This is a genomic window from Pseudoflavonifractor intestinihominis, from assembly GCF_040096055.1.
Classification (GTDB): domain Bacteria; phylum Bacillota; class Clostridia; order Oscillospirales; family Oscillospiraceae; genus Pseudoflavonifractor; species Pseudoflavonifractor intestinihominis.
This window is the reverse complement of record NZ_JBBMFK010000003.1, coordinates 1-198,213: the sequence shown is the minus strand read 5'-3', so window position 1 is coordinate 198,213 and position 198,213 is coordinate 1. Positions and strand designations below refer to the sequence as shown.

The 198,213-nt window shown below is 62.3% G+C and carries 193 protein-coding genes, 3 tRNA genes, 1 pseudogene and 1 riboswitch; of the genes and pseudogenes, 145 read left to right on the top strand and 52 right to left on the bottom strand.

The window, feature by feature from the left end; all coding sequences use genetic code 11:
• From WMO64_RS03320 to WMO64_RS03285, 8 genes are all read left to right on the top strand, one after another.
• The coding region (locus WMO64_RS03320; protein WP_349231000.1) for a hypothetical protein at nt 1-185 on the top strand (185 nt) is incomplete at its 5' end.
• Nucleotides 186-323: 138 nt separating this feature from the next.
• Nucleotides 324-1,811 carry a TIGR02677 family protein gene (locus WMO64_RS03315; protein ID WP_349230999.1) on the top strand — a complete coding sequence of 496 codons (1,488 nt, stop codon included), beginning with the start codon at nt 324-326 and terminating at the stop codon, nt 1,809-1,811.
• The gene (locus tag WMO64_RS03310; protein ID WP_349230998.1) at nt 1,804-2,961 is read left to right on the top strand and encodes a TIGR02678 family protein; all 1,158 of its coding nucleotides are present in this window, start codon (nt 1,804-1,806) and stop codon (nt 2,959-2,961) included. Before WMO64_RS03315 ends, WMO64_RS03310 begins: the two co-directional genes overlap by 8 nt.
• Nucleotides 2,939-6,991 (top strand): TIGR02680 family protein, encoded by a 4,053-nt coding sequence (locus tag WMO64_RS03305; RefSeq protein ID WP_349230997.1) that lies wholly within the window; start codon nt 2,939-2,941, stop codon nt 6,989-6,991. Before WMO64_RS03310 ends, WMO64_RS03305 begins: the two co-directional genes overlap by 23 nt.
• Nucleotides 6,988-8,271, top strand: coding sequence for a TIGR02679 family protein (locus WMO64_RS03300; RefSeq protein WP_349230996.1), 1,284 nt, complete (start codon nt 6,988-6,990; stop codon nt 8,269-8,271). The genes WMO64_RS03305 and WMO64_RS03300 overlap by 4 nt, the downstream gene beginning before the upstream one ends.
• Before the next feature lie 161 nt (nt 8,272-8,432).
• The gene (locus WMO64_RS03295; protein WP_349230995.1) at nt 8,433-9,890 is read left to right on the top strand and encodes a DUF8451 domain-containing protein; all 1,458 of its coding nucleotides are present in this window, start codon (nt 8,433-8,435) and stop codon (nt 9,888-9,890) included.
• An 84-nt stretch (nt 9,891-9,974) separates the two neighbouring features.
• Entirely contained in the window at nt 9,975-10,304 is a 330-nt protein-coding gene (locus WMO64_RS03290) for a cupin domain-containing protein (RefSeq protein WP_294518619.1), read from the top strand.
• Nucleotides 10,305-10,324: 20 nt separating this feature from the next.
• Nucleotides 10,325-10,675, top strand: a complete 351-nt coding sequence (locus tag WMO64_RS03285) for a cupin domain-containing protein (RefSeq protein WP_294518622.1) — start codon at nt 10,325-10,327, stop codon at nt 10,673-10,675.
• 126 nt (nt 10,676-10,801) lie between these two features.
• Here the strand turns inward: WMO64_RS03285 and amrS are convergent, their stop codons facing one another.
• Nucleotides 10,802-11,626 carry an AmmeMemoRadiSam system radical SAM enzyme gene (gene amrS, locus WMO64_RS03280; protein ID WP_349230994.1) on the bottom strand — a complete coding sequence of 275 codons (825 nt, stop codon included), beginning with the start codon at nt 11,624-11,626 and terminating at the stop codon, nt 10,802-10,804.
• The gene (gene amrA / locus WMO64_RS03275; RefSeq protein ID WP_349230993.1) at nt 11,623-13,011 is read right to left on the bottom strand and encodes an AmmeMemoRadiSam system protein A; all 1,389 of its coding nucleotides are present in this window, start codon (nt 13,009-13,011) and stop codon (nt 11,623-11,625) included. The genes amrS and amrA overlap by 4 nt, the downstream gene beginning before the upstream one ends.
• Before the next feature lie 196 nt (nt 13,012-13,207).
• Here amrA and WMO64_RS03270 point away from each other — a divergent pair, with 196 nt between their 5' ends.
• From WMO64_RS03270 to WMO64_RS03260, 3 genes are all read left to right on the top strand, one after another.
• Nucleotides 13,208-14,218 (top strand): O-acetyl-ADP-ribose deacetylase, encoded by a 1,011-nt coding sequence (locus WMO64_RS03270; RefSeq protein WP_349230992.1) that lies wholly within the window; start codon nt 13,208-13,210, stop codon nt 14,216-14,218.
• A gap of 15 nt (nt 14,219-14,233) precedes the next feature.
• Nucleotides 14,234-14,590, top strand: coding sequence for a DUF2200 domain-containing protein (locus WMO64_RS03265; RefSeq protein ID WP_349230991.1), 357 nt, complete (start codon nt 14,234-14,236; stop codon nt 14,588-14,590).
• An 87-nt stretch (nt 14,591-14,677) separates the two neighbouring features.
• Nucleotides 14,678-15,328: a vWA domain-containing protein gene (locus WMO64_RS03260; RefSeq protein ID WP_349230990.1), complete on the top strand. Its 651-nt coding sequence runs from the start codon at nt 14,678-14,680 to the stop codon at nt 15,326-15,328.
• A gap of 64 nt (nt 15,329-15,392) precedes the next feature.
• Here WMO64_RS03260 and WMO64_RS03255 read toward each other — a convergent pair whose 3' ends face one another.
• From WMO64_RS03255 to WMO64_RS03210, 9 genes are all read right to left on the bottom strand, one after another.
• Nucleotides 15,393-15,896, bottom strand: a complete 504-nt coding sequence (locus WMO64_RS03255; RefSeq protein WP_349230989.1) for a DUF6933 domain-containing protein — start codon at nt 15,894-15,896, stop codon at nt 15,393-15,395.
• Nucleotides 15,896-16,354 carry a metallophosphoesterase family protein gene (locus WMO64_RS03250; RefSeq protein WP_294518641.1) on the bottom strand — a complete coding sequence of 153 codons (459 nt, stop codon included), beginning with the start codon at nt 16,352-16,354 and terminating at the stop codon, nt 15,896-15,898. The genes WMO64_RS03255 and WMO64_RS03250 overlap by 1 nt, the downstream gene beginning before the upstream one ends.
• A complete protein-coding gene (locus WMO64_RS03245) occupies nt 16,351-17,067 on the bottom strand; it encodes an SDR family oxidoreductase (RefSeq protein WP_349230988.1) in 717 nt (238 codons plus the stop codon). The genes WMO64_RS03250 and WMO64_RS03245 overlap by 4 nt, the downstream gene beginning before the upstream one ends.
• A gap of 12 nt (nt 17,068-17,079) precedes the next feature.
• On the bottom strand, nt 17,080-17,394 hold the full coding sequence (locus WMO64_RS03240; RefSeq protein ID WP_349230987.1) for a TIGR04076 family protein: 315 nt from the start codon (nt 17,392-17,394) through the stop codon (nt 17,080-17,082).
• The gene (locus WMO64_RS03235; RefSeq protein WP_294518650.1) at nt 17,391-17,801 is read right to left on the bottom strand and encodes a peptide deformylase; all 411 of its coding nucleotides are present in this window, start codon (nt 17,799-17,801) and stop codon (nt 17,391-17,393) included. Before WMO64_RS03235 ends, WMO64_RS03240 begins: the two co-directional genes overlap by 4 nt.
• Nucleotide 17,802: 1 nt before the next feature.
• Nucleotides 17,803-18,417 (bottom strand): DUF1349 domain-containing protein, encoded by a 615-nt coding sequence (locus WMO64_RS03230; protein ID WP_349231004.1) that lies wholly within the window; start codon nt 18,415-18,417, stop codon nt 17,803-17,805.
• A 67-nt stretch (nt 18,418-18,484) separates the two neighbouring features.
• Entirely contained in the window at nt 18,485-19,216 is a 732-nt protein-coding gene (locus WMO64_RS03225; RefSeq protein ID WP_349230986.1) for an AlkZ-related protein, read from the bottom strand.
• Between the two features lie 268 nt (nt 19,217-19,484).
• Nucleotides 19,485-19,997 carry an SF0329 family protein gene (locus WMO64_RS03220; RefSeq protein WP_349231003.1) on the bottom strand — a complete coding sequence of 171 codons (513 nt, stop codon included), beginning with the start codon at nt 19,995-19,997 and terminating at the stop codon, nt 19,485-19,487.
• Nucleotides 19,998-20,656: 659 nt separating this feature from the next.
• Nucleotides 20,657-21,331, bottom strand: coding sequence for an alpha/beta hydrolase (locus WMO64_RS03210; protein WP_294518656.1), 675 nt, complete (start codon nt 21,329-21,331; stop codon nt 20,657-20,659).
• A gap of 283 nt (nt 21,332-21,614) precedes the next feature.
• Between WMO64_RS03210 and WMO64_RS03205 the strand changes: the two genes are divergently transcribed.
• The 4 genes from WMO64_RS03205 (at nt 21,615) to WMO64_RS03190 (ending at nt 23,463) form a co-directional block, all read left to right on the top strand.
• On the top strand, nt 21,615-22,313 hold the full coding sequence (locus tag WMO64_RS03205) for a Type 1 glutamine amidotransferase-like domain-containing protein (protein WP_349230985.1): 699 nt from the start codon (nt 21,615-21,617) through the stop codon (nt 22,311-22,313).
• A gap of 285 nt (nt 22,314-22,598) precedes the next feature.
• Nucleotides 22,599-22,949, top strand: coding sequence for a hypothetical protein (locus tag WMO64_RS03200; RefSeq protein WP_294518663.1), 351 nt, complete (start codon nt 22,599-22,601; stop codon nt 22,947-22,949).
• A gap of 5 nt (nt 22,950-22,954) precedes the next feature.
• Nucleotides 22,955-23,089 (top strand): hypothetical protein, encoded by a 135-nt coding sequence (locus WMO64_RS03195; RefSeq protein ID WP_349230984.1) that lies wholly within the window; start codon nt 22,955-22,957, stop codon nt 23,087-23,089.
• 59 nt (nt 23,090-23,148) lie between these two features.
• Nucleotides 23,149-23,463 (top strand): hypothetical protein, encoded by a 315-nt coding sequence (locus tag WMO64_RS03190; protein ID WP_349230983.1) that lies wholly within the window; start codon nt 23,149-23,151, stop codon nt 23,461-23,463.
• Between the two features lie 134 nt (nt 23,464-23,597).
• Here WMO64_RS03190 and WMO64_RS03185 read toward each other — a convergent pair whose 3' ends face one another.
• Entirely contained in the window at nt 23,598-24,158 is a 561-nt protein-coding gene (locus tag WMO64_RS03185) for a flavin reductase family protein (protein WP_349230982.1), read from the bottom strand.
• A 149-nt stretch (nt 24,159-24,307) separates the two neighbouring features.
• Here WMO64_RS03185 and WMO64_RS03180 point away from each other — a divergent pair, with 149 nt between their 5' ends.
• Both WMO64_RS03180 and WMO64_RS03175 read left to right on the top strand, forming a co-directional pair.
• Nucleotides 24,308-24,925 carry a CatA-like O-acetyltransferase, family 2 gene (locus WMO64_RS03180; RefSeq protein WP_349230981.1) on the top strand — a complete coding sequence of 206 codons (618 nt, stop codon included), beginning with the start codon at nt 24,308-24,310 and terminating at the stop codon, nt 24,923-24,925.
• Between the two features lie 60 nt (nt 24,926-24,985).
• On the top strand, nt 24,986-25,744 hold the full coding sequence (locus tag WMO64_RS03175) for a MerR family transcriptional regulator (RefSeq protein ID WP_349230980.1): 759 nt from the start codon (nt 24,986-24,988) through the stop codon (nt 25,742-25,744).
• 97 nt (nt 25,745-25,841) lie between these two features.
• Here the strand turns inward: WMO64_RS03175 and WMO64_RS03170 are convergent, their stop codons facing one another.
• The 7 genes from WMO64_RS03170 to WMO64_RS03140 all read right to left on the bottom strand — a co-directional run bounded on the left by WMO64_RS03170 (nt 25,842) and on the right by WMO64_RS03140 (nt 30,094).
• On the bottom strand, nt 25,842-26,549 hold the full coding sequence (locus WMO64_RS03170) for a hypothetical protein (RefSeq protein ID WP_349230979.1): 708 nt from the start codon (nt 26,547-26,549) through the stop codon (nt 25,842-25,844).
• On the bottom strand, nt 26,530-27,129 hold the full coding sequence (locus tag WMO64_RS03165; protein ID WP_349230978.1) for a TetR/AcrR family transcriptional regulator: 600 nt from the start codon (nt 27,127-27,129) through the stop codon (nt 26,530-26,532). Before WMO64_RS03165 ends, WMO64_RS03170 begins: the two co-directional genes overlap by 20 nt.
• A 17-nt stretch (nt 27,130-27,146) precedes the next feature.
• Nucleotides 27,147-27,509: a dihydropteridine reductase gene (locus tag WMO64_RS03160; protein WP_349230977.1), complete on the bottom strand. Its 363-nt coding sequence runs from the start codon at nt 27,507-27,509 to the stop codon at nt 27,147-27,149.
• 156 nt (nt 27,510-27,665) lie between these two features.
• The gene (locus WMO64_RS03155) at nt 27,666-28,223 is read right to left on the bottom strand and encodes a DUF3795 domain-containing protein (RefSeq protein ID WP_349230976.1); all 558 of its coding nucleotides are present in this window, start codon (nt 28,221-28,223) and stop codon (nt 27,666-27,668) included.
• Nucleotides 28,220-28,855, bottom strand: a complete 636-nt coding sequence (locus WMO64_RS03150) for a GyrI-like domain-containing protein (RefSeq protein ID WP_349230975.1) — start codon at nt 28,853-28,855, stop codon at nt 28,220-28,222. Before WMO64_RS03150 ends, WMO64_RS03155 begins: the two co-directional genes overlap by 4 nt.
• A gap of 2 nt (nt 28,856-28,857) precedes the next feature.
• On the bottom strand, nt 28,858-29,181 hold the full coding sequence (locus WMO64_RS03145) for a TfoX/Sxy family protein (RefSeq protein ID WP_349230974.1): 324 nt from the start codon (nt 29,179-29,181) through the stop codon (nt 28,858-28,860).
• Nucleotides 29,168-30,094, bottom strand: a complete 927-nt coding sequence (locus WMO64_RS03140; RefSeq protein ID WP_349230973.1) for a helix-turn-helix transcriptional regulator — start codon at nt 30,092-30,094, stop codon at nt 29,168-29,170. The genes WMO64_RS03145 and WMO64_RS03140 overlap by 14 nt, the downstream gene beginning before the upstream one ends.
• Nucleotides 30,095-30,257: 163 nt before the next feature.
• Here WMO64_RS03140 and WMO64_RS03135 point away from each other — a divergent pair, with 163 nt between their 5' ends.
• Both WMO64_RS03135 and WMO64_RS03130 read left to right on the top strand, forming a co-directional pair.
• Nucleotides 30,258-31,007: a GNAT family N-acetyltransferase gene (locus WMO64_RS03135; RefSeq protein WP_349230972.1), complete on the top strand. Its 750-nt coding sequence runs from the start codon at nt 30,258-30,260 to the stop codon at nt 31,005-31,007.
• Between the two features lie 9 nt (nt 31,008-31,016).
• Complete coding sequence (locus WMO64_RS03130) at nt 31,017-31,466, top strand: GNAT family N-acetyltransferase (protein ID WP_349230971.1); 450 nt, start codon at nt 31,017-31,019, stop codon at nt 31,464-31,466.
• Nucleotides 31,467-31,557: 91 nt separating this feature from the next.
• On the opposite strand, the gene WMO64_RS03125 is transcribed toward WMO64_RS03130, so the two are convergent.
• The 3 genes from WMO64_RS03125 to WMO64_RS03115 all read right to left on the bottom strand — a co-directional run bounded on the left by WMO64_RS03125 (nt 31,558) and on the right by WMO64_RS03115 (nt 32,684).
• Complete coding sequence (locus tag WMO64_RS03125; RefSeq protein ID WP_349230970.1) at nt 31,558-31,902, bottom strand: DUF3795 domain-containing protein; 345 nt, start codon at nt 31,900-31,902, stop codon at nt 31,558-31,560.
• 15 nt (nt 31,903-31,917) lie between these two features.
• Nucleotides 31,918-32,502, bottom strand: a complete 585-nt coding sequence (locus WMO64_RS03120) for a GNAT family N-acetyltransferase (RefSeq protein ID WP_349230969.1) — start codon at nt 32,500-32,502, stop codon at nt 31,918-31,920.
• A 106-nt stretch (nt 32,503-32,608) separates the two neighbouring features.
• Nucleotides 32,609-32,684: transfer RNA gene (locus WMO64_RS03115), tRNA-Pro, on the bottom strand.
• 294 nt (nt 32,685-32,978) lie between these two features.
• Here WMO64_RS03115 and trmB point away from each other — a divergent pair.
• Nucleotides 32,979-33,674 (top strand): tRNA (guanosine(46)-N7)-methyltransferase TrmB, encoded by a 696-nt coding sequence (gene trmB / locus WMO64_RS03110; protein ID WP_294522293.1) that lies wholly within the window; start codon nt 32,979-32,981, stop codon nt 33,672-33,674.
• Nucleotides 33,675-33,743: 69 nt separating this feature from the next.
• On the opposite strand, the gene trhA is transcribed toward trmB, so the two are convergent.
• Nucleotides 33,744-34,490, bottom strand: coding sequence for a PAQR family membrane homeostasis protein TrhA (gene trhA / locus WMO64_RS03105; RefSeq protein WP_349230968.1), 747 nt, complete (start codon nt 34,488-34,490; stop codon nt 33,744-33,746).
• A 326-nt stretch (nt 34,491-34,816) separates the two neighbouring features.
• On the opposite strand from trhA, the gene WMO64_RS03100 reads away from it, so the two are divergent.
• Nucleotides 34,817-36,787, top strand: coding sequence for a bifunctional metallophosphatase/5'-nucleotidase (locus WMO64_RS03100; protein WP_294522287.1), 1,971 nt, complete (start codon nt 34,817-34,819; stop codon nt 36,785-36,787).
• Nucleotides 36,788-36,844: 57 nt separating this feature from the next.
• Here the strand turns inward: WMO64_RS03100 and spoVAE are convergent, their stop codons facing one another.
• Both spoVAE and spoVAD read right to left on the bottom strand, forming a co-directional pair.
• On the bottom strand, nt 36,845-37,222 hold the full coding sequence (gene spoVAE, locus WMO64_RS03095; RefSeq protein WP_349230967.1) for a stage V sporulation protein AE: 378 nt from the start codon (nt 37,220-37,222) through the stop codon (nt 36,845-36,847).
• A gap of 13 nt (nt 37,223-37,235) precedes the next feature.
• Nucleotides 37,236-38,261, bottom strand: a complete 1,026-nt coding sequence (spoVAD, locus tag WMO64_RS03090; protein WP_349230966.1) for a stage V sporulation protein AD — start codon at nt 38,259-38,261, stop codon at nt 37,236-37,238.
• Between the two features lie 177 nt (nt 38,262-38,438).
• Here spoVAD and WMO64_RS03085 point away from each other — a divergent pair, with 177 nt between their 5' ends.
• The 12 genes from WMO64_RS03085 (at nt 38,439) to WMO64_RS03030 (ending at nt 50,236) form a co-directional block, all read left to right on the top strand.
• On the top strand, nt 38,439-39,056 hold the full coding sequence (locus WMO64_RS03085) for a hypothetical protein (RefSeq protein WP_294522278.1): 618 nt from the start codon (nt 38,439-38,441) through the stop codon (nt 39,054-39,056).
• 84 nt (nt 39,057-39,140) lie between these two features.
• Nucleotides 39,141-39,884, top strand: coding sequence for an acyl-[acyl-carrier-protein] thioesterase (locus WMO64_RS03080; RefSeq protein WP_294522276.1), 744 nt, complete (start codon nt 39,141-39,143; stop codon nt 39,882-39,884).
• A gap of 158 nt (nt 39,885-40,042) precedes the next feature.
• The gene (gene guaB, locus WMO64_RS03075) at nt 40,043-41,521 is read left to right on the top strand and encodes an IMP dehydrogenase (protein ID WP_294522273.1); all 1,479 of its coding nucleotides are present in this window, start codon (nt 40,043-40,045) and stop codon (nt 41,519-41,521) included.
• 162 nt (nt 41,522-41,683) lie between these two features.
• A complete protein-coding gene (locus WMO64_RS03070) occupies nt 41,684-42,475 on the top strand; it encodes a cell wall hydrolase (protein WP_294522271.1) in 792 nt (263 codons plus the stop codon).
• A gap of 126 nt (nt 42,476-42,601) precedes the next feature.
• Nucleotides 42,602-43,144, top strand: coding sequence for a phosphodiesterase (gene yfcE, locus WMO64_RS03065; protein ID WP_349230965.1), 543 nt, complete (start codon nt 42,602-42,604; stop codon nt 43,142-43,144).
• 129 nt (nt 43,145-43,273) lie between these two features.
• Nucleotides 43,274-43,753 carry an RNA polymerase sigma factor gene (locus tag WMO64_RS03060; RefSeq protein ID WP_294522265.1) on the top strand — a complete coding sequence of 160 codons (480 nt, stop codon included), beginning with the start codon at nt 43,274-43,276 and terminating at the stop codon, nt 43,751-43,753.
• Nucleotides 43,746-45,125 (top strand): hypothetical protein, encoded by a 1,380-nt coding sequence (locus WMO64_RS03055; protein ID WP_349230964.1) that lies wholly within the window; start codon nt 43,746-43,748, stop codon nt 45,123-45,125. Before WMO64_RS03060 ends, WMO64_RS03055 begins: the two co-directional genes overlap by 8 nt.
• A gap of 154 nt (nt 45,126-45,279) precedes the next feature.
• Entirely contained in the window at nt 45,280-47,706 is a 2,427-nt protein-coding gene (gene leuS / locus WMO64_RS03050; RefSeq protein ID WP_349230963.1) for a leucine--tRNA ligase, read from the top strand.
• A gap of 11 nt (nt 47,707-47,717) precedes the next feature.
• Complete coding sequence (locus WMO64_RS03045) at nt 47,718-48,086, top strand: VOC family protein (RefSeq protein WP_349230962.1); 369 nt, start codon at nt 47,718-47,720, stop codon at nt 48,084-48,086.
• Between the two features lie 168 nt (nt 48,087-48,254).
• The gene (gene rpsU, locus WMO64_RS03040; RefSeq protein WP_294520882.1) at nt 48,255-48,437 is read left to right on the top strand and encodes a 30S ribosomal protein S21; all 183 of its coding nucleotides are present in this window, start codon (nt 48,255-48,257) and stop codon (nt 48,435-48,437) included.
• Between the two features lie 111 nt (nt 48,438-48,548).
• Nucleotides 48,549-48,722, top strand: coding sequence for a hypothetical protein (locus WMO64_RS03035; protein ID WP_294520879.1), 174 nt, complete (start codon nt 48,549-48,551; stop codon nt 48,720-48,722).
• A gap of 149 nt (nt 48,723-48,871) precedes the next feature.
• Nucleotides 48,872-50,236 (top strand): MATE family efflux transporter, encoded by a 1,365-nt coding sequence (locus WMO64_RS03030; RefSeq protein WP_349230961.1) that lies wholly within the window; start codon nt 48,872-48,874, stop codon nt 50,234-50,236.
• A gap of 42 nt (nt 50,237-50,278) precedes the next feature.
• On the opposite strand, the gene wsfD is transcribed toward WMO64_RS03030, so the two are convergent.
• From wsfD to WMO64_RS03000, 6 genes are all read right to left on the bottom strand, one after another.
• Nucleotides 50,279-52,513 carry a glycan biosynthesis hexose transferase WsfD gene (gene wsfD / locus WMO64_RS03025; RefSeq protein ID WP_349230960.1) on the bottom strand — a complete coding sequence of 745 codons (2,235 nt, stop codon included), beginning with the start codon at nt 52,511-52,513 and terminating at the stop codon, nt 50,279-50,281.
• Nucleotides 52,514-52,545: 32 nt separating this feature from the next.
• Nucleotides 52,546-53,574 carry a threonine aldolase family protein gene (locus WMO64_RS03020; RefSeq protein ID WP_349230959.1) on the bottom strand — a complete coding sequence of 343 codons (1,029 nt, stop codon included), beginning with the start codon at nt 53,572-53,574 and terminating at the stop codon, nt 52,546-52,548.
• A gap of 73 nt (nt 53,575-53,647) precedes the next feature.
• Nucleotides 53,648-55,330, bottom strand: a complete 1,683-nt coding sequence (locus WMO64_RS03015) for a glutamine--tRNA ligase/YqeY domain fusion protein (protein WP_349230958.1) — start codon at nt 55,328-55,330, stop codon at nt 53,648-53,650.
• 137 nt (nt 55,331-55,467) lie between these two features.
• Nucleotides 55,468-56,418, bottom strand: a complete 951-nt coding sequence (locus WMO64_RS03010) for a 2-hydroxyacid dehydrogenase (protein ID WP_294520862.1) — start codon at nt 56,416-56,418, stop codon at nt 55,468-55,470.
• A gap of 118 nt (nt 56,419-56,536) precedes the next feature.
• Complete coding sequence (locus WMO64_RS03005; protein WP_294520859.1) at nt 56,537-57,091, bottom strand: Fe-S-containing hydro-lyase; 555 nt, start codon at nt 57,089-57,091, stop codon at nt 56,537-56,539.
• Between the two features lie 3 nt (nt 57,092-57,094).
• Complete coding sequence (locus WMO64_RS03000) at nt 57,095-57,784, bottom strand: hypothetical protein (protein WP_294520856.1); 690 nt, start codon at nt 57,782-57,784, stop codon at nt 57,095-57,097.
• 213 nt (nt 57,785-57,997) lie between these two features.
• On the opposite strand from WMO64_RS03000, the gene WMO64_RS02995 reads away from it, so the two are divergent.
• The 12 genes from WMO64_RS02995 (at nt 57,998) to WMO64_RS02940 (ending at nt 69,496) form a co-directional block, all read left to right on the top strand.
• A complete protein-coding gene (locus tag WMO64_RS02995; protein WP_349230957.1) occupies nt 57,998-58,480 on the top strand; it encodes an RNA polymerase sigma factor in 483 nt (160 codons plus the stop codon).
• Nucleotides 58,481-58,544: 64 nt separating this feature from the next.
• The gene (locus tag WMO64_RS02990; protein WP_349230956.1) at nt 58,545-59,477 is read left to right on the top strand and encodes a hypothetical protein; all 933 of its coding nucleotides are present in this window, start codon (nt 58,545-58,547) and stop codon (nt 59,475-59,477) included.
• Nucleotides 59,478-59,660: 183 nt separating this feature from the next.
• The gene (locus tag WMO64_RS02985; RefSeq protein ID WP_294520853.1) at nt 59,661-60,527 is read left to right on the top strand and encodes a class I SAM-dependent methyltransferase; all 867 of its coding nucleotides are present in this window, start codon (nt 59,661-59,663) and stop codon (nt 60,525-60,527) included.
• A 31-nt stretch (nt 60,528-60,558) separates the two neighbouring features.
• On the top strand, nt 60,559-61,404 hold the full coding sequence (locus WMO64_RS02980) for an energy-coupling factor transporter ATPase (protein ID WP_349230955.1): 846 nt from the start codon (nt 60,559-60,561) through the stop codon (nt 61,402-61,404).
• A gap of 46 nt (nt 61,405-61,450) precedes the next feature.
• On the top strand, nt 61,451-61,732 hold the full coding sequence (locus WMO64_RS02975; protein WP_349230954.1) for a hypothetical protein: 282 nt from the start codon (nt 61,451-61,453) through the stop codon (nt 61,730-61,732).
• Between the two features lie 64 nt (nt 61,733-61,796).
• Nucleotides 61,797-62,666: an energy-coupling factor transporter ATPase gene (locus WMO64_RS02970; protein ID WP_349230953.1), complete on the top strand. Its 870-nt coding sequence runs from the start codon at nt 61,797-61,799 to the stop codon at nt 62,664-62,666.
• Nucleotides 62,667-63,473 carry an energy-coupling factor transporter transmembrane component T family protein gene (locus tag WMO64_RS02965; protein ID WP_349230952.1) on the top strand — a complete coding sequence of 269 codons (807 nt, stop codon included), beginning with the start codon at nt 62,667-62,669 and terminating at the stop codon, nt 63,471-63,473.
• A 37-nt stretch (nt 63,474-63,510) separates the two neighbouring features.
• Nucleotides 63,511-64,260 carry a tRNA pseudouridine(38-40) synthase TruA gene (gene truA / locus WMO64_RS02960; RefSeq protein ID WP_294520841.1) on the top strand — a complete coding sequence of 250 codons (750 nt, stop codon included), beginning with the start codon at nt 63,511-63,513 and terminating at the stop codon, nt 64,258-64,260.
• A gap of 34 nt (nt 64,261-64,294) precedes the next feature.
• Nucleotides 64,295-65,497 carry a DUF5711 family protein gene (locus WMO64_RS02955; protein ID WP_349230951.1) on the top strand — a complete coding sequence of 401 codons (1,203 nt, stop codon included), beginning with the start codon at nt 64,295-64,297 and terminating at the stop codon, nt 65,495-65,497.
• A 38-nt stretch (nt 65,498-65,535) separates the two neighbouring features.
• On the top strand, nt 65,536-66,243 hold the full coding sequence (locus tag WMO64_RS02950; protein ID WP_294520835.1) for a CvpA family protein: 708 nt from the start codon (nt 65,536-65,538) through the stop codon (nt 66,241-66,243).
• 41 nt (nt 66,244-66,284) lie between these two features.
• Complete coding sequence (locus tag WMO64_RS02945) at nt 66,285-66,818, top strand: CDP-alcohol phosphatidyltransferase family protein (RefSeq protein WP_294520832.1); 534 nt, start codon at nt 66,285-66,287, stop codon at nt 66,816-66,818.
• 149 nt (nt 66,819-66,967) lie between these two features.
• The gene (locus WMO64_RS02940) at nt 66,968-69,496 is read left to right on the top strand and encodes an ATP-dependent Clp protease ATP-binding subunit (RefSeq protein WP_435412044.1); all 2,529 of its coding nucleotides are present in this window, start codon (nt 66,968-66,970) and stop codon (nt 69,494-69,496) included.
• A gap of 96 nt (nt 69,497-69,592) precedes the next feature.
• On the opposite strand, the gene WMO64_RS02935 is transcribed toward WMO64_RS02940, so the two are convergent.
• On the bottom strand, nt 69,593-70,306 hold the full coding sequence (locus WMO64_RS02935; protein ID WP_294520826.1) for an ATP-binding protein: 714 nt from the start codon (nt 70,304-70,306) through the stop codon (nt 69,593-69,595).
• An 87-nt stretch (nt 70,307-70,393) separates the two neighbouring features.
• Here WMO64_RS02935 and WMO64_RS02930 point away from each other — a divergent pair, with 87 nt between their 5' ends.
• The 3 genes from WMO64_RS02930 (at nt 70,394) to WMO64_RS02920 (ending at nt 73,119) form a co-directional block, all read left to right on the top strand.
• Complete coding sequence (locus tag WMO64_RS02930) at nt 70,394-71,056, top strand: Crp/Fnr family transcriptional regulator (protein WP_349230949.1); 663 nt, start codon at nt 70,394-70,396, stop codon at nt 71,054-71,056.
• Between the two features lie 90 nt (nt 71,057-71,146).
• Nucleotides 71,147-71,692 (top strand): RNA polymerase sigma factor, encoded by a 546-nt coding sequence (locus WMO64_RS02925; RefSeq protein ID WP_294520819.1) that lies wholly within the window; start codon nt 71,147-71,149, stop codon nt 71,690-71,692.
• Nucleotides 71,689-73,119: a hypothetical protein gene (locus WMO64_RS02920; protein WP_349230948.1), complete on the top strand. Its 1,431-nt coding sequence runs from the start codon at nt 71,689-71,691 to the stop codon at nt 73,117-73,119. The genes WMO64_RS02925 and WMO64_RS02920 overlap by 4 nt, the downstream gene beginning before the upstream one ends.
• Nucleotides 73,120-73,194: 75 nt before the next feature.
• Here WMO64_RS02920 and murC read toward each other — a convergent pair whose 3' ends face one another.
• Complete coding sequence (gene murC, locus WMO64_RS02915) at nt 73,195-74,571, bottom strand: UDP-N-acetylmuramate--L-alanine ligase (RefSeq protein ID WP_349230947.1); 1,377 nt, start codon at nt 74,569-74,571, stop codon at nt 73,195-73,197.
• Nucleotides 74,572-74,732: 161 nt separating this feature from the next.
• Between murC and WMO64_RS02910 the strand changes: the two genes are divergently transcribed.
• The 11 genes from WMO64_RS02910 (at nt 74,733) to WMO64_RS02860 (ending at nt 83,272) form a co-directional block, all read left to right on the top strand.
• On the top strand, nt 74,733-75,902 hold the full coding sequence (locus WMO64_RS02910; RefSeq protein ID WP_349230946.1) for a CCA tRNA nucleotidyltransferase: 1,170 nt from the start codon (nt 74,733-74,735) through the stop codon (nt 75,900-75,902).
• Between the two features lie 105 nt (nt 75,903-76,007).
• The gene (locus WMO64_RS02905; protein WP_294520807.1) at nt 76,008-76,289 is read left to right on the top strand and encodes a YabP/YqfC family sporulation protein; all 282 of its coding nucleotides are present in this window, start codon (nt 76,008-76,010) and stop codon (nt 76,287-76,289) included.
• An 18-nt stretch (nt 76,290-76,307) separates the two neighbouring features.
• Complete coding sequence (locus WMO64_RS02900) at nt 76,308-77,558, top strand: sporulation protein YqfD (RefSeq protein WP_349230945.1); 1,251 nt, start codon at nt 76,308-76,310, stop codon at nt 77,556-77,558.
• 42 nt (nt 77,559-77,600) lie between these two features.
• Nucleotides 77,601-78,569 (top strand): PhoH family protein, encoded by a 969-nt coding sequence (locus WMO64_RS02895; RefSeq protein ID WP_294520800.1) that lies wholly within the window; start codon nt 77,601-77,603, stop codon nt 78,567-78,569.
• Between the two features lie 2 nt (nt 78,570-78,571).
• Nucleotides 78,572-79,093: a hypothetical protein gene (locus WMO64_RS02890; RefSeq protein ID WP_349230944.1), complete on the top strand. Its 522-nt coding sequence runs from the start codon at nt 78,572-78,574 to the stop codon at nt 79,091-79,093.
• A complete protein-coding gene (locus WMO64_RS02885; RefSeq protein ID WP_349230943.1) occupies nt 79,090-79,581 on the top strand; it encodes a hypothetical protein in 492 nt (163 codons plus the stop codon). Before WMO64_RS02890 ends, WMO64_RS02885 begins: the two co-directional genes overlap by 4 nt.
• Nucleotides 79,578-80,072, top strand: coding sequence for an rRNA maturation RNase YbeY (ybeY, locus tag WMO64_RS02880; RefSeq protein ID WP_294520793.1), 495 nt, complete (start codon nt 79,578-79,580; stop codon nt 80,070-80,072). The genes WMO64_RS02885 and ybeY overlap by 4 nt, the downstream gene beginning before the upstream one ends.
• A 2-nt stretch (nt 80,073-80,074) precedes the next feature.
• Entirely contained in the window at nt 80,075-80,329 is a 255-nt protein-coding gene (locus WMO64_RS02875) for a hypothetical protein (RefSeq protein ID WP_294520790.1), read from the top strand.
• A 67-nt stretch (nt 80,330-80,396) separates the two neighbouring features.
• Complete coding sequence (era, locus tag WMO64_RS02870; protein ID WP_349230942.1) at nt 80,397-81,290, top strand: GTPase Era; 894 nt, start codon at nt 80,397-80,399, stop codon at nt 81,288-81,290.
• Between the two features lie 304 nt (nt 81,291-81,594).
• A complete protein-coding gene (gene recO, locus WMO64_RS02865) occupies nt 81,595-82,353 on the top strand; it encodes a DNA repair protein RecO (RefSeq protein WP_294520784.1) in 759 nt (252 codons plus the stop codon).
• Between the two features lie 93 nt (nt 82,354-82,446).
• A riboswitch (THF riboswitch) is annotated at nt 82,447-82,563 on the top strand.
• A 91-nt stretch (nt 82,564-82,654) separates the two neighbouring features.
• Nucleotides 82,655-83,272, top strand: coding sequence for a folate family ECF transporter S component (locus WMO64_RS02860; RefSeq protein WP_294520781.1), 618 nt, complete (start codon nt 82,655-82,657; stop codon nt 83,270-83,272).
• A gap of 37 nt (nt 83,273-83,309) precedes the next feature.
• On the opposite strand, the gene WMO64_RS02855 is transcribed toward WMO64_RS02860, so the two are convergent.
• The gene (locus tag WMO64_RS02855) at nt 83,310-84,251 is read right to left on the bottom strand and encodes a S1 RNA-binding domain-containing protein (protein ID WP_349230941.1); all 942 of its coding nucleotides are present in this window, start codon (nt 84,249-84,251) and stop codon (nt 83,310-83,312) included.
• Between the two features lie 144 nt (nt 84,252-84,395).
• Here WMO64_RS02855 and WMO64_RS02850 point away from each other — a divergent pair, with 144 nt between their 5' ends.
• The 3 genes from WMO64_RS02850 (at nt 84,396) to WMO64_RS02840 (ending at nt 86,154) form a co-directional block, all read left to right on the top strand.
• The gene (locus WMO64_RS02850) at nt 84,396-84,590 is read left to right on the top strand and encodes a DUF951 domain-containing protein (protein ID WP_294520775.1); all 195 of its coding nucleotides are present in this window, start codon (nt 84,396-84,398) and stop codon (nt 84,588-84,590) included.
• Nucleotides 84,587-85,660 carry a histidinol-phosphate transaminase gene (hisC, locus tag WMO64_RS02845; RefSeq protein ID WP_349230940.1) on the top strand — a complete coding sequence of 358 codons (1,074 nt, stop codon included), beginning with the start codon at nt 84,587-84,589 and terminating at the stop codon, nt 85,658-85,660. Before WMO64_RS02850 ends, hisC begins: the two co-directional genes overlap by 4 nt.
• A 107-nt stretch (nt 85,661-85,767) precedes the next feature.
• On the top strand, nt 85,768-86,154 hold the full coding sequence (locus WMO64_RS02840) for a pyridoxamine 5'-phosphate oxidase family protein (protein WP_294520770.1): 387 nt from the start codon (nt 85,768-85,770) through the stop codon (nt 86,152-86,154).
• A 104-nt stretch (nt 86,155-86,258) separates the two neighbouring features.
• On the opposite strand, the gene WMO64_RS02835 is transcribed toward WMO64_RS02840, so the two are convergent.
• Entirely contained in the window at nt 86,259-86,834 is a 576-nt protein-coding gene (locus tag WMO64_RS02835) for a xanthine phosphoribosyltransferase (protein ID WP_294520767.1), read from the bottom strand.
• A gap of 540 nt (nt 86,835-87,374) precedes the next feature.
• Between WMO64_RS02835 and WMO64_RS02830 the strand changes: the two genes are divergently transcribed.
• Entirely contained in the window at nt 87,375-89,252 is a 1,878-nt protein-coding gene (locus WMO64_RS02830; RefSeq protein WP_349230939.1) for a DUF4914 family protein, read from the top strand.
• Between the two features lie 295 nt (nt 89,253-89,547).
• Entirely contained in the window at nt 89,548-90,105 is a 558-nt protein-coding gene (locus WMO64_RS02825) for a TetR/AcrR family transcriptional regulator C-terminal domain-containing protein (protein ID WP_349230938.1), read from the top strand.
• Between the two features lie 54 nt (nt 90,106-90,159).
• Here the strand turns inward: WMO64_RS02825 and WMO64_RS02820 are convergent, their stop codons facing one another.
• Nucleotides 90,160-91,188, bottom strand: coding sequence for a hypothetical protein (locus WMO64_RS02820; RefSeq protein WP_294522351.1), 1,029 nt, complete (start codon nt 91,186-91,188; stop codon nt 90,160-90,162).
• Between the two features lie 262 nt (nt 91,189-91,450).
• On the opposite strand from WMO64_RS02820, the gene WMO64_RS02815 reads away from it, so the two are divergent.
• The 12 genes from WMO64_RS02815 (at nt 91,451) to rpoD (ending at nt 107,741) form a co-directional block, all read left to right on the top strand.
• On the top strand, nt 91,451-94,807 hold the full coding sequence (locus tag WMO64_RS02815) for a PD-(D/E)XK nuclease family protein (RefSeq protein ID WP_349230937.1): 3,357 nt from the start codon (nt 91,451-91,453) through the stop codon (nt 94,805-94,807).
• A 14-nt stretch (nt 94,808-94,821) separates the two neighbouring features.
• Nucleotides 94,822-98,451 carry a helicase-exonuclease AddAB subunit AddA gene (gene addA / locus WMO64_RS02810; RefSeq protein WP_349230936.1) on the top strand — a complete coding sequence of 1,210 codons (3,630 nt, stop codon included), beginning with the start codon at nt 94,822-94,824 and terminating at the stop codon, nt 98,449-98,451.
• Nucleotides 98,452-98,596: 145 nt separating this feature from the next.
• On the top strand, nt 98,597-98,800 hold the full coding sequence (rpmE, locus tag WMO64_RS02805; RefSeq protein ID WP_006572889.1) for a 50S ribosomal protein L31: 204 nt from the start codon (nt 98,597-98,599) through the stop codon (nt 98,798-98,800).
• Nucleotides 98,801-98,929: 129 nt separating this feature from the next.
• The gene (locus tag WMO64_RS02800) at nt 98,930-99,436 is read left to right on the top strand and encodes a flavin reductase family protein (RefSeq protein WP_349230935.1); all 507 of its coding nucleotides are present in this window, start codon (nt 98,930-98,932) and stop codon (nt 99,434-99,436) included.
• A gap of 40 nt (nt 99,437-99,476) precedes the next feature.
• Nucleotides 99,477-100,769, top strand: a complete 1,293-nt coding sequence (hflX, locus tag WMO64_RS02795; protein ID WP_349230934.1) for a GTPase HflX — start codon at nt 99,477-99,479, stop codon at nt 100,767-100,769.
• Between the two features lie 2 nt (nt 100,770-100,771).
• Nucleotides 100,772-101,542 (top strand): AAA family ATPase, encoded by a 771-nt coding sequence (locus tag WMO64_RS02790; protein WP_349230933.1) that lies wholly within the window; start codon nt 100,772-100,774, stop codon nt 101,540-101,542.
• Entirely contained in the window at nt 101,539-102,111 is a 573-nt protein-coding gene (locus WMO64_RS02785) for a GNAT family N-acetyltransferase (RefSeq protein WP_294522325.1), read from the top strand. The genes WMO64_RS02790 and WMO64_RS02785 overlap by 4 nt, the downstream gene beginning before the upstream one ends.
• Nucleotides 102,112-102,163: 52 nt before the next feature.
• Complete coding sequence (locus WMO64_RS02780) at nt 102,164-102,718, top strand: GNAT family N-acetyltransferase (RefSeq protein WP_349230932.1); 555 nt, start codon at nt 102,164-102,166, stop codon at nt 102,716-102,718.
• Nucleotides 102,715-103,347, top strand: a complete 633-nt coding sequence (locus WMO64_RS02775) for a YigZ family protein (protein WP_349230931.1) — start codon at nt 102,715-102,717, stop codon at nt 103,345-103,347. Before WMO64_RS02780 ends, WMO64_RS02775 begins: the two co-directional genes overlap by 4 nt.
• Nucleotides 103,348-103,524: 177 nt before the next feature.
• The gene (locus WMO64_RS02770; RefSeq protein ID WP_349230930.1) at nt 103,525-104,529 is read left to right on the top strand and encodes a deoxyguanosinetriphosphate triphosphohydrolase; all 1,005 of its coding nucleotides are present in this window, start codon (nt 103,525-103,527) and stop codon (nt 104,527-104,529) included.
• A 58-nt stretch (nt 104,530-104,587) separates the two neighbouring features.
• On the top strand, nt 104,588-106,378 hold the full coding sequence (dnaG, locus tag WMO64_RS02765; protein ID WP_349230929.1) for a DNA primase: 1,791 nt from the start codon (nt 104,588-104,590) through the stop codon (nt 106,376-106,378).
• Nucleotides 106,379-106,415: 37 nt separating this feature from the next.
• Nucleotides 106,416-107,741, top strand: a complete 1,326-nt coding sequence (gene rpoD / locus WMO64_RS02760) for an RNA polymerase sigma factor RpoD (RefSeq protein WP_349230928.1) — start codon at nt 106,416-106,418, stop codon at nt 107,739-107,741.
• A gap of 230 nt (nt 107,742-107,971) precedes the next feature.
• Here the strand turns inward: rpoD and WMO64_RS02755 are convergent, their stop codons facing one another.
• Nucleotides 107,972-108,865 carry a DMT family transporter gene (locus tag WMO64_RS02755; protein WP_349230927.1) on the bottom strand — a complete coding sequence of 298 codons (894 nt, stop codon included), beginning with the start codon at nt 108,863-108,865 and terminating at the stop codon, nt 107,972-107,974.
• 46 nt (nt 108,866-108,911) lie between these two features.
• Nucleotides 108,912-109,796, bottom strand: coding sequence for a glycosyltransferase family 2 protein (locus WMO64_RS02750; RefSeq protein ID WP_349230926.1), 885 nt, complete (start codon nt 109,794-109,796; stop codon nt 108,912-108,914).
• 134 nt (nt 109,797-109,930) lie between these two features.
• Here WMO64_RS02750 and WMO64_RS02745 point away from each other — a divergent pair, with 134 nt between their 5' ends.
• From WMO64_RS02745 to WMO64_RS02725, 5 genes are all read left to right on the top strand, one after another.
• A complete protein-coding gene (locus tag WMO64_RS02745; RefSeq protein ID WP_349230925.1) occupies nt 109,931-110,512 on the top strand; it encodes a sugar O-acetyltransferase in 582 nt (193 codons plus the stop codon).
• Between the two features lie 144 nt (nt 110,513-110,656).
• On the top strand, nt 110,657-110,968 hold the full coding sequence (locus WMO64_RS02740) for an ArsR/SmtB family transcription factor (protein WP_294522570.1): 312 nt from the start codon (nt 110,657-110,659) through the stop codon (nt 110,966-110,968).
• Nucleotides 110,958-111,824 (top strand): NAD(P)/FAD-dependent oxidoreductase, encoded by an 867-nt coding sequence (locus tag WMO64_RS02735; RefSeq protein WP_294522567.1) that lies wholly within the window; start codon nt 110,958-110,960, stop codon nt 111,822-111,824. The genes WMO64_RS02740 and WMO64_RS02735 overlap by 11 nt, the downstream gene beginning before the upstream one ends.
• A 59-nt stretch (nt 111,825-111,883) precedes the next feature.
• The gene (trxA, locus tag WMO64_RS02730; protein ID WP_294522564.1) at nt 111,884-112,201 is read left to right on the top strand and encodes a thioredoxin; all 318 of its coding nucleotides are present in this window, start codon (nt 111,884-111,886) and stop codon (nt 112,199-112,201) included.
• Nucleotides 112,202-112,342: 141 nt separating this feature from the next.
• Nucleotides 112,343-112,428, top strand: a tRNA-Leu gene (locus WMO64_RS02725).
• A gap of 60 nt (nt 112,429-112,488) precedes the next feature.
• On the opposite strand, the gene WMO64_RS02720 is transcribed toward WMO64_RS02725, so the two are convergent.
• On the bottom strand, nt 112,489-114,072 hold the full coding sequence (locus WMO64_RS02720; protein WP_349230924.1) for a recombinase family protein: 1,584 nt from the start codon (nt 114,070-114,072) through the stop codon (nt 112,489-112,491).
• 378 nt (nt 114,073-114,450) lie between these two features.
• On the opposite strand from WMO64_RS02720, the gene WMO64_RS02715 reads away from it, so the two are divergent.
• From WMO64_RS02715 to WMO64_RS02680, 8 genes are all read left to right on the top strand, one after another.
• The gene (locus WMO64_RS02715; protein ID WP_349230923.1) at nt 114,451-115,308 is read left to right on the top strand and encodes an NAD(P)/FAD-dependent oxidoreductase; all 858 of its coding nucleotides are present in this window, start codon (nt 114,451-114,453) and stop codon (nt 115,306-115,308) included.
• Entirely contained in the window at nt 115,305-116,180 is an 876-nt protein-coding gene (locus WMO64_RS02710; protein ID WP_349230922.1) for a YitT family protein, read from the top strand. Before WMO64_RS02715 ends, WMO64_RS02710 begins: the two co-directional genes overlap by 4 nt.
• Nucleotides 116,181-116,189: 9 nt before the next feature.
• Nucleotides 116,190-117,134, top strand: a complete 945-nt coding sequence (locus WMO64_RS02705) for a trigger factor (RefSeq protein ID WP_349230921.1) — start codon at nt 116,190-116,192, stop codon at nt 117,132-117,134.
• Nucleotides 117,135-117,168: 34 nt separating this feature from the next.
• On the top strand, nt 117,169-117,483 hold the full coding sequence (locus WMO64_RS02700; protein ID WP_349230920.1) for a thioredoxin family protein: 315 nt from the start codon (nt 117,169-117,171) through the stop codon (nt 117,481-117,483).
• A 373-nt stretch (nt 117,484-117,856) separates the two neighbouring features.
• The gene (locus WMO64_RS02695) at nt 117,857-119,599 is read left to right on the top strand and encodes an ABC transporter ATP-binding protein (protein ID WP_349230919.1); all 1,743 of its coding nucleotides are present in this window, start codon (nt 117,857-117,859) and stop codon (nt 119,597-119,599) included.
• A complete protein-coding gene (locus tag WMO64_RS02690; protein ID WP_349230918.1) occupies nt 119,596-121,350 on the top strand; it encodes an ABC transporter ATP-binding protein in 1,755 nt (584 codons plus the stop codon). Before WMO64_RS02695 ends, WMO64_RS02690 begins: the two co-directional genes overlap by 4 nt.
• Nucleotides 121,347-121,838: a hypothetical protein gene (locus tag WMO64_RS02685; protein ID WP_349230917.1), complete on the top strand. Its 492-nt coding sequence runs from the start codon at nt 121,347-121,349 to the stop codon at nt 121,836-121,838. Before WMO64_RS02690 ends, WMO64_RS02685 begins: the two co-directional genes overlap by 4 nt.
• Before the next feature lie 73 nt (nt 121,839-121,911).
• Nucleotides 121,912-122,607 carry a LytR/AlgR family response regulator transcription factor gene (locus tag WMO64_RS02680; RefSeq protein ID WP_158098472.1) on the top strand — a complete coding sequence of 232 codons (696 nt, stop codon included), beginning with the start codon at nt 121,912-121,914 and terminating at the stop codon, nt 122,605-122,607.
• Between the two features lie 104 nt (nt 122,608-122,711).
• Here the strand turns inward: WMO64_RS02680 and WMO64_RS02675 are convergent, their stop codons facing one another.
• The 4 genes and pseudogenes from WMO64_RS02675 to WMO64_RS02660 all read right to left on the bottom strand — a co-directional run.
• Nucleotides 122,712-123,989: an L-cysteine desulfidase family protein gene (locus WMO64_RS02675; protein WP_087169832.1), complete on the bottom strand. Its 1,278-nt coding sequence runs from the start codon at nt 123,987-123,989 to the stop codon at nt 122,712-122,714.
• Between the two features lie 21 nt (nt 123,990-124,010).
• On the bottom strand, nt 124,011-126,893 hold the full coding sequence (locus WMO64_RS02670) for an insulinase family protein (RefSeq protein ID WP_349230916.1): 2,883 nt from the start codon (nt 126,891-126,893) through the stop codon (nt 124,011-124,013).
• Nucleotides 126,894-127,208: 315 nt separating this feature from the next.
• Nucleotides 127,209-128,180 carry a glycoside hydrolase family 3 protein gene (locus tag WMO64_RS02665; protein WP_349230915.1) on the bottom strand — a complete coding sequence of 324 codons (972 nt, stop codon included), beginning with the start codon at nt 128,178-128,180 and terminating at the stop codon, nt 127,209-127,211.
• 79 nt (nt 128,181-128,259) lie between these two features.
• Nucleotides 128,260-128,440, bottom strand: a pseudogene (locus WMO64_RS02660) (helix-turn-helix domain-containing protein); the annotation flags it as partial.
• A 660-nt stretch (nt 128,441-129,100) separates the two neighbouring features.
• Between WMO64_RS02660 and WMO64_RS02655 the strand changes: the two are divergent.
• The 7 genes from WMO64_RS02655 to WMO64_RS02625 all read left to right on the top strand — a co-directional run bounded on the left by WMO64_RS02655 (nt 129,101) and on the right by WMO64_RS02625 (nt 137,809).
• The gene (locus WMO64_RS02655; protein ID WP_294522561.1) at nt 129,101-130,738 is read left to right on the top strand and encodes a class I adenylate-forming enzyme family protein; all 1,638 of its coding nucleotides are present in this window, start codon (nt 129,101-129,103) and stop codon (nt 130,736-130,738) included.
• Between the two features lie 66 nt (nt 130,739-130,804).
• Complete coding sequence (locus tag WMO64_RS02650; protein ID WP_349231002.1) at nt 130,805-132,376, top strand: sodium:solute symporter family protein; 1,572 nt, start codon at nt 130,805-130,807, stop codon at nt 132,374-132,376.
• Nucleotides 132,377-132,527: 151 nt separating this feature from the next.
• The gene (iorA, locus tag WMO64_RS02645) at nt 132,528-134,270 is read left to right on the top strand and encodes an indolepyruvate ferredoxin oxidoreductase subunit alpha (protein WP_349230914.1); all 1,743 of its coding nucleotides are present in this window, start codon (nt 132,528-132,530) and stop codon (nt 134,268-134,270) included.
• 4 nt (nt 134,271-134,274) lie between these two features.
• Nucleotides 134,275-134,847: an indolepyruvate oxidoreductase subunit beta gene (locus WMO64_RS02640; protein ID WP_294522555.1), complete on the top strand. Its 573-nt coding sequence runs from the start codon at nt 134,275-134,277 to the stop codon at nt 134,845-134,847.
• A 21-nt stretch (nt 134,848-134,868) separates the two neighbouring features.
• Nucleotides 134,869-136,170: a phenylacetate--CoA ligase family protein gene (locus WMO64_RS02635; RefSeq protein WP_349230913.1), complete on the top strand. Its 1,302-nt coding sequence runs from the start codon at nt 134,869-134,871 to the stop codon at nt 136,168-136,170.
• 18 nt (nt 136,171-136,188) lie between these two features.
• Nucleotides 136,189-136,632 (top strand): ACT domain-containing protein, encoded by a 444-nt coding sequence (locus tag WMO64_RS02630; protein ID WP_294521752.1) that lies wholly within the window; start codon nt 136,189-136,191, stop codon nt 136,630-136,632.
• Between the two features lie 10 nt (nt 136,633-136,642).
• On the top strand, nt 136,643-137,809 hold the full coding sequence (locus WMO64_RS02625; protein WP_349230912.1) for a pyridoxal phosphate-dependent aminotransferase: 1,167 nt from the start codon (nt 136,643-136,645) through the stop codon (nt 137,807-137,809).
• Nucleotides 137,810-137,899: 90 nt separating this feature from the next.
• On the opposite strand, the gene WMO64_RS02620 is transcribed toward WMO64_RS02625, so the two are convergent.
• On the bottom strand, nt 137,900-138,805 hold the full coding sequence (locus tag WMO64_RS02620) for a selenium metabolism-associated LysR family transcriptional regulator (RefSeq protein ID WP_349230911.1): 906 nt from the start codon (nt 138,803-138,805) through the stop codon (nt 137,900-137,902).
• Entirely contained in the window at nt 138,805-139,977 is a 1,173-nt protein-coding gene (locus WMO64_RS02615; RefSeq protein ID WP_349230910.1) for an aminotransferase class V-fold PLP-dependent enzyme, read from the bottom strand. The genes WMO64_RS02620 and WMO64_RS02615 overlap by 1 nt, the downstream gene beginning before the upstream one ends.
• Nucleotides 139,978-140,199: 222 nt before the next feature.
• Between WMO64_RS02615 and yedE the strand changes: the two genes are divergently transcribed.
• From yedE to WMO64_RS02595, 4 genes are all read left to right on the top strand, one after another.
• The gene (gene yedE / locus WMO64_RS02610) at nt 140,200-141,294 is read left to right on the top strand and encodes a YedE family putative selenium transporter (protein ID WP_349230909.1); all 1,095 of its coding nucleotides are present in this window, start codon (nt 140,200-140,202) and stop codon (nt 141,292-141,294) included.
• A gap of 16 nt (nt 141,295-141,310) precedes the next feature.
• Nucleotides 141,311-141,517, top strand: a complete 207-nt coding sequence (locus WMO64_RS02605) for a sulfurtransferase TusA family protein (RefSeq protein ID WP_349230908.1) — start codon at nt 141,311-141,313, stop codon at nt 141,515-141,517.
• 1 nt (nt 141,518) lies between these two features.
• Nucleotides 141,519-141,764: a putative Se/S carrier protein gene (locus WMO64_RS02600; RefSeq protein ID WP_006575205.1), complete on the top strand. Its 246-nt coding sequence runs from the start codon at nt 141,519-141,521 to the stop codon at nt 141,762-141,764.
• Nucleotides 141,765-141,894: 130 nt separating this feature from the next.
• Entirely contained in the window at nt 141,895-142,851 is a 957-nt protein-coding gene (locus tag WMO64_RS02595; protein ID WP_349230907.1) for a tRNA dihydrouridine synthase, read from the top strand.
• Between the two features lie 54 nt (nt 142,852-142,905).
• Here the strand turns inward: WMO64_RS02595 and WMO64_RS02590 are convergent, their stop codons facing one another.
• Complete coding sequence (locus WMO64_RS02590; RefSeq protein ID WP_349230906.1) at nt 142,906-143,769, bottom strand: NAD(P)-dependent oxidoreductase; 864 nt, start codon at nt 143,767-143,769, stop codon at nt 142,906-142,908.
• Between the two features lie 245 nt (nt 143,770-144,014).
• Here WMO64_RS02590 and WMO64_RS02585 point away from each other — a divergent pair, with 245 nt between their 5' ends.
• The 12 genes from WMO64_RS02585 (at nt 144,015) to glmS (ending at nt 158,047) form a co-directional block, all read left to right on the top strand.
• Nucleotides 144,015-144,608 carry a cytidylate kinase-like family protein gene (locus WMO64_RS02585; protein WP_349230905.1) on the top strand — a complete coding sequence of 198 codons (594 nt, stop codon included), beginning with the start codon at nt 144,015-144,017 and terminating at the stop codon, nt 144,606-144,608.
• Entirely contained in the window at nt 144,608-145,975 is a 1,368-nt protein-coding gene (locus WMO64_RS02580) for an MATE family efflux transporter (protein ID WP_349230904.1), read from the top strand. Before WMO64_RS02585 ends, WMO64_RS02580 begins: the two co-directional genes overlap by 1 nt.
• A gap of 398 nt (nt 145,976-146,373) precedes the next feature.
• Nucleotides 146,374-147,327 carry an HPr(Ser) kinase/phosphatase gene (hprK, locus tag WMO64_RS02575; protein ID WP_294521711.1) on the top strand — a complete coding sequence of 318 codons (954 nt, stop codon included), beginning with the start codon at nt 146,374-146,376 and terminating at the stop codon, nt 147,325-147,327.
• Between the two features lie 289 nt (nt 147,328-147,616).
• Nucleotides 147,617-148,255 carry a TetR/AcrR family transcriptional regulator gene (locus WMO64_RS02570; RefSeq protein ID WP_294521709.1) on the top strand — a complete coding sequence of 213 codons (639 nt, stop codon included), beginning with the start codon at nt 147,617-147,619 and terminating at the stop codon, nt 148,253-148,255.
• A 119-nt stretch (nt 148,256-148,374) separates the two neighbouring features.
• Nucleotides 148,375-149,136: an ATP-binding protein gene (locus WMO64_RS02565; RefSeq protein WP_294521707.1), complete on the top strand. Its 762-nt coding sequence runs from the start codon at nt 148,375-148,377 to the stop codon at nt 149,134-149,136.
• 27 nt (nt 149,137-149,163) lie between these two features.
• Complete coding sequence (locus WMO64_RS02560; RefSeq protein ID WP_349230903.1) at nt 149,164-150,372, top strand: 2-hydroxyacyl-CoA dehydratase family protein; 1,209 nt, start codon at nt 149,164-149,166, stop codon at nt 150,370-150,372.
• A 1-nt stretch (nt 150,373) separates the two neighbouring features.
• On the top strand, nt 150,374-151,936 hold the full coding sequence (locus WMO64_RS02555; RefSeq protein WP_294521702.1) for a 2-hydroxyacyl-CoA dehydratase family protein: 1,563 nt from the start codon (nt 150,374-150,376) through the stop codon (nt 151,934-151,936).
• A 14-nt stretch (nt 151,937-151,950) separates the two neighbouring features.
• On the top strand, nt 151,951-152,742 hold the full coding sequence (locus WMO64_RS02550; protein ID WP_294521700.1) for an acyl-CoA dehydratase activase: 792 nt from the start codon (nt 151,951-151,953) through the stop codon (nt 152,740-152,742).
• Between the two features lie 13 nt (nt 152,743-152,755).
• Nucleotides 152,756-152,911 carry a hypothetical protein gene (locus WMO64_RS02545; RefSeq protein WP_294521698.1) on the top strand — a complete coding sequence of 52 codons (156 nt, stop codon included), beginning with the start codon at nt 152,756-152,758 and terminating at the stop codon, nt 152,909-152,911.
• Entirely contained in the window at nt 152,908-153,636 is a 729-nt protein-coding gene (locus tag WMO64_RS02540) for a hypothetical protein (protein ID WP_349230902.1), read from the top strand. The genes WMO64_RS02545 and WMO64_RS02540 overlap by 4 nt, the downstream gene beginning before the upstream one ends.
• A 33-nt stretch (nt 153,637-153,669) precedes the next feature.
• On the top strand, nt 153,670-155,952 hold the full coding sequence (locus WMO64_RS02535; RefSeq protein WP_349230901.1) for an oxidoreductase: 2,283 nt from the start codon (nt 153,670-153,672) through the stop codon (nt 155,950-155,952).
• Between the two features lie 259 nt (nt 155,953-156,211).
• A complete protein-coding gene (gene glmS / locus WMO64_RS02530; protein WP_349230900.1) occupies nt 156,212-158,047 on the top strand; it encodes a glutamine--fructose-6-phosphate transaminase (isomerizing) in 1,836 nt (611 codons plus the stop codon).
• A gap of 72 nt (nt 158,048-158,119) precedes the next feature.
• Here the strand turns inward: glmS and WMO64_RS02525 are convergent, their stop codons facing one another.
• The gene (locus tag WMO64_RS02525; protein ID WP_349230899.1) at nt 158,120-159,181 is read right to left on the bottom strand and encodes a molybdopterin-guanine dinucleotide biosynthesis protein MobB; all 1,062 of its coding nucleotides are present in this window, start codon (nt 159,179-159,181) and stop codon (nt 158,120-158,122) included.
• A gap of 195 nt (nt 159,182-159,376) precedes the next feature.
• Here WMO64_RS02525 and gluQRS point away from each other — a divergent pair, with 195 nt between their 5' ends.
• The 6 genes from gluQRS (at nt 159,377) to WMO64_RS02495 (ending at nt 167,420) form a co-directional block, all read left to right on the top strand.
• Nucleotides 159,377-160,330 carry a tRNA glutamyl-Q(34) synthetase GluQRS gene (gluQRS, locus tag WMO64_RS02520; protein ID WP_349230898.1) on the top strand — a complete coding sequence of 318 codons (954 nt, stop codon included), beginning with the start codon at nt 159,377-159,379 and terminating at the stop codon, nt 160,328-160,330.
• 117 nt (nt 160,331-160,447) lie between these two features.
• Nucleotides 160,448-161,254 carry a cell wall hydrolase gene (locus WMO64_RS02515; protein WP_435412043.1) on the top strand — a complete coding sequence of 269 codons (807 nt, stop codon included), beginning with the start codon at nt 160,448-160,450 and terminating at the stop codon, nt 161,252-161,254.
• A gap of 594 nt (nt 161,255-161,848) precedes the next feature.
• Nucleotides 161,849-162,661, top strand: a complete 813-nt coding sequence (locus WMO64_RS02510; RefSeq protein WP_349230896.1) for a cell wall hydrolase — start codon at nt 161,849-161,851, stop codon at nt 162,659-162,661.
• A gap of 416 nt (nt 162,662-163,077) precedes the next feature.
• Complete coding sequence (locus tag WMO64_RS02505) at nt 163,078-164,883, top strand: FtsW/RodA/SpoVE family cell cycle protein (RefSeq protein ID WP_349230895.1); 1,806 nt, start codon at nt 163,078-163,080, stop codon at nt 164,881-164,883.
• Nucleotides 164,880-166,250 (top strand): penicillin-binding transpeptidase domain-containing protein, encoded by a 1,371-nt coding sequence (locus tag WMO64_RS02500; protein ID WP_294522602.1) that lies wholly within the window; start codon nt 164,880-164,882, stop codon nt 166,248-166,250. Before WMO64_RS02505 ends, WMO64_RS02500 begins: the two co-directional genes overlap by 4 nt.
• A gap of 15 nt (nt 166,251-166,265) precedes the next feature.
• The gene (locus WMO64_RS02495; RefSeq protein ID WP_349230894.1) at nt 166,266-167,420 is read left to right on the top strand and encodes a DUF362 domain-containing protein; all 1,155 of its coding nucleotides are present in this window, start codon (nt 166,266-166,268) and stop codon (nt 167,418-167,420) included.
• Between the two features lie 56 nt (nt 167,421-167,476).
• Here WMO64_RS02495 and WMO64_RS02490 read toward each other — a convergent pair whose 3' ends face one another.
• On the bottom strand, nt 167,477-168,139 hold the full coding sequence (locus WMO64_RS02490) for an HAD family hydrolase (protein ID WP_294522595.1): 663 nt from the start codon (nt 168,137-168,139) through the stop codon (nt 167,477-167,479).
• Between the two features lie 421 nt (nt 168,140-168,560).
• Here WMO64_RS02490 and WMO64_RS02485 point away from each other — a divergent pair.
• Nucleotides 168,561-168,636 (top strand) — tRNA-Ala (locus tag WMO64_RS02485).
• A gap of 335 nt (nt 168,637-168,971) precedes the next feature.
• On the opposite strand, the gene WMO64_RS02480 is transcribed toward WMO64_RS02485, so the two are convergent.
• The 3 genes from WMO64_RS02480 to WMO64_RS02470 are packed head-to-tail and all read right to left on the bottom strand — an operon-like array spanning nt 168,972 to nt 171,054.
• Nucleotides 168,972-169,937, bottom strand: a complete 966-nt coding sequence (locus WMO64_RS02480; protein ID WP_349230893.1) for a hypothetical protein — start codon at nt 169,935-169,937, stop codon at nt 168,972-168,974.
• Nucleotides 169,937-170,581 carry a hypothetical protein gene (locus tag WMO64_RS02475; protein WP_349230892.1) on the bottom strand — a complete coding sequence of 215 codons (645 nt, stop codon included), beginning with the start codon at nt 170,579-170,581 and terminating at the stop codon, nt 169,937-169,939. The genes WMO64_RS02480 and WMO64_RS02475 overlap by 1 nt, the downstream gene beginning before the upstream one ends.
• A complete protein-coding gene (locus tag WMO64_RS02470; protein ID WP_349230891.1) occupies nt 170,578-171,054 on the bottom strand; it encodes a hypothetical protein in 477 nt (158 codons plus the stop codon). The genes WMO64_RS02475 and WMO64_RS02470 overlap by 4 nt, the downstream gene beginning before the upstream one ends.
• Nucleotides 171,055-171,196: 142 nt before the next feature.
• Between WMO64_RS02470 and WMO64_RS02465 the strand changes: the two genes are divergently transcribed.
• The 16 genes from WMO64_RS02465 (at nt 171,197) to WMO64_RS02390 (ending at nt 187,317) form a co-directional block, all read left to right on the top strand.
• Nucleotides 171,197-172,165, top strand: a complete 969-nt coding sequence (locus WMO64_RS02465) for a replication initiator protein A (protein ID WP_349230890.1) — start codon at nt 171,197-171,199, stop codon at nt 172,163-172,165.
• A gap of 108 nt (nt 172,166-172,273) precedes the next feature.
• Entirely contained in the window at nt 172,274-174,046 is a 1,773-nt protein-coding gene (locus tag WMO64_RS02460) for a ParB/RepB/Spo0J family partition protein (RefSeq protein WP_349230889.1), read from the top strand.
• An 81-nt stretch (nt 174,047-174,127) separates the two neighbouring features.
• Nucleotides 174,128-174,523: a DUF3846 domain-containing protein gene (locus WMO64_RS02455; protein WP_349230888.1), complete on the top strand. Its 396-nt coding sequence runs from the start codon at nt 174,128-174,130 to the stop codon at nt 174,521-174,523.
• A 12-nt stretch (nt 174,524-174,535) separates the two neighbouring features.
• Nucleotides 174,536-175,378 (top strand): DUF3560 domain-containing protein, encoded by an 843-nt coding sequence (locus WMO64_RS02450; RefSeq protein WP_349230887.1) that lies wholly within the window; start codon nt 174,536-174,538, stop codon nt 175,376-175,378.
• A gap of 12 nt (nt 175,379-175,390) precedes the next feature.
• The gene (locus WMO64_RS02445) at nt 175,391-175,765 is read left to right on the top strand and encodes an LPD28 domain-containing protein (protein ID WP_349230886.1); all 375 of its coding nucleotides are present in this window, start codon (nt 175,391-175,393) and stop codon (nt 175,763-175,765) included.
• A gap of 188 nt (nt 175,766-175,953) precedes the next feature.
• Nucleotides 175,954-176,262, top strand: coding sequence for a plasmid mobilization protein (locus tag WMO64_RS02440; RefSeq protein ID WP_349230885.1), 309 nt, complete (start codon nt 175,954-175,956; stop codon nt 176,260-176,262).
• Complete coding sequence (locus WMO64_RS02435) at nt 176,262-177,587, top strand: relaxase/mobilization nuclease domain-containing protein (protein ID WP_349230884.1); 1,326 nt, start codon at nt 176,262-176,264, stop codon at nt 177,585-177,587. The genes WMO64_RS02440 and WMO64_RS02435 overlap by 1 nt, the downstream gene beginning before the upstream one ends.
• A 130-nt stretch (nt 177,588-177,717) precedes the next feature.
• Complete coding sequence (locus WMO64_RS02430) at nt 177,718-178,008, top strand: hypothetical protein (RefSeq protein WP_349230883.1); 291 nt, start codon at nt 177,718-177,720, stop codon at nt 178,006-178,008.
• The gene (locus WMO64_RS02425) at nt 177,999-178,634 is read left to right on the top strand and encodes a PcfB family protein (protein WP_349230882.1); all 636 of its coding nucleotides are present in this window, start codon (nt 177,999-178,001) and stop codon (nt 178,632-178,634) included. Before WMO64_RS02430 ends, WMO64_RS02425 begins: the two co-directional genes overlap by 10 nt.
• A gap of 145 nt (nt 178,635-178,779) precedes the next feature.
• Nucleotides 178,780-179,274 (top strand): hypothetical protein, encoded by a 495-nt coding sequence (locus WMO64_RS02420; RefSeq protein ID WP_349230881.1) that lies wholly within the window; start codon nt 178,780-178,782, stop codon nt 179,272-179,274.
• A 90-nt stretch (nt 179,275-179,364) separates the two neighbouring features.
• Nucleotides 179,365-179,538 (top strand): hypothetical protein, encoded by a 174-nt coding sequence (locus tag WMO64_RS02415; RefSeq protein ID WP_349230880.1) that lies wholly within the window; start codon nt 179,365-179,367, stop codon nt 179,536-179,538.
• A gap of 354 nt (nt 179,539-179,892) precedes the next feature.
• Complete coding sequence (locus WMO64_RS02410) at nt 179,893-183,153, top strand: S-layer homology domain-containing protein (RefSeq protein WP_349230879.1); 3,261 nt, start codon at nt 179,893-179,895, stop codon at nt 183,151-183,153.
• Nucleotides 183,154-183,299: 146 nt separating this feature from the next.
• The gene (locus tag WMO64_RS02405; protein ID WP_349231001.1) at nt 183,300-184,133 is read left to right on the top strand and encodes a pentapeptide repeat-containing protein; all 834 of its coding nucleotides are present in this window, start codon (nt 183,300-183,302) and stop codon (nt 184,131-184,133) included.
• Between the two features lie 12 nt (nt 184,134-184,145).
• Nucleotides 184,146-185,939 (top strand): VirD4-like conjugal transfer protein, CD1115 family, encoded by a 1,794-nt coding sequence (locus WMO64_RS02400; RefSeq protein ID WP_349230878.1) that lies wholly within the window; start codon nt 184,146-184,148, stop codon nt 185,937-185,939.
• Nucleotides 185,940-185,973: 34 nt separating this feature from the next.
• Entirely contained in the window at nt 185,974-186,252 is a 279-nt protein-coding gene (locus WMO64_RS02395) for a glutamyl-tRNA amidotransferase (RefSeq protein WP_420874290.1), read from the top strand.
• 225 nt (nt 186,253-186,477) lie between these two features.
• Nucleotides 186,478-187,317, top strand: a complete 840-nt coding sequence (locus WMO64_RS02390; protein WP_349230876.1) for a VirB6/TrbL-like conjugal transfer protein, CD1112 family — start codon at nt 186,478-186,480, stop codon at nt 187,315-187,317.
• 58 nt (nt 187,318-187,375) lie between these two features.
• Here the strand turns inward: WMO64_RS02390 and WMO64_RS02385 are convergent, their stop codons facing one another.
• Nucleotides 187,376-187,759 (bottom strand): hypothetical protein, encoded by a 384-nt coding sequence (locus tag WMO64_RS02385; protein WP_349230875.1) that lies wholly within the window; start codon nt 187,757-187,759, stop codon nt 187,376-187,378.
• A 126-nt stretch (nt 187,760-187,885) separates the two neighbouring features.
• On the opposite strand from WMO64_RS02385, the gene WMO64_RS02380 reads away from it, so the two are divergent.
• The 10 genes from WMO64_RS02380 to WMO64_RS02335 all read left to right on the top strand — a co-directional run bounded on the left by WMO64_RS02380 (nt 187,886) and on the right by WMO64_RS02335 (nt 198,098).
• Entirely contained in the window at nt 187,886-188,230 is a 345-nt protein-coding gene (locus tag WMO64_RS02380; RefSeq protein WP_204832619.1) for a PrgI family mobile element protein, read from the top strand.
• Nucleotides 188,223-190,559 (top strand): VirB4-like conjugal transfer ATPase, CD1110 family, encoded by a 2,337-nt coding sequence (locus tag WMO64_RS02375; RefSeq protein WP_349230874.1) that lies wholly within the window; start codon nt 188,223-188,225, stop codon nt 190,557-190,559. Before WMO64_RS02380 ends, WMO64_RS02375 begins: the two co-directional genes overlap by 8 nt.
• A 39-nt stretch (nt 190,560-190,598) precedes the next feature.
• Nucleotides 190,599-192,551 carry a C40 family peptidase gene (locus WMO64_RS02370; protein WP_349230873.1) on the top strand — a complete coding sequence of 651 codons (1,953 nt, stop codon included), beginning with the start codon at nt 190,599-190,601 and terminating at the stop codon, nt 192,549-192,551.
• A 121-nt stretch (nt 192,552-192,672) separates the two neighbouring features.
• The gene (locus WMO64_RS02365; RefSeq protein ID WP_349230872.1) at nt 192,673-193,530 is read left to right on the top strand and encodes a hypothetical protein; all 858 of its coding nucleotides are present in this window, start codon (nt 192,673-192,675) and stop codon (nt 193,528-193,530) included.
• Nucleotides 193,531-193,605: 75 nt separating this feature from the next.
• Entirely contained in the window at nt 193,606-194,457 is an 852-nt protein-coding gene (locus WMO64_RS02360; protein WP_204832623.1) for a tyrosine-type recombinase/integrase, read from the top strand.
• Between the two features lie 245 nt (nt 194,458-194,702).
• Entirely contained in the window at nt 194,703-194,921 is a 219-nt protein-coding gene (locus tag WMO64_RS02355; protein WP_204832625.1) for a hypothetical protein, read from the top strand.
• Between the two features lie 391 nt (nt 194,922-195,312).
• Nucleotides 195,313-196,512 (top strand): hypothetical protein, encoded by a 1,200-nt coding sequence (locus WMO64_RS02350; protein WP_349230871.1) that lies wholly within the window; start codon nt 195,313-195,315, stop codon nt 196,510-196,512.
• A gap of 252 nt (nt 196,513-196,764) precedes the next feature.
• Nucleotides 196,765-197,199: a sigma factor-like helix-turn-helix DNA-binding protein gene (locus tag WMO64_RS02345; RefSeq protein ID WP_349230870.1), complete on the top strand. Its 435-nt coding sequence runs from the start codon at nt 196,765-196,767 to the stop codon at nt 197,197-197,199.
• Nucleotides 197,189-197,449, top strand: coding sequence for a helix-turn-helix domain-containing protein (locus tag WMO64_RS02340; RefSeq protein WP_204832631.1), 261 nt, complete (start codon nt 197,189-197,191; stop codon nt 197,447-197,449). Before WMO64_RS02345 ends, WMO64_RS02340 begins: the two co-directional genes overlap by 11 nt.
• A 442-nt stretch (nt 197,450-197,891) precedes the next feature.
• Nucleotides 197,892-198,098, top strand: a complete 207-nt coding sequence (locus WMO64_RS02335) for a hypothetical protein (protein WP_349230869.1) — start codon at nt 197,892-197,894, stop codon at nt 198,096-198,098.
• The last annotated feature ends 115 nt before the right edge of the window (nt 198,099-198,213 follow it).

The following is a 198,213-nucleotide window of genomic DNA, read 5'->3' as shown; positions in this document are numbered from 1 at the left end:
CAATGGCTCTTTTTATTTGCCATTGGGGTGCTCACTTTTTGAGTACCATTTGCTACATTTTCATTTTACCGAAAACACACGGATCCTTAAATAAAACAGCAGCAGCCCGGAGAAAAGTGAAAAATGAAAGCGCGCAAGAGTATGCCGGTTGTAATGTCCTGGCTGATTTGATAAAATTAAAATAGTTTGGTTTTATCTACACCAAATACAATAAAAGTCCAGAAAACGGGGCGATTTATGGCGTAAAATGACAGCGGAGAAGAGAATGTGGCGGTTGTAACACAGCGCTGTAGACGTGATTCTGAGAATAAAGGATGATCGCTATGATGCAGGCTGATCTTTTGGAAAATATCTCGGAGACCAAATACCTTTCAGCGGACAACTACACGGTCTATCGTACTGTTATGCGGATCTTCTACCTGGAGCACCAGAAGATGCACTACCAGATGGACCGGAACGCTGTCCTGGGGCTGCTGCGGCAGCAGTCCCTTTTTGCGCAGTATTCCCCGGAACAGCTGGCAATTGACCTGCAGCAGCTGGTGAAGTGGAAAAACCTCATACCGATCCAGGATCCGCGCAAGCCCCGGACCATCGCCGAGTTCAAAAACCGGCAGTTTCAGTACATGATGTCTCAGCCGGCCATTGAGATCGAGCGGATGACCATTACGCTGGAGAACCTGTCCAGCCGGACCGCCGCCCTCTCCGCCAGCCCGTTCCGGCGCATCCGGGAGGACCTGTACCGGGCGGAGCAGCTGGACGGACTCTCCCTCCGGGAGGTGCAGGACTGGTGGGAGGATCTGCAGGAGGACTTCCAGCGTCTCAGCCAGAGCCACCAGGACTACCTCCGGGAGTTCTACGGCCCCGGTATGGAGATGCAGATGAAAGCGGTGGAGTTCATCACCTACAAGCAGAATCTGGTCCGATATCTGGAGGAGTTCATACAGGACCTGCAGCACAGTGTGGCGCAGATCGGCGCCCAGCTGGAGCGCTTTTCCCCGGAAGAGACGGCCCACATCCTGGAGCTGGTCAGGCGCAGCGCGCTGGAGATCCCGCGGCCCCAGTCGGAGCAGACGCCCGGATGGGAGGAGGAGCTGCTCACCCGCTGCGAGGGGGTCTGGCGCTCCCTGTTGGACTGGTTCACCGGGAGCAATTCCACGGCCCGCCAGGTGCTCAACGTCACAAACGAGGTCATCCGACGGACAGTGCAGAACGCCGCATTGCTGGTACAGATGGAAAACATGGGCGTGAGCAATAAGGCGGAACTGCGCCATTTGCTCACGCTGTTCGCCGGGTTCCAGTCTGTGGACGAGGCGCACAGGCTCTCCGCTCTGGTGTTTGGCGTGCAGCAGGTGCGGCATTTTGCCTTTACCGCCGTCCGGGAGACGGAACGGGTGGACCTGAGCACCTATGACGAAGCGCCCGTTTCCCATCTCCTTCAGCCCAGGACGCGCTCCTACAGGCCGCGGATGGACCGGTCCGGATTTGCGGACAAGAGTCATGAAAAGGCGGCCCAGCGGCAGAAGATACTGGAGGAGGAGCGGGCCCTCCGTCAGAAGGTCATGGGATATATCCACGGCGGAAAGCTGGACCTAGCCGCCCTGGATTCCCCGTTGTCCCCAGACGTCCGGGCGGTGTTTCTCTCCTGGGTGGCCGCCGCCAACCTGAGCCCGGATCACAGGGGCAGGACCCAGTATGGACAGGCCTATACGCTGGAGAGACGGGGGGACCGGACCTGCCGCCTGGTCTGCACAGATGGGACGCTGACCATGCCGGACTGCGTATTGATCTTTGAGGAGGCTGGCCATGAATGAATTCCGCACGCTGCTGGACCGGTTTTGGGTCACACGCCGGGAAGACCGGGAGCTCTATTTTGCGCTCAAGCGGGCCCAGCCTGACTACCGCAGATTGGTCAATGAGGCTCTGGGCTGGAATCTGATTGTCAACGAATCGGTGGTCAAGCTGGAAAAGGTGCCGCCCAGAGCCATGCCCTGGATGGGCATCCAGTCCTTCCAGGAGCCCATGGACTACTGCCTGCTGTGCGCGCTTCTGCTGTTTCTGGCGGACCTGGACGACGGCGCGCCGTTTTTGCTCTCCTCTCTGACAAAGGCCCTCGGGACGTTCCTGGCGGAGATCAAGCCGGTGGACTGGACCCAGTTTCTCCACCGGAAGGCCCTGGTGCGGGTCCTGCAATGTGCCCAGGAGACGGGGCTGGTGGTGGCATATGACGGAAACAGCGCTGGCTTTAGCGGCGATCAGAACCAGGAGGTCCTCTACGAGAACACGGGCCTGTCCCGGCACTTTCCAGTCCACTTCGGCCGGGATACTCTGCAATGCCGCTCCATCGAGGACTTTGAGGCCCTTTCCGGGGAGGGGGACAACACCGAGCGCAGGCGGCACCGGGTCTATCAGCAGCTGGCGCTGTCCCCCGGCGTTTACTGCTCCCCGGAGAACCAGAGCGACTATGAATATGTCAAGAACCAGCGCCGGGCCATCGGCGCCAGCCTGGACGAGGCCCTGGACGGGGAACTGCAGATCCACAGAAACGGCGCCTTTTTCCTGCTGTCCGAGGGCGAGCGGTGCGGAATGGTCTACCCGGGCACCCGGGCGCTGTCTGACGCGGCGCTGCTGCTGTGCGCCCAGCTCCGGGACCAGATTCTCAGCGGCGTCTACCGCCGCCGGGAGGACGACACCGTGGTGCTGAGCCGGCGGGAGTTCCGCTACGAGATCGAGGGGTGCCGGGCAAAGTGGGGAAACGGCTGGGGACCCCAGATCCGCGCCATGTCGCTGGATCGGCTGGTGCAGGAGCTGACGGCCTATATGGCCGGATGGATGCTGCTGGAGGAGCTGGAGGAGGATATCGTGCTCTGCCCGGCGGTGGGCAAGCTGGTGGGGCATTATCCGCCGTCCTATCACAACGAACTGCATGGGGAGGATGAAGATGGTCCGCTGGAAGATGAATAAACTGGGCTTCCTCAATTTCTGGCTGTACGACCAGGAGGAGTTCCCGCTGCATGACGGCCACATTTTGCTGCGAGGAAACAACGCCGCCGGAAAATCCATTACCACCCAGAGCTTTATTCCCTTTATCCTGGATGGGGACCGGCGTCCGGAGCGGCTGGACCCCTTTGGGTCCCGGGACCGCAAGATGGAGTTCTATCTCCTGGGGGACAACGAGCGGGACGAGTCCACCGGATATCTGTACCTGGAGTTCCGGAAGCCGGGGGTGGAGGAGTACCGCACCATCGGCGTAGGGATGCGGGCCCAGAAGGGGAAAGGGATCGATTTCTGGGGCTTCTGCCTGCGGGATGGGCGTCGGATCGGCCCAGACGGGGTCCAGCTGTATGAGAGCGCAGGCCAGCAGAAGATGCCCCTCACCAAAAAGAAGCTGCGCGGCCTGATCAGCGACCCCGACTGCTGGGCGGAGAGCCAGACGAAATACAAGGAGATGGTCAATAACCAGATTTTCGGCTTCCGGGATATCCGGCAGTACGATCAGCTGGTACAGCTGCTGATCCTGGTGCGGGCGCCCAAGCTCTCCAAGGATTTCCGGCCCTCTGAGGTGAAAAAGATCCTGAATGAGTCCCTCCAGGTGCTGACGGACGAGGACCTCTCCGCCATGGTCAACACCATGGAACAGATGGACAATCTGGAGAGCACCATGCAGGGCTACAGCACTGCCATTAAGGACGCCAGAATCATTCAAAAAGAGTACACCCGCTATAATCAATACATATTGGGCGGCAAGGCACAGGCCTATCTGGACGCACGGAACAGGACCCGGAGCCTGAGCAGCCAGCTCCAGGAGGCAGAGAACAAGAAGAAGGATGCGGAACGGCAGCTGGAAGAACAGGGGGAGCGGAAGCGGCAGTCGGCCCTGCTGCTGGAGCGGGCCAGAGCCCAGCGGCTGTCCATGGGGGAAGATGACCTGTCGGCCAAGCAGGACCGGCTCAGCCAGATGGAGAAAGAGTGCGGCCGCCTGGAGAAGCGGCTGGCCCAGGGCCAGGGGCAGCTGGAGAAGATAGAGGACAACATTCAGAAGAAGGAGGTCCAGCTGCGGCAGATCGACCGGGACGAGGCGGACGCCCGGGCTGCGCTGCGCCTGAGTTTGCGGGACCTGAACGACCAGAATGAGCTGCTGTTGCTGGGGCAGGAGCACGCGCAATATGTCCACAGCCTCCAGGCGGAGCGTCTGAAGGAGAAGGACGCCCCGACGCTGCTGGAGGAGGCCCTCCAGCAGCGGGGCCGGCAGATCGAAGCGGTTCTGGACTGCCTGCGGCAGACAGAGGCGGCCAGAGGGCGCTATGACGCCGCCTGTCAGGCGCTGGATCAGGCGGAGACAGCCGCGCAGGAGGCGGAGCGTCAGGTCCGGGATGCCCAGGCCCGGGAGCGGGAGGAGCGGGACGAGCTGATAGAGGCGTTTGCGAGGCGCCGGGAACAGAACACACAGCTGGATATCCCCCAGGAAATCTGGCTGGAGATCCGCCAAAGCCTAAACACCTACAGCACACCGGCGGACTGGACCCCGATCCGCAACCAGCTGGACGACTGTGAGCGAAAGACAGCGTCTGCGCTCCAGGGGGAACAGCTCCAGGCGGAGCGCGGCCTGTCCGAACTGGAGAAGGAGCACCGTGAACTGGAGTACCGCCGCAGGCAGATCGAGAGCCAGCCGGAGCCCATCCCGCCCCGCCGGGCGCAGACCGAGGCCGCCCGTATCCAGCTGATGATGCGGGGGGTGCCCTGCGCGCCTGTGTATGAGCTGTTGGACTTTGCCCCCGGTCTGTCCCGGGAGCGCCAGGCTCTTCTGGAGGCCCAGCTGCTGGACGCCGGACTGTTGGACGCTCTGGTGGTGCCCGACGGCCGCCTGTCGGAGATACAGGAGCTGCTGGCGGAGTATCCGGATCGCTTCCTGGTACCCGGTCCCGCCGTTGCCGATCCCATTGACAGCCTGATCCCGGACAAGGCGGGCCGTTTCCCTCAGGAGGCCGCCGCCTGCCTGCGGAGCATCTCCCGCTCTGACCTGAACGCGGAGACCGCCCTGCTGGAGGACGGGCGGTTCCGCTGCGGCATGATCCGGGGCTATAGCCGGGCGGAGGGCCCGGCCGGCTTTGTGGGGGCGGCCGCCCGGGCGGAGAACCGCAGGCGCCAGCTCCAGGCGCTGGAGGAGGAACTGACGCGCTTGGCGGCCGATATACAGGAGGCCCGGCGCAAGGTAGACGATTGTAAGGTCCGGCTGGAGCAGCTGCGGCAGGAGCGGTCCCAGATGCCAACCGCAGAGGAATTGGACCAGGCCCTGATGCGGCTGGGGAGGGCCCGAAACGCATTTCAACAGGCGGAAGGGGAAAAGAAACGGTGCCTGGACCAGGAGCAAAAGACAAAGCAGGCCTGGGCCGCGCTGGAGCAGGAGAGCCGAAGCCGCAGTGCGGGGCTGCCCTACGAGAAAACGGTGGAGGCATATCAGGAGGCGCGGGAGGCAGCCAACGGCTACCGGGATATACTGGCAAAAGTGAACCGAAAAAGAGGAGATTTGATAAGTGCGATCAGTTCCGGTCAAGCTACGCGGGACATCATTGACAACCTGAGGGATCAGGCGGACGATAAAAAGAAGGACAATGACGACACCCAGGAGTCCATCTTCACGCAGCAGGCCGGCATACAGGAGCTGCGGGACTTTTTGAGCCGCCCTGAAAATCAGGCGCGGGCCCGTCGCCTGGCAGAGCTGGACCGGGAGATCCAGGTTCAGGACCAGGAGAACCGGGATGCGGAAAAACAGTGCATCCGTTTGGAAGGAGAGCGGAACAGCGCGGACGAGATCATACGGCAGAGAAAGCAGCGCCTGACCGAAGCGGAGATGGACGAGCAGGACCTGGAGCGCTATTTTGCGGAAGATCTGGATCTGGGTTTTGTCACTCTGGACCGGGAGCGGGGGCTTGAAGAGTGCGCCCGGCAGGCGGCCAGCAGGGTGCAGGCCTCTGACCGGGGGCGCACCGTCGCGGAGATGGGGGAGGCCATATCCAGCAATTTTCAGCGGTACAGAGGCAGTCTCTCCAACTATCATCCCGAGATCAAAATGTGGTTCGGCGCGCCCGGCAAGCCCGCCCAGCTCCGGCAGCGCTATGTGATCGTGCTGAAGAAGAACGGCAAGGAGCTGTCGCTCTACGGATTCATCCAGTCCCTGCAGAGCGACATCGACACCACGGGGAACCTGCTGGAGGACAAGGACCGGGATCTGTTTGAGGACATTCTCACCGACACCGTCAGCCATACGCTGCGGGCCCGTATTGAGGAGAGCGCCCAGTGGACCCGGAATATGACCGGACTGATGGCCAAGCTGACCACCTCCATGGGTCTGAACTTCAGCCTGGACTGGAAGGAGAAGAAATCGGAGGGCACAGGCGAGCTGGATACCGCCCAGCTGGTCACCTTCCTGAATAAAGACCGGGCGCTGCTCACCCCGGAGGACAGCCAGCGGGTGTCCGGCCATTTCCGCAGCAAGATGAAGCGGGCCAGGGAGGAGGCGCATATCCAGGGGATAGCGGTCAATTACGCCGATCTGATCCGCTCGGTGCTGGACTACCGCAGCTGGTATGAATTCCATCTCTTCTATCAGCGGGGAGACAGCGGCAAGAAGGAGCTGACGGACCGGGTCTTCAACCGGTTCAGCGGCGGCGAGAAGGCCATGTCCATGTATGTGCCGCTGTTTGCCGCGGTCTCCGCCCAGTATCTGAAGGGTGGGGACGCCTGCCCTCGGCTGATGGCGCTGGACGAGGCCTTTGCCGGCGTGGATGACCAGAATATCAGCGCCATGTTTGAGCTGATGGAAATCCTGGAGTTTGATTACATCATCAACTCCCAGGTCCTGTGGGGATGCTATGCCTGCGTGACCGATCTGGATATTGCGGAGATGTACCATCCGGCCAACGCCCCGGTAGTCACCATCCTCCACTACCACTGGAACGGCGCGCAGAGGACGTTGGAGGACGGCGAGGGATGAGAGAGCAGGTTGAAGCGTGTGTGGCATACTTCCGCGCCTGTCCCGCGTACCATCGCATCCTCGTGGAGCTGAGGAAGAAATACCGGCGCTACGGCCGTCCGGCGGGGAACGTATGCCTGCCGGACGCCACGGAGGAGGAACGGGAAGCGGCCAGGCGCTTCTTCGGGCGCTCCTTTTCCGAGTCCCTTCGCTTTTCGACGGAGCAGTTTGAGGCCGCGCTCCAGCAGACCAAGTTTCGGGGCGTCTGTCTGCGGGAGTTGCTGGAGGCGTATTTCGGCGAGGAGATCAGGACCAACCGGGAGGCCAGAGAGGCGCAGGAGCAGCGCCTCTCCGCCGTCTTGGACCGGGCCGCGGCGGAAGTCCGGGGAGAGAACAGCATTCGCTGGATCCGGTCGCTGAAGGAGGGGCAGGGCGGCGGATACGGGCTGCTCCGCCGGGAGGCGGCCAAGGCTCCAGAGGCGGCGGGCACGAGTTTGATACGGGCCTGCCGGAGCATGGACTGCCTGGAAAGCAGAACGGTAAGGCCGGTCCGGCTGGCCGTGCTCAGCGCAGAGGCCACCTCCGATCCCCACGCTCTGGACAGCAGCACCCTGAGCGGGAAGCTGTTCCTGCACCTGCTGTCCTTCTGCTCCGGGCTGGAACTGCCCGACCGGGCGGAACAGAGGGACGCCCTGTATTATGGACACGGCATCCTGTGCGACAGCATCTCCAGCCTGGTCACTCAGGTGGGACTTGTCCTGGACGCGGAGGGCGGGGAGCATCCCGCCTACCGCCTGCTCCGGCAGCGGCATGAGGTATGTACCCTGTCGCTGGCCAGCCTGTCCGGGCTCAGGGGCGCCCGCAGCCCCACAAAACGGGCGTACCTTGTGGAGAACGAGATGGTCTTTTCCCAGCTCTGCGACCGGGCCGCTCAGTTCCACTCTCCACTGCTGTGCACCTCGGGCCAGCCCTCCGTGGCGGCGCTGCGGCTGCTGGATCTGCTGGCAGACAGCGGGACAGAGCTGTTTTACTCCGGCGACTTTGATGGAAAAGGGCTGTCCATCACCGCCCAGCTGTGGGCCCGCTATCCGCGCCTTTTTCACCCCTGGCACATGATGCCCGAGGACTACGCCCGGTGTCGCTCCGACGTCAGGCTGAGCGACAGCAGCCTGTCACTGCTCTCATGCTGCAAGGGAACGGGACTGGAGGCCACCGCCGACGCGGTGGCGCAGCAGGGCTGCGACGGCTATCAGGAGCTGCTGCTTCCCCAGCTGGAGCGGGAACTGACCGAAATACCGTGACCGGAAAGCGAAAAAGCAGGTCTCGCGCTCTAATACCGCCGGGGCCCTGATGGATAAACGGGGTTTTTTATGGTATGCTTATGGTGTGTTCCCCAGAGAGAGCCGGGAAAGCATGGAATGATGATCGCAGCTTGGCGCTGAGCCGCCGGAGGAGGAGGGCCATGATTGATTTTTCTCAGATCGAGCAGTACCGCGAGAACAACCGGATCGAAGCCAAGAAAGCGCTTGGCGGCCTTCCTCAGAGCATTTGGGAGACCTATTCCGCCTTTGCCAATACCCTCGGCGGGATGCTCCTCCTGGGCGTGGAGGAGCATCCGGACCACTCCCTGCACACGGTCGATCTCCCCGACCCGGAGCGGCTGATCCGGGCGTTCTGGAGCATCATCAACAACCCCAAGCGGGTCAGCGTCAATATCCTCACCAACCGGGACGTACAGGTGGTGGATGTGGATGGGGACAGCATCATCGCCATCACAGTGCCCCGCGCCCAGCGGTATGACCGGCCGGTCTACATCGACGGGGACCCCAGGCGCGGCACATACCGCCGCAGCGGCGAGGGCGACTACCGGTGTACATATGAGGAAGTGCAGAGCATGCTCCGGGACGCGGCCATACAGACCCAGGATATGAACGTGCTGGAGCGGGTGTCGCCGGACGCGCTGGACGGGGAGAGCATCCGCCGCTACCGGGCCCGGATGCGCAGTTACCGCCCCGGCCATGTGTGGGAAAAGCTGGAGGACGGCGAATTTCTCTCAAAACTGGGCGCGGTGGGCGTGGGCGCCGACGGCGGGACCCATCCCACCGCCGCCGGACTCCTGATGTTCGGCCTGGAGGGCGAGATCGTCAGGGAATTTCCCAACTACCGCCTTGACTATCAGGAGCAGATGGGATCTGACGGCAGATGCACGGACCGGATCACGTCCTTCTCTGGGGGCTGGAGCGGCAACCTCTACGAGTTTTACTTCCGCGTCCATGAAAAGATCGTCCGGGATATCAGGCTTCCCGCTGTGTGGGAGGACGGCGACCCCATGGAGGCCGCCCCTGTCTACAGCGCCCTGCGGGAGGCGCTGGCCAACTGCATCATAAACGCCGACTATTACGGCGCACAGGGGCTGTCCATCGTCAAGGGCCGGGACCGGATCACCTTCTCCAATCCCGGCGGATTCCGCATCGAGGTGGAGGCCGCCAAAAGCGGGGGCGTGTCGGACCCCCGCAACGCGGCGCTGATCAAGATGTTCAATCTGGTCAACATCGGCGCAGGGGCGGGCAGCGGTATCCCCAATATCTACTCCGTCTGGAGGAGGCTGGGCTGGCCCCAGCCGGCGATCGAGGAACGGTTTGCGCCGGAACGGACCATATTGGTGCTGCCGCTCCGGAAAAACAGCGGAGAAAAAACGGATGCCAGAGGCGCGGCGCCCAGGTCGGCCCTTGTGCAGATCAAGAAAGGGCTGATCATCGAATACCTGACCGAGCATGTCAGCGCAAAGACGTCCGAGATCGCGGAGTATCTGGAGCTGAAGCCGTCGCGTACCCGGGGCTATTTGAACAGATTGATTGCAGAGGACATTGTGATGGCGGAGGGCAGCGGGAAAGGACGTGTCTACAAGCTGAAGGCGTGAGGGGCAGCCTCCGGATTTTGTTGCAGATGCAACGGAATTTCCCTTGAAAATCGGGTATACTGGGTACATAAGGAGGTGAGGCCTGTGGACGCCTTGCGCAATCTGCCCACGCAGCAGCCGGAGCAGCTGGCCCAGCTGATCCAGATCCAGCCCGGCCGGGTGGTCAGCATGTCCATGAGCCGGCAGGAGAACTGCCAGATGACCCTGCTGGCCTTTGGCGACGGGGAGAGCGTCAGCGAGGAGCGCTACTTCGGCGACACCCTCTACTATGTGCTGGAGGGCGAGCTGCATCTCGTGCTGGAGGGCGTCAGCCGCCGGCTGTGTGCGGGCGACTGCCTGGCGGTCCCCGCCGGGGAGCCCCACGAGGTGGCCGCGCCCGGCGGCTGCAAGCTGCTGCAGATCACCCTCTCGTAACCCACAAGGAGGAGTTTATCATGGAAGCACTGATCAAAAATGTCCCTCACGCCCAGCCCTTTGACCTGGCGGGACAGGTGAACTATGAGGCGGGCAAGGTGGTCAGCCTGACCCTGGCCCAGCAGCCCGGCGTGGGGGCCACGCTGTTTGCCTTTGACGCGGGGGAGGCCATCAGCACCCACGCCGCCCCTGGCGACGCCATGGCCACCATTCTGGAGGGCACCGCCCAGATCACCATTGACGGCGTTCCCCACACGCTGAGCGGGGGAGAGGCCATCGTGATGCCTGCCGGCATCCCCCATGCGGTCAAGGCGGTCACTGCCTTCAAGATGTATCTTGTGGTGGTCAAGGCCCCGGCTGCTGACCGGTAAGAGGCCGGCCGATTTCGGCATGAAAACAAGAGGGACCCCAGACATAGCCTGGGGTCCCTCTTGTCCTGTCTGAGATCGTTGGCCGTGTTGCCGCCGGTCCCATACCGAAATATGGCCGGAGTGTTTTCAGCAGTTGCCTGTGTAGACATAGCGGAGATGTTTCCGCGCCGCCTGGGCCAGACGGTAGACCGTCTCCACCGGTGTGGGCCCGCGGTCGGTCATACGGTGGCGGGGGAAAAAGCGGGAGACGTGGAGGGGAATGTCCGGGCCGACGGACGCAAGCCAGCCGGACAGGGCCTCCATCTCCTCCACGCTGTCGTTTTCACCCGGTACGATCAGGGTGGTGACCTCCACATGGCAGCGGCCGGCGGCCAGGGCGATGGAGCCCTTGACCGTCTCCAAATCGCCGCCCAGAGTGCGGTACCAGCTCTCGGTGAAGCCCTTCAGGTCGATATTGACCGCGTCGATGAGGGGCAGCAGGGCCCGCCAGGGATCCGCCGCAATGGTGCCGTTGGTCACCAGTATGTTGTACAGCCCGGCCTCATGCACCAGCGCGGCGCAGTCCCGCACATACTCATACCCCACCAGCGGCTCGTTGTAGGTGTAAGCCACGCCGATGCTGCCGCAGTCCCGCAGGCGGACGGCCTCCTGCGCCAGGACCTCCGGGGGACAATCCCGGGCGGGAAACTCCGCCCCTGCGGCGGCGATCTCCGCGTTCTGGCAGAACGGGCAGCGCAGATTGCAGCCGAAGCTGCCCACCGACAGCACCAGGCTGCCGGGATGGAACCGGCGCAGCGGCTTTTTCTCGATGGGGTCCAGGGCCACGGATGTGAGCCGTCCATAGTTCAGCGGGACGATCCGGCCGCCCCGGTTGGCCCGGGCGCGGCAGGCCCCGGTTTGCCCCTCGTCCAATATGCAGCGGTGAAAGCAGAGCTGACACTGTGCGCTCATAAGTGCCTCACCACCTTGAACCGCTGGATCTGATAGGGCTCTCCGGCGTGGATGCCGCCCTTTTGGCGGGCGATGTCCAGCTGCTCCTCCACGGTGTCCACGCCGTCCAGGTCGGGCAGCAGCAGCCCCCGCCGCTGTCCGCAGCTGACGATGACGCCGTACTGCCTGGGGTCCAGCTGGTCGGGGGAGTCCACCGCCTCGGGCCGGCCCAGCACGTCCACGCTGTACTCCAGCGCGTCCAGCTCGTCGGCCCCCACAGGGGGGAAGCGGGGGTCCCGAGAGCAAGCGGACACGGCGTTGCAGACGATCTCCCAGGCCACATTCTCCTGGGTGGGGGCGATGGTGCCGATGCAGCCCCGCAGCCGTCCGTTGATGTGCAGGGACACGAAAGCCCCTGCCGCCTGTCCGGTCAGCGCCTGGGGCAGGCCGTCGGGCAGACGGTCCAGACGCTTCCCGGTGCGCACATAGGTCTCCAGGGACAGCCGCGCCAGCTGCACCCAGGGGTCCTCGTTTGCCCGGCGCTGGTGGAGACGGTCCCGCTGGGCCTGTTCACAGGCTGCGGCGAACCGGCGGCTCTCGTCCCGGTCCGTGACCGGGAACAGGGCCACCGCGTAGCCCACGCCGAAGGTGCCCTCGTGGCTCAGAAGCCGGGGGGCCACGGCCAGGCCGTCCAGAGCGCCCGCCATCATCTGGAAGGACCGCAGGCCGCACTCGCCGGCCCGCTCACAGAGGGACGGGTCCATGGTGAGAAACCGCAGGAAATCTCCGGACGCCATGGCCTGGGTGACCGCGTCGTCGAAGACCGGTCCCTCCGGCGCAAAGCCATAGGGGCCGTCGGACTTCAGCTTGTGGGACAGGTCGCCGCTGGCCACAAACACGGCCCGGCGGCCCACCGACTCCACCGCCCCCGCCACGCACTGGCCCAGCCGGTAGTGGGCCAGGGGGGAGAAGCCCGACAGGCCCAGGCGCACGATGGGGCAGCTGACGCCGGCCTTGCGCAGAAAATAGAGAGGGATCAGGACGCCGTGGTCCAGGGACGGGTCCCGCTGCCCCAGGGTACCGGCCTCCAGCCCTGCGGCCTGGGCCCGGCTCACGATCTCGTTCCGCAGCGGGATGTCGTACCGTACTTCCACGCGCACCTGGGGTGCGCCGAAGGCGGACATATCCCCCGCCGCGCCGCTGCCGGGGGATATGTGAAAATAGTCCCCGTACAAAATGGTGTGGGGTGAAGCGACGATGAGAACGTCCGGTTTCCACCGGGCCACCTCCTCCGCTGCGGCGGCCATGGCCCGGCCGGTGGCGCCGATCTCCTGCTCCCGGCCTCTGCCCACTTCGGGCAGCAGCACAGGCGGGTGAGGGGTCAGAATTGCACCAAGCATCGGCATATCAGAGCGCTCCTTTCTGATTTGCGCAGGGGGATAGCGGCCTGCTGTATTTATTGTAGCGCATCCGCCGGATTCTTACAAGCGTCCGCACGCCCGGGGAGGCGGATGCTGTAGATGTGTATCTCTATGGGGCCCTCTGGTTGCCAGACAGGGCGGTTCATGGTATGATGAGGCTATCAAGCGAGGAGGTGTCTCCATGCCCCTTCACATTGTGAGAAACGATATCACCACCATGAAGGTGGACGCCATCGTCAACGCCGCCAAGGAGAGCCTGCTGGGCGGCGGCGGTGTGGACGGCGCCATCCACCGGGCCGCCGGGCCGGATTTGCTCAAGGAGTGCCGTACCCTGGGCGGCTGCAAGACAGGACAGGCAAAGATCACGAAAGGCTACCGCCTGCCTGCGAAATATGTGATCCACACCGTGGGCCCCGTCTGGCGGGGTGGGGGCCATGGCGAGCGGGAGCTGCTTATCTCCGCCTACCGCTCCTCGCTGGAGCTGGGGCTGGCCCATGACTGTCAGACTGTGGCTTTTCCCCTTATCTCCTCCGGGGTGTATGGCTATCCCAAGGACCAGGCCCTGAAGGTGGCGGTGGACACCATCGGGGACTTCCTGCTCGCCCACGACATGACAGTCTACCTGGTGATCTTCGACCGGGACGCCTATACCATCGGCGGGAAGCTCTATTCCGATATTGAGGCCTATATTGACGACCGATATGTGGATGCGCACACAGACGACCGGGCGGAGCAGCGCCGCCGGGCCGTGACGTTCCAGACCGCGGCATCGGCGCCCGAGGAGGAGGCGCTGTGGGAGCCCGCCGCTCGGGGCGCGGAGCCCGCAAGTCTGGACGAGGCCCTGAGCCGGCTGGACGAGAGCTTTTCCCAGATGCTGCTGCGGAAGATCAGCGAGCGGGGCATCACCGACGCCCAGTGCTATAAGAAGGCCAACATCGACCGCAAGCTCTTCTCCAAGATCCGCTCCGACATCCACTACAAGCCCTCCAAGCCCACCGCCATGGCCTTCGCCGTGGCGCTGGAGCTGCCGCTGGAGGAGGCCCGGGAGATGCTCCAAAAGGCGGGCTTCGCCTTCTCCCACGCCAGCAAGTTCGACATCATCGTGGAGTATTTTATTGCCCATCACAACTACAATATCTTTGAGATCAACGAGGCGCTGTTTGCCTTTGACCAGAGCCTGCTGGGCGGCTGAGCCAGGGAGAGGAGGATGCCCATACCGCGCACCGATGTGACGCAGATGCCCTTTGCCAAGATCTATCCGCTGCTGGTGAAGAAGGCGGAGAAAAAGGGACGTACCAGGGAAGAGGTGGACCGGGTGGCAACCTGGCTCACCGGATACACGCCCCAGGACATCGCCCGGCTGGAGCAGTCCGATGTCAGCTACGGCGGCTTCTTCCGGGATGCCCCCGCCATGAATCCCTGCCGCACCCTGATTACCGGCAAGATCTGCGGCGTGCGGGTGGAAGCGATTGAGGACCCGCTGATGCGGGATATCCGGTATCTGGACAAGTTGGTGGACGAGCTGGCCAAGGGAAAGACCATGGAACAGATCCTGAGAAGATAATTGTCGCCTGCCGGGCGACCAAACCGAAACGAAATCCCCCTATACTGTGCTTGTAGACCGGACAACACAGAATAGGGGGATCTATTTATGAAAAAGAATCTGACTGAACTGGTATTCATCCTGGACCGCAGCGGCTCCATGCAGGGGCTGGAGGGCGACACCATCGGCGGCTTCAACTCCATGCTGGACAGGCAGAAGCGGGAGTCCGGCGAGGCGTATGTCTCCACCGTCCTTTTCGACGACCGGGCCGAGGTGCTCCATGACCGGGTGAAGGTGGGCCAGGTCAGGCCCATGACCGAAAAGGAGTATTATGTCCGGGGCTGTACCGCACTGCTGGACGCCGTGGGCGGGGCCATCCACCACATCGGAAACATCCACAAGTACGCCCGGAGCGAGGACGTGCCGGAGCACACCCTCTTCGTCATCACCACCGACGGCATGGAGAACGCCAGCCGCCGTTATTCGGCCCAGCAGGTCAGGGAGATGATCCGGCGGCAGAGGGAGAAGTACGGCTGGGAGTTCCTCTTTCTGGGGGCCAATATCGACGCGGTGGAGACGGCGGGCCGTATGGGCATCGCCCCCGACCGGGCGGTGAATTATCACTGCGACAGCGCGGGCACCCGCCTCAACTACGAGGTGGTGGGGGAGGCCGTGGCCGCCGTCCGGTGCAGCGCGCCCCTGGACGAGCACTGGAAGGACGCTATCGAGGAGGACTTCCGGAACCGGAAAAAGCAATGACATAGGGCCCGCCCGGAGCATCTGAGGATAGGGCGGCTCCGGGCGGTTTTCACATCCATATTTCTTACCCATCCAGCACCGCAGCTATCCGCGCCAACCCCGTCCCCAGGCCTTCAGAGCCCACGCACCGGCTGGGGCGGGTGTTGACCGCGTGGTCCAGCAGGGGCTGGGCCTGGCTGGCGGCGTCCAGGCACAGGTCCAGGGCCAGCACATCATCCCAGGCCCGGTTGAGGAAGGCGACCTCCCGGCGGCCGTGGGTGCGGGTGACGGCAGCGGAGCCCGCCTGCTGCAGGTATTGCTCTGCCTGCTCCTGCGCGAATCCGGCGGCGGCGAGGCTATCGGCCAGACCTGTCCGGAACAGACCGGGAATGTCCGCCCACAGGAGGGGCGGTACATCATAGCGCACAAAGGCGTACCGGCTGTGGCAGTGGACGGCCAGCAGACACTTGCGGCCCCGCAGGTCGATCACATGGAGATCCCAGCAAAAACGCCGGTCTGGCTCTGAGCCCCAGGCCGGCGTTTTCATGCGTAGAAAGCGCTGGAGAGGGAAGGTCAGGCCCAGCTCCATCACGTCACCTCGTGGGGGATGGTGATCTTCTCCACCTGAATGTTCCCGTTCTCCGCCTCGGCCATCATCATGGTGATCTCCTGATGGAACCGGCGGGGGCCGCAGGAGCCGGGATTGAGCCAGAGAAGGCCGTCTTTCTCCTCCTGCACATATTTGTGGGAGTGGCCGAACACCACTGCATCCACCCCGGAGAGGTCCGGCGGGACCTCTTTTTTGTTGTGGACCATGTAAAAGGTCACGCCGCCCAGGGTGACGGTGAGGTGGTGGGGGATGGCCTCCGCCCACTCCTTGTCGTTGTTGCCCCGGACGATGTAGAGCGGGGCAAACTGCCCTAGCATATCCACGATGCTCTGCCTGTTGATGTCGCCGCCGTGCAGGATGGCGTCGGCGGTTTTCAGAAGCTCCGCCACCTCCGGCCGCAGCAGGCCGTGGGTGTCGGAGAGAATGGCGATCTTCATCCGTCTCCACCCTCCCCCAGGGTCCAGCTGAAGTCGTTGTGGTAGATCATCAGGCGGGTCATGCCGCCGTCGATACAGATATTCTCCCCGGTAATAAAGCCCGCCTTGTCCGAGCAGAGGTAGAGGGCCATATTGGCGATGTCCAGGGGGTTGCCCACCCGTCCGGCGGGCTGCTGGACCGCGTCCGGGCCCTTGTAGACGGTGTAGTTGGTGTCGATCCAGCCGGGGGAGATGGAGTTCACCCGCACCTTGTCCGCCAGGCTCACCGCCAGGGCGTGGGTCAGGGCGGAGATGCCCCCTTTGGCCGCTGTGTAGCTCTCAGTCTGGGGCTGGCTCATCCGGTCCCGGGAGGAGGAGATGTTCACGATGGCCGCCCCGGGGGCAAAGTGGGGCGCAAACAGCTTGGTGAGGTAAAAAGGCGCGGTGACGCCCACCCGCAGGGCGTAGTTGAACTCCTCATAGGTACATTCGCTGATGCCCTTCATGAGCGGCAGGGCGTTGTTGACCAGATAGTCCACATGGCCGTAGTCGGCGATGACCTTGCGCGCGAAATCCTCCAGCACTGCCTGGTCGGCCAGATCGCCCACGTAGTAATCGTTGGGCAGCAGGTCGATGACGCACACCGCGGCCCCCGCCTTGCGGAATTCGTCGGCGATGGCCTTGCCGATGCCCTTGGCACCGCCGGTGACCACGGCGATTTTGTTTTCAAACACGGTCCTTCCTCCTCAGTCTGCATCCTCATCCAGCGCCTCCACCAGAAAGCTCACCGGACGGAAGCCGTCGTTGCAGGAGAGCATGGCGGATTTGGGATTCTTCATCCACCCGTCGTAGAAGTTTTCTCCCCCGTGGCTCAGGGCCAGCACAAAGGGGGAGAGGGTGTCCCAGGCGCTCTGGCAGAAGCCCTCCGGCCTCTCCCAGCCGTTGGCGATGAACACCTGTCCCAGCTCCATGTCGCAGGCATGGGAGATGGGGTTCTCATACCGGGCCATCAGGTCCTCGTACCGGGTGATGCGCATGACGGTGATCCTGCATTTTTTCATATGATGATGCCCTCGCAGTGGTCGATCTCGTGCTGGATGATCTGGGCGGTCCAGCCGGTAAAGGTCTTCGTCCGCTCCTGAAACTTCTCGTTCTGCCAGCGCACCTTGATGGACTTCCACCGCCTGGCCGGGCGGAGGCCGGTGAGGGAGAGGCAGCCCTCTTCCGCGTCATAGGGTTCGGACCTTTTGATGATCTCCGGGTTGAACATGACCATGTAGGAGCCCTCGTTGTCAAAGGCGATGATGCGCTTGTTGACGCCGATCATGTTGGCGGCCATGCCCACGCAGCCGTCCTTGTGGTGCTCCAGGGTCTCCAGCAGGTCGGCGGCAGTCTGAATATCGTCCAGTGTGGCCGGCTCCGCCTTTTGAGCCAGAAAGGTCTCGTCTTTGCAGATGTCCCGAATCATATCAGGCCTCCTGATCCGGCTGCTGCCCGTCGTGGGCCTGCCACTGGCATTCCATCAGGCGCATCTGGGAGAACACCGCCGTAAAGGAGGAGTCCTCAGGAGAGCAGGCGTAGAGGCCGAAACGGATGATGCCGCCGCCCTTGTGCATGTGGCAGATGCGCATCTGGCTGAAGTTGACCCCGTCCCGGGAACATTCGATCCGGTAGTCGTCCTCCCGCCGGCTGAGGCGGTACCACATGGTGCGGATGCTGCCGTCAATGGCGGTGGTGGCCCAGTCGGAATACCCCCCGTTGGTGACCACGCTGCCGAGATGCTGGAACGCGCCGTTTTCATATTCCACCGAGGCCTTGAGCCAGTTTTCGCTGTCCAGGTAGAGGACGATCCCGCACTGGTCAAAGCGGTGCTTGCTGTCGGTGAAGTCGGTCTTGACCACAAAGCTGAAGTATGGCTCCGCGGTCTCCATCTGCAGGACCGGGGCATTGTCGTTGCGGAAGTGATAATAGGTGCGCTGCCACAGATCGGTGTGGGGCAGCGTGGTGATCTCGATCCGGTCCGGAGAGATGCGGCAGTGCTCCGGCGCTCTGGTCCAGGCCAGCTTGTTCACGTCAAAATTCATCATTCCAATTCCTCCATGGTTCATAATTCCGCTGCGGGCGCTTTACCGGGAAAACAGGGCGCCGCAGTCATCCGCCCCACCCCAGCACGACCTGAAGCGTGGCCTCCGTGGCCGAGGGGAAGTTCTTTTGCACCTGCCGATAGATCAGCTCTTTGGACTGGGCGGGGTCCAGCCTGTAGGCGGAGGAGATGTGCTCACAGCCCCAAAGCGCCTCCGGGGTGCTGTAGACCGAGATGGGCCATCCGTAGGGCTGGCCCTTTTTGTTGAGGCGCTGTCGGAAGTCCCGGATCAGCAGATAGCCGCCCATCTGGAGGTCGGTCACCGTGCCTTCAAAGTTCTTCTCGCCCTCTTTTCCAAACCCGGCCAGGCGCTTGAGATCGAAGGAGTACAGCTCACCCTTGGCGGTGAACTGGTCCATGATCCGCTTCTGGCGCAAGCTGGCCAGTTCCTCGTCCCAGCGGCTGTCGAAGTCGTAGCCGTCCCTCCGCCAGTTGGCGAAGTGGGGGAACCAGGCCCTGGAGATGAACCCGGCCTTTTTGCCGAAGAACTTGCCGTAGGCCACCTGGCCGCTGTGGGCGATGAGCTGCCGCCACTCCCAGGGGTCCTGTTCCGGGTCGCTGGTCCACCAGGAGCGGGCGGAGGTGTGCTCCTCGGCAGAGAAACCGTCGATCTCGTTCTTGAAGAGAGGCAGAAATCCGATTTCATCGATCCAGCGGATCAGTTCCTGCCAGCTGCGGATGCGGCAGGGGTCGTCCCAGTCCAGCCCCCGCATGATCCATGCTCCGTTCTCAATGGCCACGGCAGACATCTCCTCTTCCAGCTTGTTACAGGCATTATAACACAGCGGTGGAGGAAATGCCACGCCGGCCTGTGGGCATGGACCCAGTGGAGCCGGGAACATAGTTGTTCCCGGCTCCACTGCCGATCTGATATCATTGATATGGGGAGCCGGCGGGGCCGATGTTTTCCAGAATATCTTCCATCCCCTTGTAGACCATGGGGCACTCGTCCAGGGTGGCCTTGCTCACCGAGGATGCGATCTGTGATATGGCAGTTTCTCCTGAATGTTATTCTTTTTCCATCAGCCCTTCGGCCTGCATCCGGATCACATAGAAGGCCCGCACCCAGTCCAGTTCCCGCTCCATGGATTCCTCCAAAGCCAGCAGACGGCGCTTTCCCAGCCTGCGGTCTAGGAGAGCGAAGATACGCACAAGGGGATTTTCACTGACAAGGCTTTTCTCAAGGCTCTGGTTGTCAAATATCCCAAACGCCTCATAGAAAAAAACGTTGTCAAAACAGCCGTCGTTCAGTGTCCCCTCATGAGCCAGGCGGAAGGGTGTCTTTGAGTCATTTTCTCCAGCGCCCTCTCGCTGCAGGGCCTGATATCTGTTCCAGTAATTTTGCTCATAGGCATAGTAGTTGCTCCGCAGAACTTCCACACCGTCCAGTCGGATAGCCGCTCGACCGATTTGGTCATGACTTTCCCGATAGCTGGCGGCAAAGTATTGGATATGTCCCCGGAGTGCGGGGCACAGGTAATCCTGCTCCAGTTTGTTCCTGATTCCGCTCCAAGTCGACACGCTTGCCATATCACCACTCCCTTTGATGCCATGATATCTCAGTCCGCAACCGCTCCACCGATACTCGAACTTCTTTCCGCTGGCCATCCTCTACATCGCAGCCCCATAGGATCAGACCGCCACTTGTCCAGCGTTTCCTGCACCACTTCGGTGTCGGTTTTGCCTTCCGGCAGGGCAGTGATCAGTGCGTCCCGAACATCATCCGGTGCACGTTAGTAGAGCTCACACGGGTAGAATACCCCTGCGGCCAGCGCTGCCCGCTGGATCTCCGGGGTGATGGCGGCCCGGTAGCCCAGCAGCTGCCAGAAGTCGGTGAGCTCCGGGTCCTCCATATTACCCAGCCGCTGAATATTCTGAATCAGGCTTCTCTGTTTTTCAGCAATTTGTTCCGGCGTCCAGGCTTATGCGGCCTTTCAATCCTGCTCAGATTTGCATTTCCAGCATAAACCATCATAGCACAAGGGTGTCCCCCAGCCGGGGCAGGTGTATTTCAGACGCATACGCTTTGACTCCTTTCGCAAGATAGGAAAAACGCCCTTAGAACTTACATCAATGAAATCCCAGAAACCGTTCTCCGCAAGGTATTTTTTCAAGTCAGGCATATCAATTTTTAACACGTCTAAACAAAAATTACCGGCCCGGCGACAGGAGAACTTACCTCACTTGCTCAGGAGCCAACAAAGGCCTGCGGCGGTGCGCGCTACAGCATGGTTGTAGTGATTGCCTGGATTCAGCTGGAACACTGTATCAATACCCTTACCTTGATAGAAAGCATGAATCTCCTCTGTGTTCTGTCGGACACTTTTCAGAACAGGATTGCGGGTTTTGCTCTCCTTGTCTCCAAGGGAGAAGTACATGTGCTCCGGTCGACTCTTCGGCTCATGGGAGAAGATGTACTCCTTCATTCCGGGGAACCAGAGAGAGCCGGACATGCTGCCCACACGGGAAAACAGGTCCGTCTGGTAGATGGAATACAGCGCAAACAGCCCTGCCAGAGAGTACCCGGCGATCCCTCGCCAACGAGGGACTCCGGTAATCTCTTTCTCTGCTGCTGGAATAATCTCTTCGGCCAGAAGCCACAGATAGTCGTCCGCGCCGCCGGTGCAGGGCTGGGCATTTTTGAAGGCAGGCGGACTGTCCCAGGGCACCATGTCGTGGTTCCAGTCCAGATCACTGATCGCCACCAATGTGAACGGTGGGCAGCCGGCAGCCTGTGCGGACTCATATACCTTCTGGCCCTCGTCAGAGAAGGTGTTGAGATAGATAATAGGCACAGTTGCTTCAAGACTTGGAAAAATGGATATCGTTTTGCCCTTAGTTGAGAAGGTATACATAGCTTGAATCATCCGCTTTCTATTTTGACAGGGGGCTACACAGAGAGTCATCATCAGAGCTGGACAGCTTTGTTGATATTTTCCAACAAGTCCTTGTTGGATCTTGGAATTCCAGTTATACTAATTACATTACAATATACATCCGCAAAAAGAATATAGGAAGAGTGAAATACATAATGCCTGTTTCACGGACGAGAACGGGGATTATATTGAAAATACGGAATTTGCACATATAGAGGATAAGCGAGTTCAAATATCAAGACAATAGGGAGAAAAACGGAAAATGGGAAGAATTGTTGCAATATCGGGCGGTGATTTGAGTTCAACAAGACCGCTGAATCTTCATGCAATCAAATTATCGGGTAAAACCAATCCGAATGTTTTGTTTGTAGGAACTGCAAGCAGAGATGCCGATGGATATATCGCTTCAATCGAAAAGGAATATAAAAATCTCGGTTGTCAAGTAAAAAGCCTTTGTTTGGTAACGAAATCGTATAGAAATGAGGATATTGATATTCTATTGTCGTGGGCTGATATTGTTTATGTTGGCGGCGGCGATGCCGTTTCTATGATGCTTGTTTGGAAACAGCATGGATTAGATGAAAAACTGAAAGAAATATATAGAAAAGATGCCGCTGTGCTGACTGGTCTAAGTGCCGGTGCGATTTGTTGGTTTAATTGCGGTCATAGCGATAGCGATTCTTTCCACGGCAATGAGGATTGTCATTATTCTTGGGCAGATGGAATGTTAAACTTTTTTGATTACGCTTTTTGTCCTCATTACAACGAGGCTGGGCGTGAGTCATTCGATAGTATGCTGAAAGAAAAGAAGCTGACCGGTTTGGCTATGGAGAACGATACTGCATTTGTTGAAAACAATGGTAATCAGTATTTTATAAAAAGTAATTCTTCCGCAAAGGCATTTGAAATTCGATATAAAAATGGATTGATGGAGAAGAAACCAATCGAGTTTTTGGTATGATAAGGGCTAAATAATTATGATAATGAACGCTTGGATCACGGTGAACGAAATTGATCAGTATGCGTTTTGTCCGGCAGATGTGGAGATCTTGAGGAGGATAAAAGAGGCCTACTAAAGCCTGTCACAAGGTGGTGCGTGACCGCATTCCGGAGATCATGCAAGCTGTCGTGAAAGCCTGCGGCTGGATGCTGGAAGAACTGGAGCAGCTGCGGGCGGACAAGGACGCCAAACGGGGATGGATTTGAGAAAAAGGCCCTTTTGAGAGAAGTAAAGGAGGATTGCTGAATGGATATTGCAAGAGCAAAAGAACTATTATCTGCTTTGGCTGACGGCATCGACCCCTTCACTGGAGAACTTTTACCGCGAAATCATGTATGCAATCAGCCTGAAATGATACGGGCTTTTCATGAAATTTTGAATGTGATCCCTTCAGCATCCCGAAAGAAAAGCCTGCCTCGCAACGCAGGAAAACCTTGGACAGATATTGAGGAAGAAAAATTACTGGACGAATTTGATTCGGGAATGACGACTTCTGCGATTGCCAAGGAACACGGCAGAAGCAGAGGAGCCATTGAGTCCAGATTAGCGGATCTCGGGAAAATCACAGATACATACTTTAACAGAAAACAGAGGTGACCTCCATGCCCACCTGCCGCTCCGCCTCCGGCAGCAGTGCCGAAGATCTGTTCATCGAACTGTTTTCCGGCACCTTCGGCGGTGAGAAAGCCGGCTATCTCTACTCCCAGTCCCCCTTCACGCCACCGGCAAGACGGTGACCGCTGCTATGGATGCCAAGTGATTTGGCAAACGGACGCTGTTCCTGGCCCGGCCCACCATGTCCAAGGTGCGCTATACCCAGCAGCTGGACTGTGGCGTGCGGCTGTTCCCCGGCAAGGAGAGCCTGATGGTGTTTGAATTCGTAGACAACACCGGCCATCGCTATTCAGCCCGAAAGGTAAAGGAGATGATCCGGCGCCAGAAGGACAAGTACGGCTGGGAGTTTCTCTTTCTGGGACCAACATTGACGCGGTGGAGACGGCGGGCCACCTGGGGGTCGTGCCCTGCCGGGCGGCGAACTACCTGTGACAGCCAGGGCACCCGCTTCAACTACGAGGTGGTGGGCCGTCCGGTGCAGCGCGCCCCTGGATGAGCACTGGAAGGACGCCATCGAGGAGAACTTCCGCAAGCGGCAGAAGAAGGACCGGCAATAATCTGCTGTCAAAACAAATGAGGGGCGGAGGTTACACCTCCGTCCCTCATTCACGTCTGGAATAAATCAGGCAATTATTTCAGCTTGGCGCCGTCGTGGAAGGCGTTGCCTACCTTCTCGCCCAGAACCCGGTATGCGTTGTGGATGGGGTCAAAGGTGATGGGGCGCAGCTTGTCCGGGTCGATCTTTCCGGCTTCATCCAGAACGGACTCGTCGGCGCTCACATTGACAATCTCGCCCACCAGACGGCAGCTCTCCGGGTCATAGCTCACCAGACGGCACTCCACCGCCATGGGAAGCTCATCAATGAGGGGGGCGTCCACAAATTCCGACTTGGTGGTGTGCCAGCCGGCCTTTGCCACCTTGTCCGCCACTTGGTTGCCGGACTCGATGCCCACATAGTCGCAGGCCACCGCCTGCTCTGCCGTGGCCATGCTCACGGTAAATGCCTTGCGGACCAGGATGTTGGCGGTGGTTTTATGGCCTTCGCTGATGCACATGCTCAGCTCCTTGTCCTCGCTGATGCCGCCCCAGGCAGCGTTCATGGCGTCGGGGGTGCCGTCTTCATTGTAGGTAGCCAGGATAAAAACTGGCTGGGGATAGGTCCAGGGCTTGGCTCCAAAATTCTTGCGCATAGCAATCCCTCCTTGTTTTGTCCCATTATACCATAAGTTCTGGCTTTGGAACATGGGGATCGGTTGCCCACAATGAGGAGCTATGCTATGATAAGGGATACTTACTGCGGCCAATCGAACCGGATTTGACAAACAGAATGGAGAACCATATGAAAGAAGTAGATCCCCAAAGCACCTCCCGGGCCCTGGCCTTCCAGCTCTGGATGAAGGCTCCCATGCCCATGGTGACCCTGATAAAGACCTTGGATGTGACGGCCCTGGTGCGCCTGAGCCGGAAGCGGGGTTACAAATTCAATATGCTCCTGTGCTGGTGCATCGGAAAGGCGGCGGCGGAGATGGAGGACTTCTACCTGCTGCCGGTGGGAGACAAACTGATGCAGTATGACCGTCTGGCCGTCAATACGGTGATAGCCACCCGAGACGGCGGCATCGCCACCTGCGACATCCCCGTCTCCTCCGATCTGGAGCAGTTCAACCGGGACTATCTGGACCTCACTGGGCAGGTCCGGGAGAGCGGGGAGAGCTATGAGCTGGGCGAGGACTATATGGTGATCGGCACTTCCGCTCTGGCAGGGTATGAGATCGACGGCGCGGTGAACATCTACGCCGGATGCTACAATAATCCCTTCCTCATTTGGGGCAAGTACCGGAAAAAGTGGCTGCGGGCTACCCTGCCTGTGTCCTTCCAATTTCACCACACCCAGATGGACGGCATCCCGGCAGCGGAATTTTTGGAGCGGCTCCAGCGGGAAATTCGAAAAATTTGAAATTTCCCCTTGACTTTGACGCTCCGTCAACTGGTACCCTATCCTCAGGGAGGGATGTCCATGGAGTATTCCATTCAGCAGCTGTCGCGCCTGTCCGGGGTGACCACCCGCACCCTGCGCTGGTACGACCAGATCGGCCTGCTGAAACCCAGCCGGGTGGCGGAGAGCGGCTACCGCTACTACGGCGGGGCGGAGGTGGACCGGCTGCAGGACATACTCTATTACCGGGCCCTCGGGGTGGAGCTGGCCCGCATCAAGGAATGTCTGGACGATCCCTCCTTTGACCGTCTGGCCGCTCTGAAACGCCACCTGGCCGCTTTGGAGGCGGAGCGGGAGCGGCTGGAACAGCTCATCCGGTCGGTGAAAGACACCATCGGAGCGGAAGAAAGGAACGAGATCATGAGCGACGAGCAGAAATTTGAGGCGTTCAAGCAGCGCACGGTGGCCCATAACGAGGAAGTTTACGGAGCGGAGATCCGCTCCAAGTACGGCGACCAAGAGGTGGACGAGGCCAACGCCGCGGTGATGAACCTGACCCAGGCGCAGTACCGGGAGTGGACGGATCTGGGTCGGGAGATCCAGGAGCGGCTGGAGGCTGCCGTCCGGGCCGGGCTGTCCCCGGAGAGCGAGGAGGGCAAGGAAATCACCGCCCTCCACCGCCGGTGGCTCACCATCACCGGGAACCAATACGATCCGGCCAAACACCGGGGGATCGCAGAGCTCTATGTGATGGACCAGCGGTTCACCGCCTACTACGACAAACAGGTGCCCGGCTGCGCCCGCTTCCTGCGGGACGCTGTCATCCACTGGGTGAAGTAAACATGGATGCAGACCCTGGCCCACACCTAGTGAGCGGCCCATAGAAACAAATCTCCCATGCTGTGTTATTCTCTGGATAAACACAGCATGGGAGATTTTATGTTTGCTTCCGACAAGCGAGGATGCCTGTCTGTCTCAGACCCTTTCGCAGCATCTGCACAGTGATGGACACGATCGCCACATAGATTATGGCACTGGAAGCAGCGGACATCGGGAGCATGGCGTTTTCGTCCGCCGTTGTCCGGTTCACCATGATCAGCGTATTTTGCAGCGTCAGGATCGCAACCAGCGCGTCAATGAAATTGACCGTTCGCAGCTCCGCCACCAGAATATTCCCACTGGCCCTGTGCCGCTGCCGTCCCATGTGAATGGAGGCCATGGTGATCTTCCAGGTGGTATAGGCCGCCATGGCGATGGCCGGGATCAGTCCCATGGATACGGGCTTGTCCAGCACGACCATCATGGAAATGGGCCAAATCAGTGCCAGATCCATCACCAGAAGCAGCGCGGAACTGATGAGGAATGTCCAACGGCGGCAGCGGTTTTGCTCGGCCTCAGGCCGGGCCCGATTTCGCTTTTCCGTGAGAAGGACCGTGCCCCGAATCACCATGAGCAGGAGGTAAAAGACGCCGATGCTCCCATGCCATACCGAGCCATAGCAAAGGCCCAGATACCCATGGCACAGGGTAAAGAGCACTGTGATGCTGAAGGAAACAGCGGCGCTCATGAGGGTCTGACCGATGTAATCCTCCCGCCACATCCGGAGAAAGTGCGCGGCCCTGCCGTTATTTCTCATCGCTTCCATCCCTGGGCCGCACACAGGACTCAATGATGCCGGCGATCACCTCCACCTCATCCTTGCAGTCCTGACGCAGCCACTCTTTGACAATGGCGGCGATGCCCTCAATATAGTAAGCCATGTAGTAGGGGCGGTGGGCAGCCGGAATCTCAAACCGCTCCAGAATGGGACCCAGGATGTGACGCTTCAGCTCCCCGTACCGGGTATAGGCCTGCATACTGGCAGGATTGCGAAAAGCTGCCCGGTAGACCTTTTTATTCTCCTGGATGAAGCGGAGATAGGGGAGAAGATACTCCCGGGTGACCAGGATCAGTTCTTCCCGCCCCCGGCTTCCCAGATTGCCGAGGATCTCCTCTTCCTGCTGAGGGAAGTAAGAGAGAAAACGCCGCATGACCATCTCCAGGGTCTCGTTTACCAGGTCAGTGATCGTCTCATAGTGCAGGTAGAAGGTAGATCGGTTCACACCGGCCCGGTGACAGAGCTCCTTCACGGTGATATACTCCAGATCTTTCTCCTCCAACAGAGCAAGGAGGGTCTCATCCATTCGCAGGGCGGTATTAAAGTATTTGCTCTCGGACTTGTTCATCTGCCGCCCTCCTCACGTTACTCCGCCGATTCGCTGATCTCCCGGGCAAGCTGCATGATCTCAAAGGCATACTTTTCCTTGCCGGTTCGCAAGAGCTTCTTGTAGATGGGGTAGTTCAGGCCCACGCCCACGATGCCCAGAATCCCCAGGATGATCCCGGCCCCGGTCATCAGGATGCCGCCCTTGCCGACCACCTGCATGGAGAGGCACATCCCCAGGCCGAGAACCAGGGCTGCTCCGATGCCGAAACTATAGGCGAAGATGGTGGCCGGGCGCTTTGCGTTCCAGTCCAGCTTTCGCAGGGCGACGACCTTGGAGGTGTCCTTGGGGGCGTATTCGTTGGCAATGGCTTCCGCAAAAATTTTATCCGTGTTCATCATGATAGTCTCCTCTTATGATCGATTGGTTGATTCTCTGCAGCTGCTGATATGATCATAGAGGATGAAAGACCAAAAGAGAACGACACGGTTGAGGATTCGTGCCGATTTCAAGAACTGGGCTGCTAATGGGCTGTCACCTTGGAGAAGACCATGGGATTACCCCGTCTTTGGCTTTTTGTTCAGTTTCAAGCTGATACCCTGACGGTCTGCCGCTTCCTGGAGGAGTCCCACGGCGGCAAGGGCCCGCTCCTTGATGGGCTGTGCGGCCAGCTCCAGCCGGCTGTTCAGAGCAGCCATCACAGTGCGCAGATCCTCCAGAGGTAGGAGGTAGACCGCCATGTTGAAGATAGTTTTACGTCGGCCATCGTTGTAATGGGCCAGAAGCTCCTCCAGAATTGCCTTCTTTTCCTCCAACTGGGCCAGATAGGCATCCATCCCCATCCCCCGGGCCTGGGCGATGTCCTGCCGCCGGTTCCGGTGGGGCACAAAGGAGTCCCCGTCGTCGAAACCGTCATAGCGGGAACAGGGATACTCCGGGCACTCCCAGCAAAACGGGACCCCGCCGTGCTCCAGAGAGCACTTGGCGATTGTGCAGCTCTGATTGCCGGCCCCGCCGCCGCAGCCGGGACAGTAGCCGCCTAGATGCATGGGGCACAGACCGCAGTTCAGTCCGCAGAGGGAAAAGCGGGTTTGCTCTCTGGTAAAACCTTTCATGGCATCCTCCTTACCGGCTGCCGGATGACGGTTTTCAGACGCTCCGGCTTGCACCGCCGCACATCGCTCAGATAGATCTCGTGGTGAAACCGGCCCTGGCTGAAATCCAGCCCATAGCCCTGTCTCTTGGCGAACTCCTCCATGGCCGCCACAGTGGCGGGCTCGTCGTCGTAGGGGCCCAGGTGCATGCACTGGACGCACAGGCCCTCCTGCCAGGGGAAGAACTCCACCTTGGAGAAGTCCCGCTGCTTTTTCTCCGTGGCCTCCCGGGCGGCCCAGCGGAAGACCTCTTCCGTCACAAACTCCGGCAGGCGGATGAGGGAGATCCACCGGAAATCCGCCTTGCGGGAATAGTCCACGCCCTGGGTGTCCTCCTGCCACCAAAGGCCCTCCAAGGGCGGGACTACATAATCAAAATAGCCCTCCAGCTTGTGCTTGCCCAGTTTGCTCATTTTGATGGTGTAGGCCATAGCGTAAAGCAGTTCCAGAGCTTGCTTGTAAGCGCCGCCTTCTTCATTGGGGTCGCCCTGGCCCCGCACCGCCAGGAAGTTCATGGCCGGCACCGTGACGATACCCGGCGTCCTGGGGGGCAGATAGAATTCCTTGTACGCTTTCTTATAGTCAAAGGCCATGGTCATTTCCTCCGTGCCTTTTTTGGCTGGGCCTGAAGGGCCAGACAGGTGAGGCGGGTGAGGGCGGTCATGGTGTCCCGGTCGTCCACATCCTCCACCCAGATGTAGTCCCTGGCCCCCTCATAGGGGGGAGCCTTGGGCAGGTTGGGAAACGCCGCTTCGCCCGCCGGGGTGACCTTCACAAAAAGCTGGTCGTCACAGATGACAGCAAAGAATACATCGTCGCAGTAGAGGCCGTACTCGCCGAACATCTTCCGGCTGCGGATGGCGCCCGCCTCCCGCAGCTGTTCGGCCACATAGTCCACAAAGTCCTTATGAGAGGCCATGCTGATCCCCCTTTCGGTAGCGGTCGGCCAATGTTTGGGTCAATGTCCCCAGCTGCTCCCGCAGCTCCTCTGGCTCCAGCAGTTCCGCCTTGTCCCCGAAGGTGAGCACCCAGCTGAGGACGCTGTCGGCGTCGGGAAAGCCGCCGGTGAAGCGCAGCCTGCCGTCCGGCTCCACAGTAAAGCGGTCCGCCCCGTACTCCTCCACCAGCCGCCAGCGGCAAGACGGGTCAAAAAGGACGGTGACCTGATACTTGGCCGGAAAAATGCGCTCCGGCTCCAGGTCGGGTAGGGGCGCGGACCGGGGCTCAAAAGGTTCTCCGGAGGTGAGTTCCGTCATGCGGTTCAATTTGAACAGGCGGAAATCCTCACGCATTTGGCACCACCCCCACACATACCAGGTGGACCAGTGGAACACCAAGTAGTAGGGCTCCACGGTGCGCACCGACTCCCCCCTGGGGGAGAAGTAGGTAAAGCGGATGGTGCTGTGCTGCTCGATGGCCCCATGGATGAGCTCGATTTTGGGCGGCAGGCTGGTCTTGTACCAGGAGGAGAGGTCGATGAGCATGTGGGCGTCGCCGGGCACCAGGCCGCCTGTCCCGGCGGACAGCTTCTCCATCAGCTGGGCGTAGCGCCGGGTGCCGCTGACGCTGTCCAGGCTCCTCAGCCCCGCCAGGATGGCCTGCATCTCCGGGGCGGTGAGCACCGTCCGGTCCACCCGGTAGCCCTCCATGATGGAGATGCCGCCGCCTGCCCCTTGGGTGGTGGCGATGGGGATGCCCGCCCGGCACAGGGACTCAATGTCCCGCTGAATCGTCCGGCGGGACACCTCGAACTGCTCCGCCAGCTCCGGAGCGGTGATCTTCTCCCGCTGGAGCAGAATGGACAGGATGCCGATAAGCCGCTCCATCCTCATGGGACACACCGCCTTTCGCATTTCTGTCTGCATTATAGCATAGGAACGCGACAGCTGTCTGTCATATTCCCCTTGCGAGAAAAACTTTTGCTGGGAACTCCAGGATTGCCTTGCCGTGGAGGGCATGGTATCATGGAGACGGATTTTCCGGGAGGTAGCGGACATGGAGGATCAGTTTCTCAATCTGACAGAAGAAAATCTGGATCGGGAGCATTTGTGCTGCATCATACGCAGCAAGAAGCCCCACCCTGGCGTGGAGGCCAAGCGGGCCTGGCTTCGAGAGCGGCTCCATGAGGGCCATGTGTTCCGCAAACTGGACGCCAAGGGTGTGGTGTTCATCGAGTACGCTCCGCTGGAGACTGCCTGGGTACCGGTGGAAGGGGATAACTACCTCTATATCTACTGCCTGTGGGTCAGCGGGGAGTTCAAGGGCAAGGGCTACGGCAGGCAGATGATGGAGTACTGTCTGGCCGACGCCAGGGCCAATGGAAAGTCCGGCGTGTGTATGCTGGGGGCGGAAAAGCAAAAGGCCTGGCTCTCAGACCAGGCCTTCGCAGAGAAGTATGGATTTGAAACGGTGGATACCACCCCGGACGGCTACCGGCTGCTGGCTCTCTCCTTTGACGGGACGAAGCCCCGCTTCGGGGAGAACGCCAAACGGCAGGCGATTGAACCTCAGGAACTGACCGTCTATTACAGTTCCCAGTGTCCCTACATCCATCAGAGTGTGGAGTTGGTGCGCAAGACCTGCCAAGAGTTGGAGGTGCCCTATGCCCTCATTCCGGTGGATACCCTGGCAAAAGCCAAGGCGTTGCCCTGCGTGTTCAACAACTGGGCGGTCTTCTATCGGGGAAAGTTCGTGACGGTAAATCTGCTGGACGCCGCTGCGCTGAAGCGGCTTCTGAAAAAATAAGGTGTGCCTATGGAAATCAGAAAAGTGGAGACCGATAAAAAGAGATACCTGGATTTGCTGTTGCTGGCCGACGAGCAAGAGGACATGGTGGACCGCTATCTGGAGCGTGGGACCATGTATGTGCTGAAGGACGATGGGGTCAAGGCGGAATGCGTGGTAACCGACGAAGGAAATGGCATCCTGGAGTTGAAAAACCTCGCTGTGGAGCCTGCATTTCAGGGCAAGGGCTATGGAAAGGCCATGGTGGACTTCCTCGTCCGAGCCTATACAGGACAGTATGTGGTGCTGCAGGTGGGCACCGGAGACAGCCTGTCCACCATCCCGTTTTATGAAGCCTGCGGCTTTTGCAGGCACCACGTGGTCAAGAACTTTTTCCCTGACCACTACGACCACCCCATCTACGAGTGCGGGGTGCAGCTGGTGGACATGGTGTATCTGCAAATGGAACTGAACCCGTAGGCATATCATTTTTTCACAAGCAATAATCAAAGATTACCGCCCGCTGGCATCCATAGATGTTCAGCGGGCGGTATCGTTTCGTTCAGAAATCTTATTTCGGGTACTTGCCATAGGCGCCTGTCCAGTGCTCCGCCGTATTCAGGAAGGCGGTGTGGCCGTTGGCACGGATGTACTCCAGCGCCTGCTTGTACTTGCCGTATTTGTAGCCGGGGTGGTTGAGGAAGGACTGGATGGTCTCGCAGGACTCGTACTCCCCGCAGTCCCCACAGGTGATATGGCCTCTGGTCAGGCAGCATTTCTTCATCTTGCACTTTGCCCGGCTCAGATCCCGGGAGGCGTCCAGGTATCCCGGCTTGCAGCCCTTGCAAGTTTTCAGGTACTCCCGGCAGGTCCCGCAGTAGGCACCGCAGCAGCCAATCTCCTCTGTGCCGTTCATGGTGATGCACCTCTTTCAAACCTGCGCCTGACCAAGCTGTTTTTGTTCCCACTCTTTTTTCAGGATGGCATACTGCACGGTGTTTTCATACCGGGGCGTACCGTCGGGATTGTTCACGAAGGAGATGAATTCCAGGAACATGCCCTCCCGACGCATACCCAGCTTTTCGCACAGGTGCTGGCTGGAGAGGTTGTAGTCCTCGGTATAGGCGTAAATGCGCCTTGCGCCCTTTTGGGAGAAGAGATAGTCAAAGAAAGCGTGCGCCGCCTCGAAGGCGTACCCCTTGCCCTGATAGTTCTCGTTCAGCATCCAGCAGGGGCTGAAGGTGTCCCGTACGGCGTTCTCATCCCCGTGGGGCTCGCCCGTCTCCGGGTAGGCGTCGATCTCCCCGATCACCTTGCCGCCGTCTTTCAGGGTGATAGCGAAATAGTACTCGGTCTCACCAAGGCGCTTTTTCATCTCTTCCCTGGCCTCATCTAGGGAGTTCAGCTTCATGCTGGCAAAGCAGTTGACCGCAGGTTCTTTCAGATATTCATAGACATCCGCCGCATCGCGCTCCAAAAAGGGGCGCAGAATCAGTCTTTCCGTTTCGAGAATCATACTCCAGTCCTCCATGGAATTGAAGCAAAAGGCAACAAATTTATATCGGGCATTTTCACGCAAAATAAAGAAAAATCCCGCAAAATCAAATAATTTTGCGGGATTCTGGTCCGAGTGGGGCGATTCGAACGCCCGGCCCCGTGAACCCAAATCACGTGCGCTACCAACTGCGCTACACCCGGATATTCAATTTCCTGTCTGGTAGGACAATAAAAGCGTATAAAACCCTGCCGTCGCCGGTCAATATCTTGCTCTCTGCATCATAACACGGCAGGGGGCGAGAAATCAAGCATTTCATGGATAAACATGTATGGCCCTGCTTCAGGTCCACAATCAGGCGGCGGTGTCAAAAGGCAAAGAGGAGCAACCGAACTTTGTCAGTATACGATAAAGCGGAGGAGATTGCAAGAGCGCCTTTACAGAAAAGCACGTGATATGGTATGATACTAACGATTTTTAAGCGAGGTGCAGACAATATGAGAATGCGGAAAAAGCCAAATCTGATTCCGAGAATGGAGCGGTGCGCGGCGTGCCAGATCCGTGATCCCGAGGCCAGACGGGGGCACTGGCGGGACCTGATGCCGGAGGCCAGGGAACTGCGGCTGGAGCTGGGCTGCGGCAAGGGGCGTTTCACCGCGGAGACGGCGGCGCAGAACCCGGACATTCTTTTCATCGCGGTGGAGCGTGTGCCGGACGCCATGGTGATTGCCATGGAGCGGGTGACGGCCATGGAGCTCCACAACGTATTCTTTGTAGACGGAGACGCGGCCAAGCTGCCGGAGTATTTTGCCCCCGGCGAGGTGGATCTGATCTACATCAACTTCTGTGATCCCTGGCCCACCAAGCGGCACGCCAAGCGGCGGCTGACCTTTGTGGCCTTCCTGAAGAAGTACCGGGAGGTGCTGAAGGAGGGGGGACAGATCCACTTCAAGACGGACAACCGGGATCTGTTCGAGTGGTCGCTGACCCAGTTCCCCCAGGCGGGCTTTGAACTCTCCGAGGTGACCCGGGACCTGCACGCCAACGGCATCTGTGGCGTAATGACCGACTACGAGGAGAAGTTCCACAACCTGGGCACCCCCATCAACCGCTGTGTGGGCACCATGGGTGAGCTGCCGCCGGAGCCGCCCCGGGAGGAGCCCAAGCCGGAAGAAGAGACCGGAGCGGAATAAACTGCATTGAGCAGGGAAAACGCCTGTGTGGCTCGGCCACACAGGCGTTTTTTGATGCGGATTCAGGGCTCAGAGGAAGCAGACCACCCGGTACATCAGCAGGAAGTGGCAGATGCTGCCCAGAACGATAAAGACGTGGAAGATTTCGTGGCAGCCGAAGCGGGGATTGTCCCGACCGGGCCACTTCAGGGCGTAGGACACGCCGCCGATGGTGTAGAGCACGCCGCCGGCCAGCAGCCAGGACAGGCCGGCCCAGCCCACGGTCAGGTAGAGGGGATAGACAGCCACCACGGCCATCCAGCCCATGGAGATATAGATGGCGGCAGTGAGCTGGCGGGGCATGTTGATCCAGCCCATGGTGAGGACCACGCCGGCCAGAGCCAGGACCCAGATAATGGAGAACAGGGCCCAGCCCCAGGCGCCCACGGTGCGGAGCACGGTCAGGCAGATGGGGGTATAGCTGCCGGCGATGAGCAGGTAGATGGAGGCGTGGTCGAACTTGCGCAGGGCGATGCGGCCGCGCACGCCGGTGTGCAGGCAGTGGTACAGGGTGCTGGCGGTGTAAAGTCCGATCATGGAGGCACCGTAGATGGCAAAGGAGACGATGTGCCAGCCGTCCAGGCCCATCAGGGCGGAGCGGACCAGCAGCAGCACGGTTCCCAGCACAGCCAGCACGGCGCCCACGCCGTGGGTGATGGCGGACCAGGGACGCAGGCCGTCATAGGGGTTGCGGCCCTTCTCCTGGGGACGGCGGCTGACCCGGACGGGAGCCACCCGGGGAGCGGAAAATTCGGGATACATCATAAGTTCGTCCATAAGAAACCTCCATGCGCTGTTGCGCGATTGAAAAAGTGAGGTGTTCTCCGCCGCGCACTGCGGGCGGGGGAAGGTATACACAAATCGGAGAGAAGCGGAGGTCCCGCTTTTCTTTGGTATAGTATAACACGGTTACTCTGTGATATCAATAGAAAAATCACGTAATCTAATATTTAAAATTATATTAAAAAATATGGGTAAAAAAGGAAGAATAATTGGAAAGAACGCCGGAGGCGGCCGGGGGGTTTGTACAATTCGCGCAAATACAACTTCCAATTTCAACGGAATTATGGCATAATGAGAGCATAACACTGGGAGGGAAGACCATGAAAAAGCGTGCAAGACAAATTTTTGTGCTGTTGGTCACATTGGTATTGTCTGTGGGGTGCCTGATAACGCCTGCGTGGGCCCAGGAGGACGAGGGCAAGACCGCCACCATCCTGTTCACCCACGATATGCACTCCCATCTGCTTCCGGCGGAAAAGGAGGGCGGCGGGGAGTACGGCGGCTTTGCCCGGCTGATGACCGCCCTGGAGGACGAGCGGGCCCAGGCGGAGGCGTCGGGGTACGCCTGCATCACGGTGGACGGGGGCGACTTCTCCATGGGCACCCTGTTCCAGACCATCTATACCACCCAGGCAAGCGAACTGCGCAGTCTGGGGGCCCTGGGGTACGACGCGGCCACCTTCGGAAACCATGAGTACGAGTACCGGGCGGACGGTCTGGCCAAGATGCTGGAGGCGGCTGTCCGGAGCGGCGACCCGCTGCCCGCCCTGGTCCAGGCCAACTACGTCACCCCCAAGGACCCGGAGGGGGACAAGGCAGTGGTGGAGGCCATGGCGGACTATGGCGTCACCGACTATGTGATGATCGAGCGGGACGGGGTGCGCTTCGCGGTGTTCGGCGTCCTGGGCGAGGACGCGGACGCCTGCGCGCCCATGTCGGGCATGGAGTTTGAGCCCATTGTCCAGGCGGCCCAGCGGGTGGTGGACGAGATCAAGGCCAACGAGGAGTACGATTTTCTCATCTGCCTGTCCCACAGCGGCACCAACCCGGACCCCAAGAAGTCGGAGGACGAGCTGCTGGCCAAGAACGTGGACGGCATCGACTTCATCGTCTCCGGCCACACCCACTCCACCATGGTGGAGCCCACGATTGTGAACAACACCGTCATCGGCTGCACGGGGGAGTACTGCACCAACCTGGGCAAGGTGACCATCAAAAAGGACGCGGAGGGCAACAACGCGGTCCTGGACTACGAGCTGATCCCCATCGACGAGAACGTGCCGGAGAATGCCCAGATCGCCGCCCAGGTGTCCGGGTACAAGGACCTGGTGGAGACGGAGTATCTGTCCCAGTTCGGCATGACCTTTGACCAGGTGCTGGCCTACAGCCCCTTCGACTTCACCCCTGTCTCCCAGTTCGCCCGGGAGCAGGAGGAGGACAGCCTGGGCAACCTGATCACCGACGCCTATATCTACGCCGTGCGCCAGACCGAGGCGGGCACCAACGCGGCGCCCATCACGGCGGCCTTTGTCAACTCGGGAGTCATCCGGGCTAGCTTCTCCCAGGGGGACATCACGGTCTCCGACGCCTTCAACGTCAGCTCCATCGGCTCGGGCGCGGACGGCTCGCCGGGCTATCCGCTGATCGACGTGTGGCTTACCGGCAAGGAGCTGAAGACCGTGCTGGAGCTGGACCCGTCGGTGGGACCCATCTTCTCGGGCGCCCAGCTGTACAGCTCCGGTGTGCGCTACACCTTTAATATGCACCGGATGCTCTTCAACCGGGTGACTGACCCGGCCCTCCTCCACTCTGACGGCACCACCGAGGCCATTGACGACAACAAGCTCTACCGGGTGGTGACCAACCTCTACTCCAGCCAGATGCTGGGCACCGTGACCGACATGTCCTACGGCATCCTGAAGATCACACCCAAGGACGAGTGGGGCAACCCCATCACCGACTATGAGGCCCACATCATCCACCTGGAGGACGGCTCCGAGCTAAAGGAGTGGTACGCGGTGGCCACCTACCTGGCCTCCTTCACCCCCACGGACGGCGTGCCCCAGGTGCCCCAGCGGTACGCGGGGCCTGAGGGCCGCAAGGTGCGGGATGAGAGCGTCAACCCCGTCGCCCTGCTCCGCCAGCCCAACTGGATCACCCTGGTGGTGCTGGGCGTGGCGCTGGTGCTGGTGGCCCTGGTGGTGTTCATCATCTGCCGGGTGGCCACCCGGAAGCGCCGCCGCTCCCGCCGCTCCGGCGTCCGGAGAGGCTACCGGGGTTACAGGGGATAACAGAGCCCATCCGCAAAAGGGAACCGGAACGGTTCCCTTTTGTGCTGTCTGGGCGGTTCAGTCCTTGGGCTTGGGGCGGAAGATGAGGGCGGAGAGCCAGCTGAAGAAGATGGCGGCGGTGATGCCGCCCGCTGCGGCGGTGACGCCGCCTGTGAGCACCCCCAGCACCCCCAGCACCCCCTGTTCCTCCACCGCCTTGGCCACGCCTTTGGCCAGCAGATAGCCGAAGCCGGTGAGGGGGACGGTGGCCCCCGCGCCGCCGAACTCCACCACGTATTTGTACAGCCCCAGGCCGCCCAGCACCACGCCGGAGACCACATAGGCCACCAGGATGCGGGCGGGGGTCAGCTTGGTCTTGTCGATGAGCAGCTGGCCGATGAGGCAGAGCAGGCCGCCGCACAGAAAGGCCCGGCCATATTCCCACAGCATTTCCATTGTGATTCCTCCTTTATACAGTCTCGCAGCCCGGGGCCGCCAGCGCCACCGCGTGGCAGATGGCGGGGATGGACTCCCCCTGCTGGGTGGAGGTGGGGGAGAGGAGGGCCCCGGTGCCGCAGAAGAGGAGCCGCTTCCACCGGCCCCGCTTCAGGCCGTCCATCAGATACCCGTTGAGCACCACGGCGGAGCAGCCGCACCCGGAGCCGCCGCAGTGGACATCCTGACCCTCCAGGTCGTAGATCATGGTGCCGCAGTCGGCCAGGTTGGACAGCTCCACCCCGTCCCGGCGGAACAGGTCCTTCACGATGTCCCGGCCCAGCTTGCCCAGGTCGCCGGTGAGGATCAGGTCGTAGCAGGAGGGTTTACGCCCGGTGTCCTGAAGGTGGGCCTTGATGGTCTCGTAGGCGGCGGGGGCCATAGCCGCGCCCATATTGTTGGCGTCCTTGATGCCCTTGTCCGCGATCTTGCCCGTGGTCACGTGGGTCACCCTGGGCCCGTTCCCCTGGGCGGCCAGAATGGTGCAGCCCGAGCCGGTCACCGTCCACTGGGCGGTGGGGGTGCGCTGGCCGCCGTACTCCAGAGGCGTGCGGTACTGCCGCTCCGCCGAGCAGAAGTGGGAGGAGGTCAGGGCCGCCGCATGGCGGGCAAACCCGCCGTCGATCATCAGCGCCGCCAGGGACAGGCTCTCCGCCATGGTGGAACAGGCGCCGTACAGCCCGTAGAAGGGGATGTCCTGTCCACGCAGGGCAAATCCGGTGCCGATGCACTGGTTCAGCAGGTCCCCGGCGAAGATATAGTCCAGGGCCGGGGCGGCCAGCTCCGCCTTGTTCAGCGCCATGGACAGAGCCAGCCGCTGCATGGCGCTCTCCGCCTTCTCCCAGCTCTTCTCGCCAAAACTGTCGTCCTGCTCGATGTGGTCGAAGAAGGACGAGAGCGGGCCGTCGCCCTCTTTTTTGCCCACCACGCTGGCATAGCCCGCCACAGCGGGCGGGCAGGCCAGCGCCACCGTCTGGGAACCCAGACGCTTTGTCTCCATACGCGCCACCTCACATGTTCGGATATGGGCCTAGTTTGAACAAAAAGAGAAGAAAATATAAGGGTACATTTTGTCGGCGGATGTGCTGGTCAAACGGCGGTATTTGCGGTATAATGCTATTATCTGTTCGCAGAGACGGCATTGCTGTCTCCGGCGGCGAAATGAGGGATTTTTTTCATGGAACAAGAGAGCAAACGGACGCTGGCCTACATCTGCCCCTCCTGCCGGCAGAGCGTGATCGTGGAGCGCAGCGTCTTTCAGCTGGCCGCCTCGGCCAATGAGCTGCCCTGTCCCTGCGGCAAGTCCGCCCTCCGGGTGGAGATGATGGGGGACCGGGTGAAGCTGACCGTGCCCTGCCTGTTCTGTCAGACCGAGCACACCGTCACCTGTTCCGCCAGGGCCTTTCTCCACGAGAAGGCGCTGGCCTTCTCCTGCGCTGCGTCCGGCCTGGACTGCTGCTACGTGGGAGAGGAGGGGCCGGTGTTTGCCGCCGTGCGCCGCCTGGAGGAGGCGGTGGACAAGGTGGAGCGCGACGCGGGGGAGAAGGGGACCTTCCTGGACGAGCTGGTGATGCACGAGGTGCTCTCCGAGCTCAAGGACATCGCCGCCCGGGGCGGCATCTCCTGCGCCTGCGGCTCCAAGCGGTGGAAGATGCAGGTGAACTACAGCTCCATCGACCTGTTCTGCGCCGACTGCGGCGCGGCCATGCGCATCCCCGCCGCCACCGCCTCGGACATCGACGACATCTGCTGCAAGAACACCATTGTGATCCACGGCGCCCACAGCGGGCGCTGAGGACGGGCCCTGTCCCCCCAGGACAGGGCGGACTGCCGGAGAGGACTCCGGCAGCCTGGGCATACCGGGAAAGGAAGAACGATCTTGAGCGTTTACTATGAAAATACCTACCCTGTGGACTCCCGGGACGTAGACCCCTTTGACCAGTGCCGGCCTTCGGCCCTGCTGGGCATCCTCCAGGAGGCGGCCACCTCGGCGGCGGTGGAGCTCCACGTGTCCCGGGACGAGATGATCGACCGGTACAACGTGTTCTGGATGCTCTCCCGCATCTGGTACCGGCTCTCCCGGCCCCTCCACTGGAGCGAGCCGGTGACGGTGCGCACCTGGCACCGGGGCGCCCACGGCGCCGCCATGTACCGGGACTTTGACCTCTTTGTGAAGGGGGAGCCGGTGGGGGAGGCGGTGTCCTCCTGGGTGCTGGCCGACCTGGACACCCACAAGCTGTTCCGGCTGAGCAACGTGGAGGAGTTCGCGGGCACCGACGGCGGCGCGCTGTGCAAGGACAGGCGGCTGACCAGCCTGCGGATGCCCGGGGACCTGACCCTGGCCGAGCACCGCACACTCCACTACAGCGACGCCGACATCAACGGCCATGTCAACAACGTGCGCTACGCCGACTTCGCCTGCGACGCCCTCCATCTGGAGCGGATGGCCAGCGGGCAGTATGTGTCTGAGCTCCAGCTGTGCTACCTGGCCGAGTGCCGCCCCGGCGAGGCCATCGACCTGTTCACCGGCCAGGCGGAAGAGAGAAAGTTGGTCCAGGGTATGGGCGAAGAGGGCAAAATCCGCTTCGATGCAGCCCTCACTTTGGCCAACCTGCAAGAATGAACGGACCGCCTCTTGACAAGACGGTTCGTACGCCGTAAAATAGGAAAAATTTATTCGGATGGGACAAGTGTCCATTTGCAGTTCCAGACTTCATGCGCATGGAGTTTTATCCCGTATACCGAGTGAAAATTCACTGGAAAAGATAAAGGAGATGCGATATGGTCAATACCGATGAGCGACAGAAGTTTACCAAGCAGGGCCTGACCTTCGACGACGTGCTGCTGGTCCCCGCGGCCAGCGACGTGCTCCCCGCCGACATCGACCTGCACACCCAGCTTACCAAGAAGATTCAGCTGAATATCCCTCTCATGAGCGCCGCCATGGATACCGTCACCGAGTACCGCATGGCCATCGCCATTGCCCGTGAGGGCGGCATCGGCATTATCCACAAGAATATGTCCATCGGCGCTCAGGCCGAGCAGGTGGACATGGTCAAGCGCAGCGAGAACGGCGTTATCACCAACCCCTTCTGGCTGGCTCCCGGCCACACCCTGGCCGAGGCGGATGAGCTGATGGCCAAGTACCGCATCTCCGGCGTGCCCATCTGCGACAACGGAAAGCTCATCGGCATCATCACCAACCGGGACATGAAGTTCGAGGTGGACATGTCCCAGCTCATCGACAACGTGATGACCAAGGAAAACCTGGTCACCGCCAAGGAGGGCATCACCCTGGAGGAGGCCAAGGAGATCCTCCGCAAGCACAAGATCGAGAAGCTCCCCCTGGTGGACGACGAGTTCCGCCTCAAGGGCCTCATCACCATCAAGGACATCGAGAAGGCCACGGTGTACCCCAACTCCGCCCGTGACGCCAAGGGCCGCCTGCTGGTGGGCGCCGCCATCGGCGTGACCAACGACGTGCTGGACCGTGTGGCCGCCCTGGTGGAGGCCGGCGCCGACGTGCTGTGCCTGGACTCCGCCCACGGCCACAGCCACAATATCCTGGAGTGCGTCAAGCGCATCAAGGCCCTGTACCCCGACGTGCAGCTCATCGCCGGCAACGTGGCCACCGCCGAGGGCACCAAGGCCCTCATCGAGGCCGGCGCCGACTGCGTGAAGGTGGGCATCGGCCCCGGCTCCATCTGCACCACCCGCGTGGTGGCCGGTATCGGCGTGCCCCAGATCACCGCCGTGTACGACGCCGCCTGCGTGGCTGACAAGTACGGCATTCCCATCATCGCCGACGGCGGCGTGAAGTACTCCGGCGACATCGCCAAGGCCATTGCCGCCGGCGCCAACGTGGTCATGCTGGGCTCCCTGCTGGCCGGCTGCGAGGAGTCCCCCGGGGACACCGAGGTCTACCAGGGCCGCCAGTTCAAGGTCTACCGCGGCATGGGCTCCCTGGGCGCCATGGCCAAGGGCTCCAGAGACCGTTACTTCCAGCAGAACAACAAGAAGCTGGTCCCCGAAGGCGTGGAAGGCCGCGTGCCCTACAAGGGATCTACCTCCGACACCATCTATCAGATGATGGGCGGCCTGCGGGCCGGTATGGGCTACTGCGGCTGCGGCACCGTGTCTGAGCTGCAGAAGAAGGCCCAGTTCATCCAGATCACCGCCGCCGGTCTCCGCGAGAGCCACCCCCACGACGTGTATATCACCAAAGAGGCTCCCAACTACACCATCAACGCCCAGCACTAAGCTGTTTAAAAGTGCCCGTACCGGACAGGTACGGGCACTTTTGCGCACTTTTTGAGGAAGCGACAGGAGACGCCAAAGAAAACTCTTGCAATTTGGAAACAGATAGGTTACAATATGGTAACAAAAAGTTTCCGAACGGAAACGGGTTTGAGGAGTGGACACATGAAGAAGCGTTTTTCCTGCGCCTTACTCGGACTTGCACTGACGATCAGCCTCAGCGGTCATGCGCTGGCGGCAGAGAATACCACCGCCCCCGTGGTGGTGAACGGCGTGGAGCAGACCAATTTCCACGCCACCCTGTACGGTGATACCACCTACACCTCCTTCTACGGCGTCACCCTGGCCCTCCGGCCCGACGCGGTCATTACCTGGGAGAACAACCAGCTGGTGGCCCGGGCGGACGACTTCACCATGTATGCCCGCATCGGCACCAACTTCCTGGTCATCAACGACCGGTACCTGTACATCCCCGACGGCGTGAAGGTGGACGACACCGGCGATACCCTGGTGCCCACCCGGGTGCTGGCCACCGCCCTGGGCGCGGCCATCGGCTGGGACGGCTCCGTGACCTACACCTCCGCCGGTACCCCTCTGGCCTCGGGCAGCACCTACTACGACGCCGAGACCGTGGACCTGCTGGCCCGGGTCATCACCCACGAGAGCGGCAACCAGCCCCTGGAGGGCAAGATCGCCGTGGGCAACGTGATCCTCAACCGGGTGGCCAGCCCCTCCTTCCCCAACACGGTGAAGGAAGTGCTCAGCCAGCCCAACCAGTTCCCCGGCGCCACCAACTGCGAGCCCAACAGCGAGTCCATCCTGGCCGCCAAGCTCTGCCTGGAGGGCGCCATGGAGGCTCCCGGCGCCTACTGGTTCAACGGCGCGGGCATCTCCTGCTGGGCCTCTCTCAACAAGAGCCACATCGTCACCATCGGCGGACATTCCTTCTACGGTTGATATCACAGCGGCCTCCCACAGGAGGCCGCTGTTTTTTCGTCCTTGACTTTCAGGCGGGAACATGGTACTTCTTTGACTGAACGATGAAACTGTGCCCGGCGGACGCGCCGGAGAAGGAGAACAGACATGAACCTGATGATCGCCTCGGATATCCACGGCTCCGCCCGGTACTGCCGGGACCTGCTGGCCGCCTTTGACCGGGAGGGCGCGGACCGCCTGCTGCTGCTGGGGGATTTGCTCTACCACGGCCCCCGGAACGACCTGCCCGACCAGTACGCCCCCAAGGAGGTCATCGCCCTGCTGAACGAGCGTAAGAGCCGTCTGCTGTGCGTCCGGGGCAACTGTGAGGCAGAGGTGGACCAGATGGTGCTGGAATTCCCCGTCCTGGCCGACTACGCCATATTGTGGGCGGGTGAGCGGATGATTTTCGCCACCCACGGACACCACCACAACAAAAGCGCCATGCCGCCCCTTCAGCCCGGGGATATCCTGCTCCACGGCCACACCCACATCCCCGCCTGGGAGAGGGTGGGGGAGAACCTGTACCTCAACCCCGGCTCGGTGTCCATCCCCAAGGAGGGGAGCGAGAGAGGGTACATGACCTTCGACGGGACCACCTTCCAGTGGAAGAACCTGTCCGGCCAGGTCTACCACACCCTCAGCCTGTAAACTCCACAGCGGGCATATGTTCCCGGCAGAGCGTTGAAAAAACACTCTGCCGGGAATTTTTGTGCTGTCTGTAACAATCCGTGGAGATGCCGCGTGTAATAGGCAGAACGGAAGAAGGAGGCGATGAGCATGGAGCGGGAAGAGGCGGCGCGGCTGGTGGAGGCCCACAGCCAGGCGGTGTACCGGCTGGCCTACGCCCGCACCGGCAGCCGGGAGGACGCCGAGGACATCACCCAGGAGACCTTTCTCCGGCTGGTGCGGGCGGCGCCTGTGTTCCGGGACGAGGCCCACTGCCGGGCCTGGCTGCTCCACGTGGCTATGAACTGCACCCGGAGCCTGTTCCGCAGGCCGTGGCGCAGGCGGGACCTGCCCCTGGAGGAGGCGGCCAACGCCGCCGCGCCGGATGGGGAGCGGGGGGACGTGCTGGAGGCGGTGCTGGCCCTGCCGGAGCAGTACCGGGCGCCGGTGCATCTCTTCTACTACGAGGACCTGCCGGTGGAGGAGATCGCAAAAATTCTGGGGCTGCGGGAAGGCGCGGTCCGCACCCGGCTGAGCCGGGCAAGAGGGATGCTGCGGGACATGCTGAAGGAGGATGAGGAGCATGCTTGAACGGGAATACCACAGGGAAATGGACGCCGTGGCCCTGACGGAGGAGCAGAAGGAGAAGCTGGTGGACATGATGACCGGAACGGCCAGAGCGCCCCGAGCAGGCCGGGCGGGACGGACCGCTCTGGCAGCTGCGGCGGTGTGCGCCGTGCTGGCCGTGTCCGCCCTGGCCTATGTCACCGGCGCATTGGACTTCCTGAAGGGCAGGGAGGAGTACCAGTTCCTGGGCCAGGCGGCCTTCTATGAGGAATACGCTCAGCGGGTGGACCTGCCCGACACAGCGGACAGCGAGGACACCCTGACCATCGAGTACACGGCCATGGACGAGAATTTCTGCACCGTGTTCTACACCCTCCGGACGGCGGAGCCTATGGAGGCCTGGTCCCAGCGGGAGCATCTGCCCATCTCGTCGGACGCGCCCGACCTCTGGCAGGCCATGGGCCTGGAGCCCGGCTTTACCCTGGAGGCGGACGGGGAGACGCTGACCGGCGGGCAGGACGGCCAGCAGTATCTGCTGGACGCCAACACCCTGGTGGGCATGGCCCGGCTGCCCCTGAACCGGGCCGGGGCCCTGGCGGACGGGGAGACCGTCACCCTGAAGGCGGAGGCCCCCCTGGGGGACTGGGACGGCGTATCCGACCGGGGGGAGGCCGGGCAGTGGAGCTTTACCCTGACGGCTGAGCCTATGGAGGGGCATACTGACATGCTCGCCGCCCCGGCGGCGCTGGGGGAGCGGCAGGTGGAGGCCCTGAGCGTCACCGTCTCCCCCCTGGGCACGGTGCTGCGGGCCCGGGTGACGGTGCCCGAGGAATACCGGGCGGAGCCGGACCTGTGGGGCGGCCTGGGCTGGTTTGTGGTCCGGGATGAGGACGGCAGGTACTACCCCTACGACGTGCTGACCTCGGAGGCAACGGAGGACGGCGCCGCCTGGGAGGAGTCCTATATCCTCTACGGCCTGGAGGACCCGAAGACCCTGGAGCTGCTGCCGGCGGAGCTGGAAGGCGGATTTGTCACCGTGGGCCTGGAGGACCTGCCCTGGCAGGGGGAGGGCGGTTACACCTTCGCGTCCTTCACGGTGGAGGAGGGACAGATGGCCCTCCGGCTGGAGCCGGACGGCGCAGTGGGCAACACCGGTTACTGCGGCAGTATCGCCTACTTCCTGGACGGTGCGGGGGAGAAGCTGTTTTACGGCGACGGGGCCCCCGACGTCTACCAGAACAGCTACACCGACTGGCGGGACGGCAGCGTCACCATCACCTGGTCCCTGGACGAGGCCGCACAGGCCCAGACGGAGGGGCTGGCCGGGTTGGAGCTGTACGAGGAACACTATGTGCCGCAAGAGGGGACAGGCGTCCTGCTCCCACTGACAAAGTGAAGAAAAAACAGCGAGGGGCGCCCGCCGGATCTCCGGCGGGCGCCCCTCTTTCCTGCGGAACCCCTTGAAATCCGGTCACTTTTCCAGTATAATATGACAGATTGAACCAAGACCGCTGCGGTCTGCTATGATATCACAGGAAAGCGTGAGAGATTTGAAGTACGATTTTGCCAGCATCGAGCCCAAGTGGCAGAAGAAATGGGCGGAGGAGAAGACCTTCCACTGTGAGAACCACAGCGACAAGCCCAAGTTCTATGCCCTGGTCGAGTTCCCCTATCCCTCCGGTCAGGGCCTCCACGTGGGCCACACCCGGCCCTACACCGCCATGGACGTGGTGGCCCGCAAGCGCCGCATGGACGGGTACAACGTGCTCTTCCCCATGGGCTACGACGCCTTCGGCCTGCCCACCGAGAACTACGCCATCAAGAACCACATCCACCCGGCCAAGGTGACCCACGACAACATTGCCAACTTCACCAAGCAGCTGCACATGCTGGGCTACTCCTTTGACTGGGACCGGGTCATCAACACCACCGACCCCAGCTACTACAAGTGGACCCAGTGGATCTTCCTCCAGCTGTACAAGCACGGCCTGGCCTACAAGACCACCATGCCCGTCAACTGGTGCACCTCCTGCAAGTGCGTGCTGGCCAACGAGGAGGTTGTGGAGGGCGTGTGTGAGCGCTGCGGCTCCCCCGTCATCCGCAAGGAGAAGAGCCAGTGGATGCTCAAGATCACCGAGTACGCCCAGCGCCTCATCGACGACCTGGACGACCTGGACTTCATTGAGCGGGTGAAGATCCAGCAGAAGAACTGGATCGGCCGCTCCACCGGCGCCGAGGTCACCTTCAAGGCCACCACCGGCGCCGACATCGTGGTGTACACCACCCGGCCCGACACCCTCTTCGGCGCCACCTATATGGTCCTCTCTCCCGAGCACGAGCTGGTGAAGAACTGGCTGGAGAAGGGCATCCTGAAGAACGCCGACGAGGTGAAGGCCTATCAGCGTGCCGCCGCCTCCAAGTCCGACCTGGAGCGCACCGAGCTGAACAAGGAGAAGACCGGCGTGTGCCTGGACGGCGTGAAGGGCGTCAACCCGGTCAACGGCAAGGAGATCCCCATCTTCATCTCCGACTACGTGCTCTCCACCTACGGCACCGGCGCCATCATGGCCGTGCCTGCCCACGACGACCGCGACTGGGAGTTTGCCAAGAAGTTCGGCTGTGAGATCATCGAGGTGGTCTCCGGCGGCGAGGACGTGCAGAAGGCCGCCTTCACCGCCAAGGACGAGACCGGCATCCTGGTCAACTCCGACTTCCTCAACGGCCTGACCGTCAAGGACGCCATCCCCGTCATCACCAAGTGGCTGGAGGAGAAGGGCATCGGCCACGCCAAGGTCAACTTCAAGCTCCGGGACTGGGTGTTCTCCCGCCAGCGGTACTGGGGCGAGCCCATCCCCATGGTGTACTGCGAGAAGTGCGGCTGGCAGCCCCTGCCCGAGGACCAGCTGCCCCTGCTCCTGCCCGACGTGGACTCCTACGAGCCCACCGACGACGGCGAGTCCCCCCTGAGCAAGATGACCGACTGGGTCAACACCACCTGCCCCCACTGCGGCGGCCCCGCCAAGCGTGAGACCGACACCATGCCCCAGTGGGCCGGCTCCAGCTGGTACTTCCTGCGGTATATGGACCCCCACAACGACAAGGCCCTGGCCTCCAAGGAGGCCCTGGCGTACTGGAGCCCCGTGGACTGGTACAACGGCGGCATGGAGCACACCACCCTCCACCTGCTGTACAGCCGGTTCTGGCACAAGTTCCTCTATGACATCGGCGTGGTGCCCACCAAGGAGCCCTACCAGAAGCGCACCTCCCACGGCATGATCCTGGGTGAGGGCGGCGAGAAGATGTCCAAGAGCCGGGGCAACGTGGTCAACCCCAACGACGTGGTGGCCCAGTACGGCGCGGACACCATGCGCACCTATATCATGTTCATCGGCGACTTTGAGAAGGCCGCCTCCTGGAGCGACAACGCAGTCAAGGGCTGCAAGCGCTTCCTGGACCGCGTCTGGAACCTGTCCGAGCAGCTCACCGACGGGGAGGGCTACTCCGCCGCCAATGAGAGCGCCATCCACAAGACCATCAAGAAGGTGTCCGACGACATCGAGGCCATGAAGTTCAACACCGCCATCGCTGCCCTCATGGCCCTGGTCAACGACTTCTACGCCAACGGCTGCTCCAAGGGCGACTACGCCGCCCTGCTGCTCATGCTGTCCCCCTTCGCGCCCCACATGGTGGAGGAGCTGTGGGAGACCCTGGGCTACGCCGCCCAGCGGGGCGGCATGGCCTGCCAGCAGTCCTGGCCCGCCTACGACGAGAGCAAGACCATCGACGCCCAGGTGCAGATGGCCGTCCAGGTGTGCGGCAAGCTCCGCGCCACCATCACCGTGCCCATGGACAGCGACGAGGCCACTGTGGTGGCCGAGGCCATGAAGGACCCCAAGGTCCAGAAGTTCACCGAGGGCAAGAACCTGGTCAAGACCATCCTGGTGCCCAACAAGCTGGTCAACCTGATTGCCAAGTGATGATGAGAGGCGTGCATCACATCTCCCTCAGGGCCCCGGGGGCCGGGGCCTTTGAGCAGGTGCTGGACTTCTATCAGAACGTGCTCTCCTGCCCGCTGGTCCGCCGGTGGGGCCAGGGGGACGGCCAGGGCGCCATGCTGGACCTGGGCAACACCCTGCTGGAGGTGACGGCCAACGGCGGGGAGGAGCAGCGGGGCTTGTTCGCCCACATCGCCTTTGCCACCGATGACGTGGACGGGATGATCGTCCGGGTGCGGGCCGCAGGCTGCCCGGTGCTGGTGGAGCCCGGGGACCGGAACCTGGGCGGGGACTATCCCATCCGCATCGCCTTCTGTGCCGGACCGGTAGGGGAGGAGCTGGAGTTCTTCCAGGAGCGGTAAGCGTCCAGGGCCACATCAAGGAAATTTTTTCCCTTTAAAAGATTCCCTTGACAAGACGCTGAATTTTTCATATAATACTACTGTTAAAGCCATATCTAGGCGAAACCGCCTATGCCTGTGGCCCTTTCACGGCAGACAGGTCTGCCGCGTCGGAGGGAGGGGAAATCAATGTCGGAAGTCCGTGTGAAAGAGGGCGAGTCCCTGGAGAACGCCCTGAAGCGTTTTAAGCGCAGCTGCGCCAAGTCGGGCGTCCTGGCCGAGGTGCGTAAGCGCGAGTGCTATGAGAGTCCGAGCGTCAAGCGCCGCAAGAAGTCTGAGGCCGCGCGCAAGAACCGCAAGAAGTTCTACTAAGAATATAAAACCCCGCAGCCGGAAGGCTGCGGGGTTTTTGCTGCCCCGGGCCGGAAACGCGGCGTATCAATCCTCCCTCATCTGCGCACACTGTGGGGGAGGTGATGCAGTATGCGGCGGGAATACAACGACATGTACGCCCTCTTCCGCCACGAACCCGGGGCGGAGGAGTACTTCGAGCGGCTGCCCAGCTATCTTCAGGACCGCATCCGCCCCCGCTACCAGATGGTGAACTCCTTTGCAACGCTGGAGGCATGCGCGGAACGGTTCTGTGGGCCGGAATGAATAGAAAGGACGGGCCAGGACTTCCCCAAATGCGTAGGAATTGACAATTGAAAATTTTTGCCTGTGCTCTATAATGGGGAAAGTTCCTTTTGGGACTTTCCCCATAGTCTATGTGTGTATTCAGAATTCAGCAGAGAGCCAGGTGTGTGATGGAAAAGACGATAGTAAAGAAGAGAGAATCTGCCGGACGGGAGAACAACATCCTCCTGCTGACCGGCCCGATTTTTGTGGAGCTGCTGCTCCAGATGCTGGTGGGCAACGCGGACCAGATCATGGTGGGCTGGGTGGACCCCAACGGCGTGGGCGCCATCGGCAACGCCAACCAGGTGACCAACCTGCTGCTGCTGGTGTTCTCCGTGGTGTGTACCGCCTCCATGATCCTGATCTCCCAGTATATCGGCGCCCGGGACACCAGGAGCGTCAACGAGACCTATACGGTCTCCCTGTTCACCAATATCGTCTTCGGCGTGGCGGTGAGCCTGATCCTGGTGCTGGGCTGCGGACCCATCTTCCGGCTCATGGGCGTCCATGAGGAGATTTTTGAGAAGACCTGCCTCTATATGCGCATCATCGGCGCGGGCATGGTGTTCCAGTCGGTATACCTGACCTTCACCGCCTTCTTTCGCTCCAGCCAGATGATGAAGGAGACCATGGTCATCTCCGTGTTCATGAACTGCCTGAACATCGTGGGCAACTACATCCTCATCAACGGCGTGGGTCCCCTGCCCGCACTGGGCATCGCCGGCGCGGCCATCTCCAGCGGCCTGAGCCGCCTGGTGGGCGTCATCATCATCGCCCTGCTCTTCTGGAAGAAGTTCGGCCCGGTGATCCGGTTCTCCCAGCTGCGGCCCTTCCCCAAGGACCAGCTGCGGCGGCTGCTCCGCATCGGCGTGCCCGCCGGCGGCGAGTCGGTGAGCTACAATATGTCCCAGATCTGCATTCAGACCGTGTGCAACCGCTTTGCCACCTACGTGGTGAACACCCGTGTGTACGCCAACATCTTCGCCAACGTCACCTACATGTTCGGCTCGGCCATGAGCCAGGCCTGCCAGGTGGTGGCCGCCCGGCTCATGGGCGCGGAGCAGGTGGAGGAGACCAACCGCCAGGTGCACCGCACCGTACTCTTCTCCCTGGTGATCTCAGGGGCGGTGTCGGTGCTGCTGTTCCTGGTCTGCGAGCCGGTCTACAGCCTCTTCACCACCGACCCCCAGGTGCTGACCCTGGCCAAGACCATCATGCTCATCGAGATCCCCCTGGAGCTGGGCCGGGCGGTGAACATGACCATGTGCCGGGCCCTCCAGGCCTGCGGGGATATCCGGTTCCCCATCAGCATCTGCGTCATCGACGCCTGGATCGTGGGCGTGGGCGGCAGCTGGCTGCTGGGCGTGGTGTTCGACATGGGTCTGGCGGGCCTGTGGATCGCCATGGCGGCGGACGAGTGTATCCGGGCCGGGCTTTTCCTCTGGCGCTGGCACAGCCGCGCCTGGGTGAACAAGCGCCTGCTGGCAAACTAAAAGATAAAAGGACTGCCTGTCGCAAAAGACAGGCAGTCCTTTTTACGTGGTGGGCACAAAGGGGTCTCCCACGCTGCCGGAGCCGGCGAATCCCGCGGCATCCAGGGCGATCACCGGACGGACGCCCCAGGTGTCGGCGGCGTCCCGCATGTAGAAGTACCCGTCGGTCCCCAGGATGCGCACCATGGAGCCGTTGTTGAAATAGGGGGTGTCCATCCAGCAGGGGGCGCCGGAGAGCAGCCCCTGCCGGGACAGGGAGGCCATCAGGCCGATGTCGGGCAGGCGGACGGTGTCGGTGCAGTCCATGGCCACCGCCTCCTCCATGCCCCGGTCGCTGTAGGCCGGCACGTGGAAGGCGAAGAAGTCGTTGAAGCCGGAGTCGGCCAGGTCCCGATCCGTGATGGACAGCAGCACCCGATGGCTGCCCGTCGCCAGCATCTCCCGCTCCGACTGGTCAAAGGCTGCGGTGAGGAAGTCCCCGTTGAGCCACGCCCGCAGGTCGGAGTCGCTCCAACGGCTGCTGCCGAAGTCCCCGTCCTGGTCAAAGGCCCGTTGGTCCACCGGCTCCGCCGCCAGGAGCAGCCAGGTGCCGTCCTCCTGCTGTTCCGCGGCCTGCCACAGAAGGGGCTTTCCCTCCCAGGCGCCCAGCTGGACGTAGGCGCCGGTCTCCAGGGTGTTGTGGGGCAGCTGTGCCCGTATCAGGGAGATGCCGGCGGGCACGGCCAGCAGCAGGAGGAGCACACCGGCGGTGCTCCCCGCCAGCACGGCGGCGGGGCGGAGCACCCGCTCTGCCGTGGAAAGCCGGTACCCCAGCCAGGCCAGCACCAAGAGGAGCAGCAGGTCGATGAACTGGGCGAAGGCGAACATGTGCTTGGCCAGGTCCCCCTCGCCGTTGGTGACCGTGGGCATCAGGAACTGGTAGGCCATGGAGCCCAGCACGGTGAGCGCCAGGAGGGCGGCGGAGAGCTTGTCCTTGCCCGCACTCTTTCGGCCCGCCACGGCCCGCCACAGGGCCCAGCAGCCCGCCGCCGTGATGAGCCCAGCGGCCAGCCAGGTGTTGACGGGCAGCTGGCCCCGCAGCCAGCTCCAGCCGCCGAAGCGGCCGGCAAAGGTGAGCCTGGGGTGGGTGGCGTCCAGGTTGGAGAGGTAGTAGGGCCGGATAAAGCCGGTGTGGGCCATGGCCACGTCCAGCTTCTCCAGGTAGTAGCCCGGGTGGGAGAGGTAGAAGAACAGCAGGTCGAACTTGGACACCTGGGAGAAGTCCGCCTTGAACTGCTCGCTCTCCCGGGCGGGGGCCACCCGGTCCATGTAGTAGTTGGAGTTGGCGTATTCCGCCATGTAATCCGGAAGCCCCAGGTCGGAGAGGTACTGATCGGTCTGCTCCGGGGTGGTGTCCTTGAGGACACCGTAGAACACAGCGTTGTAGTTGGTCTCATAGTCCATCCAGCCGGGAAGGGAGAGGTACACCGTCCCCAGCACCGCCACGCAGGCCACAGCGCCGCCGCACAGCCACTTCCGGTGCTTCTTCTCCGAGCGGAGGAAGAGGACCGCGCCCATGCCCAGGGCGCACAGAGCGGCCACCGGCAGGTTGATGAACTTGCTCCAGCCGTACACCACGCAGGCGAGGAAGTACCACCCGGCATTCCAGCCTAGGCTGCCCCGGCGGGTCAGCAGCCGCAGGCCGAACACCGCCATGGCCAGCAGGCCCAGCATCTGCACCGGCTCGCTGTACAGGGAGTTGAAGTAGGTGATATACCCCTCGTCGCACAGGACGAAGAGGACGGCCAGCTTCACCAGCAGGTCGCACCACAGGGAGGGCAGCCGGAAGGAGCGGAACAGCAGGAGCAGCAGCCCGGCGTAGCACAGCAGGTAGATGAGGCCCAGCACCTGGATGTGGTAGGTGTCCAGGCTCTGGCCGGTGAGGGCGTTGAGGGCCAGGTTGCCCGCCAGGGAGGCCCGGACGAACACCAGATGGATGGAGGGGTAGGCGGCGGTGTTGTCCAGATTGAAGAGCAGGTTCCACAGCTTTGCCCCGGCGGAATCCCCCTGAAAGACCATGCGGAAGGTGTCCTCGTACACAAAGGAGCCGGTGCTCTCCGCGTAGTCCAGGGAATTGGTGCTCATCACCCGGCCGAAGTCCCCGTTGTTGGACAATCCCGCCCCGCCGCCGGCGAAGAGCACCAGGGCCATAATGACGGCGGCCAGGGCGGCCAGCAGGAGGGGGCCGAACCGGTCGTAGAATTGGGCCGCCCGGAGGGCGGAAGGCTGTCTGTTCATAGGTCACCTCACGGAAAATGGGGATGGTGGGGTCACAGGGCCGCCTTCAGGTCGGAGAGGAAGCCCTCCACGTCGGCGGCCTGGGTGGCGAAGGAGGTGACCAGCCGGATGACCGTGTGGCGCTCATCCTGGCGGGTCCACACCTCATAGGCGCACAGAGCGTCCAGCACGGGGAGCAGGCTGTCGGGCACCACGGGGAACACCATGTTGGAGGCCGAGCGGGGGGCCATGGGAATGCCCATGGCCTCCAGGCCGGACTGGAGGGCCTGGGCCATGTCCACCGCGTGGCGGGCGATGGTCCAGTAGAGCCCGTCCTCCAGCAGGGTCTGGAACTGGAGGCCCAGCAGCCAGCCCTTGGCCAGCACCGCGCCCCGCTGCTTCTTGATGCGGAAGAAGCCCTCCTGAAGGGCCGGGTTGACGATGACCAGGGCCTCGCCCATGAGGGCGCCGTTCTTGGTGCCACCGATGTAGAACGCGTCGGTGAGGCGGGCCAGGTCGGGGAGGGTCACGTCGTTCTCCGCCGCGCCGAAGGCGGCCCCCAGCCGGGCACCGTCCAGGAACAGGAGAAGGTTGTTGGCCCTGCAGCAGGCGGAGAGGGCCTCCAGCTCGGCCAGGGTGTACACCACGCCGTTCTCGGTGGCGTCCGAGATGTAGACCAGCCTGGGCAGCACCACGTGCTCGTTGCGGCCCTCCTCCACCAGCGGGAGGATGAGCTCCGGGGTCAGCTTGCCGTCGGGGGCGGCGTGGGCCTGGAGCAGCTTGTGGCCGGTGGCCTCCACCGCGCCGCCCTCGTGGCCGTTGACGTGGCCGGTGTGGGCGCAGATGACCCCCTCCCAGGGGCGGAGGAAGGCGGCGATGGCGGTGAAATTGGTCTGTGTGCCGCCGATGAGGAACTGGACGTCCGCCTCAGGGCAGCGGCACAGGTTTTTGATGAGCTGGGCGGCGCTGGCACAGTAGTCGTCGGCGCCGTAGCCGATGACGTGTTCGCCGTTGTGGGCGGCGATGGCGGAGAGGACGGCGGGGTGGGCGGCCTCGGAGTAGTCGTTGCGGAAATTGTACATATGCGTCACCTCATAGACGAAAAGGGGCCGCAGGCCGCCCCGGGAGCTGGGGCAGGCCTGCGGCCGCCGGGAATCAGAATTTGAAGCTGTCCTTCAGGCTGACGGACCGGTTGAACACCAGGTGGTCAGGGGAGGAGTCCTTGCTGTCCACACAGAAGTAGCCCTGGCGCAGGAACTGGAAGGAGGCGGGGGCGGCGGCGTGGGCCAGGCTGGCCTCTACCTTGGCGCCGGAGAGCACCTCCAGGGAGTTGGGGTTCAGGCAGTCCAGGAAGTTCTTGTCGCCGGCGTCGGGGTCGGCGTCGGAGAACAGGTTGTCGTACAGCCGGATCTCCGCGTCCACGGCGGTGGCGGCGTCCACCCAGTGGATGGTGGCGCCCTTCACCTTGCGGCCGTCGGCGGGATCGCCGCCCCGGGAGTTGGGGTCGTACTCACAGAGGACCTCCACCACGTTGCCGTTCTCGTCCTTCACGCAGCCGGTGCACTTGATGAGGTAGGCGCCCTTCAGGCGGCACTCGGGTCCCTCGGGGTAGAGGCGCTTGTACTTGGGCACCGGGGTCTCCAGAAAGTCCTCGGCCTCGATATACAGGTGGCGGGAGAAGGACACCTCGCGGGTGCCGTCCTCGGGACGGCTGGGGTTGTTCTCCACGGCGAAGGTCTCGCTCTGGCCCTCGGGGTAGTTGGTGACGGTGAGCTTGATGGGGCGCAGCACCGCCATGCGGCGCAGGGCCACCTCGTTCAGGTCCTCCCGCAGGCAGTGCTCCAGGAAGGCGAACTCCACGGTGGAGGCCGCCTTGCTCACGCCGTTGCGCTCGGAGAAGTTGCGGATGGACCGGGGGGTGTAGCCACGGCGGCGCAGGCCGCACAGGGTGGGCATACGGGGGTCGTCCCAGCCGGAGACCCGGCCCTCCTCCACCAGCTGGCGCAGCTTCCGCTTGCTCATGACGGTGTAGTTGATGCCCAGCCGGGCGAACTCGATCTGCCGGGGCTTGGCGGGCAGGTCGCAGTGCTCGATGACCCAGTCGTACAGAGGCCGGTGGTCCTCAAACTCCAGGGAGCACAGGGAGTGGGTGATGCCCTCCAGGGCGTCCTCGATGGGGTGGGCGAAGTCGTACATGGGGTAGATGCACCACTTGTCGCCCTGGCGGTGGTGGCGCATGTGGTTGATGCGGTAGATGACGGGGTCGCGCATGTTGAAGTTGCCGCTGGCCAGGTCGATCTTGGCCCGCAGGGTCATGCGGCCGTTCTCAAACTCGCCGGCGCGCATCCGGGCGAACAGGTCCAGGGACTCCTCCACGGGGCGGTCTCGCCAGGGGGAGCGGGCGGGGGTGTTCACATCGCCCCGGTACTCCTTGAACTGCTCGGGGGTCAGCTCGCAGACGTAGGCCAGGCCCTTCTTGATGAGCTCCACGGCGCAGTCGTACATCTTCTCAAAGTAGTCGGAGGCGTAGTAGAACCGGTCGCCCCAGTCGTAGCCCAGCCAGTGGATGTCCTCCTGGATGGCCTCCACGTACTCCACGTCCTCCTTGGTGGGGTTGGTGTCGTCCATGCGGAGGTTGCACAGGCCGCCGTACTTCTCAGCGGTGCCGAAGTCGATGAAGATGGCCTTGGCGTGGCCGATGTGGAGGTAGCCGTTGGGCTCGGGGGGAAAGCGGGTATGGACGGTCATGCCCTGGAACTGACCACCCTGGGCGATGTCCTCGTCAATGAAATCATGGATGAAGTTTTGGGTCATGGTGGTGTTCAGTTCTTCGGTCATGTTGTTTCACTCCTTAAATGTTCCATTTCTGCCGTGCCGCCGGAAGGCAGCCAGCTAAATCCTTATTTTACCCGCTGCATACAGAAATTGCAATGGATTTCTCACAACAGGGCGGAAAAATCTGTCTCCCTCCGCCCTCAGCCCACCACGTTGATGGGGTTGCCCTCCAGATAGGCGGTGATGTTCCCCGCCAGCAGGGAGATGAGCCGCTGTCGGGTCTCCAGGCCCTTCCAGCCCATGTGGGGGGTGAGGATGACATTTTCCATGTTGTAGAGGGGGTTGTCCTCGGCCGGGGGCTCGGTCTCCTGCACGTCCAGGCCCGCGCCCGCGATGGTCCCGGATCTCAGGGCGTCGATGAGAGCGGCTTCATCCACCAGGGCGCCCCGGGCGGTGTTGATGAGGAAGGCGGTGGGCTTCATGAGGGCCAGGGTGTCCTTGTTGATGAGGTGGCGGGTGGAATCGGTGAGGGGGCAATGGAGGGAGACATAGTCGCTCCGACGGAGCAGCTCCTCCAGGCTGACGCAGGTCACGCCGGGGCCGTAGTCCCGGGGGGTGCGGCTGTAGACCAGCACCTCCATGTCCAGGGCCAGGGCCACCTTTATCACCGCCCGGCCGATGTTGCCCGCGCCGATGAGGCCCAGAGTCTTGCCATTGACCTCCACGTGGTCCAGGCCCAGGCAGCGGGTGAAGTTGCTCCGGTCGCCCCGCTCCAGCATCCGGATCTGGGCCCCCATGGAGGAGCTGAGGCAGAGCAGGAGCATAATGGCCGTGTGGGCCACCCGCTGGGAGCTGTAGGCCGGGATGTTGCACACGGTGATGCCTCTGGCCTTGGCGGCGGCCAGGTCGATGTTGTTGTAGCCGGTGCCCGCCTCGCAGATGAGCTTCACCGAGTCGGGGAACCGGGCGATCAGCTCTGCGGGCACGGGCAGCTCCTTGGTCACGGCGATCTCGCAGCCCTGGAGCCGCTGGATCATCTGCTCCGGCGTGCTGTCGTCATAGATGGTGACGTGGGGGGCCAGGGAAGTCAGGTCCAGCTTCCCGTCGTAGTTCATTTTCGCGGCGTTGAGCACCACGGTGGTTCCGTTCATGGATATCCTTCCTCTCGAGACTGATTGAGCTTACTATATCAGCCCCGGGCGGCGTTGACAAGGGGACAGAAAAGAGCGGCGCGGGAATTTTCCGCGCCGCTGACAGATATTCAGAGCATTACCGGGCGTAGGCGGCCCGGCCGGTCTCGTAGAGGTTGCCGCCCTGGGCGTCGATGGCCACGGTGAGGGGCAGGTCCTGGACGGTCATCCGCTTGACCGACTCACAGCCCAGGTCCTCAAAGGCGATGACCTCCACCGTCTTGATGCACTTGGCGATCAGGGCTCCGGCGCCGCCCACGGCGGCGAAGTACACCCCGCCGTTGCGGACCATGGCGTCCACCACGGCCTGGGACCGCTGGCCCTTGCCGATCATGGCCCGCAGGCCCAGGTCCAGCAGCCGGGGGGCGTAGGGGTCCATACGGCTGGAGGTGGTGGGGCCGCAGGCCCCCACCGCCATGCCCTGCTGGCCGGGAGTGGGACCGGCGTAGTAGATGACCGCGTCCTTCAGGGGAAAGGGCGGCTCCTTGCCCTGGTCCAGCAGGGCGAAGATGCGCTTGTGGGCCGCGTCACGGGCGGTGTAGATGGTGCCCGACAGGAGCACCCGGTCCCCGGCCCGGAGGGAGGAGGCGGCAGCGGGCAGCTGCTCGGTTGTAAGAGAGAGCGTCTGTGCCATGGCTTATTCCTCCGTCAGGGGCGTGGGGGCCTTGGGGGGCTCCCCTTCGCGGCAGATCTGGAGCAGCTTCTCCAGGGCGGTGTCGTGCTCGGCGAACTCGGCGGTGATGTGCTCCAGGCTGCGGGCCACCCGGTCCAGCTCGCCGGAGGCGTGGGAGATGGTGGCGTCCACATCGGTGCGCAGACGGTCATACCCCGCCTCCACCCGGGTCAGCCACTGATTGACCTGCTCCCGGGTCTCCTTGGCCTTTTTCTCAGCCTCGGCCTGGACGGCCTGGGCCCGGTAGTGGGCGTCCAGCTCGATGCCGCCCACCCGGTCCTTGACGCCGGCGTAGGCTTCGGCGTCCGCCTCCGAGCGGGACAGGCGGGACCGGGCGGCGGAGAGCTCCTCCTCGGCCCGGGTCAGCCGGGCGGTCTTCTCCTCCAGCTCCGCCCGGACGGCGTCCAGCGCGTCGCTCTTCTCCTTCAGCTCGGCGGCCAGAGCCTCGGCCCGGGCGGACAGCTCCTCCTCCCGGACGGCGGCGTCCGAGAGCTTCTTCTCCGCCTCGGAAGCCGCCTTACGGGCCTCTTCCAGGTCCCTGGTCAGGGCGGCTACCTTCTCCCGGTGCTGCCGGGAGGAGGTCTCCACATAGTTCAGCACATCCTGCTTATGAAATCCGCCGAAGGCCACGCTGCGGAACTGCTGCTCACTCATATGAGACACCTCGTCTTTTCCTCAGGAGTGTGGGATGCTGCCCACGGATAACCCCTGGATTGATTCGTGATTATCATTGTAGCATAGATCCAAAGACGATACAATCATTTATACCGCAGGGACGGGGAGAGAAAAAATTTCTCCCCCCGCTGAGATATTCCGCCTTCCCACAGGGTATTATGGGTGAAAAGCTTTTCAGAGAGGAGCCCGGGCATGGAGCAGCAGGCCTTCAACGCACTGGCACAACAGTATATGGACATGGTGTACCGCCTGGCGTTTCACTATCTCCGCTCTCCCCAGGACGCGGACGACGTCACCCAGGAGACCTTTCTCCGCCTGTTCCGCCGCAAGGAGGGATTCGACAGCGGAGAGCACGCCAAACACTGGCTGGTCCGGGTGGCGCTCAACGAGTGCAAGCGGCTGGCCATGTCCTCCTGGCGGCGGCACACCGAGCCGCTGGAGGAGTACGCGGACACCCTGACCTGGGAGACGCCGGAGCAGAGCGCCCTGTTCCAGGCGGTGATGGACCTGCCGCGGAAATACCGCGTGCCGCTGTACCTCTATTATTATGAGGGGTATGCCGTCAGCGAAATTTCCGCCATGCTGAGGCGCAATGTATCCACCGTTCAGACCCATCTGGCCAGAGGGCGAGAACAGCTGAAACATCTTTTCAAGGAGGAATGGAGCGATGTATGACAGAGACCTGTACCGTGAGACCTTTTCCCACCTCCACGCCTCCCCGGAGACCAGGAGGAAAGTTATGAATCTGAGTGAGAAGCGTTCCCGCCGCTTTCGGCCCGCACGGGTGGCGGCGGTGGTAGCAGTGGCTGCCGTCCTGAGCATTACCGCCATGGCCGCGGCCTTCGGAGGCGGCATGCTGGACTGGTTTGGCAGGGAGTGGGACAGCTGGACAGGCCAGTCCCTGGGCGAGAGCCAGGTGGAGACCATCCAGCGGCTGACCCAGCCCGTGGGGGAGAGCACCACGGACGGTGATATCACCGTGACCGTGGACAGCATCACCATGGGCACGGACAACCTGTGGGCCCTGCTGAAGGTGAGCGGTATGGAGTTTTCCAACCGGGAGGAGTACGGCTTTGCAGACGTCTCCGTGGAGATCACGCCCGACCCCGCCGATTTGTCCGCCGACGCGGGCGTGGTGTCCTACGGCACCCAGCTGATGGGCGTGGATGAAAACGGGAACCTCAATCTGGTTCTGGAGTACTTCGCCACCCTGCCCACTGACGCCCAGCTCAGCGCAGGCGGTTGCACGCTGGAGCTCACCTTGACCGGCCTGACGGAAGGGGAGTACGGCAGCGCGGAGCCTGAGACGGCGGCGGAGGGGACATGGCGCTTCTCCATCCCCCTGACCGTGGAGAGCCGCTCCCCGGTGGTGGCCATTGAGAAGGCGGAGGTGCCCTCCTGGAGCCCGGCCACCGATGAATATTCCAGCGAGCCGGTGACCCTGACGGATATCCAGATCTCCGACACCGGCATCCGCTTCCGGGCGGCGGGGGAGTTCATCTCCGATGTGTCCGCCGTGCTGAAGGACGGCACAGAGGTGCGCAACTCCGGCGGTGGCGGCGGCGTGGAGGAGGACGGCACATACACCTTCTCCTACACCTGGGTGGTCCCGGTGAATGTGGAGGATATTGCCGCGCTCCGCTTTGGGGAGACCGAGATCCCAGTTGAATAAGAGATAGCTGCAAATGCGCTCCGTGCATCGCACGGAGCGCATTTTTACATCCGGACTGGCAGAGCTGACGAAGGCGGGGGCGCAAAAAGCCGTTTTCCGGGCGGTTTTCGAATTGACGTTCCAGCGGAAGGGGTGATATAATATACTGATTTTGTATGCACATATGTTTTGAGGGATATGCTTATGTGGATTTCTGACAAGTGGAACGACTACGAGCTGATCGACTGCGGCGGCGGGGAGAAGCTGGAGCGCTGGGGCAAGTACACCCTGGTGCGGCCCGACCCCCAGGCCATCTGGAACACCCCCCGGGAAAACCGGCTGTGGCGGCATCCTGACGCCCGGTATGCCCGCTCCTCCACCGGCGGCGGCCAGTGGGAGAAGAAGGACGTGCCCGAGCGCTGGCAGGTGAAGTACGGGGACCTGACCTTCAACATCAAGCCCATGAACTTCAAGCACACCGGCCTCTTCCCCGAGCAGGCCGCCAACTGGGACTTTGCCCGGGAGCAGATCAGGAAGGCGGGGCGGCCCATCAATGTGCTCAACCTGTTCGCCTACACCGGCGGGGCCACCGTGGCCTGCGCCGCCGCCGGGGCCAGCGTGTGCCACGTGGACGCGGCCAAGGGCATGGTGGCCTGGGCCAGGGAGAACGCCAAGTCCTCCGGCGTGGAGGACAGGCCCATCCGCTGGATCATCGACGACTGCGGCAAGTTTGTGGAGCGGGAGATCCGCCGGGGCCGGAAGTACGACGCGGTGATCATGGACCCGCCGTCTTACGGCCGGGGCCCCTCCGGCGAGATCTGGAAGCTGGAGGAGAATCTCTACCCCTTTGTGGAGCTGGTGGCCCAGGTGCTCTCCGACGAGCCCCTGTTCTTCCTCATCAACTCCTACACCACCGGTCTGGCCCCCTCGGTGCTGACCTACATTCTGGAGACGGTGGTGTCCAAGCAGCACGGCGGTCACACCGAGAGCGCCGAGCTGGGGCTGCGGGTCACCGAGACCGGGCTGGCGCTGCCCTGCGGCGCCACTGGCCGCTGGATGGCCGACCGGTAAAGAACCAACGACAGGGAACGGGAGACAAGAAATGGCCAATTCCATTGTAAAAACCGAAAACCTCCGCTTCTCCTACGAGGCCGAGGGGGGACTCTCCCCGGTGGTGCTGGACGGAGTGGACCTGGAGATCGAAGAGGGCAGCTTTGTGGCGGTGCTGGGCCACAACGGGTCGGGCAAATCCACCCTGGCCAAGCACATGAACGCCATCCTGCTGCCTACCGGCGGCAAGGTGTACGTGGACGGCATGGACACCTGCGACGACGACAAGCTGCTGGACATCCGCCGCACCGTGGGCATGGTGTTCCAGAACCCGGACAACCAGATCGTGGCCAACGTGGTGGAGGAGGATGTGGCCTTCGCCCCCGAGAACCTGGGCGTGCCTCCGGAGGAGATCCGCCGCCGGGTGGACGAGGCACTCAAGCTGGTGGACATGTACGAGTACCGGGAGCACGCGCCCCATCTGCTCTCCGGCGGCCAGAAGCAGCGGGTAGCCATTGCGGGCGTCATCGCCATGCGGCCCCGGTGCATCGTGCTGGACGAGCCCACCGCCATGCTGGACCCCATCGGTCGCAAGGAGGTGCTGAGCACCATCCGCCAGCTCAACCGGAGCGCGGGCATCACCGTGGTGCTCATCACCCACCACATGGACGAGGCCGCCCAGGCCGACCGGCTGGTGGTCATGAGCAAGGGCAAGGTCATCGCCGACGGAGCGCCCAGGCAGGTGTTCCAGCGGGTGGAGGAGCTGAAGGCCGTGGGCTTGACGGTGCCCGAGACGGTGGAGCTGTGCTGGGAGCTGCGCAAGGAGGGGCTGGACGCCCCCCTGGACGCCCTCAGCGACGAGGAGTGCGCCCAAGCGCTGTATGAGCTGCTGAAATAACGGAAGGAGACACCGGCGAAGGACAACTGAACAGGGAGGAATGTTCATGGAAAAGGTACGAAAAGAAGCGTCCCGCAACTTTGCCACCGGGTTTTTCGTGACAGTTTTTCTGCTGAGCCTGGTCCGTATCATTGCGTCGTATCTGTTTATGGGAAATGGCATGGATTTGGAAGCTATCGCGGGCTGGCTTGTCTACCTCCTGTTTGGGGCCCTTGTGGGCGCTCTCACCTATATTTACACCCTGTTGAGCGGGCGCATCCGCCTGCTGGAGGAGCGGCTGGCCGCGGCGGAAGCCGGGGCGCAGCCCGGAGAAAAGTGCGGAGACTGACGGCCTCTGCGGGCGCGATCCTGAGACGGGACGTGCACCGACTTCAGATAAGGAAATGTGATGTATGGAACCGATTATCCAGACGGAAAAACTCAGCCACATCTATTCCGCCGGTACGCCCTTTGAGCACGGCGCGCTGATCGATGTGGATTTCACGGCCTACCGGGGGGAGTACCTGGGCATCATCGGCCACACCGGCTCGGGCAAGTCCACCCTGATCCAGCACCTCAACGGACTGCTCAAGCCCACCTCCGGCCGGGTGCTCTTTGAGGGCAAGGACATCTGGGAGACCAAGGAGCGCACCCACCAGACCCGCTTCCACGTGGGCCTGGTGTTCCAGTACCCGGAGTATCAGCTCTTTGAGGAGACGGTGTACAAGGACATCGCCTTCGGCCCCCGGAACATGAAGCTCTCCGAAGAGGAGATCGACCGCCGGGTCCGGGAGGCGGCGGCCTTTGTGGGTCTGCCCGACGCCATGCTGGAGCAGTCCCCCTTTGAGCTGTCCGGCGGCCAGAAGCGCCGGGTGGCCATTGCGGGCGTCATCGCCATGGAGCCCTCCGTCCTCATTCTTGACGAGCCCACCGCCGGGCTGGACCCGGTGGGCGTGGAGAGCATCCTGTCCAACATCCACGACTACCACGTGGCCAAGAACGCCACCATCATCATCGTCTCCCACTCCATGGAGGAGGTGGCCCGGACGGTGGACCGGCTGGTGGTGGTCAACGACGGGCGCATCCCCTTCGCGGGCACGCCCCGGGAGGTCTTTGCCCACGAGGAGGAGCTGACCGCCATGGGTCTGGGCGTGCCCCAGGTGACCCGGGTGCTCCACCAGCTGAAAAAGCTGGGCGTGGACGTGGACGACACGGTGTACACCATGGAGCAGGCCAAGGCGGCCGTCATGGCGGCCTACAGAGCGCGGAAGGGGGCGGTGTAAGTGGCGCTGAAGGACATTACCCTGGGGCAGTATTTCCCCGGAAATTCCATTCTCCACCGCCTGGACCCCCGGACCAAGATCCTCCTCACCGCCATGTATATCGTGGCCCTCTTCCTGGCCAAGCAGCTGGTGGGGTACGGCATCATGATGGTGGTGCTGGCCTCGGCCATCGCCGTATCCAAGGTGAAACTGAAGACCATCTTCCGGGGCCTCAAGCCCATTCTCATTATTATCATCATCACCGCTTTCCTCAACCTGTTCTGGACTCCGGGACAGATCATCTGGAAGTGGGGCTTCCTCAACCTGACGGTGGAGGGCATCTGGTCGGCTGTCTTTATGGTGCTGCGCATCTCCATGCTCATCCTGTGCACCTTCCTGCTGACCTACACCACCTCGCCCATCCTCCTGACCGACGGACTTGAGAATCTGATGGGCCCCCTGAAGAAGATCCATGTGCCTGTCCATGAGCTGTCCATGATGATGTCCATCGCCCTGCGGTTCATCCCCACCCTGATCGAGGAGACGGACAAGATCATGTCCGCCCAGAAGGCCAGAGGCGCCGACTTCGACACCGGCGGCCTGATGGACAAGGCCAAGGCCCTCATCCCGCTGCTGGTGCCCCTGTTCATCTCCGCCTTCCGCCGTGCGGACGAGCTGGCCATCGCCATGGAGTGCCGCTGCTACCACGGCGGCGAGGGCCGCACCCGCCTGCGCCAGCTGAAGTACCGGCGGGCCGACGTGATTTTCCTGGTGTGCGGACTGGCGGTCTGCGTGGCCGTGGGCGTGCTGGCCCGCTTCGGCCTGTGAAAAATTAAGAAATTTCTAATGAAAGCTCTATGACTTTATGAGAAATATAGCGTTAAAATTGATGTACGTGGGCACCGCTTATCACGGGTGGCAGATCCAGAAGAACGCCGTCACCATTGAGGACACGCTGGAGAAGGCGCTGGCCACAGTGGTGGGCCACCCGGTGAAGTGCACCGGCGCGGGCCGCACCGACGCGGGCGTCCATGCGGAGACCTATATCGCCAACTTCCGTACCACCTCCACCATCCCCTGCGACCGGCTCCCCCTGGCGGTGAACACCCGCCTGCCGGAGGACATCGTGGTGGTCAAGGCCACGGAGGTCCACGACGGCTTCAACGCCATCGGCTCCTGTATCAAAAAGGAGTACACCTACCGCATCTACAACTCCCGCATCCGCAACGCCTTTTTTGTCAACCGGGTCTGGTTCTACCCCAAGCACCTGGACGAGACTGTGATGCAGGCGGCGGCCGACCGGTTCGTGGGCACCCACGACTTTGCCGCCGTCCAGTCGGTGGGCACAGAGGTACAGTCCACGGTGCGCACCGTACACTATTTCAATATGTCCCGCTCGGGGGACATGATCGAGTGCCGGGTGTGCGCCAACGGCTTTCTCTACAACATGGTGCGGGCCATGGTGGGCACCTGCGTGTACGCCGCGGAGGGCAAGTTCCCGCCGGAGGCGGTGAGCGACATCCTGGAGGGCCGCTGCCGCACGGCGGCAGGTCCAACCGCGCCTCCGGGCGGCCTGTACATGACCAAACTGTGGTACGAAGAGGACGTGCTCTGAGGGGCAGAATTTTTAAGGAATTTGGTGCATACACATGAACGACAGACAGGCGGAGCCCGGCGGCGGGCAGAAGAAAAAAGCGAATATTCTGGTCCGTCTGCTGGCCTTTCTGGTGACGCTGGCCCTGATCTTCGGCGCGGTGACCCTGGTGGTTTACCGGGACCGGCTGAACTTTGACGTGATCCGGCGTTACTTCACCTACCGCAGCCTGGAGCGCAACGACAGCGGCCAGGCCGAGTCCTTTGTCCACGAGGGCAGCACCCGGGACATCTTCGTCTCGGCGGGGGAGAACCTGCTGGTGAGCTCCACCACCGGCGTGCGGCTCTTTTCCGGCAGCGGCACCCAGTATGTGGACGAGCAGATCGTGATGGAGCAGCCGGTGGCCATGGCGGCGGGGGAGTGGTCCCTGGCCTATGACGCCGGCGGCAGCACCCTCTACCTGTTCCGGGACAAGGAGAAGGTGTTCTCCCTGGGCGCGGAGGATGACAAGACCATCCTGTCCGCCCGGATCAACGCTGCCGGCTGGCTGGCCGTGGTCACCCAGGCCGCCAGCTACAAGGGCTCCATCATGGTGTACAATCCCCAGCAGCAGCCGGTGCTCCAGCTGAACCGGTCCAGCGGCTTTGTGATGGACGCGGTGGTGACGGAGGACGGGAAGTACCTGGCGGCGGTGACGGTCAGCCAGAGCGGCGCGTCCTTTGTCAGCAGCCTGGACTTCTACCGACTGGACCGGACCGAGGAGGAGACCGAGCCGGACGTGTCCAGCACGCTGGACGGCAGCGTGGTCCTGGACCTGCGGCAGCAGGGCGACGCCCTGTGGGCCCTGGGGGACACGGGGGTGTTTGACTTCTCCCTGGCGGAGAAGAGCCTGGGGCAGCGGCAGGGCGCCTACAGCTACCCCGACCAGTACCTGAAGGAGTTCTCCCTGGACGGGGACGGGTACGCGGCGCTGCTGCTGGGCAAGTACCGGGCCGGCACCCAGGCCCAGCTGCTGGTGACCGACCAGTCGGGAGCCGTGACGGGCACCCTGGACATCGGGGAGCAGGTGCTCTCTCTGTCCGCGTCGGGGCGGTATATCGCCGTGCTCACCGCCGACCGGCTGGACATCTACACCTCGGATCTCCGCCTCTATGACAGCCTGTCCGGCACCCAGAACGCCCAGAAGGTGCTCATGCGGTCGGACGGCACAGCCATGCTCATCGGCGCGAAGACCGCCCGGCTCTACATCCCGGGCTGAATCAGAAACCCTTTTTGAGATTCCATATGGAGGTTCCCATGGCTTATCTGGTATTTGACATCGCAATTCTGGCCATTCTGGCCGTCTTCGCCTGGCGGGGCGCGTCCAGGGGCTTTGTGCTCTCCCTGTGCGGCCTGCTGGCCGTGATCGTGGCCTTTGTGGGGGCCAGCTTCCTGGCCGGGCTGCTGGCGCCCAAGGTGGGCGCCGCCCTGGAGCCCCGATTCGCCCAGGCCATTGAGGAGAAGCTGGAGGAGCAGTTCCAGCAGTCCGACCCGGTGGGGGACGCCGCCGCCGGCCTGACGGAAGGGGAGGACTATCCCCTTCAGGACGTGCTGTCCGTGCTCAAGGATATGGGACTCTATGAGGACCTGGTGAACACCATCGACCAGGCGGTGCAGGACGGCATGACCGCCGTGGCCGCCAACGCGGCAGCGGCCGTGGCCGCCGCCATCGCCCAGTCGGTGGCCTATACGGTGATCTTCACCGTCGCGTTCGCGGCCATCCTGATCGCGTGGAAGGTGTTCTCCCATGCGGTGGACCTGGTGGCAAAGCTGCCCGGCCTGAACTTCCTCAACAAGACCGGGGGCGCGGCCATGGGCCTGATCAAGGGCGTGATCATCCTCTTTCTGGCGGCCTGGATCATCCAGTACTCCGGCAAGCTCATCCCGGAGGAGGCAGTCCAGCAGACCCACCTGCTGAAGTTCTTCATGACCACCAACCCCCTGGCTCTGCTCCAGGGCCTGTAACGGAGCATCTCCGCCATTCCACACAAATGAAGGTGTTAACGATGAACGTGCCCAATTTCCTCTCCCTGCTCCGGCTGGCCATGGTGCCGGTCTTCGCGGTGGTGTTCTTCCAGCCCTTTCCCACGGCCCGGTACTGGGCGGCCGGGGTGTACGCCCTGGCCTTTGTCACCGACGTGGCCGACGGCTACATCGCCCGCCACTTCAACCAGATCACCCGCCTGGGGCGGATTCTGGACCCGCTGGCCGACAAGCTGATGACCTTTACGGTCATCGTCTGCATCACGGCGGCGGGCATCATCCCCATCTGGGCGGTGATCATCTTCTTCTGCAAGGAGGCCGCCATGGGCCTGGGCGCCCTGTCCATGCTCCACAAGATCGACGACGTGATCCCCTCCAACTGGCTGGGCAAGATCTCCACCTTTGTGTTCTTTGTGGTGTGCGCCGCCCTGGTGCTCTTTCCCCAGATCCCCCGGGGCTGGGCCACCGGCATGATCTCCTTCGCCCTGGCCCTGACCATCCTGGCCTTCCTCTACTACCTGTGGCTGTACGTGAGCGTACTGGGCAAGAAGAAGTGAGTCCGCCGGCCCGGAGGGCTGGAAAATAAAAAACCAAGTAAATTACCAGAAATTCATACCCAGTTCACAATTTCGCTCTAGAATTTTTTCTCCGGGGCACAGTAGGGCCCCAAGGGGAGAAAATATCCCCCTTAAAGGAGCTGAACGATATGCAACCTACACTCTGTTCCAGATGTCATAAGAATGTGGCTGTTATTTTTATCCAGAAAATCGAGGGCGGCGAGACCAAGAGCGAGGGCCTGTGCCTGAAGTGCGCCAGAGAGCTGGGCATCAAGCCCGTTGAGGATATGATGCAGAAGATGGGCATCACCGACGAGGACCTGGACGGCCTGACCAACGAGATGCTCTCCGCCTTTGGCGGCGCCGAGGGCATGGAGGGCCTGGTGCCGCAGGGGGAGGACCCCGGCAGCGACGAGGACGACGAGGGCCGCACGGCCACGTTCCCCTTCCTCAACAAGCTCTTCGGCGGCGCCCAGGGCGGCGACAGCCAGCCCAAGGAGGAGTCCCGTCCCCGGGAGGACAAGCCCGGCAAGGAGCGGGCCCCCAAGCGGAAGTTTTTGGAGAATTACTGTATCTCCCTGACCCAGAAGGCCGCCGAAGGCAAGCTGGACAACATCGTGGGCCGGGATGAGGAGATCGAGCGCACCATCCAGATCCTCAACCGCCGCCAGAAGAACAACCCCTGTCTCATCGGCGAGCCCGGCGTGGGCAAGACCGCCATCGCCGAGGGCCTGGCCCAGCGGATCTACGCGGGCAAGGTCCCCTACAAGCTCCAGGACAAGGAGGTCTACCTGCTGGATCTGACCGCCCTGGTGGCGGGCACCCAGTTCCGCGGCCAGTTCGAGAGCCGGATGAAGGGCCTGATCGACGAGGTCAAGAAGCTGGGCAACATCATCCTGGTCATCGACGAGGTCCACAACATCGTGGGCGCCGGCGACGCCGAGGGCAGCATGAACGCCGCCAACATCCTCAAGCCCGCCCTGTCCCGGGGCGAGATCCAGGTCATCGGCGCCACCACCCTCACCGAGTACCGCAAGTACATCGAGAAGGACTCCGCCCTGGAGCGCCGGTTCCAGCCTGTCATCGTGGAGGAGCCCTCCATTGAGGACGCGGTGAAGATCATCATGGGCATCAAGTCCTACTATGAGAAGTACCACTTCGTGTCCATCTCCCCCGAGATGGCCCGTATGGCCGTGACCATGAGCGAGCGGTACATCACCGACCGCTACCTGCCCGACAAGGCCATCGATCTGATCGACGAGGCCTGCTCCGACGTGAACCTCCACAACGCCAATCTGGCCCGGGAGGCCCAGCTGAAAAAGGAGCTGGAGCAGATCTCCAAGGAGCGGGAGGCCCTGGTGGCCGAGGCCAACAGCCGGGACTTCAAGCGCCAGAGCGACCTGAAGGCCAACGAGAGCCGGCAGTCTGAGATCCGCCGGGAGCTGAGCAAGCTCACCGAGCAGTACAACGCCCTGGCTGCCGCCGGCGGCCAGGAGGCCGGCATGAAGGACAACGAGCGGGAGCAGGGCCGTCTCCAGCGGGAGCTGCAGAAGCTGGTCCAGGACCGGAGCGCCCTCAACGCCTCCACCGGCGACGAGGACTACCAGCGCCTGGCCGTCATCAAGAGCCGGGAGCTCCAGCTCCAGCAGGAGCTGGACAAGCTGGAGGCCCAGTGCGCCCCGCCCCTGACCGTGGGCCATCTGGCCCGGGTCATCGAGCTGTGGACCAAGATCCCCGCCAGCCAGATCCAGGAGGCCGAGTACGAGCGCCTGGCCCAGCTGGAGAACCGGCTCAAGGAGCACATCATCGGCCAGGACGACGCGGTGAAGGCCGTGGCCGCCGCTGTCCGCCGCGGCCGCGTGGGCATCGCCTCCAAGCGCAAGCCCGTGTCCTTCATCTTCGTGGGCTCCACCGGCGTGGGCAAGACCGAGCTGGTCAAGCGGCTGGCCATGGACATGTTCCACTCCCCCGAGTCCCTCATCCGGCTGGATATGTCCGAGTTCATGGAGAAGTTCGCGGTGAGCCGCATCATCGGCTCGCCCCCGGGCTACGTGGGCTACGACGAGGCCGGCCAGCTCACCGAGAAGGTCCGGCGCAAGCCTTACTGCGTCATCCTCTTCGATGAGATCGAAAAGGCCCACCCCGACGTACTCAACATCCTGCTCCAGATTCTGGACGACGGCCACATCACCGACGCCCAGGGCCGGAACGTGAACTTTGAGAACACGGTCATCGTCATGACCTCCAACGCGGGCAGCGAGGCCAAGGGCTCGGGCAGCGTGGGCTTCGGCCGCACCGCCGCCGAGCAGGGCCGCGAGCGGGCCATGAAGGCCCTGGAGAGCTTCCTGCGGCCCGAGTTCATCAACCGGGTGGACGAGATCGTCTACTTCAACCGGCTCAGCGAGGACAACTTCAAGGCCATCGCCGGCATCATGCTGGGCGAGCTGAAGGGCACCCTGGGCGAGAAGGGCATCACCTTCACCTACGACGACAGTCTGCTGGACTACCTGGTGAAGAAGTCCTACTCCCTGACCTACGGCGCCCGCAACCTGCGCCGCCAGATCCAGAAGGACCTGGAGGACCCCATCGCCACCCGCATCATCGAGAGCTATCTCAACCCCATCCGCACCCTCCACGCATTTTCCGACGGGGAGAGCGTGCAGATCACCGGAGAATAAGCAGGACGGAGCAAGCGGCTGCCGCTTGCCCCGTCTCTTTGTCCCAAAAACGCGCCCCGCCTCAGACACTCTGAGGCGGGGCGCGTTTTGTCGTTCTTACTGTCTGATGGTGCGGAGGATCTCACCCTCGGCGGAGATGACCGAGATGGTGAGGGGGATGGCCTTGCCGGAGTTGGCCACAGCCTGCTCCGCGGCCCGCTGGATGCCGCCGCAGCAGGGCACCTCCATGCGCGCCACGGTGACGCTGCGCACGTCGTTGCGGCGGAAGATCTCGGTGAGCTTGTCGGTGTAGTCTCCCTCGTCCAGCTTGGGGCAGCCCACCAGCACCACCCGGCCCCGGATGAAGTCCCGGTGGAAGGCGCCGTAGGCATAGGCGGTGCAGTCGGCGGCGATGAGCACGTCGGCGCCGCTCAGCCAGGGGGACATGGGGTTGACCAGCTTGATCTGGACCGGCCACTGCCGCAGCTCGCTGGGGATCTCACCGGCGGCGGCGGGGCGGGCCTCACGGCGGATGGCGCGGCTCATGCTGCCCGGGCAGCCGCAGGGGCTGGGCGCGGCAGCGGCCTTCTCCTTGGCCGCCTTGGAGGCCATGACGGCGGCGTGGTCGTAGGCGGGCGCCTCCCGCTCCTCAAAGGTGATGGCCCCGGTGGGGCAGGCGGGGAGGCAGTCCCCCAGGCCGTCGCAGTAGTCCTCGCGGAGCAGATGGGCCTTGCCGTCCACCATGCCGATGGCTCCCTCATGGCAGGCCGCCGCGCAGGCGCCGCAGCCGTTGCACTTGTCCGCGTCAATCTTGATAATCTTCCGAATCATAGGGAAAACCCTCCTTGTGTTTGTAAGGAAATCATACTATACTGGTATCACATTTTCTGTTGCAATTGCAACGCAGGAGGAAAAAACATGGGGAAATTTCTGCCGGTGCTCCGAAAGACGCCTCTTTTCGCCGGAATTGCAGAGCAGGATATGGAGGCCATGCTGGACTGCCTGGGGGCGGTGGAGCGGAAATTCAGCAGGGGAGAGGCGGTGTTCCGGGCCGGGGAGCCCGCCCGCTGGCTGGGCGTGGTGCTGTCCGGGCGGCTCCAGGTGTGCCGGGAGGACCGGGAGGGCCGCAGAACCGTGCTCTCCTCGGTGCCTCCGGCGGGCATCTTCGGCGAGGCTCACGCCTGTGCCGGAACCGAGGCCCTGCCGGTGTCGGTGTGGGCGGTGGAGGACAGCGGCGTGCTGCTGCTGGACATCGCCCGGGTGGTGGGGGTCTGCCCCTCCTCCTGCACCTTCCACAGCCGTCTGGTCACCAACCTGCTGTCCGTGCTGGCGGGGAAGAACATCCTCCTGTCCGCCAAGCTGGAGCATGTGTCCCAGCGGACCATCCGGGAGAAACTGCTCTCCTATCTCTCCGCCCAGGCGGCCAGGGCCGGGAGCGATTCCTTTGCCATCCCCTTTGACCGGCAGGCCCTGGCGGACTATCTCTGTGTGGACCGGAGCGCCCTGTCCCGGGAGCTGTCCGCCCTGCGGCGGGAGGGGATTCTGGAGGCAGAGAAGAACCGCTTCCGGCTGCTGCGGTAGAGAAAAAATTTCTCGTCCCATGTGAAACCTTTTTCTCCGTCCGTCCGTATATCAGAGCGAAACCGGTTTTAGGAAGAGAGGAGTGGCGGCATGGAGGATGAAAAGCTGGTACGCCGCCTGCAGAAGGGCAGCCGCACGGCGCTGGAGCAGGCCATCAACCGATATACCGCCTATGTCGGTACCATTGTCTGGCGCACCCTGGGGGCCTCCGCCACCCGGGAGGACATGGAGGAGGTGGTCTCTGATGTGTTCCTCAGCCTGTGGTCCCATGTGGGCGAGCTGGACCCGAAACAGGGCCTGCGGCCCTGGCTGGGGGCAGTGGCCCGCAACCGGGCCACGGACTGCCTCCGCAGGTCAAAGCCCACCGTGCCCCTGCCGGAGGACGACGGGCCGTCCCCGGCGGAGGGACCGGAGGAGACCGCCGCCGCCAGAGACCAGGCGGAGCGGCTCTGGCAGGCGGTGGACGGTCTGGGAGAGCCGGACCGGACTCTCTTCCTCCGCCACTACTACTACGGCGAGAAACTCAGCGAGGCGGTACGGGGCCTGGGCCTGAGCCCGGGCGCAGCCCGCATCCGTCTGTCCCGGGGCAGGAAAAAGCTCCGGGAGATTCTGACGAAAGGAGGGGAAGGACTGTGAGCAGCATGGAACGGCTCTGGAAGGACATGGAGCTGAACGGCCCATGCCCGGAAATCAACCCCGCTGACATTCGGCGCAGGGTGAACACCGCCCTCAATGCCGACCCCTCGGAGAGGAGCATCTATATGAGACAGAAAATCCGCATTGCCGCCGTGATGGCCGCCGCGATGATCGCCCTCACCGGCACCGCCCTGGCAGTGGGCACCAACTGGGACGCCCTGATGGAGCACCTGGGCATCTTCGCCCCCTATGTCCAGGACGTGGACGGCGTGTCCGTCACCGACCAGGGGCTGAAGGTCAGCGTGGTGGCCGCCCTCAGCGACGAGAGCGGCACCAAGACCTACGTGTCGGTCACCGACCTGACCGGCGACCGCCTGAGCGAGAACCTGACCTACAATGGCAGGCTGGGCACCAGCTGCATCAGCTACGACCCTGAGACCCGCACCGCCCTGCTGGAGATGCCCATGATGACCAGCCGGTATTTCAATGAGGACGGCAGCCTGACCCTGACCTTTGCCAGCTTCCAGCCCGGACTCCGGGAGCTGACGGGCATCCCCTTCCCGGAGGAGGTCCTGAGCACCGCCGCCCGCAGCAGCCGCCTGTTCACCGACGAGGAGCTGACCGAGAAGTCGGTGAACTCGGGCGCCGAGGCCAGGGGACTGCTGCCCGGCCAGAACCCGGTGAAGCTGGAGGGCACCGACCTTATCTGGATTTCCTCCTCCGGCTTTGATGAAAACGGCGTGTTCCATATCCTGTATGAGATGGCGGAAGACGTAACGTGTGCCGCAGACCCCACCCCCTTCATGAAGCTGGATAACCGGGAAATACTCAGTTACAGAATCAACCAGCTTGTCTGGGGGGACGGGCGCTATCTGGACGTCAGCTTCCCCGACAGCGATGTGTTTACCAGGGAGAGCCTGTCCCATCTGGAGCTGGAGGACATGGACATCAGGCTCTATACCGAGGAGAGCATTGAGGGAAACTGGGAGCTGACCTTCTTCCCCAAAAATTTGTCCCAGCGGTCAGCCACCATGTCCGAGACCCTCAGCGGCATGTCCATGACGAGTGTGGACCTGACCGCCATCAGCCTCCGTCTGGAGCTGACCAGCAAGGGCGGCACTCCCGCCGCCTATCCGGTCAGCGTCTACCTGGCCGACGGCACCCGGATTGACATCGAGGGCTGGGGCCAGATCTCCGACCTGGATGAGCGGATGACTCGGGTTGTTGAGGATGGGAAGGTGTACTACGGGATTGATGTGACAGAGCCGGGGAAGGAGCGGCACTTTGCCGTCACCTGGTATTTCCCCGCGCCCATTGACCCGGCGCAGGTCACCGGCTTCTCCCTGGGCTACCGGATGTACGCCATCCAGGACGGCGCCGCCGTGCCCACCGGCTGGCTCACCGAGCTGCCCGGCCAGGAAAAGTGACCCATAACAATAAGGCCCTCTGCCCGGAACACAACTGTTCCGGGCAGAGGGCCATTTTCTGCGTTTCAGGCGTGCTCAGTCCTGGCGCTGGACCAGGGCCTCGCCGGCGGTGTAGATGTCGCCGGCGCCCACGGTGAGGATCAGGTCGCCGGGGCGGGCAAGCTGGGCCAGGGCGTCGGTCACCTCGGGGAGGGTGGCGAAGTACCGGGAGCCGGGGATGCGCTCGGCCAGGTCCCGGGAGGAGATGCCGATGGTGTTGTCCTCACGGGCGGCGAAGATCTCGGCCAGCAGGGTCACGTCCGGCTCCTGGAGGACCTGGACGAAGTCGTCGAACAGGGCCTTGGTGCGGGAGTAGGTGTGGGGCTGGAAGGCGCAGATGATCCGATCATAGCCCAGGCTTCTGGCGGCGGCGAAGAGGGCCTTCAGCTCGCCGGGATGGTGGGCGTAGTCGTCGTAGACCTCGGCGCCGTGGTAGCTGCCCTTGTGCTCAAAGCGGCGGGCGGCGCCCCGGAAGGCGGACAGGCCGTCCTCCACCGCCTTGGCGGGCATGCCCAGCACAATGGCGGACGCGGCGGCGGCCAGGGCGTTCTTCACGTTGTGCACCCCGGGCACCCGGAGGGACACATGGGCAAAGGGCTGGCCCTTCCAGATGATATCAAAGGTGGGCAGGCCCCGGTTCCAGGTCAGGTTGGCGGCGTGGACGTCGCCCTCCTCCAGACCGAAGGTGACCATGGGCCGGGTCTCGCCCTCCAGGGTGTGCATGGTGTTCTCGTCGTCCCGGTTGGCCACGATGACGCCGTCCTCGGGCACCAGGTCGGCAAAGGTGCGGAAGGAGTGCTCCACGTCCGCCAGGTCCTTGAAGAAGTCCAGATGGTCGGCCTCGATGTCCAGGATCACCGCCACGGTGGGGAAGAAGGAGAGAAAGGAGTTGCAGTATTCGCAGCTCTCCAGGATGATGGTGTCGCCCCGGCCCACCCGGTGGCCAGCCCCCAGCAGGGGCAGGGTGCCGCCGATCATCACCGTGGGGTCGGCCTGGGCGGCCATGGCGATGTGGGTGCACATGGAGGTGGTGGTGGTCTTGCCGTGGGTGCCGGAGATGCACAGGGCGTTCTTGTACCCCCGCATGATGGCGCCCCAGGCCTGGGCCCGCTCGAAGACGGGGATGCCCCGGGCGTGAGCGCCGGAGATCTCAGGGTTGTCGTTGTGGGCGGCGGCGGTGCGGATGACCAGCTTGGCGCCGTTCAGGTTCTCGGCCCGGTGGCCGATGGCCACCTGGATGCCCAGGGAGCGCAGATGCTCCACCGTGGCGCTCTCGTGCATGTCGGAGCCGGTGATGACCATGCCCATGCCGTGGAGCACCTCGGCCAGGGGGGCCATGGATACGCCGCCGATGCCCACCAGATGGGCGTGGCAGCCGGGGACGAAATAATCGTGAATATTCAAATCAGACACAGGGAGCACTCCCTTTTCTTGAAAATATAATATGAAATGATACTTGGTCTTGCCCAGGAAAAATATTATAATATGAACCAAGGAAAATGGCAAGGCCAATTCCATATGTCTCCATTATAGACGCGGACGGCGGAAAACATACCGGAGAGAAGGTGAGGCGCATGGATACGAGTGTGATTCCCGGCGGCGTGGCGGCGCTGTGCGCCCGTCTGCGGGCGGCGGGACGGGAGGCCTACCCGGTGGGGGGCTGCGTCCGGGACCTGCTGCTGGGGCGCGCTCCAGGGGACTGGGACGTGACCACCTCCGCCCGGCCGGAGGAGGTCATGGCACTCTTTGACCGCACCGTGCCCACCGGCATCAAGCACGGCACCGTGACCGTGCTGACAGAGGACGGCGGGGTGGAGGTCACCACCTTCCGCGCCGAGAGCGGCTATGCCGACGGACGGCACCCGGACGCGGTGACCTTTGGCGGCGATCTGGCGGGGGACCTGTCCCGCCGGGATTTCACCATCAACGCCATGGCCCTGGGGCCGGACGGGGCGGTCATCGACCCCTTCGGCGGCCGGAGGGATCTGGCGGACCGGGTGATCCGCTGCGTGGGGGAGCCGGAGCGCCGCTTCCGGGAGGACGCCCTGCGGATGCTGCGGGCGGTGCGGTTCTCCGCCCAGCTGGGCTTTGCCATTGAGAGCGCCACGGCGGAGGCCCTGCGCAAGAGCGCCGGACTGACTGCCCGCCTGTCCGCCGAGCGGGTGCGCACCGAGCTGGAGAAGACCCTGCTCTCGCCCTGGCCGGAGCGGGGAGAGGGGCTGTTCGCCTGGGGGCTGCTGTCCCCCTTCGTGGGGGCGGAGGCCCAGCCCGACCTGACCACCCTCCACCGGGTGGCCGCCAGTCCGCTGGAGCGGTGGGCCGCCCTGTGCGCCCTGCTGTTGGACGAGGGGGATATCACCGACGCGGGGGACTTTCTCAGGGCCCTGCGTCTGGACGGCCGCACCGTCCACGCCTGCGCCGCCGGGGCGGAGCTGGGGAAGCATATGCCCCGGGACAGGGCGGCGTGGCGCCGGGCCCTGGCGGAGCAGGGGGAGGACGCCTGTACGGCCGCCGCTGCCATGGAGGACGCCCGCACCGGCGGCACATACCGGGAGGCGCTCCGGGAGACCCTGGCGGAGGGGAACTGCGTGACGGTGCGGGACCTGGCGCTGTCCGGGGCGGAGCTGCTGGCCATGGGCTACCGCGGCGCGGACATCGGCGCGGCCCAGCGCCGGCTGCTGGACCACGTGCTGGACCACCCGGAGGACAACCGCCCGGAGCGGCTGAGGGAACTGCTGAAGTGAAGACGGGAGACTGAGGGACGGCCCATGGCCGTCCCTTTTTTGTATGGGACAGGCAAATGGGGCGAGGTTCTGTCATATGGATAACAGGACGAGGAGGTGGGCGCGGTGGAGAAGCGGCAGAAGCGGGAAGGGCTGCTGGAAAAGACGGCTCAGGTCCTGGACCTGCCCGGGGACGTGGTGGCCGGGCTGCCCCGGGTGGAGATCACCGGCAGCCGGGAGCTGCGGATGGAGAACCACAAGGGGATTCTCGCCTACGGCACCGAGGAGATCCACGTCTCGGGCGGCAAGCTGATCCTGAAGATCCGGGGCAAGGGCCTGGAGCTGAAGGCCATGAACGCCAGCGAGCTGCTGATCACAGGGGAGATCGAAGGGGTGGACCTGACATAGGGCCGCTGGAGGTGGAGCATGCAGAAGGTGATCAATTTTCTCCGGGGAAGCGTGCGCCTGGAGGCGGAGGGGGCTTTTCCCGAGCGGTTTCTGAACCTGTGCGCCCAGAACGGCGTGGCCTTCTGGGCCGTGGAGTGGCTGGAGACAGGCCGGGTGGCCATCACCGTCCCCCGGCGTGACGCTAAACGGGCCCAGGCCCTGGGGGAGCGGGCCTCCTGCCAGGTGAAGCGGCAGAAGAGCGGCGGCGTGCCCTTTTTCCTGGCCCGGTTCCGCAGGCGGTACGCCCTGCTCACCGGGCTGGTGCTCTCCCTGGCGGCTGTGTGCGTGCTGTCCCAGTTCGTGCTCACCGTGGAGGTGTCGGGCAATGAGACCGTCACCACGGCGGAGATCCTCACCGAGCTGCGCCGTCTGGGGGTGCGCCCGGGGGTGTACGGCCCTGGCATTGACCCGGCGGCCACGGCCCAGAAGCTGCTGCTGCAGCTGGATGATCTGTCCTGGTGCGCCATCAACCTGAAGGGCACCGTGGCCGAGGTGCTGGTGCGGGAGCGTATCGAGCCGCCGGAGGTGGTGGACGAGACGGAGCTGGGGGACGTGGTGGCCGCAGTGCCCGGCATTGTGACCCAGGTGGAGGTGCTGGGAGGCGAGCCCGCCGTAGAGGAGGGGAACACGGTGGTGGAGGGGCAGGTGCTCATCACCGGCAACATCCACATGGAGGGGGCGCAGTATAGCGGCATCGACCTGGGCTGGCGGCAGGTGCGGGCCCAGGGCCGGGTGTACGCCCGCACCTGGCGCACCCTGGAGGCGGAGATCCCCCTGACGGCCCAGGTCAAGGCCTACACCGGAGAGAAGCAGTCCTTCTGGTCCCTGAGCCTGTTGGGCTGGCGGGTCAATTTTTATGGAAACAGTAGCATTTCCTATGAGAGGTATGATAAAATAAGCGACGTATGGACCGCCCGTCTGCCCGGCGGACAGGAGATGCCCCTGTCCCTGACCAGGGAGACGGTCCGGGCCTACCAGACCGTCTCCGCCCAGGTGGACCCGGCCGCGGCGGAGGCGCTGCTCCGGGGGCAGCTGGAGGAAGACCTGCTGGACGCCCTGGGGGAGAAGGGAGAGGTGGTCTCCATGGACTTTACCACCCGGGAACAGAGCGGCATGCTCCTGGTCCGGCTCCAGGCCGAGTGCAGGGAGGAGATCGGGCGGTTTGTGCCCTATGAGGGACAACAGAAAAATGAAACCCAGCCGGAGGAGGGCCAAGACCTTTCCGGCTGAAGCAGCGAGGAGCGTAGAAGTTTGATTGAACAGACGATAAGCATGGAACGAATGGAGGAGGCCGTCAATATCTTCGGCTCCTTTGACGAAAATATCCGCATCATCGAGCGGGAGCTGGGCGTCACGGTGGTGAGCCGGGACGGGGAGCTGAAGGTGTCCGGCGAGGCGGAGAACGTGATGTACGGCGTGAAAGCCATCCAGGGGCTCATCTCCCTTTCCGCCCGGGGCGAGACCATCAACGAGCAGAACGTGCGGTATATCATCTCCCTGGTCCGGTCGGGCAACGAGGACCGGATCGGGGACCTGGCCCGGGACGTGCTGTGCGTCACCGCCAAGGGAAAGCCCATCAAGGCCAAGACCATCGGGCAGAAGAAGTACGTGGAGGCCATCAAGAAGAACCTGGTCACCCTGGGCATCGGTCCGGCGGGTACCGGCAAGACCTACCTGGCGGTGGCCGCGGCGGTGGCTGCCTTCCGGGACAAGCAGGTCAACCGCATCATCCTCACCCGCCCGGCGGTGGAGGCCGGCGAGCGGCTGGGCTTCCTGCCCGGCGACCTGCAGAGCAAGGTGGACCCCTACCTGCGGCCCCTGTATGACGCCCTCTTTGAGATGCTGGGGCCGGAGACCTATCAGAAGTACCTGGAGCGGGGCAACATCGAGGTGGCCCCCCTGGCCTACATGCGGGGCCGCACCCTGGACGACAGCTTTATCATCCTGGACGAGGCCCAGAACACCTCCCGGGAGCAGATGAAGATGTTCCTGACCCGCATGGGCTTTGGCTCCAAGATCGTCATCACCGGCGACGTGACCCAGATCGACCTGCCCAGCGACAAGGTCTCAGGCCTGAAGGAGGCCATGCGGGTGCTGAGTGGCGTGGAGGACATCGCCATCTGCAAGCTGGGCCAGGCCGACGTGGTGCGCCACGTCATTGTCCAGCGGATCATCAAGGCATACGAAGAGGACGAGAACCGCCGCAACGCCAAGCGTGCCAGAGAGAAGGAGGGGCGCTGACCATGAAGAAGATGTTCTGGGGGCTGCTGTTTCTGTTCATTGATATCAACCTGGGGCGGCTGTGTGTCACCCCGGCCTGGGTGGGCTATCTGCTGATCTGGTCCGGCCTGGGCGAGGTGCCTGAGAGCGGGACCTTCCAGAACATCAGGAGCCTGACCGTGGGCGCGGCCGTCTTTACCGGTCTGATGTGGCTGAAGCAGCTCTTGAATGTGACAATCGCCATGGCGGTTATTGAAGTGGCGCTGACTATCGCGGGGGTCTGCCTTCAGCTGCTGGTCACCTACCGCATTGTGGAGGGCGTCCGGGAGCTGGAGGCGGTCTACAACCGGGACATGAGGAGCGCCGGACTTCTGGCGGGCTGGAAGGTCATGCTGGGCGGCATCATTGTGGCCTACGCGCTGATCTTCTTCGTCCCCGGACTGGCTCTGGCCGGCCTGGTGCTCACCTTTGCGGCGGCCATCTATTACGCGGTAGCGTTCTGGGAGGCCGCCCAGGCCTATAGGGAGGCGGCGATGGGGCAGTGACACGTTTTGAATGGTTCGGCTATACGGTGGAGGTGGATGAGTCCGCCACACGGGATTATTACGCCCAGGCGGAGCCCTGGGACTGTGAATGCGGCCACTGCCGCAATTTCGTGGCTTTGGCCCGGGCGCGGAAGCTGCCGGAGGAGTTGCTGGCCATTCTGGACAGCCTGTCCATCCCGCCGGAGAAGGCCACCTATGTGTGCGAGCTCTACCACGAGGAGAACTGGCGGGAGAAGGGGCTGCTCTATGAGCTCTCCTGGCGTGTGGCGGGAACCATTCTGGACAGACCCGCCGGGAAGGACAACGGCCCCGATTGGGGGCCGCTGGTGAATCTGCCCTGGGGTAGTATGATACTGGGCCACGAGACCTTCCCGGTGGAGCCGGAATTTCCGCTGCCCCACTTTGACCTGGACTGTACCCTGTACCTGCCCTGGGTGCTGGACGAACATGTGGACAGCCCAAAGAAAAAGAAGGAGGATGCTCCGTGAACCATGAACTGATTATTGAGACTGAGGTGGAGGGCGCTGAGCCCTACGCCGACCTGCTGCGGCAGGTCATTCCCGCCGCCCTGGAGGCGGAGGGGGTGGCGGTGCCCTGGGAGGTGGACGTGCTCTTCACCGACGACGAGGGCATCCACCAGATCAACCTGGAGCAGCGGGACGTGGACCGTCCCACCGACGTGCTCTCCTTCCCCATGTTCGACCTCCGGCCCGGGGAGCATCCCACCGAGGAGGACGCCGACCCGGGCACCGGACTGGTGCCTCTGGGGGACATGGTCATCTCTCTGGAGCGTGCCAAAGCCCAGGGGGAGGAGTACGGCCACGGCACCCGCCGGGAGGTGGCCTATCTGGCCGTCCATTCGGTGCTCCACCTGCTGGGGTACGACCACATGGACGAGGGCCCCATGAAGGCCCAGATGCGGGCGCGTGAGGAGGCCATCCTGGAGCAGCTGGGAATCACCAGAGGACAGGAGGGGTAATCATGCGGTACGGATACATCATCGGCGGAGGATTGCTCTCCGTCGCCCTCTGTTATCTCATCCTCATGGTGCTGAGCGGCCTGGGCGGGGGAAACGGCCTGCTCCAGATGGTGATGCTGCTTCTCCTCATGGCCCTGCCGGGCATCGTGGTGGGTGCGGCTGCGGCCGAGCGGGAAAAGCGGGAGAAGGAGCACTCCGAGCTGAAGGAGGAGCTCTCCGCCATTCGCGCCCTGCTGGAGAAGCAGGACAAACAGTAAAATATGCGGCCTGTAAAAAAACAAGCCGCATAGGAATAAAATTGCTCAAGAAAGTTGAGGATAACCTATGGAAATCAAAAAATCCGGCATGATCGCCATTGTGGGGCGGCCCAATGTGGGCAAGTCCACCCTGACCAACGCCCTGGTGGGCGAGAAGATCGCCATCGTCACCAACAAGCCCCAGACCACCCGCAACCGCATCTGCGCCGTGCTCAACCGGGGGGAGTGCCAGTTCGTGTTTATGGACACGCCGGGCCTCCACCGGGCCCGGACCCGTCTGGGCGACTACATGGTGAAGGTGGTGCGGGACAGCGTGGCCGACGTGGACGCGGTCATGCTGCTGGTGGAGCCCATCCCCCATGTGGGCGGGCCGGAGGAGGAACTCATCCAGCGCATCAAAGGCCTGGGCGTGCCCTCCGTGCTGGTCATTAACAAGATCGACACCGTGAAGAAGGACGAGCTGCTGGCGGTCATGCAGGCCTACGGCGAGAAGCACAGCTTCAACGCCATCCTGCCCATCTCCGCCAAGAACGGCGAGGGCCTGGAGGACCTGCTCCAGGTGCTGGGCGAGTTCCTGCCCGAGGGTCCCCAGCTCTTCCCCGAGGACATGGTCACCGACCAGCCCGAGCGGCAGGTGTGCGCCGAGATCGTCCGGGAGAAGCTGCTCCTGTGCCTGGACAAGGAGATCCCCCACGGCACCGCCGTGGAGGTCACCCGGTTTGTGGAGCGGGACGATGAGGTCATCGAGATGGACGCCACCATCTACTGCGAGAAGGACTCCCACAAGGGCATCATCATCGGCAAGGGCGGCGCCATGCTCAAGAAGATCTCCACCCTGGCCCGGCAGGACATCGAGCGCTTCATGGGCACCAAGGTGTTCCTCCAGACCTGGGTAAAAGTGAAGGAGAACTGGAGAGACAATCTGAATCTCATCCAGAACTTCGGCTACCGGGACGAGTAAGAGAGCCTTGAAATTTGCCTTTTCGACGCTCTGCCGCAAAATTTACCGTTCATAAACCGGGCGCTCCGGGCCAAGCTATGGACGAGGGGGCTTGGATTATGGACTGGGAGACCATGTGGCGGCTGTTTCTTGCCACCGGACTGCCTGAGGCGTACAGCCTGTACGCCCTCCTGCGGGAAGAGGCGGAGCGGGCGGAGGAGAGCAAAACCGCATAGCGCGCTGCTTCGGTCCGGCCCGGCGAACCCGCGGTTCGCCGGGCCGGTTCGGCTGGAGCGGGAAATATACATACTGCGTGGTGAAGCATATGCACCTGACGACCCAGGGGATCGTCCTGCGGGAGGTCAATTACAAGGAATCGGATAAAATCCTCACCGTCCTCACCCGGGACCTGGGGAAGCTGACGGTCAAGGCCAGGGGCTGCCGGCGGAAGAACAGCCCGCTGGCCGCCGCGGCCCAGCTGCTGGTGTACTCGGAGCTGACGTTGTTCGAGTACCGGGACTACTGGTCCATGGACCAGGGGGACTCTCTGGAGCAGTTCTGGGGGGTGCGGCAGGACGTGGACAAGCTGGCCCTGGGCTCCTACTTCGCCGAGGTGATGGAGACGGTGGCCGAGGAGGGCAGGGCGGACCCGGATCTCCTGTCCCTGATCCTCAACTCCCTCTACGCCCTGGACAAGCTCAATAAGCCCCTGCCCCTGGTGAAGGCGGCCTACGAGCTCAAGCTGCTGTCACTGGCGGGGTACGAGCCCCTGCTGGACGCCTGCGCGGTGTGCGGCGTACCCGAGCCGGAGGAGCCCCGGCTCCACCTGCGGGAGGGGGTGCTCCACTGCGCCCGCTGCCGGGGCGGCGTGGGGGACGGGGTGTCCATGCCCCTGGACGGCCCGTCCCTGGCCGCCATGCGGCACGTGGTGATGGGCGACCCCAAGCGCCTGTTCTCCTTCAAGCTGGATACGCCGTCCCAGAAGAAGATGAGCGACGTGTGCGAGGCCTTTCTTCTCACCCAGCTGGAACGGGGCTTCGGCACCCTGGACTTCTACAAGCAGCTCTCCGCCCTCCGGCCGTGAGGGCGCGGTCCGCCGGGCCTGGGATGGTATTTCCGGGTCCGGCGGATTTCTGCTTGCATTTTTTCCGGCTCGGGGCTATAATGGCCTCTATCAGGCAGAGTAGGAGCGCGTGTGCAGTACCTCGCAAGAGGTCCAGTGCCGGCGGGACGGGGAGTTGTCCGCCGGACGAAAAGCCGCAGGCTTGCAGTACGCCCTCCGCATCCCGCTGCCGCATATCAGGCGCGCTGTGGGAGACTACGGCCCTCCTCTGTGCGGCGTTCCCGCTTTCCGCGGGCTGCCGAATACAGAAGGAGGCTTTTTTATGCCCATTTTTCAGCAAAACCGCACCATGTTCAAGACGCCCTTCTCCGCCGCCTACTGGCGCTGCGCCATGAAGGAATTCCGCAGCCTGCGCAGTCTGGTCTTCGCCGCGCTGATGATCGCCGCCTGCATCATCCTCTCCAAGTTCTCCATCCCCATCTACGCGGGGCTGAAGATCAGCTTCGGCTTTCTGGCCCGGGCCCTGTGCGCCCTGGTGTGCGGCCCGGTGACCGCCCTGGTGTTCGGCGCGGCGGAGGACACCCTGTCCTTCTTCCTGGCCTCCAGCGGCGAGCCCTATTTCCCGGGCTATATGCTCACCACCATGCTGGGCACCCTGATCTACGCCCTGTTCTTCTACCGGGCCCGGGTGACGGTGCTGCGCATCTTCCTGGCCAAGCTGTGCACCAACGTGATGAACGTGTTCCTGGGCAGCCTGTGGAGCGCGATCCTGTACAGCAAGGGCTACCTCTACTACATGACCAACAGCATGGTCAAGAACACCCTGATGCTCCCCGTGCAGACCCTCATGCTGGTGGTGCTCTTCGGGGCGCTGGTGCCGGTGCTCTACCGGATGGGCGCCCTGCCCAACCAGGCCGAGCGGCGTCTGGCATTTATTTAAAAGGAAAGGGAGGATGCCCCGGCATCCTCCCTTTTTTCTATCGGAACATGGTCTCGGCCCCCGCCTTGCGGCAGCCCTCGGGGGCGTAGTGCCAGCAGTCCAGGCGTCCGCTGGGGGGCAGGAAGTAGGCCAGCGGCTGTGGTCCCTCCGGCGGCAGCTTCTCGATGACCAGCAGCTTGATCTTCATCCGCTCGGGGAAGATGGCCTTGATGTACACGGAGACCCGGTCCCCCTCGTGGAGGTCCCCTCTGGGCTCGGCCAGGCCGGACAGGTTAGGGGCCAGCTCCACAAAGATGCCGTACTCCTTGACGCCCCGCACCCAGCCGGGCACGGTCATGCCGGCGGAGAACCGGGCGGCGTTCTCCTGCCAGGTGCCCAGCAGCTCCCGGTGGGAGAGGACCACCCGGCCCAGGTCGGGACAGGTCTCCAGCACCACGGCGAAGATCTCCTGCCCCACGGTGAAGCGCCGGTCCGGGTGGGGGATGCGGGAGACCGAGATGCGCTCGATGCTGATCATGGACGGCACGCCGCAGCCGATGTCCACAAAGGCCCCGAAGGGCTCCAGGTGGGACACTGTGGCGGGGAGGACCATGCCGGGCTCCAGGGTGTCCATCAGCCGCTCCAGGGCCATGGCCTGGGCGGCCCGGCGGGAGAGCCGCGGCCGGAGCAAGCCCGCTTCCTGCTCCACCGCCTCAACTGTAAAGGAGACAGGCTTCCCAACCCGGGAGAGAATGGCGATGTCCCGGGTGGTTCCCTCTGCGATGCCCAGGGCCGCCTCCTCCCGTGGGATATAGCCTGTAAAGGGACCTAACGTTACAGACAGATTGTGGCCGGCGTCGCAGAGGACGGCCTTTCCCTCCAGTACCCGCCGCCCCTCCATGGCCCGGATGAGCCCCGCCTTTGTGGCGCAGAGGGCCTGATTCTCCTCGGTGTGCAGCAGCCGCCCTTCAGGCGGAAACAGAGTCGTCAATTTCACCAAATCCTTTCGGCCGCAGCGGAGATTTTTCCCGACAGGCCACTATATGCGGTTTGGCTCTGCGAATTGACAGGGAAAGGGAGAGAAACTTATAATATAGGTAATTCTATTTTTTGGACGGCCCGGGGCCGGACAGGAGGAATTTCTATGGATGTGCGCGTGGGCGATGTGCTGGAGCTGAAAAAAGAGCACCCCTGCGGCAGCAAGCGCTGGCAGGTGCTGCGGGTGGGCATGGACTTCAAACTGCGCTGTGAGGGCTGCGGCCATGAGCTGATGCTGCCCCGCAGCAAGGCGGAGAAAAATATCAAAAAAATTCTGCGTACCGGGGAGGAAAACACATGAAGGAACTCTGGAGCGAACGGATTCGGGAGCTGGTGCCCTATACGCCGGGGGAGCAGCCCAGAGACCGGAAGTTTATCAAGCTGAACACCAATGAAAACCCCTATCCCCCCTCCGCGCTGGTGACGGAGGCCATCCGGCAGGAGGCGGGCAGCGCCCTGCGGCTCTATCCCGACCCGGAGTGCACCGAGCTGCGGGAGGCCATCGCCTCCTACCACGGCATGAGCCCGGACCGGATCTTTGTGGGCAACGGCTCCGACGAGGTGCTGGCCATGTGCTTTTACGCCTTCTTCACCCCGGGGAAGGCCGTGGTGTTCCCCGACATTACATACAGCTTTTATCCCGTCTACGCCCAGCTCTTCGGCCTGGACTACCGGGAGATCCCGCTGGACGAGAACTTCGGTGTGCCGGTGGAGCAGTTCCTGGGTGGCAACGGCGGCGTGGTCATCGCCAACCCCAACGCCCCCACGGGCCGTGAGCTGCCCCTCCACGCCATCCGGGAGATCGCCAACGCCAACCCGGAGGCGGTGGTGATGGTGGACGAGGCCTATGTGGACTTCGGCGCCCACTCCTCGGTGGCCCTGCTGGACAGCTGCCCCAACCTGGTGGTGGTGCGCACCCTGTCCAAGTCCCGCTCCCTGGCCGGCCTGCGGGTGGGCTACGCCATGGGCAGCGCCGACCTGATCGCCGCCCTCAACTGCGTGAAGAACTCCTTCAACTCCTATACCGTGGACCGGCTGGCCCAGGCGGGGGCGGTGGCCGCCATCCGGGACGACCCCTACTTCCGCTGTGTGGTGGCCAAGGTGAGCAACACCCGGGAGGTCACCGCCTGCCGCCTAAAGCAGATGGGCTTCCGGGTCTACGACTCGTCCACCAACTTCCTCTTCATCTCCCACGAGCACGCCCCCGCCAAGGCCCTGCTGGACGGCCTGCGGGAGCGGGGCATCCTGGTGCGCTGGTGGGACAAGCCCCGCATCTCCAACTGCCTGCGGGTGTCCATCGGCACCGACGAGGACATGGACACCTTCTGTCGGGTCATGGAGGAGCTGCTCCGGCAGTTCCCCGGGGACTGAGAAGCAGGAAAAATTTTCCCCCTCCGCTTTTCAAAGGCGAAAAAAGGCGATATAATGGGAAAAGAACCCCTGATTGCCAATGCTTTAGAGAAACGGAGGGACCCCTTGTGACGGAAAATGTTGTGAAGGTACTGAAAGCGAATGTGTGGAGCGTGGCCACCTGCTCCGACGTGCCCAATGTGGTTCCGGTGGGCTTCAAGGATGTCACCGAGGACGGGCTGCTGGTGGTGGGCGACGTGATGATGGATACCACGGTGAAAAACGTGCAGGCCAACGGGAAGATTGCCGTCTCCGCCTTTGACCCCAAGACCTCTGAGGGCTACCAGGTCAAGGGGACCGCCGTGTACCAGACCGAGGGCCCTGTGGTGGACGCCTTCCGGGAGAAGGCCATGGCGGTGTTCCACGGCGCCATGACCGTCAAGGGCGCGCTGGTCATCACTCCGGACAAGGTCATCGTCACCTCTCCCGGACCGGACAACAAGAAGGTGCTGTAAGCGGTCCGGCGGGAGGCACAGAGAAAGACAGAAAACGGGAGGCCCGGGCAATTGCCCGGGCCTCCCGTTTTCTCTGTCCTGACGCCGGCCGCGGCAGAGGGCGGTCAGTCGTCGGCCAGGATGATGGTTCCGTTTTCCACACGATCCACGCAGGCCAGGGCCTCCACCCGGAAGCCCATGCGGCGCAGGACCCTGCCGCCGTCCTGCATGGCTTTTTCGATGGCCACCGCCACGCCGGCCACCTCGGCCCGGGCCTTGGAGACGATCTCCGCCAGGCCCAGGATGGACTGGCCGTTGGCCAGGATGTCGTCCACCAGCAGTACCCGGTCGTCCTCCTCCAGATACCGCTTGGAGACCCGCAGGGTGTAGGACTTCTCCAGGGAGAAGGAGTGGGTCTCGGCGGAGTAGACCTCCGGGTCGATGTACCCGGTCTGAAACTTCTTGGCGTAGATGACCGGCACATCCAGCGCCCGGCCCACAAAGCAGGCCACCGCAATGCCGGAGCTCTCGGCCGTGAGCACTTTGGTTACCTTGTCGCCCCGGAAGCGCTTGGCCAGGGCGTTGCCCACGTGCTCGATCAGGTCCATGTCCAGGCAGTGGTTGAGGAACATATCCACCCGGATGATGTTGCCCTCCCCGACCTCGGCGTCGTTGAGGAGCCGGCGTTTCAGATCGTCCATTTTCTTTCCTTTCTGTGCTGCGCGGCCCGGGCCGGCAGGAGATCTGGCAAACAGATCTTTTCAACATAGAATAGTGGAGACGCCCCTTGGCGGGCACGGAGCACAGCTTCCGCAGGGGTCCGGTCTGTTTCAGCCGGAGCGGGGCCCCGGGGCCGCGGAGCGATTTCTTCAACAGAGTTTATTATAGACGAAAGCGGAGAAAACTGCAAGAGCGGGGCGGGGGAGGGGGAGCGGGATACCCTCCGAAATGCGAAGTTTTTGAAATATCGGCTTCCCAGCCCTGCAAGAACAGGGCGCTTTTTTCCCCCGCGCCGGCGGAGGCGGACAGCGGCCCCACTCCCTGCCCGCCGGTTGAATGCGGGGAAAAGCCGGGGAAACCGGGACGAAAGGTTAAGGCTGAGGTTATTGCCGGGAAAATGCAAGTTGATTTCCGGCTTATCGCAATTTTGCATATTGACAAAGCACTTGTTTCACGGTAAAGTAATTCATATACGCGTCGCGTGGCCGGTGGGCCGGGCGGGAGAAAGTGAGGAACCCTTAATGAACGTTTTGTTTGAGAAATTCACACTTCCGCAGGAGCTGCAGAACATTATTTACAACAGCCCCAGCGTTATCATTCCGGAGAGCAAGGAAGTGCTGTTCGAGCTGATTTTCGGCAATGAGTACACCGACAAGATCGAGGTGCTCTACGATGTCAACGGCAAGAATGTGAAGGAAGCGGAGGTCGTGCGCTGCAAAAACGGCGCCTCTGTCAACTTCACCGAGGACTATATGCGCCGCCGTGACCCGGACTGCATGCGCATCGCGGATGACGGCCCCACCGACAAGCCCCGTTTTGCCGACGTCTACGGCTACGATTTCTCCGAGCTGCGGGAGGAGACCTTCCGGTGGCTCACCCGGCAGGAGCTGATCCTGGTGCCCTTCAAGGCGGGCGGCTATCAGTACGGGTACGACTCCGTGCTGGTCTGCCCCCGGAACGCGGCCTTCTTCGCCTTTACCCTGGCCCAGCTCCAGGCCTTTGTGGAGATGAAGAACGTGGAGCACTTCAAGCCCCGCTCCGTGGTGTACGTGGCGCCGCCCTTCCGGCACACCCACTTCAAGGGCAAGCAGGTGGTGGTCCACTGCCGCCACGAGGACCTGCACGAGATCTTCTCCTACAATCTGTATCCCGGCCCCTCCGCCAAGAAGGGCATTTACAGCGTCCTGCTGGACATCGGCGAGCGGGAGGGCTGGGTCACCGCCCACGCCAGCACCGCCCGCATCATCACCCCCTATGAGAACGAGATGGTCATGATGCACGAGGGCGCCTCGGGCGGCGGCAAGAGCGAGCTGCTCCAGGACGTGCAGCGTGGCTCCGACGGCCGGGTGCTGCTGGGCGTGAGCACCATCACCGGCGACGAGCGGTACATCAGCATGAGCGACACCTGTACCATTGAGCCCGTCACCGACGACATGGCCATCTGCCACCCCTCTTTCCAGAAGAACAACGGCAAGCTGGCCGTGGCCGACGGCGAGGACGGCTGGTTCGTCCGGGTGGACGGCATCACCAAGTACGGCAGCGACCCCCTCTATGAGGGGATCTCCATCCACAGCAAGGAGCCGCTGGTGTTCTTCAACATCGACGGCGTGCCCCGGGCCACCTGCCTGCTGTGGGAGCACACCCTGGACTCCGATGGCAAGCCCTGCCCCAATCCCCGGGTCATCATTCCCCGCCGCATGATCCCCAACATCGTCTGGTCCCCTGTGGAGGTGGACGTGCGCTCCTTCGGCGTGCGCATGCCCCCCTGCACCGCCAAGAAGCCCACCTACGGCATCATGGGCCTGATGCACATCATCCCGCCCGCTCTGGCCTGGCTGTGGCGTCTGGTGGCGCCCCGGGGCTTCAACAACCCCAGCATCGCCTCCAGCGGCTCCGGTCTGGCCAGCGAGGGTGTGGGCTCCTACTGGCCCTTTGCCACCGGCCTGCGGGTGAGACAGGCCAACCTGCTGCTGGAGCAGATCCTGGCCTGCAGCGCCACCCGCTACGTCCTCATCCCCAACCAGCACATCGGTATCTATAAGGTGGGCTTTGCCGCCGAGTGGATCGCCCGCGAGTACCTGGCCCGCCGCGGCGGCGTGAACATGAAGATGGACCGCCTGCTGCCCGCCCGCTGCGCCCTCCTGGGTTACGACCTGAAGGAGATGAAGGTGGACGGCCAGCGCATCTCCAGCAAGTTCCTCCGCCCCGAGACCCAGGAGCTGCTGGGCGAGGAGGCCTACGACAAGGGCGCCGAGATCCTCTACAAGTTCTTCGAGAAGGAACTGGCCGTGTACGACGTGGAGGAGCTGCACCCGGTGGGCAAGCAGATTCTGGAGTGCTTCAAGAAGCGCGGCACCATCCAGGACTACTGCAAGATCATCCCCCTGGGCCTGGAATAAGGCGGACAGCACAAAAAATCCGGCGGAACAGCCGGCAATTTCTCCCCCTGCGTCCGGCGGGAGGGCAGATGGAAAAAGGGAGCCGTTTCGGCTCCCTTTTTTCCGTAATTGACCCAATATGCGGAGGTTTTTTACAATTTGTTGGAGCTTTGGTTTCTTTTAGACTTGATCCGCGTCGACAGCGCGGCGGGGCCGGATACCGGCCCCGCCTCTTGCTTTTTGCCAAGTGAAGTGATATAGTTTCTCTAAAATGCTTTGTCGGGGAACGTTGGAGCTCCATAGGGAGGGAGTACACATGCCGGATTCCAGCCTTACCAAGCGGGCCCTGGCCCAGACCATGAAGGACCTGATGGCCAGAGAGCCCTTTGCCAAAATCAGCGTGGGAGAGATCTGCGAGGCCTGCGGGATGAGCCGCAAGAGCTTTTACTACCACTTCCGCGACAAATACGACCTGGTCAACTGGATCTTTGACACGGAGTTCATCGAGGTCATCCAGAAGTGCGGCTTTGCCAGCGGCGCGGACATCCTGAACGGCATGTGCCGGTACTTCTACGAGGAGCAGGGCTTTTACCGCTCCGCGCTGGAGATCGAGGGACAGAATTCCTTCCGCGACCACTTTACCGAGGTCATCACCCCCCTGATGCACTCCATTGCCGGGGAACTGTTCTCCAACCGGGAGGACGCGGAGTTCTTCACCGTCTTTTTCAGCGACGCGGTCCTGGCCTCCATTGTCCGCTGGCTCACCAAGGGTACGCCCATGCCGGCGGAGGAGTATGTGGCCCGTCTGCGGAACCTGGTGCAGGGGCTCAGCCGGCTGGACCTGCGCCACGGCGGAACGCCGGAGGACAACTGAACACAAGATGAAAAACGCGGCCTGCGCCTCATGGGCGCAGGCCGCGCTGTTGTATCAGGGCCGCGGGAAATGGGTGCGGAGCAGGCTGTCCAGCGACAGGTCGGGAAGGGCGGCGGGCAGCAGCTGCTTTTTGCCGTCCGCGTATGTGGCCGCCTGCCCGTCGGGCAGCAGCTCCAGATAACGGGGGCTGTCGGAGATGACTCCGTCCACCATCAGCACATCCCGGTAGTAGTCCATCAGCAGCAGGGGATACCGCTGGGTGTTTCTGGCCTGCTCCACGTAGCCGTAGAACTGGGAGGACAGACGGGTGGGACAGGACTTCTCCGGCAGGAGAAAGGCCATGGAGCCGCCGTGGCCCAGCAGGGACTGGACCCACGCGCCGGAGAGCACCTCGGCGGCGCACGCCTCGCTGTTGCACCGGACGAAGTAGCCGAAAAAGCGGCGGGCGTCCCGGAGCAGGGCGGCGGCGGTCTGCCAGTCGGGGACACCGGCGTCCAGCAGGATCAGCAGGTTGGGGCAGGCGGAGAGCTCGTCCACCCAGGGCTCCACCAGCGCGGGGGAGAGAAAGACGAGAAAGGCGCACTCCGGCGCCCTGCGGGCCATCTCCAGCGCCAGGCTGATGGCTCCGTCAGAGCCGCCGCAGTGGAGAAAGTAGGCGTAGATGCCCAGGCTCCGCCCCTCGTCCAGCAGGCGGAGATAATCCCCCGGGGCGTCGGGGGCGTCCCCCTCCAGCCGAAGGGTAATGGACCAGGGGATGTCGAATCCCTCCCTGGCCTCTGCGGCACGGATCTGCTGGGCGCCGATGGTCCAGCTCTGCCACCCCATATTGATGCCAAAGGTCCGCAGAGAGGCGCGGTCGGTGTTCCGCACCGTGTCTTGCACCAGGTCGTAATAGGGGCTGCCGCCGTTCTCCAGCATCTGCTGGATCATGCCGATATAGCGTTTCTGAAAGGGACCCTTGGCGAACGTCTGGCCCATGTCCACCAGCTTGCGCAGGCTGCGCTGTGAGTCCTCCGCGATGTCCCGAATCGCGCGGTCCACAACAGTATCCAGAATGGTTCTGGTAATGGCTTCGCGCTTCAAATAGAGTGCCTCCCTTCGGGTGCGGCCTGAGCGGGGTCCACACGTCTGTATGTTGTTTCTATCATAATGCCCCGCACTCTGAGAGAGAAGTAACAAAAGCGGATGAGTGTCCAAATCCGATACAATCCGCGCCAGATGGGGGGCAGCGGCCGGAGACACAGGCGGGGCGGAAGGGGACAAGGTCTCTGTCTGCCACTGGCGGGCGGCGGCGGACGATGGTATAATCATTTCTGCAAGCGGATACGAGAGGAGAGAGGGACACATGCTGAATTTGCTGCTGGGCCGCTCGGGGAGCGGAAAGACCACGGCCGTGCTCCGGCGCATCGGGGAGAGCGGCGGCGCACGGCCCCAGGTGCTGGTGGTGCCGGAGCAGCACTCCCACGACATGGAGCGCCGCCTGTGCGCCATTGGAGGGAACCAGGTGTCCCGGTACGCCGAGGTGCTCTCCTTCACCCGCATGGCGGGCCGGGTCTTTGCGGCCACCGGCGGGCTGGCCGCCCCCACCCTGGACGCGGGGGGACGGCTGCTGCTGATGTACGCCGCCCTCCAGGCGGTGGCGGGGGAGCTGAAGGTGTACGGCCGCCCCTCCCGGAAGCCGGAGTTTCTCTCCGGCCTCATCGCCACGGTGGACGAGCTGAAGAGCTGCTGCGTCACGCCCAAACACCTGTGGACGGCGGGGGAGGAGGCCGACGGCCCCGAAGGGGACAAGCTGCTGGACCTGTCCCTCATCTACGGCGCCTACGAGGCCCTCACCGCCCGCCGGGCCGCCGACCCCCGGGACCGGGTGACCCGCCTGGCGGAGGCGCTGGAGCAGAGCGGCTGGGCCAGGGGGATGGACGTGTATCTGGACGCCTTCACCGATTTCACGCCCCAGGAAAATCTGGTCATCAAGGCCCTGCTGAAGCAGGCCAATTCGGTGACCGTGGCCCTGACCTGCGACGGGCTGGACGACGAGGGGGACAGCGCGGGCATCTTCGCGCCTGCCCGCCATACGGCCCGCAGCCTGCTGCGGCTGGCCCGGGAGAACGGCGTCCCCGCCCGGACGGAGGTGCAGGCGGGCCGGGCCAAGGAGGGCGCGGAGGAGCTGGCCTTTCTGGAGGCCCATCTCTTCAACCCGCCGGAGGCCCCCTGGGCCGACAGACCGGCCCATCTCTCCCTCTTCAAGGCAAACAGTCCCTATGCCGAGGTGGAGTACACCGCCGGGGAGATCCTCCGGCTGGTGCGGGAGGAGGGCTACCGCTTCCGGGATATCGCCGTCACCGCCCGCAGCATGGAGGGGTACGGCGAGCTCATCGAGACTATCTTTGCCCGGTACGGCGTGCCTGTGTTCCTGGCCAAAATGAGCGACATCCTCCAGAAGCCCATTCTGGCCCTTATCACCTCCGCTCTGGCCGCCGCCGCGGGGGATTACCAGTACGACGACCTGTTCCGCTACCTCAAGACCGGCCTCACCGGCCTGGCCGAGGAGGACCGGGACCTGCTGGAGAACTACGCCCTCAAGTGGGACCTGCGGGGGAGCCGCTGGACCCAGAAGGGGGACTGGACCATGCACCCCAAGGGGTACGGCCTGCCTCTCAGGCCGGAGGACGAGGCCCTGCTGGCGCGGCTCAACGCCGTCCGGCGGCAGGTCATCGCCCCCCTGGAGGAGCTGCGGAAGAACCCGGACCACACCGGCCTGGGCCACACCAAGGCCCTGTACGCCTTCCTGGAGCGCATCGGCCTGCCGGAGCGGCTGGAGGAGCGGACCGCCGCCCTCCAGGAGCGGGGGGAGCCCGCCCTGGCCCAGGAGTACAGCCAGCTGTGGGACATCCTGTGCAGCGCCCTGGAGCAGTGCGCCCAGATCGTGGGGGACACCCCCATGGAGGCCGACGAGTTCGCCCGGCTCTTCTCCCTGGTGCTCTCCCAGTACGACGTGGGCGCCATCCCCGTGTCCCTGGACAGGGTCACCGCCGGAGAGATGCCCCGCCTGGCCCACAAGCACTGCAAAGCGGTGTTTCTCCTGGGCGCGGACGACGGGGCCATCCCCCAGGCCGCTCCGTCCCCCGGCCTGCTCAACGACGACGACCGCTCCCTCCTGGTCTCCTACGGTCTGGAGCTGGCCCCCACCCTCGCCGAGAAGCTGAATCGTGAGCTGACCATCGTCTACGAGACCTGCGCCCTGGCGGGGGAGCGGCTGTCTGTGAGCTGGGCGGCCATGGGGGGCGGCGGGGAGGAGCAGCGGCCCGCCTTCCTGATCCCCCGGCTGCGGGGGCTGTTCCCGGCCCTGCGCCCGGTCACCGAGGCGGAGCTGGAGGGGGCCTTCCGGCTGTCCGCCCCGCGGCCCGCCCTGGAGCTGGCGGGGCGGTACCCCGAGGCGGCACAGGCCCTGCGGGCCATGCCGGAGTACGAGCCGCTGGTGGAGCGGATGGAGCAGGCTGCCGGACGCACCCGGGGCAGCTTGTCCCGGGCCGCCGTGGACGCCCTCTACGGCAGCCGGGTGCCCATGTCCGCCTCCCGGATGGACAAATTCAAGTCCTGCCACTTCTCCTACTTCATGCAGTACGGCCTGAAGGCGGAGCCCCGGAAGAAGGCGGGGTTCCAGGCCCCGGAGTACGGCACCTTTGTCCACTACGTGCTGGAGCATGTGTTCCAGAGCGAGACGTGGCGGGACGAGGAGGGGGGCGTGGACGGCGACAAGCTGGACGCCCTCACCGACGAGATCGTGGAGCGCTATATCAGGGAGGAGCTGGGCGGCCTGGCCGAGGAGACGCCTCGGTTCCGCTACTTGTTCCAGCGGCTGCTCAAGCCGGTGCGGGCGGTGGTGCGCAACGTGGCCGAGGAGCTGTCCGCCTCCGACTTCAAGCCCATCGCCTTTGAGCTGGGCTTCGGCTCTGGGAAGAACCTGCCCCCGGTGGAGCTGGAGGTGGACGGCGTGACCATCAGCATCTCCGGCTTTGTGGACCGGGTGGACGGCTGGGTGAAGGACGGCCGCCTGAACCTGCGGGTGGTGGACTACAAGACCGGCCGCAAGTCCTTTGACCTGACCGACGTGTGGAACGGCATGGGCCTTCAGATGCTGCTCTACCTCTTCACCCTCCAGAAGGAGGGCAAGGACCTGTTCGGCGGACATGAGATAGACCCGGCGGGAGTGCTCTACCTGCCCGCCCGGGACGCGGTCATCGCCGGCAGCCGCACCATGACCGAGACGGCCCGCCGCCAGGCGGTGGACAAGGAGCTGCGCCGCCGGGGCCTGGTGCTGGACGACCCGGAGGTGCTGGAGGCCATGGAGCACCCCGGCCCGGAGGGCATCCGCTTCCTGCCGGTGAAGGTGTCCGCCCGCACGGGGGCCATCACCGGGGACGCCCTGGTGTCCGCCGAGCGGCTGGGCCGGCTGGAGCGGCACATCCAGCGGGTGCTCCGGGACATCGGCGGGGAGATTGCCGCCGGAAACATCGCCGCCGACCCCTTCTGGAAGGGGCCGGAGAAAAACGCCTGCCAATACTGCGACTACGCCGTGGCCTGCCACTTTGAGGAGGGCAGGGGCTCCGACCGCCGCCGCTGGCTGCCCACGGTGAGCGCCGGGGCGTTCTGGGCCCGGGTGGAGGAGCAGGAGGGCGGCGGACAGACGGACAACACGTAAGAGGGGGAATTGTTATGGCCTTTCAGCTGACAGAGCAGCAGGCCGCCGTGGTGAACAACCGGGGCGGGGCCCTGCTGGTGTCCGCCGCCGCCGGCTCGGGCAAGACAAGAGTGCTGGTGGAGCGGCTGCTGGGCCGGGTGGAGGACGAGGGGCTGGACATCGACCGCTTCCTGGTCATCACCTACACCAAGGCCGCCGCCGCCGAGCTGCGCTCCCGCATTGTGGAGGAGCTGTCCCAGCGGCTCTCCCGCAATCCCACCGACCGCCACCTCCGCCGCCAGCAGGCCCTGGTCTACAAGACTCAAATCTCCACAGTCCACGCCTTCTGCGCCCAGCTCCTCCGGGAGTGCGGCCACATGCTGGACGTGAACCCGGATTTCCGCCTGTGCGACGAGGGGGAGGCGGGGGTGCTCATGCTGCGGGCCCTGGACGAGGTGATGGACCGGCGGTATGAGGACATCACCCCGGACAGCGACTTCGCCAGACTGGTGGACACCATGTCCGCCGGGCGGGACGACAGCCGCCTGATGCAGATTGTGCTGGACATCCGAGGGCGGGTCCAGAGCCACCCGGACCCGGCGGCCTGGCTGGACCAGCAGGGGGCGGCCTTCTCTCTGGAGGGCGTGACCGACGCGGGGGAGACCCCCTGGGGCAAACTGCTGCTGGAGGACGCCGCCGCTCAGGCCAGGTACTGGCTGAGCCGCATGGCCGCCGCCCTGGAGGACTGCACCTGCGACCCCAACCTGGACGCCAACTACGCCCCCACCATCTCGGCCACCATGGCCGGGCTCCAGGCCTTCCTGGACGGGGCGGCCCAGGGCTGGGACGCCGCTGCCGCCGCCCTGCCCATACCCTTTCCCCCGGCGGGGCGGAAGAAGATGACCGAGTGCCCTGAGGCGGCGGAGCGGGTCAAGTCGGTGCGCAGCCGGTGCAAGAAGCGGCTGGAAAAGCTGGCCGAGGGCTTCTCCGACGACAGCGCCGGGCTGCTCTCCGACATGGCGGCGGTGTACCCCGCCGTCCGGGGGCTGTTTGCCCTGGTGAAGGACTTCGAGGCGGCCTATGCCGCCGAGAAGGAGCGCCGGGGCGTGCTGGACTTCTCCGACCTGGAGCACATGGCGGTGCGCCTGCTGGTGGGGGAGGACGGCGGCCCCACGCCCCTGGCAAAGCAGTGGTCGGCCCGGTACGACGAGATCATGGTGGACGAGTATCAGGACACCAACGCCGTCCAGAATGCCATCTTCTCCGCCATCTCCCAGGACGGGAAAAATCTGTTCATGGTGGGGGACGTGAAGCAGTCCATCTACCGCTTCCGCCTGGCCGACCCCACCATTTTCCTGGAGAAGTACCGCACCTTCACGCCCTATGAGACAGCGGAAGAGGGAGAGCCGAGACGGATCATCCTGTCCAAGAACTTCCGCTCCCGGACCCAGGTGCTGGAGGGGGCCAACTTCATCTTCCGGGGCATCATGTCCCGCGCCTTCGGCGAGATGGACTACACCGCCGACGAGGCGCTCTACCCCGGCGCATCCTACCCAGATGGTGCGGACTACGCCGTGGAGCTGGACGCCCTGGACCTGGCCTCCGGCGGTGGGGATGACGAGGATGAGAGCGGCGAGAAGACCCCCCGTGACCTGCTGGAGGCCCGGTTCCTGGCCAAGCGCATCAAGGAGCTGAAGGACGGCGGCTTCCCCGTGTCCGACGGCGAGGGGGGCACCCGTCCCGCCGGATACGGCGACATGGTCATCCTGGTCCGCTCTCCCAACTCGGTGCTCCACCACTACGCCCGCGCCCTGGGGGAGCGGGACATCCCCTGGGAAGCCGACGCGGGGGGCGACTACTTTGAGACCACCGAGGTGTCGGTGGCCCTGTCCCTGCTCCAGATCGTGGACAACCCCCGGCAGGACGTGCCCCTGATCTCGGTGCTCCGGTCCCCGGTGTACGGCTTCACGGCGGACCGGCTGGCGGTGCTGCGCTCCGCCTCGCCGGACACGGACTTCTACGCCGCCCTGGTGAAGGGGGCGGAGGAGGGCGGGGCGGACTGCGCCGCCTTCCTGGCCGAGCTGGAGGACCTGCGCTTCCGCTCCGGGGACCGGAACAGCCACCAGCTGCTGTGGCAGATCTACGACCGCACCAACCTGCTGGGCATCTTCGGCGCCATGGACGAGGGGGAGAAGCGGCAGGGGAACCTGCTGGCCCTGTGCGAGCTGGCCCGGCAGTTCGAGGCCGCCGGGCACAAGGGCCTGTTCGGCTTTCTCACCTACCTGACCCGCCTGCGGGACAACGGCAACAAGCTGGCCGCGCCCCAGGCGGCTCGGGAGGGGGGCGGCGTGCGCATCCTGTCCATCCACAAGTCCAAGGGCCTGGAGTTCCCCATCGTGCTGCTGGCCGGACTCACCCGGCGGCTCAACCGGGACGACATGCAGCGGCCCATCCTGTTCCACCCCCAGCTGGGCGTGGGCCCCAAGCGGCTGGACACGGAGCGGATGATCGAGTACCCCACCCTGGCCCGGCGTGCGGTGGCCCGCCAGCTGGAGTATGAGATGATGGCCGAGGAGCTGCGGCTGCTCTACGTGGCCATGACCCGGGCAAAGGAGAAGCTGATCCTCTCCTGCGCCCTCACCCGGGGTGCGGCCGACCTGAGAAAGCTGGCCGAGGACGCCGAGTACCCCGTTGACCCCCAGGTGCTCTCCGGCTGCCAGTCGGTGGGCCAGTGGGTGCTGCTGCCGGTGCTCACCCGGCCGGACGCGGTGGCCATCCGGCGGGCGGCGGACTACCCGCTGCCCATTGCGGCGGCGGACCTGGGGCCGGACTGGGATATCCGCTGGGTGGACGGCAGCGATCTGCTCCAGCCCCCCGAGCGGAAGGCAGCCGTTTTGCCCGGGAGGGGGGAGGAGAAGCCCGGGCGGGATTTGACCGGCGTGCTCACCTGGCAGTACCCCCACGCCGGGGACGTGGAGATCCCCTCCAAGCTGACCGCCACCCAGCTCAAGGGCCGGGAGCTGGACCGGGAGGCCGCCCAGGAGGCGGGGCAGGGGATTGCGCTGCCTCAGGGTGAGCCGGAGGAGTCCGCCGCCCCCGCGGGCAAGCGGGCCGCCCTGCGCCGCCCCCGGTTTGCCGAGGAGGAGTTCGGCCTCACCCCGGCTCAGAAGGGCACCGCCCTCCACCTGGTCATGCAGTACATCGACTTCGAGCGGGCGGGCACGCAGGCGCAGGTGAAGGAGGAGATCGCCCGCCTGGTGGCGGGGGCCTACATCACCCCCGAGCAGGGGGAGGCGGTGGACCCGGCCAAAATCGCGGCCTTCTTCCAGTCCCCGCTGGGCCGGGAGCTGATGGAGTCGGTGTCCCTGCGGCGGGAGTTCAAGTTCTCCATCCTGGTGCCCGCCGCCGACTACTGCCCCGGCGCCGGGGAGGGGGAGCAGGTGCTGCTCCAGGGCGTGGTGGACTGCTGCTTTGAGACCCTGGAGGGCATCACGGTGGTGGACTTCAAGACCGACCGGGTGACCCGCCGCACTGTCCGGGCGCGGGCGGAGGAGTACCGCCCTCAGCTGGCGGCGTACAGCCGCGCCCTGGAGGAGATGACCGGCAGGCCGGTGGTCCGCCGGGCTCTGTGGTTCTTCGCCCTGGACCAGGCGGTGGAGGTCTGACCGGGCGGCTCCGCCCCGCGAAAAAAGAAATGATAAATTTGAAAAAAATAGTTGCATTTTCTGAAGAAGAGTGCTATGATATCAAATGCGTTGTGAGGACGTGTGTCCTTGCGCCTATCCTCCGAAGAGAAAGAGGTGAACCAGCATGAAGGAAGGCATCCATCCCAACTATCAGCAGACTACCATTAAGTGCGCCTGCGGCAACGTGATTGAGACCGGCTCCACGAAGCAGGACATCCGCGTCGAAGTCTGCTCCAAGTGCCACCCCTTTTTCACCGGCAAGCAGAAGATGGTGGATACTGGCGGACGTGTCAGCCGCTTCAACAAGAAGTTCGGCCTGGACAAGTAAGCTGGATTTGGTCAAAGAGCCCGTACCGGTACCGGTACGGGCTTTTTTGTATTCCGGGCCGGGAGCGGCAGAGAGCGGGACAGTCCCGCATAGAATAGAGAGAGTACCATGATAACAGGAGGGAACCACATGTTTAAGAAGATCGATCCCAAGACTCTGGACAAGAACGTGTTCTCCATGGTGAACGACCAGTGGATGCTCATCACCGCCGGTACGCCGGAGCACTGCAACACCATGACCGCCAGCTGGGGCGACCTGGGGGTTCTCTGGAACAAGTGCGTGGCCACCTGCTATATCCGGCCCCAGCGGTACACCAAGGAGTTTGTGGACCGGGAGGAGTACTTCACCCTGGCCTTCTTCGGGGAGGAGTACCGCAAGGCCCTGTCCCTGTGCGGCAGCAAGAGCGGCCGGGAGGTGGACAAGGTGGCCGAGTGCGGCTTCACCGTGGCCGCCGGCGCGGGCAACGCCCCCTACTTTGAGCAGGCGGAGCTGGTGCTGGTGTGCCGGAAGGTGTTCCGCCAGGCCATGGACGAGAGCTGCTTCCTGGACAAGAGCCTGATCGGGAAGAACTACCCCAACGGCGATTTCCACGTCACCTATGTGGGCGAGATCGTGGAGTGCCTGGTGCGGGAATAACAAGAAAACGCCGGAGTGATATTCCGGCGGCGGAGGTTCTATGACGGAACATACCACAGAGGAAAAGCGGAACCGGGCGGTGCTGGTGGGCCTCAACGCCTCCTGCCTGAGCCGGACGGAGAATGCCGACGAGAAGTCCATGGAGGAGCTTGCCGCCCTGCTGGAGACGGCGGGGGGCGAGTGCGTGGGCGAGGTGCTCCAGAACAAGGACGCCCCCGACCCCCGCACCTTCATCGGCGAGGGCAAGGTCCGTGAGGTCAAGGAGCTGGTGGAGTGCATGGGGGCGGACATGGTGGTCTTTGACAACGCCCTGTCCCCCTCCCAGCAGCGGGCCCTGTCCGACGACCTGGGCGTGTCGGTGCTGGACCGGTCGGCCCTGATCCTGGACATCTTCGCCCAGCGGGCCCGGACCAAGGAGGGCCGCCTCCAGGTGGAGCTGGCCCAGTACAAGTATCTGCTGCCCCGGCTGCTGGGCATGTGGACCCATCTGGAGCGGCAGGAGGGCGCCATCGGCACCCGCGGCCCCGGCGAGACCCAGCTGGAGACCGACCGGCGGCACATCCGCAAGAAGATCGCCAAGCTGGAGGAGGACCTGGAGCAGGTGCGCCGGGTGCGGGCCACCCAGCGGGAGCGGCGGATCAAGAACGAGGTGCCGGTGGTGGCCATCGTGGGCTACACCAACGCGGGCAAGTCCACCCTGCTCAACAAGCTGACCGGGGCGGATATCCCGGCCAACAACCGCCTGTTCGACACCCTGGACACCACCACCCGCACCCTGGAGATTTCCGACACCTGCACCGTCCTCATCTCGGACACGGTGGGCTTTATCTCCAAGCTGCCCCACCATCTGGTGGAGGCCTTCAAGGCCACCCTGGAGGAGCTGAGTTACGCCGACCTGCTGCTCCACGTCATCGACGCGTCCAACCCGGAGTGGCGGGAGCAGGCGGCGGTGGTGGAGAAGCTGATCGTGGAGCTGGGCGCCGCCCAGACGCCCCGCATTGACGTGTTCAACAAGTCCGACCTGTACGTGGGGGACATCGTGCCCCACGGGGAGGACATCGTGTCCATCTCCGCCAAGACCGGCGCGGGGCTGGATGAGCTGCTCAAGAAGATCGGCGACCGGCTGGACGCCGGGGCCCACCGGGTGGTGCTGCGCATCCCCTACGACCAGGGGGGCGTGGTGGACATGCTCCACCGGGAGGCAAAGGTGGAGCGGGTGGACTACGGCGAGGCCATCGAGGTGGAGGCGGTGTGCACCCCCATCCAGCTGGGCCGGCTGAAGGACTTCATCGCCTCCGGATGGACGCCGCCCAAGGAGTTCTGGGAGGACTGAATATGGAAGGGGGAAAGGGCGCGCTGTACCTGCGGGGCGTGGAGAAGCGGCCTGTGGAGCGGGAAGCGGAGGACTACGCCTTCCGCATCCCGGCCATCGCCCGGCTGAAGCGGCTGGAGTTCCGCAGCAGCGTCACCTTCTTCGTGGGGGAGAACGGCAGCGGCAAGTCCACCCTGCTGGAGGCCATCGCCGTGGCCTGGGGCTTCAACCCGGAGGGGGGCTCCCGCAATTTCCGCTTTGCCAGCCGGGACACCCACTCCGGCCTGTATAAGGCCCTTCGGCTGGTCCGCAGCCCGGAGATCCCTGAGGACGGGTACTTTCTCCGGGCGGAGAGCCTGTACAACATGGCCAGCTACGTGGACGAGATGGAGGACGACCCCCTGACGCCGGGCTATCTCCAGTACGTGGGCGGGCGCTCCCTCCACGGCCAGTCCCACGGGGAGAGCCTGCTGGCTCTGGCCAAAAACCGCTTCTGGGGCAGGGGGCTCTACCTGCTGGACGAGCCGGAATCCGCTCTGTCCCCCATGCGCCAGCTCTCCTTTCTGGCGCTGATGCACGACCTGGTGTCCCGGGGCGGGCAGCTGCTCATCGCCACCCATTCCCCCATCCTGATGGCCTATCCCGGGGCGGACATCCTGCGGTTTGACGGCCCGGACGGGGTGGAGCGGGTGGACTACCGGGACACCGAGCACTACCGGATCACCAGAGAATTTCTCAGCGCGCCGGAGCGGATGCTCTCCGTCCTCCTGGCGCCGGAAGAGGAGGAGCCATGAGCCAGATCGAGACTGAACGGCTGATCCTGCGGCCCTGGGAGGACGGCGACGCGCCGGTGCTCTACCGGTGGGCGTCCGACCCGGAGCTGGGGCCCCGGGCGGGGTGGCCGCCCCACACCAGCCAGGCCAACAGCCTGGAGATTATCCACGGCGCCCTGGGCCTGCCCGAGACCTACGCCATGGTCCTGAAGGAGACGGGGGAGCCGGTGGGCAGCATCGGGCTCTACCCCCAGGACGTGCCCTGTCCGGACCTGCCGGTGCCCGAGGGCATGGCCCAGATGGAGCTGGGGTACTGGGTGGCCCGGCCTTACTGGGGCCGGGGGCTGGCCCCCGAGGCGGCCGCCGCCCTGCTGGACCGGGGGTTTAGAGCGCTGAACTGCGCCGTGATCCAGTGCTGTCATTTTGACTTCAACCGGCAGTCCAGGCGGGTCATCGAAAAGCTGGGCTTCACCTACTTCGCCACCGAGGACGCCGCCGACGGGGCGGGGAACCCCTGCACCACCCTCCGCTACGCCCTGGGCAGGGAGCGCTGGGAGCAGAGACGGCTGGGGCAGGGGGAACAGCCGTGACGGAGCGCCGCCGGACCACCGGAGAATTTTTACGCGCGCCGGAGGAGGAGCCATGAGACAGCTTGAGACAGAGCGGCTGATCCTGCGGCCCTTTGAAGAGCGGGACGCAGAACAGCTTTTTTCCTACGCCCGGGACCCCAGGGTAGGCCCCGCCGCAGGCTGGAAGCCCCATAGGGATGTGGAGGAGAGCCGGGAGACCATCCGCACCGTGCTTTCGGAGCCGGGGACCTTTGCCGTGGTGCACCGGCAGGACGGCCGGGTCATCGGCTCGGCCGGGTTCACTGGAAGGCACCGGAAGGAGGCCGGGGGACCGGACGACGAGATCGGCTACTCCCTGGACCCGGCCTACTGGGGGCGCGGCCTCATCCCCGAGGCGGTGGAGGAGCTGCTGCGCTATGGGTTTGAGGACCTGGGGCTCCACACCATCTGGTGCGACCACTATGACGGGAATCAGAAGTCCAAACGGGTGATCCGGAAGTGCGGCTTTTCCTTCCGCTTTCTCCGGATGCAGCAGCTGGAGGCCTTTGATTATGAGTCCCGCCTGGTGCTGTGCTACGCCATGACCCGCAGGGACTGGGAGAAGCGAAAAAGTGAGGGACGGCCATGACGGAATACTATATCCCGACTGCCTCCGCTGAGGCGGAGCTGGTGGAGAAGCGGTCCCGGTTTATCGGCCAGATCAGGCCGGTGGAGACCGAGGAAGAGGCCCGGGCCTTTGTGGAGCAGGTGAAGAAGAAGCACTACGACGCCCGGCACAACTGCTGGTGCTACCGTCTGTGGGACGGGGGCGTGGAGCGGTACTCCGACGACGGGGAGCCCCAGGGCACGGCGGGGCAGCCCATGCTCAACGTGTTCCAGCGGGAGGAGGTCACCAACGTGGTGTGCGTGGTGACCCGGTACTTCGGCGGCGTGCTGCTGGGGGCCGGGGGCCTGGTGCGGGCCTACACCCAGAGCGCCAAGGACGCCCTGGACGCGGCTGGCATCTCCGTGGTGCGCCGCTGGGTGGAGGCGGCGGTGCCCTGCCCCTACTCCTTCTTCGACCGGGTGAAGCTGGAGGTGGAGGCCCACGGGGGCGTGCTGGGGGAGACCGAGTACGCCGCCGACGTGACCGTCCACGCCCTGCTCCCCGAGGGACAGGTGGAGGCCTTCTCCGCCCGGATGACCGAGCTCACCGCCGGCGGCACGGCGGTGCAGATCCTGGGCGAGGCCTTCAAGGCGGTGCCCATGGCCCGGTAACAGGACATAACGGGGGCTTGCTCCGCCGGATTCCGGCAGGACAGGCCCCAATTTCTGCCCGGCAAAAAGAGCCTGGGCGGAAGAAAAATTTTTTTGTTTTTTTGAAGGGTTTTTGAAAGGAACGGCGTATACAGTATACAGGCAGATTTTCCGGACGGGATCAAGGGGGCGGCGGCTATGACGGTAAGAGAGCAGACCGAGGCCATGGAGCGGCAGATCCTCTCACCCCGCGCCTGTCTGGCGGCGGAGTCCAGGGGGCGTGCCCGGCCCATTGCGGAGTGCCCGGTGCGCACCTGCTTCCAGCGGGACATGGACCGGATCGTCCACTCCAAGGCATTCCGGCGGCTGATGCACAAGACCCAGGTGTTTCTCCAGCCCGAGGGGGACCACTACCGCACCCGCATGACCCACACCATCGAGGTCTCCCGCATCGCCCGGACCATCGCCCGGGGCCTGCGGCTCAACGAGGACCTGACCGAGGCGGCCGCCTTCGGCCACGACCTGGGCCACACCCCCTTCGGCCACGCCGGGGAGCGGGCCCTGGACGAGCTGATGCCCGGCGGCTTCCGGCACAACGTCCAGTCCCTCCGGGTGGTGGACGTGCTGGAGAAGGACGGCGAGGGGCTCAACCTGACCTGGGAGGTGCGGCGGGCCATCCTGTGCCACACCGGCCCCGACCGGGCCGAGACCCTGGAGGGCCGGATCATCCGCCTGGCCGACAAGATCGCCTACATCAACCACGACATTGACGACGCCATGCGGGGACAGATCATCTTTCCCACGGACATCCCCATTGCCATCTCCCAGGTGCTGGGCTTCACCCACTCCGAACGCATCAACACCCTGACCACCGACGTGATCGCCCAGAGCGCGGGAAAGGACGACATCGTCCAGTCCCCCGCCTGCCGGGAGGCCATGGCGGAGCTGCGGGCCTTCATGTTCGACTCGGTGTACACCAACCCCCGGGCCAAGGGGGAGGAGACCAAGGCCCAGGACATGCTCCGGCGACTGTTTGAGCACTACGTCCGGGAGCCGGACGAGCTGCCGGCGGAGTACCAGGACATCCGGGTGAAGGAGGGCGTGGAGCGGGCTGCCTGCGATTATATTTCGGGCATGACCGACAAGTACGCGGTGGAGAAGTTCGGAGAGCTGTTCATCCCGGCGGCCTGGAGCGTGAAATAGGGCAGATTCCGTATGGCCGCGTAAAACTCTGGCAATCATAGGGGAAAGGAGGGCTACCGTGCCGATTCCGGAACAATTTATTGACGAGTTGGTGGCCCGGAGCGAGATCTCCGACGTGGTGTCCTCCTATGTGACGCTGAACAAAAAGGGGAGCAATCTGTGGGGGCTGTGCCCCTTCCACAACGAGAAGACCCCCTCCTTTTCCGTCAATCAGGACAAGCAGATCTACCACTGCTTCGGCTGCGGCAAGGGGGGCGGGGTCATCTCCTTTATCATGGAGATCGAGAACCTGTCCTTTCCCGACGCGGTGCGGTTCCTGGCCAAGCGGGCGGGGATGGAGGTGCCCGAGACGGGCAGCGACGACGCCGGGCGGAAAAAGCGGGCCCGGGTCCTGGCGGCCAACAAGGACGCCGCCCGGTTCTACCACGACTATCTGAAGGGCCCCGGCGGCCAGCGGGTGCGGGAGTACATCGCCCAGCGGCAGATCTCCCCCCGGACCGCCACCCGCTTTGGTCTGGGCGCCGCCCCCGACCAGTGGGACGCCCTCACCAAGGCCCTCACCGCCAAGGGGTACAGCAAGATGGAGCTCATCGACGCGGGCCTGGCGGTGGCGGGCAAGAACGGCGGCATTTACGACAAGTTCCGCGCCCGGCTCATGCTCCCCGTCATCGACGTGCGGGGGGACGTGGCCGGGTTTACCAGCCGCATTTTGCCGGGGGAGGAGGGGGCCAAGTACCTCAACACCCCGGAGACCGTGGCGTTCAAGAAGGGGCGGCTCATCTACGCCCTCAACTTTGCCAAGAACACCAAGCGGCCCAATCTGATCCTGGTGGAGGGCAACATCGACGTCATCACCCTCCATCAGGCCGGGTTCGACAACGTGGTGGCCACCATGGGCACCGCCCTCACCGAGGAGCACGCCCGCATCCTGGCCCGGTACACCAAGGAGCTGGTGCTCTGCTACGACAACGACCCGGCGGGCAAAAAATCCACCGACCGGGTGCTGGGCATCCTGAAGAACGCGGATCTGAACGTGCGGGTGCTCCAGCTGCCCAACGCCTACGACAGCGAGGGCAAACCCCTCAAGCAGGACCCGGACGACTTTGTCAAGCGCTTCGGCCCGGCGGCCTTTGAGAAGTGCCTAAACGGCAGCGCCGGACAGAACGACTACCGGCTGGAGTCCCTGCTCCAGAAGCACAGCCTGGCCGACGAGGAGGGGCGCATGGCCTTTCTCCGGGAGGCGGTGGAGACGGTGGCCTCCCTGCAGAGCCCCATCGAGCGGGAGATCTATGGCAACAAGGCCGCCGCCGCCGGGGGCATCTCAGCCGCCGCCTTCGCCCAGGAGGTGGAGCGGTACCGGAAGAACCGGGCCTGGCAGGCCAAAAAGAAGCAGGCCCGGAAGGACCTGACCCCCGCGGCCCAGCTCCAGCCCAAAGAGCGGGAGCTGCGGTATGACAACATTCGCTCCGCCCGTGCGGAGGAGGGCGTACTCCGGCTGATGCTGCTGGAGCCCGGACTGTTCCAGAGCGCGGGAACTCTGGAGCCGGAGCAGTTCTCCTCGCCGCTGCTGGGCCGGGTGTACGGCATGCTGCGCAAGCGCTGGCAGGAGGGGAGGAGCACCCAGCTGCCCGCCCTGACCGGGGAATTGACCGCCGATGAGATGAGCCATCTGGTACACGTACTGGACCAGCCCGAATCCCTGGCCCACAGTCAGAAGGCCCTGGCGGATTACATAGAGATCATCGCCACCGAGTACGCCAAGCGGGCAGGCGGGGGCCAGGAAGACCCCCTCATGGCCGCCCGGGAAAAATTCCGGGAGAAAAAGGCGTACAACGGACAGAATACCTGAGACACAGAAAGAAAAAGCATATGGAGGATGACCGCACATGAGCGAGAAAAAGAAGACCGACGCCAAGGGCGCTGCGGCGGAAGCCAAGTCCACTATCACCGGCGTGGAGAAGATAGAGCAGGTCAAGAACGAGATCATGAAGATCGTGGAGGGCGTCCAGGGTTCGGAGAAGCTGACCGAGCTTGTGGAGCGGGCCAAGAAAAAGGGCAGCCTCACCGCCGGCGAGCTGATGGACGTGCTGGAGAACATGGATCTGGAGTCCGAGCAGATGGACAAGATCTATGACGTGCTGGAGAACCAGGGCATTGAGACCGTCAGCGAGGACTATCTCCCCGAGCTGGACGCCGACATCGTGCCCCCCATGGAGGAGCTGGAGGAGATCCCGGAAGAGGAGATCGTGGACCCCAACACCCTGGTGGACTCCTTCGGCATCGACGACCCGGTGCGCATGTACCTGAAGGAGATCGGCAAGGTCAACCTGCTCAGCCCCGACGAGGAGGTCCAGCTGGCCCAGGATATGGGCGCCGGAGACGCGGCCAAGGCCCGTCTGGCCGAGATCGAGGCCGCGGAGAAGAAGGGCGAGCCCATCGTCCTCACCCCCGAGGAGGAGAAGGCCCTGAAGAAGGACGTGAAGCGGGGCGAGGCGGCCAAGCAGCGTCTGGCTGAGGCCAACCTCCGTCTGGTGGTGTCCATCGCCAAGCGGTACGTGGGCCGGGGCATGCTGTTCCTGGACCTGATCCAGGAGGGCAACCTGGGCCTGATCAAGGCCGTGGAGAAGTTCGACTACACCAAGGGCTACAAGTTCTCCACCTATGCCACCTGGTGGATCCGCCAGGCCATCACCCGGGCCATCGCCGACCAGGCCCGCACAATCCGTATTCCCGTCCACATGGTGGAGACCATCAACAAGGTCATCCGGGTCTCCCGCCAGCTGCTCCAGGAGCTGGGCCACGACCCCAGCCCCGAGGAGATCGCCGAGGAGATGAATATGCCCGTGGACAAGGTGCGGGAGATCCTGAAGATCGCCCAGGAGCCCGTCAGCCTGGAGACCCCCATCGGCGAGGAGGAGGACTCTCACCTGGGGGACTTCATTCCCGACGAGGACGCCTCCGAGCCCTCCGAGGCCGCCAGCTTCACCCTGCTCAAGGAGCAGCTGGTGGACGTGCTGGGCACCCTGACCCCCAGGGAGGAGAAGGTGCTCAAGCTGCGCTTCGGCATTGAGGACGGCCGTACCCGCACCCTGGAAGAGGTGGGCAAGGAGTTCAACGTGACCCGTGAGCGTATCCGCCAGATCGAGGCCAAGGCCCTCAGAAAGCTGCGTCACCCCAGCCGCAGCAAAAAGCTGAAGGACTTTCTGAACTAAACAGGAACTGGAGCCTTCCCGGCTGCTGGACGCAGCTTTCCGGGGCCCCCGCGGGAGCCCAGCGGAGCGGGTCCCGTGGGGAGAGCCGGAGCGACGGAGCGAGAGAGCTTTCGGCTTTAGACGGAAGCGAGGGATGCGCAGTCCGCGACAGCGACGCTGAAGGACTTCCTGAACTGAACATGAAAAGCCCCGGCGCACGCAGTGCGCCGGGGCTTTTTTATGCGGGGGCATCAGGCGCCCGCCTGTCTGAGCTTGGTGAGGAACAGTCCGCCGATGATGAGCACCGCGCCCAGCAGTGCGATCCAGGTGATGGGGTCCCCCAGCAGGGCGGCGGCCACGGCCATGGTGACCAGAGGCTCCAGGTAGATGTAGGTGGTGGCCCGCACCGAGCCCAGCTGCTGGATGGCGTAGTTCCACAGCAGGTAGGACACTGTGGAGCCCAGAAGGCCCAGGTAGGCGATGGACCCCAGCACGTCCCACCGGACCAGCACATCCTGCTGGACCTGTACGCCCTGGAACAGCAGAATGATGACGGAGAAGAGCAGGGCGTATACGAACATCTTCCGCACCGAGGGGATGAGGGGGTGGCCGAAGGAGCCGATCTTCTTGCTGACAATGGCGTAGAGGCCCCACACCACCGCGTTAAGGAGGGCCAGCACATCTCCCCGGGGGTTGAGCTGGAGCACGGCGCTGCCGTTGTAGACCGTGAGGGCGGAGCCGATGGCGGCCAGCACGCAGCCGAAGTAGAACAGGCCGTGGGGCCGGGGCGTGCGGAGGAGCAGGGGGGCGGCCAGGGCGGTGACGATGGGGGCCAGGGCGCACAGCACCGACACATTGGAGGCGCTGGTGTAGGTCAGGGCCGCGTTCTGTAGGTAGTAGTAGAAGAAGATGCCCAGCAGTCCACCCAGGACGTAATACCCCTCTGTTTTCCAGCCCAGCCAGCCCAGGGGCCGGGGGTGGATGATGGTGGTGGCGATGACGGCGATGGTGATGCGCAGGAACATGAGCACCGTGGGGCTCACCGCCTCCAGGGCCACCTGGGCCGCCACAAAGGCGCCGCCCCAGATGGTGATGGCGCACAGGGCCGCCAGGTGTCCGGAGCCGTTCTGCCTGGTCAGGGACATAGGGCAATACCTCCTGTCAGATGCCGTCCTTCCGGCGGGTGGGGGATCAGTCCTGCTTTTTCTCTCTGTGGTGGGCGGGGGCCTTCTCCTTGGGCGCCAGGGCCAGGGGGCGGCCCAGAGGGCCCACCGAACCGTCGCTGGCGGAGGAGAAGAGATAGCGGTAGACCTGGGCCTTTTTGTCCTCGTACAGGTCCAGCTGCCGGTAGAACTCCTTGTACTCGCTGAAGGTGAGCCGTTTGGTCTGGATGGTCTTGCGCAGGGTGGTCTGGGTGCTCACCAGACTGCCCTCCCGCTTGCGGTAGTAGTACACCGGCCTGGGCACCGCCGCGATCAGGCGGCAGCAGGCGATGTAGTCCAGGTTGAAGAGAAAGTCCTCGCACCAGGCCACGTCGATGGGGCACCGGAGATGGTGGGCCTCCACAATGGCCCGGCGGTAGAGCTTGTTCCACATGACGCCATAGTAGAAGTTGGCGGGGGCCTTGACCATGTGCTCAGCGTACTCGGTCCGGGTCATGACGCACGCCTCCCGGATGTGCCCACGGACGGCGCACCGCTCCCCGGCCACCCGGTAGAAGTGGGCCACCGTCAGGTCGGCGCCGGTGGACTCAGCGGTGTGGAGGAGGATCTCCACCGCGTCGGTGGGCAGCCAGTCGTCCCCGTCCACGAACTGGAGATACCGCCCGGCGGCCTGGGTCATACCCAGGTTCCGGGCCGCCGACGCGCCGGCGTTGGCCTGTTCCAGCAGGCGGAACCGGCTGTCCAGGGCCACATAGGACCGGCAGATGTCCGCGCTGCCGTCGGTGCTGCCGTCGTCCACCAGCAGGACCTCAAAGTCCCGGCAGGTCTGGAACCGGATGCTGGACAGGCACTTCTCCAGGTAGGGCTTTACGTTGTAGACCGGAATGATGATGCTGACTGCGGGACCTTCCATGGGCGCACCTCTCTGAGCTGTTGTTATCGCTACTATTATAGCAGGCCGCCGCTGTTTCGCCAAGAGCGGGGCTTGACAAATACCGGGAAAACGGATATGTTGGACCGGAAAAGACCGGAACGGAGGAGTGGACCATGACAGAGAAGGAGAAGATGCAGAGCGGACAGCTCTACGCGGCGGACAGCGACCCGGAGCTGCTGGCCGACCGCGCCGCCTGCAAGGACAAGTGCTGGGCCTACAACCAGCTGCGGTACACCGACTGGGACAGCCGGAACGCCCTGCTGCGGGAGCTGCTGGGCAGCACGGGGGAGAAGTTCTGCATTGAGCAGCCCTTCTGGTGCGACTACGGCTACGGCATCTCCGTCGGGGAGAACTTCTATATGAACCACGGCTGCGTGATCCTGGACGGCGGCGGGGTGACCTTTGGGGACAACGTGTTCATCGCGCCCCAGTGCGGGTTCCACACCGCCGGGCACCCCATCGACGCGGACGCCCGCAACAGCGGCCTGGAGTACGCCAAGCCCATCGAGGTGGGAAACAATGTGTGGATCGGCGCCGGGGTGACGGTGGTGCCCGGGGTGACCATCGGGGACAATGTGGTCATCGGCGCGGGCAGCCTGGTCAACCGGGACATTCCCTCCGGCGTGGTGGCCGCGGGCAATCCCTGCCGGGTGCTCCGCCCCATCACCGAGGAAGACAAGAAAAAGCCTGTCTGACAGGAAAAAGCAGAGCCGCCGCGCATGATGCGAGGCGGCTCTGCTTATCCTATGGGGCGGGAAAAATTTTTTTCAAAAGCCTATTGACAAACTAGAATATTTGAATATACTAATATTAGAAATAACGAATATGAGGTGAACGACATGACGGACGCAACCGGGCTCTATGAGGAGAAGGCGGCGCTGCTCAAGGCCCTTTCCCATCCGGTACGGCTGCAGATCGTCCGGGGGCTGCTGCGATGCGGCTGCCGCAACGTGGGCTGTATGGAGGCCAATGTGGGCCAATCCCAGTCCTGCATCTCTCAGCATCTTATGCGCCTGAAGGCGGCGGGGATCGTCAAGGCGTCCCGCTCCGGCAACGAGGTCTACTATGAGATCGACGACCGGGCGGGGGTCACGGCCATTATCGCGGCGCTCTTCGGCGACAGGGAGGAGGATTACCGGCATGATGTATGATATCGCGGTCATCGGCGGCGGCCCTGCGGGGCTGTCGGCGGCGGTGCAGGCCAGACAGCGGAACCGGACGGCGGTGGTGGTCAGCGGCGACGACCGGGACGGACCCCTCAGCAAGACCGAGCGGGTGGACAATTACCTGGGCATCCACGGCGTCACCGGCCCGGAGCTGCTGGAGCGGTTCAAGGCCCACGCCGAGGCCATGGGTGTGGCCCGGGTCACCGGCCGGGCGCTGAATATCATGTCTCTCAACGGCACATTCTACATCGGTGTGGGCAGCGAGCTGGTCCAGGCCCGGGCGGTGGTGCTGGCTCCCGGGGTGGTCCGCCGGGCCAAGTTCCCCGGCGAGGCGGAGCACATGGGCGCGGGCGTCAGCTACTGCGCCACCTGCGACGGCATGCTGTACCGGGGCCGGGACGTGGTGGTGGCGGGCCGGTCCGCCGAGGCCCCCGAGGAGGCCGATTATCTCCACGGCCTGGGGTGCCGGGTGACCTATACCGCCCCCGTCAGGCCGGAGGACCTGAACCCTGAGATCCCCTTTGTTAAGGCGGCCAAAATTGAGGTCTGCGGTGAGGGAAAGGTGACGTCGGTGAAGGCGGACGGCCGGGAGATCCCCTGTGAAGGGGTCTTTATCCTCCGGGCCACCGTGGCGCCCACCGACCTGCTCCCCGGCCTGGAGCTGAAGGACGGCTATATCGCCGTGGACCGGGATATGGCCACCAGCGTGCCCGGCGTGTTTGCCGCCGGCGACTGCACCGGGCAGCCGCTTCAGATCGCCAAGGCGGTGGGGGAGGGCCAGGTGGCCGGACACCGGGCGGCCGAGTACCTGGACCGGCTGGACCGGGAGAACAACAAGTAAACAACCAATTCAAATTCAAATAGAGAAAACATGGAGACGAAAGAAAGGAAGTATTGATTATGGCTACCATTCACTTCAACAAGGAAGGCTTCAACAAGGCGATCACCTCCGGCGGCATTACTATGGTGGACTTCTGGGCGTCCTGGTGCGGCCCCTGCCGCATGCTGGCCCCTGTGATCGACGACTTGGCCAACAAGTACGAGGGCAAGGCTGTCATCGGCAAGGTTAACGTGGACGACGAGCAGGCCCTGGCCATGCAGTACGGCGTGATGAGCATCCCCACCGTCATCTTCTTCAAGGACGGCAAGGAGCTGGACCGGAAGGTGGGCGTCATGCCCGCCGAGGCCTACACCGCCATTCTGGACGCCAACATCTGATAACAGCGCCCAACAGGGTGCGGAGAATACCGCTCCGCACCCTGTTTTTATAAAATGAAAAAGATAAAAAATTTGGTTGACAAATCAGGGGACAGCCGCTATAATAAGCAAGTGGCTTCTGATGAATGCCAAACAGAATATGCGGATGTGCTGGAATTGGTAGACTGGCTAGCTTGAGGTGCTAGTGGCCCACGGCCGTACGGGTTCGAGTCCCGTCATCCGCACCATGGCGAGTGTTCTTATAGCATTTGAAACGCTGTAAGAACACTCGTCTTTTTTTGTTGTTTTCATCCGGCGATGGTGGATGGGGCGTAGTTGACGACTACGCCCTTTCTTGTGTTTACGGACACCTCCGGGGCGGGCAGCGGGATGAGGTCGGGGATCTCGATGGCACCCACGCAGTTGTAGTGGATACGGAGCCGCTGCTCCCACACTCCGTCTACCTTCTCGGCGTTGAACACTTCGATTTTCTCGATAAGTTCGTTCAGCATCCGGGGCGTTAGCTTGCGGGCGCGAGTGTACTTGCGGACCAGGGAGATGAACATATCCGTGGTCATGGACTGGCTGTTCTGCTTGTCAATCTCGGCGCGGAGCGCCTTGATCTTCTCCGCTAATTCCTTCTGCTCCTCCTCGTACCGCCTCGACATTCTGGCGAAGCGGTCATCAGAGAGTTTGCCGGAAACATTGTCCTCATAGATCCTCTCGAACAGGCCATCCAGTTCCTCATCGCGGGCTTGCAGGGCTTTCAGCTCCTTCTCCTTCAGCTTTCGGTCGGTGGCCTCCGCCTGCTGGGAATGGCCGATCACAGCCTTCACAAACTCATCCTCAAACTGGCTGGCAAACTTAGTCAGCCGCCGGATCTCGCCTAACACCACCTGCTCCAGGAAGTCCACACGGACATAATGGGTGGAAGTACAGGTCCCACGGTTGCCCTTGTAGTTGGAGCAGTTAAAATACTTGATGTCGGGGTTGCCCTGATTGAAATGGAAGTGCAGGTTGTGTCCGCAATCAGCGCAGACCAGAAGGCCGGAGAACATATTGCGCTCCCCTTCGTGGGTGCGGCGCTTGCGGATCTTGCCCCGCTTCTGCTGGACCTGTTCAAAGACCGCCCGCTCAATGATGGGTTCGTGGACATCCTGGAAGATGACCCAGTTTTCCCGATCGTTGGCAAGCCGCTTTTTGTTCTTGTATGACTTGGAGTAGGTCTTGAAGTTAAGAATATCACCGCAATACTCCTGTAAAGAGAGAATATGAGTGATAGTGGAGCTGTTCCACATATACGGCCCGCGGAGTTTGCTTTTCCCAGGACGATTGACGCCCTTTTCACGCCAATAGGCGATGGGGGTAAGGATTTTCTCCTCGGAGAATATAGTGGCGATCTGCTCCGTTCCATAGCCATCCAAAGTCATTCGGAATACGCGGCGTACTACCTGGGCGGCCTCCTCATCCACGATCCACCGTTTGGGATCGTCGGGGTCTTTCTTGTAGCCATAGGGCGGCGGCCCCATCGGTTCGCCGGCGTTGCCCTTGATCTTGTTGCTGATCCGGCGCTTCTTGCTGATGTCGCGGGCGTACCACTCATTGAACAGGTTGCGGATGGGCGCCAGTTCGTTCTCGCCCTCGGCGGTGTCGATGTTGTCCGAGACCGCCACCAGGCGGATGTCGTGCTCCGGGAAAAACTCCTCGGTCAGCCGCCCCACCTCAATGTAGTTGCGGCCCAGCCGGGACAGATCCTTCACAAACACGGCGGCGGCCTTGCCGGCGGCAAGCTGTTCCATCATGTCATTGAAACCGGGGCGGTCCATCGTGACGCCGGAGATGCCGTCGTCCAGGAAGTGGACCAGATTGGTGTATCCTTTTTCCTTCGCCACCTTGGTCAGCAATTTCTTTTGGAAACCGATTTGTCAAGGGAGCTTTTTCTTTCCGTGACAAAATATGCCCGCCCCATTGGATAACCATAGCAATCCGGCAGCTTTTCCAAATCGGCCCGCATGTCCAAAATGTCGGCCGATGCCTGGTGGGCAGGGCGCTTGTGAGGAAAGGTGGGAGACTTGACAAAATATGCGCCATACAGATCCGGCGCCGAAGGGCAAATCGAAGGGCCAAATGAAAAAGTTCAAACGCCGGCGGCCCCTGAGCCTCGCCCCGGCAAAATAGGCCGGATTTCGGACGAGATAGACAATCCCCCTTGAGCTGCGGCAGCGGGCCCTGTATACTGCATAATAAAAGATGGACAGGAGGCGCCGTTCATGTGGGATTTGCTGATCGTGGGCACCGGCCCGGCCGGGGTATCTGCCGCGTTGACCGCCAGGGCCAGGGGGCTTTCGTTCCTCTGGTTTGGCAGCCGGCGGCTCAGTGACAAGGTCGAAAAGGCAGAGCGTATCCTGAATTACCCCGGCCTGCCCCGGGTGACCGGCCGGGAGCTGCGGGACGCTTTTCTGCGGCAGGTGGATGATCTTGGCATCCCAATCCAGCAAGCACGGGTGGCGGCGGTCTACGAGATGGGCGGGCACTATGCTGTCTGCGCCGGGCCGGATTTCTATGAAGGGCGCTGCCTGATCCTGGCCACTGGCGTGGCGGCACGCGGGCAGATCCCCGGCGAAAACCGGCTGCTGGGCAAGGGGGTCAGCTGCTGCGCCACCTGCGACGGCGAGCTGTACCGCGGGCGGAACATCGCGGTGGTGTGCGAAAGCCAGAGCCTGGAGGAGGACGTCCGCTTTTTGCAAAGCGTGGCGGGCCATGTGGAACTGTTCTGCACCTACGCGGGCGGCCTGGCCGATACGCCGGGCTGCCACAAAGGCCAGCCCCAGGCCATCGAGGGGGACGACCGGGTGACCGGGGTGCGCTGGGCGGATGCGACCCTCCCGGTGGAGGGCGTGTTCTGCCTGCGGGAAACGGTGGCCCCGCAGGCGCTCCTATCCGGCCTTGCCATGGAAAACGGCCATATCCAGGTGGACCGCGCCCAGCGCACCAACCTGCCCGGCTGCTTTGCCGCCGGGGACTGCACCGGCCGCCCCTACCAGTACGCCAAGGCGGTGGGCGAGGGCAATGTGGCGGTGCACAGCGCGCTGGCTTTCCTGGCACAGCCGCAGGGGGAACCGCGATGAAACCCGGCTGGCTGGGCTACCTGGGGCGGCTGGCGGGCGTGCTGGCCGGCAATGCGCTGCTGGCCTACGGGGTGGCGGCGGTCTACCTGCCTGCCGGGCTGGCAGTGGGCGGCGCCACTGGCGTAGGGCTGATCCTCCACACGTTGTTTGGGCTGGACACTGCTGTGTCCGTCTTTGTGCTGAACCTGGGCCTGCTGGTGGCCGGATGGGCCTGCATCGGGCGGGAGTTTGCCATCAACACAGCGGCCGGGTCGCTGGCCTATCCAGTGTTTCTGGGGCTGTGCCAGCGTTTGCCCGCCTTTTCACTGCTCGAAACCGACCGCTTCGCGGCCCTTGTGTGCGGGGCCTGCTTTGTGGGGGCCGGCGTGGGGGTTACACTTCGGGCCGGCGCTTCCACCGGCGGCAGCGACTCACTGGCCATGATCCTGCACCGGACAATCCGGCTGCCGGTAGCGGGGGTCAAAATGGCCGCCGACTACGGCGTGATGGCCATGGCGTTCTGGATGGCTGGCGGGCGCAACCTCTGGTTCAGCGTGATGGCCCTGGCCATCGAAACTTTTGTGATGAACCGGACCATGGTGGCAGGCGCCGCCCAGCTTCAGCTGCTGGTGATCTCCGACCACTACGAGGAGATCCGGCAAGCCCTGCTTTGCGAGGCACAGGCCGGCGTGACAATGCTCCACGCAGACACCGGCCTGCGGCGGACGGCGGGCAGTGTGGTGTTCTGCGTCATCCCTAACAAGAAACTTTACGGCGTTAAAGCAGCTATCCACCGCATCGACCCCGGCGCATTTTTGACCATCGCCACCGTCCGGGAAGTGGAGGGTCAGGGGTTCACCGCCGCGCGCATCCCATTGCCGGTGGGAAAATAGGAGGAACATATGCAATCCAAACTTGTTGCCGCCAAGGACTACCATGAAGTGGCTCTGGACATCCCGGCGTTTGTGCCCGACCAGGCCGCTCTGCAAAAAGAGCTGGACCGGCTCCGCAACCCGTATGTGACCTGGGAGCCGGGCGGCACGGCGGCTGCCGGCGATATGGTCCGCTGTTCGCTGCACTCTGCGCTGCCGCGCTTTCAAAAAGACAGCATCCGCTTTGTGGCGGGCAGCGGGATGTACAATCCAACGCTGGAAGCCCTGGCCATCGGCATGCAGGCCGGCGAGACCCGCACGGCGACCTTGCCGGAGGGCGAGGTCGCCCTGACCGTGCAGGCCGTGCAAAAGCGGGTTGTGCCCGCGCTGACCGACGAGATGGCCGCCGCGTGCAAGCTGCCGGGGGTGCGCACGGTGGCCGGGTACCGGCGCTATCTGCTGGCGCAGCAGCGGGACAAAGCCGCCGCGCAGGCAGCCTGGACGCTGGCCGCCCGGATCAAGCGGGCGGTGCTGGACGGGTCCGCGTTTGTGCTCTGCAAGGCGGACTGGAAGCAGGCGGTGGAGCAAGAACTGGACCGCTGCCGGGCCATCGCCCGGCAAGGCGGCATGGTGCTGGAACAGATGACCCCCGAGCAGTTTGCCGGGAACATCCCGGTCAAGAGCTACGCTGAGCTGGTGGCCATGACCCAGGACACCTGCTTTGACAGCCTGCGCTGCTGCCTGCTGGGGCGGCATTACGCCCAAAACGACGGCTTTGCCGTGACCGAGGCGGGCTACGCCGCGTTCCTGCAGGATTACGCCGCCACATGGCATACCACCGCGGGGGAGGCCCGGGCCGCCATGCCAAAAGAAACCTATACGTTCAACCAGTACGCCGCCCATGCCGAGGAAGTCTGGCGCGCCCACGCGGACCGGCTGTACCGGGACAAAAACCCGCTGCCCGGCACGGAATGACCCATCCCCATGAAACACAACAGGAGGCAACCCCATGATCCAACAGGCCAACAGCGAAAATTTTGAAAGCCTTGTCCAAGACGGTTTTGTGATCGTCGATTTTTACGGCACCACCTGCGTGCCCTGCAAGCTCTTTGCCCGCATTCTCGAGGATCTGGACGCCGAGATCCCCTTTTTGAACATCGTCAAGCTCAACACCACCGAGAACCCCGACCTGGCCGAACAGTACGGCATCCGGGCCGTGCCCACCGTTCAGTTTTACAAGGACGGCAAGCTGGTTCACAGCCATGTGGGCGTGATGCAGCCGCAGCAGGTCAAGGACGTGATGGCCCGGTACATGTATGACTGAGCCCTGGAGGGTGTTTGGAACCCCTCTGCGGTCGAAAGCGGCAGAATAGACCCGCAATCGGACAGAATCGACACCGCTGCTGTTTTCCCGTGTAAAAATGTGGTAAAATACAGCCAATAAACAAGCCGGTCGTCTGGGAAAGGATGTGTGCAGGATGAAAGCGGCAGCCTTCACACAGCCAAGCCCGGTGCTGCCGGCCCCTGCCGCCCGAACGCTTGACCGGGCGCAGGCAGGACAGTAAAGTCAATGGAGACCCAGCCAGTTTTGTGCGCGGCTGCGGCACCCCCGGCCACCGGGCGCGCCGCGCTCCCCGCAAAACCGGCGGGTCTCTCTTGCTTTCCGGGGTATGGCCGGAAAGGGAAGGGAGGAGCAAATGGAACAGAATGCATTGTTCCGCAAGCGGTACGGCAGTTTCCGGCGCTTTTTTGCCATGCTGGGCAAGGCGCGGCTGCCTTATCTCTGGATCGTGGGGTATCTGGCGGTATCGGCCCTCATTGCCAATGTGAGCGTCAGCACGACCGAATACAGCGCCGCGCTGTTCGCCGGCCAGGTGGGCCTTTTCGCCGTCGTGCTGCCCTACCTGTTTTTTACGCTGCTGTCGCTGGTGATTGGCTCCATTTCCAGCCTGACAAGCAACCTGTGCCTGGCGCGGATCGACCGGAACCTGCGGCGGATGGTGTGGAAAAAGGTCGTGCATCTGCCGCTGCAATTCTATGAGGCCAACAACCCCAAGGAGCTGCTCAGCCGCATCACCACCGATGTGACCAGCATCAGCACCCTGATCATGCAGGTGCTTTTGCCGGTGTTTACCACGGCGTACTCCAGCCTGCTGATGCTGGGGCGCGTTTCCAGCTATGACCAGCGGCTGATGTGGGCGCTGGTGATCGTGCTGCCCGTCAACATCCTGATCTCCTTTGTTTTGGGGCGGATGCGCTTCGGCGTGGCGGACCTGATCAACCGGCGCAACGCACAGCTGACCGCAGCTATTGCGGAGCGGGCCAACAATATGCTGCTGATCAAGTCGATGGGCACCGAGGAAAAAGAAGCGGTCGCCGGCGAAGCGCGGATGAGGGCTTCCTACCAGGCCGAGGTGACCGACCTGTGGGTGCGCGGACTGGCGCTGCCGGTCAACGCCATCGCCGGCGCGCTGCAAAGTGTGGCGATCATCCTGGCGGGCCGTGCCTTCTACAGCGCCGGCGCCCTGGACCTGACCCAATGGATCGCCTACTACGGGTTTGCGATCCAGCTCACAAACATCCTCAGCAACTACTGCAATTCCTGGTCCAATTTCAAGGGCGCGCAGGGGTCTGTGGACCGCGTGTCCCAAATCATGGACGAGCAGGAAGAACCGCTGGACAAGGGCCGGGATGCGGGGGCGCTCGCGGGGAATATTTCGCTGCGGGACGTGTGCTTTTCCTACGGGGACAAACCACTGTTTACCGGCCTCGACGCCGAGATCCCGGCCGGACAGATCACCGCCATCGTGGGCCCCTCCGGCAGCGGCAAGACGACGCTGCTGAACCTGATCGACCGGCTGTACCCGCTGGCAAAGGGGACCATCGCTGTGGATGGGCAGGACATCGCCGGTATTTCCCTGCACAGTTTCCGCCAGGCCGTTGGGTATGTGACGCAGGAGAGTGTGATGTATTCCGGCACCATCCGGCAAAACCTGCTGTATGGTTTGGACCGCACGCCGGACGACCGGGAACTGGACCGGGTCTGTGAGGCCGTGGGCATTCTGGATTTTGTGCGGGAGCAGCCGGAAGGCTACGACACGCCGGTCGGGGAAGCCGGGGCCAGCCTGTCCGGCGGGCAGCGGCAGCGCTTCTCGGTAGCGCGGGCACTTTTGCAGAAGTCGGACATCCTGCTGCTGGACGAGGCGACCGCCGCCATGGATATATCCGGCAAGGACTGTGTCTGGAAGAGCATCCGCACCCTGATGGCCGGCAAGACGGTGGTGTATGTGGCCCACGACGCCCAGACGCTGCAAAACGCCGACTGGATCCTGGTGCTGGAACACGGGACGGTCACCGCGGCGGGCGATCGCCAGACGGTTTTGCAGCAAAGCGCGTTCTGCCGTGAAATGATGGACCTGAAAGGAGGGGCCTCCGCATGAAAAACAAGCAGAAAGCCAAGTTCTCCTTTGGGGCGTACTTGTCCTTTTTTACCCGCTTCCCGATCCCGTGGTGGCTGTTTTTGCTCTCGCTGCTTCTGGGCTTTGCCAACACCGAGGTCGTGCTGGCCGTCTCCAACTATCTGATCCGCATCAACAAGGGTGAGCTGTACAACGGGGTCATCATCGGCTATGCGCTGATGAACGTTTTCAACGCCCTGCTCAGCATGCTCATCAACCTGACCGGCGGGTACGGCAGCGCCCTGGTCACACTGCGGGCGCGCAAACTGCTCTGGCGCAAGATCCTCCACCTGCCCATGCGGGAGGTGGAGCGCCGCCAGCCCTCCGCCCTGATCTCCGGCCTGGTCAACGACATCACCCAGGCCAGCCTGGTGGTCCAGATGGCATTTAACACCATCGTGTCCCTGTACAGCTTTTTCCGCTGCTGCTGGGAGATGTACCGCTTTGACGGCACGCTCTCGCTGTATATGCTGCTGTTGCTACCCATCGCGGTGCTGGTGTTCGCGCTGGTGGGCCATCTGCAATACCAGATGATGCTCCGACGGTACGACAGCCTGAACGTGATGACCACCTTTTTCTCCGAGCATATCTCGGCGGCCAAACACGTCAAGGCCCAGGCGATGGAGGACCTGGAAGTGACGGAGGGACTGAAAGCCATTGATTCGCGGTACAAGGCCGACCTCTACTACGCCTTCATGGTGGCGGTTCAGACGCTGTCCAACTCCCTCTACAACACCATCGGCACCATCGTCATCGCGTTGTGCGGGTCGGATTTGATCCGGCAGGGCAAAATGCCCGAGACCGGCATCAACGATTTTTCCACCTACAAGGGCCGGGTGGACCAGTATACGGCGGAGGTGCTGACCCACTACCAGACTCTCAAGGGCACCCAGGGCGCTTTGCAGTATGTGGGCGTGCTGCTGGACGGCCCGGAGGAGGACCCCCAGGCAGGCAATCCGCTGCCGGACAAACAAACAGCGCAGGATATCCGGCTGGAGCGCGTCTCGTTCGGCTACATTCCCCAGCAGCCGGTGCTGCACGATTTGTCCTTCACGATCCCCCATGGCAAGGTGACGGCCATCATCGGCAACAACGGCTCGGGCAAATCCACCCTGCTCAAACTCCTCCAGGGCATCTATGCGCCGGACAGCGGCCGTATCTGGCTGGGCAGCACGCCGGTGGACGAGTCGAAGCCCTGCGAACTGCGGCGGCAGTTCGGGTATATCCTGCAAAATAACCCGCTCTTCTCCGGGTCGGTCCGCGACAACATCGCCTACGGCGAAACCGGCCCGGCCGACCAGCGCCGGGTCGAGCAGGCGGCCCGCCTGGCCGATGCCGACAGCTTTATCCGCCAGTTGCCAAACGGCTATGACACCGACGTGGGCGCGGCGGGGGCGCTGCTGTCCGGCGGCCAGCGGCAGCGCATCGCCATTGCGCGGGCCCTGTACATCCGCCCCACCTACCTGCTGATGGACGAAGCCGGGGCCAGCCTTGACCACCGCAGCGACGCGGCGATCTTCCGCACAGTGCGCGAGGAACTCAAGGGCCATACCATCATTGTGGTGGCGCACGATATGCGCACGGTGATGGAGGCCGACTGTATTGTTGTGCTGAACCGCGGCGAGCTGGAAGCCACCGGCACCCACGATGAACTGCTGGCGGCCAGCCCGACCTATCGGGACTATCTGAAAAAGCAGGGCTTTGCCCTGCCCGGGGAGGAGGCGGCGAAATGAAACGCTTTACGGTGATCTTCTCGATCCTGCTGGTGCTGTGTTTTGGCGGCACCCTCGCGTATGTGGCCGCCACGCCGGATTTCGTGCCGCCGGCCGCCGCCGTGCCTGCCGGGCAAAATGAGGACCCGGACGCCCCGGTCTGGGACGAAACGATGGACGACCTTCTTGCCTGCTTGGAAGAGAAAGGGCTGATCAGCGGGGAGCGCCTCACGCTGGCCAGCGACGGGCTGTGTTCGCTGGCCGTCTCGGAGAGCGGGGCCGAGTTCTACTGGTGGGACCTGGATGCGTTGGACAAGGACAGCGCCGAGTACGCCGCCTATGAAAGCCTGAAAACTGAGGGCAGCATTGACCTGTTCAACAGCGGCAGCCTGATCTCCCCGGCCAGCAACGGCCCGTTCGCGCTGCTGACAACGGGCTACACCGGCGACGTGGACGCGCTGACCGATGCGTTTATGGCCTTTGGGCAAAGTGAAACAAAAGCGGGGTGAAGAGATGAAAATGCGGGCTCTTCTCGTCGAAAGCGATCAAAAACGCAGGGCGCAACTGTGGAACCTGCTGCGCATGTATCAAGTGTTTACACTGGCAGGCGAGGCGGACACTTCGGAGGAGGCTGTGACCCTGCTCCAGAAGCAGAAGGTGGATGTTGTATTTTGCAACCACCAGCCGGCCCCGCCCAACCGCACCAGCACGGGGGATTGGTTGGCCACGGTTCTCGCCCAAAACCAGCCGGACATACAGGTCGTGATGTACGCCGACACCACAGAGTGGGCGTTTGAAGCCTACCGCAGCCAGTGCGCCGGCTACCTGCTGCTGCCCTTCGACCCGCTGGCGCTGCAGGCGCTGGTCAACCGCCTGCGCTATGTGTTCGATTTGCAGCAGACCAAGCGGGAAGCCGCCAACCGCAGCCTGCTCATCAAAACGCGCAGCGGCTACCAGCTCACGCCGGTCATCGACATTTTGTTTGTCGAGCGCAGCAACCGCAAAAACCGCATCGTCACCCAGTCCGGCACCGAGATCCACCCGCTGGGCTACACGATGAACCAGTTGGAACAGATGCTGGAGGGGTGCGGCTTTTACCGGTGTTACCAGTCCTTTATCGTCAACCTGTCCAAGGTTTCCTTCATCCGGGCGGATGGCAACAGCAAAACCTATGCCATCCAGTTTGACGGCTATGACGGCGAAATCCTGCTCAGCCGCGACAAATACCCCGAACTGCTCACCCTGCTGAAAGAAAAATACGCCAACATTGACTTTTGAACAACCGGCCTGCCGGGGACATCTCTCGATCTCCCGGCAGGCCGGTTGTTATTGCTATTCGTTTGGGTTTGGCGCCGGCGGCGAGGCTTTGGCTGGCTTGCCTCTCAGCACATCCCGCTGGTCATCAGCCGGATGATCGTGCGGTCGGTCTCCCGCATTCCCTCGCTGGCCAGGGTGCCCACATTGCGGATGGTGTTCTCAACGCCCTTGACCACAATGCCGTCGCCGCCGTAGAACTGACTGTGGTGCTGCTGCATCTTCCAGCCAAGCAACCCCGCCTCCACCGCCGAGGCGATCTTGGCCGCGCAGCTGGCCTTGGCGCCGTCGCAGATCATGCCCGAGTCGATGGCCACCGCGTTGACGATGGTGTGGGCGATCTCCTTGTACCGGCCGCCGTGCAGGTAGCACACCCCGGCCCCGGCACCGCACCCGGCGGCGGTGGCCCCGCAGTAGGCGGACAGGCTGCCGATGCCGGTTTTCAGGTGAATGGTCACCAGGTTTGAAACCACCAGCGCCCGGTAAAGTTCCTCCTGCGCCGAGCCCAGCGCCCGGGCGTAAATGATGACCGGCAGCGAGGCGGTCAGCCCCTGGTTGCCGCTGCCCGAGTTGATGACCACCGGCAGCTCGCAGCCGTTCATCCGGGCATCCGACCCGGCGGCGGCCCAGGCCTTGGCCCGATTGTGGGTGGAGTCGCCGTAGGATTCCAGCAAGATCCGCCCGATGTTTGCGCCCCACTGCCCCTGCAGGCCCTCCCGGGCAATGGCGGTGTTACAATCGATCTGCCGCTGCAACACTGGCTGCACGTCGGCGATCTTAACGGCGTCCGCAAACTCGACGATGCGCTCCACCGTCAAAAGGCTGCGGTCGGTGGCGTGCTTGGGGCCTTCCTCGGTGTAGGGGCGGTCGAGCAGCACGGCGCCGTCCTGTTCCAGCCGGATGACGTTGGTGTGGAAGCCGGCGATCTCGGCAAAGGCGGTGTGCCCGGCGGCGTTCACCCGCACCTGAATGTCAAAGATGTAGTCTTTCTCCGAGGGGTGGACGTGGACGATGCCCCGCTTTTCATAACCGGCGATCTGTTCCACCTGTTCCGGCGTGATGCCGGCCAGCACCTGCAATTTGGCATCGGCGTCACCCGCCACAATGCCCGCGGCGGCTGCGACGGTCAGCCCCCGCTGGCCGCCGGTGTTGGGCACGACCACGCTCTTGACGTTCTTGATGATGTTGGCGCTGGCGTACACCTGCACATCCTCCGGCAGGCAGCCCAATGTCTTGCGGGCCAGCGCGGCACAGTAGGCCACGGCGATGGGCTCGGTGCAGCCCATCGCGGGCTGCAGCTCCTCGGCCAGAATGGCACAGTATTCGCTGTAAATTTTGTCCTCCATGGTATCCTCCTCGGTGGCCTTTCAAACGCTCTCGATGTGGTCCAGGCCGCAGGCTTCCAACTGGGGCTGGCCGCCGACCACACAGACGCCGCCCTGCAATGCCGTTTCGAGCGCGTCGGCCAGGGCGAGCAGTGTGTCCGGCGTGGCGGAAAGCAGCGCTTTGCGGCGGCGGCAGCGCTCGGTGTAGTCCACGCCCTGCCAGTACCAGGTGTCGGCGGTGGTGCCCTGGGCCTGGGGCGAGAGCAGCGGCTCGCTGTCCGACACTGCGCCGATGATGAGGCCCGTCAAATCGCGGCCCTCCCGGCAGAACTGGCGCAGAAATTCCGCGCAGCGGGTATAGGCCTGCAAGCTCTGCACGCCCCGCGGGTCGCGGTAGGACCAGCAGGCCGCCAGGCCGGTGTCCCGCACCGCCAGCCCGGTGCCGTAAGCGCCGCCCTGTACCCGCACGGCGTTCCACAGGTATTCAAGCCCCAGCAGCTTGGATGCCAGCTGCCAGGCGCCGGTGTAGGGCTGCCCGCCTGCCAGAACGTTGCCGCCGCAGCAGGCAAAAGCGATGTCGGCCGGGATGGCGATGCCCTCCCGCCGCGCGCCCCAGGGGGCCAGCGCGGTGGCTTCGGGGGCGGCGGCGCCTGCGGGCAGGGCCGCGGCCAGCCGGGCGGCGGCCTGCCCGGCCAGGTCATGGTCGGTGGTCACGGCCAGCGTCAGCCGGGCCTGGCAGGCGATGGCGTCCAGCAGGCTTTGCAAGGCCGGGCGCAGGGCGGCCCAGTCCCAATGATCCTCCTGGGCTTTGACCCACTGGTAGCCCGCAAACCCGGTCAGATATTCCTGCGCCGCGCCGGCAGCCGAGAACTGCGCCGCCAGCCGGCCAATGCCCACATTGTGCCCGGCCATGATGCAGTTCTGCATCCGCTGCGTCCGCAGCTGGCGCAGGATGTCCCGGGCGGCGGGCTCGGCGCTCAGGTCGGTGGTGGTCAGCACCTCGGCGGCCAGGTCCAGCGCCGCGGCCAGCTTGGGTTCCAGCGCGCTCAGGTTCAGGCAGAGTTTGACATGGCAGCGGCCGGTCTCGCCGGGGATCGCATAGGCAGTGGCGTAGAACCGCAGTTCGCCGCAGGTCAGCCGGATGCGGTCGTTGAGCTGTTCCGCCGTGTAGTGCCGGGTGGGCAGGTGGCCCAGCAACTGGCACAGATACCCGAGCTCGCTCATCTGCTCGGGGCGCAGGCCGTCGGCGTCAAAATAGAAGGTCAGGTAGACGATGCCCCGCGTCTTGACCCGGTGCCGCAGTACCGGAACCCCCGCCAGGGTGACGGTTTCCAGCGGCAGGTCGGTGGGGGCGGCGGGCAGGTCGGCCAAGGTCAGGCTGGGCAGCGTGGCCAGCGCCTCGGGGCTGTCCGGCGTCTGCTGCCAGGCGTCCAGTTCCCGCTGCTCTTGCTGCAACGCGGCGCGGTCGGCTTGGGTCCAGGCCGCGGCCTCCCGAGTGAGGCGCTCGGCCTCGGCCTGGCGGCGGGCCTCGCCGGCGGTGTGGCTCGGGGTCAGCACCGCCTTGGCCTTGTGCGGGTTTTGGAGGAAGATGCGCCGCAGCAGGTCCTCAAAGTAGCCCTCGCGCATCTTGGCGCGCAGGCTGTCGAACAGGTCACCCACCTGCAGGTTCGCTTCCGGCTGGCCGCCGTACAGCCAGCTTTCCAGCGTCTGCATACACAGGCCCACGCCCGGCGTGTAGGGGCCGAAATCCCGCACCCGCATCTCGAACTCCCGCCGGGCCAGGGCGGCTTCCAGCTTGGTGCGGTCGATGCCCTGCCCGGCCAGGCGGCGCAGTTCGTCAAAAACCGCCTGCTCGGCAGCGGCCGCGTTTTCGGCGTTGAGGTCGGTGAGCTCCATCTGCAGCCAGGGCTGGGCCACGCTGTCGTACACCCGCAGCATCAGGTCCCGGGCCAACTGGCGGGACAAAACCGCCCGGCACAGCGGGGATTCGTTGTCCCCGGCCAGCACCTGGGCCAGCACCCCGGCGGCCACCAGCGTCTCGCGGTCGGCGTAGCTGCCCAGCACAAAGCCGTAGCCCAGGCGGGTGCGGCCGGGCTCCTCGGCCTCGCTGGCCACCTCGTACTCGATGCGCTGCACGCCGCCGTCCACCGGGGCTTGTAGCGGCGGGAACACCGTGCGCTCGCTGCGGGCAAAACTGCTCAGATATTCCTCGTCCAGTACCCGCAGCACGGTGTCCAGGTCCACGGCGCCGTCCAGAAAGATCAGCGCGTTGGAGGGCGCGTAGAACTTGCGGTGGGCGGCCAGGAACTGTTCGTAAGTCAGGTCTGGAATGCAGGCCGGGTCGCCGCCCGACACAAACCGGTAGGGCGTGTTGGGGAAAAGCGCACGGTTGAGGGAGTTTGTTTCCAGTTCGTCAGTGTCGGCAAAAGCGCCCTTCATCTCGTTGAATACGACGCCCTTGTAGTGGGGGTTGCCCTCGGCGTCAAACTCATACCGCCAGCCCTCCTGCCGGAAGATGGCGGGGTTATGGTGGATGGCCGGGTGGAACACCGCGTCAAGATACACCCGCATCAGGGTCAGAAAGTCCTTGGGGTTGCGGCTGGAAATGGGGTAGAGCGTCTTGTCCGGGAAGGTCAGCGCATTCAAAAAGGTGTTCATCGAGTGTTTGAGCAGTTCAACAAACGGCTCCTTGACCGGGTAGCGGTCCGACCCGCAGAGCACCGAGTGCTCGAGGATATGAAAGACGCCGGTATCGTCGCCCGGCAGGGTGGGGAAGGCGATGCCGAAGGTTTTATTCTCCTCATCCCGCTCCAGCCAGACCAGCCGCGCGCCAGTCTGCGCGTGTTCCATCTCGTGCAGGGTGGCGTCGAGTTCCGGCAGCGGGGCCTGCCGGATTTCGGTAAAACCGTGAAGAGACTTGCTCATAATATCAATCCCTCTCTTTCCGGTGCGTAAACAACTGTCACATGGGCGCCGCTTTGTCCTGTAAATACTTTAAATTCCCTTGCTGAAAATGTCAATTTGGTTTGTCGATTCTGTCCGGTTTGCGTTCTATTTGGTATGGATTTACAGCGCCAACGCTGCAAGCAACACAGAAAAGCGCGCATCCGCCGATGGGGCTGAAACCGAAACGGCGCGGGGATTTGTGTGGCGTGCACAAATCCCCGCGCCGCGTACTATACAAGACAGAAGAATGTCAGCGTGTGAAAGAAATCTCCCAAAGTCACGGCCGTCCGGTGCTCACCCCCCGCGCAGGGCGCTGGCCAGGGCGATCAGGCGGGCGGCGGACTGGCGGGCAGCGGTTTCGGGCAGGCGGCCGTCCGCGAGGGCGGCCCGGATGTCGGCATCATCGTGGGGGTTGCCCGGCATGATGACGTCGTTGCCGGCCCAGGCGCACCGCCAGGGGGTGGAGCCGTCCTGCGGCACGGTGGTATTCCAGTCCGACATGACCAGGCCGGCAAAGCCCCATTCCTGCCGCAGCACGACGGTGCACAGGTCTCGGCTGTTGGCGGCGTGCACCCCGTTGATGCAATTGTAGGCCGACATGACGGCGGCCGGGGCGGCGGCTTTGACCGCGATCTCAAACCCGCGCAGGTAAATTTCCCGCAGGGCGCGCTCCGACACCCGCGCGTCCACCGCCATACGGTTGTCCTCCTGGTTGTTGCAGGCAAAATGCTTGAGGGGCACCCCGTGCCGCCCGGATTCCTGCACGCCGGCCGTGATGGCCGCCGCCAGCGTGCCGGTGAGCAGCGGATCCTCGGAATAATACTCGAAGTTGCGCCCGCACAGTGGGTTGCGCTGGATGTTCATGCCGGGGGCCAGCCACAAATCCACATGGAACTCGTCCATTTCGCGGCTGACGGCGCGACCCACCTGCGCCAGCAGGTCGGGATCCCAACTCTGGGCCAGGGCGGTGCCCACCGGGAACGCCGTGCAGAACTGGTAGTAGGTGTCGGCGCTCTCGTGGCGGGGCGGCGCTTCCAGAAAGCCGTTTTCGAGCGAGCCCAGCACCCCGGCACCGTAGACCTCACCGGTGGCGCGGTCCGCCTGGTAGCACTGGCGCAGCCGCAGCCCGGCGGGGCCGTCCGCCATAATCAGGCTGGGGATCTGGCGGCTGGCCTCCAGCGCTTCGGAGGTCTCGCCGGCGGAACCGGGCACTCGGATCCCCGCCGAGCCCAGCGTGCTGGCCCCCGCCGTGATGTTGCCGTACAAAAGCCCAGCACATCGGCCAGCTCCACAACCTCCTTATAGCGGATAGATTCCCGCTGGAGTTTGGCCGACAGGTTGGAATTGCTGTCCACTCCATCCCGGCATATCCGGGCAAGGCCTTTGGTGGTGTAGTCCCAATCCTCCGGCAAAGACAGCATGAGGGACAGCAGCCCCTTCGCTTTCAGCGACAGCGCCGTGTTCCGCAGATGATGGTTTGCCATCACCGTGTAGTCGCGGGTTTTCTCAATGCGAAATACCGCCATAATCTCACCTCCCTCCGGCGGCCTGGAAAAGTGTTCGTTTTCGGGGAAAAGATGACCTCTGTATCCAACGGATACCCGAAGGACAAATCACCTGCGCCTGCTTTCCAACCGGCAGCACAGGGAGAAAATAGAGGGATTTTCGCCCCTAATTGGCACACTAAATTTTAGGCGTAAAAAAGGGCGGCTGCCTCAAAACAGTCGCCCTAATGTGGGGGGATATACAAGATATTTTCTGTTCGGAGGCCCGAAAACCATTGATATTACTGGGTTTTTCAAAAAGTTCTGTATCGCCACTCGTACCACGTCGGAGCAAGCGTTGATCGCTTGCTCCGACGTTTTTTGTCGAGAAGCCCTCAGACCCGGTCTCTGGGCTGAAGGGAAGAGAACAATCGCGGCTTTGACGTTATGCTCAAACGCTTCAGAGAGATGGCGTGTATTCCGTCCGATTCCGGCGGAATACACGCCGTTTTTGCTGTTTTATTAAAAAATGACATATCAGGAAGCGGCCAATTTGGGAGAGGGAACAGGAGGAAAGACAGAAAAAGAGTTTAAAACACCCCTCTTGACTTTGCCTCTTTAAAGCGGTAAAATAGCCAAAATGGAAAAAAATCCATGATTCTCCCGCGGCATACAGCCGGGGAGAGAGGGGGCTTCCTGATTATGACAATCACCGATTTTCTGGAACGCAATGCCCGGCTGTACCGGGATGAGACGGCTCTGGTGGAGATCAACCCGTCGGAGGAGCGGGACCGGGCCACCACATGGCGTGAGTACAGCCTGATCGAGCGCAACCGGCCCGATGAGCCCTACCGCCGGGAGATGACCTGGGGCCAGTTTGACAAGAAGGCCAACCGGTTTGCCAACCTGCTGCTGAGCCGGGGGCTGAAGCGGGGGACCAAGGTGGGCATCCTGCTGCTGAACTGCCTGGAGTGGCTGCCCATCTACTTCGGCATCCTGAAGGCGGGGTGTCTGGCGGTGCCGCTGAACTTCCGCTACTCCTCCGACGAGATCCAGTACTGCCTGGACCTGGCGGACGTGGAGGCCCTGGTGTTCGGCCCTGAGTTCATCGGCCGGCTGGAGCCCATTCTCCCCGCCCTGAAGCGGGTGAAGCAGTGGTTCTACGTGGGCAACCATACCCCGGACTTTGCCGAGAGCTACCGGGAGCTGGTGATGTACTGCACCTTTGAGAACCCTCCGGTCCACCTGGAGCTGAGCGACCAGGCGGCCATCTACTTCTCCTCGGGCACCACCGGCTTCCCCAAGGCCATCCTGCACAACCACAAGGCCCTGCTGTCGGCCGCCCTCACCGAGCAGCACCACCACGGGCAGACTCATGAGGATGTGTTCCTGTGCATCCCGCCCCTGTACCACACCGGCGCCAAGATGCACTGGCTGGGCTCCCTGGCCACCGGCGGCAAGGCGGTGCTGCTGCGGGGCGTGTCCCCCCAGTGGATCCTCCGGACGGTGACGGAAGAGAAGTGCACCATCGTCTGGCTGCTGGTGCCCTGGGCCCAGGACATTCTGGACGCCATCGACCGGGGCCAGGTGAACCTGGACGACTATCTGCTGGACCAGTGGCGGCTGATGCACATCGGCGCCCAGCCGGTGCCCCCCAGCCTGATCCACCGGTGGAAGAAGGTCTTCCCCCACCACCTGTACGACACCAATTACGGCCTCTCCGAGTCCATCGGTCCGGGCTGCGTCCACCTGGGGGTGGAGAACATCGACAAGGTGGGCGCCATCGGCAAGCCGGGCTATCTCTGGCAGGCCAAGGTGGTGGACGAGCAGGGCAACGAGGTGCCCCAGGGCCAGGTGGGCGAGCTGATCGTCTGCGGCCCCGGCGTGATGCAGTGCTACTACAAGAACCCGGAGGCCACCGCCGAGGTGCTCAAGGGGGACTGGCTGTATACCGGCGACATGGCCGAGGTGGACCAGGACGGCTTCATCTATCTGGTGGACCGGAAGAAGGACGTGGTCATCTCCGGCGGCGAGAACCTGTACCCGGTGCAGATCGAGGCCTTCCTCCGCCGCTTTGACAAGATCAAGGACGTGGCTGTCATCGGCATGCCGGACGCCCGTCTGGGCGAGATCGCCGCCGCCATCGTGGAGGTAAAGGACGGCATGACCTGCACGGAGGAGGAGATCAACGCCTTCTGCCAGGAGCTGCCCCGGTACAAGCGGCCCCGCAAGATCATCTTTGACAAGATCCCCCGCAACCCCACCGGCAAGATCGAGAAGCCGGTGCTGCGGGAGAAGTACTGCCACGGCCGTCTGGTGGAGGCCCAGATCACCCACTGACCGGCGTCAAAAAGAGAGACTCTGCCCGGCAGTCCGGGCAGCGAGGAGTGTTCCGCCGTGACCGATATGCTGATCAAACTGTCCCTTCTGGTGGTGTTCTTCGCCGTGATGGTGTTCATCGGCCTGTACTGCCGCCGCCACACCACCGACGTCAGCGGCTTTGTGCTGGGGGGCCGGTCGGTGGGCCCATGGCTCACCGCCTTTGCCTACGGCACCAGCTATTTCTCCGCCGTGGTCTTTGTGGGCTACGCCGGCCAGTTCGGCTGGCGCTTCGGCATCGCCGCCACCTGGGCAGGCCTGGGCAACGCCTTTCTGGGGTCCCTGCTGGCCTGGGTGGTGCTGGGCCGCCGCACCCGCATCATGACCCAGCACCTGGACAGCGCCACCATGCCGGAGTTCTTTGGCCGCCGGTTCGACAGCAGGCGCCTGAAGCTGACCGCGTCGGTGATCATCTTTATCTTCCTCATCCCCTACACCGCCAGCCTGTATAACGGCCTCTCCCGGCTGTTCGCCATGGCCTTCCACATCGACTACGCCGTGTGCGTGGTGGTGATGGCGGTGCTCACCGGGGTGTACGTCATCGCCGGGGGGTACATGGCCACTGCCATCAACGACTTCATCCAGGGCATCATCATGATTTTCGGCATTATCGCGGTGATCGCGGCGGTGCTCAACACCCAGGGGGGCTTTGCCGCCGCCATGGACGGCCTGGCCCGGGTGACCGACCCGGCGGTGAGCGACACGCCGGGGGTGTTCGCCTCTTTCTTCGGGCCCGACCTGCTCAGCCTGGCGGGGGTGGTGGTGCTCACCAGCCTGGGCACCTGGGGCCTGCCCCAGATGGTGCAGAAGTTCTACGCCATCAAGAGCGAGGACGCCATCACCCAGGGCACCGTTATCTCCACCGCCTTCGCCCTCATCGTGGCGGGGGGCTGCTACTTCCTGGGGGGCTTCGGCCGGCTGTTCTCCACGCCGGAGGCGGTGGCTGAGGGCGGCTACGACTCCATCATCCCCGCCATGCTCTCCGGGCTGCCCACCATCCTCATCGCGGTGGTGGTCATCCTGGTGCTCTCCGCCTCCATGTCCACCCTGTCCTCCCTGGTGCTGGCCTCCAGCTCCACCCTCACCCTGGACTTCATCAAGGACAACCTCATCCGGGACATGGACGAGAAGCGGCAGGTCCGCTGGATGCGGGCGCTGGTGGTGGTGTTCATCGCCATCTCCGTGGTGCTGGCCATTGTCCAGTACCGGTCCAACCTGACCTTCATCGCCCAGCTGATGGGCGTGTCCTGGGGCGCTCTGGCGGGCAGCTTCCTGGCCCCCTTCCTGTACGGCCTGTACTGGAAGCGCACCACCAAGGCCGCCTGTGTGTGCTGCTTCCTGTTCTCCACCGTGGTCATGCTGGCCAATATCTTTGTGGGGGACTATTTCCCCGCCGTTCTCCAATCCCCCATCAACGCCGGCGCCTTCTGCATGGTGGCGGGGCTGGTGATCGTGCCGGTGGTCAGCCTGTTCACCCCCGCCCCGGACCCCCAGCGGGTGGAGCAGATCTTCTCCTGCTACCGGCGCACCGTCACCGTGGCGGTCACCGACTCCATCGGCCCCAGAAATGCCCTGGAGAAAGACGGAAAAACACATTGACTTTATCGACGGAAAGTGATAAAGTAAATTTATTCAAAGTTTTGCGAGAGCGGAACCAGGTAGAGGCCGTTTCGCCGGTACTTATCGTCCTCTGCAGGGATGCAGAGGACGTTTTTTATCTTTCAGGCCTCTGAAAAAGGAGAGATGCACCATGAAAACCCTGATGCTCGGCAACGAAGCCGTGGCCCGGGGCCTCTATGAGGCGGGCTGCGCCGTTGTCTCCAGCTATCCCGGCACTCCCAGCACCGAGATCACCGAAGCCATCGCCAAGTACCCCGAGGTCTACGCCGAGTGGGCGCCCAACGAGAAGGTGGCCATGGAGACCGCCTTCGGCGCCTCCCTGGCGGGGAAGCGGTCCTTCTGCGGTATGAAGCACGTGGGCCTCAACGTAGCCGCCGACCCGCTGTTCACCATCGCCTACACCGGCGTCAACGCCGGCATGGTCATCGGCGTGGCGGACGACGCGGGCATGCACTCCTCCCAGAACGAGCAGGACTCCCGCCACTACGCCAAGGCCGCCAAGCTGCCCATGCTGGAGCCCGCCGACTCCGCCGAGGGCCTGGCCTTTGCCAAGCTGGCCTATGAGCTCAGCGAGCGGTTCGACACGCCGGTGCTGCTGAAGATGTGCACCCGGGTGTCCCACTCCCAGAGCGTGGTGGAGCCGGGGGAGCGGGTGGAGCCCGCTCCGGTGCCCTACGAGAAGAAGGCGTCCAAGTACATCATGATGCCGGGCAACGCCAAGCAGCGCCACCCTGTGGTGGAGCAGCGCACCAAGGACCTGATCGCCTATGCCGAGACCACCCCCCTCAACCGGATCGAGGAGGGGAGCGACCACAAGATCGGCATCATCACCTCCTCCACCAGCTACCAGTATGTGAAGGAGGTCTGCGGGGACAGGTACCCGGTGCTCAAGCTGGGCATGATCTGGCCCCTGCCCGAGCAGAAGATCAGGGACTTCGCCGCCGCGGTGGACCAGCTTGTGGTGGTGGAGGAGCTGGACGGCTTCATCGAGGAGCACTGCCGGGATCTGGGCCTGGCCGTGACGGGGAAGAAGGACTTCTCTCCCATCGGGGAGCTGAGCCAGAACCTGGTGGCCGAGAAGCTGGGCGTGGTACCCGACGCGGGCAAGGCCCTGGACGAGAACATCCCGGCCCGTCCTCCGGTGATGTGCGCCGGCTGCCCCCACCGGGGACTGTTCTATGTGCTCCACAAGCTGAAGCTCACCGTGATGGGCGACATCGGCTGCTACACCCTGGGCGCCGTGCCCCCGCTGGCGGCCATTGACTCCACCATCTGCATGGGCGCTTCGGTGTCCGGTCTCCACGGCTTCCTGAAGGCCAGCGGGGGAGAGATGGACAACAGGACCGTGGCGGTCATCGGCGACTCCACCTTCATGCACTCGGGCATCACCGGCCTGGTGAACATCGCCTATAACGAGTCCAACGCCACCGTCATCATCCTGGACAACTCCATCACCGGCATGACCGGCCACCAGCAGAACCCCACCACCGGCTTCAACCTGAAGGGGGACCCCTGCACCAAGATCAATCTGGAGTCCCTGTGTAAGGCGGTGGGCATCCGCCGGGTGCGGGTGGTGGACCCCTACGACCTGGGGGAGTGCGAGACGGCTATCAAGGAGGAGCTGGCCGCCCCCGAGGCGTCGGTGGTCATCTCCCGCCGGCCCTGCGCCCTGCTCAAGTACGTCAAGCACAAGCCGCCTCTGACGGTGGATACCGCCAAGTGCGTGGGCTGCAAGGCCTGCATGAAGATCGGCTGCCCCGCCATCTCGGTGCGGGACGGCAAGGCCGGGGTGGACGCCACCCTGTGCGTGGGCTGCGGCGTGTGCCAGCAGCTGTGCAAATTCGACGCGCTCCAGGCGCCCGGGGAGGTGTAAGGTTATGCAGACGAAAAACATTATGATCGTGGGTGTGGGCGGCCAGGGCACCCTGCTGGCCAGCAAGCTGCTGGGCCGCCTGCTGCTGGACCAGGGCTATGACGTGAAGGTGTCCGAGGTCCACGGCATGAGCCAGCGTGGCGGCAGCGTGGTCACCTACGTGCGCTACGGCGACAGGGTCTATTCCCCCGTCATCGACAAGGGGGAGGCCGACTTCATCGTGTCCTTTGAGCTGCTGGAGGCCGCCCGGTGGATGGAGTTCCTCCGGCCCGACGGGCGCATCATCACCAACACCCAGCAGGTCAACCCCATGCCGGTCATCACCGGCGCGGCGGAGTATCCCCAGGACCTGGTGGCCAAGATGACCGCCGCCGGGGCCAAAGTGGACGCCATGGACGCCCTGGCCCTGGCCGAGCAGGCGGGGAGCAGCAAGGCGGTGAACCTGGTGCTCATGGGGCGGCTGAGCCAGTACTTTGACCTTTCAGAGGAGGCCTGGCAGCAGGCCATTACCCGGAGCGTGCCGGAGAAATTCCTGGAGATGAACCGGATGGCCTTCCATCTGGGCAGAAATTCCTGAGGGACGGGGGCGGAGCGTGTAATGGAACGGTATTATCAGAAGGAGATCGAGTGCGCCAGCCGGGAGCAGATCCGCGCCTGGCAGGACGAGCGCCTGGTGAAGCAGGTACACAACGTGTGGGACAACGTGCCCTACTACCGGAAGAAGATGGAGGAGAAGGGGCTGACCCCGGCGGACATCAAGGGCGTGGACGACCTGCACAAGCTGCCCTTTGTCAGCAAGGCCGACCTGCGGGAGGCCTACCCCTACGGCCTGGTGGCCCGGCCTCTGAAGGACTGCGTGCGCATCCAGTCCACCTCGGGCACCACCGGCAAGCGGGTGGTGGCATTCTACACCCAGCACGACATCGACCTGTGGGAGGACTGCTGCGCCCGGGCCATCGTGGCCGCCGGCGGCACCAATGAGGACGTGTGCCAGGTGTCCTACGGCTACGGCCTGTTCACCGGCGGACCCGGCCTCAACGGCGGCAGCCACAAGGTGGGCTGCCTGACCATCCCCACCTCCTCGGGCAACACCGAGCGGCAGATCATGTTCATCCGGGACCTGAGCGCCACCATCCTCTGCTGCACCCCCTCTTACGCCGCCTATCTGGGCGAGACCATGAAGGAGATGGGGCTCACCCCCGAGGAGATCCCTCTGAAGGCGGGCATCTTCGGCGCCGAGGCCTGGAGCGAGGAGATGCGCCAGGACATCCAGAAGACCCTGGGCATCAAGGCCTACGACATCTACGGCCTCACCGAGCTGTCCGGCCCCGGCGTGGCCTTTGAGTGCTCCGCCCAGACCGGCATGCACATCAACGAGGACCACTTCATCGCCGAGATCATCGACCCGGACACCGGGGAGGTGCTCCCCGAGGGGAGCAAGGGCGAGCTGGTGTTCACCTCCATCACCAAGGAGGCATTTCCCCTCCTGCGCTACCGCACCCGGGACATCTGCGTGCTCCACCACGAGGACTGCCCCTGCGGCCGCACCCATGTGAAGATGAGCAAGCCCATGGGCCGCAGCGACGACATGCTCATCGTCAAGGGCGTCAACGTGTTCCCGTCCCAGATCGAGACGGTGCTCCTGGGCCAGAGCTTCGCGCCCAACTACCAGATCATCGTGGACCGGGTCAACAACACCGACACCATGGAGGTGCTGGTGGAGATGACCCCGGAGATGTTCTCCGACCAGCTCAGCCAGGTGGCCGAGAAGGAGAAGCAGGTGGTGGCCGCCCTGAAGGCCATGCTGGGCATCTACGCCAAGGTCCGCCTGGTGGCCCCCAAGTCCATCCAGCGCAGCGAGGGCAAGGCGGTCCGCGTCATCGACAAGCGGAAGATTTAAGAGAGGAGCTGGCGCATCATGACCATCCAACAGATTTCCGTGTTCCTGGAGAACCGGGCGGGACAGCTGGCGGAGATCACCACCATCCTGGCCGCCAATCAGATCAATATGCGGGCCCTCCATATCGCTGAGACCGCCGACTACGGCGTGCTGCGCATGATTGTGGACAAGCCCCAGCGGACGGCCACGCTGCTGCTGGAGCATGGGTTCATCCTGTCCATGACCCCGGTGCTGGCGGTGGTGGTACCCGACGAGCCGGGCGCCCTGGGGAAGATCCTCACCCTGCTGGCCAAGGAGAACATCGACGTGGAGTATGTCTACTCCGTGTTCGGCCAGGTCCAGGGCCGGGCCTGTATGATCTTCCGGGTGGCCGACCTGGACCGTCTGGCCGCCCTGCTGAAGGACAACGGCATGCCGCCCGCCCTCCACGGGGAGCTGGGCATCCAAGACGAACAGAAATGAGGGAACCGCTATGCAGCCCATGAGTAAAAAGACCCAGTATTTTACCGACTCGGTCATCCGCCGGATGACCCGTATTGCCATCGCCAGCGACGCCATCAACCTGGCCCAGGGCTTCCCCGACTTTGACCCGCCCAAGGCCCTGCTGGACCGTCTGGCCGAGGTGTCCCACGCCGGACCCCACCAGTACCCCATCACCATGGGGGCCCCCAACTTCCGCCGGGCCCTGGCCAAGAAGTGCAAGCGGTTCATGGGCCGGGACATCGACCCGGAGACCGAGATGGTGGTGACCATCGGTTCCACCGAGGCCATGGTGGACACCATCTTCGCCATCACCAACCCCGGCGACAAGGTGGTGCTGTTCTCCCCCTACTTTGAGAACTACCACGCCCAGGTCCTCTTTGCCGACTGCGAGCCCATCTATGTGCCCCTGGTGCCGCCTGAGTTCAACTTTGACCCCAACGTGCTGGAGGACGCTTTCAAACAGCACCCCAAGGCCATCATCATCTGCAACCCCTCCAACCCCAGCGGCAAGGTGTTCACCGAGGATGAGCTGAAGCTCATCGCCCAGCTGTGCGTCAAGTACGACGTGTACGCCATCATGGACGAGGTATACGAGCACATCGTCTACGCCCCCCACAAGCACCTGTACATGTGCAACATGCCCGGCATGTGGGAGCGGACCATCTCCTGCTCGTCCCTGTCCAAGACCTACTCCATCACCGGCTGGCGCATCGGCTACGCCCTGGCCCCCAAGCCCATCATGGACAAGATCAAGCAGTACCACGACTTCAACACCGTGGGCGCGGCGTCTCCCCTGATGGAGGCGGCCATCGCCGGGCTGGAGATGCCGGACAGCTACTATGAGGAGTTCTCCGCCCACTACGCCCACATGAAGCAGCTGTTCACCGACGGCCTGCGGAACATCGGCATTCCCTTCACCGACCCCCAGGGCACCTATTTCGTCCTGGCCGACATCGGCCCCTACCTGAAGAAGGGACAGACCGACGTGGAGTTCTGCGAGGAGATGGCCCGGAAGGTGGGTGTGGCCGCCGTGCCCGGCACCTCCTTCTTCATGGAGGACGTGCGCAACATCGTGCGGCTCCACTTCGCCAAGAAGGACGAGACCCTCAACGAGGCCCTGGACCGGCTGAGCCACATCAAGGAGAAGATGGCGTAAAGAGCAGCCGGGCTGAAAACGGAAAAGCGAACCCGGCCGGTGTGCCCCACAGGGGCACACCGGCCGGGTTTTTCTGTCCTGATACCGCGCTCAGTTCTCCTCATCCAGCGCGTAGTATTTTTTCACGTGTGCGATAAAGGTCCTGATGTGCTCGCTGAGGACCGAGTTCCGCTTCATCACGAAGTAGAAGTACCGCCGGGAGACCTGGTCGGGCAGGTCGAAGAGGAGCACCCGCTTTTCCTGCACGAAGTTGAGGGCGGCCCGCTCCGAGATGATGGAGATGCCCAGTCCGCCTGCCACTAGGTTCTTGATGGACTCCTGGTCGTTGACCCGGGCGGTGACCTTCAGTTGGTCCTCCGTGACCCCCATGCTCTCCAGGAAATACTCCGCGCTCTTTTTGCTGCCGCTGCCCTGTTCCCGGAGGATGATGGGCTCCTGGAGCAGCTCCCGCAGGGGGGACTCCTGCTCCTTCAGGGCCAGGAAACGGGGGTCCACAGGGGTGATGAGCACCATCCGGTCCCGGTAGAAGGGGATACAGGTCAGGTCCTCATGGTCGTACTTCATGCCGATCATGCCCAGGTCAAAGCTGCCGTTGAGGATGCCCTCCACCACGCCGCGGCTGTCGTTCTGGTGGATGATGAAGTAGGCCTCCGGGTGCTCCTTGCCGTAGGCGGGGAGGATCTCCGGCAGGATGTAGGCCGAGGGGATGGTGGAGGCGCCCAGCTGGATGATGCTGCTCTCGTTGGAGGACCAGCGGCGGATCAGGTTGTCCCGCAGGCTGAGGATGTTGCAGGCGCACTCGTAGAGCTCCTGGCCCCTGGGGGTCACGTCCACGCTCCGCTTGGTGCGGATGATGAGACAGGTGCCCAGCTCCTCCTCCAGGTTGCGGATGTGAGTGCTGATGGTGGGCTGGGAGAGGTAGAGCCGTGCGGCGGCCTTTGTAAAGCTGCGATACTTCACAACTGCCGTAAAGGACTGGAGCTGCTTCATGTCCATCAGCGGTTTGCCTCCCCCAGGATGGCGTCCAGGGCGTCCAGGGCCCGGTCCACTTCCGCTTCGGTGTTCCACCAGCCGAAGGAGAAACGGATGGTCCCGGCGGGGAAGGTGCCCAGGGTCTTGTGGGCGGAGGGTGCGCAGTGGAGGCCCACCCGGGTCATGATGCCGTAGGTGCTGTCCAGCTGGTAGGCCACCCCGGCCATGTCACGGCCCGGCGTCTCCACGGACACCACGCCGGTGCGGCCGTCCGTTCCGGGAAGGCCAACCGCCCGGATGGAGCGGCCCTGTTCCCGCAGGGTGTTGATGCCCGCCAGGAACCGGGCGGTGAGGCCCAGCTCGTGGGCGCGGATGGCCTCCATACCCGTCTCCTCCAGCCAGAGGAGGGCGGCCTGGAGGCCCACGATGCCGGGCAGGTTGGGGGTGCCCGGCTCAAAGCGGTCGGGCATGAAGTCGGGGACCTCCTCCGTGTGGCTGATGCTGCCGGTGCCGCCGGAGAGCAGGGGGGTGATCTGCCCCACCAGCTCGGGGTTGAGTAGGAAGCCGCCCACCCCCTGAGGCCCCAGCAGGCCCTTGTGGCCGGTGAAGGCCAGGGCGTCGATGCCCATGTCCGCCATGGACACGGGGTACACGCCGCCGGTCTGGGCGCAGTCCACGAAGAACCGCAGGCCGTGGGCCCTGCAGAAGGCCCCCACTTCCCTGAGCGGAAGCAGGGTGCCGCAGACGTTGCTGGCGTGGGTCATCACCACCGCCTTTGTGTTGGGCCGCAGGGCCCTCTCCAGCACAGCCGGGTCCAGGGTGCCGTCCGGACCGCAGGCCGCCCGGGTGAAGGACACCCCCTGCTGTTCCAGCTGCACCAGGGGGCGCATCACCGCGTTGTGCTCCATGGAGGAGGTGATGATGTGGTCGCCGGGCCTGAGAAAGCCCTTGAGCAGCACGTTCAGGCTCTCGGTGATGTTGCGGGTGAACACCACGTTCTTGCACTCCGGGCCGTCAAAGAGCCTGGAGAGCCGCTCCCGGGTGTCGTAGACCAGCTCCTCCACGTCGTAGGCCCGCTCATAGCAGCCCCGGTTGATGTTGCTGCCCACCCGGGTCATATAGTCGTACATGGCGTCAGGCACCGCCCTGGGCTTGGGGAAGGTGGTGCATGCGTTGTCAAAATAGATGGTGTCCATTCCATCCGCTCCCGTCCATACCGCGGTCCGGCCTGCCGGATGCCCCTGTTTTGACCAAAAGGGAGGACCTTCGACAGAAACGGCCTGTGAGATTTTCCATCATTCTACCACATACTTATCAAAATATCAAATAACAACTTTTAATTCATTAATAATTGATATTGGAAATCCCAACCTGCTTCCACTATACTGGACTTACCCGACAAAAAGGAGTGTGTGTGTATGGGTTTGAAGAATGGAAAGACAGAAATTTTGGTGGCAGGCCTGGCAATCGGCATCATCGCCGCGCTGCTGGTGCTCTTCGGCAACCCGCTGAACATGGGCTTCTGCATCGCCTGCTTCCTGCGGGACACCGCCGGCGCCCTGGGGCTCCACTCGGCGGCCAACGTGCAGTACATCCGGCCTGAGATTATCGGTCTGGTGCTGGGCAGCTTCCTGCTGGCCACCTTCCGCAAGGAGTTCTCCCCCAAGGGCGGCAGCGCCCCGCTGACCCGCTTTGTGCTGGGCTTCTTCGTCATGATCGGCTGCCTGATGTTCCTGGGCTGCCCCTTCCGCATGATCCTCCGTCTGGCCGGCGGCGACCTGAACGCCATTTTCGGCCTGGTGGGCTTTGTGTGCGGCATCCTGCTGGGCGTGTTCTTCCTCACCAAGGGCTACTCCCTCAAGCGGACCTATCAGCTGCCCGCCCTGGAGGGCCGTCTGCTGCCCATCATCCAGGTGGTGCTGCTGGTGCTGCTGGTGGCGGCCCCCGTGTTCATCCACTTCACCGAGGCGGGCGGCGGCCCCGGCGCCCAGCACGCCCCCATCATCCTCAGCCTGGCCGCCGGCCTCATCGTGGGCGCCGTGGCCCAGAAGACCCGCCTGTGCATGGTGGGCGGCATCCGTGACGTGGTGCTCTTCCGGGAGTGGAAGCTGCTCATCGGCTTTGTGGCCATCTTTGTCAGCGCCCTGGTGTGCAACCTGATCCTCACCGCCGCCACCGACGGCACCTACTTCAACCTGGGCTTTGCCGGCCAGCCGGTTGCCCACACCGACGGCCTGTGGAACGCCCTGGGCATGCTGCTCACCGGTTTCGGCTGCGTGCTGCTGGGCGGCTGCCCCCTGCGCCAGCTGGTGCTCTCCGGCGAGGGCAACACCGACAGCGCCATCGCCGTCATCGGCCTGGTGGCGGGCGCCGCCTTTGCCCACAACTTCGGCCTGGCCTCCAGCGGCGAGGGCCCCACGGCCAACGGCAAGATCGCCGTCATCATCGGCATCGTGGTGGTGGCCCTCATCGCCTGCTTCAACACCTTCCGCAAGGACACTGCAAAAGCGTAAGAGAGGAGAATGCACCATGAAACTGCTGGACGCGAGAGGGCTCTCCTGCCCCGAACCCGTCATGATGATCCGCAAGGCCATTGCCTCCGGGGAAAAGGCCTATCAGATGGTGGTGGACAACCCCACCGCCCGGGAGAACGTGACCCGCTACGCCGTGCAACAGGGCTACCAGGTGTCGGTGGAGGAGAAGGACGGGGAGTTCACCCTGTCCATCACCAAGTGACATGACCTACATCGCCACGTTTTACTCCCATTTTGGGGCCATGCACTTCAAAAAGCAGTGCGAGGCCCGGAAGATGACCGCCAGGATCATGCCCGTGCCCCGGGACCTGAGCAGCAGCTGCGGCACCTGCGTGCGCTACGAGGGGGAGCAGCCCTGCCCGTCGGATACCTGGAGCGACGAGGTGGAACAGGCGGTGGAGGTGACCGCCCAGGGGTACCGAACCGTGTACCGGGCGGAGAACAGCTGAAAGCGGCGGAGGCCGGAGCGCAATATGACGCTCCGGCCTCCGTTTTTGCCCGGTGGGGTGGACGGGCGGGGGAAATCCCGCTATAATGTTGCCTGCGTGACAGAAGATTTTCAGCAGACAGGTGAACCGTATGAGATGTTATTTCGCCCCCATGGAGGGCATTACAGGATATATCTTCCGCAACTGCCACAGCCGGTTTTTCCCCGGCGTGGACCGGTACTACATGCCCTTTCTCTCCCCCCGGCAGGACCACAACTTCACCCGCCGGGAGCTGGACGACATCCTTCCCGAGCACAACGAGGGCGTCCACGCCGTGCCCCAGCTGCTGACAAGGCAGCCGGAGGACTTCCTCTGGGCGGCGGGGGAGCTGGCGGCCATGGGCTACCAGGAGGTGAACCTGAACCTGGGCTGTCCCTCGGGGACGGTGACGGCCAAGGGCAAGGGCTCCGGTCTGCTGGCCCGGCGGGAGGAGCTGGAGCGGCTGCTGGACGGCATCTTTGCTGCCCCACCGGTGGCCATCTCCATCAAGACCCGGCTGGGTATGAGCGACCCGGAGGAGCTCGGCCCCCTGCTGGAGCTGTACAACCGCTACCCGGTGGCCGAGCTGACGGTTCACCCCCGCATCCGCAGCGACTTCTACAAGAAACCGGTGCGGCCGGAATACTTTGACCTGGCCGTGCGGCTGAGCCGTGCGCCCCTGTGCTACAACGGGGACGTGGTGACCCCGGCGGACTGGGCGAAGATATCGGCGCGCTGGCCGGGGGTGGAGTCGGTGATGATGGGCCGGGGTCTGGTGGCCGACCCGTCCCTGGCGGGGCGGCTGAAGGGGGAGAGGCCCGCCGGGCTGGAGACTTTGCGGGCCTTCCACAGCGAGCTGTACGAGAGCTACGCCGCGGCCTTCGGCAGCCGGCGGAACGCCATGCTGCGGATGAAGGAGGTGTGGTCCTACCTGATCCACCTCTTCGGGGACAGCCAGAAGCTGGAGCGGCGCATCCGCAAGGCGGCGGACACCGGGGAGTTCGAGTCGGCGGTGGACGAGGTGTTCCGCACCCTGCCGCTGCTGGACGCTCCGGCAGGGGAGTGGTAAGGATAAAAAGAGGGCGGGTGCGCGCAGCGCACCCGCCCTCTTCTGCGAAAGAGCTTATTTCTCGTAGTAGCGGATAAGCCCCTGGGTGCCCAGGCTGCCCAGCCCGGCGTCGTCCAGGCTGCGGCACTCGGAGAGCACCTGCTCCAGCACGGGCAGCTTGAGACCCACCGCCTGGGCCCCCTCTTCGGAGAGCACCATGTCCTTGATGAAGTGCTTCATGATGAAGCCGGGGGCAAAGTCGCCCACCGCCATCTTGGGCCCCAGGCTCTGCATCTGGAAGGATCCGGCCGCTCCGGCGGAGATAGCGGAGAGCAGCTCGTCCAGATCCAGGCCGTTGGCCCTGGCGTAGGTCAGGGCCTCGCACACGCCGGACAGGGCGCCGGCGATGGCGATCTGGTTGGCCAGCTTGGCGTGCTGGCCCGCGCCGGCGGCGCCCATGTGGACGATGATCTTGCCCATGGCCTGGAAGAAGGGGAGGCAGGCGTCAAAGTCGTCCTTGTCGCCGCCCACCAGGATGGACAGGGTGCCCGCCTTTGCGCCGGTGTCGCCGCCGGTGACCGGGGCGTCCAGGGGCCGCAGGCCCTTGGCCTTGCCCGCCTCCCAGATGCGCACGGCCAGGGCGGGGGAGCTGGTGGTCATATCCACGATAAGGGCGCCGGGCCGGACGTTGGCGATGACGCCGCCGTCGCCGAAGTAGACCTCCTCCACGTCCTTGGGGAAGCCCACGATGGAGAACACAGCCTCCGCGTCCTTGACGCACTGGGCCACCGTATCCGCCCAGACGGCGCCCTCGGCGATGACGTCCTCGCACTTGGACTTGGTGCGGCTGTATATGATGAGGGAATAGCCGGCCTTCATCAGGTTGCGCACCATGGACTTGCCCATAATTCCCACGCCGATAAACGCGATTTTCTTCATCTCGATCCGCTCCTTTCGCAGCTCTGATATCTTTATGGTAAAACAGGGGAGGGGCGCTGTCAAGGAGAAACAGAAGCGGCTGGGGGCTGCGCCGGAAAACACAGCTTTTTCCACAAAAGCGCGGCGCAACGATTGACGATAGGGAGATGCTTCGATATAATAGCAATGTAACCAGAAGCGCCGCCGTCCCGGGCGGTTTTTTTCATCTGCAAACGGGGTTTCGCGAAATTTTGGAGGTGTGTGGAATGAAAACTGTGATTACCATCGGCCGTGAATACGGTTCCGGCGGACGCCTCGTGGCCAAGCGGCTGTCCGAGGCGCTGGACATCCCCTTCTACGACAAGGAGGTCATCCAGGGCGTGGTGAAGAAGACCGGCTTTGCCGAGAACTTTGTCCGCGACGCCGAGCGCCGTCCCACCAACAGCTTTATTTACGATCTCTACTTCTCCGCCCAGTCCCTGTCCACCCAGGACCAGGTGTTCATCGCCCAGTCCGGCGTCATCAAGGACCTGGCGTCCAAGGGCGGCTGCGTCATCGTGGGCCGCTGCGCCGACTACATCCTGCGGGAGTACAAGGACCTGCTGCGGGTGTTCATCTATGCGCCCATGGAGGAGCGCATTCAGCGGGCCGTGGAGGAGTACGGCGACAAGGAGGCCAACATGGAGGCGTTTGTGGCCCGCAAGGACAAGCAGCGTGCCTCCTACTACAACTATTTCACCAGCGTCCGCTGGGGCGACCGGAAGAGCTATGATCTTTGCATCAACTCCGCCCTGGGCCTGGACACCGCCGTGGAGCTGATCCGCACGGCGGCGCTGGCCAAGGAGGGACAGGGCAAGTAATGTCAAACAGTGTACCCCAGGAGAACAAGATGGGCGTCATGCCCGTCAACCGGCTGCTGATCACCATGTCGGTGCCTATGATGCTGGCCATGCTGGTGCAGGCGCTCTACAACGTGGTGGACAGCGTATTCGTCTCACAACTCAGCGAGGACGCCCTCAACGCGGTGTCCCTGGCCTTTCCCATCCAGAACATCATGATCGCCCTGGCAGTGGGCACCGGCGTGGGCGTCAACGCGCTGCTGTCCAAGAGCCTGGGCGAGCAGGACTATGAGCGGGCCAACCGCACCGCCGAGCACGGTGTGCTGCTGGCCGCCATCACCTGCGTGGTGTTCATGGTGGCGGGCACCCTGCTGGCCCGGTCCTTCTACATGGTCCAGGTCGCCAACGAGCCCGTCATCGTGGAGTACGGCACCCAGTACATGCAGATCTGCAGCTTTTTCTCCTGCGGCATCTTTATGGAGGTCATGTTCGAGCGGCTGCTCCAGTCCACCGGCCGGACCATGTATACCATGTTCACCCAGGGCGTGGGCGCGGTGTTCAACATCATCTTCGATCCCCTGCTCATCTTCGGCATCGGCCCCTTCCCCCGGCTGGAGGTGGCCGGCGCGGCGGTGGCCACGGTCATGGGCCAGGTGGTGGCCGCTGTGATGGCCATCCTGTTCAACCACTTCCGCAACCACGACATCAAGCTGTCCCTGAAGGGCTTCCGCGTTGACGGCTGGATCATCCGCCGCATCTACATCGTGGGCGCCCCCTCCATCATCATGAACGCCATCGGCTCCCTGATGGTGTTCGGCATGAACCAGATCCTCCTCACCTTCACCAAGACGGCCACCGCCGTGCTGGGCGTGTACTTCAAGGTGCAGAGCTTTGTGTTCATGCCCGTGTTCGGCCTGAACAACGGCATGGTGCCCATCATCGCCTATAACTACGGCGCCCGCAAGAAGGACCGGCTGCTCAAGACGGTGAAGCTGGGTGTGCTGTACGCGGTGATCATCATGCTCATCGGCCTGCTGGTCATGCAGACCATCCCGGACAAGATCTTCCTCCTGTTCCAGGCCGACGAGAACATGCTGTCCATCGGTGTGCCCGCCCTGCGGATCATCAGCCTGAGCTTTGTCTTTGCCGGCTACTGCGTGGTGATCTCCGCCATGCTGCAGGCCCTGGGCGAGGGCATCCAGAGCATGATCGTGTCCATCGTCCGCCAGCTGGTGGTGCTGCTGCCCGCCGCCTGGCTGCTGGCCAAGCTGGGGGATGTGAACCTGGTGTGGTATTCCTTCCCCATCGCCGAACTGGCCTCCCTGGCCCTGAGCACCGTCTTCCTGGCGCGCACCTACCAGAAGCTGATCAAGCCCCTGGACCAGTAAAAAACCGAGAGACACCTGAGAGCCGCGGAAATGTTCCGCGGCTCTTTTCCTGCCGTGGGGGAGGGCAAATCGGTGGGACAGTGTTGGACACGCACAATTCTGGAAGGTATTGGGGGAGAGAGAAAGGGTAAAATGCACAAGTTTCTGGAAGAAGGGCATTGTCAAACAGAGGGTAAGTGTGTATACTAATGTCTGATGAATAAACTGCTCTGCGGTTTATTCGTGCGGCGCAGCCGCACAATTCTTTTCAAACGGCTCGTGTGAACCGTTTGAGGATTCAGCCATTGTTGCAGTACGTATTTCTCTCGGAGCGCATACGCGCCCTGAGAGAGGGCGTAATGATTGTTGAGATTTTCCTCCAATCTTGCGCCTAAAACAAAAACGGGGAGGTACGCTCAGTGGAGAGTTTATACAGCGTCCCGCTGGGGAAGCTTATCAGTGAATTCAATCTGGAGGTCATCCGGGGCGGCAAGGACTACGAGACCCGGGCCATCCGCACCGAGGACGTGAACCGTCCCGGCCTCCAGCTCATCGGATTTTTTGACTATTTTGACCCCAAGCGCATCCAGATGATCGGCCGCGTGGAGACCACCTACCTCACCGGCGTGACCCCCGAGGCCCGCCGGGAGTGCTTTGACAATCTTCTGGCCCGGGACATCCCCTGCCTCATCATCTCCCGGGGCATGGAGCCCTTCCCCGAGTGCATGGAGATGGCGGAGAAGTACGACCGCACCATCCTCCGCACCCAGGAGACCACGTCCACCTTCATGAGCGCGCTGATCGCCTACCTGCGCACCGAGCTCTCCCCCCGCATCACCCGCCACGGCGTGCTGGTGGAGATCTACGGCGAGGGCGTTCTGCTGCTGGGCGAGTCCGGCGTGGGCAAGAGCGAGACCGCCATTGAGCTGGTCAAGCGGGGCCACCGCCTGATCGCCGACGACGCGGTGGAGATCAAGCGGGCGGGTACCAAGCGCCTGGTGGGCACCGCCCCCGAGCTCATCCGCCACTACATCGAGCTGCGGGGTATCGGCGTCATCGACGTGCGCCGCCTGTTCGGCATGTCCGCCATCAAGGAGGAGTCGGACATCGACCTGGTGGTCAACCTGGAGCAGTGGAAGGACGGCGCCATGTACGACCGCCTGGGCCTGGAGAACCTGTACACCACCATCCTGGACGTGCAGATCCCCGCCCTCACCGTGCCGGTGAAACCGGGCCGGAATCTGGCCATTATCATCGAGGTGGCGGCCATGAACAACCGCCACAAGAAGATGGGCTATAACGCCGCCCTGGAGTTCACCAAACAGATCAACGAGCACTTTGACCAGGCCATGAGCCAGCAGCTCAAGGGCTGAAAACTGGATAGAGCGCCATTGGCAGCGGGCTGCGGAACAGAGATTCCGCAGCCCGCTGTTTTTCTGCCATGGCTGGATGATTCAGGAAAAAATCAATGGGACAAATGTCAAATTGTATAAAATAAGCGGAGAAATCCAGGGGAGAAAGAGAAAAAGTACATAAAATACGGCGACCGAAACAGGGTAAAATGCCAAAAATTTAACAACCTCCTTCCAAAGCATTGCGTTTCCCCCAAAACTGTGTTTCAATGAATCCAGAGCAATACTACGAAATGGGAAGGAGTGCGGTATGTCGCTGGAAGAGATCCGGGAACAGAACAAGCGGCTGGTGGTGGAGACGGCTCTGGAGGTCTTTACCCGCCAGGGAGCAGGGAACACCACGGTGGCGGACATCTCCCGGGCCTGCGGCCTGACGGAGCGGTCCATTTACCGCTACTACAAGACCAAGGTGGACCTGATCCAGGCGGCGGTCTATCTCTACTACGACAACATGACCCGTGAGGCCGACCGGCGGGGCCGGGAGATGTGCCGTCCGGGCATGACCGGGCTGGAGCAGATCCACCGGATGCTGCGGTTCTACTCCCACATGTACCTGGAGTACCCCGACCAGATCCGCTTCTGCGCCGACGCGGAGGTCATCCTCAGCCGGGCGGGCCGGGAGCGGGACGATGTGCACTGGCCGCCGGAGCAGTTCGAGCGGTCGGACAGCCCGCTGGTGCGGGCCATCCGCCAGGGGCTGGCCGACGGCAGCGTGTCCCCCAGGGTGGATGTGAAGAACCTGTACTACAACGCCTACGACTCCATTCTGGGCGTGATGCAGAAGATGAGCTGGAGCAGGAACCAGCTGAGCCGGGAGGAGGCCCGGGTGCGGATGGACCAGCTGTGCGACGTGTTCACCGCCGCGTTCCGGGGTGATTTTCTGACGTAACGAAAAAAATCAGGCGGGCTTTTGGGAGGAAAGATTGACGCCCTTTTTTCATACCTATAAATGTCAGAGAGACTGACAGATTAGACGTGTGCAACACAGAGACAAAGGAGGAGCAAAACATGGGCAACGCAGTCATCACCGTGGCCGGAAAGGGAGGGGTGGGAAAGACCTCCATTTCGGCCGCCATCGTGCGGCAGCTGGTGCGGGACCATCCGGAGGCCCGGATCCTGGCCATTGACGCCGACCCGGCGGTGGGCCTGGCCACGGCGCTGGCCGTGCAGGTCAAGGAGACCATCGACGACATCCGCAAGGCCATCACCGCCTCCGGCGAGGAGGACAAGAGCAAAAAGACCGCCATCGAGCTGCTGGGGGAGTCCAAGTTCCGCATTTTCGACGCCATGGTGGAGCAGGACGGCTTCGCCTTCCTGGCGGTGGGACGGCCCGAGGCGGCCGGATGCTACTGCAGCATCAACTCCTACCTGAAGGCGGTCATCAGCATGGTGTCCGACGAGTTCGACTACGTGGTCATCGACGGCGAGGCGGGCATCGAGCAGGTCAACCGCCGGGTGATGGAGCGGGTGACCCACCTGATCCTGGTGACCGACCCCAGCAAGAAGGGCACCCAGGTGATCCAGACCATCAAGAAGGTGGCCGACGAGCTGGTGATGTACAAGGCCATCGGCGTCATCATCAACCGGCTCAACGACCCCCAGGTGGCCCGCTACATCGATACGGGCGGTATCCCGGTGCTCTCCGAGATTCCCGACGACAAGAACCTGGCCCTGTGCGACGTGCAGGGGAGAAGCGTGATGGAGCTGCCGGACGACTCCAACCTGGTGCTGGGCGTGCAGCGGGCGCTGAAGGCCCTGGGCATCGCCTGACGCCGCCGGACGGAAGGAAGGTGCGATATGCGGGACTTAAAACATCTCTACTACTTTGAAAAGCTGCTGGACGACGCCAACAATGAGCTGGTGCGCCAGGCCAAGGCGGACGGCCGCCTGGCCCTGGGGTATACCTGCTACCATATGCCCGAGGTGCTGCTCAACCTGGAGGGCTGTTTCTCGGTGCGGCTGCGGGCGCCCCGCACCGGTTCCATGGAGGTGGCCACCTACTACATGTCCAACGCCACCTGCGAGTACGCCCGGGCCCTGCTGGAGCGTGGACTGGAGGGCGGCTACAAGTTCCTGGACGCCATGGCGGGCGTGGACGTGTGCGAGTGCATGAACCGGAGCATGGAGAACATGGAGCTGCTGGGGGTCAGCGACCCAGACAAGAAGGGCTTCTTCTGGTGCAACCTGGACTCCCCCTGCTCGGACAACGAGGACTGCGTGGAGCACCTGCGGGAGCAGCTGTCCCGAAAGATCCTCAAGCCCCTCCGGGAGAACTACGGCATCGACACCTCGGACCAGGCCATCCGGGACGCGGTGGACCGGCACAACGAGATCTGCCGCCTCATCACCGAGATCGGCAACTACCGCAAGCTGGACAACCCCACCATCACCGGCTACGAATTCCACATCCTGACCCTGGCCACCTACGTCTGCCCCAAGGACCTGGTGGTGGACAAACTGCGTGAGACCCTGGAGGAGCTGAAGACCAGAGAGCCTGACCCGAAGAAGCACTTCCGGGCCAAGGTGGTGGTGGTGGGCTCCGAGATCGACGACCCGGAGCTCATCAGCCTGATCGAGGACAGCGGCGCGCTGGTGGTGGCCGACCGGTTCTGCTACGGCAGCTTCCCCGGCCGCCAGGAGATCGTCCTCACCGACGACGAGGACGCCCTCACCCAGGTGTGCCGCAACTACCTCCAGACCACCCTGTGCGTGCGCCACTCGGCCCAGCACAAGGTGCAGAAGCGGCTGGACTTCGCCGCCCAGCTGGCCAAGGACTTCCACGCCGACGGCATCATCTACGAGCAGATCAAGTTCTGCACCTACTGGTCCTACGAGCGGGCCCTGGCCAGCCACATCATGCACAACGAGTACAATATCCCCACCCTGTCCATCGACCGGCCCTACATGTCCCGCACCAGCGGTCAGCTGCGCACCCGGGTGCAGGCCTTTGTGGAGAGCATCGAGATCAAGAAGATCAAGGCCAAGCGCGGCCAGGAGGTGAAGTGAGATGGCGTACAATCCCAAAACCGGAAAGGGCCTGGGCAATCTGTACTCCGCCGACCACCGGTGCACCAAGCGCCGGGAGTGGAAGGGCCTGAAGGACACTCTGTATGACTACGGCCGCTGGCTCAAGCTGCTGGGCATGCTGGGCGTCAAGCTGGGACCGGTGCTGCCCCAGTTCCTCAAGGGCCTGAAGCGGTACCGCTGGCTGGTGTCCTACATCACCACCCCCGCCTTCCTGGACCGGCACACCATCGGCCTGCGGGGCTATGAGCTGCGGTACACCCACCAGCAGTTCTACGCCGTGCTCCAGAACTCCGCCGGCATGATCCGGGACCTGCTGGAGCGGGACGAGAACCTGAACCCCAACTCCAAGAAGGCGGCGGAACTGCGGTCCAAGACCGTCATCTTCGACGAGATGATGCCCATCCAGCTGATGAACGGCTTCCCCACCCTGAAGGGCATCCCCATCCAGATGGCCCCCATCTTCGTGGTGGGCGAGGTGGACCAGCAGGCCAACATCTACTACATCGACGCGGTAGAGCACTACGGCCTGGCCTCCGACGTGTGCCCCCTGCCTGCCGCCGAGGCGGGCTGCTGCGTGGTGGACGACTACCCCAAGGTGGGCGCGGCCTACATCTCCAGCTCCATGCCCTGCGACGGCTCGGTGGCCAGCACCATGTACAGCAACCGGTACTTCAAGCTGCCCAACTACCAGGTCACCCCGCCCCAGCGCTTCAACGAGCCCGAGGTGCAGAAGTACGCGGTGAAGAACCTGTGGGGCTGCATCGAGTTCATTGAGAAGCAGTTCGGCGTCAAGTTCGACTGGAACGCCTTCTTTGAGGGCGTGAAGCGGTACAACAAGGAGTCCAACTACATGATCGAGAAGTGGGACGTGAACTGTACCGACTACCCCCAGATCTGCGGCGCCGCCCTGGCCCTCCACCGGGAGTATGAGATGCAGATCGCCAGCTCCCTGGACCCCAAGATGTGCATGTACGACGCCAAGGTCAACAAGCTGATGAAGAAGGGCTATGCCCACTCGGTGGCCATTGACGACAAGCCCCGCTACCGTGCCATCGTCTGGAGCTGCCCGGCCCACTACTACTCCAACTTCACCTACTGGGCCCAGAACTGCTGGGGCATCAAGACTCTGGTGGATATGGAGTGTATGCTGGCCTACCACCACTACGACGAGCACGACAAGGAGAAGGTGCTGGTGGACATGGCCCGGGGCTACGAGCGGATGACCATGCGCTCCCACTCCAACGGCGGCTACATCAACGCTCTGGACGAGTGCTGGAAGATGTGCGAGAAGTTCAACGCCAACATCGTGTTCATGTATAACCACGTGTCCTGCAAGAACTTCGCCGGCCTCCAGGGCCTCTTTGAGGAGCAGGCCAGAGAGCGGGGCATCCACCTGATCTGGATCGAGCACGACCTGATGGACCCGCGCACCGTGTCCCGCAAGGCCATGCGGGACCGGGTGAACCGCTACATGACCACCGTGTTCCGGGCTGAGCCCCTGGACCCCACGCTGGTGGACTATGACGACGACCTGACATGGTAAAGGGGGATACAGAGATGAAATATTTCGGCGGGTGCGACGTAGGCTCCACCTACACCAAATGCGTCATTCTGGATGAGAAGGGCAAGATGGTCAGCGACGTGACCATCCGCAGCCGCATCAACTCGGAGCTCAGCGCCAAGGAGGCTCTGGACCAGGCGGTGGCCAAGGTGGACGGCCTGTCCTCCATCGGCGACCTGACCTACCTCATCGGCACCGGCTACGGCCGCAACAAGGTGCCCCAGGCCCAGGAGAACATCTCGGAGATCTCCTGCCACGCCATGGGCGTCCACGTGGTGGACCCCACGGTGAAGGCCATCATCGACATCGGTGGCCAGGACGTGAAGGGTATCGCCATCGACCAGGACGGCACCGTCCTCAACTTCGCCATGAACGACAAGTGCGCCGCCGGTACCGGCCGCTTCTTTGAGGCCATGGCCCGGGCCTTTGAGTGTACCCTGGACGAGTTCTCCCAGCTGTCCCTGTCGGCCAAGAACGTGATCCCCATCACCGCCCAGTGCACCGTCTTTGCCGAGAGCGAGGTCATCACCCTGGTGGGCGAGGGCAAGCCCCGGGACGAGATCGCCGCCGGCATCCAGCAGTCGGTGGCAAAGCGCTGCTTCGTCATGGCCAAGAAGGCGGGCGCCAAGGACCACATCACCCTCACCGGCGGCTGCGCCAAGAACAAGGGCCTGAAGGCCGCCATTGAGAACGTGCTGCGTGTCAAGGTCATCGACCTGCCGGTGGACCCCCAGCTGATGGGCGCCCTGGGCGCCGCGGAGTACGCCCGGCAGAAGGGCTTGGAGTAAGGAGGACCGCAATATGGCCTGGTATTGGATCGTACTGATCGTCATCGCCGCCCTCTTCGTCCTGTCCTTCCTGATGTACATCACCAACGCGGACATGAAGATGGCGGAGAAGCTCTATAACAAGCTTATGGCCTACCACGATTCGAAGGATGTGGAAGAAAAGCTGTGATGAATGTCTATGACGCCGTCATTGCCGACGTGAACCGCTGCCTCGCCCCCTATACGCCCAAGACCTGGGCCGCAGATCCGGCCCGGGCGGCCAAAGAAGGGGGAAAGAACCAGCTGATCCTGGGCAGCGAGGCGGCCTACGAGCTGGGGGCCCTGTCCTGCGACAGCGTCAGCTGCCTGCTTCTCACCGAGGACGAGGGGCAGGTGCCCCGGGACGAGGTGGTGCTCTACGGCCCCGACCTGCCCGAGATCAAAGGGGACTGCAGCTTTGCCCGTATCACCATTCTCCGTACTGAGGACATCACCAAGGACGGGGAGCAGGCCGCCTTTGCCATCATCAAGGGAATCGAGACCAAGAAATACGGCGTGTACCCCGAGGGGTACATGATCCGGGCGGCCGCCTTCTCCAATCGGGAGCAGGCCCGGGTGTCCCGGAAGGCCCTGGACAAAGGGCTGACCTTCGAGCAGGTGGGCAACCTGTTCATCCGGCAGTACCGCCGCAGCCGGTTTGTCAAGGCGGTGAAGGTGATCTTCATCACACTGCCCCAGGCCCCCTATCGGGACCTGGACGACCTGGCCACAAAGACCGGCAAGATCACCGGCGCCCTCAACCACATCCTGGACGATGTGGACATGGACTGCAAGGCCTGCGAGTGGAAGCCGGTGTGCGACGAGGTGGAAGGCCTGAAGGAGATGCACGGAATCCGGCGCCGCCGGGGCAGCTGAGCCCGCAGCGCCATACAAGGAGGTACTTTGGCTTTGAGCGAACTGAGAACGGACGCGCCCATCCAGGAGCTGTGCGACCACTTCGGCGACTGGTTTGAGGGAGGCGTGAAGAACTGCGCGGGCAACGCGGCCCGCATGACCAAGGAGCTCTACCCCTATACGTCCATCTTTTCCCCCATCCGGGTCAACCGCATGACCATCAAGAACCGGGTGGTCATGGCACCCATGGGCAACCTGATGATGTGCGAGGAGTACGGGCGGCCCAGCGAGAAGATGATCCGCTACTTTGTGGCCCGTGCCAAAGGCGGCGTGGGCCTCATCACCTCCGGCCTCATCCCCATCAGCGACAAGATCGACCCCACCATCACCGAGGTGGGGGGCAAGGTGATGATGCCCCGCATCAGCCCCGCCCGCACCCTCATGTCGGGCTGGCGGGACCTGGCCCAGCAGTGCCATGGGTACGGCAGCCGCTTCTTCATCCAGCTGACCCCCGGCCTGGGCCGTGTGGGCCCGCCCACCTGCCTGGTGCAGCAGACCAAGTTCCCCGTGTCTGCCTCCTTCAACAGGAATTTCTACATCCCCGAGCTGCCCTGCCTCCGCCTCTCCGACCGGAAGCTGACCCGTATCATCAAGAACGCGGGCCAGGCGGCGGCGGACGCCAAGGCCTGCCTCATTGACGGCGTGTACCTCCACGGCCACGAGGGCTATCTGCTGGAGCAGATGACCAACCGGGCCTTCAACCGCCGCAAGCTGGGCAAGTACGCCGACTGGCAGCGCTTCGGCCTGGACATGGTGAAGGAGATCCGCCGCCGGGTGGGGCCCAACTACCCCATCATGTACCGCATCGACCTGTCTCTGGCCCTCAACGAGACCTACGGCGGCCGGATGGACCAGGTGGCCTCCCTGAAGAAGTTCAAGAACGGCCGCAGCGTGGCCGAGACCCTGGACTACATGGAGAACCTGGTGAAGGCGGGCGTGGACCTCTTCGACGTGGACATCGGCTGCTACGACAACTGGTGGCTGCCCCATCCCCCTGCCGGGATGCCGGCGGGCTGCTTCCTGCCCGTGTCCCGCATCGTGAAGGAGCACTTCGCCAAAAAGGGCATCCGCTCCAACGCGGGCGTAGAGGTGCCGGTGGTGGCCGTGGGCAAGCTGGGCTACCCCGACGTGTCCGAGCGGGCCCTGCGTAGCGGCGACTGCGACATGGTCATGCTGGGCCGGCCTCTGCTGGCCGACCCGGAGTGGTGCAACAAGGCCTACGAGGGCCGGGTGGAGGATATCTGTCCCTGCATCGGCTGTCAGGAGGGCTGCGTCAACGAGTTTGTGGAGGGCGGCCACATCCAGTGCGCCGTCAACGCCCGCACCGGCTTTGAGGACAGTCTGCCTCAGCACGGACCTGAGCCGGAGAAGAAAAAGAAGATCGCCGTAGTGGGCGGCGGCCCGGCGGGCATCATGTTCGCCGTGGAGGCCGCCAAGCGGGGCCACACCGTGGAGCTGCTGGAGAAGAGCGGCAAGCTGGGCGGCCGGGTGGTGCCCGGCAGCGTGCCGGCGGTGAAGTTCGACTTCAAGAACTATCTGGACTGGCTCAACGAGCAGGTGCGCCAGGCCCAGCAGCTGCCCAATTTCACCCTGCGGCTGAGCACGCCGGTCACGACGGAGTGGCTGACGGAGCAGAAGTTCGACACCATCGTCTTTGCCGTGGGCACCAAGAACGCCTGCCCGCCCATCCCCGGCCTGGACAAGGTGAAGGCCGTCCAGGCGGTGGATCTGCTGGTGGACCCCAGTCTGCTGGGAGATGCCAAGAAGGTGGTGGTGGCCGGCGGCGGCGTGGTGGGCTGCGAGACGGCCTACTGGCTGCGGTATGAGCAGGGCCGGGAGGTCAAGGTGGTGGAGATGCTGCCCAACTTCATGCAGGGCGTGTGCACCGCCAACCGGGGCCACCTGCTGCACTACATGGAGAAGGCGGGGGTGGAGCTGTACAACTGCGCCAAGGTCACCGCCTTTGAGCCGGGCAAGATCCACATCAGCCGCAACGTGTCCAAGGGCGCCCCCGACCCCTACAACACCTGGCAGCCCCTGCTGCCCGAGAACATCCCCAACCCGCTGGCGCCCAAGCTGGGCCCCGAGACCAGGGAGATGGTGCTGGATGTGGACCTGGTGGTGCTGGCCATGGGCGGCCGCCCGGATGACGCCGCCTACTACGAGGCCCTGGCGGCCAATGCCGCCCCGGAGATCTACAACATCGGCGACAGCTTCGCCGGCGGCCGGGTGCTGGAGGCAAACCGCGCGGCCTTCCGCCTGGCGGAAGAGGTATAAATCCGCCGGCGCGTGAGAATACTTGAAACAGGACGGCCCTTGTCCCCCGACCAGGCGGGACAGGGGCCGTTTTTTCCGGATCGGGTCACAGAGAAATTGGGCACGGGCACAAAAAATTTTTTCTTGTCACGGGCACGGCATGCCGCTATAATAAAAATGTTGTTTCATAAAAATGTGAAAAAAGATTGGAAACAATTCATAAGATGAAACATATGGAACGATTGGGACGAAACATCCAGGTGACAGGAGGAAATCTGCCATGTGTGGTATTGTAGGATATATAGGAAGGGAAGAGGCCGCCCCCATTCTGCTGGACGGCCTGAGCCGGCTGGAGTACCGGGGCTACGACTCGGCGGGCATCGCGGTGTGGTCCCAGACCGAGGGGCTCCAGGTAGCCAAGGCCAAGGGCCGGCTCAAGGTGCTCTCCGAGATGGTGGACGGCGGCGCGGCCATCCACGGCACCGTGGGTCTGGGCCACACCCGCTGGGCCACCCACGGCGCGCCCTCTGACGTAAACTCCCACCCCCAGGTCAGCCAGAGCGGCCACATCGCCGTGGTCCACAACGGCATCATCGAGAACTATGTGGAGATCAAGGAATTTCTCCAGTCCAAGGGGGTGGAGTTCGTCTCCCAGACCGACACCGAGGTGGTGGCCCAGCTGCTGGAGTACTACTACCGGGGCGACATTCTGGAGGCCCTCACCAAGGTGCTCCACCGCATCAACGGCGCCTACGCCCTGGGCGTCATCTGCTCCGACTGCCCCGACCGGCTCATCGCCGCCCGGAAGGACAGCCCCCTGATCCTGGGTCTGGGGGAGGGCTTCAACTTCCTGGCCAGCGACGTGACCGCCGTCATCAAGTACACCCGGGACGTGTACTACCTGGACGACGGGGAGATCGCCGTGCTCACCGCCGACGGCATCCAGGTCTACAACCACCCCTACCTCCAGCCGGTGCACAAGGAGAAGCACCACGTGGACTGGGAGATCTCCGCCGCGGAGAAGGGCGGCTACGAGCACTTCATGTTCAAGGAGATCATGGAACAGCCCAAGGCCTTCCGGGACACCATCTCCCCCCGGATCCAGGACGGCCGTGTGGTGCTGGAGGGCCTGAACCTGACGGCGGAGGACCTGAAGGCCCTGGACAAGATCTACGTCATCGCCTGCGGCTCCTCCTACCACGTGGGCATGGCCGCCAAGTACACCCTGGAGCGGCTGCTCCGCAAGCCGGTGGAGGTGACCCTGGCCTCTGAGTTCCGGTACTGCGACCCCATCGTCACCCCCAGGACCCTGGCCCTGGTCATCTCCCAGTCGGGCGAGACCATCGACACCCTGGCCGCCATGCGGGAGGCCCGCAGGCTGGGGGCCCGGCTGCTGTCCATCGTCAATGTGGTGGGCTCCACCATCGCCCGTGAGAGCGACGATGTGCTCTACACCTGGGCCGGACCGGAGATCGCCGTGGCCACCACCAAGGCCTACTCCACCCAGCTGGCGGTGATCTACCTGATCGGCCTGTGCTTTGCCGACCTGATGGGCACCATCACCCCGGAGGAGTACGCCGCTGTGGTGGAGGAGCTCCAGAACATCCCCGACAAGATGGAGGAGATCCTCTCCCACCGGGAGGATATCCAGTATTTCGCCTCCATCTACTTCAACCACCCCTCCATCTTCTTCATCGGCCGCAACATCGACTACGCCGTGGGCCTGGAGGGCTCCCTCAAGCTCAAGGAGATCTCCTATATCCACTCGGAGGCCTACGCCGCCGGCGAGCTCAAGCACGGCACCATCTCCCTCATCGAGCCGGGCACCCTGGTGGTGGCTCTGGCCAGCTACGGCAAGCTCTTCGAGAAGCTGATGAGCAACGTGGTGGAGGTGAAGAGCCGGGGCGCCGATGTGCTGGGCGTGACCACCGCGTCTCTGGAGGAGGAGATGGCCAAGACCGTGGACCACGCCATCGCCGTGCCCGACACCCACCCCATGCTGCTGCCCTCCCTGGACGTGGTGCCTCTCCAGCTCTTCGCCTACTACGTGGCCCTCATGCGCGGCTGCGACATCGATAAGCCCCGGAACCTGGCCAAGTCGGTAACGGTGGAATAAGCTTCACGCCACAAAAAAGCGGAGCCGCACACGCGGCTCCGCTTCTATTATATATAAGGAGAGAAGGAATCCTCAGCCGTCCTGGCGGATAGCCTCCACCGTGGCCTTCAGACCGGGGAGCAGGCGCTCCAGGCAGGGGAGGGCCAGCTCAGACCCGCCGGGCAGGTTGACCAGCACGGTCCGCTTCCGCATACCGGCGGTGGAGCGGTCCAGCATGGCGCCGTCGGACAGGTCGGCCAGGGCGCGGCGCAGGGCCTCGCATACGCCGGGCAGAGCCCGCTCGGTCACATCGGTGGTGGCCTCGGGGGTGCAGTCGTAGAGGGAGCAGCCGGTGCCGCCCATGGTGACCACCAGGTCGGCCAGACGGCTGTCGGCCAGGCGGGTGAGCTCGGCGGACAGCATGGCCCGGTCCCGGGGCAGCAGGGTGGTGGACACCAGCTCGAAGCCGGCCTTGACCAGCTGTTCGGCGGCGGCGGGGCCGGCGGTGTTCTGGCTGGTGCCGGCATAGATGCTGTCGCTGACGGTGATCAGGGCGGCCCGGAGCACGCCCTCAGGGACGGAGACGGTCTTGTTGGCGGAAGAGGATTCCATAATATTCACTCCAATCTCACGATAATAGTAACGCAGGAGAAAATCTGCCACAGCCTGGCAGTCAAAGGGCAGCTGGGGCACATCGCAGTGGGGAAGGGACAGGTCGGTCACCAGGGCCAGCACGGTGGACAGGTCGCAGGACGGCCCGTCGGAAAATCCGCTCCGCACCAGCTCCAGCTTGGGCCAGAAGCTGCGGGCAAAGCCCTCCATGAGGATCAGGTCCGCGTCCTGGAACTGGGCGATCAGGTGCTGCTCGGTGATCCTGTTCCGGCGGACCACCATGGACAGCTCCCCGTCGAACACGCCCACGGCGCTGGCGCCCGCCCGGCGGAAGACGGTGGAGTAGCGGTCGGGGCCGGACGGGTCCAGGGGACGGCTTTCCCGCTTGATGACGGCTGTTTTGACGCCCGCGACGGTGAGCCGGGGCAGGACACTGCGGATGAGCCAGCTTTTGCCGCACCCCTCCGGGCCACAGACCGCCACCACCACAGGGGTCTTCCGGATGGCGTCAGGTGGAGCGGGGGGACGGGGGATGGGATTCATGCGCTCCACCTCCAGAAAAAGGGACCGCCGTCTGGCGGTCCGACAAGAAAAGTATAGCAGAAACCGGGGGAAATTACAACAGGGAAGCGAAGGGGGACGGGCGCTGCCGGTCGTTGTCACAGGGGCGGGTATGTGGTAAAATACACGATATCAGAGAGCAAGCCGCCGGAGGGCGGCGGACAGAGAGGGAAGAACATGGAGCGCATGATACGGGGGCGGTTTGCCCCCAGCCCCAGCGGGCGGATGCACCTGGGGAATCTGTTTTCAGCTCTGCTGGCCTGGCTGTCGGTGCGGTCGGCGGGGGGCGTCCTGGTGCTGCGGATGGAGGACCTGGACCCGGACCGGTGCCGTCCGGAGTACGCGGAGCAGCTGGCGGAGGACCTGCTGTGGCTGGGCCTGGACTGGGACGAGGGCTACGGAAAAGGGGGCCCGGACGGGCCCTACCTCCAGAGCGAGCGCACACAGCAGTACGCCGCCGCCTTTGGCCGCCTGGAGGAGATGGGGCTGGTCTACCCCTGCTACTGTACCCGGGCGGAGCGGCTGGCGGCCAGTGCGCCCCACCGGTCGGACGGCCAGGCGGTGTACGGCGGCCGGTGCCGGAATCTGACGGCGGAGGAGCGCTCAGCGCTGGAGCAGGCGGGCCGCCGCCCCGCCTGGCGGCTGAAGGTGCCAGATGAGGTGTGGACCGTGGCCGACGGCCACATGGGCCGGTACGGGGAGAACCTGCTCCGGGACTGCGGGGACTTCATCATCCGCCGGTCCGACGGGGTGTACGCCTACCAGCTGGCTGTGGTGGTGGACGACGCCGCCATGGGGGTCAATCAGGTGGTACGGGGCATGGACCTGCTCTCCTCCACCCCCCGGCAGTGCTATCTCTACCACCTGCTGGGCCTGGAGCCGCCGGAGTTCCGCCATGTGCCCCTTCTGCTGGCGGAGGACGGCCGCCGCCTGTCCAAGCGGGACCACGACCTGGACATGGGGGCCCTGCGGGCGCGGTGGACGCCGGAGGAGCTGACGGGCCGTCTGGCTGTGGTGGCAGGGCTTCAGAGTGAGCCGGAGCCAGTGAGCCCCGCCGCCCTGGCGGAGGATTTTTCCTGGGACAGGGTGCCCCGGACCGACATCGTGGTGCCCAGGGGGCTGTTTGAATAGGGAATGAAAAGGCGGGAGGCACTGGCCTCCCGCCTTTCGCTGTCCGCTTCCAGAACTTGTGCCTTGTGCCATCCAGGGTGAATCGGTTACAATTTTGGTATCATTCAGCCAAAGGAAGTGAACAAATTGCGAAAAATTGTGACGCTGCTCCTGTGCCTGCTGCTGTTTGCCGGGCCTGCGGGGGCGGTGGAGGTACTGGTGGACGGTGTGCCGCTGGAGAGCGATGTGGACCCGGTGGTGGTCAACAGCACCACCTACGTGCCCCTGCGCTCGGCTGCGGAGGCCCTGCGGGAGGACGCCCAGGTGACCTGGGAGGGTCAGGCCGTGGTCCGGGCCAGCGGCCTGGAGCTGACTGCCGTCCCCGGGGCGCTCTATCTGGAGGCCAATGGCCGGGCCCTGTACATAGCCGGCGGCGTCCGGACGGCGTCGGGCCGGGTGCTGGTGCCGGTGCGGGTGCTGGCCAAGGCCATGGACGCCCGGGTGGACTGGGACGGGAGGACGGGCACCGTGCTCCTCACCTCGGGCACCGGGGCCATTGAGGACGCCTCCTTATATTATAAGGAAGACGAGGTCTATTGGCTCTCCCGCATCATCTCCGCCGAGAGCAGGGGGGAGCCGCTGCTGGGCAAGATCGCGGTGGGCAACGTGGTGCTCAACCGGGTGGCCCACGGGGATTTCTCCGCCACCATCTACGGCGTCATCTTTGACGACCGGTGGGGCGGGCAGTTTGAGCCGGTGAGCAACGGCACCATCTATCAGACGCCTACGGCGGAGAGCGTCCTGGCCGCCCGGCTGGTCCTGGACGGCGCCGACGCGGCGGGGGACAGCCTGTATTTCCTGGCGCCCGCCCTCACCAGCAACCACTGGATTATGGAGAACCGGACCTTTGTGCTGCGCATCGGGGCCCACTGGTTTTACCGCTGAATAAATCAAGACAAAAGTCTGTTTTCTACAGGCCGCGGCCCGCTGGAATTTCCGGCGGGCCGCGTGTTTTTGCTTGAAAACGAGAAAATTTTTTCAATTTGTGATTTAAAATTTTTGGAAACAGGTTAGCCGACAGCACCTTCCAGTTTTAAACAGGAATTTATACAAGTTTCATACAGAATATGTATATTAATGGAATTTACAAGAGCGGGGAAGAGGGGCGGAATGGAGGGCGGCGTCTGGACGGAGGAGAGAGGAAAGGGAAATAATGGGAGCAGTGAAAAGCCTTGGGGGACAAGGGATTGACCCTGTTTTGGACCTGGGGCAGGGCGGCGGCAGAGGGAGATGACACGGGCGGGTGCGTGGGCTGAAAAGAACTTGTTTTCCTTTTTTTGAAATAAAATGAGAATAAATGGGTAAAATACCAGATGAACGCACATATAGCCGTTACTATTTGTAACCGTCAAATTGCATGAAAAACGATCGAAACAAGCCTTTGACAAAACTTTCTCTTGCAAAATGTGAAAAGTGGGGTTACAATACGGTTACAAAAAACAACAAAACAGAAAACAGGAAACAGGAGTACATGTTATCATGAAGAAGCGATTGCTTTCCGCAGCCATGTGTCTGGCGCTGGTGTTCGCCCTTGCCAGCCAGGCTGCAGCCACGGAGACCCCCAGCATCACGCTGGATGGCGCTGCCCTTCAGATGGAAGTGGCCCCTATGGTGGTCAACCGAACCACCTATGTCTGTTACTGGCCCGTTGTCAAAGCCATGTATCCCGACGCCACGGCGGCCTGGGAGAATGACCGGGCGGTGGTCCGGGCCCAGGGCCTGGAGCTGACCATCCAGCTGGGCGCGCCCTACCTGGTGGCCAACGGCCGCTATCTCTACTTTGAGGGCGGCCCCCTCCTGCAGGACGGCAACATCATGGTCCCCATCCGCACCCTGGCTCAGGCCCTGGGCGCTGCGGTGACCTGGGAGAAGGCCTCCGGCTCGGTGGCTATCCAGTCGGGCTCCGGCCCCATCCTCTCCGGCGACCAGTACTACAACGCCGACAGCCTCTACTGGCTGTCCCACATCATCAACGCCGAGAGCGGCAACCAGCCCCTGGCGGGCAAGATCGCGGTGGGCAATGTGGTGCTCAACCGGGTCAACAGCCCCCTCTTCCCCAACACGGTGTACGGCGTGGTGTTCCAGCGCAATCAGTTCACCCCGGTGTCCAACGGCTCCATCTACCTGGAGCCCAACGCCGAGAGCGTGATTGCCGCGAAGCTGTGCCTGGACGGCGCCAACACCGCCGGCGCCAGCCTCTACTTCGTCAACCCCTACACCGCGCCCAACAGCTGGGCCTCCCGCAACCGGCCCTATGTGGCCACCATCGGCGCCCACGCCTTTTTCGCGTGACCCTCAAGAGCCCGGAAGCAACTGCTTCCGGGCTCTTGGCTTGTCTGCAAGACCTCTGTTCAAAAGCGACCGGCTGGAGGAGGGCGGGGGAGCGCGAGGGGGCAGCCGCCCGCCTCGCGTGGAATCGAATGCCCTGCAATGCCTTGCTGTGCAAGGCTTGCGGATAGCGGAGCGAGGACTTTTGTGCCGCTGTGCGGTGCAAAAGTAACGGCATCTTGAAGGCTGCCGAAAAAGTCCCTGGACTTTTTCGTCGGCCTGAGAGCCCGGAAGCAACTGCTTCCGGGCTCTTTCTTTCGCCATATCTCAATTTGCGTTCTCCGGGATTTGTGCTATAATGGTCGGAACGGAGCGCGGCGAGGGCCCCGCTCCATCTTCCATCCATGAACCGCTGTCCCTGAAAGGAGGAGGTTCCGCCTGTGAACGCAGCAATATCGCCCCAGGCCCTGCTGGACCAGCTGACCGCCCTGCTGGCCGCCAATCCGGAGCTGGGGGCCTGGTATACCGCCATCGTGCGCTTTGTGTTTCCCGTGCTGGCCCTGCTGATTCTCATCCGCTCCAACCGGTCCCTGCTGACGGTGCCCCATGTGCCCGAGGTATGGGCCTATCTCACCCTGCCCAACGGGGCCAGCGAGCCCCTGACCCACTGGGAGAACATCCTGGGCCGGGCCCCGGCTTCCGACGTGGTGCTGGGCTACCCCACCGTGTCCCGGCAGCACGCCGCCCTCATCCGGGCGGAGGACGACAGCTGGACGGTGTACGACCTGGACTCCAAGGGTGGCGTCACCGTCAACGGCAGGGAGGTGGAGGGCCAGGCCCCCGTGGCCTACGGCGACGTGCTGGCCCTGGGGGGCGTGGAGACCGTGCTGCTGGCCGTGTCCGAGGAGGAGCTGGAGGCCAGGAGGAAGGCCCGGAAGGCCCAGCGGCCCGTGTCCCCCTGGCTGGGGCTGGTGCTGCTCACCGTGTTTCAGGCCCTCACCGCCGTGCAGCTGGTGGTGGCCGAGGGGCAGGGGGCCTCGGTGGCCATCCCCACCACCTACCTGTGCCTGATGGCCGTCATGTGGGGCTACTTCATGTTCATGCGAGCCACAGGCCGGGTGGGCTTCGAGATGGAGACCATCGCCTTTTTCCTGTGCACCCTCTCCCTGGCGGTCACCGCCTCCAAGAACCCGGCGGGGCTGTTCAAGCAGTTCGCCGCCATCCTGCTGGGCCTGGCCCTCTTCGTGGTGCTGGGGCTCTTCATGCGGGACCTGGAGCGGGTGAAGAAGATCCGCTGGCTCATGGCGGCCGCCGCCATCTGCCTGTTGGGGGCCACCCTGGTGCTGGGCACCGGTCTCAACGGCGCGAAAAACTGGATCGTGCTGGGGGGCATGTCCTTCCAGCCCTCTGAGATCGCCAAGATCTGCTACATCTTCGCCGGGGCCGCCACCCTGGACCGGCTCTTCCGCAAGCGGAACCTGGGGCTGTTCATCGTCCTCACCGGGGCCTGCATGGGCTGCCTGGCCATTATGAGCGACTTCGGCACCGCGGCCATCTTCTTCGCCGCCTTCCTGGTCATCGCCTACCTCCGCTCGGGCGACTGGGCCACCCTGGGCCTCATCACCGCCGCGGGCATCGGCGCCGCCGCCGTGGTGGTCACCCTGAAGCCCTATATTCTCCGCCGCTTCGCCACCTGGGGCCACGCCTGGGAGTACGCCTCTTCCGGCGGCTTCCAGCAGACCCGCACCATGTCCGCCGCCGCCTCCGGCGGCCTGGTGGGCGTGGGCGCGGGGGAGGGCTGGCTCCAGCGGGTCAGCGCCTCTGAGACCGACCTGGTCTTCGGTATGCTCTGCGAGGAGTGGGGCCTCATCATCGCCGCCCTGGCGGTGGTGGCCATCGTCACCCTGGCCGTGTTCGCGGTCCGGTCCTGCCGGGCGGGCCGCTCCAGCTTCTACACCATCGCCGCCTGCGGCGCCGCCGGGCTCATGGTGGTTCAGACCTGCCTGAACGTGTTCGGCGCGGTGGACATCCTGCCCCTCACCGGCGTCACCTTCCCCTTTGTGTCGGTGGGCGGCTCGGCCATGATGGGCTCCTGGGGCCTGCTGGCCTTCCTCAAGGCCACCGACACCCGGCAGAACGCCAGCTTTGCCATCCGCCTGCCCGCCAAAAAACGGGGCAAGCGGCAGGCCGCGCCCGTCAGGCCGGAGGAGGAAAGCGACTGGGAGGAAGGAGATGAGCAGGCGTGAAACGGATTGAAAAACGGGCGGGCGTGTGCCTGATTCTGGCCGCCGCCCTGGTGCTGGGCCTGGGCTTCTACGCCCTGCGCTACCTGCTCTACGGCGGCAAGTGGGTGTCCCTGGCCGCCAACCGCCACCTCTACAACAGCGCCGGGCAGCTCTCGGTGGGCCGGGTGCTGGACCGGGACGGGGACGTGCTCTCCTGGGCCGACGAGAACGGCAACCGGTGCTACTACGACGGCGAGACCGTCCGCAAGGCCACCCTCCACGCCGTGGGGGACGCCTCGGGCAAGATCGGCACCGGGGCCCTGGTGGCCTTTGCCGACAAGCTGTCCGGCTACAACCCCATCACCGGCGCCTACAGCCTCCAGGGCACGGGCAACGACCTGTACCTGACTCTGGACGCCCGGTACAACTACATCGCCTACAACGCCCTGAACGGCCGGAAGGGCGCGGTAGGGGTGTACAATTACAAGACCGGCGAGATCCTCTGCATGGTCTCCACCCCCACCTTTGACCCGGCCAACCCGCCTGTCATCGAGGAAGGGGACGAGCAGTACGACGGCGTGTACCTCAATCGATTCCTGTCGGGCACCTTTGTGCCCGGCTCGGTGTTCAAGACGGTCACCCTGGCCGCCGCCATTGAGAACATCCCCGACCTGTTTGAGCGCCGCTGGACCTGTACCGGCTCCACCCAGGTGGGGGAGGGCGCCGTCACCTGCCCCTATGCCCATGGGGATATGGATATCTATGGGGCCCTGGCCTCCTCCTGCAACGGCGTGTTTGCGGAACTGGCCACTGAGCTGGGGCCGGAGGTGATGGCATCCTACGCCCAGAAGGCGGGGCTGACCTCCAGCTATCAGGTCAGCGGCATTCCCACCGCCAAGGGCCGCTTCGACCTGACCAGCGCCACGGTCAACGACCAGGGCTGGGCCGGCGTGGGCCAGTACAGCGACGCGGTAAACCCCTGCGCGCTGATGGTCTACATGGGGGCTATCGCCAGCGGCGGCAAGGCGGCGGTGCCCCAGCTGGTGCTCCGCACGGAGAACAGCCTGGGCTGGAGCCTGCCCTATTTCAAGCACACCACCGGCCGCCTCATCGAGTCGGACACGGCAGAGGTCCTGGCCGACATGATGGCCCGCAACGTCACCGAGACCTACGGTGCCTCCCGTTTCCCCAATATGGACATCTGCGCCAAGTCGGGCACAGCGGAGGTGGGGGGCGGCAAGGCCCCCAACGCCTGGTTCGCCGGCTTCCTGCGGGGCGAGGATACGCCCTACGCCTTTGTGGTGCTGGTGGAGAACGGCGGCAGCGGCGCGGATGTGGCGGGCGCTGTGGCAGCCCAGGTGCTGGATGCGGTGGTAAACGGATACTGAGCGGAGATGACATGTATGGACAATAAAGTGTACGCGGTGCGCTGTACCGACTACGCCCAGGCGGGCGAGAAGCTGGAAGCGCTGCTGGACATGATGGGCGGCATGGGCCGCTTTGCCAAGGCAGGGGAGACCCTGGCCCTGAAGGTGAACCTGCTGGAGTCCATCGCCCCCGACCGGGCGGTGACCACCCACCCGTCGGTGGTGGCGGCGGTGGCGGCCCAGACGGCCAGGGCAGGGGCAAAGGCGGTCATTCTGGACAGCCCCGGCGGCGGCCACTGGCAGAACAGCCCCGCCGCACTGGAGAAGCTCTACAACGTCACCGGCATGGCGGAGGCCGCCCGGCAGTCCGGGGCGGTGCTCAACTACGACATGAGCCGGGAACAGCGCTCTTTCCCCCAGGGGGAGCTGGTGCGCTCCTTTGAGGTGCTGTCCGCCCCCTTTCAGGCCGACGGAATTATCAACCTGTGCAAGCTGAAGACCCACATGTTCATGATGATGACCGGCGCGGTGAAGAACACCTTCGGCCTGATCCCCGGTCTGGCCAAGGCCGGGTGCCACACCCGGTTCCAGAGCAAGGAGCAGTTCGCCCACATGCTGCTGGACCTGTGCGCTCTGGCGGCGCCCCGGCTGTCGGTGATGGACGCGGTAGTGGGCATGGAAGGGGCTGGCCCAGGAGCTTCCGGCACGCCCCGGCCCGTGGGGCTGCTGCTGGCATCGGAGAACCCCCTGGCGCTGGACGTGGTCGCCGGCGCCGTCATGGGCCTGAGAAAGGCCGACAATCCGCTGCTGCTGGCGGCGGAGCAGCGGGAGCTGGGGCCGGTGGACCTGGACCAGGTGGAGCTCATCGGCCTGGACAAGACTGAACTGCCGGTGCCCGGTTACAGGCTGCCCCCCGCGCCCAAGGGGAACATGGTGGGGCTGCCGGCGGCGCTCAACCCCCTGGTGGATCTGGCCCGGCGGGCCCTGTCCGCCACGCCCCGGATGACCGAGGCCTGCGTGGGCTGCGGCATCTGCGCCGCCTCCTGCCCGGTGAAGGCCATCGCCGTGAAGAACCGCCGGGCCCGGATCAACACCGGCAAGTGTATCCGCTGCTACTGCTGCCACGAGCTGTGCCCCCACAAGGCGGTGGAGCTGCACACCGGCGTACTGTCCCGCCTGCTGCGGGGATAGCGAGAAAAAACGCGCGGAACCGGTAAAGCGGTTCCGCGCGTTTTATACTCCCTGGTTCAGCGCTCTTTCTCGTCGGTGAGGGCGGCGTAGAGCTCCTGGGGGTTGGAGACGATCTCCGTGGCGCCGTGGGAGAGGAGGAAGTCCCTGTCCCGGAAGCCCCAGCTCACCGAGATGCAGGGCAGGCCCGCGTTGCGGGCGGTGGCGATGTCCACGTCGGAGTCGCCGATGTACACGGCCCCCTCGGCGGGTACGCCCAGCTCCTGAAGGGCCTTGAACACAGTGTCGGGGGCGGGCTTGTGGGCCACGCCCTGGGACTCGCCGATGGCCACCGGGATCAACCCCTCAAAGTAGGTCTGACACAGGCCCTTGACGGCGCTGTCGAACTTGTTGGACACGATGGCCAGATGGAAACCCTCCTGGCCCAGGCGGGAGAGCATCTCCGTGATGCCGGGGTAGGGAGCGGTCTTGTTCTCCATATTAATAAAGTAGTGGGCCCGGAAATCGCTGAGGCATTTGGCGGTCAGGGCCTCCGGCGTGCCCTCGGGCACAGCCCGGGCGATGAGCTTGCCCACGCCGTTGCCCACAAAACAGCGGACCTCGTCCAGGTTGCGGCCGGGCAGGCCGTTGACCGCGAGGGCGTAATTGGTGCTGTCGGCCAGGTCCTGGAGGGTGTTCAGAAGGGTGCCGTCCAGGTCAAAGACCGCGGTATGATATCTCATGTAAATCCCCCGTTCCGCCGCGCTGGGCGGCGCAGATAGAGTAATGTTCCCCCCGGCAGGCGGGGGACGCCGCAGCCGCTGGCGGCCGCCCGGAGGGCGGGACGTCGGGCGCGCTCCCGGCGGCGGGATGCCTTCCGCCGGGACCTTTATTATAGGCCAGCACCGTGGAAAAATCAATCAGGCCGGAGGAGGTGGAGAGGAAAAAGATTTTTTCGCATTTCTGAAATTTACGCTTGACAATTCCGGCCGCCTCTGGTATTATTACATTCGTTCCGCACGGGACAAGCGCGGACCACAAGTCAATCATGGGGGTATAGCTCAGCTGGGAGCCTGATAAATTAAAAGTATGCCCCCAATGAGCAACCAACAATCGACAACTTCATACCGCGTACCCTATAAACTTCCGTTTTTGGAAGAATATGGGGGTATAGCTCAGCTGGGAGAGCGCTTGAATGGCATTCAAGAGGTCAGCGGTTCGATCCCGCTTATCTCCACCAAAGGGTACGCAAAAGGCTTGTTTTCGTGAGAAAACAAGCCTTTTCCCTTTTCTATGATGAAATCGGCATATCCCTGCCATCTCAGCACTCCCAAAAGGGGGGCGTTCCGTGTGAACGCCCCCCTTTTTTTGTGTCCCAAGTTGGGACGGATTTAAAATCGTTTTGAAGAAACTCGTCGGACCAATATTGTGCCATAGAGCCAAATCCAGCCCCTCTTGCCAACCAAACAGCAAGTTTAGATGATGTGACGCATTTGAATTATATGATACCCCCCCAACAAAACACCAATTATTGGATTATATACAATTTTTTATAAAAACGAAAACGGACTCATTTTATTCCGTTTCCATGGAATCCCCTTTCAAAGAATGGTAAAATTGGTTTGACTCATTAGTTAAATCTTCTACTCGTTTTTTCACTTTTCCTGAGAGATCCTCCGCAACTTGTTTCAAAAAATCCACAGATTTACCGCCGCCCCATTGATTGTTTTCGATTTCACTAACATATGTTTGTATAATAATTGGTAGTATTTCCATGTAAAGCATTACAAATAAAGTTGCTATACGTTCATCTTCATTTTCAAAACTTAAGTATTCTCCTTGATAACGTATAAAATCGCAAGAAACAACGTTCTTTATACTTAAAGCCATATCAATATTTTCATGTTTTCCATAGTTGATAGCCAATTTGATCTGATTGAGGTTTTGGCTTTCAAGCAAAAAAGAAAGTGTACTGATTATATTTATCACTGATTCTCCAACGGCACTGACTTTGGTTAATAAGTCCTCAGTGTCCCCCTTTATCCCTCGAATAGAATCAATAGTTAAATTTTGAAGATCTTCACTTTCACTGACGAATATATTTTCTCCTTTGTATACTTTACTGATTAGCCAAACAAACAAATCGTCTGTTAAATTTAGAGGACTTTTCTTAATTTCATTTTTTCCGCTGTAAGCTAATAATTTTCGGAGCATTGTCATTGCCCCCGTATTTCTTGTGACTATATATCGGATTTTGTCATTACATAAATATGGAATTATATAGCCTTCTTTTTTTACTTTATCATCTTCCATCCCTACCGAGAATTGTTCAAAAGAATACCGAAAGCAATTAAATGTCGTTTCTTTCCCATTAAATTTTAAGGTGCAGTCGTGTTCTAAAGATTTTTCAACATTCCAATTAATGTAACTAAGAGATGTACTAGATCGTTCATCATCATGCGGAGAAGTAAGTAATCGTTCAACTTCCTGTAAACTCGTCGTTTTTTCGTCGACCCATGTAGTTGTAGATAAATTAGGCATTAATGTACCTCCCTATTGCAAATCTTAATTTCATTTGTATCGAAACAAACCAACCATTTAGCAAAACCGTCAAGAAGTAATTGGGGGCGCAGAGTAATAGACAAAAATTCATCGTCTGCATTCTGGATAAATGGGATTTCTATAATTTGGCTGATTGATATGCTTTTTTGTCCATTATTTACAATAACCCTATCAAAGTGAAATGTGAGCAAATTATTCTCATATTTTAACACTCTATTACTGGATGGCACCTGAGAGGATAACCACTCAGGTAGACTAAACTGCAATTTAGATTTATATAGATAGTCGGGATTACCATTTAAAAGTATCTGACATTTAATTTTTGAAACATTCATTGTGGATGCACCACAAATTATCGTTGGGGTATTTTTTATGGTTTTTTCCTCTTCTTTTGTATAGAAAATGCAATTTATGGTGGCGCACAAACTGGAGCATTTTCTCTTGATACCTTCCCAAATTGCTTCACAGATGGCTAAATATATGGTTAATCCAAATTCAAATTTATACTCTTGTGGGACAATTGTCACATAATCAAAAATATTTAGGACGTTTAAACCTACTACTGCTATAAGTGGAATTAAAATTGCTTTAATTGCGGTCTGGACGCTAAATGGAATTTTCATCCTAAGCACCTCGCAATATACTCACTCAAAAAATCCGAAATTTTCTTGTAGTACTGCCTAGATGCTGTAAAAATTCCATTAACATAGAGAGAAAAATGTTCTCCTGACGGTTTCTCCATAAAAAGGGTGGACTTAATATCAATTGAATCTTCTTTTTGAAGAAACTCCATATAGCGTCGAAGGACAGACCAATATGCTTTATTTTGATAAAGGGAACTGAGCATTGATTTAATCGTTTCATCTAATTCGTCATCTTCGACTAAAAAATCAAATGACAAAATTTCTATATTTTTCTCTAGTAAAAAGTGTTCGCAAAGGCCCAGCATTATATCAGAAGTAATTATTATTTGTCGAAATCCTTGGCGTTGAGCATTGCGAATCAAATCATAATAGTTTTCATCAGCTTGATAGCAAATAGATAATACCCGTTTAGTTGAAATTTCTTGAAATAATTTTCCCTTTACAGTTTCCATTTTAGTTCCCCCAGCATGTTTCTATTGCCACCTATTTATATAACAGCGAACTATTAAACTTATTATATCAGAATTTACTCAGTACACAATGCCTCTGAGCCAATATTTGGCTCTTTTTTCATGGCCAAATGGAGGTGATAACATGAGCCAAGCAATTTCTTTTGATTATTTCTACGGCGGTCAGTCGGATGCTTTCAGCTACTACCGCATCCCCCGGCTGCTGATTACCGGCCAGCAATTCAAGGGGCTGTCCACGGACGCCAAACTGCTTTATGGGCTGCTGCTGGACCGTATGGGCCTGTCCTCCCGAAACGGCTGGTATGACGAGCTGGGCCGCGTTTATATTTACTATCCTCTGGACGAGATACAAGCCGACCTGAACTGCGGGCATGATAAAGCCGTCAAGCTGCTGGCCGAGCTGGATACCGGCAAGGGCATCGGCCTGATCGAGCGCGTCAAGCAGGGCCAAGGCCGTCCAGCCAAAATCTACGTCAAGCAGTTTACTACCGCCGAGATCCCCCAGCCGCCAGCACCGCCCCCCGAGCCGGAGGAACCGTACCCCAGACTTCTGAAAACCGGAAGTCAAGACTTCGGAATATCAGAAGTCTTGACTGCGGAAAACCAGACTTCAAGACTTCGGAAAAACGGAAGTGCAGACTTCGGAAAATCCGACGGAAGTTATAATAATATAATCTATCCTGAAAATAGTTATCTTGATCCATCTATCTATCCATCCCAAAGCATCGCAGTACGACAGATGGATAGATGCGAGGTCAGAGAAGAAGTGAAAGAGAACATCGAGTACCAGAGGCTTGCAGAGCAGTACGGCTATGAGGAAGTAGATGCAATCCTCGACCTTATCACCGACACGCTTTGCAGCACCAGCCCTACCATCCGCATTGGAGGCGGCGAGATTCCCATTGAGGCGGTAAAGGACCGTTTCTGGCGGCTGGAGCAGTCCCATATCGAGTATGTCTTTGACCGCATGAGGGAGAACACCACCAAGATCCGCAATATCCGAGGGTATCTGCTGACCGCCCTGTATAATGCCCCCGTTACCATCGGGCATTACTTTCAGGCCGAGGTACAGCATGACCTATACGGGCAGTAAAGCCAGCAGGCGTAGGAGGTGAAGTCAGCAAAACTGCATACTGCCTTTCGTTTTGCGTCCCAAGTTGGGACGCATTTTTGCTATCCGGGAACAAAAAGGAGGTATTCAATGCCCGAGAACAAAGAAATCCCCAATCAGAACACACTTTTCTCTTCCAACAGTCAATCCCATTCTCCCCCTAAACCCGCCGAACCGGCCAAGGCGCCAGATGCCAAAGCCGCGCCTGCCGCTGACGCCAAGAAACCCACCGAGCCAGCCAAGGGGCCGGATACCAAGACTCCGCCCGCCGCTGACGGTAAGAAACCCGCTGGACCGGCCAAGGGACCGGATGCCAAGGTTGCGCCTGCGGCTGACAGTAAGAAACCCGCCGAGCCAGCCAAGGGGCCGGATACCAAGACTCCGCCTACGACTGACGCCAAGAAACCCACCGAGCCACCCAAAGCGCCGGATACCAAGACTCCGCCCACCGCTGATACCAAGAAACCCACCGAGCCAGCCAAGGCACCGGATACTAAGGCTGCGCCTGAGGCTGATGCCAAGAAACCCACTGAGCCAGCCAAGGCACCAGATGCTAAGGCCCCGCCTGCGGCTGATGCCAAGAAACCCACCGAGCCACCCAAGGGGCCGGATGCCAAGGCTGCGCCTACGGCTGACGCCAAGAAACCCGCCGAACCGGCCAAGGCACCGGATACCAAGGCCCCGCCTGCCGCTGACGGCAAAAACCCCGCCGAGCAATCCAAGATACCGGATACCAAGACCACACCTGCCGCCGTCCCACCGAAAACCGCAGAGGCGGCGAAAGACCCGGTTAAGGGTGTAAAAATCACACAGATTTTTGCAGACCGTCTGGAAAAACCAGACGAAAAGGCGCTGAAGGACCTGCCTATCCCCCAAGAGGGCGAGGGCTTTTCCATCCGCCTGCATCCCGACTATTTCTTTGATTTTCTGGACCATCCCTTTACCGTCAACCGCGAGGTGGACGACTACAAGGAGCTGTTTGACTCCATCAAGGCCAACGGCATCAACGAGCCTGTCAAGGCCCGTCCCCGTGAGGGCGGCGGTCTGGAGCTGATCTCCGGCCACCGCCGCCATGACATTGCCAAGCAGCTGAATTACCCTGTCCCGGTCATCATCGAGCAGGTGGACACCAACGACGCCCAGATCGAGTGCGTGGACGGCAACCTGCACCGTCAGGATATTCCCACCTCAGAGCTGGCCCGCGCCGCCAAGATGAAGATGGAGGCGCTGGCCCGCAAGGCGGGCCGTCGTTCCAAAATGGACCAGCTCACCGGCCCTAGCAAGCGCACCGACCAGATTGTGGCCGAGGACATGGGGATGAGCCGCAACCAGGTCAACCGCCTTGTCCGCATCGACTCCCTTGTGCCGGAGCTGAAAAAGCGCGTGGACGATAAAAAGCTGGCGTTCAATACGGCGGTAGAGCTATCCTACTTGAAACCGGAGGAACAGGGCAAGGTTGCGGACTTTATCGAGGACAGCGGCCATTCCCCCACATTGGAGCAGGCTACCCAGCTGAAGGAGGCCAGCCGGGCGGCGCAGGAGGCGGAAAAGGCCGCCGCCAAAGCCCCTCCCGCGAAAGCACCGTCGTCCACCCCGCAGGCCCCGGCCCAAGGTGAGGAAAAGGCACCCGCACCGCTGGACACGAAAAAAATCGCCTCCATCGTCAAGGAAAAGCCTGAACCGGAACAGAAGTATATCTTTACCAGCACGGAGCTGAAGGAGTATTTTCCCAATGTTCGCCTGCCTACCACCAGTGAGGTCAAACGCAAAGTGTTTGACGCGCTGGATTTGCAGAAAAAAGTGCAGGAGCGCCAGCAGGCCAAGCAGGCCCTCAAGGACAGTATGAAAACCCCAGCCAGATAACGGTTTTGACAGCAGCGCCGAAAGGCGCTTTTTTTGTGTCAAAATCAAAAAAGGAGGATTTTTTATCTGAATGTTTTAGTAGTGGAACCGGGCTATGCCCCCTATGAAAAGGAGATCAATGGCCTGCGTGAGATGCAGGCTGTTGTGGGCGGGAGCATACAAGCTATTTATCCCTATCAGGAACCCGTCGCTATCGTCTGCAATGATGAAGGCATCTTAAAACACCTTCCATTCAACCGGAGCATCGAGGGCGGTTATGGCGGTGTGTTCGGCACGTTTTTTGTCTGCGGGCAGGGTGCGGAATCGTTCTGTTCGCTGACACCGGAGCAGGTCAAGACCTACAAACAGAAATTCCATCAGGCGGAAATCCTGTTGGGCGCAGCCGGAAATGAACCTATTACTCTGAAAGTGGAGCCGCGCACCAAAAATAAGCCCTCTAAAGGGCTTAGCCATCCCACCCCGCCGGGACGCGAGTAAGGCGGTGAATCCATGAACGACTACGAAGAACGAAAACAGGCCCGGATAGACCGTTACCGGGAGAAGGCAGAAAAGGCCCGCCAGCAGAGCAGCCAGCTTTCCCATGAATCTGTTTCCATGCTGGAGCACATTCCGCCCGGCCAGCCCATTTTGGTGGGCCATCACTCAGAGCGGGGGCACCGGAAGTTGCTGGAGCGGTCAGACCGGAAAATGGAGCAGTCCATCGCCGCATCGGAAAAGGCGGATTATTACGAGCATAAGGCAAGGGCAGCTGAGAGCAATACTGCTATTTCCTCAGATGACCCGGCGGCACTGGAAAAGTTGCAGGCCAAGCTGGCACGGTTACAGGAAAAGCAGACGTTTATGAAAACGGTCAACGCCTACTACCGCAAGCACCAGACCTGCCGGGGCTGTGAGGGCGTATCGCCTAAGCTGGCCGCAGAGCTGGATAACAGCATGGCGGACGCCTATTCATGGGTGACTGCCCCGTATCCCTCCTATGCCCTGTCCAACAACAATCAGGAGATCCACCGGATACAGGAGCGCATCAAGCAGTTGGAGCGCAACCGGGACGTTGGTTTTCAGGGCTGGGAGTTTGAAGGCGGCCATGTCGAGGCCAACGCGGACTTAAACCGCCTGCAAATCTTTTTTGACGAGATCCCCCCGGCTGAAACCCGCAAAGAGCTGAAAAGCCGGGGCTTTCACTGGGCGAGGAGCGAGGGGGCATGGCAGCGCCAGCTCACCCGCGACGCCATCTATGCCGCCAGCCGGATACCTGCCATCTGCCCCACAGACGGGACAGACCCCCGGAAACTTCAACCCACAGCCAAGAGCAAGAACACACCGGAACGATAGGAGGAACCGACTATGAACGTCATCAACGCCAGCATCACCAAGATGGAAGAAATCGAGATTTTTGGTATCCCCGCTCTCTATACGCCCCACAAGGTCAGCCGTCAGACCGTCCATCTGGGGATGTACTGCTACGAGTTGCAGGCGGCCCCGGAGGATTGGTGCCAGCCCCGCCGCCTGATGAACGAGGTGGACGAGGGCTTTTACGGTACCGTCCTCACCCCTGTCCCGGTGGAGGGCGCAGACGGCGAGGGCCTTGCCATCGGGCCGGAGGACTTTAAGGACGAGCTGGGGATCGGCAGCTACACCCCCGCCGAGTTCGAGGACAAATACCTGTCCCCCCACTATGACCCCCTGCGGCTGGAACAAATCTATGGAAAGGCAGATTGAAGGAAAATCTCCTGTCAATCCAGCCGTTGAGAGGCGCCAGCGGACAGCGACGCCTCCGGCGTCGCTGTCCGCGCAAGTACGGCATTTGTGCCACAAACGCCACTTGTCAGGGGGATACCCCCTGAAACCCCACTCGAAATGCGTCCCAAGTTGGGACAGATAAACTTACACGCAGAGAGGATGATGCCATGAGAACAAGGCCCCGCTGTATCGGCCTGTGGCTGAACGACGCAGAGCATGAACACCTCATGCGCCAATGCGCCGCTACCGGCCTCAACGCCAATGCACATATCCGCAAGCTCATCATGGGCGAGAACCTGCGCCCACGCCCGCCGGATGCCTATGCCGCCCTGCTGCGGGAGCTGTCCGCCATCGGCAACAACATCAACCAGCTGGCCCATCAGGCCAATGCCCGGGGTGAGGCTACCCGCGCTGAGATCCATGCAGCGTCAGAGCTGGTGCAGCAGGCGTGGTGGCTGGTACGGGAGGCGGTGTAGTGGCCTATGACAAAATCATCCCCGTAAGAGCAAGGCTGGATCACTGTGCCGATTATGTACTCAACCCGGAGAAAACCAGCCTGCCGGATGGAGGCCCCCGCCTTGCCACCGCAATCAACTGCCAGCTGGATACCGCCTACTGGGACATGATGGCTACCAAGCGCCGCTGGGGCAAGAGCGGCGGCGTGCAGGGCTACCATATCATCCATTCCTACACTCCCGGCGAGGTGACGCCCATGGAGGCCCACGAAATGGGAGTGGAGCTGGCCCAAAGGCTGCTGGGTGATAAATACGAGGTCATCGTTTCCACCCATTTGGACCACGATCACCTCCACTGTCATATCCTGTTCAACTCCGTAGGATTCATGGACGGCGCTAAATTCCGCAACAACTTTCAGGACTACTACCGGGATATTCGGGGCATCTCCAACGAGGTGAGCCGCGCCCACGGCGTTTCCGTCATTGAGCCGGAGGCCAAGGGAGAGCACTATGCGGAATGGAGCGCCGGGCAGAGCGGCAAGGCCACGGTGCGGGGCCTGATCCGGCAGGACATGGACGCCGCTATCAACAGCGCTTTTACCTATCAGACCTTTTGGGAGCAGCTTGCCAGGATGGGCTATACCATCAAGCGCGGCCCCAATGTAAAGCACACCGCCGTCCGGCCGCCGGGCGGCGCTCGCTTTATCCGCCTTGCCAGTCTGGGGGACGGCTATACGGAGGATGCCATCAAGGAGCGGCTGGCCGGGGTGCGGCGTGGGGAATCTCCCATAGCGGCATCGCCCCCGAAACCACCGTCCCGGCGCTATGCCGTTAAAAATGGGCTGCTGCCACGCCGCCCCCATCAAAAATTAAAGGGCTTTCGCGCCCTGTACGTCCACTATCTGTATCTGTTAGGCATCCGCAGGCCCTCCCCCAAGCGTCCGCCCCTGCCCTTCAGCGTCCGCAAGGAGGTCACACGGCTGAACCGCTATGTAGCGCAATTCCGCTTTTTGCAGGCCAACCGCGTAGACAACGCAGCGCAGCTCGCTATGCTGGGGGACGCTTTACAGGCGGAGATAGACGCCCTGACGGACCAGCGGAAAGACCTGTATCGCCGCAAACGGCGGGGGCAGGACGTGGACGGCGAGATACAGGCCATTACACAGAAATTGCGCCCCCTGCGCCAAAAGCTCAAGACCTGCGGCCAGATTGAACAGGCTGTCAGCCATATCCGGTCACAGACGGAGCTTTGCAGGGACGCGCAGAGAAAGGAGCAGGAACATCAAAAAGCCATTACTAAAACTCGTCAAGCAAGATCTCAAAAATTTTCTCCGCCTGATCGGTGATTGCCGTCCCACCTTAGACCCGGACAGCCTGCGGCTGGATATTCAAAAACTGGAGCGCTGTGAGGCTGCGGACTACCTGTTTCTGGTCCGCCGGGAGAAATCCTATCTGTTCCCCATCGAGGAGGTCTATGTGCCGGAGCAGTACGCCTACCTCTGCTGGACGGCCTACACCCTGTTCCCGGATATGCCGGTGGACGCCTTTTATTTCCATGTGGAGGATACCGAGATCGGGATACGCGGCACGATTACCCTGCTGGATTACGGGCAGTCCGCAGCAGATGTGTTACAGGTGGCGGAATATCCATTGGAAAAGCGTGCCGCCCATGTCCTGCACCAGATGAAACACTGGCGGGAGCACGCCAAGCTCTGCACCGTCGCGGAGATGGTGGCGGCGATGGGAGGTGAGCCGAAGTGGATGTGAGCGGCGAAGTGGCGGACCTGATGGTAAAGGAGAGCCTGCAAGCTGGGGAAACTGCGGTCAAACTGGCGGCGTCCGGCATTAAGAATGTCGCCGCCCTGCTGATTGCTTTAGCCCAGTCAGACCGCAAGATCATCGGGAAAACCAGCATCAAGAAACTGACAAAGGACCCGTCCCCAGCCATGGTCCTGCCCCTCAAAGCCAAGGATGTGGAGCAGTTTTCCAAGTTGGCGAAAGAGTACGGCGTCCTGTACGTTATCGCCCGTCCCAAGGGGAAAGAGGGCGCGGATGTGGACATCATCTCCAATGAGCGGTACTCCGCCAAGCTCAACGCCTTATTTCAGGCCATGGGCTACCCGCTGCCTGAGCAGCAGAAGGAGCAGGATAAGGAATCCAAGGAGGGCGACGCAAAAAAAGCCGCCTCCCGCGCTCAACAAGGGAGATCCTCGCCCGAGCGCGGGAATGGCTCGAAACCGCAGACGAGGACAATTAAATCCGCTTTGTCGGAAAAGGCGGAGCAACCGACAGAGGGCAAGCCCTCTGTCCGGGGCCGTCTGGCCGCGCTGCAAGCGGCCTCCAAGAGCATGGAGAAATCTACCCCCGTGCGGCAGAAGGAGCGCACACGCTGAAAACCACTACATCATTTTATAAGGAGGAATTGGCATCGCTAATCTTGCAGACATTATTTCTCAGAAAAACGCCAGTGATGAGCGCTGGAAGTTTGAACGGCAGGCCGAGCGCGACAACGCCACGGCCATGCAGGACGCCGGCATCATGGAGATCGCCAGCAATCCCGAGGCGTATGTCCGGTATCTGGAGCTTCAGGGGGACAATCCCCATTACAGCCCCGGCAACATCGCCCTCGCCATGTTCCAAAATCCCGAAGTGACGCAGTTCGGCACCCGAGAGAAGTGGAAAACCATGGGCCGCAGCGTCAAGGACAGCGAGGCCGGAAAGAGCTTTCAGATCTTCTCCCGCGGTTCCTTTGGCAAAGGCTATGTGCTGGCCCCCGCCTATGACATTTCCCAGACCTATGGGCGGGAGGTCAAAAAGGTCACGCTGGAAAACGGCTCGCCGGAGATGGAAAAGGCTCTGACCACCGTGCTCAACTACTCCGTCGTGCCGGTGGTCATCGACGGAGGGCTGGACTGCCCGGCCTACTATGACGCAGACAAGATGGAGCTGGCAGTCAACCCGGATTACCCGGACAACGAGGCGTTTGCCGCCATCGCCGCCGAGGTAGCCCATTCCCGGCTGCACGCCAAGTGAGTAAACGCCTATTACACCCGCGCCGAGTGTGATTTGGACGCCCAGAGCATTTCCTGTATCCTGTGCCGCCGATTCGGCGTGGAGCGCAGTATGCCGGACCTGTCCCGTCTGGGGGAACTGTACAGCGGATGGGCGACGCCGGAGGTACGGCAGGCGCTGGACAGCGTGCAGGATATGAGCAAGAAGATGGTGAACTCCATTGAGCGCAATATCGCGCCCCCTGAGCACACACGGGGAAATCCAGTCAAGCGGCCGGAACGGTAAGGGTGTTATCTCCCCTGCGGGGAGGGTATCCCGCCGCCTGCCCGCCGTCAAGGCCGGACGATTGCTGGCGCAATCGCCCGCGAGCCGCCCCCTTGCGGGGGCGGGCCTTGACTGCGGCCATCCGGCAGGATAGCGGACACCAAGGGGATAACACCCTCACAGGGCGCGCCTTGCGCGCCCTGTGTCCATGCTGGGGGCGGGTGCGCCGCCCGTCAGCCGGTGCTGACCCCGGCCCGATTTTTGTGTCCCAAGTTGGGACAGATTTTCTATACTTTGCTTTACGTCCCAAGTCGGGACGTATTTTTTTGCCCCTTTTTCATTTTAGACTTTATCAAATATGGAGGTAATGCTTATATGACCATGAAAAAACGCGCCCGTTCCGCATTGGCCCTGCTGCTGGCCGTGGTACTCTGCATCGGCATGGTGCCCACCGCCTTTGCCGCCCAGCAGGACAGTTACCACGATCCCGCTGAGAACTGGCAGGAGGCCAACAACCGCACCAACGAACTGGACGCCAATGCCACCGTGACCCACGAAACCTTTAACTGCAAGGTCTGCAAGCAGCAGACTTCCTTTATCGTGTTCCGCACCCCCGAATATACAAAGGATGGTGCAACAGCCATGAGCCGCAATGTCAAGTATTCGGACGGCACCATGGTAGACGGCGAGGGTAAAGGTTCTATTCTGGACGGCGTGCCCGGAGAGGACAGCACCTATACAGGATTTCACTGGACGAAAGCCGTGTGTGAAACCTGCGGGAGCATCAACACCAATATGGCCAAGACGGACTACGGCTACCTGAAGAATGTCTACTGGCTCTACGATTGCGCCAACAATTTCTTTGAGGAACTGCCGGAAACACAGACCATTGAGCAAGCGGACAGCGAGTATCACCGCGTCATCACCACCAGCGGCGAGTATTGCGGATTCTGCTACGGCACCTTCAAGGAGGAAAATTCCACGTTGGAGCGCCACCACATGGAGAACGCCATCCGACCCGAACTGGCCCATGACCGCTTTGTGGAGATGGATACCTGCGCGGACTGCGGCTATGCCGAAACTGCTTATACCGCTGCCAAGGCCGTCATTGCGGATTACTTCGGTGTGGTGGACGGCCAGCCCCACACGGTCACGGTGTCCGACTTGTCTGAGGCAGGCGTGACCACCGCCATCCGCTACGGCCACAGCGCGGACGCCTGCACCCTGACTTCCGCCCCCAACTACACCGAGGCCGGGGACTATCCCGTGTACTACGAGATCACCTATACGTTCAAGAACACCGACATGGTGGAGGATGGTGTGGCGTATGTCCACCTGCGGGACGAAACCACCGCCGAGGATGGTTCCTGTACCTGCGGCTGCGGCAATCCCGACTGCGGCTGTCAGGACCCGGACTGTGACGGCTGCTGCTGTGAGGACAAGGGCTGCGGCGAGAACCACAACTGGACGCTGCTGGATAGCGTAGACCCCACCTGCCTGACCCTCGGCTATGACCGCTACCTGTGTGTGGACTGCGGCATGATTGAAAAGCGGGACTATGAGGCCGCGCTGGGCCACGCTTATCAGAGTGTGGTCATCCGGGGCGCCACCTGTGAAGTCCCTGGCAAGACCATTGATATTTGTGAGCGATGCGGCAGCGTCAAGGAAACCGACCTGCCCCAGACCGAGCATGAGTTCTCCACTACCGTCATTTCGGCCACCTGTACCAGCCCTGGCTACACCCTGCGGGAGTGTACCGTCTGCGGGGAGCGGCATATCGAGGACATTACCTCTGCACTGCCCCACAACTATGTTTCCAAAGTGACCCCAGCCACCTGTGAGGGCGGCGGGCGTACCCTCCATATCTGCGAGGGCTGCGGCAGTTCGTTCATTACCGACTACACCGACCCGCTGGGGCATAGTTGGGACGAGGGCAAGGAGATCACCGGGGCCACCTGCACCGGCGAGGGCATGACCGAGTACACCTGCATCCGCTGTGGAGCCACCCGCCTGGAGGGCGACGAGGCCGCGGGCCATATCCCCGGCGACCCGGCCACCTGTACCGAACCTCAACTCTGCACCCGCTGCGGGGCTGTTATTGAGAACGCTTTGGGCCATGACTATGAAACTGTTGTGACCGAGCCGACCTGTACAGAGATGGGCTACACCACCTACACCTGCACCCGCTGCGGCGACGCCTACAAGGGCGACTACACCGAGGCGGCAGGCCATAAGCCCGGCGACTGGATCGTGGACAAGGAGCCTACCACCGACAGCGAGGGGAGCAAGCATAAAGAGTGCGAGGTCTGCGGCGAAACGCTGGAAACCGAGGAAATCGAAAAGATCTATAATCAGGCCACCACGGACAGCAAGGGCGAGGCCGTTGTGGGCGGCTATCTGGTGATCGTCACGGATACCGACACCAAGGACCCCGTTGCCAACGCCACCGTCACCCTCCATGCGGACGATACCCTGTCTGTCCGCCTCCCCAACAGCCGGATTTTGGACTATGCCGACCAGACCACGATTACCGTCCAACTGGTGAAAGACAAGTCCCCTGTGGCGGACCTGTTCATCGCCGTGACGGACAAGCACGACAACTACTGCGAGGACACCACCGATGCCAGCGGCCAGATCACCGTCCCCGGCACCACCGGCACGACCAATGAGGACGGCGATGCCACCGTGGGCTGGGAGGACGAGGACGGCGACCGCTGGACGTTGACCGTCACTGTGGAGGACTACGAAACCGGACGCCCCATCGAGGACGCGGAGGTGTCCATCGGCAAAGGCGGCAACATCACCGTCACCCTGCCGGACGGCACCGATATGGATGAGGACAACCGCATCACCGTTACTGTCACAGACAATGAGCGCGACCCCCAGGAGGGTGTGACGGTTATCGTCAAGGGTGATCTGGGCCAGAGTGAGCGCGGCGAAACCGACGAGGACGGCAAACTGACCGTCCCCGCCGTCACGGAAACCGAGTACCACGGGGCCTATATTTATGGCTACACAGACGGCACCTTCGGCCCGGAGCGCAGCATGAGCCGGAGCGAGGCTGCGGCCATCTTTGCCCGTCTGCTTTCTGACAAGTTGGATGAGCGCATCCCCAGCGGAAATAATGTGAAGTTTACGGATGTGGACCCGGACGCCTGGTATGCGGGCTATGTGGAGTACCTGACCGGCTACGGCGTGGCCGTGGGCTACAATGACCGCACCTACCGGGGCGACAAGGCCATTACCCGCGCCGAGTTCACCGCTATGGCGGCGCGGTTCTTTGATGTGTACGGCGATGGGGCCGAGGAAATCATGGAACAGTACGAGGGCTTTGACGATGTGAGCGACGGCTATTGGGCTGCTGAGTATATCAAGGACGCCGCCATCCACGGCTGGGTGGAAGGCTACGGCGACGGCACCTTCCGGGCAGATGACCCCATTGACCGGGCGGAAGTCGTCACCATCGTCAACCGCCTGCTGGGCCGCGAGGCCGACGAGGACTACATTGCGGACAACCGCCGCAAGCTGGTGACATTCCCCGACGTGTCCTCCCGCCATTGGGCCTATTATCAGGTGCTTGAGGCCGCCAACGCCCACACCGCCATCCTCACCGACCCCGAAACCTGGGAGAAATAAGTAGATAAATCCCTGTGCGGCAATGTGTCCCAAGTTGGGACGCATTGCCGCACTTACATTCTCAACCGTAAGGAGGGACGCTTATCGAGTATCAAGCAGTACGCAGCACCCGGGAGATCGCCAAGAGCATCGCCTACTATTTGGAAATGTCCGACCCGGAAAACTACCCTCCCAGTGACCGGGCGAGAACAGTCCGGGCGGTCAACAATATTTTGCAGGGGGCCTCCACCCGCACCACGGATGATTTGCTGGCAGAGCTGGCGGAAAAGGGCGGCGATTACTACGCCGGAGAGATCGAGGGCGTGAAGAAGGACATTTTGGCCTTTCAGGCACAGAAACTTCTCATCGGCCAGCCCTATACCAAGACCAGCGGCAGGCAGTATCACTACAAACTGTTTGAGCGGGACGGCCATCCGCCGCTGAAGGTCGTCAACCAGCGGCTCTTTGACTGGGCCGCAAAGGGCGGTTTTCCACCGGGCTTTTTTGAAAATACCTATTTTGACCATGTGACCATCTACTGTATGCCGGACTACACGCATTGTTTGGATTCTGTTTTTCAGGAGTGTAACTTTGCCGTGTGCCGGATGGTAGGCACACACTTTGAAGATGCCAGCCTTTACAGCAGCGAATTTCATTCCTGCTGCCTGTCCGGGGCAATTTTCAGCGACAGCACACTGGCAAATACCCATTTCTATGACTGTGTGCAGCACCGGGGCGGCTTTATCCGGTCACGGCTGAGGCGCTGCAACACCTTAGACGCCCTGATGACTGGGGTAACATTTGCAGAATCCACGCTGGACGGCTGTTCCTTTGACCGCGTGCAGGCAAACCGGATACGGGGCCTGCATACCGCCACCATTACCCAGAGCGGAGCCACCGAAGAAGAGTGCCGCCACAACCGGGAGGCCATCTACAAGGCCCTGCGGCCGGAGGACTACCCCCAAGGACCAGACCGGCGCCCGCCAGAGCCGGAGCGGTGAGGGGGCGGATGGTTGCGCCAGAAGAAAGACTTCAAGAGCGCCCTGCCTATGTGGGCGCTGCTGACCATCCCTGTTCTGTGGCTGGCCGCTGTGGCGGCTTATGCCTACGAGGACGGCATGACCGTCTTTGACTGGATGGGCCGCTTTTCCACGGCAGTCCAGCGCCCCTTTGCTATCCACTGGACGCCCCACACCCCCAAATTCCTGCTGGGCGGGCTGGTACTATATGTTTTTGCAATCACTCTGTACTACTCCACCCAGCAGAACCGCCGCCCCGGTGAAGAACACGGCTCCGCCGCATGGGGCGACGTGCGGGCGCTGGACCGGAAATACCGGGACTGCAAGCACCCGGACAGGAACGTGATCTTGACCCAACACCTGCAAATGGGCCTGAATGGGAAACAGCACCGCCGGAACCTGCTGCAAATCATCATCGGCGGCAGCGGCGCAGGTAAGACCCGCTTTCTGGTCAAGCCCAACGTCATGCTGGCCAACGCCTCCTACATCGTGACCGACCCCAAGGGCGAGATCGTCCGGGCGGTGGGGCCGCTGCTGCTGAAACGGGGCTACGTCCTGCGGGTGTTCGATCTGGTAGACCCCAGCCATTCCGACTGCTACAACCCGTTTCGCTATATCCGCAAGGACGCCGACGTGTTCCGGCTGATCGACAACCTCATTAAGAACACCACCCCCAAGAACGCCGCCAACTCTGACCCGTTTTGGGAGAAGTCCGAAACCGCGCTGGACAGCGCCCTCATGCTTTATCTGCTCCACGAGGCCCCGCCGGAGGAACAGACCATGGAGATGATTTTGACCATGATCGAGTATGGCGGGGCCAAGGAGGACGACGACGATTACAAGTCTGCCTTAGACCTGCTGTTTGAGGCGCTGGAGGAAGAACAGCCGGACCACATCGCGGTGCGGGAGTACCACATCTTCAAGCAGGCCGCTGGAAAAACCGCCCGCTCTATTCTGGTGAGCGCTGCTGTGCGGCTGTCCGTGTTCACCCTCCATGAAGTGCAGGACATTACCGCCCGGGACACGCTGGCGCTGGAGAAGTTGGGCGAGCGCAAACAGGCCATCTTCTGTGTTATCCCGGACAGCAACGACAACTCCCTCAACTTCCTCGTGGGGATGCTCTACACACAGGCATTTCAGGAGCTTTACTATCAGGCGGACAAGGTGCATGGGGGTAGCCTGCCTGTCCCGGTGCGGCTCATGTTCGACGAATTTGCCAACGTTTCTTTGCCGGACGGCTACGCCCGCTTACAGGCAACCATGAGGTCGAGAAACCTCATGGCAACCATCATCCTGCAAAACATCTCGCAGTTGAAGGCGCTGTTCAAGGACGATTGGGAGGGCATCATCGGCAATGCGGACAGCCTTGTGTATTTGGGCGGCAATGAAAAGGAGTCCCACAAGTACATCTCCGAGCTGCTGGGGAAAGAAACCATTGATACCACGACCTCCAGCCGCAGCCGGGGCCGCAACGGCTCCTACTCCCAGAACTTCCAGCAGACGGGCCGGGAACTCTTGACCCCCGACGAAGTGCGGATGCTGGATAATAACAAAGCCATCGTCCTGATCCGGGGCGAGCGCCCCATCATTGACGACAAGTACGACATTCTAAAGCACCCCAACATCAAGGAAACCGAGGACGGCGGGGCCGCGCCCTATGTCCACAGCCCCACCTGCCTGTATGCCGTGGAGGACCTCAGTTTTCCCGTTACCTCGCTTGCCGATGTGGAGATCATCGGCGCATCTGAATCTGACGAAATGGAGGAATCACATGAACAAACATCCTGATAAAATCCATCATCACGTCAAGGCCCGCCGCCTCATGGCGGCATGGGCGGCGCTGGTGCTGGCCGTCTGCGTCTTTACGGTCCCGGCGCTGGCCGCGGACGACCCGTTGCAGATCGTCAACAACCTCTCTGACTTTATCTTCTCCTGCATCAAGGCCATTGGCATCATCATCCTCGGCTGGGGCGTGGTGCAGGTAGGCATGAGCGTCCAGAGCCATGACGCCAGCCAGCGCAGCCAGGGCTTTCTCTGCCTGTTCGGCGGCCTGCTCATCGCCTTTGCGAAAGAAATTTTGACCGCCATCGGCGTGGTGTAAGCCCATGCGAAAATATAACAAAATCTTATCCTGCGAAAAAACAGAATTTGGCTATTGGCGCGTGATTATTCAGACGCCAAACGATCAAATCCATATCCGGCAGTATAGCGGTTATCCCAAGAAGGCAGTCTTGTACCGTGCACGGCGTACTGACTTTGACGGAGAGGCGGGATTGTTTTTTAACCAGCCTGAGCGGCGTCACAGCAAAGAGAGGTGAACGGATGATTGAGTGACAACTGGGTAGTCGGCAATCTGGAAAACGCCCTCAGCACATGGAATGAAAAGTTAGGCGAACTGTGGACGCTGCTGACGCAGACTCCGCAGAACTTCAAGGGCGGCAACATTTGGGACGTGATTGTAGACATAAACAGCGCCGTGCAGGGCATTGGGTATGGCCTGCTGGTGCTGTTTTTCGCTATGGGCGTGTTCCAGTCCGCCGCCTCTTTCCGGGAGATCCAGCGGCCCGAATATGCCCTGCGGCACTTTATCCGCTTTGCCGCCGCCAAGGTGGCGGTAGGCTACGGCATGGAGATCATGACCGATATCTTCTCTATCTGTGGCGGCATTGTGCAGACTGTCATGGGTAATATGGGCGGCGCGGTGACGCAGGCTGCGACCCTGCCAAGCGAGATTGTGGACGCCATCGAGAGCGTGGGCTTTTTACAGTCCATCCCCCTCTGGCTGGTGTCCTTTCTTGGCTCCATCCTCGTCACCATCCTGTCCTTTGTGCTGATCCTGACGGTGTATGGCCGATTTTTCCGCCTGTACATCTACACGGCCCTGTCCCCGCTACCTATGGCCTCCTTTGCCGGAGAGGGGACTTCCAGCATGGGCAAGGCGTTTATCAAGTCCTATGTGGGCGTGTGTATGGAGGGGGCGGTCATCATCCTTGCCTGCCTCATTTACTCGGCCTTCCTCTCCACCAGCGCCCCGGCGGTGGACGTGACTCTGCCTGCGGTAACAATGGCGTGGCAGTACATCGGGCAGCTGGTGTTCAATATGCTGGTGCTCACCGCCCTTGTGAAAGGCGCGGAGCGTATCGTCCGGGAGATGTTTGGCCTGTAATCTGTCCCAAGTTGGGACGCAAAAAGAGGACGGCGGGCTTTTGGCCCGCCGTTTCCCTTTATCTGTCATACCAGTAATCCTCATATTCCTCTGTTCCCGGTTCCAGCTCCGCCTCCCACTGGGGCGCGGGCGTCTGGCTGTAACACCCGCCGGGGCCGTACAGGGGCTTTGCCCTTGCCAGCAGGTCCCCCAGCATCGCCCGCTCCTCCTGCCTGTGCCGGTAGAGCCGCAGGCCCCAGTAGGCGATGGGATACAGCAGGAGCAGGGCCGCGATGCCGTAGTAGGCAAACGGCTGTTCCGCTCTCCATGCCGGGAAAAGTGTAGCGGCCCCGCACAGGTAGACCATCAGGGGGAGCAGCTTTGCCATTGCCAGCAGCTTTACCAGCACAAGAAACAGGAACAGTTGGAACAGGCACCACAAAATCACTTGCGCGTCACGCATACAATTAACCTCCTTAAAATGTTCAGAAATCATTGGAACTTACAGTGTTTTCTTACACTTATATTATCTCATAGTAGGAAAACACTGTCAAATTTCCCAAAATCCAAACCTGAAAGGAAGATGCGATTGGAAATTAAAATCCCCAAGGAAGTACGCCAGCACAAGGAAACGATTTTCTTTGGCCTCTCCGCCCGGCAATTCCTCTGCGCCCTCTTCGCCGTGGGGATCGCTGTGGCCGTCTATCTGAGCCTGAGCGAAACCATCGGCAAAGAAACCGCCAGCTGGGCCTGCATCCTGTCCGCCGCGCCGGTGGCTGTGGCGGGCTTTTTCAACTACAACGGCCTGACGCTGGAGCAATTCGCGTGGGCTTTTCTCAAATCCGAGGTGCTCTGTGCAGGGAACCGGGTATTCAAGGCGGAAAACATCTACTACAAAGCCCTCGGCAGAAAGGAGGGCGCGGACTTTGATTAAGACCCTCCTGCTGGCAAACAAGGCGGAGCGGGACACCTTCTTTATCCCCCGCAGCGTCCAGCAGTCCATCCCCATCAAACGCATCTACAAGGACGGGATCTGGCTGGTTGGGCGCAAGCACAGCAAGACGTGGCGCTTTGCGGACATCAACTACGAGGCCGCCTCAGACGATGACCGCCGCGCCATCTTCCTCTCCTACTGCGGCGTGCTGAACTCCCTGCCTACGGACGCCGCCGCCAAAATCACCATCTGCAACCGCAGGCTGAATTTTGAGGTTTTCCAGCGTACCGTCCTAATGAAAGAGAAGGGCGACAAGCTGGACGAGTACCGCCGGGAGTCCAATCAAATCCTGATGGACAAGATGGCCCAGAGCAACAATCTGGTGCAGGACAAGTTTATCACCCTGTCCATCCCCCAGCGGAAAATTGAGGACTCCCGCGCCTACTTCCGCCGGGTGGAGGGCGACCTTGCCAAGAGCTTTGGGCGGCTGGACTCTGGCGCGCGGGCCATCTCCAATTATGACCGCCTGCGTATCCTCCACGACTTTTTCCGCCCCGGCGAGGAACAGTATTTCACCTTTGACAAGAGCGAAACCATCCGTAAGGGGATGGATTTCCGCGACCTCATCTGTCCGGACAGCTTTTCCTTTAAGGCCGGATACTTTGAGATGGGCGGCAAGGTTGGCCGGGTGCTGTTCCTCAAAGACCTGGCATCGTTCCTCAAGGACGATATGATTGCCGAGCTGTCTGACTTCTCCCGCAGCCTCATGCTCTCCATCGACATTCTCCCCATCCCCACGGACGAGGCGGTGAAGGAGATCCAGAGCCGTATTCTGGCCGTGGAAACCGACGTGACCCGGTGGCAGCAAAAGCAGAACTCCAACAACAACTTTTCCGCTGTGGTTCCCTATGAGCTGGAGCAGATGCGGAATGAATCCAAGGGATTTTTAGACGACCTCACCACCCGGGACCAGCGCATGATGTTCGCCGTCGTTACCATCGTCCACATCGCGGACACGCTGGAGCAGCTGGAGGCCGACACGGAAACCCTGATGGCCATTGGCCGCAACCACCTGTGCCAATTTTCCATCCTCCGCTACCAGCAGGAGGACGGTTTGAACACGGTGCTGCCCTATGGCCTGCGGCGCATCAAGGCCCTGCGCACCCTTACCACCGAGAGCACCGCTGTTTTCATGCCCTTCCGGGCGCAGGAGATCCAAGACCCCGGCGGGCTGTATTACGGCATCAACGCCGTGTCCAAGAACCCCCTCATCTGTGACCGCAAGCGGCTCATCTCTCCCCATGCCTTTATGCTGGGGGTATCCGGCTCCGGTAAGTCCATGGGAATGAAAGGCACCATTGCCAACATCGCCATGGGGACAGACGACGATATTATCATCATCGACGCCGAGCGTGAGTATGGCCCCATTGCCGAGGCGCTGGGCGGCGAGGTGATCGAGATTTCCCCCAACAGCCGCCACCACATCAACCCGCTGGATATGGGGGACGGCTACGGCGACGGCGAGAACCCCATCGCCATGAAGTCCGAGGTGCTCATGAGCATCATCGAGCAGCAGATGGGGGCCGGGACGCTGGGCGGCGCGCAGAAGTCCATCATTGACCGCTGTACCTCCAACATCCTGCGGCCCTATCTGAAGAATGGGGGCAATGGCCCCGCGCCCCTCCTGACTGACTGGCGGCAGGACGTACTGAACCAGCCGGAGGAGGCGGCGCAGGAGATCGCGCTGGCATCGGAAATCATCGTGGAGGGCACCCTCAACGTGTTCGCCCACCCCACCAATGTCAATATGGACAACCGGATCATCGTCATTGATCTGTACGAGATGGGCGAGCAGTTGCGGCCCACTGGGCTTGTGGTGACGCTGGAGGCCATACAGAACCGTGTTGCCTCCAACCGGAAGAAGGGCAAATACACATGGGTCTTTATCGACGAGGTGTACCTGTTCTTCAAATACTTCTACTCCGCCCAATTCCTCTACAAAGCGTGGAAACGCTTTCGCAAGTATGCCGCGCCGATGACTGCCGCCACGCAGAATGTGGAAGAATGTCTGCGTTCCGAAACCGCCCGCCTGATGTTCGCCAACAGCGAGTTTTTGGTGCTTTATAACCAAGCGGCCACAGACCGGGCGGAGCTTGCCAAGCTGCTGCATATCTCCGATACGCAGATGGGATACATCACCAACTCCGCCCCCGGCTGCGGCCTCATCCGCATGGGCGGTTCCATCGTGCCTTTTACCAACACCATCCCCAAGGACACCGCCCTCTACCGCCTTATGTCCACTACCCCCGGCGACGGGGCCAACGGCTGAATTGCGTCCCAAGTTGGGACAGATTAAGGGAGGTGTACTGTGCGGGATCTAAAAGAGAAACCAAACCAGCCGAAAGTAAAGTCCCATGTGTTCAAGGAGCGCGTCAAATCCATCCGGCGCGCCGTCACCGGGCGCATGGGGAAACTGATGAAGGACCGCTATCGGAGAGAGCAGGCCAAGGAAAGGCAGGCGCAGGAACCAAACGCCGCTGTGTCCGCCGAGGAACAGGTAGAGCAGTACACCGGGGAATCCATCTCCACCGTCCGCTCTTCTGCTGGCCGGGGGCTGGACAAGGCCCGCCGCACCATTCGCCAGCGGCAGGAGGCCAAGGCCAGCCGCGCCAATATGGGACAGGCTGAACCGCCCCCGGATGGGATGGAGCCGGCGCCGCCCCAGCCGGGCGAACGGATGAAACAGGAGGCCATCAAGGAGAAGAAAGCGGAAGCTATCAAGGGCAGAGGCGGCGACCCGGAGGGGACGCCGCCCTTTGCATCTTCGGACAACAGGATCGGACAGCCCCGGAAATCCTCTGCCCCTGTTAATTCGGGCCATCTCCGCCGCGCTGATGCCCCCAGCAATACGGACAATCTGCCTGCTGTCCGGGGCAAGCCGCAGACGGCCATCAAGGAGCGGCCCCGCGGCAATGCCCCGGCCATCAAGACCCGGCAGGCAGCAGCGGCCAGGCGTGGGAATACCGCCAAGGCCGCGGCAGAAAAAGCCGCCTCCGGTACAGCGCCCAAGGCTGCAAAGGCCACAAAAGCCGCTGCAAAGACGGCGGCAAAAAAGGCCGTGGGCCAGACGGCACAGGTGCGGGCGCGGCAACTCGCTGTCCAGCGGGCCAAGAAGGCCGCGCAGGCCACGGCCAATCTGGGAAAGAAGGCGGCGCAGGCAGTCGTCCATGCGGCGACGGCCCTTGTCAGTGCTCTTGTGGGGCTGGTGGGCGGCGCTGTCCTCCTGCTGGCCCTGTGCGTGATTATGCTGGTGGCCGCTGTGGTATCGTCCCCCTTTGGTATCTTCTTTGCCGACCAGCAGAAGGAACCGGACGCTGTTTCCCCAAATGCGGCCATCGCACAGATCAACGTGGAGTACACGGAGAAACTGGCGGATTTGCAGGCGGGCAACTATGACAGTATCCAGATCCACGGCCAGCCCCCGGACTGGCGGGAAGTCCTTGCTGTTTTCGCCTGCAAGACGGCCTCCGCAGAGGATGGCGTGGACGTTGCTACCCTTGACCCTGACCGGGTGGAGCGCCTGCGGCAAGTGTTTTGGGATATGACCGCTATCACCACCGAGGAAGAAACCGTGGAGGTCGAGGACGGCGACGAAACCATCCTCCATATCACCATCGAGGCCAAAACTGCCGATGATATGCGGTCAGTCTACCAATTTACCGACTACCAGAACGAAGCATTGGATGCCTTGCTGGAAGAAATGGAACTGCTGGGCGGCCTGCTGGGGGACTTGTCCATTACACAAGCGGATGCCGTGGCCCTGCTGGAGAACCTGCCCGATAACCTGTCCCCGGAGCGGAAAGCCGTGATCCAGCACGCCTTGATGCTGGTTGGCAAGGTCAATTACTTCTGGGGCGGCAAGAGCCTTGTGCTGGGCTGGGACTCCCGCTGGGGGACCACCATGCAGGTGACAGCGGCAGGCAGCAGCAGTACCGGCACCTACCGCCCCTACGGGATGGATTGCAGCGGCTTTGTGGACTGGGTATTCTACAACTACAACGCCACAGGCGGCGAGTACATCATAGGCCACGGGGGCGGAGCCTCTGCACAGCACAGCTACTGCACCGCGATTACATGGGACGAGGCGATCCCCGGCGATTTGGTATTCTATCCCGAGGACTCCCATGTGGGCATTGTGGGCGGCAGGGACGAAAATGGAAACCTGCTCATTATCCACTGTGCCAGCGGAGCCAACAATGTGGTGATTACCGGCGTGGACGGTTTTACTTCCATTGGCAGGCCAGTCTACTTCACCGAATAGGAATTGCGTCCCGAGTTGGGACAGATTAAATCCCCGTATCCGCAGAGGACTTCTGCGGGTACGGGGATTTTTGCGTTTTGCAGGTATTTTTATTACCATATTCCCATGGAGGAAAACTGCTATGCTTTTATGGGAACCGCTGCGAATACTGAGTTTTGGAGCCGGTACGCCCAGCACTACTCTGGCCCTGATGGCCTGTCAGAACAAATTGGAGGGCCGGGCGGTCTATCCGCTGGTGCCGGTATATGATATTGTCCTGTTCTGCGATCTGCACGCGGAGCCGAGTTGGGTCTATCGGCAGGCAGATTTTGTGGCGAACACCTGCGCCCGGGCCGGAATCATCTTCAAGGTGCTGGACGCCGACCTGTATCGGGACTTTACAGAGAATTTTGGCCGGGGCCGGGTATCCAGCATCCCGTTCTGGAGTATCCATAGTGAGAGCAGAAAGAAAGGGAAAATGCCCAGGCAATGCACCTGTGACTACAAGATAAAAGTGATGGAGCGGTATATCCGCTATGAACTGCTGCGCTACCGGCCCCGGGAGCGGACGAGGCCCTATGATGACCACACCCATGAGATGCACATGGGAATCATGTGGGAGGAACGGCGCAGAGCCAAGGAAAGCCGCCAGCGCCTCTTTACAAATCGCTATCCGCTGGTGGAAATGGGCTGGACGCGGGCAGACTGCTTTGCTTACAACAAAGATGTATGGGGGCTGGAAACATGGGCCAGTGCGTGTGTGTTCTGCCCGTTCCATACCGGCTATTTCTTTCGATACCTTCAGGAGAACGAGCCGGAGAGTTTTACAAAGGCCGCACTGGTGGATGACCTGCTGGAGTATAACGAGGCCCGGCCTCCGCTCCAGAGCAAACTGTATCTGACAAGATGCCATAAGCGGCTGAAAGATTTGACTGTGGCTGATTGCAGGGATATGCGGACTTTTGATTATTGCGGTCAACCAGTTTGGAATGGCTTTTGAACAATGCGTCCCAACTTGGGACGCATTACTTTTTCGGTACAATAGCGGTATCTGCTAAACAAGGAGGACACCGCTTTGCGAACCAAAAACCACACCCTGACCGCCGCCCTGATCCGCCGCTATGCCGACTACCTGCGGGAACAGGAGCGCAGCACCGCCACCATACAGAAGTACACCCACGACCTTTCCGCCCTGCTGGAATACCTGCAAGGCGGGGCACTGACCAAGGCCCTGCTGATTGGCTGGAAAGAGGCATTGGCCGCTGACCACGCCCCGGCCACCGTCAATTCCATGCTGGTTGCAGTCAACGGCTTTCTCCGCTTTATGGGCTGGCACGCCCTGACCGTGCGCCTGCTGAAGATCCAGCGGCCCCTGTTCCGGGAGGAACAGCGGGAACTGTCCAAGGCTGAGTATGCCCGGCTGGTGAACGCCGCGCAGCGGGCAGGCAACGAGCGCCTTGCCCTGATTTTGCAGACCATCTGCGCCACCGGCATCCGGGTTTCCGAACTGCGTTTTATCTCCGCCGAGGCCGTTCGCTCAGGCCGGGCGGAGGTCAGCAACAAGGGTAAGCGCCGCACCGTCTTTCTCCCGGACCGGCTGCGCCGCCTGCTGAAAACCTACCTCAAAAAACAAAAAATCACCGCCGGAGCGGTGTTTGTGACCCGGACGGGCAGGCCGTTAGATCGCTCGAATATCTGGCGGGCCATGAAAGCACTCTGTGAGAGCGCCGGGGTGGAGCCGTCCAAGGTATTCCCCCACAATCTGCGGCACCTTTTCGCCCGGGCTTATTACGCGCTGGAAAAGGATTTGGCCCGGCTGGCTGACATTCTGGGCCACTCCAGCGTTAATACTACCCGCATTTATACCATGGAGAGCGGGGCCGTCCACGCCCAGCAGATCAGCCGCATGGGGCTGGTGATTACATAGTTTTCGTTCTGTTGTAAGGCAATGTCCTCACCGTCTATACCCAGTGAAATCTAAGTCCTGTTTTGGCACGACAAAGTAGGCGGAGAGAAAATCATCGTTTCTCCGCCTGTTTGTCCTGCACAGAATTTCCTCGAAAGTTCGTGAAACGCTTGATTATGTAGGGAGAAGTTGGTATAGTTGACGTGTAAAATAGATAAGTTACAACAGAACGAAAAGTATGTGGTCAATACATAGGAGGTAAACATATGGTAGCGAAATATGTAATCAACAAAGGAACAAGAAAATTACACGCAGTCACCTGCCGGACAGTAAAAGACTCCGTTGGTTATTCAGCGGGCAGCGACTTGAATACCTTACTTGAAGAAACTGACAGTAAAATATCATGCTGCAAGGTTTGCCTGAAAGATGATGAAAAGGCGCAGGCGTTTGTGGAGGCCCACAACCGGAAAATTAAGAAGTCATGATAAATCCAAATGATCTTCGCAACTCCCTACAAAACTTAAATCCGCTGCCTATGTGTTGCTGGGACTGTTCCTGCTGTGTCTGTTAGCCCTTGCGGCCAACCTGCTCTGGTCGCTGTGGAAGTGGCTGGACTGGAAGTGGTGTGAGTGGTCTGCGGACTACTCGCTGTTCTACCGGGTTTGCCGTGTGAAGTATGGAATCATGGACAGTGGGGATCTGACCTCGGAGGAAAATCAACAGCACGTTCAGGAAGTAGCACGAGGATATAAGCGGTTTTCTCATTGCAGCATAGAGCAACTGGGCCGGGTCTTAGACCGGCAAAGGCTAAAATATGATGCCCTGCAACGAAAGAAAGATGAATAACTTATCAAGTTAAAGATTAGGAGAAATGATATGAAGAATTTTTTCCAAACGTTCAAGAGAAATTTCTCTCTGCTCCACTTTTTTTTGATCGATGTTTCTCCCTTTTTTTTATCGGCGTTCATTGCCGGCGCGATTACTTCATCGATATTTGGAGGCGTAGCTTTTGGATTTGGCGTTATACTCATACTTGAGGTTTTATTGACACGTTCATGTCAAAAAGGTGAGGCTATTCAGCTCAGTCAAAGAAAAGAGGACTTTTGGAATGCCTGCAAAGAGTTTGGTATTGTAGATCGCTCGGCATTGAATTCACCTGAAAAACAACAGCGGCTTAAACTTTTAGCGTCAAAATATCATTTTGACCATTTGAGTGCCGATGAATTGTTGCAAATGGTATTGGAAAAATCTTCCGAAAAAGAACAGAAAGCACAAGAAGAAGAGCAAAAAGCCATTGAACTTTGCAAAGCAAAAGAACAAGCTACTTTTCAAAAACTTACGCAATATGCCTGTCTGCATGGAGCTGAAAAACCGATTACAATGCTGAATGATATAGCAGATTCTCTGAAGAAATCCGTTCAAGGTGAAAGAGTTATTGCAACAAAAAAGGAATCAGATGGAGCCATTATGGCCGGTGTGGCATCTGGCATTGGTGGAGTGGTTCCTGCGATGATGTCTTTCTCTAATACTGAGCGGGTGAATCAGGAAATCCGGCAGCATAATGAGGCGGCAAAGGCAATTAACGCTATGACAGCACAGATAGTTGGAGAAACACACGCCCGCGCCAGAGAGTACCAAAAAGCAGCTGAACAAGTAAGCTTAAAACTCATTGCTGAATTGCCCCCTAAAAAATTGTTTCGCTTACTTACATTTCAAAACACAACAATAACTGTTTCAAAAACCGGGAGTATAGTTATATCAACTGAAGTGACTGCGGATGACAAATTCACGATATTCGATCATGTCCCTGCTTTTATTGATGGATCGGTTAAGGCAGAGATTTTCGACGGCGAACAAAAAATTGGAGAAACTACAATGGTCTTTCCCGCATTTGGTACTATATTTTATTATCTAAAAGAAAAACGTTATGATGACGGATTTCTCAGTATAAGTGGTATAAAAAAGGACTCTCAAAAGCCAGTAAAACTGGAGGGAATATGCCTGTTCTGTGGACAGCACGGGCATAAATACACGGTCAAATTTGCACCGGGCGATTTGTGGGCTATGGAGCGATAGTCGATTGTTACAACCGCAGGACGAGGCGGGACGGATCAAACCGTCCCGCCTTTTGCATACCCGTCTTTGCGAAATCTGTCCCAAGTTGGGACGTAATTTTTTGCTTGACCAGCGCGGGAAATGGCGGGCAACGCCGTAAAACATTTTCTTTTCAGAACTTTTGGCCGATTGTCGGGAATAAATCAAATCCGGCCCTGTTTCCACAGAGTAATAAGTGCCACAAGGAAAACCGCCAAACTGGAGGATGCACCAATGACAATGGAAGATTTTTACCTGTTCCATGAGGACAACTTCGATTCGTTCAGCAAGAAAACCATCAAGAAAGCCAGCGCCAATATCCGCCGGAAACTGGCCGCGCAGTCAGACCGGGAAACCGAGCTGTCTGTCCTGCCATTTCAGGACTTACAGAAACTATGCACCGAGGATACATACCAAGAGGACGAGGAAAGCGTGGTGTTCCATGTGCGGGGCCTGTCCGTCGTTGTCCATGATAGTGCGCTGGGACAAGCCCTGTTCGCCCTCCCGCCCAAGCGCCGGGATGTTGTGCTGCTATTTTACTTTGCTGAGCGGAACGAGCCGCAGATCGGGCGGCTGCTCAATCTGGACACGTCCACCATCAACCGCCGCCGCAGCGCGGCACTAAGCAACCTAAAGGCGATATTGGAGGCAATGGGCTATGGAGCGTAACCAACGGATCACCTATGAAACCATCTGCGCGGCCAAGCAGGGCGACGACGAGGCCATGATTGAGATTGTCCGGCATTATGAGCCGTATATCGCCCACTTCTCCAAGCGGCGGATGTACGACGAGTACGGCAACCCCCATGACGTTGTTGACGAGGAAATCAAAAACCTGATTATCTCGGAATATATGTCGGCGGTCTATTTCCACTATGACCACCACCGCCTCCCCAAAGGCGAAACGCTGGAACAGTAACCGCTTGCCATACTGCCAAAGCGCACCTTGCCGAGCAAGGCGCGCTTTCACAGGCTGACAAGCAGCCTACCGAAAATATCCCACAACTGAATAGGGCTATCAAATACGTTCCGTATGTGTCGAGCCGGGCGGCGGGTGCGCCAAGAGGATCTTCCCCGAAGGGAGGTGCAGGCCGGGAGGATAGAGCGAGCAACACCAGCGCCGCAAGCAGCCACAAGGCAAGGGCTGTCGGCCACGACACGCATACGGGTATGATGATACTTGCGCTGGCTACACGTCACAGAGTAGAGCGCCCCGCCACAAGAATGGGGGGAGGCACGTTAAATCCTATGGAGCGACCCTGCCCGTCGCCGTTTGAGATGCCTTTGACATACGATTGTGAACCTGAAAATCCGCACCGCTCAACGGTGCGGATTTTGTCGTATCAAAGGAGGCATCGGTTTTGCAAAGGATAAACGAAGATGTCACCATCTCTTCCGTGGACCATGAGCAGCACATTATCAATATGGTGGTCAAGGGCTGTCCAGTCACAGCAATCTGTTCCCCGCAGAACAACCCTGATATTTACGAGCAGATCAAGACGATTTTGGTGGGTGCCGTATTGAAAGCGCCGCAGCAAAATTTCCGCGAAATTGGACAAAACGGTTAAAATATGAGATAATATGAATGGGAAAACTCCCGTATGTACCTTGCTACGAAAATAAGTAGCGAGGGCGTGAACCTTGACAAACAGGCTTTCAACGCCTCATGAAAAACCATCGCAG

Bases quoted from the DNA above. Each gene is read 5' to 3' on its own strand.
- WMO64_RS02585 (WP_349230905.1), top strand. From the start codon at position 144,015: ATGAAAACTGTGATTACCATCGGCCGTGAATACGGTTCCGGCGGACGC.
- WMO64_RS03185 (WP_349230982.1), bottom strand. From the start codon at position 24,158: ATGCGCAAGAATTTTGGAGCCAAGCCCTGGACCTATCCCCAGCCAGTT.
- WMO64_RS03175 (WP_349230980.1), top strand. From the start codon at position 24,986: ATGGAGTATTCCATTCAGCAGCTGTCGCGCCTGTCCGGGGTGACCACC.
- recO (WP_294520784.1), top strand. From the start codon at position 81,595: ATGCACCTGACGACCCAGGGGATCGTCCTGCGGGAGGTCAATTACAAG.
- WMO64_RS03035 (WP_294520879.1), top strand. From the start codon at position 48,549: ATGCGGCGGGAATACAACGACATGTACGCCCTCTTCCGCCACGAACCC.
- iorA (WP_349230914.1), top strand. From the start codon at position 132,528: ATGAAAACCCTGATGCTCGGCAACGAAGCCGTGGCCCGGGGCCTCTAT.
- WMO64_RS03010 (WP_294520862.1), bottom strand. From the start codon at position 56,418: ATGAACGGAACCACCGTGGTGCTCAACGCCGCGAAAATGAACTACGAC.
- WMO64_RS03250 (WP_294518641.1), bottom strand. From the start codon at position 16,354: ATGAAGATCGCCATTCTCTCCGACACCCACGGCCTGCTGCGGCCGGAG.
- WMO64_RS02465 (WP_349230890.1), top strand. From the start codon at position 171,197: ATGAGCCAAGCAATTTCTTTTGATTATTTCTACGGCGGTCAGTCGGAT.
- WMO64_RS02875 (WP_294520790.1), top strand. From the start codon at position 80,075: ATGCGGTACGGATACATCATCGGCGGAGGATTGCTCTCCGTCGCCCTC.
- WMO64_RS02620 (WP_349230911.1), bottom strand. From the start codon at position 138,805: ATGGACATGAAGCAGCTCCAGTCCTTTACGGCAGTTGTGAAGTATCGC.
- WMO64_RS03120 (WP_349230969.1), bottom strand. From the start codon at position 32,502: ATGATTCTCGAAACGGAAAGACTGATTCTGCGCCCCTTTTTGGAGCGC.
- WMO64_RS03020 (WP_349230959.1), bottom strand. From the start codon at position 53,574: ATGTACAATTTCCGCAACGACTACTCCGAGGCCGCCCACCCCGCCGTC.
- era (WP_349230942.1), top strand. From the start codon at position 80,397: ATGGAAATCAAAAAATCCGGCATGATCGCCATTGTGGGGCGGCCCAAT.
- WMO64_RS03145 (WP_349230974.1), bottom strand. From the start codon at position 29,181: ATGGCCTCTCATAAGGACTTTGTGGACTATGTGGCCGAACAGCTGCGG.
- WMO64_RS03190 (WP_349230983.1), top strand. From the start codon at position 23,149: ATGTCCAAGGTGCGCTATACCCAGCAGCTGGACTGTGGCGTGCGGCTG.
- WMO64_RS03180 (WP_349230981.1), top strand. From the start codon at position 24,308: ATGAAAGAAGTAGATCCCCAAAGCACCTCCCGGGCCCTGGCCTTCCAG.
- WMO64_RS02630 (WP_294521752.1), top strand. From the start codon at position 136,189: ATGACCATCCAACAGATTTCCGTGTTCCTGGAGAACCGGGCGGGACAG.
- guaB (WP_294522273.1), top strand. From the start codon at position 40,043: ATGGTCAATACCGATGAGCGACAGAAGTTTACCAAGCAGGGCCTGACC.
- hisC (WP_349230940.1), top strand. From the start codon at position 84,587: ATGAAGGAACTCTGGAGCGAACGGATTCGGGAGCTGGTGCCCTATACG.
- WMO64_RS03295 (WP_349230995.1), top strand. From the start codon at position 8,433: ATGATTGATTTTTCTCAGATCGAGCAGTACCGCGAGAACAACCGGATC.
- WMO64_RS02450 (WP_349230887.1), top strand. From the start codon at position 174,536: ATGAACGACTACGAAGAACGAAAACAGGCCCGGATAGACCGTTACCGG.
- WMO64_RS02410 (WP_349230879.1), top strand. From the start codon at position 179,893: ATGACCATGAAAAAACGCGCCCGTTCCGCATTGGCCCTGCTGCTGGCC.
- WMO64_RS02640 (WP_294522555.1), top strand. From the start codon at position 134,275: ATGCAGACGAAAAACATTATGATCGTGGGTGTGGGCGGCCAGGGCACC.
- WMO64_RS02510 (WP_349230896.1), top strand. From the start codon at position 161,849: ATGAAGAAGCGATTGCTTTCCGCAGCCATGTGTCTGGCGCTGGTGTTC.
- WMO64_RS03030 (WP_349230961.1), top strand. From the start codon at position 48,872: ATGGAAAAGACGATAGTAAAGAAGAGAGAATCTGCCGGACGGGAGAAC.
- truA (WP_294520841.1), top strand. From the start codon at position 63,511: ATGAGAAATATAGCGTTAAAATTGATGTACGTGGGCACCGCTTATCAC.
- rpmE (WP_006572889.1), top strand. From the start codon at position 98,597: ATGAAGGAAGGCATCCATCCCAACTATCAGCAGACTACCATTAAGTGC.
- WMO64_RS03130 (WP_349230971.1), top strand. From the start codon at position 31,017: ATGGAAATCAGAAAAGTGGAGACCGATAAAAAGAGATACCTGGATTTG.
- WMO64_RS02985 (WP_294520853.1), top strand. From the start codon at position 59,661: ATGTGGATTTCTGACAAGTGGAACGACTACGAGCTGATCGACTGCGGC.
- WMO64_RS03200 (WP_294518663.1), top strand. From the start codon at position 22,599: ATGGATATTGCAAGAGCAAAAGAACTATTATCTGCTTTGGCTGACGGC.
- WMO64_RS02735 (WP_294522567.1), top strand. From the start codon at position 110,958: ATGATGTATGATATCGCGGTCATCGGCGGCGGCCCTGCGGGGCTGTCG.
- WMO64_RS02940 (WP_435412044.1), top strand. From the start codon at position 66,968: ATGCAACCTACACTCTGTTCCAGATGTCATAAGAATGTGGCTGTTATT.
- WMO64_RS02925 (WP_294520819.1), top strand. From the start codon at position 71,147: ATGGAGGATGAAAAGCTGGTACGCCGCCTGCAGAAGGGCAGCCGCACG.
- WMO64_RS02955 (WP_349230951.1), top strand. From the start codon at position 64,295: ATGAACGACAGACAGGCGGAGCCCGGCGGCGGGCAGAAGAAAAAAGCG.
- WMO64_RS02815 (WP_349230937.1), top strand. From the start codon at position 91,451: ATGCTGAATTTGCTGCTGGGCCGCTCGGGGAGCGGAAAGACCACGGCC.
- WMO64_RS03270 (WP_349230992.1), top strand. From the start codon at position 13,208: ATGCCCCTTCACATTGTGAGAAACGATATCACCACCATGAAGGTGGAC.
- WMO64_RS03070 (WP_294522271.1), top strand. From the start codon at position 41,684: ATGAAGAAGCGTTTTTCCTGCGCCTTACTCGGACTTGCACTGACGATC.
- WMO64_RS02570 (WP_294521709.1), top strand. From the start codon at position 147,617: ATGTCGCTGGAAGAGATCCGGGAACAGAACAAGCGGCTGGTGGTGGAG.
- WMO64_RS02545 (WP_294521698.1), top strand. From the start codon at position 152,756: ATGGCCTGGTATTGGATCGTACTGATCGTCATCGCCGCCCTCTTCGTC.
- amrA (WP_349230993.1), bottom strand. From the start codon at position 13,011: ATGCCGATGCTTGGTGCAATTCTGACCCCTCACCCGCCTGTGCTGCTG.
- WMO64_RS03260 (WP_349230990.1), top strand. From the start codon at position 14,678: ATGAAAAAGAATCTGACTGAACTGGTATTCATCCTGGACCGCAGCGGC.
- WMO64_RS03230 (WP_349231004.1), bottom strand. From the start codon at position 18,417: ATGAATTTTGACGTGAACAAGCTGGCCTGGACCAGAGCGCCGGAGCAC.
- WMO64_RS02745 (WP_349230925.1), top strand. From the start codon at position 109,931: ATGACAGAGAAGGAGAAGATGCAGAGCGGACAGCTCTACGCGGCGGAC.
- WMO64_RS02395 (WP_420874290.1), top strand. From the start codon at position 185,974: ATGGCGGCATGGGCGGCGCTGGTGCTGGCCGTCTGCGTCTTTACGGTC.
- WMO64_RS03135 (WP_349230972.1), top strand. From the start codon at position 30,258: ATGGAGGATCAGTTTCTCAATCTGACAGAAGAAAATCTGGATCGGGAG.
- wsfD (WP_349230960.1), bottom strand. From the start codon at position 52,513: ATGAACAGACAGCCTTCCGCCCTCCGGGCGGCCCAATTCTACGACCGG.
- WMO64_RS02595 (WP_349230907.1), top strand. From the start codon at position 141,895: ATGAGATGTTATTTCGCCCCCATGGAGGGCATTACAGGATATATCTTC.
- WMO64_RS02490 (WP_294522595.1), bottom strand. From the start codon at position 168,139: ATGAGATATCATACCGCGGTCTTTGACCTGGACGGCACCCTTCTGAAC.
- WMO64_RS02670 (WP_349230916.1), bottom strand. From the start codon at position 126,893: ATGAGCAAGTCTCTTCACGGTTTTACCGAAATCCGGCAGGCCCCGCTG.
- WMO64_RS02910 (WP_349230946.1), top strand. From the start codon at position 74,733: ATGGATACGAGTGTGATTCCCGGCGGCGTGGCGGCGCTGTGCGCCCGT.
- WMO64_RS03160 (WP_349230977.1), bottom strand. From the start codon at position 27,509: ATGATGAACACGGATAAAATTTTTGCGGAAGCCATTGCCAACGAATAC.
- WMO64_RS02850 (WP_294520775.1), top strand. From the start codon at position 84,396: ATGGATGTGCGCGTGGGCGATGTGCTGGAGCTGAAAAAAGAGCACCCC.
- WMO64_RS02890 (WP_349230944.1), top strand. From the start codon at position 78,572: ATGAAGAAGATGTTCTGGGGGCTGCTGTTTCTGTTCATTGATATCAAC.
- WMO64_RS02560 (WP_349230903.1), top strand. From the start codon at position 149,164: ATGCGGGACTTAAAACATCTCTACTACTTTGAAAAGCTGCTGGACGAC.
- WMO64_RS02895 (WP_294520800.1), top strand. From the start codon at position 77,601: ATGGAACGAATGGAGGAGGCCGTCAATATCTTCGGCTCCTTTGACGAA.
- WMO64_RS02565 (WP_294521707.1), top strand. From the start codon at position 148,375: ATGGGCAACGCAGTCATCACCGTGGCCGGAAAGGGAGGGGTGGGAAAG.
- WMO64_RS02685 (WP_349230917.1), top strand. From the start codon at position 121,347: ATGAAACGCTTTACGGTGATCTTCTCGATCCTGCTGGTGCTGTGTTTT.
- WMO64_RS02975 (WP_349230954.1), top strand. From the start codon at position 61,451: ATGGAAAAGGTACGAAAAGAAGCGTCCCGCAACTTTGCCACCGGGTTT.
- WMO64_RS03100 (WP_294522287.1), top strand. From the start codon at position 34,817: ATGAAAAAGCGTGCAAGACAAATTTTTGTGCTGTTGGTCACATTGGTA.
- WMO64_RS03300 (WP_349230996.1), top strand. From the start codon at position 6,988: ATGAGAGAGCAGGTTGAAGCGTGTGTGGCATACTTCCGCGCCTGTCCC.
- WMO64_RS03170 (WP_349230979.1), bottom strand. From the start codon at position 26,549: ATGGAAGCGATGAGAAATAACGGCAGGGCCGCGCACTTTCTCCGGATG.
- WMO64_RS02990 (WP_349230956.1), top strand. From the start codon at position 58,545: ATGAATCTGAGTGAGAAGCGTTCCCGCCGCTTTCGGCCCGCACGGGTG.
- addA (WP_349230936.1), top strand. From the start codon at position 94,822: ATGGCCTTTCAGCTGACAGAGCAGCAGGCCGCCGTGGTGAACAACCGG.
- WMO64_RS03205 (WP_349230985.1), top strand. From the start codon at position 21,615: ATGGGAAGAATTGTTGCAATATCGGGCGGTGATTTGAGTTCAACAAGA.
- yedE (WP_349230909.1), top strand. From the start codon at position 140,200: ATGGGTTTGAAGAATGGAAAGACAGAAATTTTGGTGGCAGGCCTGGCA.
- trhA (WP_349230968.1), bottom strand. From the start codon at position 34,490: ATGGACGAACTTATGATGTATCCCGAATTTTCCGCTCCCCGGGTGGCT.
- WMO64_RS02700 (WP_349230920.1), top strand. From the start codon at position 117,169: ATGATCCAACAGGCCAACAGCGAAAATTTTGAAAGCCTTGTCCAAGAC.
- spoVAE (WP_349230967.1), bottom strand. From the start codon at position 37,222: ATGGAAATGCTGTGGGAATATGGCCGGGCCTTTCTGTGCGGCGGCCTG.
- WMO64_RS02800 (WP_349230935.1), top strand. From the start codon at position 98,930: ATGTTTAAGAAGATCGATCCCAAGACTCTGGACAAGAACGTGTTCTCC.
- WMO64_RS02420 (WP_349230881.1), top strand. From the start codon at position 178,780: ATGGAGATCGCCAGCAATCCCGAGGCGTATGTCCGGTATCTGGAGCTT.
- trmB (WP_294522293.1), top strand. From the start codon at position 32,979: ATGAGAATGCGGAAAAAGCCAAATCTGATTCCGAGAATGGAGCGGTGC.
- WMO64_RS03155 (WP_349230976.1), bottom strand. From the start codon at position 28,223: ATGAAAGGTTTTACCAGAGAGCAAACCCGCTTTTCCCTCTGCGGACTG.
- WMO64_RS02740 (WP_294522570.1), top strand. From the start codon at position 110,657: ATGACGGACGCAACCGGGCTCTATGAGGAGAAGGCGGCGCTGCTCAAG.
- WMO64_RS02970 (WP_349230953.1), top strand. From the start codon at position 61,797: ATGGAACCGATTATCCAGACGGAAAAACTCAGCCACATCTATTCCGCC.
- WMO64_RS02605 (WP_349230908.1), top strand. From the start codon at position 141,311: ATGAAACTGCTGGACGCGAGAGGGCTCTCCTGCCCCGAACCCGTCATG.
- WMO64_RS03235 (WP_294518650.1), bottom strand. From the start codon at position 17,801: ATGATTCGGGACATCTGCAAAGACGAGACCTTTCTGGCTCAAAAGGCG.
- WMO64_RS03150 (WP_349230975.1), bottom strand. From the start codon at position 28,855: ATGGCCTTTGACTATAAGAAAGCGTACAAGGAATTCTATCTGCCCCCC.
- WMO64_RS02655 (WP_294522561.1), top strand. From the start codon at position 129,101: ATGACAATCACCGATTTTCTGGAACGCAATGCCCGGCTGTACCGGGAT.
- WMO64_RS02780 (WP_349230932.1), top strand. From the start codon at position 102,164: ATGAGACAGCTTGAGACAGAGCGGCTGATCCTGCGGCCCTTTGAAGAG.
- WMO64_RS02995 (WP_349230957.1), top strand. From the start codon at position 57,998: ATGGAGCAGCAGGCCTTCAACGCACTGGCACAACAGTATATGGACATG.
- WMO64_RS02525 (WP_349230899.1), bottom strand. From the start codon at position 159,181: ATGAATCCCATCCCCCGTCCCCCCGCTCCACCTGACGCCATCCGGAAG.
- WMO64_RS02770 (WP_349230930.1), top strand. From the start codon at position 103,525: ATGACGGTAAGAGAGCAGACCGAGGCCATGGAGCGGCAGATCCTCTCA.
- WMO64_RS02690 (WP_349230918.1), top strand. From the start codon at position 119,596: ATGAAAAACAAGCAGAAAGCCAAGTTCTCCTTTGGGGCGTACTTGTCC.
- trxA (WP_294522564.1), top strand. From the start codon at position 111,884: ATGGCTACCATTCACTTCAACAAGGAAGGCTTCAACAAGGCGATCACC.
- WMO64_RS03210 (WP_294518656.1), bottom strand. From the start codon at position 21,331: ATGTATACCTTCTCAACTAAGGGCAAAACGATATCCATTTTTCCAAGT.
- WMO64_RS03055 (WP_349230964.1), top strand. From the start codon at position 43,746: ATGCTTGAACGGGAATACCACAGGGAAATGGACGCCGTGGCCCTGACG.
- WMO64_RS03085 (WP_294522278.1), top strand. From the start codon at position 38,439: ATGGAACAAGAGAGCAAACGGACGCTGGCCTACATCTGCCCCTCCTGC.
- WMO64_RS02750 (WP_349230926.1), bottom strand. From the start codon at position 109,796: ATGGAAGGTCCCGCAGTCAGCATCATCATTCCGGTCTACAACGTAAAG.
- WMO64_RS02825 (WP_349230938.1), top strand. From the start codon at position 89,548: ATGCCGGATTCCAGCCTTACCAAGCGGGCCCTGGCCCAGACCATGAAG.
- WMO64_RS02355 (WP_204832625.1), top strand. From the start codon at position 194,703: ATGGTAGCGAAATATGTAATCAACAAAGGAACAAGAAAATTACACGCA.
- WMO64_RS02350 (WP_349230871.1), top strand. From the start codon at position 195,313: ATGAAGAATTTTTTCCAAACGTTCAAGAGAAATTTCTCTCTGCTCCAC.
- WMO64_RS02365 (WP_349230872.1), top strand. From the start codon at position 192,673: ATGCTTTTATGGGAACCGCTGCGAATACTGAGTTTTGGAGCCGGTACG.
- WMO64_RS02600 (WP_006575205.1), top strand. From the start codon at position 141,519: ATGACCTACATCGCCACGTTTTACTCCCATTTTGGGGCCATGCACTTC.
- yfcE (WP_349230965.1), top strand. From the start codon at position 42,602: ATGAACCTGATGATCGCCTCGGATATCCACGGCTCCGCCCGGTACTGC.
- WMO64_RS02900 (WP_349230945.1), top strand. From the start codon at position 76,308: ATGCAGAAGGTGATCAATTTTCTCCGGGGAAGCGTGCGCCTGGAGGCG.
- WMO64_RS02480 (WP_349230893.1), bottom strand. From the start codon at position 169,937: ATGCCTAATTTATCTACAACTACATGGGTCGACGAAAAAACGACGAGT.
- WMO64_RS02695 (WP_349230919.1), top strand. From the start codon at position 117,857: ATGGAACAGAATGCATTGTTCCGCAAGCGGTACGGCAGTTTCCGGCGC.
- WMO64_RS02775 (WP_349230931.1), top strand. From the start codon at position 102,715: ATGACGGAATACTATATCCCGACTGCCTCCGCTGAGGCGGAGCTGGTG.
- WMO64_RS02680 (WP_158098472.1), top strand. From the start codon at position 121,912: ATGTATCAAGTGTTTACACTGGCAGGCGAGGCGGACACTTCGGAGGAG.
- WMO64_RS02950 (WP_294520835.1), top strand. From the start codon at position 65,536: ATGGCTTATCTGGTATTTGACATCGCAATTCTGGCCATTCTGGCCGTC.
- WMO64_RS02550 (WP_294521700.1), top strand. From the start codon at position 151,951: ATGAAATATTTCGGCGGGTGCGACGTAGGCTCCACCTACACCAAATGC.
- WMO64_RS03000 (WP_294520856.1), bottom strand. From the start codon at position 57,784: ATGAGTGAGCAGCAGTTCCGCAGCGTGGCCTTCGGCGGATTTCATAAG.
- WMO64_RS03255 (WP_349230989.1), bottom strand. From the start codon at position 15,896: ATGGAGCTGGGCCTGACCTTCCCTCTCCAGCGCTTTCTACGCATGAAA.
- WMO64_RS03005 (WP_294520859.1), bottom strand. From the start codon at position 57,091: ATGGCACAGACGCTCTCTCTTACAACCGAGCAGCTGCCCGCTGCCGCC.
- WMO64_RS02495 (WP_349230894.1), top strand. From the start codon at position 166,266: ATGGACAATAAAGTGTACGCGGTGCGCTGTACCGACTACGCCCAGGCG.
- WMO64_RS02555 (WP_294521702.1), top strand. From the start codon at position 150,374: ATGGCGTACAATCCCAAAACCGGAAAGGGCCTGGGCAATCTGTACTCC.
- WMO64_RS03265 (WP_349230991.1), top strand. From the start codon at position 14,234: ATGCCCATACCGCGCACCGATGTGACGCAGATGCCCTTTGCCAAGATC.
- WMO64_RS03165 (WP_349230978.1), bottom strand. From the start codon at position 27,129: ATGAACAAGTCCGAGAGCAAATACTTTAATACCGCCCTGCGAATGGAT.
- WMO64_RS02445 (WP_349230886.1), top strand. From the start codon at position 175,391: ATGAACGTCATCAACGCCAGCATCACCAAGATGGAAGAAATCGAGATT.
- WMO64_RS02935 (WP_294520826.1), bottom strand. From the start codon at position 70,306: ATGATTCGGAAGATTATCAAGATTGACGCGGACAAGTGCAACGGCTGC.
- WMO64_RS02830 (WP_349230939.1), top strand. From the start codon at position 87,375: ATGAACGTTTTGTTTGAGAAATTCACACTTCCGCAGGAGCTGCAGAAC.
- WMO64_RS02460 (WP_349230889.1), top strand. From the start codon at position 172,274: ATGCCCGAGAACAAAGAAATCCCCAATCAGAACACACTTTTCTCTTCC.
- rpoD (WP_349230928.1), top strand. From the start codon at position 106,416: ATGAGCGAGAAAAAGAAGACCGACGCCAAGGGCGCTGCGGCGGAAGCC.
- WMO64_RS03310 (WP_349230998.1), top strand. From the start codon at position 1,804: ATGAATGAATTCCGCACGCTGCTGGACCGGTTTTGGGTCACACGCCGG.
- WMO64_RS02340 (WP_204832631.1), top strand. From the start codon at position 197,189: ATGGAGCGTAACCAACGGATCACCTATGAAACCATCTGCGCGGCCAAG.
- gluQRS (WP_349230898.1), top strand. From the start codon at position 159,377: ATGGAGCGCATGATACGGGGGCGGTTTGCCCCCAGCCCCAGCGGGCGG.
- WMO64_RS02405 (WP_349231001.1), top strand. From the start codon at position 183,300: ATGTCCGACCCGGAAAACTACCCTCCCAGTGACCGGGCGAGAACAGTC.
- WMO64_RS02650 (WP_349231002.1), top strand. From the start codon at position 130,805: ATGCTGATCAAACTGTCCCTTCTGGTGGTGTTCTTCGCCGTGATGGTG.
- WMO64_RS02860 (WP_294520781.1), top strand. From the start codon at position 82,655: ATGCCCATTTTTCAGCAAAACCGCACCATGTTCAAGACGCCCTTCTCC.
- WMO64_RS02675 (WP_087169832.1), bottom strand. From the start codon at position 123,989: ATGGAGGACAAAATTTACAGCGAATACTGTGCCATTCTGGCCGAGGAG.
- hflX (WP_349230934.1), top strand. From the start codon at position 99,477: ATGACGGAACATACCACAGAGGAAAAGCGGAACCGGGCGGTGCTGGTG.
- WMO64_RS02705 (WP_349230921.1), top strand. From the start codon at position 116,190: ATGCAATCCAAACTTGTTGCCGCCAAGGACTACCATGAAGTGGCTCTG.
- WMO64_RS03125 (WP_349230970.1), bottom strand. From the start codon at position 31,902: ATGAACGGCACAGAGGAGATTGGCTGCTGCGGTGCCTACTGCGGGACC.
- WMO64_RS02790 (WP_349230933.1), top strand. From the start codon at position 100,772: ATGGAAGGGGGAAAGGGCGCGCTGTACCTGCGGGGCGTGGAGAAGCGG.
- WMO64_RS03140 (WP_349230973.1), bottom strand. From the start codon at position 30,094: ATGAGGATGGAGCGGCTTATCGGCATCCTGTCCATTCTGCTCCAGCGG.
- WMO64_RS02945 (WP_294520832.1), top strand. From the start codon at position 66,285: ATGAACGTGCCCAATTTCCTCTCCCTGCTCCGGCTGGCCATGGTGCCG.
- WMO64_RS02930 (WP_349230949.1), top strand. From the start codon at position 70,394: ATGGGGAAATTTCTGCCGGTGCTCCGAAAGACGCCTCTTTTCGCCGGA.
- amrS (WP_349230994.1), bottom strand. From the start codon at position 11,626: ATGAGCGCACAGTGTCAGCTCTGCTTTCACCGCTGCATATTGGACGAG.
- WMO64_RS02475 (WP_349230892.1), bottom strand. From the start codon at position 170,581: ATGAAAATTCCATTTAGCGTCCAGACCGCAATTAAAGCAATTTTAATT.
- WMO64_RS02615 (WP_349230910.1), bottom strand. From the start codon at position 139,977: ATGGACACCATCTATTTTGACAACGCATGCACCACCTTCCCCAAGCCC.
- spoVAD (WP_349230966.1), bottom strand. From the start codon at position 38,261: ATGGAGACAAAGCGTCTGGGTTCCCAGACGGTGGCGCTGGCCTGCCCG.
- WMO64_RS02755 (WP_349230927.1), bottom strand. From the start codon at position 108,865: ATGTCCCTGACCAGGCAGAACGGCTCCGGACACCTGGCGGCCCTGTGC.
- WMO64_RS03285 (WP_294518622.1), top strand. From the start codon at position 10,325: ATGGAAGCACTGATCAAAAATGTCCCTCACGCCCAGCCCTTTGACCTG.
- WMO64_RS02980 (WP_349230955.1), top strand. From the start codon at position 60,559: ATGGCCAATTCCATTGTAAAAACCGAAAACCTCCGCTTCTCCTACGAG.
- WMO64_RS03060 (WP_294522265.1), top strand. From the start codon at position 43,274: ATGGAGCGGGAAGAGGCGGCGCGGCTGGTGGAGGCCCACAGCCAGGCG.
- WMO64_RS03015 (WP_349230958.1), bottom strand. From the start codon at position 55,330: ATGACCGAAGAACTGAACACCACCATGACCCAAAACTTCATCCATGAT.
- WMO64_RS02715 (WP_349230923.1), top strand. From the start codon at position 114,451: ATGTGGGATTTGCTGATCGTGGGCACCGGCCCGGCCGGGGTATCTGCC.
- WMO64_RS02835 (WP_294520767.1), bottom strand. From the start codon at position 86,834: ATGGACGATCTGAAACGCCGGCTCCTCAACGACGCCGAGGTCGGGGAG.
- WMO64_RS03240 (WP_349230987.1), bottom strand. From the start codon at position 17,394: ATGAAAAAATGCAGGATCACCGTCATGCGCATCACCCGGTACGAGGAC.
- WMO64_RS02710 (WP_349230922.1), top strand. From the start codon at position 115,305: ATGAAACCCGGCTGGCTGGGCTACCTGGGGCGGCTGGCGGGCGTGCTG.
- WMO64_RS02590 (WP_349230906.1), bottom strand. From the start codon at position 143,769: ATGAAGAAAATCGCGTTTATCGGCGTGGGAATTATGGGCAAGTCCATG.
- WMO64_RS02415 (WP_349230880.1), top strand. From the start codon at position 179,365: ATGCCGGACCTGTCCCGTCTGGGGGAACTGTACAGCGGATGGGCGACG.
- WMO64_RS02385 (WP_349230875.1), bottom strand. From the start codon at position 187,759: ATGCGTGACGCGCAAGTGATTTTGTGGTGCCTGTTCCAACTGTTCCTG.
- WMO64_RS02470 (WP_349230891.1), bottom strand. From the start codon at position 171,054: ATGGAAACTGTAAAGGGAAAATTATTTCAAGAAATTTCAACTAAACGG.
- WMO64_RS02440 (WP_349230885.1), top strand. From the start codon at position 175,954: ATGAGAACAAGGCCCCGCTGTATCGGCCTGTGGCTGAACGACGCAGAG.
- WMO64_RS02635 (WP_349230913.1), top strand. From the start codon at position 134,869: ATGGAACGGTATTATCAGAAGGAGATCGAGTGCGCCAGCCGGGAGCAG.
- WMO64_RS03315 (WP_349230999.1), top strand. From the start codon at position 324: ATGATGCAGGCTGATCTTTTGGAAAATATCTCGGAGACCAAATACCTT.
- WMO64_RS03195 (WP_349230984.1), top strand. From the start codon at position 22,955: ATGCCCACCTGCCGCTCCGCCTCCGGCAGCAGTGCCGAAGATCTGTTC.
- WMO64_RS02580 (WP_349230904.1), top strand. From the start codon at position 144,608: ATGTCAAACAGTGTACCCCAGGAGAACAAGATGGGCGTCATGCCCGTC.
- WMO64_RS02625 (WP_349230912.1), top strand. From the start codon at position 136,643: ATGCAGCCCATGAGTAAAAAGACCCAGTATTTTACCGACTCGGTCATC.
- WMO64_RS02785 (WP_294522325.1), top strand. From the start codon at position 101,539: ATGAGCCAGATCGAGACTGAACGGCTGATCCTGCGGCCCTGGGAGGAC.
- rpsU (WP_294520882.1), top strand. From the start codon at position 48,255: ATGTCGGAAGTCCGTGTGAAAGAGGGCGAGTCCCTGGAGAACGCCCTG.
- glmS (WP_349230900.1), top strand. From the start codon at position 156,212: ATGTGTGGTATTGTAGGATATATAGGAAGGGAAGAGGCCGCCCCCATT.
- WMO64_RS02345 (WP_349230870.1), top strand. From the start codon at position 196,765: ATGACAATGGAAGATTTTTACCTGTTCCATGAGGACAACTTCGATTCG.
- WMO64_RS03305 (WP_349230997.1), top strand. From the start codon at position 2,939: ATGGTCCGCTGGAAGATGAATAAACTGGGCTTCCTCAATTTCTGGCTG.